We start from the raw sequence: 230,686 nt of genomic DNA on the forward strand, positions 1-230,686 counted from the left end.
CGCCTGTCGGTGTTCAACTACGCCCACCTGCCCGAGCGTTTCATGCCGCAGCGGCGCATCGACAGCAACGACCTGCCGGCCCCCGCGGCCAAACTGGAGATGCTGCACGCCACCATCGACCAGTTGACCGCCGCCGGCTATCGCTACATCGGCATGGACCATTTCGCCCTGCCCGACGACGAACTGGCCATCGCCCAGGAAGAAGGCACCCTGCAGCGCAACTTCCAGGGTTACACCACCCATGGCCATTGCGACCTGATCGGCCTGGGGGTCTCGGCCATCAGCCAGATCGGCGACCTGTACTGCCAGAACAGCAGCGACCTCAACACCTACCAGGACACCCTGTCCACCGCTCAACTGGCCACCCAGCGCGGCCTGCTGTGCAACCAGGACGACCGCCTGCGGCGGGCAGTGATCCAGCAACTGATCTGCCATTTCGAGCTGGACTTCGAGCAGATCGAACGGCAATTCACCATTGATTTTCGCGGTTACTTCAACGAAGTCTGGCCGCAATTGCACGCCATGCAGCGCGACGGCCTGATCAGCCTCGACAGCAAAGGCATCCGCATCCTGCCTGCCGGCCGTCTGCTGGCGCGCTCGGTGTGCATGGTCTTCGACGCTTACCTCGCGCAACAGAATCGCCAGCGTTTCTCACGGGTGATCTGAGGCGATTGAGGCGTTTCACCGCATGGACAGCCCGCCTTCAGGGGCACACTATGGACAGTCGAAAGGTACCGGAAACATCCACTCCGGGCCGCCGCCAGCACGCACCAAACGAGTGCATGCTGGCCTCCAGCCTATGCCGTGGGTTACCCTTACGGCTTATGTGTGCTTTCCCACAAGGATCGAAGAAATGTCCGAGCCAGTAAAACTGCGCCCACACAACCAGGCCCACTGCAAGGATTGCAGCCTGGCCCCCCTGTGCCTGCCCCTGTCCCTCAACCTCGAGGACATGGATGCACTGGATGAAATCGTCAAACGCGGCCGCCCACTGAAAAAAGGCGAATTCCTGTTCCGCCAAGGTGACAATTTCGGCTCGGTTTACGCAGTCCGCTCCGGCGCCCTCAAGACCTTCAGCCTCAGCGACGCCGGCGAAGAACAGATCACCGGCTTCCACCTGCCCAGCGAGCTGGTCGGCCTGTCCGGCATGGACACCGAGGCCTATCCGGTGTCGGCCCAGGCCCAGGAAACCACCTCGGTGTGCGAGATCCCCTTCGAACGCCTGGATGAGCTTTCGGTACAACTGCCGCAACTGCGCCGCCAGCTGATGCGAGTGATGAGCCGTGAGATCCGCGACGACCAGCAGATGATGCTGCTGCTGTCGAAGAAAACCGCCGACGAGCGCATCGCCACCTTCCTGGTCAACCTGTCCGCGCGCTTCCGCGCCCGTGGCTACTCGGCCAACCAGTTCCGCCTGAGCATGTCGCGCAACGAGATCGGCAACTACCTGGGCCTGGCCGTGGAAACCGTCTCGCGGGTATTCACCCGCTTCCAGCAGAACGGCCTGCTCAAGGCCGAGGGCAAGGAAGTGCATATCCTCGACCCGATCCAGCTGTGTGCGCTGGCCGGTGGTGCAATGGAGGCCTGACAAAGGCCGGATGCGGGTATACTGGCGCCTTGGTTTTTCCAGGATACCCGCACCATGCACAGCGACACTTTCGACCTCAAAGCCCTGATTCGCCCGGTAGTGGACTTCCCCAAACCGGGGGTCATCTTCCGCGATATCACCCCGTTGTTCCAATCGCCGCGTGGGCTGCGCTACGTCGCTGACCAGTTCATCGAGCGCTATGTCGAGGCCGAGTTCAGCCATATCGGTGCCATGGATGCGCGGGGCTTCCTGATCGGCTCGATCATCGCCCACCAGTTGAACAAGCCGCTGATCCTGTTCCGCAAGCAAGGCAAGCTGCCGGCCGACGTGCTGTCGGAGGGTTACCAGACCGAGTACGGCGAAGCCTTCCTGGAAGTGCATGCCGACAGCCTGTGCGAAGGGGATTCGGTGCTGATCTTCGATGACCTGATCGCCACCGGTGGCACCCTGCTGGCGGCAGCCAACCTGGTGCGCCGCACCGGGGCACAGGTGTTCGAGGCCGCAGCGATCATCGATTTGCCAGAGCTGGAAGGCTCGCGCCGGCTGCAGGCGGCCGGGGTGCCGACCTTCTGCCTGACCGAGTTCTCGCTCAGCGAATACTGAAAGCAGCTGCAAGCTGCAAGCTGCAAGCTGCAAGCTGCAAGTAAAAGCAAGTCGATGCAGAACCTATTTTGCTTGCCGCTTGGAGCTTGGAGCTTGGAGCTTCAAAGCGAAATCGGCCTGCGCCCGGCAAACGCATGGGCCAAGGTCCCGCCATCCACCAGCTCCAGTTCGCCACCCAGCGGTACGCCATGGGCGATACGCGTGGTGCTCAAGCCCTTTTCGGCCAGCAGCTGGGCGATGTAGTGGGCCGTCGCCTCCCCTTCCACCGTGGGGTTGGTCGCCAGGATCACTTCACTGAAAGTGCCCTGCTCTTCGATGCGCGCCATGAGCTGCGGAATACCGATCGCATCCGGCCCCAGGCCATCGAGCGGCGACAGGTGCCCCTTGAGCACGAAGTAACGGCCGCGATAGCCGGCCTGCTCCACTGCAAACATATCCATCGGCCCTTCGACCACGCACAGCTGGCTGTCATCACGGCGCGGGTCGGCGCACTGCGGGCACAGCTCCTGCTCGGTCAGGGTCCGGCACTGGCGGCAATGGCCAACGCCGTCCATGGCCTGGCTCAGGGCCTGGGCCAGGCGCGTACCGCCACTGCGGTCGCGTTCGAGCAGTTGCAGGGCCATGCGCTGGGCGGTTTTCTGGCCGACACCGGGCAGAATGCGCAGGGCGTCGATCAGTTGGCGGATCAGGGGGCTGAAGCTCATGTATGCGGGCCTGCCAGTTCAGGAAACAGAATGAACAAGGGAGCAACGACCGCCTGGCCGTTGCTCCCCCGGGGTAACGCGACGCCGATCAGAACGGCATCTTGAAGCCAGGCGGCAGCTGCATGCCGGCAGTCATGCCACCCATCTTCTCCTGGCTGCTCTGCTCGATCTTGCGCACGGCATCGTTGAGCGCGGCGGCGATCAGGTCTTCGAGCACTTCCTTGTCGTCGGCGTCAGCCGACATCAGGCTGTCATCGATGCTGACGCGCTTGACGTCGTGGCGACCGGTCATCACCACGCTGACCAGGCCACCACCGGACTGGCCGGTGACTTCGGCGTTAGCCAGTTCTTCCTGCATCTTCTGCATCTTTTCCTGCATCTGCTGGGCCTGCTTCATCAGGCCGGCCATGCCACCTTTCATCATGGGGGTATACCTCGATTGGTTCATGTAATGCGGCCGCGCACAGGGCCGGCCGCATGGTTATCCGTTATTGGCCCTGGCTGGCCAGGGCATCCACAGGCTCAATAGTATCCTGGCGCACCGTCGCGCCGAACTGCTGGATCATCTGCTGGATCAATGGATCCTGCTCGATCGACAGCACCGCGTCATGCTGGCGTTCGGCGCGCTTGCGGGACGCGGCCTGGGCCGGGGTTTCCTGTTCCGGGCGTATCAGTTCGATCTTGAGCCGGATGTCGCGCCCCAGCTGCTGGTTGAGCGCATCGTTGAGGCGGCGCTGTTGCGTGCTGTTGAACAACGCCCCCTGGCCCGGGTCCAGGTGCAGCAGCCAGTCGTCGCCATCGGCGGCGATCAAGGTACAGTTCGCGGCGATGTTGCCTGTCATACCCGAGACAGGCAACTGTGGGAATAATTCCAGCCATTGCAGGGCCAGACCTGTGGCAGGCCGAGCGGCCGGCAGAGGTTCGGGCGCCTTTGCGGGCTGGTCTTCCTGCACATGCTCGGCCAGTTCATCGAGGTAACTGAAGCCCGCCGGGTCGCTGTCCGCGACATAGTAGTCTTCGTCCGCCGGTGGCTCATCGTCGCGGTCCATGCCCGCCGGGTTGTACGCAGACGGATCGAAGGGTGGCTCGTCGTAGTCCGGCTGGCTGCTGGCGGTCTCGGCAACGGGCGCCTCGACCACCACAGGCTCGGGCTGCGGCGCGGCCACGACAGGCACAGGCGGTGCGGCGGGCTCTTCCCAGGGCAGGTCGATCACTGCCTCGACCGGTTCAGGCTCGGGTTCAGGCTCGGGTGCCGGGGCTGGCTCTGGCTGCGCGGCAGGCGCTTCAACCACGGCCTCGGCGACGACAGGCGCCTCTACCGGGGCCTGAACAGCGGCTGGCGCGACAACAGGTTCAACGGGCGCTGCGACGGCAACTGCCGCAGCTGCCACCGGTGGGGCCGGATCAGCTGTGGCCTGGCTGATCCCCACCGGCTTTAGTACCGGTTTCGGTGCATCGTCGCTGTCGGCCGGGCGGAACGCCAGCATGCGCAGCAGGACCATTTCGAAGCCGCCACGCGGGTCGGGCGCCAGCGGCAGGTCGCGACGACCGATCAGGCCCATCTGGTAGTAGAACTGTACGTCCTCGGCGGGCAGTGCCTGGGCCAGCGCCAGCACCCGATCACGGTCGCCCTGGCCGTTGTCGACCGCCTCGGGCAACGCCTGGGCGATGGCCACACGGTGAAGCACGTTGAGCATTTCCGAGAGCACGCCGTTCCAGTCAGGCCCCTGCTCGGCAAGGTGGCGCACCGCTTCCAGCAATGCCCTGGCATCGCCGTCGAGCAGTGCCTGCAGCACACCGTACACCTGGCCGTGGTCAAGCGTGCCGAGCATTGCCCGCACATCAGCCGCCAGCACCTTGCCTTCGCCAAAGGCGATGGCCTGGTCGGTCAGGCTCATGGCGTCGCGCATCGAGCCGTCGGCAGCGCGGCCCAGCAGCCACAGGGCGTCGTCTTCGAACGGCACGTTCTCGGCGCCCAGCACATGGCTGAGGTGCTCGACCACCCGCTCCGGGCTCATGTTCTTCAGCGAGAACTGCAGGCAGCGCGACAGGATGGTTGCCGGCAGCTTCTGCGGGTCGGTGGTGGCAAGGATGAACTTGACGTAGGGCGGCGGCTCTTCCAGCGTCTTCAACAAGGCGTTGAAGGAGTGGGTCGAGAGCATGTGCACTTCGTCGATCAGGTAGACCTTGAAGCGCCCGCGGCTGGGGGCGTACTGCACGTTGTCGAGCAGCTCGCGGGTATCCTCGACCTTGGTGCGGCTGGCGGCGTCGATCTCGATCAGGTCGACGAAGCGGCCTTCGTCGATCTCGCGGCACACCGAGCAGGTCCCGCAGGGCGTGGAGGTGATGCCGGTTTCGCAGTTCAGGCACTTGGCGATGATCCGCGCGATGGTGGTCTTGCCCACCCCACGGGTGCCGGTGAACAGGTACGCATGGTGCAGGCGCTGGTTGTCCAGGGCGTTGATCAAAGCCTTGAGCACATGGGTCTGGCCGACCATTTCGCGGAACGAGCGCGGACGCCATTTACGTGCAAGAACCTGATAACTCATCAAAAAACCATCGTGACCGGAGCGGGCGGAAAGAGCGCTAATGCTAGCGGAGCGAGGGGGAAATTGCACCCTGCGGATCTCGTCTAAGCTCAGCAGCAGGCATAGCTCCGGGCTGATCAGGGAGGATGAGACGTGCGGCGAGCCTTGGTCCTCCTGTGGTTATGCAGTGCATACAGCCTGGCCGAGCCGCCAGTTTTGCGCTTTTCCGTGGCCGAGAGCTGGAGCATGCCGCTGATGCGCATCGAGCAGGGGCAGCCGGTGGAGGGCATTCTGTTCGAGCTGATGCAGGCTGCGGCCCGCGAAGCGGGGGTACGGGCGCAGTACCATGTGATGGCCCGGCTGCGATTGCAGGAGGCCATGGAGAACGGCGACATCGACGTGCGCTGTTATGTCTCCACCCAATGGCTGACCAGCCGCCCCGGCGATTACCTGTGGAGCATCCCGCTCATCGAGCAGCGCGACCTGCTGGTCGGCCGCCCCGGCGACAGCGCCACTAGCGCCGACGCCCTCCCCCCACAGGCGCTGGGCACCGTGCTGGGCTACAGCTACCCCACCCTCGCCCCACTATTTGCCCGCGGCCAGTTGCAGCGCGAAGACAGCCGCAATCAGGAGCTGGCCCTGCAAAAGCTGCTGGCCGGGCGCTATCGGCATGCCGTGAGCAACCAGCTGTCGCTGCAATGGTTCAACCGTGGGCTGCCGGCGGCTAAGCAACTGCGTGGGCTGGCGGTGCTGGAAGAACAGGCGCTGAGCTGCATGGTGCGCAACGATCCGGCGCTACCGACACAGGCGGTGCTCAGGGCGTTTGTGAGGCTCAAGCAATCCGGAGAGGTCGAGCGAATCATCGAGCGTTACACCCAAGCGCTGCCCGCGCCACCTGTCGCCGACAGCAAAGATCTCTAGCCTACGAGCCACAGCACACCGAGCGCGGCCAGGTACAGACCGCTGCCAAACACACAATGCGTTGCCAGGCTGCGCAAGCAACTCTTCAGCGGCGCTGGCGTATTGGCGGCAAAGTACCCCGCGCCCAGTGCCGGCTGTATCACGCACAGCGGCACCAGCACCGAGACAACTCCGAACGACAACGCTGGGAGCAGCGATGGCTGACCCAGCCACGCCTCCCCGGCCAGCGCGATCAGCAGGCCGGCAAACAGCAGCCCGGTGGCATAGTGCAGCACCCAACCCCACGCCAGCTCACCGCGAACCGGTGCGGCCTTGCCGATCGCTGCGTGCCGCCAGCGCCCCTCCAGCAGATGCCCCGCCCAGCGGCCGACCATGGCGTAGTTCAGGGTCGTAACGCCCAGGCGCCTGAGCAGCAGCGTCCACAGGTCCATCACCAGCGTGGCGCCGATGCCGATGAACAGGACGGAGGAAATCAATGAGGAGACGGTCATGGCGAAGGCCCTGGGCAGATTGACGGAAATGGTCCTTGCCGAGCAGCATGCAAGTTGAAGTCAACTTCAAGTCAAGGGGCCCAAGATGGATATTGCCGATGTCGCCAGGCGCAGTGGTGTGCCGGCTTCGACCTTGCGCTACTACGCCAACAAGGGCCTGCTCACGGCATTGTCCGGCCGGGGTCAGCGCCGTCAGTTCCCGGCCGACACGCCCGAGCGCCTGGCGTTGATCGCCCTGGGCCAGGCGGCCGGGTTTTCGCTGGATGAGGTGGCGGCGATGCTGGCCGAGCAGCAGGTCGACCGGCAATTGCTGCTGGCCAAGGCCGACGAGATCGACCAGCGGATCAAGCGCCTGCAGGCGATGAGCAAGGGGTTGCGCCATGCGGCGGTGTGCCCCGAGGAGCATCACCTGCAGTGCCCGACCTTCCAGCGCTTGATGAAGGTGTCCGCCAGCCAGGGCAGGCCCGCCCGAGCGCCGCGCAAGTGAGCCTTCAGTAGCCGTGCAGTTCGCGGAACGGCTGGCCCTTGTGGTAAGTGATCCACTCTTGCACGTCATAGGGCAGGTAAAGCTGGCGCCGCGCCCGCGACAACGCGATGTACACGGCACAGATACGCGCATCGAAAGCGTAGGCATCCCTGAAGCGGTTGGTGGTCATCAGCTCGGGCGTGAGCAGTACATGGTCGAACTCAAGGCCCCCGGCCTCCTCGGCCATCATCAGCAAGAGGCTGGCCCGCTGCTCGGCGACCCGCGCCGCCAGGGTGGTCAGGTCGGCGAGCTTGTAGCCGTCCTGCAACCGCGCCTCGACCCACAGGAACGACTCGTCGAAGCGCTCGGCATCGCGCACCTGCTGCCAGTCGAGCATGTGCGCAAAGTGCGGGTGCGGCCCTTCGGCGTCCTGCACCGGGCCGTGGATTGCCGCCCGGAACAGGCCGACCGCAGTGGCCATGAAGCGCCGCATATCGGGCCAGTCGGGGAATTTCAGCAGGCAACCGGTCTCGGCCAGTTCCATGGCCCAGCGCATGCTGTCCCAGCGCGAGGCGGTCAGCACCACGCAGCCTTCGGGTGGAATGAAGCCCTGGGGGAACAGCTCGATACCGACATCCACGTTGCGCGCCGCCTCGAAGGCCACTTTCGACTTTTGTGAATGCACGTCGATCAACGGGTTGATCAGGCGCTCGACCTTTGGCCCGGAGCGAACGGCGAAGGCGATATCCTTCTGGCGCACCTGGCGCTCACGCCGCACCACGGCACCGGAGGCCTTCTGGTATTCGTCACCCAGGGTGATCAGCACCTGCCGCCCGCGCTCGATGACCTGCAACAGCGAGCCCGGCACGTCCTGGCTCTCATCGATGATCACGTGGCTGAAGCGAGTGGGCACACTGCAGCCGCCCAGGCTGGCACGCTTGATCAGCAGCAGCGCTTCGAAGCCGGTCTGCGCCCCCCAGGCCGGGTGCGACTCCAGGTAGCGCCACAGCCGGCTGGCGTACTCGAGCAGAACCTGGGCATCGACGCCCGACAGCGCCTGCCGGAAGAATGGCAAATGGCGATTCGACAGGCTGTAGTCACGCGACTCGCAATAGCTGTGCAGCACTTCGAGGCAGATATCCAGGGCATGCTCGGCGTCGTACTGGCGCAGCCCGACGATGCCAAGCTCCTGCGCCAGCTTGAGCTTGCCTGGGCCTCGCGCCGCGGCCCTGCCGTTGGCCGGCTGCGCATCCTTGAGCAGGGCCTTGGCGAACTGGCCGAAGGTCATGCCGACCTTGGCCTGCGGATCCCGCCCCATGCGCTGGCGCAGGGTGCCAAGCTTGGCCGGTGTGCGTGCCAGGGCCAGCACCCGGCCGCGTGGCAGGCAATCCATCAGCGCGCCAAGCAGGTAGCTCTTGCCGATGCCAGCGTAGCCCTGGACATGGATGTCTTCGTCGAGGTTGGCGCGGATGACCTTGAGCAGCTTGTCCTGCTCGACGGTCAGCCAGCGCTCGTTGTCGAAACCGGTCACCACCTGCTGGCTGAAGGGGTTGTCGGCTTGCTGCCGACGGAGCCTGAAGTCGAAATCCCACTTGCCGTCGGCCAGCAGGTAATCGCCCCCCTGCACCTCTTCGTCGGTGAGCAGGCGCAACTTCGACGCCTTGATCACCTCGAGGCCGAAATACAGCTTGCGCGCATCGAACAGCCGGAGCGCTTCCGACAGCAGGCTCACGTCCGGCGAATGGGGGCCATCGACGGACCAGGCCAGCAATTTGCCCAGCACCTTCTCCGCCGCCGGCGCATCGAGCTTGCCCTGGGCCTGGGCAAGGTTCTGGATCACCAGCAAGGCCGCCAGCTCAGGGTCGCTCAGCGCGTCCAGGGCGGGCACGCCTTCGGCCTGCAGCAACCCCTGGCAGCGCTCCAGGGTGATGGGCAGGAAGACGGGGCAAGAGAAATTGAAATGTTCAGGCTGCATGTGCGCTCAATGTCCAGGCAAAGGCTGATTCAGGGCGTGTTGGCATCCGGTGCCTGGCCAACCAGCAGTTCGAACTGGTATGCACCCAGTGAACCCGCCATGCCGCCAGGGTGGCGGGCACCCGGCTGAGGCTCATCGAGCACGCCATCGAGTTCGTGCAGTGCCAGCTCCAGCAACTTGCGCAGGTCACGCACGCTGCCTGCCGATAGATTCAAATGAAGTTCGAGCAGGGCCTGGGCCGCGGCAACAGGCGCTGGCGGCGTTGCCTCTGCGAGTATGCGCTCGTGTTCCTCTTCCATCTGGTCGAGCACCTGCGACAGCTCAAGCACCCGCTCGGGGCTGGCGGCCATCTGGTCCTTGATCTCCAGGCGGCGCATTTGCCATTCCCGGATCTTGTGACGGGTGAGGTCGTCGACATGTTCCACGGTCGCTATCTCCTGGCCGAACGGACTGACACGCTGGGTGCATGATAAGGCGCCACGCACGATTGTGCAGGGGTAAAGGCTTGCGCGGGCGCAAAGAGAGGGTACAGGCGGGGTACGAAAGGTGCGCGAAGCGAAAATGCCTGCGCCCAAAATGGAGGCGGCCCCACCAGCCACACCCCGGCACTCAATGTCCCCGCCTTGGCTGCTTCCTTCCGGACCTGACCAGGTAAACGGGTAATCAATGCGGGGGGACCGATGGGGCCACCACGACGGCTCGCCAAGTGACGAGCCGCGCCATTGTACCGTTCTGCGCTGAAGTTACAACCTTTGCTTGAGAAAAAACCATCATTTCTCAAGGACTTGTGGTTGCTTGTTCGCGGGGCAAGCCCGCTCCCACGGGCGGTTAGAGGTTAATGCCCTGCCCGGCCATGAAGGCCACGAACTGTTCCTCGTCCAGCACCTTGACCCCCAGCTCACCGGCCTTGGCCAGCTTCGAGCCGGCACCGGGGCCGGCGACCACGCAGTGGGTCTTGCCAGAAACCGAGCCCGACACTTTCGCCCCCAGGCTTTCCAGCTTCTCCTTGGCGACATCCCGGCTCATGCGCTCCAGCGTACCGGTAAGCACCCAGGTCTGGCCGGCCAGGGGCAGGCCCTCGGCGGTTTTCTTCTCGCAGGACCAGTGCATGCCGAATTCGAGCAACTGGGCTTCGATGGCCCGGGCCAACTGCTGGTTGGCTTCCACCTTGAAGAACTCGCGCACACCCTCGGCCTGTTTGGTATTCAACGCCTGACGCAAATCGATGCCGTCGGCGGCGATGATCTTGTCCAGCGTGCCCAGCTTGTCCACCAACTTCTCGGCACCGGTCGGGCCGACCGAAGGGATGTCGAGCTTGGCCAGCATCCCGGCCAGGGTGGTGCAGGCGGCGAACTCGGCGGCGAGCTCGCCCTCGTCCTGCAACTGCATGCCACTGGCCAGCAATTGCTCGATCACTTCGCGGTTGTGCTCGGCCTCGAAGAAGTTGTGGATCTCGTAGGCCACTTCCAGGCCAATGTCCGGCAGGTAGGTGAGCACCTGGGGCAGCGCCACCTGTACCCGCGCCAGGCTGCCCAGCGAACGGGCCAACACCTTGGCGGTCTCCTCGCCGACATCGGGGATGCCCAGGGCAAAGATGAAGCGCGCCAGGGGCGGACGCTTGCTGGCCTCGATGGCTTCGAGCAATTTGCGGCTGGACACCTCGGCGAAGCCTTCCAGCGCGACCACTTGCTCGAACTCAAGCTTATAAAGGTCGGCCGGCGAGCGGATGAGGCCTTCGTCGACCAGTTGTTCGACGCTCTTCTCGCCCAGGCCGTCGATGTCCATGGCCCGGCGCGACACATAGTGGATGATCGCCTGCTTGAGCTGGGCTGCGCAGCTCAAGCGGCCGACACAGCGGTACACCGCGCCTTCGCTGGTGGTCGCCTTGCCCTTGCTGCGCTTGACCAGCTGCGTGCGCTCGACCTGCGAGCCGCACACCGGGCAGGCGCTGGGCACCTGCACCGGCCGGGCATCGGCCGGGCGACGCTCGGCCACCACTTGCATCACCTGCGGGATCACGTCGCCGGCACGGCGGATGATGACCGTGTCGCCGATGCACAGGCCAAGACGGGCGACTTCATCCATGTTGTGCAGGGTGGCATTGGACACGGTAACCCCGGCCACCTTGACCGGTTTCAACCGCGCCACGGGCGTTACCGCGCCGGTACGGCCGACCTGAAACTCGACGTCGAGCACCTCGGTGAGCTCTTCCATGGCCGGGAACTTGTGGGCGATCGCCCAACGCGGTTCACGGGCACGGAAACCCAGCTCGCGCTGCGCGGCCAGGCTGTTGACCTTGAACACCACCCCGTCGATCTCGTAGGGCAGGCTATTGCGCCGCTCGCCGATATCCCGGTAGTAAGCCAGGCACTCTTCGATGCCAGCCGCGTGCCGCAGCTCGCGGCTGATGGGCAGGCCCCAGCCCCTGAGCTTCTCGAGAATGCCGATATGGCTGTCACCGAAAGGCTCCGACACCTGGCCGACGCCATAGCAGCAGAACTCCAGCGGGCGGCTGGCGGTGATCTTCGAGTCCAGTTGGCGCAGGCTGCCGGCGGCAGCGTTGCGCGGGTTGGCGAAGGTCTTGCCACCGGCTTCGGCCTGGGCAGCGTTGAGCCGGTCGAAACCAGCCTTGCTCATGTACACCTCGCCACGCACCTCCAGCACTGCCGGCCAGCCCTCGCCCTGCAGCTTGAGCGGAATGTTGCGCACGGTACGCACGTTGGCGCTGATGTCTTCGCCGGTGGTGCCGTCGCCGCGGGTAGCCCCCTGCACCAGCTGGCCGTCGCGATACAGCAAGCTGACCGCCAGGCCGTCGAGCTTGGGTTCGCAGCTGTAATCGACAGCGGCGCGGGCAGCGAACAGATCGCCGCCGGGAAGGTCGAGGCCCTCGACCACGCGACGGTCGAAATCACGCAAATCGTCTTCTTCGAAGGCGTTGCCCAGGCTGAGCATGGGCACTTCGTGGCGCACCTGGCTGAACGCCGCCAGCGCCGCACCGCCTACCCGCTGAGTGGGCGAGTCGGGGGTCACCAGGTGCGGGTGCTCGGCCTCCAGCGCCTTGAGTTCATTGAACAGCCGGTCGTACTCGGCGTCCGGCACACTGGGCTCGTCGAGCACGTAGTAGCGGTGGTTGTGCTGGTCGAGCTCGGCGCGCAGTTCATGGATTCGGGTTTCGGCGTTCATGTTTTCGTCTTCTCGTGCAAAGCAAAAGAGCAGCCCCAGGCTGCTCTTTTGCTTGAATCATCGCGGTGCGGACCGAGGCAAGGGCCGCCCCGCTGGTGTGTGTCAGCGTTTCTGCGTCAGCGCCCGGCGCTCGAACTCGACGATACGCTGGCGGTAGTGCTCGATGGTCTGGGCGGTGAGCACGCTGCGCTGGTCGTCCTTGAGCTCGCCGTTGAGCTCGTGGGACAGCTTGCGCGCGGCGGCGACCATCACGTCGAAGGCCTGCTTGGGGTGGCGCGGGCCAGGCAAGCCAAGGAAGAAGCTCACGGCACGGGTGCTGAAGTGGTCGATGTCGTCCAGGTCGAACACGCCGGGCTTGACCGCGTTGGCCATGGAGAACAGCACCTCGCCGTGGCCAGCCATGCTTTCGTGGCGATGGAAGATGTCCATCTCGCCGAAGCGCAGGCCGCTTTCCAGGATGTTCTGCAACAGGGCCGGGCCCTTGAAGCCGCCTTCATCGCGGGAGATGACGCTGATCACCAGCACTTCTTCCATCGGCGGCAGTTCCCTGGCTGGGGTGCTGGCGCTGCTGGCTGGGGCGCTGTTGCGGCTGCTGTTGTCGACAACCACTTCATCGTCGCTTTCGGCGAACAGGTCGGGCTCGCGCTCGGCGGCGAGATTGAGGTCGCCCTGCTGTGGCTCGCTGTTGCTGCGCTTGCCGCGCTTGGGCTGCTTGGCCGGTTTGGCTTCACGCTCGCGCTCACGCTCACGCGCCGGCGCAGTCAGCGACGGCAGGTCGGTCTCGTCCAGCTCGGGCTCTTTGTGCGTATCCAGCACACGTGAAGGGCCGAGCACTTCGGCACTGCCCTCATCGTCCTGGGCATTGGCGTAGCTACGGTCCAGACGGAATTTCAACTTGCCCTTGCCGCCGCGCATGCGACGCCAGCCGTCGAAAAGAATCCCGGCAATGACAATGACGCCGATGAGGATCAGCCACTCGCGCAGACCGATTTCCATGTAATCCCGTGCCTCTATAAAAAATATGCTTGAAAACAAAGGCTTCAAAGGCCTTTAACACGTGGCGCCAACTCTATGTTCTGACAGGCGTTTTACCCACGCAAAAACAAGTGACGTAAAGCTAGCACGACCAAAGGCAACTTTACACCGTCTGTCGCACCTGCTGCGGATTTTACCTGCTTGATCGCATCCAATCTTCCTTTGTCATGCATCGACCATGGCCAAGGCCTCCTCGACATCCACCGCCACAAGACGTGAACAGCCCGGCTCGTGCATGGTCACCCCCATCAATTGATCGGCCATTTCCATGGCAATCTTGTTGTGGGTGATATAGATGAACTGCACGCTCTCGCTCATTTCCTTCACCAGGCGCGCATAGCGCCCGACGTTGGCGTCGTCCAGCGGTGCATCGACTTCGTCGAGCATGCAGAACGGCGCCGGGTTCAGCTTGAAGATGGCGAACACCAGCGCGAGGGCGGTCAACGCCTTCTCGCCGCCGGACAGCAAATGGATCGTGCTGTTTTTCTTGCCCGGCGGGCGCGCCATGATCGTCACCCCTGTATCGAGTAAATCTTCGCCCGTCAGTTCCAGATAAGCGCTGCCGCCACCGAAAACTTTTGGGAAAAGTGCCTGTAATCCGGCATTTATCTGATCAAAGGTATCCTTGAAGCGGTTGCGGGTTTCCTTGTCGATCTTGCGGATGACGTTTTCCAGGGTCTCCAGCGCTTCGACCAGGTCGGCATTCTGGGCGTCCAGGTAACGCTTGCGCTCGGACTGCTGCTCGTACTCCTCGATGGCCGCCAGGTTGATCGCGCCCAGGCGCTGGATGCGCCCATCGAGCTGCTCCAGTTCCTGTTCGGTGCCCTGCTCGCTGGCGTGTTCATCGAGTGTGGCAAGCACGCCCGGAAGATCGTAGCCGTCGGCCAGCAATTGTTCCTGCAAGGTCTTGCGCCGTACATCCAGGCCCTGGGACTCCAGGCGCTGCTGCTCCAGCTGGCCACGCAACAACTGCGATTGCTGCTCGGCCTGGGTGCGGCGGCGCTCGGCATCGCGCAGTTCGCGGTCGGCTTCGTCCATGTGCAGGCGGGCCTGGCGCATCTCTTCGTCGACGCTCATGCGCCGCTCAAGCAGCTCTTCGAGCTTGAGGCGCAGTTCTTCCTGGGGTGCCTCACCCTCCTCCAGGTTCAGGCTCAGTTGCTCCTGACGCTCGCTTAGGCGCGCGGCCTGTTGTTCCAGCCGTTCGAGGGCCTGGCGGGTGGAGTCGTGCTGGGCGCGCAGCGAGCCCAGGCGCACGGCCAGTTGATGAGCATGGTCCTTGTGCTGGCGGGCTTCCTGGCGGATACGGTCGAGGCCTTCGCGCAGGCTGTCGCGCCGGGCCATCAGTTGCTCGCGCTGCTCGGTGTCCTGGGCCATCAGGTCGAGGGCGTCCTGCAGCAGCAGGCGCGACTCGCCCAACTGCTCGTGTTCCAGGGCGCGCTGTTCCTGCAGCTCAGCCAGTTCTTCGTGCAGACGCTTACGGCGCAGTTCGAGCTGCTCGGCGCGGGCGCGGCCGGCGGACAGGCGCGCTTTGAGCTCGCCATGCTGGCGGCTCTCATCCTGGCTGCGGCGGCGCAGCTGTTCGCGCTGCTCTTCCAGGTCGAGCTGCTGCTCACGCAGGCGCTGCAACTGCTCATCCAACTGTTCCAGCTGCGCCTGCTGCTCCAACTGTTCCTGGCCCAGGCGCTCGATTTCCTGGCCACGGGCCAGCACACCACCCTGGGATTCACCGCCACGGCTGATGCGCAGGAAGTGCTGCCCAACCCAGTAGCCGTCGCGACTGACCAGGCTGTGGCCTTCGGCCAAGGTCGGGCGCAGGGCCAGCGCCTGCTCCAGGCTTTCCACCGGCTTGACCAGGCCAAGCCAGGGCGACAGATCGGTGCGCCCTTCGACCTTGTCGAGCAGGCTGCCGGGAATACTTGTTCCCTTGCCCGCGCTCAGCAGCAAGCGCAGCTCGCCCTGCTCCAGCGCGGCAAATTCGAGGTTGTCGAAGCCTTCCAACAGCACGGCCTGCAGATCGGCACCCAGCACTGTCTCGACCGCCAGTTCCCAGCCGGGCTCGACCCTCAGGCCTTCGGCCAGGCGCGGCTGCTGCTGCAAGCCCTGCCCACGCAACCAGTCGGCGGCGCCAGCGCCCGGCTCCAGCGCAGCTTGCTGCAAGGCTTCCAGGGACGCCAGGCGGCCACCGAGACGCTGCAGGTCGCCTTGCTGTTGCTGCTGCGCCTGGCTGGACTGCTGCAACTGCTCACGCAGCGCCTCGAGCCGCTCGACCACCTGCTGCTCCTGCAGTTGCAGCTCTTCAAGCAACAGTTCGCTGCCGAGCACCTGCTCAGCCAGGTCGAGCATTTCAGCATCTTGCGGGTCGGCGACCAGTTGCTCGTCTTCCTCGCCCAGCTTGCGCTGACGCTCGCCCAGGCGCTCCAGGCTGGTTTCAAGCTGGGCCAGGCGCGCCTGCTGCACTTCTGCCTGGCGACGCGGCTCGGCGGAGCGGGCATTGAAGCTGTCCCACTGTTCCTGCCAGCCGTGCATGCCCAGCTCGGCCTCCTCCAGCGCCGCAGCGGCTTCTTCGGCGGCGGCCAGGGTAAGCTCCTGTTCGGGCTCGAGCATCTGCAACTCTTCACCGAGGGTGGCCAGCAACGTGCGGTCATGGCCCAGGTGCGATTCGGTTTCCAGGCGGGTGCGCTCGGCCTCTTTCAGGTCGTCCTGCAACTGGCGCAGGCGCTGCTGGCCGTGCTGGATACTCTGCTCGACCCGGGCGATATCGCCAGCCACCGAATAGAAGCGGCCCTGCACCTGGTTGAAGCGTTCGGACAATTCGTGATGGCCATCGCGCAGGCGCTCGATGCTGGCATCGGCATTGCGCTGCTCGGCCACCAGGGCCTCGAAGGCGATTTCCTGGTCACCGATGACGCTTTCGCGCTGGCGCACGCGATCATCCAGATCGCGCCAGCGCAGGGCCGCCAGGCGCGCCTTGAGCTGGCGCTCCTGGGCCTTGTATTCACGGTATTTTTCGGCGGCCTGGGCCTGGCGGTGCAGGCGTTCGAGCTGGCGCTCCAGCTCTTCGCGCAGGTCGGTCAGGCGGGCCAGGTTTTCCTGGGTGCGACGGATACGGTTCTCGGTTTCGCGGCGGCGCTCCTTGTACTTGGAGATGCCGGCCGCTTCTTCGATGAAGTTGCGCAGTTCTTCAGGCTTGGCTTCGATCAGCTTGGAGATCATGCCCTGCTCGATGATCGAGTAACTGCGCGGGCCCAGGCCTGTACCGAGGAAAATGTCGGTGATATCGCGGCGGCGGCACTTGGTACCGTTCAGGTAATAAGTGTTCTGCGCGTCGCGGGTGACCTTGCGCCGGATCGAAATCTCGGCGTACGCGGCGTACTCGCCCACCAGGGTGTTGTCGCTGTTGTCGAACACCAGTTCGATGCTGGCCTGGCTGACCGGCTTGCGGCTGGTGGAGCCGTTGAAGATGACGTCGGTCATCGACTCGCCGCGCAGGTTCTTCGCCGAGCTCTCGCCCATCACCCAGCGCACCGCGTCGATGATGTTGGACTTGCCGCAGCCGTTGGGGCCGACCACGGCCGCCATATTGCTGGGGAAGTTGACCGTGGTCGGGTCGACGAACGACTTGAAACCGGCCAGGCGAATGCACTTCAGGCGCATCGGTCAGATCCGCGCCAAGGCCGCCAGCACCAGCTCGCAGCTGCGCTGGCAATAGGCGGTGAGCACCTCGCGGATGCGTGGCTGGTCACGGGCGACCACGGCTTCGAGCAGGCGGGCGAACAGGTTGAGGTAATCGACCATGTTGGCCTGGCGCTGGTCGAGCGCCAGGTAGTATGCGCGGCTCATGGCCGGCTGCAGGTTCTCGACGGTTTCCTGCAGATAGGGGTTGTTGGCGAACGAATAAGCGGCGCGCATTACCGCGAAACTGTCGGCGACGAAGGCTTTGATGTCCTGCTTGGCGTGAGCCTGGGTCAGGCGCTGCTGGATTTCCAGGAACGGGCGCAGGTCGGCCTCGGTGCGCCAATGCAGGGCAACGGCATTGCCCAGCAGGATGTAGAACTCGCCCATCAGCGCGCACAGGCTGCGCACGCTGTTTTCGTCGAGCTCTGTCACATGGGCGCCGCGCCGCGGCAGTATCGCCACCAGGTGGCGACGCTCGAGGATCAGCAGCGCCTCGCGCACCGAACCACGGCTGACGTTGAGGGCCTGGGTGACCTTCTGCTCCTGGATGCGCTCGCCGGGCGCGAGTTCGCCGCGGATGATCCGCTCGGCCAGGTAGTGGGCAATTTGCTCGGAGAGGCTGTCCGGCGCCTTGAACGTCATGGTTTTCCTTCGAAATCAGATCGCTGTGCACAAGCGCGCGATTGTAGCGCACTTGCCCGGCGCTCGCGCAGGGGGGATCACGTGCTTTGTGCGACTGCCCGGTCAACCCTGTTGCCCGGCGCGAACTATGCTTGGGAAAGGTTCCTTAAGGCGGTTCGGTAGTGGCGCAGGCAATTTCTTGACCTTTGAGTCAGAAAATTATTGACCAAGAGGTCAGCCCTTGCTTAGAGTCCGCCCGAACAACAATAAAACCATTGCGAGGCCCTCCCCGTGATCCAGTTTCTCGTCAACCAGGAGCTGCGCAACGAGCATGCCCTGGACCCGAACATGACGGTGCTGCAGTACCTGCGTGAGCACCTGGGCAAACCCGGCACCAAGGAAGGCTGCGCCAGCGGCGACTGCGGCGCCTGCACCGTGGTCGTCGGCGAACTCGTCGCCGACGAACTGGGCAGTGACAGCATCCGCTACCGCAGCCTCAACTCGTGCCTGACGTTTGTCTCTTCCCTTCACGGTAAACAGCTGATCAGCGTAGAAGGCCTCAAACACCAGGGCGAACTGCACAGCGTGCAGAAAGCCATGGCCGATTGCCACGGCTCGCAGTGCGGTTTCTGCACCCCCGGTTTCGTCATGTCGCTGTTCGCCCTGCAGAAAAACAGCGAAGGCCACGACCTGCACCAGGCCCAGGAAGCCCTGGCCGGCAACCTCTGCCGCTGCACCGGTTACCGGCCGATCCTCGACGCTGCCGAGCAGAGCTGCGCCCGCCCCTGCCGCGACCAGTTCGACGCGCAGCAGGCGCAGACCATCGCCCGCCTCAAGGCCATCGCCCCGCAACAGACCGGTGAACTCAACAGCGGCGACAAGCGCTGCCTGGTCCCCCTGACCGTGGCCGACCTGGCCGACCTCTATAGCTCGCACCCCGAGGCGCGCCTGCTGGCCGGCGGTACCGACCTGGCACTGGAGGTCACCCAGTTCCACCGCACCCTGCCGGTGATGATCTACGTCGGCCATGTCGCCGAACTCAAGCGTATCGAAAAGACCGCCACCCACCTGGAAATCGGCGCCGCCACCCCGCTGACCGACTGCTATGGCGCCCTGAACGAGGAGTACTCCGACTTCGGCGAGCTGCTGCACCGCTTCGCTTCGCTGCAGATCCGCAACCAGGGCACCCTGGGCGGCAACATCGGCAACGCCTCGCCGATCGGCGACTCGCCGCCCCTGCTGATCGCCCTCGATGCGCAGATCGTCCTGCGCCAGGGCGAGCGCCAGCGTACCCTGGCCCTGGAAGACTACTTCATCGACTACCGCATCACTGCCCGTCAGGACAGCGAGTTCATCGAGAAGATCATCGTCCCCCGCGCCACCAGCGACTGGGCGTTCCGCGCCTACAAGGTGTCCAAGCGCCTGGATGACGACATTTCCGCGGTGTGCGCGGCGTTCAACCTGAGCATCGAGAACGGTGTGGTCAGTGGTGTACGCGTGGCCTTCGGCGGCATGGCCGCGATCCCCAAGCGCGCCCGCGCCTGCGAAGCTGCCTTGCGCGGCAAGCCCTGGAACCAGGCCACCGTCGAGCGTGCCTGCCAGGCCCTGGCCGAAGACTTCACCCCGCTCAGCGACTTCCGCGCCAGCCGCGAGTATCGCCTGCTGACCGCGCAGAACCTGCTGCGCAAGTACTTCATCGAACTGCAATCGCCGCACATCGAAACCCGGGTGACCGACTATGTCTAACCATCACGCCGTCAAGAGCCAGGCCGAGATGGCCGCACTGTTCAGCCAGGACCTGACCACCGGGGTCGGCCGCAGCCTCAAGCACGACAGCGCCGACAAGCATGTGGCGGGCGAAGCGGTGTATATCGACGACCGCCTGGAGTTCCCCAACCAGCTGCACGTCTATGCGCGCACCGCTGACCGTGCCCATGCGCGGATCCTGAGCATCGATACCACGCCGTGCTACCAGTTCGAAGGCGTGCGCATCGCCATCACCCATGAAGACATTCCGGGTCTGAAGGACATCGGCCCGGTGGTGGCTGGCGACCCGCTGCTGGCCATCGACAAGGTCGAGTTCTTCGGCCAGCCAGTGCTCGCCGTCGCCGCCCGCGATCTGGAAACCGCACGCCGCGCGGCCATGGCCGCGATCATCGAATACGAAGACCTGGAGCCGGTGCTCGACGTGGTCGAGGCCCTGCGCAAGAAGCACTTCGTGCTCGACAGCCACACCCACCAGCGCGGCGATTCGGCCAGCGCCCTGGCCAGCGCCCCGCACCGTATCCAGGGCACCCTGCACATCGGTGGCCAGGAGCACTTCTACCTGGAAACCCAGATCAGCTCGGTGATGCCCGCTGAAGACGGCGGCATGATCGTGTTCTGCTCCACCCAGAACCCCACCGAGGTGCAGAAGCTGGTGGCCGAAGTGCTCGACGTGCCGATGCACAAGATCGTCGTCGACATGCGCCGCATGGGTGGCGGCTTCGGCGGCAAGGAAACCCAGGCCGCCAGCCCCGCGTGCCTGTGCGCGGTGATCGCGCGCCTGACCGGCCAGCCGACCAAGATGCGCCTGCCACGGGTCGAAGACATGACCATGACCGGCAAGCGTCACCCGTTCTACGTCGAATACGACGTGGGCTTCGACGACAGCGGCCGCCTGCACGGCATCAACTTCGACCTGGCCGGCAACTGCGGCTACTCGCCGGACCTGTCCGGTTCGATCGTCGACCGCGCCATGTTCCACTCCGACAACGCCTACTACCTGGGCGATGCCACGGTGCATGGCCACCGCTGCAAGACCAACACCGCCTCCAACACCGCCTACCGCGGCTTCGGCGGCCCACAGGGGATGGTCGCCATCGAGCAGGTGATGGACCATATCGCCCGCCACCTGGCGCTCGACCCGCTGGCGGTGCGCAAGGCCAACTACTACGGCAAGACCGAACGCAACGTCACCCACTACTACCAGACCGTTGAGCACAACATGCTCGAGGAGATGACCGCAGAGCTCGAGGCCAGCAGCGACTACCATGAGCGCCGCGAGTCGATCCGCCGTTTCAACGCCAACAGCCCGGTGCTGAAAAAAGGCCTGGCGCTGACCCCGGTCAAGTTCGGCATTTCGTTCACCGCCACCTTCCTCAACCAGGCCGGCGCGCTGATCCACATCTACACCGACGGCAGTATCCACCTGAACCACGGCGGCACCGAGATGGGCCAGGGCCTGAACACCAAGGTTGCCCAGGTGGTGGCAGAAGTGTTCCAGGTGGATTTCAACCGCATCCAGATCACCGCCACCAACACCGACAAGGTGCCCAACACCTCGCCGACCGCCGCATCCAGCGGCGCCGACCTGAACGGCAAGGCCGCGCAGAACGCCGCCGAGATCCTCAAGAAGCGCCTGACCGAGTTCGCCGCGCGGCATTACAACGTCACCGAGGAAGACATCGAGTTCCGCAACGGCCATGTGCGCGCCCGCGACCAGATCGTCAGCTTCGAGCAACTGGTGCAGCAGGCTTACTTCGCCCAGGTTTCGCTGTCGACCACCGGGTTCTACCGCACGCCGAAGATTTTCTACGACCGCAGCCAGGCACGCGGCCGGCCGTTCTACTACTTCGCCTTCGGCGCCGCCTGCGTCGAGGTGGTGGTGGACACCCTGACCGGTGAATACAAGATGCTGCGCGCCGACATCCTGCATGACGTGGGCGACTCGCTGAACCCGGCCATCGATATCGGCCAGGTCGAGGGCGGCTTCGTCCAGGGCATGGGCTGGCTGACCACCGAAGAACTGGTGTGGAACGCCAAGGGCAAGCTGATGACCAATGGCCCGGCCAGCTACAAGATCCCGGCGGTTGCCGATATGCCGATCGACCTGCGCGTGAAGCTGGTGGAAAACCGCAAGAACCCCGAGGACACGGTGTTCCATTCCAAGGCCGTGGGCGAGCCACCCTTCATGCTCGGCATCGCCGCCTGGTGCGCGATCAAGGACGCGGTGGCGAGCATCGCCGACTACCGCGTGCAGCCGAACATCGACGCGCCGTCGACGCCGGAGCGGGTGCTGTGGGGCTGCGAGCAGATGCGCAAGGCCGTGGCTGCGCAGCAGCCTGTGGAGCCCGCATTGGAAACCGTCACTCACTGACAACAAGGCCCCATGTGGGAGCGGGTTCACCCGCGAAGCAGGCACTGCGGTGCATGGCACCGGCTTCGCCGGTGTTCGCGGCGGTTCGACAGCTCGATGAACCCGCTCCCACAGGAACTACCGAGGATTCGGATCATGCACCAATGGATCAACGCCCTCGCCGACCACCAAGCCCGCGGCGAACCCTGCGTGCTGGTGACCATCATCGAAGAACGCGGCTCCACCCCGCGCAACGCAGGCTCGAAGATGGTGGTCAGCGCCAGCGCGCTGTACGACACCATTGGCGGTGGACACCTGGAATTCAAGGCACTGCACATCGCCCGACAGATGCTCGAGGAGCACCGTTACACGCCACACCTGGAGCGTTTCAGCCTGGGTGCCAGCCTTGGCCAGTGCTGCGGCGGTGCCACGGTGCTGTTGTTCGAACCGATGAGCGGCGTGCAGGCACAGATCGCCGTGTTCGGCGCAGGCCATGTCGGCCGAGCTCTGGTACCCTTGCTCGCCGCGTTGCCCTGCCGGGTGCGCTGGATCGATTCGCGCGAACAGGAATTCCCCGAGCACATCCCCAGCGGGGTGAGCAAGATCGTCAGCGAGGAGCCGGTCGACGAAGTCGCGGACCTGCCGCCAGGCAGCTACTGCATCGTCATGACCCACAACCACCAGCTGGATCTGGAACTGACCGCCGCCATTCTCAAACGCAATGATTTCACCTGGTTCGGCCTGATCGGCTCGAAGACCAAACGGGCCAAGTTCGAGCACCGCCTGCGCGAACGCGGCTACGAAGACGCACTGATGGCGCGGATGCGCTGCCCGATGGGCCTGGCCGAAGTGAAGGGCAAGCTGCCTATCGAGATCGCCGTGTCCATCGCCGCCGAAATCATTGCCACCTACAACGCCTGTTTCGGCCAGCACGACAGTGCCGCCAACGCAGGCCAGATCACCCAGTTGCTGCCGCCTTCCCGGCGCAGCCAGACCCTTTGACGAGCGTATTCATGACCGCAACCCGCAAAGCCTACCGAGCCGCCATCCTGCACAGCATCGCCGACCCCGCCGAGGTCGGCCTGGAAGCCTCCCAGGAATACTACGAGGATGGCCTGCTGGTAATCGACAACGGCCGCATCAAGGCCCTCGGCCACGCCAGCGAGCTGCTGCCGACGCTTGAGGCCGACATCGAGGTGGTGCACTACCAGGATGCCCTGATCACCCCGGGCTTCATCGACACCCATATCCACTTCCCGCAGACCGGCATGATCGGTTCCTACGGCGAACAGCTGCTGGACTGGCTGAACACCTACACCTTCCCCTGCGAGAAGCAGTTCGCCGACAAGGCCCATGCCGACAAGGTGGCGAAGATCTTCCTCCAGGAGCTGCTGCGCAACGGCACCACCACCGCCCTGGTGTTCGGCAGCGTGCACCCCGAGTCGGTCAACGCCCTGTTCGAAGAAGCCGAGCGCCTGGACCTGCGCCTGATCGCCGGCAAGGTGATGATGGACCGCAACGCCCCCGACTACCTGACCGACACCGCCGAATCCGGCTATACGCAGAGCAAGGCGCTGATCGAGCGCTGGCACGGCAAGGGCCGCCTGCATTACGCGGTCACGCCGCGCTTCGCCCCCACCAGCACCCCTGAACAACTGGCCCTGGCCGGCCAGTTGCTCAAGGAGCACCCGGGCGTGTACATGCACACCCACCTGTCCGAGAACCTCAAGGAAATCGAGTGGGTGAAGGCGCTGTTCCCCGAGCAGAATGGCTACCTGGATGTCTACGACCACTTCGAGCTGCTCGGCGAGCGCTCGGTGTTCGCCCACGGCGTGCACCTGTGCGACGACGAATGCAAGCGCCTGGCGGAAACCGGCTCGGCCATCGCCTTCTGCCCGACCTCCAACCTGTTCCTGGGCAGCGGCCTGTTCAACCTGCCCCAGGCCGAGCGTTTCAAGGTCAATGTGGGCCTGGGCACCGACGTGGGCGCCGGCACCAGCTTCTCGCTGCTCAACACCCTCAACGAGGCGTACAAGGTGATGCAGCTGCAGGGCGCGCGCCTGCACCCGTTCAAGTCGCTGTACCTGGCCACCCTCGGCGGCGCCCGGGCACTGCGCCTGGACGACCGGATCGGCAGCCTGCGCCCGGGCAACGATGCCGACTTCGTGGTGCTCGACTACAAGGCCACGCCGCTGCTGGACTACCGCATCCAGCAGTCCAACAGCATCGAGGAAACCCTGTTCGTGCTGACCACCCTGGGCGATGACCGCACCGTGCGTGAAACCTACGCCGCCGGGCGTTGCGTACACCAGCGCTGAGGCAAGCAGCCCGTCATCGCGGGGCAAGCCCGCTCCTACAGTTCTACCGCGTGGGAGCGGCGGTGCGCCGATGCGACTTGCCCCGCGATGGATCTTGGCTTGGCGCTAGGGTTGTTTTGCCAGCCCCCGGTACAGCGCACCACCGATCGCCGCCCCGATCAGCGGCGCCAACCAGAACAGCCACAGCTGCTGCAGCGCCCAGCCGCCGACGAACAAGGCCGGCCCGGTGCTGCGCGCCGGGTTGACCGAGGTATTGGTGACGGGAATCGAGATCAGGTGGATCAGGGTCAGCGCCAGGCCAATGGCAATAGGTGCAAAGCCGGCCGGTGCCCGGGCATCGGTGGCGCCCATGATGATCACCAGGAACATCGCGGTCATCACCACCTCACTGGTGAAGCCTGCCGCCAGGGTGTAGCCGCCCGGTGAATGCTCGCCATAGCCGTTCGAGGCCAGGCCGCTGGCCAGTTCGAAGCCGGCCTTGCCACTGGCGATGAAATAGATCACCGCTGCGGCCAGGATGGCGCCGATCACCTGGGCGATCACATAGGGCAGCAGTTCTTTTGCCGGGAACCGCCCGCCCACCACCAACCCGAACGACACCGCCGGGTTGAGGTGACAACCAGAGATATGGCCAATGGCGAACGCCATGGTCAGGACAGTCAGGCCAAACGCGAAGGCGACACCGAGAACACCGATGCCGACAGGTGAGCTGGCGGCCAGTACCGCGCTGCCGCAACCACCCAGCACCAGCCAGAAAGTGCCGACCAGTTCGGCACCCATGCGTACACCGAGGGACGTAGTCATGAACCTCTCCTCAAGCCATTGGACGCAACGTTTTGCGCAAGCCCAACCACATTGAAAAGGGGTTTGCAACTAGTAAATCTATCAGGGATCCGGCAGAAGGCCAGTCACGAAAAAAGGCCCATTCGCGGGCAAACCCGCTCCCCAGGTACGCTGACGTGCTCGAAGGCAACGACATTCCTGTGGGAGCGGGTTTACCCGCGAAAGGGCCTTGGACTATGCAGGCAAACGATCAACCCTTGGCGGTGGCCTTGGGCTTTTTCAGCAAATGCGAGAACACTGCATGCAGGTCGTCCGACGCGCTCTCCTCGTCGAGGTTGAGCTTGCTGTCGATATGGTCCATGTGATGCATCATCAGGCTTACCGCCTGCTGGGCATCACGGGCCTCGATGGCGTCGATCAGTTGCATGTGCTCGTCGTAGGAGCAGTGCGAGCGGTTGCCGCTTTCATACTGGGCGATGATCAGCGAGGTCTGCGACACCAGGCTGCGCTGGAAGCTCACCAGCGGGGCATTGCCTGCGGCTTCGGCCAGCTTGAGGTGGAATTCGCCGGAAAGGCGGATGCCGGCGCCACGGTCGCCACGGGAGAAGCTGTCACGCTCTTCGCGCACCATCTGACGCAATTCGTTGAGCTGCTCGAGGGTGGCGTGCTGCACGGCCAGCTCGGTGATTGCACGTTCGACCATGCGCCGCGAGAAGAACACCTGGCGCGCTTCTTCCACCGTGGGGCTTGCCACTACCGCGCCACGGTTGGGCCGCAGCAGCACCACGCTTTCATGGGCCAGGCGCGACAGCGCACGGCGGATGATGGTACGGCTGACGCCGAAGATCTCGCCCAGTGCCTCCTCGCTCAACTTGGTGCCCGGCGCCAGGCGCTGCTCGAGGATCGCCTCGAAGATGTGCGCGTAGACGATGTCGTCCTGGGTACCGCTGCGGCCGGCCTTGCCAGTGCGCACAGGTTTTTTCAGAGGTTGCAGCTGTTCGTTCATGGGCTCTCGAGCACAAGGGATCTGCCAGTCGGACCGTGACTGTACTACCTGTCAGCGGGTGGAGGGCAAGTCCTGGAAGTAGGTGGTGGACCAAGGTATGGCGCCATTGTACACAGGCTGACCCGATTCTGCAGGGGGCCTTTAACCTATATAGCCGTTGTACGGCAGTTTGTGCGCACAAAAGATAAAACATTATTTGCATTCTTTGTACACAAAAGCATAATCCTGCGAGCGACTTCCTGACCCGCAAGTCAACAAAATGGTCGGACGTCTGCCACACCCCCTCGCGGAGCCCCCAAGTGCATTGCTCAGGACCAGGCTTCGAACAACAAGAAAGACTTGAGGAGTACTCGCTGTGGAAAGCCGCAAATCCGAAGCCCCTACGCTGGATATCGCTGCGCCGCCCGAAACGGGTTGGCTGGAGCGGATTTTCAAACTCAAGCGACATGGCACAACCGTCCGCACCGAACTGATAGCCGGGGTGACCACCTTCATCACCATGGCCTACATCATCTTCGTCAACCCCAACATCATGGCCGACGCCGGCATCGATCACGGGGCGGCCTTCGTCGCCACCTGCATCGCCGCGGCGCTGGGCTGCCTGCTGATGGGCCTGTACGCCAACTGGCCGGTGGGCCTTGCGCCCGGCATGGGCCTCAACGCCTTCTTCACCTACACCGTGGTCGGCACCATGGGCTACACCTGGCAGGCCGCGCTGGGTGCGGTGTTCATCTCGGGCGTGCTGTTCATGTTCCTCACCCTGTCACGGGTGCGCGAGTGGCTGCTCAACAGCATCCCGGTGAGCCTGCGCCATGCCATGGGGGCCGGCGTCGGATTGTTCCTCGGGCTGATCGGCCTGAAAACCGCAGGCATCGTCGTCGACAGCCCGGCCACCCTGATCAAGCTCGGCTCGCTGCATGAGCCCGGCCCGCTGCTGGCGGCCGTGTGCTTCCTGATGATCGCGATCCTCAGCTACAAACGGGTGTTCGGTGCGATCCTCATCAGCATCATCAGCGTCACCCTGGCCGGCTGGGGCCTGGGGCTGGTCAAGTTCGGCGGGGTGATGTCGATGCCACCGAGCCTGGCGCCGACCTGGATGGCGATGGATGTGGCGGGCGTGTTCAACGTCAGCATGATCAGCGTGGTCTTCGCCTTCCTGTTCGTGCACATGTTCGACACCGCCGGCACCCTGATGGGCGTCGCCCAGCGCGCCGGCCTGGTGGCGGCCGACGGGCGCATCGAGAACCTGTCGCGGGCGCTGAAGGCCGACAGCGCCTCCAGCGTGTTCGGTGCCGCGGTGGGCGTGCCACCGGTCACCAGTTACGTCGAAAGCGCCGCAGGCGTCGCCGCCGGTGGCCGCACCGGCCTGACAGCCGTGGTGGTTGGCCTGCTGTTCGTCGCTGCGATGTTCTTCGCGCCGCTGGCGGGCATGATCCCGGCCTATGCCACCGCCGGTGCGCTGATCTATGTGGCGATGCTGATGATGGGCAGCATGGCGCACATCGAATGGGACGAAGCCACCGACAGCATCCCGGCAATCGTCACGGTGATCATGATGCCGCTGACCTTCTCGGTCGCTGACGGCATCGCCCTGGGCTTCATCAGCTATGTGGCACTGAAGGCAGGTACTGGCAAGTTGAAGGAAGTTTCGCCGAGCCTGTGGGTGCTCAGCGTGATCTTCATCGCCAAGTTCGTGTTCCTGTAAAGCGCTGACATCCTGGCCTGGCGCTGGTGCCGGGCCGGGGTGTCATGCAAGCTCCGCCTCGACCCGATCCCGGCCACCCTGCTTGGCCGCATACACCCCCGCATCCGCCCGCAGCAACAGTGCATCGGCCCCCTCCCCGTCGCGCCAGCCTGCCACGCCAAAGCTCGCCGTCACTCGCCCGACACCTTCGATCGGCACATTGCGCACGCCCTGCCACAGCTCCAGCGCCAGCAGGCGCGCCTGCTCGGCATTGCTGCCCGGGCACAGCACCATGAACTCCTCGCCGCCCAACCGGCAGAACACATCGGTGCGCCGCAAACGCTGGCTGATCCGCTGGCACAGGCTGCGCAGCACCAGGTCGCCCACCGCGTGGCCGAACTGGTCGTTGATCCGTTTGAAATGATCGATATCGAGCATGATCACCGCCAGATCCAGCCCGTCCCGCTGGGCACGGTCGAGCTCATTGCGCAGGCGCTCCTGGAAATAGCGGCGGTTGTGGATACCGGTGAGGGAATCGGTGATCGACAGCGCGCGCAGTTCCTCCTCCACCCGCTTAAGGTCGGAAATGTCGGTCAGGTAGCCATGCCAGAGGGTGCAACCGTGGTCGCCGATTTCCGGCGTTGCCTCGCCGCGCACCCAGCGCAGGCCGGCCCGGGGCAGGCACACCCGGTACTCCTCGCGCCAGGGTGTCAGGTGCTCGGCGGAATACCGCACCGAACGCCGCACCCGCTCCAGATCATCAGGATGGATGCGCTCGAACACCACCGTGGCGTCCTGTTGCAGCAGCGCCAGGTCGACTTCATAGATGTCGTGCAGGCCTTGGCTGGCATAAGGGAAACACGAGCGCCCGTCGGCATCCAGGCGGTACTGGTAGATGCCGCCGGGCACCTCGGCACTGAGCTTCTCCAGCAATCGATCGCGCGCGGCCAGCGCCTCGTGCACGCGACGCCGCTCGGTGACGTCGATGCAGATCGCCAGGTAGCCCACCCACAACCCCTGCTCATCGAGCACCGCGGTCACCAGCATATTGGCCAGCAGGTGGCTGCCATCCTTGCGCACCAGGGTCCATTCGCCGGGCTCCGCGCCGCCCTCCTGCACGGTCTCGGCGAACATCGCCTGGCCCGCGCCAACCTCGCGCCCATAACGCAGGCTCAGGGCATGGGCACGACGATGCAGCTCTTCGGGCTGCACCAGGTCCTCGAGGGTGAGCACGCCCAGCGCTTCCTCCGCCGAATAACCAAGCAGGCGTTCGGCACCGGCATTGAAAGTACCGATCACGCCCTTGAGGCTGGTGGCGATGATCGCCACCTGAGTCGCGGCGTCGAGCACACTGCGCAACTGGTTGTGGGTTTCACGCAACGACTGCTCGCTGATGCGCAGCTCAGTGGTACGCCGGGCCACCAGATCAAGGGCACGCTGGCGCTGGCTGAACAGGCTGTAGAGCAAGGTCGCAAGCAACAGGCTGAGCAAACCGCCGAGCAGGCCGACCACCTGCACCGCCGCCGAGCGGTTGGCGGCCATGAAATCCACGCTGGGGCGGATGTCGAGCTGGTAGTGGTGATCGGCCAGGTGCAGCAGGTGGGTGCTGGCCAGGGCCATGCGCGCCATCTGGTTGCCAGAGTCGAACAGCACCTCGTGGCCAGCCTCGGTGGACAGATCGAGGATCCGCACCACCAGGTTGTCGTCCGCCACCGTCGGCAAGCTCTCGACGATCAACTGCCGCAGGCTGAGCAGCGCCATGACATAGCCGCTGGGCGGGCTACCGGCCGGCGCCGATTCGGCGAACACCGGCGCCACCATCAGCAGGCCACGGCTGTAGGCCGGATCGACGCTGAGCATGTCCAGCGGCTCGGACACCGCCATGCTGCCGGGGGCCATGGCCCTGGCCAGGGTCGCCGCGCGTTTCGGCTGGCCGAGCAGGTCCAGGCCATAGGGCTGCCCCTGCTGGCTGGAAGCCTGGTTGTACAGCACCGGGTAGTAGTGGTCGCGCGCGGGTGCCGCCTGCCAGCCGCCTTGCGCGCCCTGGTCACGGATCTGGTAGCGCTGCGCGAGCAATTCGCTGGCGCGCTGCTCGAAGGCTTCACGCTGCCCTGCTTCCACCCGCGGCGCCCAGGAATAGGCCTGGGTGCGGTGCAGCAGCGGGCGGGCATAGCCGTCGAACTCGCGGGGGGTGATTTCGTTGGAGAAGTCGAAGAACCGGCGCAGGCCATCAAGGCGCTGCTCCTGTTCCTGGAAACGCTCGGCGATGCGGCTGTAGCGCTCGCCGGCCAGCAGTTCGAAGCGTTGGCGCAACTGCTGCTTGTAGAAGCTCTGGGTGGCAATGGCCAATGCAGCCGTGAGCAGGCCGCCGGCGACCAGCGCCGCCAGGGCCACGCCCCAGGCCGACAGCTCGTCACCGAGCAGGCCAAACCACTTCGCAGGTACACCCGCATTCGCCATAAAGGACTCTCTAAAACATCAGCGTCCTGCGAATGTATTAACCCTTAAGTGCTTTATAGCCACTGGCCAGCAGTCGCGCAATGTACCTCATCGTCTTAGCGCAGACGCAGTTGCCAGGCGCGGTGGATGCGGTTGTTGCGGGCGAAGTCCGGGTCCAGGGTCTGGGCGCTGATTTCCTCCACCGCATAACGCGTGGCCAGGTGCTCGTCGAGCTGGAACTTGCGGAAGTTGTTGGAGAAATACAGCACGCCGCCCGGTGCCAGGCGAGCCATGGCCAGGTCCAGCAGCTCGACATGGTCACGCTGCACGTCGAACACACCTTCCATGCGCTTGGAGTTGGAGAAGGTCGGCGGGTCGATGAAGATCAGGTCGTAGCTGTCCGTGGCGCTCTGCAGCCAGGCCATGACATCGCCCTGCTCCAGGCGGTTGCGCTCGGAGAAGCCGTTCAGCGACAGGTTGCGCCGCGCCCAGTCCAGGTAGGTTTTCGACAGGTCGACGCTGGTGGTGCTGCGCGCGCCGCCCTTGGCCGCGTGCACGGTGGCCGTGGCGGTGTAGCAGAACAGGTTGAGGAAGCGCTTGCCTTCGGCCTCGCGCTGGATGCGCATGCGCATCGGGCGGTGGTCGAGGAACAGGCCGGTGTCCAGGTAGTCGGTGAGGTTGACCAGCAGCTTGACGCCGCCTTCGCTGACTTCCTGGAAGCGCCCTTCGGTGGCCTGGCGCTCGTACTGGCGCGTGCCGCTCTGGCGCTCGCGGCGCTTGAGCACCACGCGCTGCTGATCGACACCCAGCGCCTGGGGAATGGCCGCCAGGGCATCGAGCAGGCGCGCCTGGGCCTTGTCCGGGTCGATGGAACGCGGGGCGGCGTATTCCTGCACATGCACCCAGTCGTGGTACAGGTCGACGGCCACGGCGTACTCAGGCATGTCGGCATCGTAGACCCGGTAGCAGTCGACTTTTTCACGGCGGGCCCATTTGCCCAGCTGCTTGAAGTTCTTCTGCAGGCGGTTGGCGAACATCTGCGCGCCTTCGGACAGGCGCGCTGGCTCGCTGGCCTGCGGCGCCGGGCGACGCTCCTGGCCCTCTTCAACCTGGGCCTGGCGCCGCTCGCCGGTGACGAACTGGTCGGGCTGCAACTTGAACAGCAGCAGTTTGCAAGGCAAGGCGCCGTTCCAGAACGCGTATTGCTTGTGGCTACGGATACCCATGCGCTTGCCCAGCTCGGGCGCGCCGGTGAACACCGCCGCTTCCCAGCCCATGCAGGCCTGGCGCAGGCGCTCGCCAAGGTTCTGGTAGAGGTACAGCAGGCTGGCTTCATCACCCAGCCGCTCGCCATAGGGCGGGTTGCTGATTACCAGGCCTTTCTGGTTCTGGTCCGGGCGCGGCTCGAAACTGGCCACCTCGCCCTGGTAGATCTTCACCCAGTCACCCAGGCCTGCGCGCTCGACGTTGTTGCGCCCCGGCTGGATCAGCCGCGGGTCGGCTTCGTAGCCGCGAATCCACAGCGGCGGCTTGGCCAGGCCGGCCTGGGCACGGGCCTGGGCCTCCTCGTGCAGCTTGCGCCACAGCGCCGGCACATGGCCGAGCCAGGCGCTGAAACCCCAGCGCTCGCGCTTGAGGTTAGGGGCCATGTCGGCGGCGATCATGGCCGCCTCGACCAGGAAGGTGCCCACACCGCACATCGGGTCGGCCAGAGCGCCGCCCTGGGCGGCAATGCGCGGCCAGCCGGCGCGGATCAACACCGCCGCCGCCAGGTTTTCCTTGAGCGGCGCCGCGCCTTGCTGCAGGCGGTAGCCGCGCTGGTGCAGGCTGTGGCCGGACAGGTCCAGGGAAAGGATCGCCTCGCCACGGTCCAGGCGCAGGTGCACGCGCACATCCGGGTCGATTTTTTCCACCGACGGGCGCAGGCCTTCACGGTTGCGCAGCTTGTCGACGATCGCATCCTTGACCTTCAGCGCGCCGAAGTGGGTGTTGTCGATGCCCGAGCCATGGCCGCTGAATTCCACCGCCAAGGTGCCATCGGCAGCCAGGTGGTCGGCCCAATCCACCGCGTTGACCCCGTCATAGAGGTCATCGGCGTTCTTCATCGGGAAGCGCTTGAGCACCAGCAGCACGCGGTTGGCCAGGCGCGACCAGAGGCACAGGCGGTAGGCGGTTTCCATGTCGGCCTCGCCGCGGATGGCCGAGGTGTGCTCACGCACCTCGGTCAGGCCCAGCTCCCGGGCCTCTTCGACGAGCAGGCCTTCGAGGCCCTTGGGGCAGGTGAGATAAAGTTCGATACGGTCCGACATGGGTAATCCAGAGCCTTTGGCTAAGTAGATGGCAGCCGACGCATCGGCCTGCCGAGGTTTTCCCGCACGCCCTTTCAGCAGGCGCCCAGGTGGCCCGCGAGCGGTCTCGCCAGGCCTGGCCGCCCGACGTAACCTGCCCTCGCCGGGTGGCGAAAAAGGCTTTGATCGTCGAGCAGTATGAAAATTCGCGCACTGCGGGCCCAGATGTGACCCTTCGTCGCATTACCAATTATTACAAGCCATCGACCAGACACGCTGGCCAATTGACGTCAATGCTGACTAAACCCTGATCATAGCGGGCCCAACGGCAAACAAGGTTGAGTCGCATTTATTTACTTATCCTTTCACCCTCGGAAAGGTTACGTCCTTATGACAAAACGATCATTCACACTGTGACTCGCATTCGTTAGAACTGATCTCAGGTCGCCTCGCAACGGGGCGACACCTTCAGCCCGCCACGCCGGCAGCGGGCGCACACCGGCAGAACGATTCTGCCCGGCCTCGTAGAGGCCGACGGGACATTACAGTCAACAAGTGAGGGCAACACCCTATGAGAAGACTTAAGCGTGATCCGTTGGAAAGAGCATTTTCACGTGGCTACCAGTATGGGGTCACCGGCAAATCCCGCGAACTTTGCCCATTTACTCTACCTTCCGTACGCCAAGCCTGGATCAACGGCTGGCGCGAAGGACGCGGCGATAACTGGGACGGCATGACCGGCACCGCTGGCATCCATAGACTCAACGAAAATCACGCCGTTGGCTGATCGAGGACACTGAATTCGAGTTACCATGCGCGCCCCATCCGGGCGGCGGGCTACGGCCCAGGGGGCCCCATGCGGGGCCCCTTTTTCATGGCCGCTTATTGCCGAGGCATGGCCGCGATGGCATCCACCGCCTCGCGGATCAGCGCCGGGCCCTTGTAGATGAAGCCCGAGTAAATCTGCACCAGGCTTGCACCGGCGGCGATCTTCTCAGCCGCGTGACGGCCTTCGGTGATGCCACCGGCGGCGATGATCGGCAGCTTGCCACCCAGCTCACCCGCCAGCACTTTCACTGTGTGGGTGCTCTTTTCCAGCACCGGCGCGCCCGACAGGCCGCCCGCCTCGCCACCGAACGGCAGCCCTTCGACACCCTCACGGCCCAGGGTGGTGTTGGTGGCGATCACCGCGTCCATCCCCGACTCCATCAGCGCGGCAGCCACCAGCGCGGTTTCTTCATCGCTCATGTCCGGGGCGATCTTGATCGCCAGTGGCACGCGCTTGCCGTTGCTCACCGCCAACTGCTCACGGCGCTCGGCCAGGGCATCGAGCAACTGCTTGAGCGAATCACCGAACTGCAGCGAGCGCAGGCCCGGGGTGTTCGGTGAGCTGACGTTGACGGTGATGTAGCTGGCGTCGTTGTAGACCTTCTCCAGGCAGATCAGGTAATCGTCCTGGGCCCGCTCGACCGGGGTGTCGAAGTTCTTGCCGATATTGATGCCCAGCACGCCGGTGTAGCGTGCGGCCCGCACCCGCGCCAGCAGGTGGTCGACGCCCATGTTGTTGAAGCCCATGCGGTTGATGATTGCGGTGGCTTCCGGCAGGCGGAACAGGCGCGGCTTGGGGTTGCCCGGCTGCGGGCGCGGGGTGATGGTGCCGATCTCGACGAAACCGAAGCCCAACTGGGCGAAACCGTCGATGGCCGCGCCATTCTTGTCCAGGCCAGCGGCCAGGCCCACCGGGTTGGCGAAGTTCAAGCCCATGACGCTCACCGGCAACGCCGCCGGCTGCTTGCACAGCAGGCCGTTGAGGCCAAGGCGGCCACCGGCACCGATCAGGTCCAGCGACAGGTCGTGGGAGGTTTCCGGGGAGAGCTTGAACAGCAGCTGGCGGGCCAGGGTATACATGGGCGGGCGGACTCGCGGTGTGTGAGGGGTGCGATTATAGCCAGCGCATCGCCGGGGCGACAGGGCCATGGCACATGGGTTGCTTCAACAACCCCATGCAGCCCCCGCAGAACGCCCGAGGATCCACGTGAATACAGCTCCCCCGACATCGCCACTGGCCTGGGTCAACGGCAGCGACGCACCGGAAAAGCCCAGCCTGAACATCGGTTTCATGGCCCTGAGTGATTGCGCTTCGGTGGTGGTCGCTGCCACCCAGGGCTTCGCCCAGCAACAGGGCCTTACCCTCAACCTGCAGCGCCAGGCCTCCTGGGCCGGGCTGCGCGACAGGCTGGTCAGCGGCGAACTGGACGCTGCGCACTGCCTGTACGGCCTGGTCTACGCCGTGCAGTTGGGCGTGGGCGGCGGGCCGGCCAATGACATGGCGGTGCTCATGGGCCTGAACCAGAACGCCCAGGCCATCAACCTGTCCGCTGCCTTGCAGCGCAAGGGCGTGACCAACCCCGAGGCACTGGCGCGGCTGGCGCACCAGGGCGGTGCGCGCCTGACCTTCGCCCAGACCTTCCCCACCGGCACCCACGCCATGTGGCTGTATTACTGGCTGGCCAGCCAGGGCATCCACCCCTTGCATGACGTCAACAGCGTGGTGGTGCCGCCGGCACAGATGGTCGCCCACTTGCAGGCCGGGCGCATCGATGGCTTTTGCGTCGGCGAGCCGTGGTCGGCCGAGGCCATCGCCCAAGGCCAGGGTTTCACCCTCGCCACCAGCCAGTCGATCTGGCCGGACCACCCGGAAAAGGTCCTGGCCTGCGCGCGCAGTTTCGCCGAGCAATACCCAAACAGCGCTCGCGCGCTGATCAAGGCGATCCTCGCCGCCAGCCGCTTCATCGAAAGCAGCGCCGAGAACCGTCGTGGCGCCGCTCAGCTGCTCAGTGGCAGCGCCTACCTGGACACCCCGGCCAGCAGCATCGAGCCACGCCTGCTCGGCGATTACCAGGACGGCCTGGGCAACCGCTGGCAAGACCGCCATGCCCTGCGCCTGTTCGACCAGGGCCGGGCCAACCTGCCCTACCTGTCCGACGGCATGTGGTTCATGACCCAGTTCCGCCGCTGGGGCATCCTGCGCGACGACCCGGACTACCTCGCCGTGGCGCGCCAGGTCCAGCAACTGGCGCTGTACCGTGAGGCCGCCGACGCACTGGGCGTGCCCTGCGCCGACCTGCCGATGCGCAGCAGCCAGCTGATCGACGGCAGCCGCTGGGACGGCAGCGATCCGTACGGCTACGCGCGCAGCTTCAGGCTGCACGCCCTGGACGCGGCGCCCGACGCCCGCGTTGGCCTGTGAGGAGCCGACCATGCTGCGCATCCTGCTGATCGACGATACCGAAAAGAAAGTCGGCCGCCTCAAGGCCGCATTGGTCGAGGCCGGCTTCGATGTGATCGAAGCCCCTGGCCTGACCATCGACCTGCCGGCCTGCGTCGAAACGGTGCACCCCGACGTGGTGCTGATCGATACCGAGTCACCAGGCCGTGATGTGATGGAGCAGGTGGTGCTGGTCAGCCGCGACCGGCCCCGCCCCATCGTGCTGTTCACTGACGAACACGACCCAGGGGTGATGCGCCAGGCGATCCAGGCCGGGGTCAGCGCCTACATCGTCGAAGGCATCCACGCCGCGCGCCTGCAGCCGATCCTCGACGTGGCCATGGCCCGCTTCGAAAGTGACCAGGCGCTCAAGGCCCAGTTGCTGGCCCGCGACCTGCAGTTGGCCGAGCGCAAGCGCATCGAGCAGGCCAAGGGCTTGCTGATGAAGATGAAAGACTGCAATGAAGAGCAGGCCTACACCCTGATGCGGCGCCAGGCCATGAGCCGCCAGCAGAAGCTGATCCAGGTGGCCGAACAGATCATCGCCATGTCGGAGATGCTCGGCTGAAGGCCAGCCCTGCCTGTGGGAGCGGGTTTACCCGCGAAGATGACACCTCGGTGCTTGGCACGGGCTATGCCCGTGTTCGCGGGTGAATCGCAGCGGCGAACCGCCGCTCCCACAGGGATCGCCCAGTTGTTTGAATGGCGAGCAAGACAGTTGCTCCCAGCCCCCTGTAAAAAGCCGGCAGGCAACATTGGCCCGCCTCTTGCTCAGTCAAACCCAGGTAGCCAACGGCGGTTGCCCCCATACCCCGACAAAGACGTCGCTCCCCCTCCACGCCAGTGGACCGGGCAGCGGCGTCTTTTTCGTTTCCGCCCCTGTGTTGCACGCCGAACGAGGTGTTCGATGAATACGAGCTTCTGGAAATCCGGGCATGTGCCCACCCTGTTCGCCGCCTTCCTGTATTTCGACCTGAGCTTCATGGTCTGGTACCTGCTCGGCCCCATGGCGGTGCAGATCGCCACCGACCTGCAACTGAGCGCCCAGCAACGCGGCCTGATGGTCGCCACGCCAATCCTTGCCGGTGCGCTGCTGCGCTTCGCCATGGGCCTGCTGGTCGATCGCCTGTCGCCCAAGACCGCCGGCCTGATCGGCCAGGTGGTGGTGATCGTCGCCCTGGCCTGCGCCTGGCACCTGGGCGTGCACAGCTTCGAGCAGGTGCTGCTGTTGGGCGTGTTCCTTGGCGTTGCCGGCGCCTCGTTCGCCGTTTCGCTGCCCCTGGCGTCGCAGTGGTACCCACCCCAGCACCAGGGCAAGGCCATGGGCATCGCCGGTGCCGGCAACTCCGGCACCGTGTTCGCCGCGCTGCTGGCACCGGTGCTGGCGGCGGCCTACGGCTGGAACAACGTGTTCGGTTTCGCCCTGCTGCCGCTGTTGCTGACTCTGGTGCTGTTCGCCTTGCTGGCCCGCAACGCCCCCGAACGGCCAAAACCCAAGGCCATGGCCGATTACCTCAAAGCGCTGGGTGACCGCGACAGCTGGTGGTTCATGTTCTTCTACAGCGTCACCTTCGGCGGCTTCATCGGCCTGGCCAGCACCCTGCCCGGCTACTTCAACGACCAGTACGGCCTGAACCCGGTGACCGCCGGCTACTACACCGCGGCCTGCGTGTTCGCCGGCAGCCTGATGCGCCCGCTGGGCGGCGCCCTGGCCGACCGCTTCGGTGGCATCCGCACCCTGCTGGGCATGTACAGCGTGGCGGCGGTGTGCATTGCCGCAGTCGGCTTCAACCTGCCCAGCGCCGCAGCGGCACTGGCCCTGTTCGTCAGTGCCATGCTCGGGTTGGGCGCCGGCAATGGCGCGGTGTTCCAGCTGGTGCCACAGCGCTTTCGCCAGGAGATCGGGGTGATGACCGGGCTGATCGGCATGGCCGGCGGTATCGGTGGTTTCCTGCTGGCCGCAGGCCTGGGCACCGTCAAGCAGCACACCGGCGATTACCAGTTGGGCCTGTGGCTGTTCGCCAGCCTGGGCCTGCTCGCCTGGTTCGGCCTGCACGGCGTCAAGCAGCGCTGGCGCACCACCTGGGGCTCGGCGGCAGTCACTGCGGCGCGGGTCTGAATGGCCGCCATGAACCTGCAACTGAGCTTCGCCCAGGCCTCGGCCACCGGGCCCCGCGCAGAGAACCAGGACGCTTTGCGCCTGGTCACGCCGGCACCGGAACTGGCCGCAAGCAAAGGCTATCTGTTCGCCCTCGCCGACGGTGTCAGCCAGTGCGCCGACGGCGGCCTGGCGGCACGCGCCAGCCTGCAGGCCCTGGCCCTGGATTACTACGCCACGCCTGCCACCTGGGGCGTGGCCCAGGCCCTGGACCGGCTGTTGCTGGCCCAGAACCGCTGGCTGCGCGCCCAGGGCAACGGCCAGCCGCTGCTGACCACCCTCAGTGCCCTGGTGCTGCGCGGGCGACGCTTTACCCTCGCCCACGTCGGCGACTGCCGCGTCTACCGCTGGCACGAGGGCCAGTTGCACTGCCTGAGCGAGGACCATGTCTGGGACCAGCCCGGCATGCAGCACGTACTCAAGCGCGCACTGGGGCTGGACCAGCACCTGCTGGTCGACTATCTGGACGGCGAGTTGCACCACGGCGAACGCTTCCTGCTGCTCAGCGATGGTGTCTGGGCCAGCCTGGGCGACCAGCGGATCCAGGCCATCCTGCGCGAACACCCCGACCTGCAGGACGCCGTCGACACCCTGGTGGCCACCGCCCACCACAGCGGCAGCCAGGACAATGCCAGCGCACTGCTGATCAGTATCGACGAGCTGGGTGCCGCCAATCTTGGCGACACCCTGGCGCAATTGCAGCAGTGGCCCTTGCCCGGCCCGTTGCGTGACGGGCAGATGATCGATGGTTGGCGGGTCGAGGGGGTGCTGGCACAGAGTCGGCAATCATTGCTGTACCGAGTACATGACGCACTTGGCCAGGCCTGGCTGCTCAAGACCCTGCCGCAAACCCGTGATCATGAAGCGGGGGCCGCCCAGGCCCTGCTGCTGGAGGAATGGTTCCTGCGCCGGGTCGCCGGCCGCCACTTCCCCGAGGTGCACCCGGCGGGCCAGCGCCAGCATCTGTATTACCTGATGCGCGAATACCCAGGCACCACACTGGCCGCAATGCTTGCAGAGCACGGCCCGCTGCCCCTGCCCCAGTGGCTGGAGATGGCGCGCCAGTTGCTGCAGGCCGTCGGTGTGCTGCACCGGCGCAACCTGCTACACCGCGATATCAAGCCTGAGAACCTGCACCTGGGCAGTGACGGTCAGCTACGCCTGCTGGACTTTGGCCTGGCGTACTGCCCGGGCCTTTGCGAAGACCAGCCGCACAGCCTGCCCGGCACCCCGTCCTACATCGCCCCAGAGGCGTTCGATGGCCAACCGCCGAGCCCGCGTCAGGACCTCTACGCCGTGGGCGTGACGCTCTACTACCTGCTGACGGGCCACTACCCCTACGGCGAAGTCGAGGCGTTCCAGCGCCCGCGCTTCACCGTACCGGTCAACCCCGGCCGCTACCGCCCCGACCTGCCCGATTGGTTGCAACGCAACCTGGAGCAGGGGCTGGCCGCTGATCCTGCGCAACGTTTCGAGACCGCCGAGCAGTGGCTATTGCTGCTCGAACGCGGCGACCGCCAGGTGCTGCCCGACCGCCCGCGCCCCCTGTTGGAGCGTGAGCCACTGAAGGTCTGGCGCAGCCTGGCGCTGCTGTCCTTGCTGTTCAACCTGATCCTGCTGTTCGCCCTGTTCAAGGGTTGAATGGCACCTGTCGATGAGGAACACCCGATGAATGCGAAAGTCTGGTTGGTTGGCGCCGGCCCTGGCGACCCCGAACTGCTCACCCTCAAGGCTGTCCGCGCGCTGGGCCAGGCCCAGGTGGTGATGATCGACGACCTGGTCAACCCGGCCATATTGGCGCACTGCCCGCAGGCACGGGTGATTGCCGTGGGCAAGCGCGGCGGTTGCCGCTCCACCCCACAGGCCTTCATCCAGCGCCTGATGCTGCGCCACGCCCGCCAGGGGCGCTGCGTGGTGCGGCTCAAGGGCGGCGACCCGTGCATCTTCGGCCGCGCGGGCGAAGAAGCGCTGTGGCTGCGCGGCCACGGCATCGAAGTGGAGGTGGTCAACGGCATCACCGCCGGGCTGGCCGGGGCCACCCAATGCGACATTCCGCTGACGCTGCGCGGCGTCAGCCGTGGCGTGACGCTGTTGACCGCGCACACCCAGGACGACAGCGAACTGAACTGGCAAGCACTGGCCCAGGGCGGCACGACCCTGGTGCTGTATATGGGCGTGGCGCGGCTGGAGCAGATTCGCCGTGGCCTGCTGCAAGGCGGGATGGCGCCCGGCACGCCGGTGGCGATGATCGAGAATGCCTCATTGCCGCAGCAACGCGAGTGCCGTAGCCACCTGGCGGCACTGGAGGAGGACGCCTTGGCCTTTGGCTTGCGCAGCCCGGCAATTCTGGTAATCGGTGAGGTGGTGGGGGCAGTGCAAGCGGGTATCGAGCGTTTTCGTGCCTTGGCAGGCTGACACGCCGCAAATATCCCAGGCAAAGAAAAACCCGGCCGAGGCCGGGTTTTTCGTGAAGCTTCAAACCAATTACTTGGCCTGGGCTTCTACCTGAGCTTCTACGCGACGGTTAACGGCGCGGCCAGCTTCGGTGGCGTTGTCGGCGACCGGACGGGTCTCACCGTAGCCAACCGAGTCAACACGGCTGGATTCGATGCCGTACTGCTGGGTCAGGACCTGCTTGACAGCGCCAGCACGACGCTCGGACAGCTTCTGGTTGTAAGCGTCTGGGCCGACGGAGTCAGTGTGACCTTCCACGGTGGTGGTGGTCTGTGGGTACTGCTTCATGAAGTCAGCCAGGTTCTTGATGTCGCCGTAGCTGTTAGGCTTGACGACCGACTTGTCGAAGTCGAACTTGACGTCCAGCTCAACGCGAACGACTTCGGCAACAGCCGGGCAGCCATCAGCGTCAACGGTAACGTTGGCTGGGGTGTCAGGGCACTTGTCGACGTTGTCGCAAACGCCGTCGTTGTCGCTGTCGGAGCAGACTTCAGCAACTGGAGCTGGAGCGGCTTCGGCGTGCTTCGGGCTACCGCCGAAGTTCAGGCCGATACCAACGCTCGGGGCCCACTCGGTGTCGCCCTGGTCGATGTTGTACTGAGCTTCAACGCCGGCACGGGCGTAGAACATGTCAGTGATGTACCACTTGGCGCCAGCGCCAACGTTGGCGAAGGTGGACTGGTTACGACCACCACGGCCGGTCTGGCCGAGCGACTGGTGGGAGAAACCGGCCGAAACGTATGGACGGATGGCGTCGTACGGGTTGTTGAAGTGGTACAGAGCGTCCAGGGCGGTGTTCGAGCCCTTGATGTTCTTGCCGTCTTCGCCACGTGCGTTGTGAACTTCGTCGTAGCCCAGACGCAGTTCAACGTCGTCGGTCAGGAAGTAACCAACCGAACCGCCGAACAGGTTGCCGTCGTTCTTGAAGTCGCGCTGGCTGTCGAAGAATTCTTTCTTGTAGAAGCCTTCAACCTCAACGGCGCCTTGACCTTGTGCCAGAGCGCCAAACGAAGTGGCGGCTACAAGCGAACCAATGGCCAAGCCCAAGGTGTTTTTCAATTTCATCCGTTAAATCCCCATCTGGTGATAGTTAAGCAGTCCCACCAACATCCGGGGGACAACTCGACGGCAAGTCTAGCAGAACTCGCCGGTTGGTTAGAGATATTTGAACGCCACTAAGTTTCAGTGAGCCCAGCAAATTTCTCTCTAAGCTTGTCGAGCGCACGCTTGTAGCGCATTTTCGTAGCGCTCAGGCCCATGTGCATGATGTCGGCGATCTCCTGGAATTCCAGCTCTGCGACAAATCGCAGCACCAGGATTTCCCGGTCGATCGGGTTCACATGCACCAGCCATTTATCCAGCCCGCCTTTCTCTTCCGGTTTCGGAGCCTTGTCCTCGGACGCCTCTTCGACAGGGTCCAGGCTCAAGGCATCCATCAACCTGCGCTTGCGGCGCTCCTTGCGGTACTGGGTGATGCATTCGTTGTAGGTGATGCTGTAGAGCCAGGTCTTGAACTTGGATTTACCCTCGAAGTTCTTCAGCCCGTACAACACCTTGAGCATCACCTCCTGACAGACATCGTCAGCATCCCGGTCGTTCCCCAGATACCGCGCACACACATTGAACAGCGTGCGCTGGTAGCGCCTCATGAGCTCCTCATAGGCGCGGGTAACGTGAAACAGCTCCTCATGCGAACGCGCCACCAACTCCTCGTCGGTGAGCTCCCGGGGGTCATAGCGCATGGGCGGCAAATGAACTTTATTCAATGCGGATCTGGCCGACAGTCGGGTCAATGTCGCCGCTCAGCCCCAAGGGCCGATTTTCGCGGCGGCATACATTAACAGCTTTTGTGCGGTTAGCGGCTATTTACGCGCTGCTCAAGCAACTCGCGATTCGACAGCGACACCAGTTCGCCATCATCGGTCAGCAGCGTGGTCTTGACCGTGCCGATCTCTTCGATATGCCCTTCGACCTCTCCAATCCGCACCTGCTGGCCGACCTGATAGAGTTCGCGCACGTAGATTCCAGCAAGAATCTGCCCGGCGATTTCACGGCTGCCGAGGCCCATTGCCAACGCAATTGCCAGACCAACGGTTATCAAACCGATGACGATCACATGGTTGAGCAGGTCGGTCTTGACCTCCAACTGGCTGATCGCCACCGAGATGCTGATGATGATCACCAGGCCCTGGGCAATCCGCCCGACACCGGCGGCGTATTCCAGGCCAATGCCTTCGGCGGCGCCGCGCACCAGGCCGTTGACCAGCTGTGCCAGCAGCACGCCGGCCAGCAGCACCAGCGCCGCACCAAACACCTTCGGCAGGTACAGGGCGAGCATGTCCAGCGTTGCCGAGACCCGCTCCAGGCCCAGGGATTCCGCGGCAGAGACCAGGAAGATCAACAGCACGAACCAGTAGACGATCTTGCCGACCAGCGTCGAAATCGGCACCTGGATCCCTGCCCGGGCAAGGATCTTGGTCAGCCCGGTACCGCTCATCAAGCGATCCAGGCCAAGTTTGGCCAGCAGCTTGGACAGCAGTGTGTCGAGCAGCTTCGCCACGACGAAACCAAGCAGCACTACCACCAGCGCCCCGAACAGGTTGGGGATGAAGTTCGCCACCTTGGTCCAAAGGGCAGTCATGGCGGTGACCAGACTCTGGGTCCAGAGATCGAGTTCCATATTCAATCGGCCTTATCTACGTTTCTGCCGGAGGCAGGGTTGCGGGTGGCATTGCGACGCACTGGCGCGACATGCGCCGAGCCATTGTTGACAGCGATCATCAGTGCCTGGCTCCAGCGGCCCAGCAGGCTGAACAGATCGCCCACGCCGACCTGGCGGTTGGCAGTCTTGAGCACGCGACCCAGGCAGGCGGCGTCGTCGCGCTCCTGGCCGGAGGGTGACGCCTTGAGCAGGTCGCGCAGGGATTCTTCAAACGGATCGTGCATGGGCACCTCGCGCAGTGTCAGTCAAAGACGAGAGCTGCGAGCGATGGGTCACACAGGGATGTGGGACGAATGTTTCAGGATGAGAACAGAACAGGCCGCACGCCATCTAGACCCACCGCAGCTTGCGGAACAACAGCCACTGCCCCACCGCCAGGCCCAGCACGATCAGGCTGGCGAACAGGAAACCATAAGGGCTGTTCGAGCCCGGTATGCCGCCGACATTGATGCCCAGCAAACCGGTGACGAAGCTCATGGGCAGGAAGATGCAGGTAATGATGCCGAAGCGGTACATGGTCCGGTTCATCCGCTCGCTGCGGCGCCGATCTTCGCTTTCCAGCACCAGGGCAGCGCGCTCGCGGGCCAGTTCCAGCTCTTCGAGATAACGGATCAGGCTGTTGTTGAGCTCGTTCCAGTAGTCGCTGTCGGGGTCGGCGAACCAGCTGCACTTGTTACGCGACAACTGCGCATAGATATCCCGCTGCGGTGCAAGGAAACGGCGCAGGCCGGCGGCGCGTCGACGGATCTGCTGCAGGCTGCCTTGCTCAGGCGCATACCGTTCGTCGGCTTCCACCTTCTCTTCTTCGAGATCGACCGCCTCGGACAGGTCGCTGACCAGCGCCTGGACCTTCTCGGTGAGCAACTCGCCCATCAGCAGCAACAGCTCGGACGCCGATTTCGGCCCCCTGCCCTCGTCCAACTGCTGAAGCACCTCGTCGCTGGCGCGCAGCGGCCGCAGGCGCAGCGAGATGACCCGCCGCGCTTCGGCGAAAATGCGCACCGAAACCATGTCCTCAGGCTCGGCACCCGGGTTGAGGTTGACCCCGCGCAAGAACAGCAGCATCTGCTCGTTGGCCAGCTGCAGCAGGCGCGGGCGGGTGTTCTCTTCCAGCAGCAGGTCGCAGGCGAACTCGCTCAGGCCACTGTCGTGCAGCAGCCAGGTGCGGGTTTGCGGATGGCTACGATCCCAATGCAGCCACAGGCTCTCCAGCGGCTGCAGCTGCAAATCGTCCAGCTCGGTACGGGCTATCGAACGCGCGCCGCCTTTGCCATCGAGCACCAGGGCATGCACCAGCCCCCACTGCGCGTTGTCTTCCTCGAACATCAAAGCTCCATCAGCGCGCGCCGCGCGTCACTCGGGCATCTTCAGCGGGCTTGGCGAGACGATTACGCCATTGTTGTCGGCGTACACATACTCGCCCGGGCGGAAGGTCACCCCGGCAAAGGTCACCGCGACGTTGAGGTCGCCAATACCGCGTTTGTCGGTTTTCATAGGATGGCTGGCCAGGGCCTGCACACCCACATCGGTCTGCACCAGCACGTCGACGTCGCGCACACAGCCGTAGATCACCAGGCCTTCCCAGCCGCTCTTCGCCGCTTTTTCGGCGAGCATGTCGCCCAGCAGCGCACGGCGCAGCGAACCACCGCCATCGACCACCAGCACCTTGCCCTTGCCGTCGAGTTCGACCTGCTCCTTGACCAGCGAGTTGTCCTCGAAGCACTTGATGGTGACGATCTGGCCGCCGAACGAGTCGCGGCCACCGAAGTTGCTGAACATGGGTTCTAGCACCTGGACGAGATCTGGGTAGGCGTCGCACAGGTCGGGCGTTACGTAATGCTGCATGGGAAACTCCTGTCAGTCACAACGAAAGCGAAAGTGGGATCAAGGCTACACCTTGCAAGGTACGGCAGTCATCCGGGACCGAGCAGTCAATTTGCTTTTGCCTGCCCCGGCCTCTTCGCGGGTAAACCCGCTCCCACAGGAGAGGTGTGAAATCCTGTGGGAGCGGGTTTATCCGCGAAGAGGCCAACGCAGAATCAACTGGCAGGCACCGGCTCCATCACCACCGTCGAGGCATGCACCGGCACCTGCGGATCCCTCAGCCAGCGCTCCACCAACGGCCACACCTGGGCCTGCGCCGCCTTGCTGACCAGCATGTCGACGTGCCCGAAGGCATCGAAGCCCTGCTCCTGCCCCAGGCGCAGGAACTGCTTGCTGTCACCGCCCAGCTGATCGAACAGCTTGCGGCAAGCCCACACCGGGTCCTGGAAATCCCCTGCCCCGGCCACGGCCAATACCGGCACATCGACCTCGGCCAGCCCCGCCCACCAGTCGCGGTCCTTGTCGCCGAAGCGGCCGAACAGACCATTCCAGCGCAGGCTTTCAAGCGCCAGGCCAATCGGTTCGTCTTCCGGGCCTCGCTTGAGCCGCGAACCGCTGATCTGGTCAAAGCGCTTGAGCAGCAGCTTCGCGCCCCACGCCACCGGCGGCACCTTTAGCGGCCAGTACACGCGGCTGACCTGGGCGCCGAAGAAGGCTGCGCTGGCCACCTGCGCGCTGGCCAGGTAGCCACCGCCCAGCGCAGCGGCCAGGGTGGTGCCGCCCAGGGAATGGCCTAGCCAGTGCGGCGCCTGCCCGGCCTGCTCCTGGACAAAAGCACCAATCACCGGCAGGTCATAGCGGGCATAGTCGGCCACACGGTTGTGCTGCCAGGCGCGGTTGCGTGGCGACAGGCCATGGCCGCGCATCTCCGGGATCCATACATCGAAACCGGCACGGGCGAGGTAGGCACCCAGGCCTATGCCCTTGGGTGAGTACCAGAAGCGCCGATTGGAAAAACTGCCGTGCAGGAGAATGACCGGTACGCCTTGAGCAGGGCCCTGGTCGGCCAGGCCCAGACGCGTGACGGCCAGCTCGACGCTCGAATCGGGGCTGTTGCCGGCCTTGATCCGGTAGACGTCTTCGCTGAGGTCGCCGCGGCGCTCGGCACTGAGCAACGCGACGGGGAATTGGGTGCTGCTGCTTTGCATGGCTTCACGAACAGATAAAAGACGACAACGTGGGAGCGGGCTTGCCCCGCGATGGCGTCGGGACAGGCTACTAGAGGTGTCCTGGCTGACGCCATCGCGGGGCAAGCCCGCTCCCACGCATAAACACGAGGGCGTCATGCGCCCTCGCCGATCACATCAGGCTGCGCCCTGGCCTTCGGCCAGGAAGAACCAGGTCTCGAGCACCGAGTCCGGGTTCAGCGACACGCTCTCGATGCCCTGCTCCATCAGCCACTTGGCCAGGTCCGGGTGGTCCGATGGGCCCTGGCCGCAGATGCCGATGTACTTGCCGGCCTTGTTGCACGCGGCGATGGCGTTGGCCAGCAGCTTCTTGACGGCAGGGTTACGCTCGTCGAACAGGTGGGCGATGATCCCCGAGTCGCGGTCCAGGCCCAGGGTGAGCTGGGTCAGGTCGTTGGAACCGATCGAGAAACCGTCGAAGTACTCGAGGAACTCCTCGGCCAGGATGGCGTTGGACGGCAGCTCGCACATCATGATCACGCGAAGGCCGTTGTCGCCACGGGCCAGGCCGTTTTCGGCGAGCAGGTCGACGACCTGGCTGGCTTCGCCCAGGGTGCGCACGAACGGCACCATGATCTCGACGTTGGTCAGGCCCATCTCGTTACGCACGCGCTTGAGGGCGCGGCATTCGAGCTCGAAGCAGTCACGGAACGACTCGCTGATGTAGCGCGAGGCGCCGCGGAAGCCCAGCATCGGGTTTTCTTCTTCCGGCTCGTACAGCTTGCCGCCGATCAGGTTGGCGTATTCGTTGGACTTGAAGTCCGACAGGCGCACGATGACCTTTTTCGGGTAGAAGGCTGCAGCCAGGGTGCTGATGCCCTCGACCAGCTTCTCGACATAGAAGCCGACCGGGTCGCTGTAGCCGGCGATGCGCTTGTCGACGCTCTCTTTGAGCTCCGGCGGCAGGCCCGCGTAGTTCAGCAGCGCCTTGGGGTGCACGCCGATCATGCGGTTGATGATGAACTCCAGGCGCGCCAGGCCCACACCTTCGTTGGGCAGCTGGGCGAAGTCGAACGCGCGGTCCGGGTTGCCCACGTTCATCATGATCTTGAACGGCAGCTCCGGCATGGCGTCCACCGAGTTCTGCTTGACGTCGAAGCCCAGCTCGCCTTCGAAGATGAAGCCGGTGTCGCCTTCGGCGCAGGACACGGTCACGCCCTGGCCGTCTTTGAGCACCTGGGTGGCGTTGCCGCAACCGACCACAGCCGGGATACCCAGTTCACGCGCAATGATCGCCGCGTGGCAGGTACGCCCGCCGCGGTTGGTGACGATGGCGCTGGCGCGCTTCATCACCGGCTCCCAATCCGGGTCGGTCATGTCCGAGACCAGCACGTCGCCGGGCTGGACCTTGTCCATTTCCGACACGTCCTTGATCACCCGCACCTTGCCGGCGCCGATGCGCTGGCCGATGGCACGGCCTTCGACCAGCACGGTGCCTTTCTCCTTGAGCAGGTAACGTTCCATGACGTTGGCGCTGGCACGGCTCTTCACGGTCTCAGGGCGGGCCTGAACGATGTACAGCTTGCCGTCGTCACCGTCCTTGGCCCACTCGATGTCCATCGGGCGCTGGTAGTGCTGCTCGATGATCATCGCCTGCTTGGCCAGCTCAGCCACTTCGGCGTCGCTCAGGCAGAAGCGTGCGCGTTCGGCGCGGTCGACTTCGACGGTCTTGACCGAACGGCCGGCCTTGGCTTCGTCGCCATAGACCATCTTGATCGCCTTGCTGCCCAGGTTGCGGCGCAGGATCGCCGGGCGACCGGCCTGCAAGGTGTTCTTGTGTACGTAGAATTCGTCCGGGTTGACCGCACCCTGTACGACGGTTTCACCCAGGCCGTAGGCGCCGGTGATGAACACCACGTCACGGAAGCCCGACTCGGTGTCGAGGGTGAACATCACGCCGGCGGTGCCGGTTTCGGAGCGAACCATGCGCTGCACGCCGGCGGACAGGGCGACCAGCTTGTGGTCGAAGCCCTGGTGCACGCGGTAGGCGATGGCACGGTCGTTGAACAGCGAGGCGAAGACTTCCTTGGCCGCGCGGATCACGTTGTCGACGCCACGGATGTTGAGGAAGGTTTCCTGCTGGCCGGCGAACGAGGCGTCCGGCAGGTCTTCGGCGGTGGCCGAGGAACGCACGGCGACCGCCATGTTGTCGTTGCCGGCGGCCATTTCGGCGAAGGCCGTACGGATTTCCGAATCGAGGCGTGCCGGGAATTCGGCTTCCATGACCCACTGGCGGATTTGGGCGCCGGTCTTGGTCAGGGCATTGATGTCATCGACGTCCAGCGCGTCGAGCGCGGCGTGGATACGGTCGTTCAGGCCACTCTGTTCGAGAAAGTCGCGGTACGCCTGAGCCGTAGTGGCAAAGCCGCCCGGCACCGAAACGCCGGCACCGGCAAGATTGCTGATCATCTCGCCCAGGGATGCGTTCTTGCCCCCCACATGCTCCACATCATGGACGCCGAGCTTATCGAGGGAAACTACGTACTCTACCAAGGTGATCTCTCCACTAACTGTATTGGAAAAGCTCAAGGGCGCCCGCCTGTCTGCTCTGCGACTGGGCCGGGACGCTTGTGGCCTGGACCTGGAAAATAAGTGAGAATGCCGAGCAACCGCGTTCGGCAAACCGAACCTATCATATCCAGAAATCTTCGGCAGCTTAAGGCCCCCAGGTGCAAATGAAACGAACCGCGTTTTTCATCTCCGACGGTACCGGCATCACTGCAGAAACGTTGGGGCAGAGCCTGCTCGCACAATTCGAGAGCATTCCGTTCAATAAATTCACCCGCCCCTACATCGATACGCTGGACAAGGCCCGGGCCATGGTCCAGCAAATCAACGCGGCGGCCGAGCGTGACGGGGTCCGCCCGATCATCTTCGACACCATCGTCAACCAGGACATCCGCGAAGTCATGGCCACGTCCAATGGCTTCATGATCGACATCTTTTCGACGTTTTTATCCCCACTAGAGCAGGAATTGACCGCCCATTCGTCGTATTCCGTGGGCAAATCCCACTCGATCGGCGGCAATTCCAACTACATGGAGCGTATCGAGGCGGTCAACTTCGCCCTCGACAACGACGACGGCGCGCGGACCCATTACTACGACAAGGCCGACCTGATCCTGGTGGGCGTGTCACGCTGCGGCAAGACCCCCACCTGCCTGTACATGGCGATGCAGTTCGGTATTCGCGCCGCCAACTACCCGTTGACCGAGGACGACATGGAGCGCCTGCAGCTGCCGGCGGTGCTGAAGAAGCACCACAACAAGCTGTTCGGCCTGACCATCGACCCCGACCGCCTGACCGCCATCCGCCACGAACGCAAGCCCAACAGCCGCTATTCGAGCTTCGCCCAGTGCGAGTTCGAGGTGCGCGAGGTAGAAAGCCTGTTCCGCCGGGAGAACATTCCCAACATCAACTCCACGCATTTTTCGGTGGAAGAGATTTCGGCGAAAATCCTGGTGGAAAAAGGCGTGGAGCGGCGGTTCAAGTAAGGCCAGCGTCGCCTGTTTCGCGGGTAAACCCGCTCCCACAGGCACAGCACAGGATTCAAAGCCAGCGAGGCCCCTGTGGGAGCGGGTTTACCCGCGAAGAGGCCAACACTTTCAACACAAGGCGTAAAGAAAAGCCCCGACATCACTGCCGGGGCTTTCTTTTACCTCAACTACCTCAACGCTCGGCTCAGGACGGGATCACCGCCGCCTGCCCGCTCATCGCCAGGTCGACCAGCTCGCGGTTGGCCACCGCGTACATCGCATAGTCGGTACCGGTGGCGTTGCGCAGGTCGTCGAGCATGGCGCGCCAGCGCTCCACCATCACCCGGTGCTGCTCGCACCACAGGGCCACGCGGGCGTCCATGTCGTCCGGCGCATCGGCCATCTGCAATACCGAGATGGTGATTGCCCGCTGCTGCAGGTCGATGTCATCGCGGAACGCTTCGCGGGCCAGGGCCTGCCAGTTGTTTTCCACCGGCAGGTTGCTGATTTCCTGCAGGTACCAGGTCAGGTCCAGCGAGCTGCCCACGGCAAAGAACGCCTTGGCCACCTGTGCAGGATCATGCCCGGTCACGTCGGACGCTTCGATGATCGGCAGCAAGGTGTACAGGTGCGTGGTACCAGCGACCATACGCGCCAGCAGCTCCGGCACACCGGCTTCGACGAAGCCCTGGTAGCGGACCATCCAGCGTTCGCGGGTCGGGCCTTCGAGCAGTTCGTCGAGCTTGAGCCCAAGCTGGGCGATCTTCGGCCCGAAGTGGGCGACGTCACGGCCAGCGTCCTGCTCGTTGCGCCGGCTGCGCAGGAACCAGCGGGTAGCGCGGCGGCCCAGGCGCATCAGCTCGTCCATCAGGGTCAGTTGGATCTCGGCCGGGACCTGGTAGTCGAGGGCCTCGATCTGACGGAACCAGTGCGGCAGGTGGAAGATGTCGCGCACGATCACATAGGCGCCGGCCACGTTGGCCGGGCTCATGCCGGTGGACTCCTTCAGGCGCTGCACGAAGGTGATGCCCATGTTGTTGACCAGGTCGTTGGCGATCTGGGTGCTGACGATCTCGCGTTTCAGGCGGTGGCCGCGCATGGAGTCGGCGTACTTGGTCACCAGCGATGGTGGGAAGGCGGTCTCCATGTCGCGGGTGAGGTAGTCGTCGTCCGGCACCAGCGACTTGAGCAGTTGCTCCTTGAGGTCGATCTTGCTGTACGAGATCAACACCGACAGCTCGGCGCGGGTCAGGCCCTGGCCTGCGGCCAGGCGCTCGGCCAGTTGCTCTTCACTGGGCAGGAACTCGATGGCGCGATCCAGCTTGCCACGGGCCTCGAGGTCGGCCATCAGGCGCTTGTACTCGGCAATCCGCTCGCGGGCGCGGCGCGCGGCCAGCGACAGCGCTTGCGTCTGCTTGTAGTTGTTGCCCAGCACCAGCCCGGCCACTTCGTCGGTCATGCTGCCCAGCAGCTGGTTACGCTGCTTTTCGGTCATGTCGCCGGCCTGCACCACTTCGTTGAGCAGGATCTTGATGTTGACCTCGTGGTCGGAGCAGTCCACACCACCCGCGTTGTCGATGAAGTCGGTGTTGGTGGCGCCGCCATTGAGGCCGAACTCGACACGGCCCAGTTGGGTCATGCCCAGGTTGCCGCCCTCGCCCACCACCTTGCAGCGCAGCTCGTTGCCGTTGACGCGCAGGGCATCGTTGGCCTTGTCGCCGACATCGGCGTGGCTTTCGCTGCTGGCCTTGACGTAGGTGCCGATACCGCCGTTCCAGAGCAGGTCGACCGGCGCCTGCAGCAGGGCGTGCAACAGCTCGGTCGGGGTCAGGCGGTCGGCTTCGATGGCGAAGCGTTCCTTCATCTGCGGGCTGATGGCGATGCTCTTGGCACTGCGCGGGAAGATCCCGCCGCCTTCGGACATGATGCTGGTGTCGTAGTCGCTCCAGGCCGAGCGCGGCAGGTCGAACAGCCGCTTGCGCTCGACGAAGCTGGTGGCCGGGTCCGGGTTCGGGTCGATGAAGATGTGCAGGTGGTTGAACGCGGCCACCAGCTGCAGTTTTTCCGACATCAGCAGGCCGTTGCCGAACACGTCACCGGCCATGTCGCCCACACCCACCACGGTGATCGGGTCTTCCTGCACGTTGATGCCGCGCTCGCGGAAGTGGCGCTGCACGCCCACCCACGCGCCACGGGCGGTGATGCCCATCTTCTTGTGGTCATAACCGGCCGAGCCGCCCGAGGCGAACGCATCACCCAGCCAGAAGCCGTAGTCGATGGCGATGCCGTTGGCGATGTCGGAGAAGGTCGCGGTGCCTTTGTCCGCGGCGACCACCAGGTACGGGTCGTCGTCATCGTGACGCACCACGTTCGCAGGCGGCACCACGCCACCGTCCTTGAGGTTGTCGGTGATGTCGAGCAGGCCGGAGATGAAGATGCGGTAGCACGCCACGCCCTCGGCGGCAATCTCGTCACGGCTGCCGCCCAGCGGCAGGCGGCGCGGCAGGAAGCCGCCCTTGGCGCCCACCGGCACGATCACCGAGTTCTTCACCTGCTGGGCCTTGACCAGGCCCAGCACTTCGGTGCGGAAGTCTTCTTCGCGGTCCGACCAGCGCAGGCCGCCACGGGCAACGTTGCCGAAGCGCAGGTGCACGCCCTCGACTCGCGGCGAATAGACGAAGATCTCGAATTTCGGTACCGGCTTGGGCAGCTCGGGGATCAGCTTGGGGTTGAACTTGAAGCTGAAGTACGACTTGTTCTGGCCGTTGGCATCCGGCTGGTAGAAGTTGGTGCGCAGGGTGGCCTTGATCAGGTCCAGGTAGCGCCGCAGGATGCGGTCCTCGTTGAGCACCTGCACGTCGTCCAGGGCGGTGAGGATCGCCTGCTCCAGGCGCAGCTGCTTGTCGTCGAGGTCTTCCTGGGTGAGCTTGCGCGCCAGGTAGAAACGGGTCTTGAACAACCGGGTCAACTCGCGGGCGATGTCGGTGTGGTTGTTCAGGGTGCTGGCGATGTAACCCAGGTCGAAGCCCAGGCGGATCTGCTTCAGGTAGCGGGCATAGGCGCGCAGCAGTGCCACGTCGCGCCACGGCAGGCCGGCGGTCAGCACCAGGCGGTTGAAGGCGTCGTTCTCGGCGTCGCCCTTGACGATGTGGACGAAGGCGTCCTGGAAGGTGTCGTTGAGCTGCTGGATATCCAGGTTCAGGCCTTCGCTGTAGGTGAAGGCGAAGTCGTGAATCCAGAACTCACGGCCGCTGGCATGGCGCAGGCGGTAAGGGAACTCGCCGAGCACGCGCAGGCCGAGGTTTTCCAGGATCGGCAGCACGTCCGACAGCGCCAGCGGCGTATCGGCGTGGTACAGCTTGCAGTGCAGCGTGCGTTCGCCGAGTTGCGTGAGCGGCTGGTAGAAGCTCATGGCCAGCGGTTTTTGTTCCGACAGGTTCAGCACGTGCTGCATGTCGACCACCGCCGAATGGGCGGCGAAGCGCTCGCGGTAGCCGGCCGGGAAGCCTTTCGGGAACTCATCGAGGATGTTGGTGCCCTGGGCTTCGCCGAAGTTTTCCACCACCAGCGCCGAGTAATCGTCATGCCACGAGCGGCAAGCCTGGATCACTTCGTTTTCCAGCTGCTGCAGGTCGATATCGATGCGGTTCTTCGGGTCGACGCGCAGGATCAACTGCACGCGGGCCAGCACCGATTCGGAGAAGAAGGTCCAGAATTCGCAGTCGGTGGCCTTCAGGCGCTCCATCAGCACCTGCTGGATCTTCTGCCGCACTTCGGTGGAGTAGATCTCGCGAGGCACGTAGGCCAGGCAGTAGCAGAAGCGGCCGTACGGGTCCTTGCGCAGGAACACGCGGATCTTGTTGCGCTCCTGGATCTGCACGATCGACATGGCGGTGCTGAACAGCTCGTCGACCGGGGTCTGGAACAGGTCGTCGCGCGGCAGCACTTCGAGTACCTGCGCCAGCTCCTTGCCCAGGTGGGCCTTGGGGTCGAAGTGCGAGCGGCGCTCGACTTCGGCCACCTTGCCGCGAATGTAAGGGATGGTATGCACGCTCTCGCCGTACACCGACGAGGTGTACAGGCCCATGAAGCGGCATTCCTTGAGCACATTGCCGTCTGCGTCGATCTGGCGGATCGACACGTAGTCCGGGTAGGCCGGGCGGTGCACGCGGCTTGGCTGGGAGGCCTTGGCGAACGACAGCAGGCGCGGCTCGCGCAGGTAGGCGACGGCGTAGTCCTCGATGCGCAGGTCATCGGCACCCAGGCCGGCGCGCAGCAGGCGGGTCAGGCCGAGGAAGGAGGCATCGTCGTAGACCAGATGGCCACCGTCGGCATCGGCCTGGACGGTGAACTCTTCATAGCCGAGGAAGGTGAAATGGTTGTCCAGCAGCCACGACAGGAAGCTCTTCACCTCTGCCTTGTCGTTCTGCTCCGGGCCAAAGGCGTTCTGTTCGACCAGAGCCAGCAGTTCATGGATCTTGGCCTTCATCGGCTCGAAGTCGGCGACCACGCCGCGCACTTCGGCCAGTACCTGCTCCAGTTCCTTGGTCAAGGTAGTGAGCTCGGCGCTGTTGGAGCAGCGGTCGATCTCCAGGTACATCAGCGATTCGTGGCTGACGCCCTCGCCCTGGGTGCCCTTGGGCAGCAGCTCGAGCAGTTCGCCCTTGCTGCCCCGGCGTGCGCTGAGCACGGTGGTCTGCAGGGTGTGGATGCTGTAGCCGCGGCGGTTGAGTTCGGTACGCACCGAGTCGACCAGGAACGGCAGGTCGTGGTGCAGCACCTCGACCACGGTGTGGGTGGATTGCCAGCCGTGGCGTTCGTAATCAGGGTTGTAGACCCGCACCTGCGGGTGTTCGGGGTCGAAGCGCTCGATGATGCGCCAGGCGGAAAGCGTGCAGCCGGCGAGGTCGGAAAGCCGCCGCTGAGTGAGTTCGTCCAGAGAGATGATGCCGAAGAACTGGTCGGCGAACAGTGCAACTTGTGGCAGGGACTGTTCGCTGATGTGCTGCGCCAGGGCCGCTTGCAGTTGATGCTGGAAGTCGGCTTTGCTGGCTGCGGTGAAGAACGCCATCTGTGGTACTCCGCTTGGGCTTTTATAGGTGAAGCGTCGCGTGCGTGCGCCTTGTACGGATCAACCATAGCCAACCCGTGGCAAGACGGAAGCGTTGGGTACCTGCAAAAGCGACTGCCCGGTGGCTGTGCCTTTACGGGAACCCATCGACTGGGGAGCTTAACGACTGAACGGTCACTCCGGCTTGCAGCGCTGCGACATATTCGGTCAATGACCGGCAGCAAGCCTCGGGCTGCAAGCTTCGCGCCGCAATCAGCAAAATCCGAGATTTGCGCCGCCGCGCTTGACCTGCCGAACCTTGAAGCTGAAGCTTGCGCCTTTGACTACCGACCCGAGCCGCCCATGCAATTGAAAACCGCCCTGCTCTTCGCCACCCCTTGTGACGACGAGGAAGACAACATGGCGACCCTGTGCTGCCACAGCGACAAGGGACAGATGTTCCTGCTGACCCGTTACCCGGACGAGGACACGGTCGACCTGACCCTGGATGACGAGCCGTCGACCCTGGACGGGCTGAAGGTGACGCTGAGTGCCGAACGCTTGCTGATCGAGGTGGCTGCGGGAGACCGCGATGCGCTCAAGGGCGATGAAGCGCTGGAGATCATCCTGACTTCGCAAGGCAGTGATATGGAGGAAGTGGCGCTGACATTGCGCAACATCCTTGAAGGTACCGGGACATTCAACAACGAACTGTGAAGGTAGCCCGCCGGCCTCTTCGCGGGTAAACCCGCTCCCACAGGTTCACTGCAAGCCCCGAGGGCGGCACTGCACCTGTGGGAGCGGATTTACCCGCGAAGAGGCTGCAACAGGCGACTTTGCCAGCAGCGCCGCCGTTGACAGGGGACCCTCGGAACGGGCATTGTCTGACAACCTGATCAATTGGCTCCTCCTCCATGCTAGAACTCCAGCGCCCCGACACCCTGGTCGAACGGGTCGTCAGCGCCATCCGCGGCGAGATCGATGCCGGCCGCCTGGCCGCCGAATCGCGCCTGCCCACCGAACAGCAACTGGCTGAACAGCTGAACGTCAGCCGCTCGGTGGTACGTGAGGCCGTGGCACAGCTCAAGGCCGATGGCGTGCTGATCGCCCGCCGCGGGCTCGGCTCGTATATCTCGCAGACGCCCCACGGCACGGTATTCCGCTTCCCCGACAGCCAAGGGCGCAAACCGGACCTGGTGCAGATGTTCGAGATGCGCCTGTGGATAGAAACCCAGGCCGCCGCCATCGCCGCGCGCCGCCGTGATGCCGATGACCTCGATCGCATGGCCTTGGCCCTGGGCACCATGGAAGACCAGCGCAGCGACTTCGCCACCGCCTCTGCCGCCGACGTGGCCTTCCATCGCGCTATCGCCGAGGCCAGCAAGAATGACTACTTCGTGGCATTCCATGATTTTCTCGGGGGCCAGTTGGCCGCCGCGCGTCGCACCGCCTGGGAAAACTCCGCCGCCCACTCGATAGGCGGTTCGGCCGATGCTCTAAGCGAGCACCGGGTACTGTACCAAGCCATCTGCGCTGGCGACCGCCAAGCCGCCGCCGCTTGTGCCGAAGCACACCTGCGGGCTTCGGCCAAGCGCCTGAAACTCGACCTTCCCACCCTCGACTGAACCCGGAGAACCTCATCGCATTCCCGCGAGGTTTTCTCGCGCATTACTTAGTCTGACAACCTGATAAGCAGATCCACCGACAAGAACACCAAGGTAATCCTGCATGACTTACGACTACTGCATCATCGGCGGCGGCATCGTCGGCCTCGCTACCGCCATGGCCCTGCTGCAACAGCGCCCAGGGGCCTCACTGCTGATCCTGGAAAAGGAAGCCAGCCTCGGCCGTCACCAGACAGGCCACAACAGTGGCGTGATCCACGCAGGCATCTACTACGCACCCGGCAGCCTCAAGGCTGACCTGTGCAAGCGCGGCGCCCAGGCCACCAAAGACTTTTGCCGCGAGCACGGCATCGCCTTCGAAGTCTGCGGCAAGCTGCTGGTAGCCTCCAACGACCTGGAAATACAGCGCATGCAGGCGCTCTACGAGCGTTCGCAACAGAACGGCTTGAAGGTCGAACGCCTGGACGCCGCCGAGCTGCGCCAGCGTGAGCCGAATATCGTCGGCAAAGGTGCGCTGTTCCTCGACGCCACCGGCATCGTCGATTACAAGCAGGTGTGCAATGCCATGGCCAAGGTCATTCGCCAGGCCGGTGGCGAGCTGCACCTGTCCACCCCGGTGCGCGCGATCCAGGAGCATGCCGAGCACGTCAGCGTCAGCAGCGACGGCAATACCTGGCACGCCCGCCAACTGGTGGCCTGCGCCGGCCTGCAGTCCGACCGCCTGGCACGCCTGGCCGGGGTGAAGATCGATCACCAGATCATCCCCTTCCGCGGCGAGTACTACCGCTTGCCGGCGAGCAAGAACCAGATCGTCAACCATCTGATCTACCCGATCCCCGACCCGGAGCTGCCGTTCCTGGGGGTGCACCTGACGCGAATGATCGATGGCAGCGTCACCGTCGGCCCCAACGCGGTGTTGGGTTTTGGCCGGGAGAACTACCAAAAGTTCTCGGTGAACTGGCGCGATGTCGCGGAGTACGCGCGCTTCCCGGGGTTCTGGAAAACCATCTGGAACAACCTCGGTTCCGGCACCGCCGAGATGAAGAACTCGCTGTTCAAGCGTGGCTACCTGGAACAGTGCCGCAAGTATTGCCCGTCCCTGCAGGTCGAAGACCTGCTGCCCTATGAAGCCGGCATCCGCGCCCAGGCCGTGATGCGCGACGGCACCCTGGTGCATGACTTCCTGTTCGCCGAGACCCCGCGCATGGTGCATGTCTGCAATGCCCCGTCGCCGGCTGCCACCTCGGCCATCCCGATTGGCCAGATGATCGCCGAGAAGATCCTCAAGGCCCGCTGATTCACCGCTACACCCCTATTACAAAGACAATAAGGAAACCCCATGTCGGTACACGAGGCGGCCCCGGCCGCAAGCGAGACACCCACACAGCAACGCAAACGCCTGCGCAAGGTGGCAGCGGCGACCATCTTCGGCTCGATGCTGGAGTGGTACGACTTTTATCTCTACGCCACCATGGCGGCGATCGTCTTTTCGAAGATCTTCTTCGACCCGAGCAACCCGGCGGTGGCCTCACTGCTGGCGTTCTCCACCTTCGCCATCGGCTTCATCGCCCGCCCCTTCGGCGGCGTGCTGTTCGGCTACCTGGGCGACCGCTTCGGGCGCAAGCACGTGCTGGTGATCACCTTCTGCATGATGGGCGTGTGCACCATGCTCATCGGCCTGATCCCCGGCTACGCCACCATCGGTATCTGGGCACCGATCCTGCTGGTGGTGATCCGCATCATCCAGGGCCTGGGCGCCGGCGCCGAACTGTCCGGTGCGGCGGTGACCTCCTATGAACATGCCAGCGAAGGCAAGCGCGGCAGCCAGGGCGCCTGGCCGGCGCTGGGGCTGAACCTGGGCCTGTTGCTGTCGTCGCTGACCGTCTACCTGCTGACCATGAACGGCAATGAATTCCTGCTTGCCGGTGGCTGGCGCATCCCCTTCATCGCCAGCATCGCCCTGGTAGCGGTAGGCCTGTGGGTGCGCAAGAGCATCCCCGAGACCCCGGACTTCAAGGAACTCGACCATGCCGATGACAAACCCAAAGTCTCGCCCCTGAAACTGCTGTTCAAGAACGACCTCAAGGGCCTGGCCGTGGTGTTCTTCGTCGCTATCGGCTACAACGCGCTGAGCTACATCTTCAAGACGTTCTCGCTGGCCTATCTCACCCAGTTCAAGGGCGTCGAGGCGCACGTCACTTCCCTGTCGGTGACCCTGGCCAGCCTGGTGGCGATCTTTGCCGTGCCGTTCTTCGGCTGGCTGTGCCACAAGTGGAGCAGCAAGACCGTGCTGATGCTCGGCGGGCTGCTGTCGGCGCTGTTCGCCTACCCCTTCCTGCGCTTGCTGTCGACCGGCGAGCCGATGCTGATCTATGTGGCCATCGCCGTCGGCACCGGCATCCTGGCGCCGATGATGTTCGCCCCCCAGGGCTCGTTCCTCAGCCGCCAGTTCCCGACCCAGACGCGCTCTTCGGGTTTTGGCACCGGGCGTGAGGTCGGTACCGCAGTAGCGGGTGGCCTGGCCCCACTGGGCGGGCTGGCGCTGGTGGCAAGCTCGGCCACACACTCGACGGATGGCGTGGCGCTGATGCTTGCAGTGGCCGGTGCATTGGTGGTGGTCGCCGCCTTCTTCGATCAAGGCTGGCGGCACTCACGCACCAAGAACTGAGCGGGCTCAGCTGTCGCGCCGCAGGTCGTCGGGGATGGGCAGGTCCTTCTTCAACGGCTCCGGCGGCTTGCCCCTGCCGGCGCGGTACTGGCGAATCTGGAACACGTACGCCAGCACCTGCGCCACCGCCATGTACAACCCGGCGGGGATTTCCTGCTCGATTTCCGTGGAGTAGTAGATCGCCCGCGCCAGGGCCGGCGATTCGAGGATCTGCACCTTGTGTTCGACGCCGATCTCGCGAATCTTCAAGGCCATGAAGTCTGTGCCCTTGGCCAGCAGCAGCGGCGCCGCACTGCCTTTTTCCGGGTCGTACTGCAAGGCCACGGCATAGTGGGTCGGGTTGGTGATGATCACGTCGGCATCGGGCACCGCCGCCATCATGCGCCGCTGCGACATCTCGCGCTGCAGCTGGCGTATGCGCTGCTTGACCTCGGGCTTGCCCTCGGAGTTCTTGTACTCGTCGGTCACTTCCTGCTTGGTCATCTTCAGCTTCTTGTGCGACTGCCAAAGCTGGTACGGCACGTCGAGCCCGGCGATCAGCAGCAACCCCGCGGCCATCCACAAGGCACTCCAACCGACCACCTGGAGCGCCTGGATGATCGCCATCTCCATCGGCATCTTGCCGATGGCCAGCAGCGCCTCACGGTCACTGACCAGCACCACCAGCGCCACCACCAGGATCATGATGAACTTGGCAAGGGCCTTGAGCAGCTCGGTCAGCGAATTCATCGAGAACATGCGCTTGATCCCCGACAGCGGGTTCAAGCGGCTGAATTTGGGTTGCATCAGGCTGCCGGAGAACAGGAAACCGCCCAGGGCGATGGGCGCGACGAACGAAATGACGAACAGCAGGATCAGGATCGGCTGCACCGACCAGATGGCCATCTTGCCCGATGCCAGCAGGAACGCCCCCATGCTGCGCTCATCCACGATCACTTCGCGGGTCAGGGTGAAGTTCATGCGCATCAGGTTCATCAGGCTTTCGGCCAGACTGCCGCCGAAGGCCAGAATGCCGCCCGCTCCCGCCAGGGTCACGGCAACCGTGTTCAGCTCCTTGGAACGGGCGATCTCACCTTTTTCCCGCGCGTCTTTTTTGCGCTTTTCGGTGGGTTCCTCTGTCTTGTCCTGCCCGCTCTCGCTTTCGGCCATGCTCAGCGCGCCCGTGCCAGTTCACGCAGCCACTGCAGCGCTTCGCTGGCCAGTGCCTGGTAGTGAGAAAGAATGTCGGCCAGGCCGACCCAGAAGATGCCCATGCCCAGCACCAGGGTGAGCGGGAAACCGATGGAAAAGATGTTCAACTGGGGTGCGGCACGGGTCATCACGCCGAAGGCGATGTTGACCACCAGCAACGCGGCGATCGCCGGCAGGATCAGCAGCAATGCGGCGCCCATCACCCAGCTCAGGCGCCCGGCCATCTCCCAGAAGTGATTGACCACCAGGGCGCTGCCCACCGGCAGCGTGGTGAAACTCTCGGTCAGCACCTCGAACACCACCAGATGCCCGTTCATCAACAAGAACAGCACGCTCACCAGCATGGTCAGGAACTGGCTGATCACCGTGACGTTGACGCCGTTGGCCGGGTCGACCATCGACGCGAAGGCCATACCCATCTGCACCGCGACGATCTGCCCGGCAATCACGAAGGCCTGGAACAACAGCTGCAAGGAGAAACCGAACAACGCCCCGACGATAACCTGCTCGGCGCACAGCAGCAGGCCGCGCAGGCTCAGCGGTTCGAATTCGGGGATGGGCGGCAGGGCCGGCACGATCACCACGGTGATTGCCACGGCCGCGTAAAGGCGAACCCGGGCCGGCAGCATCTTGGTGCCGAAGATCGGCATGGTCATCAGCACCGCCGTCACCCTGAACAGCGGCAGGATGAAGGTGGCGACCCAGGTGCCGATCTGCGCGTTGGTCAACTCCAGCATGGCGGCGTCAACCGATCAGGTGCGGGATGTTGGTGTACAGCCCGGTGATGTATTCCATGAATTTCTGCACCAGCCAGGGCCCGGCGACGATCAGCGTGATCAGCATCACCAGCAGGCGGGGCAGGAAGCTCAGGGTCTGTTCGTTGATCTGGGTGGCGGCCTGGAACATCGCCACCACCAGGCCGACCAGCAAGCTCGGCACCACCAGCACCGCCACCATCAGCGTGGTCAGCCACAACGCGTCACGAAACAGGTCGACTGCGACTTCTGGCGTCATGTCAGGCTCTCCATTTGGGTGTCAGACACCGCCGAAACTGCCGGCCAGGGTACCCATGATCAGCGCCCAGCCATCGACCAGCACGAACAGCATGATCTTGAACGGCAGCGAAATGATCAGTGGCGACAGCATCATCATACCCATGGCCATCAGCACACTGGCGACCACCATGTCGATGATCAGGAACGGGATGAAGATCATGAAGCCGATCTGGAACGCGGTCTTGAGCTCCGAGGTGACGAAGGCCGGCACCAGGATGGTCAGCGGCACCTGGTCGGGGCCGGCGATATCGGTGCGCTTGGACAGGCGCATGAACAGGTCGAGGTCGCTTTGCCGGGTTTGCGCCAGCATGAAGTCCTTCAGCGGCCCCTGGGCCTTGTCGATCGCCTGCTGGGCGGTCATCTGCTCGGCCAGGTACGGCTGCAGGGCGTCCTTGTTCACCCGGTCGAACACCGGCGCCATGATGAACATGGTCAGGAACAGCGCCATGCCGGTGAGCACCTGGTTGGACGGAGTCTGCTGCAAGCCCAGCGCCTGACGCAGGATGGAGAAGACGATGATGATGCGGGTGAAGCTGGTCATCAGGATGACGAACGCCGGGATGAAGCTCAGCGCCGTCATGATCAGCAGGATCTGCAGGCTGACCGAGTACTCCTGCTGCCCGTCCGCCCCGCTGGACAGGGTGATGGCCGGTATCGACAAAGGGTCGGCGGCCAGGGCCAATGGCGCAGCCAGCAGCAGCGCCAGGGTGAACAGCATGCGCAGGGCGCCCATCATCACTTCTTGTCCTTCTGATCCTTGCCCATCAGCTCGAGCAGCCGCTGGGCGAACTCCGGCGTGGCCTGGCGTGCCGCTGCGGGCACCTCGACAGGCTCGGCCATGACATGCAGGGCTTCGATGCTGCCCGGCGTATGGCCGATGAGAATCTGCTCCTTGCCGACCTGCACCAGCAGCAACCGGTCGCGCGGGCCGATGGCGCGGCTGCCGACGATCTCGATCACCTGGGCACCGCGCTGCGCGCTGCCTTGAATGCGCCGCAGCAGCCAGGCCAGGAAGAAGATCAGGCCCACCACCAGCAGCAGGCCGAAGACCATCTGCGCCAATTGCGCCCCCAGGCCGCCCGGTACCGCGGTGGGCGGCGCAGCCGTTTCGCCGGCGGCGATCACCGCTTCACTGGCCAGCAGCGCCGCCAGGGCCGAAACGGCCCGCACCATGGCCTTCACTCAGCGCAGCTTCTTGATACGTTCGCTGGGGCTGATCACGTCGGTCAGGCGGATGCCGAACTTCTCGTTGACCACCACCACCTCGCCGTGGGCGATCAGGGTGCCGTTGACCAGCACGTCCAGCGGCTCGCCAGCCAGGCGGTCGAGTTCGATCACCGAACCCTGGTTGAGCTGCAGCAGGTTGCGGATGTTGATCTCGGTGCTGCCCACTTCCATGGAGATGCTCACCGGGATATCCAGGATCACGTCCAGGTTCGGGCCTTCGAGGCTGACGTGCTCGTTGGGCTTGGGGGAGCTGGCGAACTCTTCCATCGGCAGGCGGTTGCTGGCGCCGCTGTCGCCACCGAGCAGTGCATCGATGTCCGCCTGGCCGGCATCGCCGGTTTCCTCGAGCGCTGCAGCCCACTCATCGGCCAGCGCCTGTTCCTCTGGGGAGTTGATCTCGTTTTCGTTAGCCATGATTTCCTCGACAACCTTTCAATACGTTTAAAGCGACCGGCCCGCCGTCAGCGGCGCTCGATCGGGTCGATGATCTGCAGCGACAGGGTGCCCTTGTGCGAACCCAACCGCGCCTTGAACGCTGGCACGCCATTGGCGCGCAACACCAGATGCTCCGGCAGCTCCACCGGAATCACATCGCCAGGCTGCATGTGCAGGATGTCGCGCAGCTTGAGCTGACGCCGGGCAACGGTGGCCGACACTGGCACGGCCACGTCCAGTACGTCCTCGCGCAGGGCCTTGACCCAGCGTTCGTCCTGGTCGTCCAGGTCGGACTGGAAACCGGCGTCGAGCATCTCGCGCACCGGCTCGATCATCGAGTACGGCATGGTCACGTGCAGGTCGCCGCCGCCGCCGTCCAGTTCGATGTGGAAGGTCGATACCACCACCGCCTCGCTGGGGCCGACGATGTTGGCCATGGCCGGGTTGACCTCGGAGTTGATGTACTCGAAGTTGACCGGCATGATCGCCTGCCAGGCTTCCTTGAGGTCGATGAAGCACTGGTCCAGCACCATGCGCACCACGCGCAGCTCGGTGGGGGTGAACTCACGGCCCTCGATCTTGGCGTGGCGGCCGTCGCCGCCGAAGAAGTTGTCCACCAGCTTGAACACCAGCTTGGCGTCGAGGATGAACAGCGCGGTACCGCGCAACGGCTTGATCTTGACCAGGTTGAGGCTGGTGGGCACGTACAGCGAATGCACGTACTCGCCGAACTTCATGACCTGCACGCCACCCACCGCCACGTCGGCGGAGCGGCGCAGCAGGTTGAACATGCTGATGCGGGTATAGCGGGCGAAACGTTCGTTGATCATTTCCAGGGTCGGCATGCGCCCCCGGACGATACGGTCCTGACTGGTCAGGTCGTAGCTCTTGATGCTGCCGGGCTCGCCGGCACTTTCGGTTTGTACCAGACCATCGTCCACCCCATGCAGCAGGGCGTCGATTTCATCCTGGGACAGCAGGTCCTGCACGGCCATCTATGTGCTCCTACTGCAATACGAAATTGGTGAACAACAGCTGGTCGACGACCGGCCTGCCGACTTCTTTCTGCGCCACTTCCTGAACCACCGCGGTGGCTTTCTGGCGCAGCATCTCCTGGCCTACCGGGCTGCTGGCGAGGGTATCGAAACCCTGCCCGGAGAACATCATGACCAGGTTGTTGCGGATCACCGGCATGTGCACCTTGAGCGCGTCCAGGTCGGCCTGGCTGCGGCCCTGCATGGTGATGCTCACCTGCATGTAGCGCTGACGACCGTTCTGGTTGAAGTTGACCACGAAGGCCGGCGCCAGCGGCTCGTAGATAGCCGCCGGCTTGACGTTGGCCAGGGCTGGGTCCGGCGCCGGAGCGGATTCGCCCTTGTTCATGAAGAACCAGGTGGCGCCCACCGACAGGCCGACTGCCAGCAGCAGGGCCAGCACCAGCAGCAGGATCAGCTTGAGTTTGCCTTTAGTGGCGGGGTCTTTCACTGCGTCGCTCTTCGCCATGCCAATAATCCGTCGTCCATCGAGGTTTCAAAGAAGGATGACGTGGCTTGAGCAAGTGTTATGCCAGATTTGTCAGGAGCATGCCGCACGCCCCTTGAAGGAGCGGCCTTGTGTCGCGAAAAGGCCGCTCCTGCAGGGGGCGCGAAACATCAGGCGTAGTAGTCGACCGCGCTGTCGCCCACCACCACCTGCTGCTCCACCGGCTGGCCGGCATCAGCCAGCTCGCCACCCTCACCCGCGGCAGCGGCACGGCGGGCCGCCACGCCGGACAGGTTCGAAGCGTCCTGCTGGGCCTGCTGTTGCTGCTGGCCACGGGACTGGTCGGCGACACTCACGTCGGGCTGGGCCAGGCCCTGCTGGGTGAACAGTTCACGCAGGCGGTGGACCTGGCTGTCGAGGGCCTCGCGCACGCCGGCATGGCCACTGACGAAGTGGATCTGCGTGGGCTGGTCCGCCGCCACATTGACCCGGATGTCGAGGCGGCCAAGTTCGGCGGGCTCAAGCTGGATATCCGCCGACTTGAGGTTCTGGCTGGACAGGTACATGACGCGGTTCACCAGGCCCTCGGTCCAGGCACCCTGGTTCATCGCCAGCGGCTGTTGCAGCGGGCTGGGAGTTACCGGCACGGCATTGGCGGTCTTGGCGGTGACGGCCTGGGTGAGGTTGGCCAGGCGATCGGCAAAGTCATCCACCCGCGTGTCGCTGCTTGCACCCTTGAGGTCCTTGAGGCCGCTATCAAGCAGCCCGGCGAATGCCTTGTCGCCCTGCTCGGCATGGCCAGGCTCGGCCTCCGCCTTGCCGACCACATTCGCCAAGGTATTGACGGCAATCGGGTCAGGCTCGGCAGGTTGCTGACTCGTCTCGGCGCGTGCACTGCTGGCATGGGCCGAGGTCGTCCCCTGGGCCTTGGCGCTCTGCTCCAGCGCCAGGCGCAGGGCCGGCATGTCGGCGAGCGGGTCGGCATCAGGGTCGAACTCGGCAACCGGAGCCGACACCTTTGCCTCGGTCACGGGCGGCGCTGGCTGCGGTGATGGCTGCATGGCTGCCTGCAACACCGGCGCGACCACCTCGGCCTGGGCCTGAATTAATTGGGCGCCCGTCTGGGCATCGGTGACCTGGCCTGCGACCAGGCTGGCATCGATGATCGTCGTATCGGCGGTAGCAGTGCTATCAGCTGTCGCGCTGCCATCAGGCAGGGCCGCTGGCAAGTTATTGCCGTCATCGGCAAGGTCTTTCGAGGCGCCAGCCTCTTTCTTGCCGCCGGCAACCGCCCCCGGCTTATTGCTGGCGGTTGCTTGCGCAGGGCCTTGGCTGGCCTTGTCGTCACGGGCTGGCACGCTGTCGCGACCCTGCCTGGACATCACCTGATCGAAGCCGGCACCACGGCTATCCGCCGCCTTGGGCGATTTGTCCGCCACACTGGCGGACGGGCGCGAGGCGCTGCTCGCAAGGCCGGTTTGCAACAATGGATTGGGTGCGACAGGCATAGAAAAGGTCTCCGCGCCGAAACTCAAAAAATCGAATGGGCAAAGACACGCAAAACTCGCGCCAGGACACCCTCAGTCAGTTGAAATACGTTGGCTTTCACTGCGATAGAACAGCTCGACGGCCTGATACTCCTGGTCGATACGGTTGATCAGGTCTTCTATGCCATACAACGGAACCTGCCGTGCGCGCTCCTCCAGTTGCTGGCAAAGCCGCGCCAACTCGACAGCCCCCATGTTGCTGCTGCTGCCCTTGAAGCTGTGCGCCGCCAAGCCCAGCTCGGCGGCATCCTTGGCCTTGTGCAACTGGCTCAGGCGCCGCTCGGAGTCTTCAAGGAAGGTTTCCAGCAACTGCAGGTAACCCCCCTCCATGACCTCACGCAGGTCACGCAGCACCTTGTGATCGATATGCATGTCCACCACTTGCTCACTCCCTGATCAAGCCTTGTCGCATCCAAGCCCGGGAGAATCCCGGGCTCACCAATCGAACTCCACCCGCGCCAATCGCCCGCCTTCCAGCCACCGGGCGCGGTGCCCCAGGCGGGTCACCAGGCCCAGACCACGGCCACTCAAGCCCTGCTCGTGCGGTGAACGGGCAAGCACTTTGGCCACATCGAACCCTGCGCCACTGTCGCGGACCTCGATCATCAGACGACCACCTTCACTGCGCGGTTCCACCCGCAGGCTGATACCGACGAAACCCTGCAACTGTTCGGCCAAGCGCTGACTGCGCTGGCGATAGTACTCGGCAAAACCCTGCGAGTCGCACTTGAGCCGCGAGTCGAGCCCCAGCACACCGTGCTCCAGCGCGTTGGAGTACAACTCGCTGAGCACGCTGTGCAGCTTGCCGCTGCTCGGCCTCAGGCCGTGGATTTCCAGCAAGAGCTGCACCAGGTAAGGCACCGGGTTGAAGCGCCTCAGGCTTTCACCGCGCAACTCGAAGTTCAACGACCATTCCAGCGGGCTCGAGCGCCCGCTATCCGAATAGACCATGGCCTGCGGCACAGCCTGGTCTGGCGCCAGCATGCGAATGTCGCACAGGCTGATGTCATCCCGCGACTGCCCGCCGAAGGCCTGCAGCGCGCCCATGACCTCATCGAGCAAGTGTGCCGGCTGCCGATTGGCCGCCAACACCTCGAGCAGCCGCTGCACGCCGAACAGGCGCTCCTGCCCGTCACCACTGTCGACCACGCCATCGGACAGCAACAACAAGCGTTCGCCAACGGCCAAGGGCATCACCTGGGTGCTGTCGTCGAATTTCTCCGGGGCAAGGATCCCCAGCGGCAGATGCTGTGAAGGCAGCACCGCCAGCACCTCGCCCCGGGCGGACAGCTGGTAGCCATCGGGCATGCCGCCATTCCACACTTCCACGGTACCGCGCTGAAAACTCAGGTTTAGCAGCAGCGCACAACAGAACATGTCCACCGGCAGGATACGCTTGAGCTTGGCGTTCATTTCCCGCAGCGTCTCGACCAGCCCGTAGCCCTTGGCGCTCATGCCGTAGAACACCTCCGCCAGGGGCATGGCGCCGACCGCCGCCGGCAGGCCATGGCCGGTGAAGTCGCCCAGCAGCACATGCATGTCGCCGGACGGGGTGAACGCCGCCAGCAACAGGTCGCCATTGAACAGCGCGTAGGGAGACTGCAGGTAACGGATGTTCGATGCACTGAGGCAACCGGAATGGGCGACCTTGTCGAACACAGCCTTGGCCACACGCTGCTCGTTGAGCAGGTAATGGTGATGCCGGGCTATTTCGTCACGCTGCGCCAGGACCGTGGCCTGCAGGCGACGCAGGCGGTCCATCGCACGTATCTTGGCGGCAAGGATCACCGCGCTGTAGGGCTTTGCCATGAAATCGTCGCCGCCGGCTTCCAGGCAGCGCACCAACGCCTGCTCCTCGTTGAGCGAGGTCAGGAAGATGATCGGCACCAGTGCCTCACCGGCCAGTGCCTTGATCTGGCGCGCGGCCTCGAAGCCATCCATCACCGGCATCAAGGCATCGAGCAATACCAGTTGCGGCCGGCGCTCGGCAAACAGCGCCACGGCCTGCTCACCGTTTTCGGCGGTGAACACCTCATGCCCCTGGCGCCGCACGATCTGCGCCAGCAGCATGCGATCAGCGGCACCGTCCTCGGCGACCAGTACGGTCAACGCCTGTGCGGCAGGCATGGCCGCGCTCAACCGATATCGAACAGCTTGTCGAAGTTGGAGATGGCCAGAATCTTGCGCACATCCGGGCTGGCATGGACGACTCGGATATCCGAGTCGTCCCCGCCCACGTGGTCACGCAGCAACAGCAGCATGCCCAACGCCGAACTGTCCAGATAGGTGGCATCCTTCAAGTCGACGACCACTGTCTCCGGTCGCAGGCGCTGACGCTCGTAAGCATCCCTGAATTCCTGATGCTTACCGAAATCGAAGCGACCCTTGACCTTGATCGTCAGCTTTTTCCCTTCCTGTGAAAAATCGGTTTCGACTGCCATGCGAGCGATTCCTTCGATGATGGCGAATGCGGCTCCTGAAGGTTTAGCAGCCACAGCCCCATGCTGCAAACCACAAAGAGCGTGGCGCGCAGGGCCTGGCTCTGGCCGGCAATGGCGCTTGAAGCCTGCAGCTAAAGCGGCCCGTGCCGCGGCAGGCGCTGGGACAGCTCGTCGAGCAACCGCTGTTCGCGCTTATCTTCCGCCCGACGGGCCTCATCGATATAGCGCTGGACCAACTTGCGCAGCCCTTCGACCCGCGCATAGGCCTGCTGCCAGATGTTGCGGGCGTTGTTGAGGTTGTTCTGGTGCCAATTCAGGCTCTGGCGCTGCTGGGTCATGGCGGTTTCCAGCTGGCCGAGAAAGCGCTGGTAATTGAGCAGCCAGTTGCCGTCCACCCCCTGCCCGCCCCGGGTTATCCACTGCGCCTGATAGCCCTCACGAAACTGCGCCAGCTCATCGAGCCTGGCCTGCGCCTGCACCACTTGCTGCTGGAAATGCCCCAGGCGCTGGGCAGCCTTGCGCTCGGCCTCCTCGGCCATATCCACGACGGGCGCCAGGCGCGCTGCTCGACCGGGCTGAGCCATGGCCTATCAGCCTGCCGGCGGCACGAAGATCGCGCCCAGCTGGTCGCGGCTCTGCGCCATGCCGACGTTTTCCTGCAGGCCCTGGCGCAGGAAGTCCACCAGTTTGGGCTGCAGCGCAATGGCCAGGTCCGTCTCCGGATCGCCACCGGCGACATAGGCCCCCACGCTGATCAGGTCACGGCTCTGCGACAGGCGCGACCACAACTGCTTGAATTTCTGCGCCTGACGCAGGTGATCGGCGTCGACCACCTGGGGCATGACCCGGCTGATCGAAGCTTCGATGTCGATGGCCGGATAGTGACCTTCCTCGGCCAGGCGCCGGGACAGCACAAAGTGGCCGTCGAGCACACCGCGCGCGGAGTCGGCGATCGGGTCCTGCTGGTCGTCACCTTCGGAGAGCACGGTGTAGAACGCGGTGATCGAACCACCGCCGGCCTCGCCATTACCGGCACGCTCCACCAGCTTGGGCAGCTTGGCGAACACCGAAGGCGGATAACCACGGGTGGCCGGCGGCTCGCCGATGGCCAGGGCGATTTCGCGCTGCGCCTGGGCAAAACGGGTCAGCGAGTCCATCAACAGCAGGACGTTCTTGCCCTTGTCGCGGAAGTACTCGGCGATACGCGTGCAGTACATCGCCGCGCGCAGACGCATCAAGGGCGCATCGTCCGCTGGCGAGGCCACCACCACCGAGCGCTTGAGCCCCTCCTCGCCGAGGATGTGCTCGATGAACTCCTTCACCTCGCGGCCCCGCTCACCAATCAGCCCGACCACGATGATCTCGGCCTCGGTGAAGCGGGTCATCATCCCCAGCAGCACCGACTTACCCACACCGGTACCGGCGAACAGCCCCAGGCGCTGGCCGCGGCCGACGGTGAGCAGGCCATTGATACTGCGAATGCCGACATCCAGCGGCCGGCTGATGGGGTCGCGATTGAGCGGGTTGATCACCGGCCCGTCCATCGGCACCCAGTCTTCGGCCTTCATGCCGCCTTTGCCGTCCAGCGCCCGCCCGGCGCCGTCGAGCACCCGCCCGAGCATGCTCATGCCCATGGGCAGGCGGCCGCCGTCGTCCAGCGGCACCACGCGCGCGCCGGGGGCGAGGCCGACGATGCTGCCAACCGGCATCAGGAACACCTTGCTACCGGCAAAGCCCATGACTTCAGCCTCCACCCGCACCGGGTGATAGCTGTCGTCGTTGATCACCAGGCAGCGGCTACCGACGGCGGCGCGCAAGCCTTCCGCCTCGAGCGTCAGGCCGACCATACGCAGCAGGCGGCCTTCGACCACCGGCTGGTCGGGCAACCGCACCGCATCGTTGTAACCGGCCAGGCGCTTGCCGAAGCTGGTGCGATCAAGGCGCATCGTTGCCACCCGCCGACATATCCAGTTCGACCGCGATGTCCGGCGCCGCCGGGTGCAGGAACTGGTCATGGGACTGGTCGAACAACTGCGCCACGGCCTTCTCGATCCGCGTTTCCATGGTTGCATCGATGCGGCTGTGCGCCGTTTCGATGCGGCAGCCGCCAGGCAGCAGGGCCTCGTCTTCCAGCAGCTTCCAGTTTTCTTCGTGGCGCTCGCGCAGGGCCTTGGCCAGTTCGAAGTCCTGGGGGTTGAGGTGGATACGGATGTTGTCGGCGCCCATCGGCAACAGCTTGAGGGCCTCACGCAGGACATGGGTGACCTGGCTGGAATCACTGCGCAATTCACGGCCGATGACCTGGCGGGTAATGTTCGCGACCAGTTGCACCAGGCCTTTTTCGATCTGGGTGTCCTGATCGGCGATCGGGTCGAGCAGGTGCAGCATGACCTGTTCCAGGCTGGCCAGCTTGGCGGCCAGGGCCACTTCGGCTTCCTGGCGAACCTTGAGCTGGGTGCTGTGGAAGCCTTCGCGCTCGCCGGTGGCGAAGCCTTCGTTGTAGGCCTCCTGGCGGATGGCCTCGAGCTCTTCGAGAGTGAGCGGCTGGACTTCCTCCAGCGGCACTTCCTCGACTTCTTCCTCGATGACTTCCGGTTCGGGCTCAGGCTCGGGTTCGGGCTCAGGATCGAAGCTGGGCAGCGCCCAGACGTCGACGCCCTCGAGGTCGCGGGCGCGGATCAGTTCGCTGGGGTGTTCGGTGGTGGACATGGCAACGCCTACAGATGAAATGGGGTCGAGCGACAAGCTTCAAGCTGCAAGCTGCAAGAAAAGGCAGAGACGTACGCCCGCCTGCGCTTGCAGCTTGAGGCTCGCAACTTGAGACTTAAATCATTTCCTCGGCACCCTTGCCGCCAAGCACGATCTCGCCGGCCTCGGCCATGCGTCGGGCGATGGTGAGGATTTCCTTCTGCGCGGTCTCCACGTCGCTGACCCGTACCGGCCCTTTGGCCTCCAGGTCGTCGCGCAGCAGTTCCGAGGCGCGCTTGGACATGTTCTTGAACACCTTGTCCTTGACCCGCTCGTCGGCGCCCTTGAGCGATACCACCAGCACATCCGAGGACACCTCGCGCAACAGCGCCTGGATACCCCGGTCGTCGACATCGGCCAGGTTGTTGAAGACGAACATCAGGTCTTCGATCTGCTCCGACAGGTCGCTGTCGATCTCGCGGATCGCATCCATCAGCGCACCTTCCACCGAACTGTCGAGGAAGTTCATGATGTCGGCGGCACGCTTGATGCCGCCCAAGGTGGTGCGGGCAGCGTTGGAGTTGCCAGAGAACTGCTTCTCGAGAATCTGGTTGAGCTCTTTGAGCGCCGCAGGCTGTACGGTGTTGAGCGACGATACGCGCAGGACGATGTCGAGGCGCACCTTGTGGTCGAAGTTGCTCAGCACCTCGCCGGCCTGGTCGGGGTCGAGGTAGGCGACCACGATGGCCTGGATCTGCGGGTGCTCGAAGCGGATGACGTCGGCCACGGCTCGCGGCTCCATCCACTTGAGGCTGTCCAGGCCGCTGGTGTTGCCACCGAGCAGGATGCGGTCGATCAGGCCGTTGGCCTTGTCCTCACCCAGTGCCTGGTTGAGCATCTTGCGAATGTAGCCGTCGGAGCCCACGCCCAGGCTGGTCTGGTCGCCGACGATCTCGACGAACTCGCTCATCACCTGCTCGACCTGCTCGCGGTGCACATTGCCCATTTGCGCCATGGCCACACCGACCCGCTGCACTTCCTTTGGCCCCATGTGGCGCAGGACCTGTGCGGCGTCGGTCTCGCCGAGCGACAGCAGGAGGATGGCCGCCTTGTCGACGCGGCTCAGCTTGGCGGTAACGGCTCGGTTGTCACTCATCGGCGTTGATCCACTCTTTCACGACCTGGGCCACACGGCCCGGGTCTTCGGCCACCAGGCCTTTGATTGCGTTGAGCTGTGCCTCGTAACCCTCGCTCGGGCTCGGCAACAGAATGCTTGTCGGGCCACCCAGGCTGACGCGGTCGTTGGCCAGTTCGCCATCCAGACCGATCATACCGCCCAGCTCCATGTCGCTGTCTGTGGCAGCCTGCTTGCCGCCACCGGTAATGTTGTTGAGCACCGGACGCAGCACGCCGAACACCAGGATCAGGATGAACACCACGCCCAGCACCTGCTTGACGATGTCCCAGAACCAGGGCTGCGAGTAGAACGGAATGTCGACCAGTTCGTCGCCACGGTCGGCGGCGAACGGCACGTTGATCACGGTGACGCTGTCGCCACGGCTGGCATCGAAGCCCACCGCGTCCTGCACCAGGCGGGTGAAGCGCGCCAGGTCTTCAGCGCCCCAGGGCGTGCGGGTCATCTCGCCGCTGGCGGCGTCGATCTTGGCCTGGTCGTCCACCACCACCGCCACCGACAGGCGGGTCAGGCGACCCTGCTGCTGACGGGTGTGGCTGATGGAACGGTCCAGCTCGAAGTTCTTGGTCGACTGTTGGCGCTTGTCGGACGGGTACGGCGCCAGCATCGGCTGGCCGGTGGCCGGGTCCATGATCTGCTGGCCGTTGGAGTCCACCAGCGGCTGCCCGGGTTGGACGGCACCGGCGGGGGTTGCAGCAGTTTTGGCATTCTCAGGCGCGCTGGCTCCGGCCGGCGGCTGGTTGCTCAGCGCACCCGGCACGCCTTGCGGGCCCTGGCTGCTGGCGCGCTGTTCGTTGACCGATTGCTCGCTGCGCAGCGCTGGTTGATCAGGGTTGAACTGCTCGGAGGTGGACTCGACGGCGCTGAAGTCGATGTCGGCCGACACTTCGGCCTTGTAGCGGTCGTTGCCCAGTACCGGCAGCAGGATGTTGTGCACGCGCTGGGTGAGCATGCCTTCCATGCGGCGGCTGTAGTCGAACTGCTTGCCGGCCATGGTCAGCGCGGTGTCCTGCAACTGGTCGGAGAGCAGGTTGCCCTTCTGGTCGACCACGGTCACCTGGGACTTGTCCAGTTCCGGAACGCTGGTGGCCACCAGGTTGACGATGGCCATTACCTGGCCGGCCTCCAGGGCGCGCCCCGGATACAGTTCGACCAGCACCGAAGCGCTTGGCTTGCGCTCGTCACGCACGAACACCGAGCTTTTCGGGATGGCCAGGTGCACGCGGGCAGCCTTGACGTTGTTGAGGCTGGACACGGTGCGCGCCAGTTCGCCTTCAAGGCCACGGCGGTAGCGGGTGGCCTCCATGAACTGGCTGGTACCCAGGCCCTGGTCCTTGTCGAGCAGCTCGAAGCCGACGTTGCCGTCGCTTGGCGCTACGCCGGCGGCGGCAAGCTTCAGGCGCGCACGGGAGAGATCGTCGGCCTTGACCAACAGCGCGCCGGAATTCGGCTCCACGGTGTAGGGGATATCGGCAGAGGCCAGGGTGTCCATGACCTGCTTGGTGTCCATGCCCGCCAGGCTGCCGTACAGCGGCCGGTAGTCCGGCTGCTGCGACCAAAGCACCACGGCGAAGCCGATGGCCACGCTGGCGGCCAGGCCGACCAGCAGGCCGATCTGACGCAGCATGGGCATCTGCGAGATGTTTTCCAGGAACGACAGGCCGAACAGCGGCGGCTTGGCTGCTGGCGGGCCGCTTTTTGCGGGGGCGTTATCGACGACTGCTTCGGCCATGAATCAACTCTCGCCTTAAACCGGCATCTGCATGATGTCCTGGTACGCTTGCACCAGCTTGTTACGCACTTGGGTCAGCGCCTGGAACGACACGGAGGCCTTCTGCGAGGCGATCATCACATCGGTCAGGTCGACGCCGCTCTTGCCGATTTCGAAGGCGTTGGACAGTTGAGTGGAGGCCTGCTGGGTCTCGCTCACCTTGCCAATGGCCTGGCCGAGCATGTCGGCAAAACTGCTTTGCCCAGGCGCCAGCTCAGGGGCGGCAGCCGCTTTGGGCATGGACATGGCATCGGCCTGCATGGCGCGCATGTCCAGCATCAGACGATTGAATTCAACACCTTGGGTCATGGACTTCTCTCTCCGGCGGCCGCATTTTTTTGACACTCATGCAGCGAATGGGCTGAAACTAGCAAGAGCAGTGCCAGCCAGCCCGCAAACGATTCAAAACAACGCTTCAGCCGAACAGGCTGGCCTCGACATCGAACCCGGCGTCACGCATCTGCGCCAGCTTGTAGCGCAGCGTACGCGGGCTGATGCCCAGACGTTCGGCGGCCTCCTTGCGACGCCCGCGCTCGGCGCGCAAGGTGTCGATGATCATCTGGAATTCGTGACGGCGCATGTCGCCCTCCAGTCCACCCGCCTCGGCGCCTGAATCCAGGCATGATGGCGCAATAGTGGCCTCATTCGAAGGCGACAACGGAATGGCGCCAGCCAGACAGAAATCCGCCGCCTCGATCACGCCGCCCTGCTGCAGAATCAGTGCGCGCTGAATCGCGTTGTCCAGCTCACGCACGTTACCCGGCCAGGCATAGGCCTGCAGGCTAGCCTGCGCCTGGGCGGACAAGCGCACCTGGGCATGGCACATCTTGCGGGCATGGCGCGCCAGCAGGCGCTCGGCCAGCGGCACGATATCGGCTGGGCGCTCGCGCAGGGCCTGCCAGGCCATGGGGAATACCGACAGGCGATAGTAGAGGTCTTCGCGGAAGCGCCCCGCCGCCACTTCCCCTGCCAGATCACGGTTGGTCGTGGCGAGAATGCGGATATCCAGGGCGATGGGCTTGCGCCCGCCAACGCGTTCGACCTCGCGCTCCTGCAACACGCGCAGCAGCTTGGCCTGCAGCCCCAGCGGCATTTCCGAAACTTCATCCAGCAGCAAGGTGCCGCCTTCGGCCTGCTCGAACTTTCCGGCCTGGGCAGCGATGGCGCCGGTGAAGGCGCCCTTTTCATGACCGAACAGCGTGGCCTCGAGCATGTTGTCGGGGATGGCCGCGCAGTTGATCGCCACGAACGGCGCCTGTGCCCGTGGCGACTGCCGGTGGATGTAGCGTGCCAGCACTTCCTTGCCAGTGCCGGACTCGCCCGAGATCAGCACGGTCGAGTCGCTGCGCGCAACCCGCGCCGCCAGCTCCAGCAACTGTCGGCTGGCCAGCTCGCAGGCCACCGGGCCCTCATCATCAGCCACACGCCCGGCAGCATGGCGCTCGACCAGGGTGAGCAACGCCTTGGGCTCGAACGGCTTGACCAGGTAATCGGCAGCGCCCTGGCGCATCGCTTCGACGGCCCGCTCCACGGCAGCGTGCGCAGTCATCAGCAACACGGGCAGCTGTGGTTGCTGGCGGCGCAGCCTGGCCAACAACTGGTGCCCGTCCATACCCGGCATGTTCACATCGCTGACAACCAGGCTGAACACCTCTTTGAGCACCGCCTCCAACGCTTCTTCGCCACTGCCCACGGCCTGGTAGGCGAAGCCGCCGATTTCCAGGGTGTCGCACAGCGCCTGTCGCAGGACGCGATCATCCTCGACCAGCAGCACCTTGATTGCCATCACAAGGCCTCCGCCAGTTGCCCGTCGATCAACGGCAGCTCCACCCGCACGCAGGTGCCACGGCCCACCTTCGAACGCAGTTGCAAACGCCCCTGATGGGCACGCACCACGGCCTTGACCACCGCCAGGCCGAGCCCGGTGCCAGCGGCTTTGGTGGTCAGGAACGGCTCACCCAGGCGCGTCAGCAACTCGGCGTCGATACCGCAGCCTGCATCACTGACGCACAAGTGCAGCGACTGCTCGCGACGGTACAGATGCACCTTCAGACGCGCCGGCTCCTGGCTGGCCTGCAGGGCGTTTTCGATCAGGTTGAGCAAGGCGCCGACCAGGGTATCGCGGTTGCACAGCAACTCACCCAGGTGACTGTCGCACTGCCAGCGCACAGCATGCCCTTGTACATGGACCTGGGCCGCCTGCTGCAGGGCCTGGAACAGCGCTTTTGGCGTGACCCTGTCACCCAGCGGCAGTTCGCCACGGGCGAACACCAGCATGTCGCGCACCTGGTGCTCCAACTCGTGCAGCCGCTCCTTCAGGCTGCCCGCGAAGCGCTGGCGGGTTTGCGCGCTGAGGTCTTGCTCGCTATCGGCCAGGTGGCTGGCGTAAAGCATGGCCGCCGACAGCGGCGTACGAATCTGATGGGCCAGCGAGGCGACCATGCGCCCCAGTGACGACAGGCGTTCGTGGCGAGCCAGCTGATCTTGCAGGCGACGGGTTTCAGTCAGGTCATTGAGCAGCACCAACTGGCCGGGTTCGGCATCCAGCGAACGGGTAGCAATCGACAGGCGGCGGCCGTCGCGCAGCGAGACTTCATGGCCGTCGTCCTTGCGCGGGGCAAAGCTGCGGGCGATCACCTGGCGCCACAACTGGCCGATCAGCGGCTCGCCGAGCAGCTCGCAGGCGGCCGGGTTGGCATCGCGCACCAGGCCCTGGCCATCGATCACGATCACCCCGCCGGGCAACAGGTCCAGCAAGTTCTGCAGGCGGTTGGCCAGGCGTTCCTTTTCACTGAGTTCATCGATGCGCTGGGCGCTGACCACGGCCAGTTCGCCCTTGAGTTCGCTGACCCGGGCTTCAAGCATGCTGTAGGACTGGCTGAGCTGGCTGGACACCTGATTGAACAGGGCAAAGGCTTGCTCGATACCCTGGCGGCTGTCCTGCTCGACCGGGGTCCGCCCCTGCTGATCGGGGGCTCGGGTTACTTGGGCGGCCTGGGGCATCGTGCTCTCTCGCGTGGCTAACCGTCATAAAAACGGTATGTTGCCAGCGGTAAAGCAATAGCCGTGCCGGAGATAGGGATTTGCGGAGACTGCGCCGGCCTCTTCGCGGGTAAACCCGCTCCCACATGTGAGTACTGCGTTGTCCTTGTGGAAGCGGCGGTGCGCCGATGCGATTTACCCGCGAAGAGGCCGGAACAGGCTCACCGCCAGGCCCTCGCCGTAAAGCGCGAGGGCCTCAAGCCGGGCTCAGTCCGGCAGCCAGGCCTTGTGCCAATTGCTCAGGTTATCGCCTTCGAGCATCCAGCCACTCAGCACTGCATTGCGCAGTGCATCGCCCGCCTTGGCCGTGGCGTCAAGATCGCTGATGTGCATGCGGATGGCCTCAACCCAGCTACGGAAACGGTTCTTCACCAAGGTCACCGGCAGGTCGTTGTATCCCTGGTAGCAACGCAGGTCGCTGGCGATCACCGGGAAACCGCAGGCGCCGTACTCCAGCAGGCGCAGGTTGCTCTTGCACTCGTTGAACAGGTTCTGCTCCACGGGCGCCAGGGCCAGGTCCAGATTCATTCTGGCCAGCGTCTGCGGGTAATTCTCAAGCGAAACACCCTCGTGGAACTCATGGATATAGGGCCGCAGCTTGTCCGGGCACATGCCGAAGAACACCCACTCCACCTCGTTGGCCAATTCCTTGACTACGTCGGCGATCACTTCCAGGTCACCGGAGTGGCTCGCCCCACCCGCCCAGCCGACACGCGGCTTGCGCGACTGCCGGCGCTGAGCTTCGAGGCCTTTCCAGAAACGGCCATCCAAGGTGTTGTGCACCACCCGGATATCACCATGCAGACCAGCGAAGGCCTCGGCCAGCGGCTGCGTAGAGACGACGAAGCGGTCCACATACGCCAGGCCACGGCGCAGGGCGCGCAAAATATCCTTGGGCATGTCCGCCCTGTGCACGCTCTTCAGCGGCAGGTTAGGCAAATAGTCGTCCAGCTCGAAGACCTTGAACGCCCGTGAAAACGCGTGCATCCGGCGCATGTGCTCAATCTGCTGGTCGCCGATCTGGCGCTGCAGCACGATGCTGTCCGGCTGGTAACGCTCAAGCTCAGCTGGCGTCAGGTGAGCCCAGGACAGCTGCCCCTCGGCCAGCCCCTCGCGCTTGAGCGCAGCGAGCGGCTGGATCACCCGGTAATTGCCACACCCGCCCTCATCCGCCGCATGGGCCAGGATTGTCGGCAGCGGCTTCCAGGACGACAACGGTCGCCAGCTCAGCTCGGCGCACTCCAGGCCGAAGCCATTGGCGCACGACAGCGAGAAGTTCGGGTTGTAGAACGGATCTCGCGCCAGTGCAGGCAGCCAGCGTGCATACAAGGCGTCTTCTTCCTCGGTGCTGGCCGGCGTTGCGGCGTCCTCACTGAGCAGCATCTGCACACGCGGCGTCCAGACGTTCAGGTAGCCGGCACGGTGCAAACGCAGGCACAGGTCGACATCGGTCCAACGCTGCAGCTCAGGCGTCTCGTCGAAACCGCCCAGCTCCTGGAACAGGCCTTTGTTCACCAGCAGGCACTTGCCACTCACCGCCACATAGTTCTGGTCGATCTGCAGGCGCTGCATGTAACCGGGGGCATCCATCGGCTGACCGGCAAAGGCTTCACCAACCGGGCCGTTCAGGCCGAGCACGAAACCGGCATGGCTGATGGTTGCCTCCCCCGCTACCAGCTTGGCCCCCACTACGCCGACTTCTTGGCGCATGCCGTGGTTGAGCATCTGCTGCAACCAATCGCTATCGAGTACGGCAGCGCCTTCGTCCAGCCACAGCAGGAAGTCACCACGTGCCTGCGCGGCGGCCTGGTTGCGCATGCGCACCGGTGCCATCCCGGCAGGGAAACGCATGCAACGAATGGTATCGACACCGAGCTGGGCAACACCGTCGAGCCAGCTGTTCACCGCAGGGCCGGCATTGTTCGACGCCAGCAGAAGCACCTCGTGGTTGCGATGGGTGCTCTTCTCCAGAATGGTTTCCATGCAACGCTGCGCCCGCTCCGGGCTGTTGCCCTGGAGCAGGATCAGGATGCTGACCGATGCGTCGCTGGAGGCGCCGTAGTCGAGGTCATAACGCCCGGGCAAACGAGATTCGACGCGAGCCTGGGCAAAACCGCGCGCATGCAAATGACGCAGGATCACCCCGCGCTCATCCGGGCAGTCGCGCAGCGACGGGGCATTGCTGATCAACAACGGTTCGCTGATATGCCCCAGCCCCTCGAAACCGGCCGACTCGATCAGGCGCAGGATGTAATCCAGTTCGATAGCCTGGCCCGCCTCCTGGCGGAAGCCACCCATCTTGAGCCACACCTGGCGGTTGAACAGCCAGTGGCGCGACATGCTCGCCGGCAGACTGAGCAGCAGATCAAGGTTCAGATCAGGACGCAGCGCAGCGCCAATTTCCGCGCCACCGGCACGCAGCGCTTCATCACCGTAAACTGCCCGGCAACCTGGCGCTGCCAACAGATCAAGCGCGGCAATCAGCAAGCCGCTCGCAGTGAACTCACTCCCCGCCTCTACCAGCATGAACCAGTCGAACTCACCTGCCTGAACCACCTGGTTGAGCTGGTCGCTCAGGCTGGCATCAGTCAGTCGCAAGCAATGCAGTTCGTTCTGCAGCCCGGTCGAGGGCGCCTCCCCTGCTGTCAACGCGATGATTTTCACTGTGGCATAGAGGCAGTTATCGCGACTCAAGCTTTGCACGGAGGCATTCAATGCATCCATGCGGCCATCAGCGTCCAGCACGATGACGCCGATCACCGGACCGCCCTGATGCGCTTGCAGACGCTGTTCGATCAGACGGCTCTGCATGGCATCCGGAACGCGTTCGTCCAGCCAGTCCTGCAGTGTCGCTGCCTTGGGCTTTCCACCCAGATGCTCGAGCATTTGCTGGCGCCCGCGCTTGATTGCTTCGCTGCCATAGTCGCAATGGCGTGCATACAACTCGCGGTAAAGCGCGGGGTAATCTTTGACTGCCTGTTCCGAACGCCGTGCAGGTGCACTGACATCCCGGCGCATGCGCACTTCCACTGTCTCGCAATGAATATGGTGGAATGCGCTGCGAGCGCTCAAACGCATGAGGAATTCCCAATCCTCCAAACCTGCCAGCGATTCGTCGAAGTCACCCACCGCAAGGGCAAGCGCACGTGGGCAGGCAAAGGTGTTGACCGGGATGTAGTTGTTAACCAGCAAACGCTCCCTGGAGTACGCCTCGTGGGGATAGCGTTGCTCACGCGCCACCTCGCTGCGCTTGCCCGCCGCTATCGTTTCCTCAACGAACACTGCATCCGTATAAACCACGGTGTCGGGGTGCTCAGCCAGGGCTGTAGCCAATGTTTCAAGGTGGTCAGGCAGATACAGGTCGTCATCGTCCAGATAGACGACATACCGGCCACGAGCTAGTCGCAAGGCGCTATTGCGGGCAGCGGCTGGGCCGCGGTTACGGCCTTGGCGGATATAGGTGACAGGGAAATCGTACTCAGCCAGCAGCGATTCGACCGGGGTGCCGTTGTCATTGACCAGGATGACTTCGAAGTCCTTGAAGGACTGCCGGCCAATGCTGTTCAGCGCATCCCTGAGCAGTTCGGGACGGTTGAAGGTGGTGACAATGATGGAGAACATCGCTCGCTCAGCGTCTTCAGCCAGGGCTTCCAGACGCCCGCACAGCTGCCGCACCCGCTTGCCCAACGCAGTACCCTGCTCGTGCGGATAAAGCGTCAGCCTGCGCTTGAGATGCGCAGCAACCTCACGCTCATAGCCTTTCAGGTGCCCCTCGTTGCCACGTTCGAATACGCCCTCGAGAATACAGGTATGCCCTTCCAGCGGCGCCGAGGAAACATAGAACTCATGGGAGTGCTGCGCCGCATGAACGCGATAGCTCACACCCGGCACGGTGGTGAAAACGAAGTCAGGGAACAACTCCCCAAGCTGGACCATGAGCTGCCAGTCACCCGACCCACGAATTCTGACATCACGGCGCCACGCCTTGAAAAAGGCGTCCCGGCGAATGATCGCCGCAGAGGGGGTGATATAGCTGTCGTAAATCAGAAGGTCCGCAACCTCATTACGCCCGCCACTGTAATCTTCACTGCGATGGCCGGGGTGGCTAGGCCCTTCTACAGGATCGCCCTGCTCATCAACCCAACAGATTGGGCTGTAACCCAGGGCATGCTTCGCATTGCTTTCCAGAATAGGGAGCAGGCGCATGACATGACCGGGATTCATATAATCGTCGGCCATGAACAAGACTATGTATTTGCCCTTGGCGACCCAAAAGCCATTCTGAGAACTGTTGCCGGCCCCGAAATTTCGTCGGTTGCGCATATAGCGCACCCGCGTATCAGACGAAAACTCGGCCATGACCGATTGCGTGTTGTCCGTCGAGGCATTGTCCACAACCAGGACTTCAATGCCCTCGACACCCTGATCCAATACGGACCGTACCGCCTGCCCCAAATACCGACCATAGTTGTAGGCCGGAATAACGACGCTCAGCAACGGCGCAACACCACGCACCTCAGAGGCGTCCAGCGCAATGCCCGACGTCAGCGCATTGATCCAGAAATCGACGGTGTAAGGATAAATTCGCTCATCCGGCCGAGCACTGCCCTGCATGAGAAACGAGCGCAGGCGACTCGCCAGTGCCTCGTATTCCGCCCATGCCATGCCATCAAGGAAGGCGAACAAGTCTGCTCTATTGCTAAATACACTGCCGTCTACATAGCAATCACGCGGGAACCACTCTGGCAGCGAAGTGGCTGCGGTATGCACAGGCACGGTGCCCGACAACAGGCAAGACTGCCACTGAGGGGACAACCAATCAGCTAATTCGGGCTCATGATCGCAAAGCGCGAAGTGCGCCCGCTGCAACTCGATATCGTCGCGCCCAAGCACACAGGCCTTGCCTTTGAAAGCGGGGCGCGGGTCCAATTCAGCAAGCGGCAGTTCCAGCGGCTGATTGAGTCGCACCAGGTGCTGGCCTGTGAAAGCCTCTTTGGCAGGTAAAAAGACTCTGTCGAACTGCTCGCACAACTGCGCGTCATCCACCGAGCTCTCTAGCCGCATCAGATAGCGACGCGTACCTGAGGATAAAGTCAGCTCCCCCGTGCCTGCATAAGCCAGCTCGATCAGCAGCACACTGTCATGGTGACCGGCGACGTCCGATGCAGCGATTCGTTCGAAGACAAGGCCGTTGCCGTTGCCATAGGCCTGCAACGGGCCGAGAGGAAACAGGGCCTGCAGCTTCTGCCATTGCTCATCGCTGATGAGGAATGCCTTTTGCTCCTGCCCCAGCTGAACCCCGGCGATACCCACTCGCCAAGGCGCACCCTGGCAACTACCGCCTGCAATTGAGGCCCAATCCATCACGCATCCCCTCTGTCACGGCCTCGCTCACACGCAGCCTCATTGAAATTCAAATGCCATAACCCATGGATTTCGCCCAGACAGCCATGCTGTCGATCGACTGATCCAGGGTGGTCCAGACATCCAGCCCCACCCCGCGGGCCTGGCTGATATCCGGTACATAAAACGAAGGAGCCGTACCCTCGGTACGCCCCATGATCAACACCTGTTTTCCTGGTGCCACTCGCGCGACCACGCGATGTGCCAGATCCGCAATGCTGATCGCCTGATCGGAACCCACGTTGTAGGCTTCGCCGGCTTTGCCGCTCACCAGCAACGCCAGCAGCCAGGCGGCCAAATCTGCGCCGTGCAAGTAACTGCGGACTGCGGTGCCACAAGAGCGGATCACGACCTGATCCGCACACAGGGCATCACGAACAAAGTTGCCAATGGCAAAATGGCCATCGAGCGGCAGGCCTGGCCCGGAAAAGGCAAAGCAACGCGCCATGATTACGTCAATGCCGTGAGTCTGTGCATAAATCGCGCCCAAGGTTTCCTGTGCCCGTTTACCTTCGGCATAGGCGCTCCCTGCGCTGTTGCTGGCACAAGCGCCAGCGAAGCCTTCGGCGATCCCGGCGCCCTGATCTGCCCCTGCCCGCAAAGCCCCATACTGTGCACCCGAGCCGGTCAGGAGCACACGGGCCTGAGTACGCACCGCCAAGTCGAATACCCGGCGCGCGCCGGTGACGATGGTGTCGAAGATTTCCAACGGCTTGCCATGAGCCGCCGAGGACGTTTCGGTTGCCGCATGAATAATCAGGCTCACAGGCTGCCCCGGAACGGCCTGAAGCTCACGCACGTCACCACTGACCCAATGCAGCCAGGCGCAATCACGGTAACCGGGCTGTGCATCGAGAAAACGCGATGGGTTGCGTGACAGAACCGTGACCGTCACCCCTGCGCCTTGCTGGTTCAGTTGTTGAAACAACCCCAACAACCACAAGCCAAAAAAGCCTGTACCGCCGGTGACCAACACATGCTGCCCAGCCAGCGCCTTGTGCAAACCCAAGGTGGAGGGAATGGCCTGCAACGCGCTGCTGATAATGGGTGAATGCAAGGAGAAACTAGGCATGGGCGTCAGGGACTCATGGATATCTGAAACGAGGGATGGGAATGCCGCCGCAGCCCACTGCCCTAATAGAAATACAAGGTGATGTCTTCCAGGATGTCCGCGTATAAACGAATGCCCACTCTGTAGTCACCGCGGATGGACTGCACTTCATCCATCAAGCACCAATAATCGTCGTAACGATGGTAGGCACAGACAGCCAACACGGGCTTGTCGCGCTCGATGATCGTACGCGCCCCCCGCAAGGCAGAGGCTTCCATGCCCTCGATGTCGAGCTTGAACAAGCCAACTTTGCCCGGCACCACGGCATCCAGCGGCACGCCCTGAATGAAAGAGGTGATGTTTGCGGGCACATCACTGCTCAACTCGCCGGCAATGTCATAGGTCAACTCAGGCTGATAGACAGCTCGGCTGGGTACTTCGTCCAGCCCCATGTTGAACAGCCAGACATCAGGGCGATTGGCGACACTCTTGAGCGCTTCGTAGTACGCCGGTAATTCGGGCTCGAACAGCCAAGCCTGCTCGACCGGCCCAAAATGTTTCTCCAGGCGATGCAGGGTATCGCCCGCTGCTGCACCGGCGTCGACAAAGCGCGCCGCTTGTTCTGGCCGTACAAATGCCTTGTCGAAATACTCTTCATCCCAAGGCGACTTGGCCTGTTCTGCACAGGCGATCGACAGGCGAATTCGCATGCCGATCAACGCATCAAAAACCTGGCGTGACGGCTCATCGTCCAGGCACAGGAACGCAGAGATGAAGCGCCAAGGGTCACGCAACGGCGCTTCGACAAAACTTGAAAATTGCTCGCTACCCAAGCCCGGCCCCGGGCCATCAAGTGCGTACAGAAACTCATGCATGTTGACCAGGCGAATCCCCGGCACCTGGCTCAATTGCCTGGAAATGGCGTTGCCATGCCGGCCACTGGCAATAACGACGACGGCGTTCTCAAGTGAAAGACTGGAAGGATGAGAGATCGAAAGCCCTTCCAATGAACCTCCGTCCTTGGCGCGGTCATTGTCGATAAATCCTTTGACCTCAAGATTCAGCAATTGCGCGTGACGTGCCAAGCGCAAACCGACCTTGAAGGCGCCAAAGATATAGAACCCCTCATTCAGCCAGTCGCGTGCCTGGCGCTTGAACGCCGCCAAATCGGCCAGGCCGGCCTGCGAGTCCAGCAAGCGCTTGATATTGGGGTAGTCATCAAGGCGCGATAGAGCCTGCAGCCTTGATGGCTGCCTGACCACGATATGGTCTTGAGCATCACGCAGAAGCGCATCCGACCAGCAAACCGGCACACGCTGGCCTGACGCAAGTGCGAAGGAATAGATGCCACCTTTCTGCATCTTGGAAAAATCGGCACCGCACAAGGACAAGCCAGCATTCATCTTATTACCTGCCTAACAGATCAGAACGGCCAGGGGCTGCCATCCTGCAACAAAAATCAAACCAAGCACCTGAAAAAATGCGCTCGCCCTTGTCAATCAATAACGACGTTGAAAAGTGCATGGGCGCGTTGCGGGTACAAATCCACCAAGCGCGGCCTTATACGCTCCAGCCTCTCGGCAATCCATTGATTCAAGATCGGGTTTGGATCGAGCAGTAGCTTTTCCTTTGCAATCGTGGCGCTACTGTTAATCTCGACATAGCGCCGGGCAATATCCAGCACCTGCGCATCATCAAGATAATTCAACATCACCGAAACATCAGCCGGCGGCACATCGAGACGATCGAGCGCATACTCAATCGCCAATATATCGTTGATGCTTTGCAAATAGGTACGCAGCCTGACATTGCCTGGCTCGACAAGGTAGTACTGAAGCCGTCCATACGTTGTTACAAACCGGCGTTTGCAAAAATCATAGACGCGCAGAAAGTGCTTCATCTCCGAAAAATTATCTCGAACGGTACCCAGCCGATCGGTCAGCACACCGCCACCGTAATAAAACATATCGGAAAAAATCGAGGCCACCTTGGGTGAGGTGTTACCAGGCACCACAGAAACATCAAACGCACGATCATGAACTGTCAGTGAGTTCAGGTGATGAGGATAGTCCTGAGCGAAAACCGCCTCAGGCATATCCACAAATTTCAACGAACACAACTCACTATCAGCCAGCAGCAAATTCACCTGCCCGGCAATATGCGCCGCCCCCAGCAGAGGGGTTTTATTATTGATGACGTCGTACTGATCTGAGCTTATGGCCTTCAGTGGCTGGTAAAATGCCAGCAAATCATAATCAGACGAAGCATTGCCCATACCAAGAGGAATGGAGCCCATCAGCGAGTAGCACAAAATGCGCACTGGACAGTGCCGCTCCATTCGCTCAATGACATCGTCCACCTGCTGCTGCAAATCAGGCTTCGCACACACATCAATTAGTTGCGCACGCATTATCGAGCCACCCACTCATCCAGTACAAAATCACACGCATCCGGCACATCGCCCGACCGTGCGAAGCGGTCGGAAATGCGATACAAATCCCTGACAGCTCGGTCAAACTCGCTTTCTTGATAACCGTGCTGAACTGAACACCCCAGCACGGCAAACGCTTGTGCCAATGGCTCAAGATCAGCGCTTTCTGCCCGCAGTCGAACGCCGCTGAGGCTAACCCTGCCGGTCTCACTGAAATTTTTCAGCACGAGGGCGCGGCATGACTTGAGCAACGTCTCATAAAAAGCGCTGTCTGCCCGATAGGGAACTCTCAGAAAGTACGAATGCATCACCGGATAAGGCAGCTCGGTGATGTTGGAACGCAGCATACAATCGATCAGTGCTTTCAACGCAGGCCGATTGAGGTAAGCCTCATAGTCCGCATTAGCCAGTTTGAGCGGAACCAGTGAGCGCTTGCGATGGATCAGGAAAGCCGCACGGTGCTTGCCGCTGTCCATGTTGAAGTGGCTTTCATCACTGTTCCAATCCGCGTTGACCGCATGATTCACGAAGAACAAGGGATCGACCGACTCGGTTTGCCGCATGCGCTCATACACCTGCCTACGGCTTCTAAGCACGTTTTCCACCCACGCGTCTGTCTGCGCGATGCCGAATTGATCAGCCGCGTTGCGACAGTAGAGGTCCATGTAATGGTTCGGGGTTGCGTCAGCCTCGCCATCGAACCACTTGAACAGCTCCAGGTAGGGGAACAGGGTAAACACCGGGCTGTCCTTGAACAGCCCATTGCCGTTTCGCCGTGCACAGACCAACCAGGCGGGTATCCACGCCAGCACCTCAGCGTCGTCGGCACTGATCAGCGCATCATCCTTGTACTCCGGACGAAACAGCCCATGCAAAGCGGGAACTTCGACGGGCAAGGTCAGTTGCTCGTCGATGATGGCGTTGTGAACACTTGCCATCTGCGCCCGCTCTTCAGCGGATCGCCAAGCCATGTTGGAGCCGTTTACCGGGCAAAAGACAACCCGCTCGAACCCCTCTGCCGCCAAACTCAGTGCAATGCTTTCGTGCTCGAAAATATTGTTTACGCAGACGATAACGAGTGCCGTCTTGTCTGCATCGGCGACACGGCTGACCGGCACCCCCTCGTGATGGGTTATCTCGGCAGCACGCTTGTCAATAAAGCCGATAACATTGCAGCGCCCCTTCAGGTAGCGCGAGACCATCGTTCCACGATGGGCGGCACCGTACAGAACTACCGGCGTATCAGACGTCAGCATCATAGCGGGCATACCCCTTCGAGCAGGCGCAGGAACTCAGCGTCTGGCTCACGCTCGAGTACCGGGAATGACATGAACGCCGGATGCTTGACCACAGCCGGGAGCGACTGCAACTGCCTGCAGTAATCCATCAGCGCCTGCGCCTGGTGCTCTCTGAAATAAGCGTCCCACTCCGCTCGCTTCATTTTCAGCGGAATGCCATCGAAGCCCTGACGCTCCAGATAGAAAGCACGATGAGAGCCATCGAGGATATTGAAGCGATGCAAGGCGCCATCAAACACCGCAACCGACGCAGCCTCGCGATAATAGTGCCCCATATCGAAGAAGGTTTTCGCGCGATAGAAGTCCAATTGCTCTTGGGTAAACAGTTCATCACAAGGCAGTAGCGCCTTGACCGCCGGATCATCCAGCCGGACATTGGTCGCCTTGTCGATAACGTCCTGCTCCTGGCCTTGCCATTTGAAGTAATCAGCGTAATCGTGCTCGATGCCTTCGTAGGATCGCCTTACGGTGTAGACATAGTCCTTGTGCACGATGGCAGTCACATAATCTGAAAACGCGCTCAACAGGTAGTCGCCGGCACGTACGGTATACAGTTCGTCAAAACTGCAGAACGGCACTGCATAATCACCCGAATAAAATGCGTTCCATGCCTGCGTCATGGCCGCCGCCCTTTCCCCACGAAGAAACACGGGCAGGTGCAATACCCTGTCGTAGCCGACGCTGTGCAAGGCACGTGCAATGGCCGGGTGGGCAAGGCCATTGCCTATCGCCACGAACACCAGCGCATTGCCAGTGCTTTGAATGCACGCCTCCACCGTCATCACCGGGACCGGCGCATTCGTTACGCCTTGCGGGTTGCGATCGATGATGGCGCGCACATTCACGCCGCTTTGCATCAAGCGCCGGCAAAAACCAACACCTATCTGACCGCCACCGTAGATAACGACTGGCTCGTCTATCGTCGAAGGTTTATTCATTGACCGCACGTCCAATTTCCTTGCAAAGCGACCGCCAGGCATTTCGCTGATGAAAAAGCAGAGATGCTGCTCACGGTTTTCCAGGTACCGCGTAGAGCACTGCATCAAAGGTACTGGGCGAGTGACAGCGCAGGTAGAAGCGGTAGCCCAACTCATAGCCTTGCAACTGCTCGGCTATTTCCCAGAGGTGCTCCGCACGGTGGTAGATGCTGATGGCCAGGTGCGGGCGATGTGCACGCAGCAGCGCCTGCGCGCCGCGTAGCGCTGCCGGCTCTTCGCCTTCGATATCCATCTTGAGGAAGTTCGGCGCAAATCCCGGCAAGGCATCATCCAGGCGCACACAGCACACCGGATTGCCGCCAGACTCGACCAGGTGACCACCCGCCCCCAGGCTGGGGTCATATCCGCTCAAGCGGTTGCTGTCGGACACGCCGCAAGGAAAGTGGATCGCGCCCGGCACCTTGCCAAGCTGCGCCGTCAGCTGGCGGTAGTTATCCAGATCCGGTTCGAATGTCGCAAGGCTGCTGAAGGCGAACCCGGCAGCCAGCAATTCCTCAACCGTGTCGCCGACGTAGGCACCGCAATCGATAAATCGCAGTGGTTCCGGCAAGCGCGGCAGGTCTGCCGGGAAATACTGCTGGCCGGTAACCGCAGGAAGGCAACGCGGATCACCCAGGGTGCGGTACTCGACTATTGCGTCCAACAACTGCTTGCTGGCTTCATCCTCAAGCGCAGCGCGCAACGCTGCAATACGCGGTGCATGCTGTTCATAGAATGCGGGGGCAACCAGCCAGTAACGAAATGGCTGGTCTTCTGGATAAAGGCGTACGAACTCGACCAGGCTGACCAGACGGCCAAACCCCAACGCCTCCAGATCATCGAAAATGGTCTTGGTATCCACATGGGCGTTGAATACACCGATCAACACACAGGCTTTGGCCGGGTCATGCCTGGCAGCCCAGCCCTGAGCGCTGAAGACCGGCACACCGTCCACTTCACCCAGGCTTTCATCGCGATCGAGAAAAGCATCCACGCGCTGCCCACGAGCGGCCAGGTAGTCCCGTACACGCCGCCCGGCGAGCCTGCCCCCGTAGATCAGCAGGTGGTCGTAGCCGAACTCATTCGCCATGATCCGCTACCTTGATCAGCACGGCATGCCCGTTGAGGTTATGCAGGAAGCGATACCCGCTGTTCTGCGCGACGAACTCATCGACCATGCGCGTTACCCCTTCGCAGCCGTAGAACCCGTAATCGTCGAACACCACCACGGCGCCGCGCACAAGCCTGGGGGCAGCCCAAAGCAATACATCGCGGGCGGACTCGAAAACGTCCACATCGATATGCAGTAACGCCAGCCTGTCACTGACCTGCTCGGCATTGCGCTCTGGGAACATGCCGACCAGCACGCGCACGCTGTCTTGCACTTGGCAACGCTTGGCCAACTCCAGGACCAGATCAACATCGGTGTCGGCATGCTCGCCGCCGCTGTACTGGGTGTCGCGCGCCCCGGCCTTGACTACGCCAGTGAACGTATCAGCCAGGAACACCCTGCGCCCCTCACGCTGACCGGCCGTTGCCAGCAAGCACCCCGAGCCACCGCGCCACACGCCAACCTCGAGGAAATCACCCTCGACGCGCTCAAGCTGACGCGCCAGCGTCCACAGCTCGTACAAGCGCATGATGTCGACCAGCGTGTGCTGACGCACGCTCTCGTACGTGTTCAGAAATGCGCTGTCATTGACCCAGGGCGCGTGGCTGGCCATGGGCAGCACGCGGGCATGACGCACCCGCGGCGATTTTTCATGCGCCCAATCGCGCTGGCTACGCAGGTAGCCGTAGCACAACCCGGTCAAGCGGCGCTTGAGCCACACTTTCATGCCCCGGCATCCAGCGAAACGGCCATCTGCTGCGCCAGCTCTTCGCGGCTGAGGAACGGATACAGGTCTTCCAGGGCACCGGTTACCGGCTTGCCATTTTCATCCATGCGAGTCATGACCCGCGGAATCCGTGGCTCTTCGACCTGGACCAGCACCTCGATGATCACCGGACCATCGCGCTCCAGCACAGCCTGCAGGTTGGCCTGCAGGTTGGCATGCGACTCGATGCGCGCGTAACCCACGCCATACGCACTGGTCAGCTGGGCCAGGTCCGGCAGTTGCAGGCCGCTGGTGGCATCGGCACCGACCAGCAGGTTGAAGTGCGCACTTTGCGATGCACGAATCGAGGCATAGCCCTGATTGTTGATGACAAAGCATTTGACCGGCAGCTTGTGCGCGGCCAGGGTCGCCAGCTCCTGGATGTTCAACTGCAAGCCACCGTCACCCTCAACACAGACGGTCGGCTGGCGCCCAGAGGCCAGGCACGCGCCGATTGCCGACGGAATGCCGAAGCCCATCGAGCCCGTGCCACGGTTGTGGAAGCAACGCTGGCCCTTCTTGAGGCGCAGATTGAGCAGGAACAATTCGGAAGCGAAGCCCGAACTGCCCGGCGCGATCACGTCACCTTCATTGAGCAGCGAGGACAGCTGGTCAGTGAAGTAGTACATGCTCACGCCCTGGCTGTCGTCGGCGTGCTCGCTCTGCAGCAGCGGGTACTGTTCGCGCCACTGCGCGATGCGCGCCAGCCAGTCGGCGTAGGACGGCAGGCGATCACGGCCGATTTGCGCAGCCAAGGATTCGATGAAGGGTTTGACGTCGGAGACTACCGAGACCTCGATGGGCATCTGCAGCTTGGCGATTTCCGCAGGGTCGATATCCACCACGACTTTCTTCGCATAGGGCGCGAAGTGAGCATGGTTGTAAGCGGTCAACGCCATGTCCAGGCGCGAGCCAAGGACAATCAGCAGGTCGCAGTTCTGCAGCGCAAAGTTGGCCCAGCGCGGTGCAATGGAGCCGGGACGGCCACCGTAAAGTGGATGCTCGTCTTCGATGATGTCCATGGCCAGCCAGGTCGGCATGACCGGTACGCCTGCGGCTTCGATCAACTGGTTGAATGCGTCAACCGCACCTGCCATGCGAATGCCGCTTCCGGCGATGATGCCTGGGCGTTTGGCTTGGCGCAGCAAACTCAGGGTTTGCGCAACCGCCGCACTGATGTCCGCTTGCTCGCTGGCCGCAGGCAACTGCGCCCGGCGCAAGGTCGCCGGGTCAATCCGGGCGGCCTGCACGTCCAGCGGTACATCCAGCCATACCGGGCCACGACGGCCGCTGAGCGCGGCATGTTCAAGCTGGTCGAAGACCTCGGCTACCGCCTCGGGATCGGTCAGGGTGACCGCCGCCTTGGTAATCGGCTCGACAATCGAAACGATGTCGGCTTCCTGCACGCCAAGCATGCGCAGGCCAGTGCCGGCTTTGAGGTCAGCACTTTTGACCTGGCCGGACACGAAGAACACCGGTGTCGAGTCCAGCCAGGCACCGAGCACTGCGGTAACCGTATTGGTCGCACCCGGGCCACAGGTGGTCATGCACGCCGCCGGCCCACCGGTGAGCTTGCCGGCGGCTTCAGCGGCAATCGCCGCCGCCTGCTCGTGCAGGCACAGCACCGGCTCGAGTTCAGGGTGGCGCCCCAACGCGTCGTTGAGGTGCATGGCACCGCCGCCTGGCAGGAAGTAGACCTGCCCCACGCCCAGACGCGCCAGGCGCTCCATGATGTAGTCCGCTACACGGATAGTCTGTGTCACCTTGAATTCCCCCTCGAAACCGGCGCTTAAGCAAGCCGCGTCAAATACTGCAGTGCCGACCAGAAGCCGGCACCATGATCCTTGTGCCCTTGCCAGACTTCAGGAATGAAGCTGACCTCGGGATGTTGGCGAATCTGTGCCCAGCTGGCCGGCCAGTCGATGTCGCCGGTGCCCATCAGCACGCCTTCGCCGTTGGTGCCCTTGGCGTCGGCCACGTGCAGGTGCGCCGAGTGCGGCAGCAGCAGCGCCAGTGCGGCCTGGAAGTCGAGGCCGAAGTGGAAGCAGGTCATCTGCAGGTGCGACAGGTCCAGGCACAAGCGCAGGCGGTGCTCGCGGGCCTGGGCCGCCAGTTCGTCGGGCATCATGAAAATGTTCTGGTGGCGCTGGCCGCCGAAGTGCCAGGGGAACGGCGCCATGTTCTGCGGGATCAGCTCCGTGCCGGCGAAATCCACCTGGCGGCAGGCCTCATGGAAACGCTCGTAGAGCTCGGGGCGCATGGCCAGCGGGCGTGGCGCATCGGCAGAAAAACCACCGATGTTGGCGACGATCAGCCGGGCATCGGCGGCGGGGAAGAACTCGCCGATCTGCAGGGTGGCATCGACCACGCGCTGCAGGTTGTCGATGGAGCGCCGACGATAGGCCGGGTCGTCCGCCACCAGGTCCAGCAGTTCGCTGTTCTCGAACAGCTCCGGGGCGTGCACCACCAGGCGCGAGCATTCCACCTGGGCCAGGAAGGGCTGCGGCTTCAGACCGAGGTCACGGTAGGACAGGTGGAACTCGAACAGATCCGGCTCGATGCGCCGACGGTAATCGAGGAAGTCGTGATAGCGCACCGGCACACCCCAACGAATCGGCATGTCGAACGCCAGTTTCTGCTCGGCGGGTTGTTCCTGCAGGTCGCTCTCGAACAAGAAATCGCCCTGGGCAATGTCGCGCTGGGCTGGCTTGCCCAGCAGCTCCGGCAGACGGTACGGCGCCAAGCCCTGGCCGGGGCTGGCGATACGCAGCATGCCCGGCTCCAGGACTGCACCACGGGGGATCTCGCGTGCGGCGATCACGCTCTTGCCGAGGTTCTCGCGGTTCAGCAGCTCCCCCTGGCTGGCATGACGGCCAGGGCCTTGCCATGGCAGCGCCAGTTCCAGTTGGCGAATGCCGTCCACCAGTTGGCGGAATTCGGTAGGCTCCAGGCTGGCCAGGTGATCCGGGCCTTCCATGTTGCGGTCCAGGGTAATGTGGCGCTCCACGAGCTTGGCACCCAGGGCCACGGCACCGAGGGTAATGGCGATACCGCGCTCATGGCCGGAATAGCCGATCAGGCCGTGCAACTCCTGCAGGCGGCGCAGGTAGCCAAGCTGGATATCCCCTTCCGGCGCCGGATAGGCGCTGTTGCAGTGCAGCAGCGCGAAGGGCGTGCCCAGGGCATTGAGCTGTTCGATGGCACGGATGATTTCGTGCTCGAAGGACATGCCGGTGGACAGGATCAGCGGCTTGCCCAGGCTGGCGGCCTTGGCGATCAGGTAGGGGTTGCTCAGGTCCGCCGAGGCGATTTTCAGCGCCGCTACGTCGAACGCCGCCAGGGCATCGACACTGGGTTCATCCCAGGGGGTACACAGGTAGGTGATGCCCTGTTGCGCGCAGTAGGCACGCAGCTGGCGGTGCTCGTCGAGGCTCAGCTCGACTTTGTCCAGCAGGTCCTGGATGTACTCCACGCCGAGGTCTTCGGCGCGCGAGCCATCGGCCTTGCGCCGGTACAGCGCCTCGCGGTTGCGCAACTGGAACTTGACGCAGTCGGCGCCCGCCGCGATGGCGGCATCCACCAGTTGTTTGGCCAATGCCAGCGAGCCGTTGTGGTTGTTGCCGGCTTCGGCGATGACATAGACGCGCTCGCCACCCAGGGCGATGCCGTCGAGAATAATCGGGGTCATTGGATTTTCGTCCGCCAGGAAGTAACACCGCAGGACTCGAAGCGGAAGCCTTGAGTCTGGCAGCCCAGTGCGCGCACCGCATGCACCACCCGCTGGCGATGCTGGGGTTGTACGTAGAACAGGAAGAAGCCACCGCCGCCGGCGCCGAGCAGCTTGCCGCCGAGCGCGCCGGCCGCCAGTGCAGCGGCGTAGATTTCATCGAGGCGCCCATGGCTGATGGCCGAGGAAAAACGCTTTTTCAGGCGCCAGGCTTCGTCCAGGCACAGGCCGAAATCGCGCAGCTCGCCGCGAATCAGATAGCGGTGCATGCGCCGGCACAGCGCCACGCTGGCATGGAGCAGGTCGGTTTGCGAGGCCTCGGCCTGCATCTCCTCGCGCTGCAGATCATGCAGGCGACCGGAGTCGTGGGAGATGCCGGTGTCGCACAACACCAGGCAGGACTCCAGCTCATTGCGGATCGCCTCTTCCAGGCGAATCGGGTGCACCAGGTTGCGCTGGTTCTCGAATTCGATCAGGTTGAAGCCGCCGAAGGCCGAGGCGTACTGGTCCTGCCAGCCACCGGCGATGCCGAAGCACAGGCGCTCGGCCTGGAACGCCAGTTCGGCGATCTCGTAGGTGCTCCAGCGATCCTGGCGCAGTTCGTTGAATACCGCGATGGTGGCCGTGGTGGCCGCGGAGGAGCCGCCCAGCCCAGAGCCCACCGGAAAGTCCGAACGCAGGTAGAGGTCGAAGCCGTATTGCGGCTTGATCACCGAAACGATGGTCGCCAACAGGCTTTTTTCACTGGCGGCCAGCAGGTCGGCCAGGGAGTCGTAGTCCTCCTCGCGCCCCAGGTCCTCGGAGAAGATGCGGATGCCACGGTCGCCCCGGGGAACCAGGGTGGCATGGGCATACAGGCCGACGGTACAGCTGAGCACCGCGGCCGGGTGGTCGATGAAGAAATAGGTCAGGTCGGCACCGCCGCCGCAGAAGCTCATGCGTACCGGCGCACGGGCCCGTGCCAGCACCGGCACTTCCGGGCTGGCCGCCATCAGGCGGGTGTAGACCTCGACCAGGCGCCCCTGCTCATCCACGGCCGGGATGGCGTTGAAACCAAGGTCGAATGCCTTGAGCAACTCCTCACGCGACGCACCGGCCTGAACGGCGCGGTAATGGCTGTTCATGCAGGTGGTTACCGGCAGGTCGGTCTGGCCGCCCTGCAGCAAGTGGCGACGCACGTCACCGTTGGTGACCACACCCAGCAAACGCTGATCGTCGGCCACCACAAAAGCGATCTGCAAGGCGCCGGCCTCGATGCACTTGACCGCATCAAGAATGCTCTGGCGTTCGCCTATGCTCAGGGTCTGCACCAGCAGGCTCATAGCGATGTATCCGGAAAAAATTCGTCGGTGTAGCGCGCGAGCGATTCTGGCGTGCCGATATCAATGAAGCGTCCGCTGTAATCGACAACGGAAACGGCCTCGCGCTGGAGCAACTCGGGCAACAGATCGTGCTCCATGGAGCAGGCGCCAACGGGCGTGGCGGCGAAGGCCGGCGCGGTGAAGGCATAAACCCCCGCGTTGATCAGGCCGGGCCCCTGCAGGCCCTTTTCCTGCAAGCCAGCCAGGTGCCCCGTGGCATTGAGCGCCAGGCTGCCATAACGGCCGCGGTCATCGACCCGCGCTGCCAGCACGGCATTGCCTTCGCTCAACATCATCTGCCGATAACCTTGCGCGTCGACAAAGGTGTCGGCGTTGAGTACCAGATACCGCCCCTGAGCAGGTTGTTCGCGCAACGCGTTGAGCAGTGCGCCGCCCGTGCCTAGTGGGCTCTGCTCCACCACCAGCGACAGTGGCAGACCCGCATGGCGAGACAACTCGGCAAGCTGCTCGGCCACCTGTTCGGCGCGGTAATGCGCGCACAGTACGCCTTCGCTGATGCCGGCACGGGCCAACTGGCTCAATACGCGCGCCAGAAAGGGCTCACCGTGAACGGGCACCAGGGCCTTCTGCGCGTCCGTGACGCTGCGCAGGCGTGTACCGAAACCACCACACAGGACATAGGCGCGCATCAGCACAGCCTCTGCAGGAAGGTTTCGAGACTGCGCGCCGCATGCTCCAGATGGTCATCGCTCAAGCCCGGCCAGAGGCCGATCCAGAACGTGTCGCTCATGATTTTGTCGGTTACCGGCAGCTCGCCGGCAACCCGATATTGCTGCCCCTGCATGTAGGGCTGGCGGGTCAGATTGCCAGCGAACAGCAGGCGTGTACCCACACCCTGCTCGTCCAGGTAGCGCAACAGCTCGACGCGCTTTACCCCACAGCCGTCGCGCAGGGTGAGCGGATAGCCGAACCAGGAAGGATCACTTTCGTGAGTGGCCTGCGGCAGGATCAATTTGTCCGCACAACCGGCCAGGCGCTCGCTGAGCCAGGCGAAGTTGCGCTTGCGCGCGGCAACGAAATCATCGACCCGATCCATCTGCGCCAGTGCGCATGCGGCCTGCATGTCGGTGATCTTCAGGTTGTAGCCCAGGTGCGAGTAGGTGTACTTGTGGTCGTAGCCTTCCGGCAAGCTACCCAGTTGCCAGCAGAAGCGCTTGCCACAGGTGTTGTCCTCGCCCGGGGGGCAGTAGCAATCGCGGCCCCAGTCGCGGAACGACTCAATGATGCGCTTGAGCAACGGGGAGTCGGTGAACACCGCTCCGCCCTCGCCCATGGTGATGTGGTGCGCAGGGTAGAAGCTGAGGGTGCCGATATCACCAAAGGTGCCGACCATGCGCCCCTGGTAAGTGGAACCCAGGGCATCGCAGCAGTCTTCGATCAGCCACAGGCCGTACTTGTCGCACAGGGCGCGGATCACACTCAGGTCGAAGGGGTTGCCCAAGGTATGGGCCAGCATGATGGCCTTGGTCTTCGGGCCGATGGCCGCTTCGATCAGCGCCGGGTTGATGTTGTAGGTGCCCATCTCGACATCGACGAACACCGGTACCGCGCCGAACTGCAGGATAGGGTTGACGGTGGTCGGGAAACCGGCAGCAACGCCGATCACCTCGTCGCCAGGCTTGATCGCCCGGTCGCCGAGACGTGGCGAGGTCAGGGCGGAAAACGCCAGCAGGTTGGCCGACGAGCCGGAGTTGGTGGTGAGTACGCAGCGGCGCCCTAGGTACTTGCCCAAGCGCTTTTCGAACGCCTCGTTGAAGCGCCCGGTGGTCAGCCAGCCATCCAGCACGGCCTCGGTCATGGCCTGCAGTTCGCCCGCACCGATCACCTTGCCGGCTGGCGGAACGCTGCTCTGCCCGGCCACGAAGGGTTTGGGCGCCATCTGCAGCTCGGCGTAGCGCCCGACCAGTTCGGCAATCTGTTGGCGCAACTGCTGCGCCGTACTGTCACTCATGGGTTCCGCCTTGGTGAACCGCGAGCTGCTCGCGGGTAACGATGTTCATATCACGCCCTGCGCGCCAGGCCAGATGCCAGTCCAGGGTATGTTTCAGGGTGTCATCCAGCGACCAGCGCGGCGCCCAGCCAAGCCTCTGCCGGGCCTTGCTGGAGTCCAGGGCCAGCAGACCGGCTTCGTGCGGCTGGGCATCGCTGGCAACCGACCAGCGAGCCTCGCCTGGCCAAAGGCTGGCAAGGCGTTCGACGATTTCGCCGACGGTGGCCAGCCCTGCGCTGTCAGGGCCGAAGTTCCAGGCTGCGGCATGCTGCTCGGCGTCAGTGAGCAAACCCTGAGCCAGTTGCAGGTAGCCCATCAGCGGGTCGAGCACGTGCTGCCAGGGCCGCGTCGCATCGGGATAACGCAAGGTCACCTCTTGGCCGGCCTGCCAGGCGCGAAAGATGTCCGGCAACAAGCGTTCGGCAGACCAGTCCCCGCCCCCCAGCACGTTGCCTGCGCGCGCAGTGCCCAGGGCAACGCCAGAGGAACGCAGGAAAGAGTCGCGGTAACTCGCGCACAGCAGCTCGACACAGGCCTTGCTGCTGCTATAGGGATCGAAGCCGCCCAGGGCATCCTGCTCCCGGTAGGGCCAGGGCCACTCGCGGTTCTCGTAGCACTTGTCCGTGGTCACCACCAGCACGCCACGCACGGACGGCGTGGCCCGCACCGCTTCGAGCAGGTTGAGCGTACCCATGACATTGGTTGCGTAGGTATCCGCAGGGGCACGATAGGATTCACGCACCAGTGGCTGAGCGGCCAGATGCAGCACCAGTTCGGGCTGAAAATCCTGCAGCGCTCGGGCCAGGGCCGAGGCATCACGGATATCGGCGAAATCGCCGGGTACCTGCTGCTGCAGCTGCGCAACTTGCCACAGCGATGGCGTGGTTGCGGCAGGCAAGGCGAAGCCGCGCAGTTCGGCGCCCAACTGACGCAACCATACGGCCAGCCAACCGCCCTTGAAGCCGGTATGCCCGGTCAGCAGAACTCGGCGCCCCGCCCAGAATGCAGGATTCAGCGCCATAGCTGCCATGCGGCTTCGCCGTTCTTCCAGTGTGCTTCGAGCAGCATGCGATCACGCAGGGTATCCATCGGTTGCCAGAAGCCACGGTGCAGGTGGCTCATCAGCTGGCCGTCCTCGGCCAGACGACGCATGGGCTCGTTTTCCCAGGTGGTGCCATCGCCGGCGATGTAATCGAGCACGGCCGGCTCGAGCACGAAGAAGCCGCCATTGATCCAGCCACCGTCGCCCAGCGGTTTTTCCTGGAAGCCGCGTACCTGTTCGCCCTGCACATCCAACGCGCCGTAACGCCCCGGCGGCTGCACGGCGGTAACCGTGGCCAGCTTGCCGTGCTGCCGGTGGAAGTCGATCAGTCGGGGAAGGTCGACGTCGGATACACCGTCGCCGTAAGTCAGGCAAAAGGTTTCATCGCCAACGTACTCACGGACGCGCTTGAGGCGGCCACCGGTGGCGGTGTTTTCGCCGGTATCCACCAGCGTCACCCGCCAAGGTTCGGCATGGCGGTTGTGGATGTCCATGCGGTTTTGCGCCATGTCGAAGGTCACGTCCGACATGTGCAGGAAGTAGTTGGCGAAATACTCCTTGATCACGTACCCCTTGTAGCCCAGGCAAATGACGAAGTCGTTGATACCGTAGTGCGAGTAGATCTTCATGATGTGCCAGATGATCGGTTTGCCGCCTATTTCGATCATCGGCTTGGGGCGCAGGTGGGATTCTTCGCTGATGCGTGTGCCCAGCCCACCGGCCAGAATGACTGCTTTCATTGTGCTGTTGGTCCGCATTGGTCGGAGGGGTGACAAAAAACTGTCCCCTGGCCCTTTATGCTAGCCAAAGCAAAACGCATGCCTGCTTTAAGCTGGCGGGCGCTGCGGAATCGGTTTTGTCTGGGCGGACTTTTTGATGAATGCCAGCGCCACTCCGGCAGCTCAGCGAGCGTGGCATAGCCAGAGGCATCGTGCTCTCTCGCACGGCCTTCCGTCGCAGAATCGATTGCTGCCAGCAGTAAAGCGATAACCGTGGCACAGATGGGGATGCAGGCTACCAGTACCAGTCACTTCGCGGGCATGCCCGTGAAGTGACTGGTACTGGCGCAAGACCGGGCGTCAATCCTCCGCCTGGTCCTCGCCGCCCTGGCGGCTCATGCCGTACTTGCGCATTTTCTCGACCAGGGTGGTACGACGAATACGCAAACGTTCAGCCGCACGCGCAACGATACCGTTGGCATCGTCCAGCGCCTGCTGGATCAGACCCTGCTCCAGGCTGCCAAGGTAGTCCTTGAGGTCCAGCCCTTCTGGCGGCAGCATGGCGTGGTTGGCGAAGTTCGGCGTATGGCCGTTGATGGCCACGCGCTCTTCGAGGTCGCTGCGCAGGCTGTCCACCAACTGCTCGTCCTCGTCGTCGACATAGCGGAACTTCTTGGGCAGCTCCGACACGCCAATCACCCCATACGGATGCATGATCGCCATGCGCTCCACCAGGTTGGCCAGCTCGCGCACGTTGCCCGGCCATCCATGTCGGCACAGCGACATGATCGAGGCAGAGTTGAAACGGATCGAGCCGCGCTTCTCGTGCTCCATGCGCGAGATCAGCTCGTTCATCAGCAGCGGGATGTCTTCGACGCGCTCACGCAGCGGGGCCATCTCGATGGGGAACACGTTGAGGCGGTAGTACAGGTCCTCGCGGAAGGTCCCGTCCTCGATCATGTTCTCGAGATTCTTGTGGGTGGCGGCAATGATGCGCACATCGATGCTTTGCGTCTTGTTGCTGCCCACGCGCTCGAAGGTGCGCTCCTGCAGTACCCGCAACAGCTTGACCTGCATGGGCAGCGGCATGTCGCCGATTTCGTCGAGGAACAGCGTACCGCCGTTGGCCAATTCGAAACGCCCGGCACGGCTGGTGATGGCCCCGGTGAAGGCGCCCTTTTCGTGGCCGAACAGTTCGCTTTCGAGCAGCTCTGCCGGAATCGCCCCGCAGTTGACCGGCACGAAGGGTGCCTCACGGCGCTTGGAGTGGTAGTGCAGGTTGCGCGCCACCACCTCCTTGCCGGTGCCGGACTCGCCGAGGATGAGCACGCTGGCGTCGGTGTCGGCCACCTGCTGCATCATCTGCCGCACATGCTGGATGGCACGGCTGGTGCCTACTAGGCTGCGGAACAGGTTGGGCTCGCGCTGACGGCCGCGCTCGCGGGCCTGGTCGTACATCTCGCGGTACACCTGGGCGCGGTGCAGCGAATCGAGCACCTGGCTGTAGCTCGGCGGCATCTCGAGGTTGGACAGCACGCGACGGCGCAGCTCCTCGGGGAACTCGGCAGAAGAAATATCGCCCAGCAACAGCACCGGAAGGAACTCATCCCACGCCGCCACTGTCTTAAGGAGCCCCAGCACACTGGCCGGCGCCTTCACTGCCCCGATCAGCACGCACAGCACTTCGCGGCTGGAGGCAAGAGACTCGACCGCCTGCTGCCAGTCATCACTGGAGCACGGGAGGTTTTCTTCGCCGAGAAAGTTCAGGACCACCGCCAGATCGCGGCGGCGAGCGCTGTCGTCATCGATCAGGAGAATCTTGGTTTCACGCCACATGCAATAGCAACTTCCCTAGTCATATCGGCGCCCGGCGGGCGTGCGCGACATCATCCCGACTGAATGGTCAGTGTTCGGACGTCTGAATTTCGAAAACAGCCACTAGTTAAGTCAAAAAGGCCTGCATAGTCAAATTTATGGCGCCTTTTCCCCAGTTCGGTGCATCTTAACTGAACAAATGGTAAACCTTCGACGCATTCTTTGCTTGATTGATCTGCGTCATTTCATCGGCGATGGCCTGCCGCTCGCCCATTGTAACGTCGAGCAGTTCGCGATAGACGTGCAGCAAGTCTTCAAGACGCGCCTTGACCACCGCTTCGTCCAGTGCCGGCGCCTTGAGCATGTCGTCGATACAGCCACGGCAGCTCTCATCGAGCCTGCTGATCGCGTCCCAGTCCCGCGCGCCCAAGGCGGCGAGCAACGCTTCACGGGTTTCGTCGAATCGTTGCAGCTCGCAATTCACCTTGCTCTCCCCCACCGGCTCAGCCGGCATGCTGTGCGTCGGCGATGGCATCCCAACCACTCTTGACGGTGATCAGCAGTTGCGCAACTTCGTCGATGATCGCCGGATCGTTGTCGATATTGGCCTGCATCAAGCGATTGGTCATGTAGGCGTACAGGCTGGAAAGCTGCTCGATATAGGCCGGGTCGTGGCTCTTCTGCGCATCCAGGCCGTCGCTCAGGCCGATAATGATGTCGATCGCCTTGCCCAGCATCAGGCCCTTCTCGGCGATGTCGCCACGGGCCAGTGCGCCCTTGGCCTGAGCCATGCGATCGAGCCCACCTTCCATCAACATCTGCACCAGGCGATGGGGTGTGGCTTCGGAAATCTGGGCATGGGAATTGACCTTCTGGTACTGACGAAGGGCTCTCATGGGATTCATCTTGCGACCTCGTAACGGGCAAAAAACTTAAGGTTCGATAGTCCCTGTATCGGGCCGGATGGTCAAAACTTTACCGGCCGGTGCAAAAAGGCCGGGCATCAGGCCCGGCCATTCGCATCAATCACTGATTACTTGTCGCTCTTGGCGTTGTTCAGGGCGTTGAGCGTGCCCAGCACGTTGTTCTGCTGCTGGCGCAACTGGGTGACCAGGGTGTCCATGTTGTTGTACTTGTCCTGCAGGCTCTTTTGCAAGGCCTCCATGCGCGTGTCCAAGGTGTCTTGTTCGGACTTGAGCTTGGTCAGGCTTTCGGTCAGGGTCTTGCTGCGCTCGGCCAGGGTGCCGGTGGCGGCCTTGGCGTAGGGCTCGGTGACGCTCTGCAGGCGCGCGATCAAGCCGTCCTTGCCGTTGAAGATGCTGGTAAGGTCAGCGGCGTTGGTGGCAGCGGCTTTATCCCACTTCTTGTCATCCAGGCTCAGCGCACCGCCGTCCTGGGCGGTCGTGACGCCAAACGCAGCAAGCGACTTCAGGGTGCCGTTGCCGGACAGTGCATTCATCTCTTCGCGGATGGAGGTCATCAGCGCACGCATGGATGCATCACCGGTAAGGGCTGCCGCAGTCACGGTGCCGTCGGCATTCTTGGTGACCCTGGTCTCCGCGTTGACCACTTTGATCAATGCGTTGTAGGTGTCGATGAAGCCCTTGAGACCCGACTTCAATGCAATCGAACTGGTGGTCAGGGAAAGCGTGGTTGGCGTGATATTGCCTTTGGTATCTTCCGGCGACGTGCCTACCAGCTTGATGTTCAGCCCACTCACCGCATCGGTGATGTCATTGCTCTTGGACTTCATAGCAATGCCATCGAGCGTATATTCGGCGTTCTTGGGCTTATCCACCTCGGTATACCCGAGGTCGACACCCGAGTTCCCGCCCAGGGTGATCTCGGAGCCCTCGCCCATCTTGGTGGACGTAATCACCAGGCGCGAACCCGAGGCATCGGTCAGGATGTTGGCACTGAAGCCCGCCGTGCCGTACTGGCTGTTGATGTTCTCACGCACGTCTTGCAGCGTGGCCCCCGGGGGAATGCTCACGTCGTGAGCCTTGCCGTTCTGGGTGATGGTCAACTTGGTGGTACCGGTCGTGGCGTTGACCACGCTGGTCGCGCCACCGGCGTACACCTTGGTGGAGACCTTGGAAGCCGACGCCAGCTGGGTCACCACCAGGTTGAAGGAGCCGTTGGCCGCGCCCGCCCCTGCGGTGATGGTCGCAACCTTTTCATCCGAGGACTTCAAGCTCAGGCCACCGAAGCTGTTGCCGGTGGTCATGCTGGTCAGGGCGCCACGGAAGGCATCCAGCGCTGCCTGGATCTTGCCGATAGAGGACAACGTGGTGGTTGCCTTCAGTGTCTGGGTATTGATCTGTGTCTGCTTCGGCGCCTTTTGCGCGTCCACCAGAGACTTCACAATCGCCTGGGTATCGATGCCCGATCCGATACCGCTGACTGTTGTACCTGCCATCATTGCTCTCCTTGTTCAGTAGCTGCCGGATCCTTGGCGGATAAATCCATCAAATGACCGACAGCAACAAAAATCATGCCAGCCTATGCCTTGCCGTCGAACAGCAGGCTGCCAGCTTCGCTGAGGCTTTGTGCCAGCTTCAGCGCGGTTTCCGACGGGAGCTGGCGGATCACGTCACCGGATTCGGTGGCGATGACCTTGACCACTACCTGGCCGGTTGAATCATCGATGGAGAAGTCCAGCTTGCGCTGGCTCGACTGGACGAAATCGCGGATATCGCCCACCGCTTTCTCCAGGTCCTCGCGGGTGTGCGGCTTGTCTTCAGAAGGCGCAGCCTCCTGCACCTTGACAGGCGCCACCACCGGGTCCTTGGCCGTCGCTGCTGCCTGGGGCGGCATCGAAGGGTACATCTGGTTCAACTTGACACTCATGTCCATGCTTCGAACTCCTCATGTCAAAAAGGTGAAAGGGCACGTAAACGCGCCCTTCCACCTCTTACTCAGGCGCCTGAATTACTGGAGCAGTTTCAGGACCGAGGATGGCAGCTGGTTAGCCTGCGACAGGATCGCAGTCGAAGCCTGCTGCAGGGTCTGCTGCTTGGTCAGCTCTGCAGTTTCCGAAGCGAAGTCCACGTCCTGCACGGTGGAGCGGGCAGCGGTGGAGTTCTTCTGGATGTTCTGCAGGTTGTCGACGGTGGTGGTCAGACGGTTCTGGGTAGCACCCAGGCCCGAACGGACGCTGTCGATCGAACCGATGGCCTTGTCGATAACGGCCAGGGCGTTCTGAGCCTTGGTGGCGTCGGTGACGTCGGTTTGCGAGATGGTGGTCTTGGCCGAGGTAACGGTTGCAGCACCGAACAGAGCAGTAGCGCCGCCCAGCGAGAAGCCTTTGGCCGAGTCCAGCGAGACCTGACCGGTGACGACGATGGCAGCAGCACCCAGAGCAGCAGGAGTAGCGAAGTTGCCGGAGCCGTCTTTGGCAGCGATCGAGATGTTGGCCTGGGCGTTGGCGTCAGCACCCGAGAAGCTGATGTTCTCACCGGTGTCCGACTTGATGCTCAGGGTTTTCTTGACTTCGTCGTAGTTGACACTGATACCCAGCTTGGCAGCGTTGGATTTCAGCTGGTCGGCCAGGCCGGCCTTGTCAGTCACGCCCACGAAGTCAACAGTGCCGCTGGAACCGACAGACAGCTTGAAGTTGGCCGGAGTAGCGCCGGTTACGTCCAGTTGCAGTTCGGTGCTGGCGGATGCGGTCAGACCACCGATCGAGCCGTTCAGGTCGCTGGCGATCTGCTTGGCGGAGGCACCAGCAGCGTAGGCGACAGTGGCGGTTTGGCCGTTGCCGGTAACGGAGAGGCTGCCAGCAGCCAGGCCGCTCGCGCTCGGGGCGATGGCGGTGGACTTGACCTGCTGCGAACCGATGTTGCTGGCAGCAACGTTTTCCAGGCTCAGGTTGATGGTTTCGTTGGCGTTGGCGCCGACCTGGATGGCCTTGGTGCCGTACGAGCCGTCCAGCAGCTTCTGGCCACCGAAGGTGGTGGTAGCGGAGATACGGTTCAGCTCGGAAGTCAGAGCCTGGTATTCGTCGTTGTTCGACTTACGGTCGTCGGCGCTCAGGGAGCCAGTAGCCGAGGACAGAGCCAGGGTACGCATTTTTTGCAGGATGTCGGTCGAAGCCTGCATCGCGCCTTCGGCGGTCTGGGCGATCGAGATACCGTCGTTGGCGTTCTTCACTGCCTGGCCCAGGCCGTTGATCTGGCTGGTCAGACGGTTGGCGATCTGCAGGCCGGCAGCGTCGTCTTTGGCGCTGTTGATGCGCAGGCCGGAAGACAGGCGCTGCATCGAAGTGGTCTGGGCGGTGCTGGCCTTGTTCAGGTTAACCTGAGTAGTAACCGAAGCAATGTTGGTGTTTACAGTTAAAGCCATGACGAAATCCTCGTTGGATGGGTACTGCGGCTTCCGGCCCTGGCATCCGCCGGGTATGGCCTAGAGAACCTTCGTAATGTTTATCGTCGTTTGCGGGGGTTGCTTGAGGGCATTTGCAAAAAAAAAATGCCATCACGCTGCCACCCCCACGAAATCAGGGGCTTATGGCTTTTCAACACGTATTCGAAGGCAAAAAAAAACGCCTGGCGGAACACGCCAGGCGCTTTTTTTGACCGTGCCGGATCAGCCGCGATAGAGAATCGCCGAGCCCCACGACAGGCCCACGCCGAAGCCACTGATGGCCACGCGCTTCCAACTGCTGTCGAGCATGTGCTTCTGCAGCAGCAGCGGCACGCTGGAGGACACTGTATTGCCGGTTTCGAGCATGTCCTTGACGAACTTCTCCGGGTGTTGCTCTTCAAAGCGTCGCGCCACCGCATCGACGATCGCCGCGCTGCCCTGATGGATGCAAAAGGCATCGATATCGGCCGACTGCAGGCCGCTGGCATCGAGCAGCTCATGCAGGTGCGCCGGCACCTTGATCAGGGCGAAGTTGAACACCTGGCGGCCGTTCATGAAGAAATTGCCGTTAGTGACCTTCAGGTGCTCGGCACCGGAACCGTCAGTACCGAAACGCGCCTCACCCAGCTGCCATACCGCGTCCTCACCCATCCAGGTGGCGGTGGCGGCATCGCCGAACAGCATGGTGGTGTTGCGGTCTTCCGGGTCGACGATCTTCGAATACGGGTCGGCGGTAATCAGCAGGCCGTTCTTCAGCCCCGCCGCCTGCATGAAGCCCTTGATCGCATACAGGCCATAGACGTAGCCGGAGCAGCCCAGCGAGACGTCGAACGCCGCCACCCGGGTGGACAGGCCCAGCTTGTGCTGGACGATGGCCGCGGTGTGCGGCAGCCCTTCTTCGTCACCGTTCTGGGTGACCACGATCAACACATCGATCGACTGCGGGTCGAGCTCGGGGTTGCTGGCGAACAAGGCACGGGCGGCCTCGACGCACAGGTCGGAGGTTTCTTGCTCTTCGGCCTTGCGCGGCAGGAACGACGCGCCGATCTTGCCGAACATGAACTCTTCGTCCTTGCCGAACTTCGCACCCTGGACGTAGTTGTCCAGGCCAGCGGTGGGCACGTAACTCGCGATGCTTTTGATGCCAATCATTCTGGCTTCCCAATGAAAACAGGCAAAGACCGCCACTCGGTGAATTGAGGGCGCCCACTACCGGGTCCGTGACATACCGACATCGGGCAGGTCACTGGCGAACCGGTAACAAATTGCTGCAGCAGCTGCCGCATAGAATACAGGGAAGATGCGCGATTTGACTCATTGGTCACACTCATTTATTGCCAACTGCCGCTCAGCGCCGTGCGCCAGGCACAAAAAAGCCCCGGCAGCACGGGGCTGGCCGGGGCTTTTGACTACCCGCTCAGTTACATCTGATTGAACAGGCTCAGCTTGGAGATCTGCGTGAAGCTCAGCTGCGAAGCCTGCAGCATGGCTTGATGCAGCGCCAGCATGATCGACGCATCGGCCATGTCGGTGTTGCCGATGGCGGCCTGGGTGGCCTTGTTGGCGGTGGTCAGGCTGGTGTTTTCCTGGCGCTGGATATCGAGCGAGTTACCACGCGCACCGATGGAGCCGCGGGTGATATCGACCTGCTCGCGAGCACTGGCCAGGTTGGCGACCGCCGAAGCGATGGAGTTCTTCAGCGCGGTATTCGCCGCATCACCAGTGCCCGGCGCATCCAGCGCGGTACGCAGCTGGCTGATGGTCTCCAGCACGCTCTGGTTCTGGTGGGTGTTGGCATTGACCGCAAACTGGTCACCCGCCTGCGGCGTGCCGGACACCTGGTAGGTAACGCCCGCCACTGTCAGCGCCGGCGCGGTGAAGGTGCCGCTGGCCACTACCTTGCTGTAGGCGGTCAGGGGCTGCGCGTAGAGCTCGTAAGTGTTGGCGCCGGTAAACTTGATGACCGCACCGCTGTCGGGGAACGTGCTGCGGTAGGCCGTCGGGTCGGTCACCGCACCGCTGGTGATCTGCGCGCTAGAAGGGTTACCGGCGCCACGGACGGTGGTCAGGGTGTCGGGACGCGCCTGCAACGAGAATTCATGGCCGGCAACAACAGTATTGGGGTCATCACCTTCCTGCAGCGAAAGGGTGATCTCGAACTCGACACCCCGGAACGCGATGCGATTACCCCCCTCGGCCTTGCTGTCGAAAGTGCCATTGGTCGGCGTTTCGGCGGTGATGTCGTTACCCAGGGCATCGGTCACGGTGTACTGGGTAGCACTGGTGAAGGTGACCTTGTACGGCTGGCCGGCGTTGAAGTTGCTGTTGTACGCGCTGCTCGAGGTCAGCAGGCCCGGCGAGACCGCGACGCGGCCATCATCGACCGGCGGCGCCACCAGGGCGGACTCGGTACGGCTCTTGTTCTTGGCCGAATCGAAGATGCTGAAGCCGGTGTCGTTGGTCGCCAGTTTCAGGGTGTCGGACACCTGCAGGCTCAGCTGGGTCTGGTCACCCTGGTAGCTGTAGCTGCCGTCGGCATTGCGCACATAGGGCGGCGACGAGGTCTTGGTGCCACCGAACATGTAGTCGCCGTTGGCATCGCGCGAGTTGAGCAGGCCGAAGATGTTAGCCTCGATCTCCTTGAGCTCACTGCTGATGGAGGTGCGGTCGGCCGCACTGATCCCGGCGCCGCCTGCACGAATGGCCAGGTCGCTGGCGCGCTGCATGGCGTCGTTGATGGTGGCCAGCACGCTTTCTTCTTGCAGCAGCGAGTTGTTCACCGTAGTCATGTTGCCGTCGTACTGCTTGAGCAGGGCCTGTTGCTGCTGCAGCAGCAGCAGGCGCGCGGCGCCGACAGGGTCGTCACCAGCAGACTGGATGCGCACGCCGGTATCGATCTGCTGCTTGACCTTCATCAGGTTGGCAAAGTTGCTGGTGTAGCTGGTAGCGCTCGACTCATAGAACTGAGCGGTGGAAATACGCACGATGGCTACTCCTTACAATGCGTTGATCAGGGTGGCGAAGGTTTCCTGCGCCGCCTTGATGATTTGCGAAGACGCGGTGTAGTAGTGCTGGAACTTGATCAGGCTGGCCGCCTCATCGTCCAGGTTGACACCGGAAACCCCGTTGCGCGCCTCCTTGGCCGAGTCGTACACAGCCTTGGTTGCCGTGGTATCGATTTCTGCCTGGTTGGCCTTGGCACCGACCCGCTCCACCATCGAGGCATAGGCCGAGGTGAAGCTGCTGCCGCCACCGGAATTGACACCGACGGTGGACTTGGTCTGCAGGTCGAGCAGCGATTGGGCATTGCGGTTGTCGGACTTGCCGTTGACGTTGAAGCCCATGCTGAACGAGTCATCCTCCGCCGGGCTGCCGCCGACCGAGGTTTCCAGGCTGAACGAACGCGGGTTGCCGCTACCGTCGAGAATGGGCGCCCCGGCCGCATCGACCATCGGTACGTTGATGGTCAGCTTGTTTTCCTGGCCGGGCACGATGGTGCCGGTACCGATGCTGTTGCCCTTGGCATCGAACAGGGTATAGCCCTGAGTGCCGCCGCTGGCCGCACTGAACACCATGCGTACCGGCATCGAGTGCTTGATCGAATCCTGGATCAACGCGGTGTCGGCACCGCCGTAGATATCCAGCTTGGCCCCCAGATTCGGTTGGCTGATGGTGCCGGTACCGTCGTTGCCGCTGCCGATGGTGGCATTGATCGGCCCGGCGAACGCCAGCTTGTTGGCATCGGTGAGGGTGGTGCTGATCGCGCCCGCCGCCGCGCGGGTGGGAATCACCTTGAAACTGTCACCCGCCGCCAGGCCGCCACCGTTGAGCTTCAGGGTGAAGCCATCAATGACCGGTGGTGGCGTGGTGGCCAGATCGAAGCTACCCATGTCGGTGCCGTCGGAACGACGCACGCTGTACTGGGTGCCACTGGTGAAGGTGACCTGATAGTCGTGGGTGGTCAGCAGGCTGCTATCGGCAATGGTCACGTCCAGGTTGCCGGAACCTGCGCTGTTGCCGGTGGCACCCAGGCTGCGCTGGCTGATTGCCGCCGCGCTGTTGATGCTGGAGAACAGCGCGCTGCCGAACTGGCCGTTGGCATCCAGGCCCTGCCCCAGCTGGCTGTTGATGCTGTCGGTCACCACCAGGGCCACACGCCCCAGTTCGTTCATCGACGGGTTGAGCACGTCCTGGCGATAGCGCAACAGGCCGCCGATCTGCCCGCCGGTGATGACCGAGGTGACATCCGACGAGAAGGTCGGGTAGTTGACCTGCAGGCTGTACTGGCTCTTGTCGGCGGCGCTCGGCCCGGCGGTCAGGGTGTTGGCCCGGTTGCCGGTGACCAGCGACTGGCCGGTACCCAGGTACACGTCATAGTTGCCGTCACGCTCCTGCACAGTGACACCCACCAGCTCGTTGAGCTGGCGCACCGCCTCGCTGCGCGCATCCAGCAGGGTGTTCGGCGTGGCGCCGGACGCCGACAGCTGGGTGATCTGCTTGTTCAGGTCGGCAATGTTCGAGGTGAGCTTGTTGACCTGGCCGGCAAGGGTATCGAGCTGGCTGTTGATGCTCTCGTTCTGTTTGTTCAATTCGCTGGAGATGGAATTGAAACGGTTGCTCAGGGTTTGCGCCTGGGTCAGCAGCAACTGGCGGGAGGCCACGTCGCCGGGCTTGCCCGCAGCGGTCTGCAGGGCCGAGAAGAATGCCGTCAGCACCGAGCTGATACCGGTGCTGCTGTCGCCCAGCAGTTTGTCGACACTGCCGATCTGATCAAGGTAGGTGGCCGCATCGGTGCTCAGCGAGGTCGCGGTACGCAGCTGGTTGTCCAGGTAGGCGTTGTAGACCCGGCGCACATCCGCCAGCTGGGTCCCGGTACCGATGAAACCCGAGCCGATGTTGTGCGAGGGCCCCGAGACCTGGACGGTCTGCTGGCGCGAGTAGCCAGAGGTCGCAGCGTTGGCGATGTTGTTACTGGTGACCGACAGCGCCGCCTGGCTGGCACTCAGGCCGGACAGCCCGATCGAGATCAGAGACATGGTTCAATCCTTATAGATTCGTGGTAGTGCCAGCCATGGCGTATTGCTGGGTGGGCTGCAGTTGCCGGGCAATGCTGATGATCTTGCGGGCATAGTCCGGGTCGGTTGCGTAACCGGCCTTCTGCAGCTCTCTTGCAAACTGTTCTGGGTTATCGGCTGCACCGACCGCATCTTTATAGCGACTGTTGTTCTGCAACAGGCTGACCAGGTCGTGGAAGCTGTCCTGGTACGAGTCGTACGAGCGGAATGCCGCAGTCTCCTTGACGAACTGACCGCCACGGAACTCGCTGGTGATCGCCCGCGCCTCGCCACCCTGCCAGTTGCCGGTGGCTTTGATGCCGAACAAGTTGTGGCTGCTGCTGCCGTCAGGGTTGCGCATGACCGACTTGCCCCAACCGGTTTCCAGCGCCGCCTGGGCCACCAGGTAACGCGGATCGATACCAATGCGCTTGGCCGCCTGCTCGGCCATCGGCAGCATGGTGCTGACGAAGGCATCGCTGTTGCCGAAGGCCTTGTTGGGCGCCAACGGTGGCTGAGCCACCGCACGCCCGACGATACGCATGCCCTCGGCGGGTGCGGCATAGGTCCGCGCCGGCTGCCAGTCGCCACGGGCGACACCGGCCAGCGACGGCGCATGCTGGGCCGCATCGCCAGTGGCCGAGGAAGGCACGATACCGGCCAGCAGGCGGTCGGTGAGCTTGCCTGGCAAGGCCAGGCGCCGCGAGTTGAGGGCCGCCACATCGTTGCGCCCGGCAGCCGGCTGTTCGGCCCGCGCAGGCTCGCCCACCCGGCCACCCCACAGCGCCGGGGCCGGCCCATCGATACGCGGGAACGGGCTGGCATTGACCGTGCTGGCCTTGCGCTTGCTCAGCTGGCGCACCAGCACATCCTGCAGGCCGATGCCGCCCCCTTCGCGGGACATGCTCACGGCCAGCTGCTGGTCGTACATGTCACGGTACTGCTTGGTGGTATCGCTGTTCATCGGGTTTTCTTCGTCGGCCAGTACATCACTGGCCTTGCGCGAGGCCTTGAGCATCTCGCTGACGAACAACGACTCGAATTCCTGGGCCACCTTGCGGATGTTGCCCTCGCTGTCGCGATCACCGCGCTTGAGCGAGCTCAGGCGATTGAGGTCGGTGTAGGCACCGCTGTCGACATGGCCGGAAACCTGGCTTTTCGGATTCATCCCAGGCGTCCTCAGATCACGATCAGGTCGGCCTGCAACGCGCCGGCCTGCTTCAGGGCTTCAAGGATGGCCATCAGGTCGCTCGGCGCTGCGCCGACCTGGTTAACCGCACGGACGATTTCATCCAGGGTGGTGCCCGGGCCGAACTTGAACATCGGCTTGGCTTCCTGCTGGGCATTGACCCGCGAGCGTGGCACGACGGCCGTCTCGCCATTGGAGAACGGCCCCGGCTGGCTGACGATCGGGTCTTCGGTGATGGTCACGGTCAGGCTGCCGTGGGTAACCGCCGCCGGCGACACCTTGACGTTCTGGCCAATCACGATGGTGCCGGTACGCGAGTTGATGATGACCTTGGCCACGGCCTGGCCTGGGTCGATCTCGAGGTTTTCCAGGATCGACAGGTAGTCGACACGCTGGCTCGGGTCCATCGGCGCGGTCACCCGCACCGAGCCACCGTCCAGGGCCTGGGCAACCCCTGGGCCGAGCAGCTCGTTGACCTTGTCGACGATGCGTTTGGCCGTGGTGAAGTCGGGCCGGTTGAGGTTCAGCGTAAGGCTGTTGCCCTGGTTGAAACCGCTCGGCACTGCGCGCTCGACGCTCGCACCGCCCGGAATGCGGCCAGCCGACGGGACGTTGACGGTGATCTTCGAGCCATCGCGACCTTCGGCGTCGAAACCACCGACCACCAGGTTGCCCTGGGCGATGGCGTAGACGTTGCCGTCGATACCCTTGAGCGGGGTCATCAGCAGGCTGCCGCCGCGCAGGCTCTTGGAGTTACCGATCGACGACACGGTGATGTCGACCACCTGGCCGGGCTTGGCGAAGGCCGGCAGGTCGGCATGCACCGACACCGCGGCAACGTTCTTCAACTGCACGTTGCCCGAACCCGGCGGCACCTTGATGCCGAACTGCGACAACATGTTGTTGAAGGTCTGCAGGGTGAACGGGGTCTGGGTGGTCTGGTCACCCGTACCGTTGAGCCCCACCACCAGACCGTAGCCGATCAGCTGGTTGGCACGCACGCCGGAAATACTGGCGATGTCCTTCAAGCGCTCGGCGTGGGCGCCGAACGCACAGGACAGAAGAAGTGTCGCGGCAATCAACCGCCTAGCGTTGAACATGGTCATCCGTACTCAGAAGGGCCAGAGCGGGCTGATGAAGAAACGGTCCAGCCAACCGGGCTGGCTGGCATCGGCGAACGAGCCGGTACCCGAATAGGTGATGCGCGCGTCGGCCACGCGAGTGGACGGCACGGTGTTGTCCGTGGCGATGTCATCGGCACGCACCAGGCCTGCGATGCGCACCAGCTCTTCGCCGGTGTTCAGGGTCATCCACTTCTCGCCACGCACGGCGATGATGCCGTTGGGCAGCACTTCAGCGACGGTGACGGTGATCGAACCGGTCAGGGTGTTGCCCTGGGTCGCCTTGCTGTCACCCTTGGTGGTGCGGTCACCGCTGTAACCGGCCTCGAGGGTGAGGTCGCCGCTGCCCAGCGGGTTGTTGGTATTGGGGATGGTGCCGAACAACGAGGTCAGGCCGATATCGGCCTTGCTGTTCTTCTGGATCTGCGAGCCGGCATTCTTGCTCGCCGAGGTGCGCTCGTTGAGGGTGATGGTGATGATGTCACCGACCCGGAACGCCTTGCGATCGGTATACAGGCCCTGCTCGAAGCCGGCCTGGTAGATCGAGCCGTTGTTGGCCGCCGCCGGCAACGGGGTGCGCGGCAACACCGGCGCATAGTACGGGTCGTTTGGCTTGGGCGTCGGCGCGACGCAACCGGCCAGCAACACCGCCCCCCCAAGGGCGAAAACGGACAACAGACGATTCATGACGCTTACCTCATGGTGTAACGGGCGCTGCTACAGCGAGCGAATGGTCAATGGCCCGCACCCGGCGGGCCATCAGGGCTTACAGCTGCTGGGTGACGAACGACAGCATCTTGTCGGCCGTCGAGATGACCTTGGAGTTCATCTCGTAAGCACGCTGGGTGGTGATCATGTTGACCAACTCCTCGACGGTGCTGACGTTGGAGTTTTCCAGGGTCTGTTGCTGGGTGGTACCGAAACCGTTCAGGCCCGGGGTGCCGACCTGCGGCGCGCCGCTGGCGGCGGTCTCGAGGAACAGGTTGCCGCCGATCGCCTGCAGGCCAGCCGGGTTGATGAAATCGGCGGTCTGGATGTTGCCGATGATCTGCGCTGCCGGGTTGCCGACCGTGGTGATCGACACGGTGCCGTCGCGGCCGACGGTGAAGGTCTGGGCGTCCGGCGGCACGACGATGGCCGGTTCCAGAGCGAAACCGTTGGCGGTGACGATCTGGCCGTCGGAGTTCAGGTGGAAGGTGCCGTCACGGGTGTACGACACGGTGCCGTCGGGCTGCAGGATCTGGAAGAAACCACGGCCGTCGACCGCCATGTCCAGCGGGTTCTCGGTGGTTTGCAGGCTGCCGGCTGTGAAGCTCTTCTGGGTGCCGACGATGCGCACACCGGTACCGACCTGCAGGCCCGACGGCAGCTCGCTGTCCTGGGTGGACTGCGCGCCAGGCTGGCGCTTGATCTGGTACAGCAGGTCCTGGAACTCGGCGCGGTCGCGCTTGAAGCCCGTGGTCGAGACGTTGGCCAGGTTGTTGGAAATGACCGTGAGGTTGGTGTCCTGGGCGGACAGGCCGGTTTTAGCGACCCAAAGAGCCGGAAGCATCTAGTGTTCTCCTCGTGCGCCTGTTTTACGGCACCCGTTCAAATGTGATTAGCCGATTTGCAAAACCCGAGCCATGGCTTCGTCGCCTTCCTTGGCCGCGTTCATCATCTTGACGTGCAGTTCGAACTGCCGGGACAGCGCCAGCACCGAGGTCATTTCCTCGACCGCATTGACGTTGCTCGACTCAAGGAACCCCGAAACCACGCGAACGTTGACGTCGGCATTGGCGGGCTGGCCGTTGGCCGTGTGGATCATGCCGTCGAGCCCCTTGGTCAGGCCCTTGATGTCCGGGTTGACCAGCTTGATCCGGTCGACCTGCGCCAGCGCCCGCGGGTCTTCACCCATGGCGCGAATGCTGATGGTGCCGTCATCACCGACTTCGACCTTCTGCTCGGGCGGGACCGCGATCGGGCCGCCGTTGCCGATCACCGGCATACCATTGCCGGCACGCAGGATACCGAGGGCGTCAATGTTCAGGCTGCCGGTACGCACATAGGCTTCGCTGCCATCGGGCGCCTGCACGGCAATGAAACCCTGGCCACTGACCGCCACGTCCAGGTCACGCCCGGTCTCGACCAGGGCACCACCGCTGAAGTCGGTGGCCGGGCGCTCGCTCATGGCGAAGGCTCGCGCCGGAAAGCTGTCACCGAACACCGGCATGGAACGCGCCTGCTCCAGATCACGCTGGAAACCATTGGTGGAAACGTTCGCCAGGTTGTTGGCATGGGCCTTCTGCGCCAGCGCGTTCTGACTGGCACCGGTCATGGCCACATAAAGCATCTTGTCCACAGCATCTCCTCTGCGCGAACCTTGCCGCGCTGTCGTTGGCAAGGCTTAAGCAATTATCGAACCACACTGACAAAGCCTTTCAATTCGGGGCTTTCAAGGCCGCGCAGGCCTGCTGAGCGTCAGTTTGTCGGCGAATGTTTGCCGCTGGCGGCAAGCGCCGAATCAGTCATTACGGCATGCCCCATTGTTGTAGGGCCCCGAGTGCAGCTTCCAGCCATCGCCCGGGTTGGTTGCCGAACACAGGTAGCGCCCGGTCGCCAGGCTTTGCCACTGGTACCAGGGCGCCGGCGCGGCCTGCAGCGAGGACGCAACCAGCAGCGCCAGCAGCACCCCAACAATCCTCGACACTGTCCTCATGGCATCACCCTCCGCCAGATGTGAAAAAGCCCCTGCAAGCAGGGGCTTTGCCCAACCACGATCATCAGGTCATCTGGATGATGGTCTGCATGATGGTGCTTTCAGTGGAAATGGTCTTGGCGTTGGCCTGGTAGTTGCTCTGCGCCTTGATCAGGTTGACCAGCTCGCCGGTCAGGTCGACGTTGGAGTCTTCCAGGGAGCTGCCGGCAATGCGGCCCAGGGTGCCGGTATCCGGCTCGCCGATGATCGGCACGCCCGAAGCGTAGGACTCTTTCCAGGCCGTACCGCCCACCGGAGTCAGGCCTTGCAGGTTGGCGAAGTTGGCGATCGCCACCTGGCCGATGACCTTGTCCTGGCCGTTGGTGAAGTTGGCAAACAGGTTGCCGCTCTGGTCGACGGTCAGGCCGGCGAGCTCACCGGTGGCATAGCCGTCCTGGCTCTTGGCGGTGGTGGCCGACGCCGAGTTGTACTGGGTGGTAGCCAGCATATCGAGGGTGACGCCACCCGGGCGCGCGGTGGCGCCGTTGGCAACCCAGGCGCCCGCCGCAGTCTTCTCCGCCGGCACCCAACCGGTGAGCTGGAAGGTCTTGTCGGCACCAATGGTCAGGCCGCCGACTACCGGACCTGCCGCCATGGCTCCGGTATTCAAGGTGCCGTCGGTATTGAACGGCAGCTTGTTGACCAGCGGCGTGGTCAAGGTCGGGTCGGCCGGGTTACGACCGTCGATGGTGGTGTACATGGTCCAGGAGTTGGTGCCGGCATCCTTGACGAAGTACTGGTTGAGCTGGTGCGCGTTGCCCTGGCTGTCATAGACATCGGTGTTGAAGGTGTAGTTGTAGCTGTTGACGTTGGCCGGGTCGAACGGCGCCACGCTCGGCGCGATGGCGCTGGAGTTGAGGTTGACGGTTTCGGAGACACGACCGGTCGGGTTGGGCTTCAGGTTCGAAGTGTCGATTTTCAGATCGGTCAGCACACCCTTGACGACCTTGCCGTTGGCGTCCACCGCATAGCCCTGCAGGTTGGCACCACTGGAGTTGACGACGTAGCCGTCCTTGTCGCTGTAGAACGCGCCGGCACGGGTATAGATGCGCGAACCGTTGTCGCTCAGGGCGAAGAAACCGTTGCCGTCGATGGCCATGTCCAGCGCCTGACCGGTGCCATTGATGTTGCCCGGGTTGAACATCTGCGAAACGGCCATGGTCTTCACGCCGCTGCCGACCTGGGTCCTGCCGCCGGAGGTACCGCGGATGGACTGCGAATACTGGTCGGCGAACTCGGCGCGCGACGATTTGAAACCGGTGGTGGCGACGTTGGCAATGTTGTTGCCGGTAACGTTCAGAGCCTTGTTCGCCGCGTAGAGACCGCTAAGGCCGATATTGAAAGACATTGACTCGCTCCTTGTGCCGATTCTGCGGCGTTAGATTCCGATGCTGGTGACTTTGGAGATGCCGATCTTGCCGATGCCGGCCAGGTCCAGCATCATCTCGCTGCCGTTCTGGAAGCTGACACTGTTGACCCTTGCCGGGAGCAAGGTGGACAGCGTCTTGGCCTTGCCCTCGACCGTGGTCTCAGCCGTGAAGGTGTAAGTGCCCGGGGCGACTTTCTCGCCCTTCTCATTGGTGCCATCCCAGATGAAGTCGGCGGTACCGGCTTTTTGCGAACCCAGCTGGATGGTCTTGACGACGTTACCGTCCTTGTCCTTGATGCTGACCTTGCCATCGCTGATGCTCTGCGGCACCACGACCTGGCCATTGAAGCTGGCGGTGGTGTCCACCACGGCCTTGTCGGTCTGCACGATCACCGAGCGACCGACCAGCGAGGTGGCCTGCAGCGCCTGGGACGAGCCAATGCCGGTCAGGATCCCGTTGACCGAATCGTTCAGCGACTGGATACCTTCCAGGCTGCTGAACTGCGCCAACTGCGCGACGAACTCACCGTTCTCCTGCGGATCGAGCGGGTTCTGGTTTTTCATCTGCGTGACCAGCAGCTGCAGGAACGCATCCTTGCCCAGCGCACTGCCGGCCTGACCGGTGGTGCTGCTGTTCTTGCTGTCGGGCTTCTGCAACGATTTCAGGTAGGAACTACCGACTTCGTTACTGGTATTGGTTGTGGTCATGGCGGCTCCGTGCTTACTGACCCAGGGTCAGCACCTTCTGCATCATGTTCTTGGCGGTGTTCATCAGCTCGGCGTTGGTCTGGAACGCACGACTGGCGGAGATCATGTCGGCCATCTCCTCAACCACATTCACATTCGGGTAGTAGACGTAGCCGTCCTTGTTGGCCGCCGGATGGTTCGGTTCGTAGCGCGCCTCGAGGTTACTCTGGTCCTCGATGATGCCCTTGACCTGCACGCCCTGCCCGGCCTCGCCCTGGTCTTCGAACAGCGACTGGCTGGTGCCGGCCTGCGCGTTCTGGAAGGTGGTGGCGAACACCGGGTGGCGCGCACGGTAGGTCTGGTCGATGCTCGAGGAGACGGTCTCGGCGTTGGCGATGTTCGAGGCAACGGTGTTCAGGCGCGTGTTCTGCGCGCTCATGCCGCTACCGGCGATATTGAAAACACTGGCAAGGGACATGATCACTCTCCGCGCAGGGCCGAAACCAGCCCTTTGAATTTACTGTTGAGCAACGTGAAGCTGGCCTGGAAGCCGATCGCGTTCTCTGTGTAGTTCGATTGTTCGATCTGGGCATCGACGGTGTTCTGGTCGATCGACGGCTGCATCGGGGTACGGTACTGCAGGGTGTCGTCGGCCATTGCCAACCCTTCGGCCTCGATATGCCGATTGTTGGTGCGGTCCAGGGCGATGCGCCCCTTCTGCTGCTTGTCGGCCTCGGCGGCGAGCACGGACGAGAAGTCCATGTCACGCGCCTTGTAGTTCGGCGTATCGGCGTTGGCGATGTTGTTGGCCAGCACTTCGGCACGCTGGGCGCGGAAGCCCAATGCCTTTTCGTGTATGCCAAGCGCCTTGTCGAAGCTGATGCTCATATCAGGGAAACCTTCATAGGTGACCAGAATTTCGTTGGCTAAGCTTTAGCAAGGCCTGTGCCAGCTTTGCAAAGCCCCGCATTCACTGGGCCCCAGGGCTTTTCGACCTGCCGCCATTGCCAGAAAAGCGGCAAATCGCTTCCGCCGCGCAGCAGGCAAGCGGCAATTGCCACCCGGCAAAAGCGGCAAACCAAAAAATTGACGTCATTTGTAGCGCCCATGAAAAAGGCCGGCGTCTCACGACACCGGCCTTCGCTTGCAGCCTCAGGCGTTACTTGGCCTGATAGATGATGCCCGGGCTGCACTGGACCATCTGATAGTGGTCCGGCAAACCGTTGAGCGCCTCGGAGGCACCAAGGAACAGATAGCCACCGGGCTTCAGCGTGCCATGGATACGCAGCAGGATGTCCTTCTTGACCTGGGCCGAGAAGTAGATCAGCACGTTGCGGCAGAACACGATGTCGAACTTGCCCAAGGGCGCATAGCTGTCCAGCAGGTTGTACGAGCGGAACTCGACGCGGCTGCGGATCGGCGCCTTGACCGCCCAGCGCCCCGGACCCTTGGGGTCGAAGTAACGCTGCAGGCGCTCCTGCGACAGGCCGCGGGCAATGGCCAGGCTGTCGTATTCGCCGGTCTTGCAGTTATTGAGCATCGAGCCGGACAGGTCAGTGGCAACGATCTGCGCGCCCATCTTCAACTGGCCAAGGTTGCCGCGCTCGAATTCGTCGATGGCCATGGAAATGGAGTAAGGCTCCTGCCCCGACGAGCAGGCCGCCGACCAGATGCGCAGGCGCTGGCCCGGGTTGCCCTTGATGAACTCGGGGATGACCTTGTTCTTGAGCACCTCGAAGGGGTAGGTATCACGAAACCACAGGGTTTCGTTGGTGGTCATGGCATCGACCACCTGCTCGCGCAAACCACCCCGCGGCTGTGCCTGGATACGCTGCACCAGCTCACCCAACGACTTGATGCCCTGCTGCTCCATCAGCTTGTTGAGACGGCTGGAGACCAGGTACTGCTTATTCTCGCCCAGCAGGATGCCACAGGCTTTCTCCAGGAAGACCCGGAACTGTTCGAAATCCAAATTACCCGTAGACAATGGTGCCGCCTCTTTCTAAATCGCTAGCGCCGGGGACTGGCCCCGGCCGTTTCAATGCGTTGCCTTGATCCGGTCGACTACCCGCTGGGCAAGGTCGTCCGGCCTGAACTTGGCCAGGAAATCATCAGCCCCGACCTTCTTGACCATGGCCTGGTTGAAGACCCCGGACAGCGAAGTATGCAGGACGATGTGCAGCTTTTGCATGCGCGGGTCGCTGCGGATCTCGGCCGTCAGGGTGTAGCCGTCCATTTCCGGCATCTCGATATCCGAGATCATCATGAGGAATTCCTCCTCCGGCCGTTTACCTTCATCAACCAGCTTGCGCAGGTAATCCAGCGCCTGGCGACCATCGTTGAGCGCCACCACCTCAACCCCGACAGTCTGCAGACAGCGGCTGACCTGCTTGCGCGCCACCGACGAATCATCGACGGTCAGCACCCGCAGCAGCACGGCCTTGTCCTGCACCTCGGCATCGATCACACCCTCGGACACCGACTCGGACGACGGCGCCACTTCCGCCAGCACCTTTTCCACATCGATGATCTCGACCATGCGGTTATCGACCCGGGTGACCGCGGTCAGGTAGTGATCGCGCCCGGTCCCCTTGGGTGGCGGATGGATCTCTTCCCAGTTCATGTTGACGATGCGCTCGACCGAGTGCACCAAAAAACCCTGGGTCTTGGTGTTGTACTCGGTGATGATCACAAAGCTGTTACGCGTGTCTTCCTTCAGCCCCGGCAACCCCGTTGCCATCGACAGGTCCAGGATCGGGATGGTCGCCCCGCGAATGTTGGCCACCCCACGCACCACCGGATGAGACTTGGGCAGCACTGTCAGTTCCGGGCACTGCAGCACCTCCCGGACCTTGAACACATTGATGCCGTAGAGCTGGTCGCCATTGAGGCGAAACAACAACAGCTCCAGGCGATTCTGCCCCACCAGCTGCGTGCGCTGGTTGACCGAATCCATCACTCCAGCCATGCCGGACCCCTCCAACGATTGCCTGTATACCGAATCGGCACGGGCTTTGCTTTTTTGAGCGCCATGTATACGAAAACGACATTTTCCCGACGACTGACGCGCCTGCTGACCGGTTCACTGGCAGCCCTGTGCCTCATGGCATCCAGTGTTCGCACCCAGGCGCAGGCATTCACCTTGCCTGAACAGCTTATCGGTGTCACCCAGGGGTTTCTTGAATTCACCGTGGAAGATTATCTGGCGACCACCCAGACCGGTGGCCGCTACGAGATCCAGGTCAACCGGCTCGACCCGCGCCTGCGCATGCCGCTGTGCAGCCAGCAACTTGACGCATCACTGGAAAGCCCGACCCCGCTGGGCCGGGTCACAGTGAAGGTGCGCTGCGACAGCGCGGCTCCGTGGACGATCTTCGTGCCCGCCCAGGTACGGCTGCTGCGCGATGTGGTGGTGATGACCCGGCCGCTCAAGCGCGAAAGCGTGGTCGGCGAAGGCGATATTGCCCTGCGCGAACGCGATGTCGGCACGCTGGGTCCTGGCTACCTGACGCAAATGGACCAGGCAGTGGGCATGAAGCTGCTGCGCCCCACAGTGGTTGACCAGGTACTGACCCAGCAACACCTGGAACAGGCGGAGGTGGTGCGCAAAGGCGATCACGTGGTGATTGTCGCGCGCAGCGGCACCCTCAGCGTGCGCATGCCAGGCGAAGCCCTGAGCAAAGGCGGCCTGCAGGAACAGATCCGGGTGCGCAACCTGAACTCCAAGCGCGTGGTGAAAGCGCGGGTCACAGGGCCTGGGCAGGTAGAGGTGGCCATGTAGCAATATTCACCGCCAGATCATGACAGAAGGCTGGCGGCAGGGAACCGCTCCCCCTAAACTGTGTCGGAATCGGGTGCGCAAGCGTGCTGCCAGGCAGCACTGCATTCCTGCCTAAAGTTTTTTTCGGGCTGGCCGAAAACAGGGTATGCGTACAAATACCCAGAGGTTTTGATCATGGTCATCGACTTCAGTCGTGTGAATAATTCTCCGCCCAGCACGGGTGGCGTTCGTGGCAATGCCGCGCCTGGCAACGTCGACAAAACCGACGCCAGCAGCGTAGCGCCCAGCGCCAATGCCAGCGGGGAAGCGGTACATTTCAGCCCAGAAGCCCAGCAGCTGCAGAAGATCAGCGACAGCCTGCGCGACCAGCCGACCGTCAACAGCGCCCGCGTGGCCGAGTTGAAACAAGCGATCGCGGACGGCAGCTACAAGGTCGACGCCGACCGTGTCGCCAGTAAACTGCTTGATTTCGAAGCCCAGCGCTAACCTCCAGGTGCGCTGACTTCAAGGACGCAACACGCCAAGAGTTAGCCATGCACGACATCACTCTGCTGCAACTGATCGAAAACGACATCGCGCCAACGCAGGAATTGCTCGACCTGCTCCAGAGCGAGACGGTCGCCCTGCATGGGCGCGACATGCAGCTGCTGGAACAGATTCTGGCCCGCAAGCAGTCGTTGATCATCTTGCTCGAGCAGCAGGGTCGCCGACGCAGCCAATTGCTCCAGGACATCGGCCTCAGCGCCGATCGCGCAGGTGTGCAGGCCATGGCCGCACAGTCGCCCAATGGCGAGGCCCTGCTGCAACGGCTCGATGCGCTCAGCGCATTGATGGATGCCTGCCAGAAGGCCAACGAGACCAATGGCCAGGTCATCCAGATACAGCAGCGCGCCACGGCCAATCAGGTCAGCATCCTCATGGGTGGCGATTCTCCCTCGCTGTACGACAGCCGTGGCACCACCTCGCCGATGGCCAAGCCCCGGGCGCTCAGCCAAGTGTGATTTTCCCTGTTCAAGGCACGGAGCATACTGGCAAAATGCCGTAACTTGCGTGTGTCGTTTTTGCCTGGAGATTGAGAACCCGTGTTCAATGAAACCGATGCCCCCCAGCCACCAAAGGTGCTCACTACCCCTTTGGAAATCGCGGCCAACCTGCGCCAGCTGCTGGAGAGCCACGACCCGCTGATCATCAGCTTCCATGAGCGCAGCCAGCGGTTCCAGAGCTATGTGGTGCACATCGACCGCGACAACGGCGTTCTGGCCCTGGATGAAATGATCCCCCGCGATGGCGAGAAGTACATCGAGAACGGCGAAGCGTTCCGCGTCGAAGGCTTCCATGACGGCGTACGCATCGCCTGGGAGTGCGACACGCCACTGACCATCACCGAGATCGACGGCCATCGCTGCTATCGCGGCCCGCTGCCCACCGAAGTCACTTACCATCAGCGCCGTAGCGCCTTCCGCGCTGCACTCAAGCTGTCGCAGCTGGTCGACATCGTCCTCGACGGCACCCACTTGAAAGGCAACGGCGCACTGCGCGGCAAGCTGCTGGACATCTCTGCCACCGGCTGCAAATTGCGCTTTGAAGGCAACGTCGAGGAGCGCCTGCAACTGGGCCAGGTGTACGAACGCTTCAAGGCCGCCCCCCCCCTGGGCCTGGCCGACACCATGGTCGAACTGCGCCACCTGCACTTCGAAGAGCGCATCAACACCACCTTCGCCGGCGTACGCTTCCACAACCTCAACGGCCAGGCACAGCGCAAGATCGAGAGTTTCGTGTATCAGTTGCAGCGCGAAGCACGACGCTTCGACAAAGACGACTACTAATCATCCTCGACTCATGACTACGCCACCCCTCGGGTGGCGTTTTTGTTGACACGCCCAGCTGCACGCCTTGGCTTGTGAAAAACCATGAGCACCCCAGAAATTCTTCCAGGCTCCCCGCTCCTGAGACTCAAAGCATTATCGACTCCTGAACCCCGTATTGGGATCCGTTCAAAAGGAGAATCCGATGCTGCGTACCCGATTCACCGCCGAATTACACTGTAAATACGGCCAGATAGTTTGCGACAACGCCACCAGCGATGTTTTTGGATTCGAGATAGATGATGGCTGGCTCTGCGCCAAAGGCACGCGCACAGAGAATACCTGCATACCTTTACGCTTCGAGTTCACCTTCCTTGAAGAGAAAAAAAATCGCCTGCACTACCAGATCCATGCCGCAGATACCTGGCAATACATAGGAGCAACGCTTGAACAAAACGAGAACGGCTGGCTAGGTATGTATGCCACCCATGCAGTGGGGCGCATATTACATGCACTTAATCCTGCCAATCTGCTTCGCTCACAACCTTATTGGAAGATTGAATTACTCCAGGATTGGGATGGCACCGCCGAAAAAGTTGAAGGTGTCGAATTCTACCTGCGTGACGCCAAAGGTCACAGAGTCGGACAAACAATGCACCAAGCCATTCGTACCGAATTAGCAGAAGATATAGACGATTTTGTAGTCAAGGGCCAAGCTTTCCTCCCTTTTCTACAGGCGAACGGTCGTGAAGGCGAAGTCCTGAAGTTTCACCTTCGTAAGATTAAACTCTCATAGGCCATTCGAGATTCGCGGCCTAGCGGCGAGGGTGTAGGACTGGCTGTTACCTGAGCACGCACAATCACAGACGTCGACAACTCTCGAGTCAACGTGCAGAGCCAGGCTCCTTCGCCCGCCCTACACGGGTCGTTCGACCTGCACGTTGGCCTCGGCACCGGCCGCATTCGCTGCCGCCAGCACCTCTTCCTCGGTATCCTCGGCAGCCACCGGCGCCTGCATCACCTCCTGCACCGTCTGCTCATCGACCCGCGGATCGAGCGCCGCCGACAACGGCGAGCCAGCCGCCGGCATGGCCACGTGGCCCAGCGGCGCATCCTGTACCTGATGCAGCCCGGTAACCGCCTTGGGCCGGATACGCCAGACCAGCACCAGCGCAAAGAACACGAAGAACGCATACAGCATCTGCGGGCCCAGCAGCTTCATCAGCACCCCGGCCGCCAGCGGCCCGATACAGGCACCCACCCCGTAGGTCACCAGCAACATGGCGGTCAGCGATACCCGCCGTTCGCTTTCCACATGGTCGTTGGAAAACGCCACGGCCAGTGGATACAGGCAGAACTGCAGCAGCGAGATCACGAAGCCGATACCGAACAACAGCTCCAGCGGCACACCCGGCAGGATCGCCAGGGGCGCCGAGGCCAGCGCCAGGCCGATTGCCACGCTGCGGATCAACACCGCGCGGTCATAGCGGTCGGACAGCCAGCCCAGCGGCCACTGCACTACCAGGCCGGCCAGGATGCAGCTACCCATGAACAGGCCGATCTGCTCGGTGGACATGCCCTGGCTGGTGGCATAAAGCGGTGCCAGGCCATAGAACGAACCAACGATCAGCCCTGAGCCCAGCACGGTGGAGAGCGATTGCGGCACCCGTTTGATGAAGAACTTCGGCTCCATCGGTGCCGGGCGCAAGGGTGCGGGGTGGATGCGCCGGGTCATGGCCACTGGCACCAGGCACAGGGCAAAACACATGGCTACCAGCATCAGCAGCTCCGGCCCCAACTGCGGGTGCACCACGAGAATCAGCTGGCCCAGCACCAGCCCCAGATAAGAAGCGATCATGTAGCCGCTGAACACCGCGCCTCGATGCTTGGCATCGGCCTGCTCGTTGAGCCAACTTTCGATGACCATGTACTGACACATCATCCCCAGGCCGACGATCATCCGCAGCCCGATCCAGGCCGGTAGCCAGCTGGTCAGGCCATGCCCGAGCACCGCCGCACAGACGATACCGGCACAGGTGGCATAGGCGCGAATATGCCCGACCCGGCCAATCAGCCGGTGGCCGACCTTGCCGCCTACCGCCAGGCCGAAATAGTTGGCCGCCATCAGCGCGCCGATCCACAGGCTGTCGACGTGATCGGCGGCGAGGCGCAAGGCCAGGTAGGTACTGAGCAGGCCCGAGCCGATCAGCATCATCAAGGCAGCGAAGTACAACGACTGAAACGGCTTCCAGATATTTCGCATACGTCCCGTGGGCTCCTGGCGCAGGTGGCGGTGGGTTGCAGGCAAGCATAAAAGCAAATCCGCCGCGACGCAGGCCCCCGCAGGCGAAAAAGATCGCCAACGGCGGGCCCGTTACAGCTTGCGTCGCGCTCAGGCCTGCGCCGCCAGCACCCGCCGCTCCCAGGGCGTGATCTCGTCGAGGAAGTCGCTCAGTTCGAGGGTCTTGGTGGCGATATAGCCTTCGATGAACTCGTTGCCGAACAGCTCATGGGCCAGCGCACTGTGCTTGAGGCGTTGCAGCGCTGCATGCAGGGTGCAGGGCAGGCTCAGGTGCTCGGGCACTTCGAATTCGCCCTGGATCGCGGGCGTGGGGGCGATCTGCTGCTCGATGCCATGCAGGCCGGCGGCAAGGCTGGCGGCAATAGCCAGGTAAGGGTTGGCGTCGGCGCCGGGCAAGCGATTTTCCACCCGCCGCGCCACTGGCGAGCTGGCCGGAATGCGCAGGCCCGCAGCGCGGTTGTCGTGCGACCAGCAGGCGTTGTTCGGCGAGGCGTAGGGGTGGCACAAACGCTGGTACGAATTGACGTTGGGCGCGAACAGCGCGGTGAAGTCGGCCAGACAGGCCTGCAGGCCACCAATGAAATGATGGAAGGTGTCGGTCGCCCTGCCCTGCTCATCGCTGAACACGTTTCGCCCATTGGCGATGTCCACCAGGCTCTGGTGAATGTGCATCGAACTGCCGGGCGTATGCGCCAGCGGCTTGGCCATGCACACCACGGTCAGGCCATGGCGCAGCGCCACTTCCTTGAGCAGGTGCTTGAACAGGAAGGTCTGATCGGCCAGCAGCAGCGGGTCGCCATGCAACAGGTTGATCTCGAACTGGCTGACACCCATCTCGTGCATGAAGGTGTCGCGCGGCAGGCCCAGCGCCGCCATGCACCGGTACACCTCGCTGAAGAACGGCCGCAGGCCGTTGTTGGAGCTGACGCTGAATGCCGAATGGCCCATCTCCCGGCGGCCATCCTTGCCCAGCGGCGGCTGGAACGGCTGCTGCGGGTCGCTGTTGGGGGCGAACACGAAGAATTCGAGCTCGGTCGCCACCACCGGCGCCAGGCCATGCTCGGCGTAACGAGCAATCACCGCCTTGAGCTGGCCGCGGCTCGACAGCTGCGACGGCGTGCCGTCGAGTTCGACCGCATCGCAGATGGCCAGCGCTCGAGGCTCGTCACTCCAGGGCAGGCGATGGATTTGCGCAGGGTCGGCCACCAGCGCCAGGTCGCTGTCGTCGCTGCCATAGTATTTCGCCGCCGGGTAGCCACCCATGATGCATTGCAGCAGCACCCCGCGCGCCATCTGCAGGCGCCGGCCTTCGAGGAAGCCTTCGGCGGTCATGACCTTGCCGCGAGCCACGCCGTTGAAGTCTGGGGTAACGCACTCGATCTCGTCGATACCCTTCAGGTGCTCTGCCTGGTTGTACGGGCCTTCGGTCGTCATGACGCTGTCCTTCTTGGGGTATGGGCGTGCCGGGAATGGCGCCGGGCGCAACATTGGCTTGGGCCGTTGGAAACTTCAAGCAGATGGGCAGTGCGCGCGCCGCTAGTGTTCACGCAAGGTCATGCCATTGGCCGGCAACGGCAGCGCAGTCTTGTAGCGCACCTGCTTGAGGGCAAAGCTGGAGCGGATGTTGGCCACCCCCGGCAAGCGGGTCAGGTAATCGAGAAAACGCTCCAGCGCCTGGATGCTGGGCAGCAGCACCCGCAGCAGGTAATCCGGGTCGCCGGTCATCAGGTAGCACTCCATCACCTCGGGGCGCTCGGCGATCTCTTCTTCGAAACGGTGCAGCGACTGCTCCACCTGCTTCTCCAGGCTGACGTGGATGAACACGTTGACGTCCAGCCCCAGCGCCTCGGGCGACAACAGGGTGACTTGCTGACGGATCACCCCCAGCTCTTCCATGGCCTTGACCCGGTTGAAACAGGGGGTGGGGGACAGATTGACCGAGCGCGCCAATTCGGCGTTGGTGATCCGCGCGTTTTCCTGAAGGCTGTTGAGAATGCCGATATCCGTGCGATCCAGTTTACGCATGAGACAAATTCACCTGGTTTTTGTGTTTGTACGGAATGTTTATCTCCACCGTCGGACAAAGGCAATGAACATGAGAGAAAAATTCTCCTGCCGTCCCCCTATGATGTAACAGACGCTGACCTGCCAGTCACAAGCCGGCACTCAGCGGCGACCGCTTCAAAGCTCACAAAAACAACAGCCGAGCGAGCGTAAAAAGCATGAACGAGTACGCCCCCCTGCGTCTGCATGTGCCCGAGCCTACAGGCCGGCCAGGCTGCCAGACCGATTTCTCCTACCTGCGTCTGAACGACGCGGGTCAAGTCCGTAAACCGCCCATCGATGTAGAACCTGCCGACACTGCCGACCTTTCCGGCAGCCTGGTCCGCGTGCTCAACGAGCACGGCGACGCCGTTGGCCCATGGGCCGAGGGCATCGACGCGCAGGTGCTGCGCCAAGGCATGCGCGCCATGCTCAAGACGCGCATCTTCGACAGCCGCATGGTCGTGGCCCAGCGCCAGAAGAAAATGTCCTTCTACATGCAGAGCCTGGGCGAGGAAGCCATCGGCAGCGGCCAGGCGCTGGCCCTGAACCGCACCGACATGTGCTTCCCCACCTACCGCCAGCAGAGCATCCTGATGGCCCGCGACGTGTCGCTGGTGGAGATGATCTGCCAACTGCTGTCCAACACCCGTGACCCGCTCAAGGGCCGCCAGCTGCCGATCATGTACTCGGTACGCGAAGCCGGCTTCTTCACCATCAGCGGCAACCTCGCCACCCAGTTCGTCCAGGCGGTCGGCTGGGCCATGGCCTCGGCGATCAAGGGCGATACCAAGATCGCCTCGGCCTGGATCGGCGACGGCGCCACCGCCGAGTCCGACTTCCACACCGCGCTGACCTTCGCCCATGTGTACCGCGCCCCGGTCATCCTCAACGTGGTCAACAACCAGTGGGCGATCTCGACCTTCCAGGCCATCGCCGGTGGCGAGTCGACCACCTTCGCCGGCCGTGGCGTCGGTTGCGGCATCGCTTCGCTGCGGGTCGATGGCAACGACTTCATCGCCGTCTACGCGGCCTCGCGCTGGGCCGCCGAACGCGCCCGCCGCGGCCTGGGCCCAACGCTGATCGAATGGGTCACCTACCGCGCAGGCCCGCACTCCACGTCGGACGACCCGTCCAAGTACCGCCCTGCGGACGACTGGAGCCACTTCCCGCTGGGCGACCCGATCGCCCGCCTCAAGCAGCACCTGATCAAGGCCGGGCACTGGTCCGAAGAAGAGCACCAGGCGGTCAGCGCACAGCTGGAGGCCGAGGTGATCAAGGCGCAGAAGGACGCCGAGCAGTTCGGCACCCTGAGCAATGGCCATATCCCCAGCGCGGCCTCGATGTTCGAGGACGTGTACAAGGAAATGCCCGACCACCTGCGCCGTCAGCGCCAGGAACTAGGGGTCTGAGATGAACGATCACAACAACAGCATTGACCTGGAAAACGCCATGTCCACCACCACCATGACCATGATCCAGGCCCTGCGCTCGGCCATGGATGTCATGCTCGAGCGCGACGACAACGTGGTGGTCTACGGCCAGGACGTTGGCTACTTCGGCGGCGTGTTCCGCTGCACCGAGGGCCTGCAGACCAAGTACGGCAAGTCGCGGGTGTTCGATGCGCCGATCTCCGAAAGCGGCATCGTCGGCACCGCCGTGGGCATGGGCGCCTATGGCCTGCGCCCGGTGGTCGAGATCCAGTTCGCCGACTACTTCTACCCGGCCTCCGACCAGATCGTCTCGGAGATGGCGCGCCTGCGCTATCGCTCGGCCGGCGAGTTCATTTCGCCGCTGACCCTGCGCATGCCCTGCGGCGGCGGCATCTATGGCGGTCAGACCCACAGCCAGAGCCCGGAAGCGATGTTCACCCAGGTGTGCGGCCTGCGCACCGTCATGCCGTCCAACCCCTATGACGCCAAGGGCCTGCTGATCGCTTCGATCGAGTGCGATGACCCGGTGATCTTCCTCGAGCCCAAGCGCCTGTACAACGGCCCGTTCGACGGCCACCACGACCGCCCGGTTACCCCTTGGGCCAAGCACCCGCACAGCAGCGTACCGGATGGCTATTACACCGTGCCGCTGGACAAGGCGGCGATCACCCGCCCGGGCAACGACGTCACCGTGCTGACCTACGGCACCACCGTATACGTGTCGCAAGTGGCCGCTGAAGAAACCGGCGTCGACGCCGAAGTCATCGACCTGCGCAGCCTCTGGCCGCTGGACCTGGAGACCATCGTCGAGTCGGTGAAAAAGACCGGCCGCTGCGTGGTCGTGCACGAAGCCACCCGCACCTGCGGCTTCGGTGCCGAACTGGTATCGCTGGTCCAGGAGCACTGCTTCCATCACCTCGAAGCGCCGATCGAGCGCGTCACCGGTTGGGACACCCCCTACCCCCACGCACAGGAATGGGCCTACTTCCCTGGCCCTTCACGGGTAGGCGCGGCATTGAAACGGGTCATGGAGGTCTGAATGGGCACGCACGTCATCAAGATGCCGGATATCGGTGAAGGCATCGCGCAAGTCGAGTTGGTCGAGTGGTTCGTCAAGGTCGGCGACATGATCGCCGAAGACCAGGTGGTGGCCGATGTCATGACCGACAAGGCCACCGTGGAAATCCCTTCGCCGGTCAGCGGCAAGGTGCTGGCCCTGGGCGGCCAGCCGGGTGAAGTGATGGCGGTCGGCAGCGAGCTGATCCGCATCGAAGTCGAAGGCAGCGGCAACCATGTCGATACGCCGCAGAGCAAGCCGGTGGAGGCACCTGCCGCGCCAGTGAAGACCGAAGCCAAGCCCGAGCCCCGCGTCGAAGCAGCGCCTCTGCTTGCAGCGAGCCACACCGCAGCACCGATCGTGCCGCGCGAAGCGCACGAGAAACCACTGGCCTCGCCCGCCGTGCGCAAACGCGCGCTGGATGCCGGTATCGAGTTGCGTTACGTGCATGGCAGCGGCCCTGCCGGGCGCATCCTGCATGAGGACCTCGACGCCTTCATCAGCAAGCCACAGAGCACCAGCGGGCAAGCACCGAGCGGTTACGGCAAACGCACCGACAGCGAACAGGTGCCGGTGATCGGCCTGCGCCGCAAGATCGCCCAGCGCATGCAGGACGCCAAACGTCGCGTCGCCCACTTCAGCTATGTCGAGGAAATCGACGTCACTGCGCTCGAAGCCCTGCGCCAGCAACTCAACGCCAAGCACGGCGACAGCCGTGGCAAGCTGACCCTGCTGCCGTTCCTGGTGCGCGCCATGGTGGTCGCCCTGCGCGACTTCCCGCAGATCAACGCCACCTACGACGACGAGGCCCAGGTCATCACCCGCCACGGCGCCGTGCATGTGGGCATCGCCACCCAGGGCGACAACGGCCTGATGGTACCGGTGCTGCGCCATGCCGAAGCCGGCAGCCTGTGGAGCAATGCCAGCGAGATCGCCCGCGTGGCCCATGCCGCACGCAACAACAAAGCCACCCGTGAAGAACTGTCCGGCTCGACCATTACCCTGACCAGCCTCGGCGCGCTGGGCGGCATCGTCAGTACGCCAGTGGTCAACACCCCGGAAGTGGCGATCGTCGGCGTCAACCGCATGGTCGAACGGCCGGTGGTGATCGATGGCCAGATCGTCGTGCGCAAGATGATGAACCTGTCCAGCTCGTTCGACCATCGCGTGGTCGACGGCATGGATGCCGCACTGTTCATCCAGGCCGTGCGCGGCCTGCTGGAACAACCTGCCTGCCTGTTCGTGGAGTGACCATGCAACCGATCATCGACACCACCCTGCTGATCATCGGTGGCGGCCCTGGCGGCTATGTGGCCGCCATCCGCGCCGGGCAACTGGGCATCCCCACCGTGCTGGTCGAAGGCCAGGCGCTGGGCGGCACCTGCCTGAACATCGGCTGCATCCCGTCCAAGGCGCTGATCCATGTGGCTGAGCAGTTCCACCAGACCAGCCGCTACACCGAACCGTCGGCACTGGGCATCAGCGTATCTTCGCCACGCCTGGACATCAGCCGCAGCGTCGAGTGGAAGGACGGCATCGTCGACCGCCTCACCAGTGGCGTCGCCGCCCTGCTGAAAAAACACGGCGTGAAAGTGATCCACGGCTGGGCAAAGATCCTCGATGGCAAGAGCGTCGAAGTGGACGGCCAACGCATCCAGTGCGAACACCTGTTGCTGGCCACCGGTTCGAACAGCGTGGAACTGCCGATGCTGCCGATCGGCGGGCCGATCATCTCGTCCACCGAAGCCCTTGCGCCCAAGGCCCTGCCGCAGCACCTGGTGGTGGTCGGCGGCGGCTACATCGGCCTGGAGCTGGGCATCGCCTACCGCAAGCTGGGCGCCAAGGTCAGCGTGGTGGAAGCCCGCGATCGCATCCTGCCGACCTACGACGCCGAGCTCACTGCACCGGTGGCCGACTCGCTCAAGAAGCTGGGCATCGCGCTTCACCTGGGCCATAGCGTCGAAGGCTATGCCGACGGCTGCCTGCTGGCGCGCGATGGCCAGGGCGCACAACTGCGCCTGGAGGCCGATCAGGTATTGGTGGCCGTGGGTCGTCGCCCACGTACCCAGGGCTTTGGCCTGGAAAGCCTCGACTTGAAGATGAACGGTGCGGCCATCGCCATCGACGAGCGCTGCCAGACCAGCATGCGCAACGTCTGGGCCATCGGCGACGTGGCCGGCGAGCCGATGCTGGCGCACCGGGCCATGGCCCAGGGCGAGATGGTGGCGGAAATCATCGCCGGCAAGGCGCGGCGCTTCGAGCCCAGCGCAATCGCCGCCGTGTGCTTCACCGACCCGGAAGTGGTGGTGGCCGGCACTACGCCGGAGCAGGCCAGCCAACAGGGCGTGGACTGCATCGTCGCGCAATTCCCGTTTGCCGCCAACGGCCGGGCCATGAGCCTGGAGTCGAAGAGCGGCTTCGTGCGGGTGGTGGCGCGCCGCGACAATCACCTGATCATCGGCTGGCAAGCGGTGGGGGTGGCGGTGTCCGAGCTGTCCACCGCCTTTGCCCAGTCACTGGAGATGGGCGCTCGACTGGAAGATATCGCCGGCACCATCCACGCCCACCCGACGTTGGGCGAAGCCGTGCAGGAAGCAGCGCTGCGCGCCCTTGGCCACGCACTGCACATCTAGAGACACTGAAGCGGCGATAGCCGATTTGGCCCGCAGCGTTACCAGGCGCTGCGGGCATTTTTTTATTCGACGATGGCGTTCTTGCCGGCCGCCTTGGCCCGGTACAGCGCCTTGTCGGCACGGGCCAGCACGGCGCGTTGATCCTCCCCAGCCTGCCATTGCACCACGCCGTAGCTCATGGTCAGTTGGCAATCGCCCACAGGTGCGATGGACGCCACGGCCTGGCGTATCCGGCGCGCGGCTTCGCGTGCTTCCTCCAGGGTCGTCTGCGGCAGGACCACCACGAACTCATCCCCGCCCCAACGCGCCAGCAGGTCCTGGGCGCGCAGGCACTCGCGGATGCACTTGGTCACCTCGACCAGCGCAGCATCGCCACGGGCGTGACCGTGCAGGTCATTGATCGGCTTGAAGTCATCCAGGTCCATGGCGATGACCGCCAGGGGCTGGCGGTAGCGACGGGCGCGCTCGCATTCCTGCTCCAGGGTCTTTTCCAGCCGATAGCGATTGGCGGTACGGGTCAAGGCATCACGCTCGGCCAGTTCACGGTTTTCGTCGAGCTGACGCTGCAACTGCTGGTTGACCCAGGACAACTCGCGAGTGCGCTCGGCCACCTGGCTTTCCAGCGACTGATTGCGTTGCTCCAGTTCGGCGACCAGGCGCTTGCCGGCATCGATGTTGCGATGGGCTCCGAGCATGCGTGCCACCGAGCCATCCTCGTTACGGGCGATGATGTGGCCGCTGTCCTCGATCCACAGGTAGCTGCCGTCCTGGCAGCGGCAGCGGTACTCGATACGGTAGCGCTCATTGCGCTGGTTGATGTAGGCCTCGAAGTGAGCCATCACCCGGGGGAAGTCTTCCGGGTGAATCACGCTCTCCCAGGTCAGGACCGAGTTGGCCATCGAGTGGCTGACGTAACCCAGCATCGCGTACCAGCCTGGGTTGCGGTAGACGTAGCCGGTGTTGGCATCCCAGTCCCAGATGCCATCGCTTATGAGGTCGAACAAAGTGTGAAGTTGCTGCTCGCTGAAACCGGCCGGTACCGGCCTTGGTGCCTGACTCATGGACGCTCTCCTTGGTATCCGGCAACTGCGCCCCGGTCACGGTGCTGCGGATGTTCATCGTGATTGCCGCAGTCGGCAATCCTGTTCCTCTGGGGGGCAAGCATATGCCCAGTACAGCGCTGCCGGAATAGCCCGGGCGGGCTATTTCGACGAGTTGGCGCGCTGGCACAGCTTTTGCCACTTCGATCGCGTTTATTGACCCATTCAAGGAGGAGAAATGCTCAGTTCAATCAACGGGATGCCTTGGCAGCCCGCAGTGCAGCCATCCAGCCGCACCGGCAACGAACAGGCGCTGGCACAGGCGCTGCCGTTCCAGCCGATCGCCGCCGCCAGCGGCACCACCGCACAGCAGAACAGCCAGGGCAGCACCTCGCAGCAGAACAGCGAAGACAACCGCAAGGAGGCCTTTGCCAAGCTCATGGTCATGCTGCAGAACCCGGACGTTGCCGCACGCCAGCAGGCCAGCGTCGACAAGCAGCAGCCCAGCGATGCCCTGCAGGAGTTCCGCGACTATATGGACAAGTCGCCAGCAGAGAAGATCAAGGAGAAATACCTCCAGGAGCTAGGCCTGACCGAGGAGGAGTACGACGCGCTGCCACCGGAGAAGAAAGCGCTGATCGATGAGCAGATCGCTCAGCGAATGCAGGATGATATCGAGTCCAAGGCCTTGGCCAAGCTTGGCCAACAGGGCGCGCAGCAAAGCGATGAGCTCAAGGCTATCGAGCTCTAAGCCAGGCGCGTGGCCTTCCCAAGGCCACGCCTCTCGAGTCAGGGCAGGCTGCCCTTGGCGCCCCGCAGCACTCGACAGCGGGCAAGTATCGGGATTCAATCCAGCCCTCCTCAATCGCCTTGCTACAGGGAATCGGCAATTCGTCATGGACAGACTCAGACAAGATTTCTCGCTTTCGGCGCTGGTCGCCGGCCTGATCGCAGTGATCATCTCCTACGCCGGCCCGTTGATCATCGTGTTCCAGGCCGCCCATCAGGCCCAGCTCAGCAATGAGGCGACCGCCTCGTGGATCTGGGCGATCTCCATCGGCAGTGGCCTGACCGGCTTGCTGCTGAGCTGGAAACTGCGAGTGCCGGTGATCACCGCGTGGTCGACACCCGGCGCGGCGCTGCTGGTATCGATGCTGCCGACGGTGTCACTGGCGCAGGCCGTGGGGGCCTACATCGTTGCTTCGCTGCTGATCGCCGTGATCGCACTGAGCGGCGCGTTCGACAAACTGATGCGCCGCCTGCCCAAGGCGATTGCCGCCGCCATGCTCGCCGGCATCCTGTTCCGCTTCGGTGCCGAGCTGTTCAGCTCCATCCGCCTGCAACCCTTGCTGGTCCTCTCGATGCTCGCGGCGTACCTGCTGTTCAAGCGCCTGTCGCCCCGCTACGCCATCCTCTCGGTGCTGGTGGTTGGCTGCGGGCTCGCCACCAGCATGGGCCAACTCGATACGGACGCACTGGTGCTGGAGCTGGCCGTCCCGCTGTGGACCGCGCCGCACTGGAGCTGGCACGCCATCGTCAACATTGGCCTGCCGCTGGCGCTGGTGTCGCTCACAGGCCAGTCAGTACCGGGTATCGCCGTGCTGCGTACCGCCGGTTACCAGACCGCCGCACGCCCGATCGTCTCGGTGACCGCCATCGGCTCGCTGCTGCTGGCACCCTTCGCCTGCCACGGGGTCAACCTGGCAGCGATCACCGCAGCCATCTGCACCGGCCGCGAGGCCCACGAGAACCCCGACAAGCGCTATATCGCCGGCATTGCCTGTGGCGCCTTCTATCTGCTGATGGGCACCTTCGGCGCCACCCTGGCCTCGGTGTTCGCCGCCCTGCCCCGGGAAATGATCGCCGCCCTCGCCGGCCTGGCGCTGTTCGGCGCCATCGCAACCGGGCTGACCGGTGCTATGGCCGATGAAAAGCAGCGTGAGCCTGCGTTGATCACGTTCCTGGTCACGGCCTCTGGCATGAGCTTCCTTGGCCTGGGCGCCGCGTTCTGGGGGCTGATCTTCGGCCTGGTCGCCTTCTTCGCGCTCGGTTACACCCGACCGCACACCGCCCACACAGGAGCGCGCGTCGGCGAACAACGTTGAGTTGGTTGGTAATGGAGGGTGTGTATGGCGTCCCAGGGCAGGTTCGAACTGCCAACCTTCCCCTTAGGAGGGGGATGCTCTATCCAATTGAGCTACTGAGACACAGGGGCCGGCAACGGACGTTGCACGGCAGGGACGGCGAGCATGTTACCCAGCGCATCGGCATTTGTCATGTTTCTATCGGGCATTTTGCACGTCAGTCGTTTCCCTGCGCCTGGCCGATGACACCCTCCTGACGCAGCACCCCGAACAGCGCCTCGACGGCGACATCGAGCGCAGCCGAGTTATCCAGCACATGCACCGAGGGATCGTAGGCCTGCAGCCGAGCGCCACGGGCCAGACGCTGCTCGATTTCATCGGCGCTTTCCCGACCGCGAGCAATCAAGCGCTGGCGCAGTACGCCAGGCAGTACGGTCAGGCCGATCGCCAGCAAATCCGGGTAGCGTTGCCGGGCTTCGTTCAGGTATCCACGCGAGCCGTTGACCAGCACCGAACGGCCGGCGGCGAGGCGCCCCTCCACCTGGGCAGGAATGCCATAGCACAGGCCATTGGCTGACCAGAACAGGGCAAACTCGCCCGCAGCACGCATGGCCTCGAAGCGCTCGAGGGTCACTCCCAGCGCACTCTCCCCTTTGGCCTCGGCGGAACGGGTTATGACCCTTCGGGCAACGTCCACACCGTACTTGGCAAGCCGCTCTCGCGCGGCATCAATAAGGGAATCTTTGCCCGATCCCGATGGTCCCATCAGGAATATCAACCGCCCTCTTGAGGACGGTGCGTCGCTTGCGTCATATTGCATAGCCACTATGCTCAAGGTGTGGGAACCTGCGCATTCTAGGGTTTTTCCCTAACCTTTGCTGCCAGTTACCAGATTTTGACGACAAAGGTCTGACGCAACTGCATTCTGCGTCAATGTGAATCTTTTCAAACCAGTACTCATTTCTGATAATTGGTACTGGCAAAAAGCCTGTACCGGAGCCACTATTTGTCACAGAATTGACGCCAAGGAATCGGCGACATGAGGCAAGATGAAAACCCGAAACCACATTACGGTTGAACATTTTGTCGTCGCCGCGGTCGTACTTCCACCGTGCGGCCAATTTGCGAACCGCTTCCCCTGAACCAGAACAACCGGTCAATTTATATGCGCCCATTGAAACAGGCTATTTATTCGAGCCGCACCGCTGACAAGTTCGTCGTCCGCCTGCCAGACGGAATGCGTGAGCGCATTGCCGAGGTAGCGCGCAACCATCACCGCAGCATGAACTCCGAGATCATCGCGCGCCTGGAACAGAGCCTTATCCAGGAAGGCGCGCTGGGCGACGAACTGAGCATGCGCCTGGACAGCCCAGAGCTCAGCCTGCACGAGCGCGAACTGCTGCAACGCTTCCGCCAACTGTCCCATCGCCAGCAGAACGCACTGGTTGCGTTGATCGCACACGATGTGGAAATGGCTGCTGACGCGTCCTGACACAAAGCATCGACACACAAAAAAGCCAGCGCAAGCTGGCTTTTTTGTTGCTGCTGTCCCACCACTCAGAGCAGGAACAGCGTTGCCAATCCCAGGAAAATGAAGAAGCCGCCGCTGTCAGTCACAGCAGTGATCATCACGCTGGAGCCCATGGCCGGATCGCGACCCAGGCGGGTCAGCGTCATCGGGATCAACACCCCCATCAGGGCCGCCAGCAACAAGTTGAGGGTCATGGCCGCCGTCATCACCAGGCCCAATGACCAACTGCCGTAGAGCATGAATGCTACTGCGCCGATCACCCCACCCCATATCAGGCCATTGAGCAGTGAAACCGCCAACTCCTTGCGCATGAGGCGGCTGGTGTTGCCCGGCGACACCTGGTCCAGTGCCATTGCGCGCACGATCATGGTGATGGTCTGGTTACCCGAGTTACCACCGATACCGGCAACGATGGGCATCAGCGCGGCCAGGGCCACCAGCTTCTCGATCGAGCCTTCGAACAGCCCGATCACCCGGGACGCCAGGAAGGCCGTAATCAGGTTGATGGCCAGCCAGGCCCAACGGTTGCGCAGCGAGCGCCAGACCGAGGCGAAGATGTCTTCCTCTTCGCGCAGACCTGCCATGTTGAGCACTTCGCTCTCGCTCTCCTCACGGATCAGGTCGACCATTTCATCAATGGTCAGTCGGCCGATCAGGCGCTCGTTCTTGTCCACCACCGGCGCGGACACCAGGTCGTAACGCTCGAATGCCAGGGCTGCGTCATAGGCATCTTCCTCGGGGTGGAAAACCACCGGGTCATTGGCCATGACTTCCGCGACTTTCTTGTCCGGGTCGTTGACCAACAGCCGCTTGATGGGGAGCACACCCTTGAGCATACCGTCGTAGTCGACCACGAACAGCTTGTCGGTGTGCCCCGGCAGCTCTTTGAGCCGACGCAGGTAGCGCAGTACCACTTCCAGGCTGACGTCTTCGCGGATGGTCACCATCTCGAAGTCCATCAGTGCCCCAACTTGCTCCTCGTCATAGCTCAGCGCCGAACGCACGCGCTCACGTTGCTGGGCGTCGAGGCTTTCCATCAACTCATGGACGACGTCACGCGGCAGCTCCGGCGCCAGGTCGGCGAGTTCGTCGGCGTCCATTTCCTTGGCAGCGGCGAGCAGTTCGTGATCGTCCATGTCGGCGATCAGGGACTGGCGGACGGCGTCGGAAACCTCCAGCAGGATGTCGCCATCACGATCAGAGCGCACCAGCTGCCAGACCGTCAGGCGGTCTTCCAGCGGCAAGGCTTCGAGGATGTAGGCAATGTCGGCGAGGTGCAGGTCATCGAGCTTGCGCTGCAGTTCGACGAGGTTCTGCCGGTGGACGAGGTTTTCCACGAGGTCATGGTGATGACCTTCCTGACGGTGCGTCAGGTCCTCGACCACACGCTGGCGCTGCAGCAGTTCGATCACCTGGGCAAGGCGATCCTGCAGGCTGTCTTGAGCTTTCTTTACTTCTACTTCGGTCATAGGCGAACTCCACCCCCAGCAGCGGAGCACGCCGGGAGAATCAATCGATCAGATCTTGCTGCATGAAGCGTGTTAGGGAGTAACTACTGGGTAAGTCCATGGTGGTATTCCACAAGCCCCGGCGGGGCTGACGGGCGCAATCATACACGGTGTCAGCTGTCGGATCGCTTAAAATTTTGGCCAGAACAATCGTTTGCGCAATAAAGCTGTGACAACACTCGAAGCCAACAGTGCGACGGCCTGAGGCTCACAAAGATCACATACATATAAGGGCTGTTCGGGATCGGGCTATCAACGTGAGTCTAGTCGTGCGTGGACAGAATCAGTGAATGCCGAAAAAGAAAAAGCCCGCTTGAATAAGCGGGCTTTTCAGGTATGGCGGACTCAGCAGGATTCGAACCTGCGACCGCTCGGTTCGTAGCCGAGTACTCTATCCAGCTGAGCTATGAGTCCGTGGTTGGTAGTTTTAGGCCAGATTACCACTGGCTTGTTGAAGTGCCTTTGCAAGCAAAACCACTTCAAAAGTGGCGGACTCAGCAGGATTCGAACCTGCGACCGCTCGGTTCGTAGCCGAGTACTCTATCCAGCTGAGCTATGAGTCCGGGTTGGTAGTTTTAGGCCAGATTACCACTGGCTTGTTGAAGTGCCTTTGCAAGCAAAACCACTTCAAAAGTGGCGGACTCAGCAGGATTCGAACCTGCGACCGCTCGGTTCGTAGCCGAGTACTCTATCCAGCTGAGCTATGAGTCCGGGTTGGTAGTTTTAGACCAGATTACCACTGGTTACTTGAAGCAGCTTTGTAAACAAAACCACTTCAAAAGTGGCGGACTCAGCAGGATTCGAACCTGCGACCGCTCGGTTCGTAGCCGAGTACTCTATCCAGCTGAGCTATGAGTCCGTGTCTTGCTGTGCCATCCAGATCGCCAGAAGCGCTCTAGGCAAATAATGGCGGTGAAGGGGGGATTCGAACCCCCGATACCCTTATGAGGTATACTCCCTTAGCAGGGGAGCGCCTTCGGCCACTCGGCCACCTCACCGCAACACGAGGCGAATATTAAACACACCCTTCCTCGTTTGCAACCCTTTTTTTGAAAAAAACTTCAAAAAAATTAAAGGCTTGGCTCCTCGTCCTTCTCTTTCTTGATCCGCAGGTAGATTTCCTCGCGGTGAACGGCCACTTCTTTTGGCGCGCTCACGCCGATACGCACCTGGTTGCCTTTGACACCCAGGACCGTCACGGTGATCTCACCGTCACCAATGATCAGGCTCTCGGCGCACCGACGAGTCAGAATCAGCATAGTTTTCTCCTCACATGTAACTTCAGGGACAACAGTCTTTGATTAAGCAGGGCCCGGCCGGGGACGACGGCACTGGCCCGGACCAACTACCAGCAGCACCTGGACAAGGGTGCGACCGGCAGCCAGAAACACGAAGGGCGCGGCAAGCCGCGCCCTCTCAGGCAACGCCTTACTCGCCCTGTCGGGCAGGGGCATCGAGCTCGAACGCGGTGTGCAGCGCGCGAACGGCCAGCTCCAGGTACTTCTCTTCGATCACTACCGAGACCTTGATCTCGGAGGTGGAGATCATCTGGATGTTGATGCTCTCCTTGGCCAGGGCTTCGAACATGCGGCTGGCAACACCCGCGTGCGAACGCATGCCAACGCCAACGATCGATACCTTGGCGATCTTGGTATCACCCACCACTTCACGCGCACCGATCTCACGGGCGGTGTTCTCCAGCACGCTCAACGCCTTTTCGTACTCGTTGCGGTGCACGGTGAAGGTGAAGTCGGTGGTGTTATCGTGCGAAACGTTCTGCACGATCATGTCGACTTCGATGTTCGCCGCACTGATCGGGCCGAGGATCTTGAAGGCAACGCCTGGGGTGTCCGGGACGCCACGAATGGTCAGCTTGGCCTCATCACGGTTGAAGGCGATACCGGAAATGATTGGCTGTTCCATGGATTCCTCTTCATCAATGGTAATGAGGGTACCCGGACCCTCCTTGAAGCTGTGCAGCACGCGCAGCGGGACGTTGTACTTGCCGGCGAACTCCACCGAACGGATCTGCAGCACCTTGGAGCCGAGGCTGGCCATTTCCAGCATCTCCTCGAAGGTGATCTTCTCCAGGCGCTGGGCCTGGGGCACGACACGCGGGTCGGTGGTGTAGACGCCATCGACATCGGTGTAGATCTGGCATTCGTCGGCCTTCAGGGCCGCTGCGAGAGCCACACCGGTGGTGTCGGAGCCACCACGGCCGAGCGTGGTGATGTTGCCGTGCTCGTCAACGCCCTGGAAACCTGCAACCACGACCACGCGGCCGGCCTTGAGGTCGGCGCGGATCTTCTGGTCGTCGATCTGCAGGATGCGCGCCTTGTTGTGCGCGCTGTCGGTGAGGATGCGCACCTGGTTGCCGGTGTACGACACCGCAGGCACGCCACGCTTCATCAACGCCATGGTCAACAGGCCGATGGTGACCTGCTCACCGGTCGAAACAATCACATCCAGCTCGCGAGGCTCTGGCTTGTCGGTAATCTGCTTGGCCAGGTCGATCAGGCGATTGGTTTCGCCGCTCATGGCCGACAGCACCACCACCAGGTCAGTGCCTTGCTCACGGAATTTCTTGACCTTGTCGGCTACCTGCTCGATCCGCTCGATGGAACCGACAGAGGTGCCGCCAAATTTCTGTACGATCAACGCCATTTCAAAGGTGCCTCAGCCCCAAGGGGCCCCAAAAAACAATCCAACATGAAGCGACCGCCGACTAGACCGGCGGTCGCTTCATCTCAAAGTCCCTGCTCGGCGAACGGCACAGCCAGGGCCAAGGCATTGTCCAGCGCGGCGACATCGACGCCACCACCCTGGGCCATGTCCGGGCGACCACCACCCTTGCCACCCACCGCCGCAGCGGCTTGCTTCATCAGATCGCCAGCCTTGAGTTGGCCGGAGAGGTCCTTGGTCACGCCAGCCACCAGCACGACCTTGCCCTCATGCTCGCTGCCCAGCAGGATCACTGCATGGCCGAGCTTGTTCTTCAGCTGATCGACGAGCGCCAGCAAGGCCTTGCCATCCTGCCCATCCAGGCGAGCGGCGAGCACCTTGGCGCCCTTGACCTCAACGGCCGCATTGGAGAGATCGTCCCCGGCGGCGCTGGCGGCCTTGGCCTGCAGCTGTTCAAGCTGCTTTTCCAGCTGACGGTTGCGCTCGAGCACAGCCGACAGCTTGTCGATCAGGTTGTCGCGGTTACCCTTGACCAGTTGCGCAGCTTCCTTGACCTGCTCTTCGGCAGCATTCAGGTAAGCCAGCGCGGCGGCACCGGTGACCGCTTCGATACGGCGCACGCCAGAGGCCACGCCGCCTTCGCTGATGATCTTGAACAGGCTGATGTCGCCCGTGCGTTTGGCGTGGATGCCACCGCACAGTTCGACGGAGAAGTCACCGCCCATGCTCAGCACGCGCACGGTGTCGCCATACTTCTCACCGAACAACGCCATGGCGCCCTTGGCCTTGGCGGTCTCGATGTCGGTCAGCTCGGTCTGCACCTCGGTGTTACGACGCACTTCACGGTTGACGATATCTTCCAGCGCCTTGATCTGCTCAGGCTTGACTGCCTCGAAGTGGCTGAAGTCGAAACGCAGGCGCTGGCTGTCGACCAGCGAGCCCTTCTGCTGTACGTGTTCGCCCAGCACCTGGCGCAGCGCTTCGTGCAGCAGGTGGGTGGCGGAGTGGTTCAGCGAGGTAGCGTGCTGGACATCGGCATCGACACGCGCGTCGACGGCGGCGCCAACGGTCAGTGCACCGCTGGCAACCACACCGTGGTGCAGGAAGGCGCCACCGGTCTTGGTGGTGTCGCGCACATCAAAACGCGCGGCGCCAGCCTGCAGGTAACCGCAGTCACCCACCTGGCCGCCCGACTCGGCGTAGAACGGGGTGCGATCCAGGATCACCACGCCCTCTTCGCCTTCGCCCAACTGCTCGACCGCCTGGCCATCCTTGTACAGGGCAATGACCTTGCCCTGGCCTTCGGTGGCATCGTAGCCGAGGAAGTCAGTGGCGGTATCGACCTTGACCAGGCTGTTGTAGTCCATGCCAAAGGCGCTGGCGGAGCGGGCACGCTCACGCTGGGCCTCCATTTCACGCTCGAAGCCGGCCTCGTCGATGGTCAGTTCGCGCTCGCGGGCGATGTCGGCGGTGAGGTCCATGGGGAAGCCGTAGGTGTCGTACAACTTGAACACCACGTCGCCCGGTACAACCTTGCCCTGCAATTGGGCCAGGTCCTGCTCGAGGATGCGCAGACCCTGCTCCAGGGTCTTGGCGAACTGCTCTTCTTCGGTCTTGAGCACCCGCTCGATGTGCGCCTGCTGGCTTTTCAGCTCAGGGAAGGCTTCGCCCATCTCGGCGACCAGCGCGGCAACGATCTTGTGGAAGAAGCTGCCGGTGGCGCCCAGCTTGTTGCCGTGGCGGCAGGCGCGACGAATGATGCGGCGCAGCACGTAACCACGACCTTCGTTCGACGGCAGCACACCGTCGGCGATCAGGAAGCCGCAGGAACGGATGTGGTCAGCGACCACTTTCAGCGAAGGTTGCTCGTCGTTGCTGCAACCGATGGCCTTGGCAGCCGCGGCCAACAGGCTCTGGAACAGGTCGATCTGGTAGTTCGAGTGCACATGCTGCATCACCGCACTGATGCGCTCCAGGCCCATGCCGGTGTCCACCGACGGCGCTGGCAGCGGGTGCAGGACGCCATCGGCGGTGCGGTTGAACTGCATGAAGACGTTGTTCCAGATCTCGATGTAACGGTCGCCGTCTTCTTCCGGCGAGCCAGGTGGGCCGCCCCAGATGTCGGCGCCGTGGTCGTAGAAAATCTCGGTGCACGGGCCGCACGGGCCGGTGTCGCCCATGGTCCAGAAGTTGTCGGAGGCGTACGGAGCGCCCTTGTTGTCACCGATGCGCACCATGCGCTCGGCGGGCACGCCGACTTCCTTGGTCCAGATGTCGTAGGCCTCGTCGTCGCTGGCGTAGACGGTGACCCACAGTTTTTCCTTCGGCAGGTTCAGCCACTTGTCCGAAGTCAGGAAGGTCCAGGCGAAGGTGATTGCATCGCGCTTGAAATAGTCGCCGAAGCTGAAGTTGCCCAGCATCTCGAAGAACGTGTGGTGACGGGCGGTATAGCCGACGTTTTCCAGGTCGTTGTGCTTGCCGCCGGCGCGTACGCACTTCTGGCTGCTGACAGCGCGGGTGTATGCGCGCTTTTCCTGGCCGAGGAAGCAGTCCTTGAACTGGTTCATGCCGGCGTTGGTGAACAGCAGGGTCGGGTCATTGCCCGGGATCAGCGAGCTGGAGGCAACGCGAGTATGTCCCTGCTCTTCGAAGAAGCGGAGGAAGGCTTCACGGATTTCTGCGCTTTTCATAGGTTCTTCCACGGAAACGGCGGCCACACGTCGAATCGACGAAACGACGGCAAAGGGCCGCATTATATCGGTCCTGCAGTCTGGGTGCAGTGTGTTTGTGCGATAGAAACCGTCGATAAGGCGGTTTATCAGACTAAAGCAGTTGGAAACGGCATGACCGCGATGCTAAAGCCAGGGTTTCGCTGATGGCAAGCCAATTGCTGCGCGAGCCTGGCAATTTCGCCGGGAAAATTCATTAAATCGCGTTCATTCAAGAAGGGATCCAAAAACCGCCATCGAGCAGACGCGCCCCGGAGTCGAAGACACTAAAGATTTACCGCTTGCCCGCCCTGACGGCAGACTAGCCTGTGGCCCCTTTCAAACTCACGGAAGCAGGCCATGTCTGTGCAAAACGTCTGGATTACACACGCCTCTTTACCACGCCAATCCTACCCCCTGCCCTACCACGATCCGCAACTGTCGATCGAAACGCGCCAGGCGTCGCTGCTGATCGAAACACTGCACTGGGGTGCCGAACTGCACGTGCACGGCACCGCCACCGGGATCAGCGTGCAGATCGCCCACACGCTCTATGAGCTGGCCGTTCCAGCGCATTGGCCGCTGCATGTACGCACTGGCGACGGCAATGACAAGGTGACGTTTACCGGCCTGCAGACTCACGTGGTCATTGAAACGCAGGGCGGCGATGACGATGTGCATCTCGAAGGATCGAGCGGGCCTGACCGCGCAGGCATCGCCGTTGTCGACGCAGGCCCCGGCGATGACCTCGTGGTCGCCGAAGACCTGAAGGAGGTGGAGATCGAGGGCGGCACGGGCAACGACAACATCAGCAGCAACGCAACCCACAGCTCAATCTACGCCGGAGATGGCGACGATACCGTATGGATAGAAGGAGGGCGGGCGATCATCGAGGCGATGAGCGGCCTCAACGCCGTGAGCAACGGCCCCTTGGACGATCGCATGTATGGCCACCCCGGGAGCATCACTGCCCTGGGAGGCCGGGATGCCCCCCTGATGTTCGAGGCATGGAACACCCCGCTGCCGGAAGACCACGCCCAGACATTCCAGGTCAGGGGCGATTACCGCTACGTCGAGAAGGTCACCCGCCAGCTCAAGATGCTCCGGGCCACGCTGACAGGTTCGACGCTGATGGCGGACCTGGTGGCCAGGCACGCCAGGATCGTCATCAGCCATCATCCAGCCCTGGACAACGCCATGGCCGAATTCAGCCCCGGCCAGGCGGCCCCCAGAATCGCGAGCGGCATGCGTGGCACACCAGCGCTGAATATCAATGTCTTTTACAACCCGCTGACCCACATAACCGGCGCCCCTTCGCTGATCATCCTCTATCACGAGCTGTGCCATGCCTGGAATTTCGCCACCGGTACCCTGATGGGCGACACGGAGCAACAGGCCGTCGGGCTGGACAGCGGCGAACCGCCATTCGACTTCGATGACGACCCACAGACACCTGCGACCGCCAGCAACCCTTATCCCTTCAACGAAAACGCCTTGCGCCAGGAGCTGGGCTTGGCGGCCCGCACGCATTACTGATGGCGATATCAGGCCAGGCGCTGGCCATTGTCCGGAACGATCACTATCCCCGCCCGCAGGCCATTCTTGACCTTAGGGTTGGGGAAGATGATCCGCGCGCCCTCCTCCTCGACGACCCAGCGCATTTCGGCCAGGTCCTCGGCCAGCAGGTAGCCCTTGCTCAACTCGGAGAAGTTCTCGATGTCTGCCGGCAGATGCAGGTGGAAGCTGTCACTGTGCTTGATGATCTCGCGGGCGACACTGAACAGCTTCAGGCCGTCGAGCGAGTCGCCGGTCTCAGGCTCGGTACCTTCGATGATCTGGATGAGGCGCTCTTCGAGCTTGTCGAGATTGACGCCTTCGTTCTGCCCAAACGGCCGCGCCTTGCCCAGTTCGAGGGTGAAGGCCTCGGCCTCCAACTGCTCATAGGTGAAGGCACTGAAGGTAATCGAAGACTTGCTCTGCAGCAGCACTGCCTCCATCCCTGCCGCAGCCAGGCGCGCCAGTTCACGCCGAGAATGGGTGCGGCCCTCCTTGTAGGGATACAAGGCGAACTGCTCGATCTTGGAACCGCGGATCGCGGTATGCAGGTCGTAATGCAGGCGGGTGCGCTCTGGCTTGCTGAAGAACACCCGGGCAAACTGCTCGAGCTCAGCGGCACGCAATGCCTCGAAGCCGCTGGAAAGCTCATGACGGCCATTGAACAGACGGTTGATGTCCTGCTCGATGAAGCGCTCGCCCTTGCGGATCGCCGCCGGGTTGCCGAACAGGAACAGCACTCGCGCACGGGGCTTGATCTTGCCATTGGCCACGCCATGCAGCAGCCGCTCGAGCAGTTCGATGGGCGCCGTCTCGTTGCCGTGAATCCCGGCCGAGAGCAGCAGATCCAGCCCGCTGTCATCGCCTTCGGGCGGACGCACTTCCAGTGCGCCCTCCCCCAGCCAGCGCAAACGCGCGCCCTTGGGTGTCACTTGGGTCTTCTCGGCCGGTTCGTGATCGGTCAGGGTCAGCTCAAGCAGTTTACCGAGGGCGAGCATAGGCACTTCCTTAGTGGTGGTGGCCGCAGTCCGGGCCATGGACGTGATCGTCGTCGTCACCGAGCTCTGCCGGTTCCATTTCCAGTTGCAGGCTGACCAGGTTGGTGGCCATCGGACGCAACAGCAGGTTGGCGTACTCGGTGTCGTTCTCGTCGACATCGACACCGATCAGCAGCTGGCCGCGGCCGTCCTGCTGGATCCACACTTCCTTGCCTTGCCAGACCACGGCAAAGCGCGTGCAGGAGGTTTCCAGCTGGGTGCCGTCTTCATCTTCCAGGATCAGGCGCAGGGCATCGGACATTGCAATTTCTCTCTATCAAGGTTGGCGTTGGAACGGATACACCGAACCCAGCTTCATGATCTGGGTCAGCTCATCCAATGCCGTGCGACACTCGATCAGCAGTTGCGGGTCGGCCAGGTCCGCTTCGCCAAGGCGGTCGCGGTAGTGCTTGTCGACCCACTGCACCAAGGTGTCGTACAGCGAGGCGGTCATGATAACGCCTGGATTGACCGCCGCCAGTTCCGTTTCCTTCAAGGCCACGCGCAAACGCAAGCAAGCCGGGCCACCACCGTTCTGCATGCTCTGCTTGAGGTCGAACACCTTGACCTCCTTCACCGGGCCGCCCTGGCTGGTCAGTTGCCCCAGATACGCCCAGACGCGTTCGTTGTTGCGGCACTCTTCCGGCACCACCAGCAGCATGGAACCGTCGGCGCGGCTGAGCAGCTGGCTGTTGAACAGGTAGGAACGCACCGCGTCCTCCACCGTCACCGCCGCGCGCGGCACGCAGATGGCCTGGAACTGGCCACCCTTGCCGGCCAGTTTAGCCTGCAGCTGGCCGAGCACGGCGTCGGTCTCGAGGAAGGCGTCCTCGTGGTAGAACAGCACCTCGCCGTTGCCCACCGAGATCACATCGTTGTGGAACACGCCCTGGTCGATCACCGCCGGGTTCTGTTGAGCGTAGACCACGCCATCGTCACGCAGGCCGTGCAGCCGGGCGACCGCCTGCGAAGCTTCCAGAGTCTGGCGCGCCGGGTACTTCTGCGGCGCCGGATAGCGGCTGTCGAACGCGCTGCGGCCATAGACGAAGAACTCGACGCCGGCATCGCCGTAATCTCGGCAGAAGCGCGTGTGGTTGGCAGCACCTTCGTCACCGAACTGCGCCACCGCCGGCAGCGCGGCATGGTGGGCGAAGTGCTTGTCGTCATTGAACATGGCCCCCAGCACACGGCTGGTGGTCGGGTGTTCGATGCTGCGGTGGTATTTGCAGTTGAGGTTGGCGGCAGTGAAGTGCACGCGGCCGTCGGCGGTGTCGGCGCTGGGGCTGACCGTGGCGGCGTTGGCCACCCACATGCTCGAGGCCGAGCAACTGGCGACCAGCAACGGCATGGCGTCTTTCGCCGCGCGGCGGATCACCTCAGCGTCGCTGCCGGTGAAACCCAGGCTGCGCAGGGCCGCCACATCCGGGCGCTCCTGCGGCGCCAGCACGCCTTGCTGGAAGCCCATCTCCATCAGCGCCTTCATCTTGGCCAGGCCCTGGCGCGCCGCTTCGCGCGGGTTGGAGCCCTGCTGGCTGTTGCTTTGTGACGCCACGTTGCCGTAGGACAGGCCACCGTAGTTGTGGGTCGGCCCCACCAGGCCATCAAAATTCACTTCGTAGGATTTCATCGGCAAGGCTCCGAGACCTGTTGTTATAGGGTGACGCCCGGCGTCAGGGTCGCCGGCAGTACAAGGCTCGCGGTCTCCAGCGAAGCCACGGGGTAGGCGCAATAGTCGGCCGCGTAGTAAGCGCTGGCGCGGTGGTTGCCGCTGGCACCCACACCACCGAACGGCGCGCTGCTGGCGGCACCGGTCAGCTGCTTGTTCCAGTTGACGATGCCGGCGCGGCTGCGCAGCCAAAAGTGCTGGTAACGGGCATTGGAGTCCGACAGCAGCCCGGCGGCCAGACCGTACTGGGTGTTGTTGGCCTCATTGATCGCCGCGTCGAAATCGCTGTAGCGGATCACTTGCAGCAGCGGGCCGAAGAACTCTTCGTCCGGGCGACCGGTCACGGCGGTGACGTCGATGATGCCCGGAGTCAGCAATGCCGCATTGGCCTGTGGCTGGGTCATCTCCAGCAGCGCCACGGCGCCCTTGTCGAGCAGATCAGCCTGGGCCGCGACCAGCGCGCGGGCGGCTTGCAGCGAAATCACCGAACCCATGAAAGGTGCCGGCTGCTGGTCGAAAGCGCCGACGCTGATGCTGCGACTGACCTCGACCAGGCGCGCGAGCAGTTGGTCGCCCCAGGCGCCCTGGGGCACCAGCAGGCGCCGGGCGCAGGTGCAGCGCTGGCCGGCGGAAATGAACGCCGACTGGATGATGGTGTAGACCGCGGCGTCCAGGTCCTTGACCTCATCCACCACCAGCGGGTTGTTGCCGCCCATCTCCAGGGCCAGGATCTTGTCCGGGCGCCCGGCGAACTGCTGGTGCAACAGGTTGCCGGTGCGGCTGGAGCCGGTGAAGAACAGGCCATCGATACCCGGGTTGGCAGCCAGCGCCACGCCGGTTTCGCGGGCACCTTGCACCAGGTTGAGCACACCGGCAGGCAGCCCGGCTTCAATCCAGCACTGCACGGTCAACTCGGCAACCTTGGGGGTCAGTTCGCTCGGTTTGAACACCACGCAGTTGCCCGCCAGCAAGGCCGGGACGATATGGCCGTTGGGCAGGTGGCCGGGGAAGTTGTACGGACCGAACACTGCCACCACACCATGGGGCTTGTGGCGCAGCACGGCCGTGGCGTCGGCCAGCGGGCCGCTCTTTTCGCCGGTACGCTCGCGGTAGCTCTGCACCGAGATCGCCACCTTGTTGACCATGCTGGTGACTTCGGTGGCCGACTCCCACAAGGGCTTGCCGGTTTCTTCACCAATGCACCGCGCCAGCTCATCGGCACGGGCCTTGAGCTTTTCGGCGAACGCCTCGAGCACAGCGATACGCGCTTCCAGGCTCAGCTGCGCCCAGTTCGGGAACGCTTGGCGCGCCGCCTCCACTGCCGCTGCAACTTGTGCGGCATCGGCGCCCTGTCCGGCCCAGACCACCGCCTGGGTGACGGGGTTGAGCGACTGCAAGGCTTCGCCCTGGCCAGCCTGCCATTTGCCTGCGATGTAATGCGTGGTCATTTACTGAGCCTCCCGGCCGGCGGACAGCGGCACCGCGCGCACATTGTCGCCGGCGCCCAGGCGCAGGCGCTTGGCGGTCAGCGGATCGACCACCAGGGTGCCTGCGGCAAGGCGCGCCGGCGCGGCAGTGATGCGGCAGTCTTCGCGCTTGCGGTTGTGAATGATGTAAGGGGTGGCGTCGTCACCCGGCGTGCCGACAGCCAGCACCAGGGTTTCGCTTTCACGCACCGCACGGATCTTCGAGGTTTCGCACTCGATGGCCGGGCCTGCGTCGAAGATGTCGACATAACCCTGGTAGTTGAAGCCTTCGCGCTTGAGCATGGCCAGCGCCGGCTCGGTGTCGGCGTGCACCCGGCCGACCACGTCGCGCGCAGCCTGCGACAGGAAGCAGGTGTACAGCGGGAATTTGGGCATCAGTTCGGCGATGAACGACTTGTTGCCCACCCCGGTAAGGTAGTCGGCCTGGCTGAACTCCATCTTGAAGAAGTGCCGGCCCAGGCTTTCCCAGAACGGCGAGCGCCCGGACTCATCGGACATGCCGCGCATCTCGGCGATGATCTTGTTGCCGAACAGTTGCGGGAACTCGGCGATGAACAGCATCCGCGCCTTGGACAGCAGCCGGCCGTTGAGGCCGCTGCGATAGTCGCTGCGCAGGAACAACGAGCACAGTTCGGAGTTGCCGGTCAGGTCGTTGGCCAGGAACAGCGTGGGGATCTCGCGATAGATGCCCAGCTCCTGCGAGGCGCTGACGGTCAGCCCTACCCGGTAGTTGTACCAGGGCTCACGCAAACCGACGGCGCCGGCGATGGCACTGATGCCGACCACCAGGCCTTCGTCGTTCTCCAGCACGAACAGGTAGTCGGTGTCGCCGCGCTCGGCTTCACCGCGGAAGCTCTTCTCGGCCCAGCCGACACGCTGGCCGAGGCGCTCTTCGTTGGCCGGGAGCGTGGTCAGCCCGGTGGTGCCAGTGCTGCGGGCCAATTCGATCAGCGCGGGTAAATCGCTGCTGCGTACAGGACGAACGATCATGCTATCTCCTTGTGCGGCGGTCTGTGCCCGCCGCGAAACTCTCTGTTCCGGCTTATCAGACCGCTACCAGGCGCACGCTGGCACCCTCGCCGACGCCCAGGGCATCGGCGGCTTCGCTGTTCAGGCAGACTGGCTTGCCCGGCACCCAGTCCAGCTCCAGCAGCACCGCGCGGTAATCCTGCAACTGGCCGTTGCACACCAGGTACGGGCGGCCGCCCTTGACCGGCGCTTGGTCAAGCTTGACCGGCACCACACGGCTCTGGGCGATCGAACGGATACCCGAAGCACGGGCATGCAGGGTCGGGCCGCCGTCGAAGATGTCGATGTAGTGCTCGGTCTCGAAGCCCTCACGCATGAGGATGTCGAAGGTGATCTGCGCACGCGGATGCACCTGGCCCATCGCTTCCTGGGCCTCATCGTGGAGCAGCGGCACATAGATCGGGTAGTGCGGCATCAGCTCGGCCAGGAAGGTACGGCTCTTCAGGCCGCACAGGCGCTCGGCGTCGGCGTAGTTGAGGTCGAAGAAGTTGCGCCCGATGGCATCCCAGAACGGCGACTCGCCCTGCTCGTCGCTGTAACCGACGATTTCGGTCACCACCGACTCGGCGAAGCGCTCCGGGTGTGCGGCCATGAACAGCAGGCGACCACGGGAGTTGAGTTCGGCGAAGGCGCTGTTGACCAGCTCCGGCAGCACATAGAAGCTGGTCAGCAGGCTGTTGCCGGTGAGGTCGTGGCACAGCGACAGGACGTGGATCTTGTTGTGGATCTTCAGCTCGCGCGAGGCATGCACGAAGGTCTCGTTGCGAAAGCTGTAGAACGGCTCGGAGTAGCCGGCAGAAGCGACGATGGCCGAGCAGCCGACCAGCTTGCCGGTGGCGCTGTCTTCGAGCACGAAGAAGTAGCTCTCTTCGCCATTGAAGCTCACTTCAGCGGCAAAGGAGGTTTCCGAGGCGGCGATCTTGTCGCCCAGGCGACCGGCATCGTCCGGCAGCGAGGTGACACCAATGGGGCTGTCGGCAGCCATGCGCTGCACTTCGTTCAGATCAGCCATTTGCGCGGGGCGCATCACCAGCATGGTGTCACTCCTTTCGGGAAAGCGCGCCGATCAATCGGCACGGGAAAACAGCGGGCACGCGCCACTACCTGCAAGCAGGTGCCCGCATTGAAATTCAGGATTCGCCCGCCCCGATCGTGATCAGGGCGGGCGAAGGGACTACCGGGCGATCAGCCCTGAGCCAGTTTGGCCACGGCACGCTCGAAGCGATCCAGGCCTTCGTCGATGTCGGCATCCTCGACCACCAGGCTCGGGGCGAAGCGCACCACGTCGGGGCCCGCCTGCAGCACCATCAGGCCTTCCTTCTCGGCAGCGTTGAGGATGTCCTTGGCCTTGCCTTTCCAGGCGTCGCTGAGCACGCAGCCGAGCAACAGCCCGACGCCACGCACCTGGGTGAACAGGCCGGATTGCTGGCCGATCTTTTCCAGGCGGGTCTTGAAGCGCTCGTGCTTGGCCTTGATGCCCGCCAGCGTTTGCGGGGTGTTGATCACGTCCAGCACTGCACAGGCGACGGCGCAGCCCAGCGGGTTGCCGCCGTAGGTGGTGCCGTGGGTGCCGACGGCCAGGTGCTTGGCAATCTCGCTGGTGGTCAGCATGGCGCCGATCGGGAAGCCGCCGCCCAGGCTCTTGGCGCTGGTGAGGATGTCCGGGGTGACGCCGTAATGCTGGTAGGCATACAGCGAGCCGGTGCGGCCGACGCCGGTCTGCACTTCGTCGAAGATCAGCAGAGCATTGTGTTCTTCACACAGCTTGCGGGCGCCTTCCAGGTACGCCTTGTCGGCCGGAACCACGCCGCTCTCGCCCTGGATCGGCTCGATCACCACGGCGCAGGTCTTGTCGGAAATCTGCGCCTTCAGCGCGTCCAGGTCGTTGTAGGCCACGTGGCTGATGCCGGTGATCTTCGGGCCAAAGCCGTCGGAGTACTTGGGCTGGCCACCGACGCTGACAGTGAACAGGGTACGGCCGTGGAAGCTGTTAACCGTGGCGATGATTTCGTGCTTTTCCGGGCCGAAACGGTCATGGGCGACGCGACGGGCCAGCTTGAAGGCGGCCTCGTTGGCTTCGGCGCCGGAGTTACAGAAGAACGCACGCTCGGCAAAGGTCGCGTCCACCAGCTTGTGCGCCAGGCGCAGGGCCGGCTCGTTGGTGAATACGTTGGAGACGTGCCAGAGAGTGTTGGCCTGTTCGGTCAGTGCCTTGACCAGCGCCGGATGGCAGTGGCCCAGGGCGTTGACGGCGATACCGCCGGCGAAGTCGATCAGTTCGCGACCCGACTGGTCCCAGACTCGGGAGCCCTCGCCTCGCACAGGAATGAAGGCCGCCGGAGAATAGTTGGGAACCATGACCTGGTCGAAATCGGCACGTTGCACCGGGGCTTGCTCAACGGACATCTGAGTCTCCTGAAGAGGAACGCTGGCCTGGAAGTGGCGAGCGATGGGGGGATTGTAAGGACTGATCGGCGCCTGTCCTTGCTGCCAGGCGACAACTTGTTACAGCGCAAAACCCTGTTTTCAGCAGGTTTTCGGCAATGCGACAAACACTGTCGCAATCGCGCAGTGTAATGGCAGACAGGGGCTGGGTGAACGGGTGTTCACATTACAACTGTACCGGCCCTTTCGCGGGTAAACCCGCTCCCACAGGGACCGCACAGGTTTCGAATGCTGCACAGATCCTGTGGGAGCGGGTTTACCCGCGAAAGGGCCGCCACAGGCAATAGAGAAATCAGCCCTTTTCGGCTGGCGCCGAGCTGAGTTCGAACGGGCTGCTGCTGCGCCGCTGATTGCGATCTTCACGCGGCGTGGCGCCAAAGAAGTTGCGGTACGCACTGGAGAAATGCGGCCCGGAGGAGAACCCGCATGACAGGCCAATCTGGATGATCGACTTGCTGGTCTGCATCAGCATCTGCCGCGCCTTGTTCAGGCGCAGCTCCAGGTAATACTGGCTAGGCACCCTGTTGAGGTACTGCTTGAAGATCCGCTCCAACTGGCGACGGGACACGCACACATGCTGGGCAATCTCGTCGGTGGTCAGCGGCTCTTCGATATTGGCCTCCATCAGCAGCACCGCTTGGGTGAGCTTCGGATGGCTGGAACCCAGGCGGTTCTGCAGCGGAATACGCTGGCGCTCCCCCCCTTCACGAATGCGTTCGACCACCAACTCTTCGGAGACCGCACCGGCCAGTTCGGCGCCGTGGTCACGCGCCAGCACCGCCAGCAACAGGTCGGTCACCGCCATGCCGCCACAGGCGGTCAGGCGGTCCCGATCCCAGTCGAACAGGTGGCTGGTGGCGATCACCTTGGGGAACCGCTCGGCAAAATCGTCCTGCCAGCGCCAGTGCACCGCAGCGCGGTATCCATCGAGCAGCCCCATCGCCGCCAGCGGATAGACACCGGCGGACAGGCCACCGACCATGCAGCCACTACGCGCCAGCTGCTTGAGCGCAGCCGACAGCGCCGAACTGATCGCAGCCGGCGGTTCGTCGGCCAGCAGGAACAACTTCTGGCAACCTTCCAGGCGGCCGTTCCAGGCCTCGCCCGGCAGGCGCCAGGCGCCCTCCTGCCCGGCTTCGGCCTGCAAGTAGACCAGCTCGTAGACCACCTCCGGATGCACCCGCTGAGCCACCTGCAACACCTCGTCGGCCAACGCCAGGGTCAGCGGCTTGGTGCTGGGCCAGATGAGAAATCCGATTCGCTGGGTGGTCATAGGGCGTGGTCCGAAACCTGGAGGGGAAGGTTCGCGCTCGTGGCGCCAAGGCATGCCGCGCGCGTTGCGCAGCATGCCCCATTATGGTGCAAAGTGCAGCCTTTACTTGAGGCTACCGGAGAGGAACTGCTTGAGTCGCTCGGACTGCGGATTGACCAGCACTTCACGCGGGCAGCCGCGCTCTTCCACCAGGCCTTTGTGCAGGAACACCAGCTGGTTGGAGACTTCCCGGGCAAAGCCCATCTCGTGGGTGACCACCACCATGGTGCGGCCTTCCTGGGCCAGCGACTGCATCACCTTGAGCACATCGCCCACCAGCTCAGGGTCCAATGCCGAGGTCGGCTCGTCGAACAGCATGACCTCGGGTTCCATGGCCAGGGCGCGGGCGATGGCCACACGCTGCTGCTCGCCGCCGGACATGTGCCCGGGGAATGCGTCCTTGCGATGAGCGACACCGACCTTGTTCAGGTAGTGCTCGGCCTTTTCCAGCGCTTCCTTCTTGTTCACCCCCAGCACGTGCACCGGGGCCTCGATGACGTTCTCCAGCGCAGTCATGTGCGACCACAGGTTGAAGTGCTGGAACACCATCGACAGCCGCGAACGCATGCGCTGCAACTGTTTCGGGTCGGCGGCCTTGAGCGCGCCGTCCTTGCCGGCCACCAGCTTGAGCTCTTCATTGTTGAGCAGGATCCGCCCGGCATGGGGCTGCTCGAGCATGTTGATGCAACGCAGGAAGGTCGATTTGCCCGAGCCACTGGAGCCGATGATGCTGATCACGTCGCCTGCCTTGGCTTCGAGGGAGATGCCCTTGAGCACCTCGTGGCTGCCGTAGCGCTTGTGCAGGTCTTGGATTTGAAGTTTGTACATGCTGTCGGTTCTCACAGAGCGGTCAGTGCTTGCGCGGCGCCAGGTAGCCGAGCCAGCGGCGTTCGGCCATCTTGAACAGGCGCACCAGGATGAAGGTCAGGCACAGGTAGAACACGCCCGCCGTGATGTAGGCCTCGAAAGGCAGGTAATACTGGGCATTGACCGTGCGCGCAGCACCGGTGATGTCGATCAGGGTGACGATCGACGCCAGGCTGGTGGTCTGCAGCATCATGATCACCTCGTTGCTGTACTGCGGCAACGCCCGGCGCAGCGCCGACGGCAGCAGGATGCGACGGTACATCTTGAAGCGCGACATGCCGATCGCCTTGGCGGCCTCGATCTCGCCATGGGGCGTGGCCTTGAGGCTGCCGGCGATGATCTCGGCGGTGTAGGCGCTGGTGTTGATGGCGAACGCCAGGCAGGCGCAGAAGGTCGCGCTGGACAGCCATGGCCACAGGAAGCTTTCGCGCACCGCCTCGAACTGGGCCAGGCCGTAGTAGATCAGGAACAGCTGCACCAGCATCGGCGTGCCGCGAATGACGTAGGTGTACAGCCAGGCGGTCATGTTCACCACCGGTTGTTTCGAAACCCGCATCAAGCCCAGCGGGATGGCCGCCAGCAGGCCGAACAGCAGCGACAGCGCCAGCAGCTTCAGCGTGGTCAGCAGGCCGCCCAGGTACAGCGGCATGGCTTCCCAGATGACGTTGTAGTCAAAGATCATAGTTCAACCACCTTGACGCCAACCGAGTAGCGCTTCTCGAGGTACTTCAGCGCCAGCAGCGAGACACTGGTCAATACCAGGTACAGCGCCGCCACCGCCAGGAAGAAGGTGAAGGGTTCGCGGGTGGCATCGGCCGCCTGCTTGGCCTTGAACATCATGTCCTGCAGGCCGACCACCGAAATCAGCGCGGTCGCCTTGGTCAGCACCAGCCAGTTGTTGGTGAAACCCGGGATCGCCAGGCGGATCATCTGCGGCACCATGATGCGGAAGAACACCTGCAGGTTGCTCATGCCATACGCCGCACCGGCCTCGGCCTGCCCCTTGGGGATGCCCAGGAAGGCGCCGCGGAAGGTTTCCGACAGGTAGGCCCCGAAGATGAAGCCCAGGGTGCCGATACCGGCCACCAGCGGGTTCAGGTCGATGTAGTCGTCATAGCCCAGCAGCGGTGCCAGCCGATTGAGCAGGTCCTGGCCGCCGTAGAAGATCAGCAGGATCAACACCAGGTCAGGGATACCACGGATCACCGTGGAATAAAGGTCACCCAGCCAGGCCAACCAGCGCACCGGCGACAAGCGCAGCGCCACACCGATCAGGCCGAGGACGATGGCCAGGGCCATCGACGAAAGGGCGAGCTGCAGCGTCAGCCACGCCCCATCGAGGATGACTGCCCCATAGCCTTTCAACATGATTGCAATTCCTCAGGGCTTGGGAATGAAAAATGGTGCAAACCTCAGAGATTCTGCTGTTTGCACCATTGCACAGGTGAAACCCTACGTCTTACTGAGCGTCAGGGCCGTAGATGTCGAAGTTGAAGTACTTCTTCTCGATCTCTTTGTACTTGCCGTTCTTGCGGATAGCGTCGATGGCCGCATTGAGGCGGTCGGCGTTTTCCTTGTCGCCCTTGCGCACGGCGATACCAATGCCGTCACCGAAGTACTTGGAGTCGGTGAATGCCGGGCCGACGAAGGCGAAGCCCTTGCCGGCGTCGGTTTTCAGGAAGCCGTCTTCGAGCAGGGTGGCATCGGCCACGGTGCCGTCGAGGCGACCGGCCGCGACGTCCAGGTAGATTTCGTTCTGAGTGCCGTAAGGCACGACGGTGGCGCCTTTCGCAGCCAGGACTTCCTTGGCGAAGCGGTCGTGAATCGAACCGCGCTGCACACCGATTTTCTTGCCCTTGAGCTCGTCCAGGCTTTCGCTGACGGCAGTACCTTCCTTCATCACCAGGCGAGCCGGGGTGAGGTAGTAGCGTTTGGTGAAGTCAACCGACTTCTTGCGATCGTCAGTGATCGACATGGACGACAGGATGGCGTCGATCTTGCGCACTTTCAGTGCCGGGATCAGACCATCGAATTCCTGCTCGACCCAGGTGCACTTGGCTTTCATCTCTTCGCACAGGGCGTTGCCGATGTCGTAGTCGAAGCCGGCGATGCTGCCGTCGGGTTGCTTGAAGGCGAAGGGTGGGTAGGCGGCCTCGATACCGATCTTCAACGGCTTCTCATCGGCCTGCGATACCAGGGAAAACACGGAAAGCGCCAGGGCGCCAAGCAGTGCAAGCTTCTTCATCAGGTAACTCCATCGGTACGGGGCAATACAAGGCAGGTGTAACGGCTGCCCGATATGCGAATGGGTACAACGCGAGCCGCGCAGGTTTCGACCAAGGTCGCAGACCACGAGCGAGTGAGTGGCATTTTAGCGACAGCCCGGTAGTCGATATTTCTTCAAAGCGACAACTAGTTACAGAAGCGCTTGAAACCGCGGCGGGCGATATTGACAGCTCTCGCTGATTATGCAAGAGCAAAAGAGAAATAACCTATATCCAAAGCAATAAGCGCGCCTATTATTGGCAAACCCTTGTATTCCGGCAAGTGCAGCGTGCTACGGTGCATGAAATGGCTGAAAGATCGCACCGCGATAGGCCACAGATTGTTTCCTCAAGCCCCATTTCTGTGCGAAACCACCTACAGGCACGGTTACCGATGAATGTCGGGTAACAGTCCATCCAGTAAAGCAAAAACCCCGCCGGTTGCCCGGCGGGGTTTGCTTTGATGGGAGGCAGTCGCGGGGCAAGCCCTCGATCAGGCAGATCAGGCCGAAGCCAGGCTCATCGCCTTGTGGGTATCGATCAGGTGCTGCACCACACCCGGGTCGGCCAGGGTGGAGATATCACCCAGCGCGTCGTACTCGGCCGTGGCAATCTTGCGCAGGATGCGGCGCATGATCTTGCCCGAGCGGGTTTTCGGCAGCCCCGGCGCCCACTGGATCACGTCCGGCGAAGCGATCGGGCCGATCTCCTTGCGCACCCAGTTCTTCAGCTCCAGGCGCAGTTGCTCGCTCGATTCCTCGCCGGCATTGAGGGTGACATAGACATAGATGCCCTGCCCCTTGATGTCGTGCGGCACACCCACCACCGCGGCCTCGGCCACTTTCGGGTGGGCAACCATGGCGCTTTCGATCTCGGCAGTGCCCATGCGGTGGCCGGACACGTTCAGCACGTCATCCACACGGCCGGTGATCCAGTAGTAGCCGTCCTCGTCGCGACGGGCGCCGTCACCGGTGAAGTACATGCCACGGAAGGTCTTGAAGTAGGTGTCGACAAAGCGGTCGTGGTCGCCATACAGCGAGCGCGACTGGCCTGGCCACGAATCGAGAATCACCAGGTTGCCTTCGGCCGCGCCATCGATCAGGTTGCCCAGGTTGTCCACCAGGGCCGGCACCACACCGAAGAATGGGCGGGTCGCCGAACCCGGCTTGAGCGCGGTAGCGCCCGGCAGCGGGCTGATCAGCACCCCCCCGGTCTCGGTCTGCCACCAGGTGTCGACGATCGGGCAGCGCTGCTTGCCGACGGTCTTGTAGTACCAGTTCCAGGCCTCCGGGTTGATCGGCTCGCCCACCGAACCCAACAGACGCAGGCTGGAACCATCGGCGCCGGCCACGGCGGCTTCGCCCTCAGCCATCATGGCGCGGATCGCGGTCGGCGCGGTGTAGAGGATGTTGACCTTGTGCTTGTCGACGATCTTCGACACGCGGGTGATGTCCGGGTAGTTCGGCACACCTTCGAACAATAGCGTGGTGGCGCCATTGGCCAGCGGGCCATAGACGATATAGCTGTGGCCAGTCACCCAACCCACGTCGGCGGTGCACCAGTACACCTCGCCCGGGCGGTAGTCGAACACCCGCTCATGGGTGAGCGCGGCATACACCAGGTAGCCACCGGTAGTGTGCAGCACACCCTTCGGCTTGCCGGTGGAGCCGGAGGTATAAAGGATGAACAGCGCCTCTTCGGCACCCATCTCTTTCGGCGCGCAGTGGCTGGAGGCGACCTTCATCAGGTCCTCGTACCAGATGTCGCGGTGCTGGTGCCAGGCGATGTCGCCGCCGGTGCGCTTGCACACGATGATCTTCTGCACGCTGCTGGTTTCAGGGTTGGTCAGGGCCAGGTCGACGTTGCCCTTGAGCGGGGTACGACGGCCGCCGCGCACACCTTCGTCGGCGGTGATCACCACTTTCGACTTGCAGTCGATGATGCGCCCGGCCAGGGCCTCTGGCGAGAAGCCACCGAACACCACCGAGTGGATCGCACCGATACGGGCACAGGCCAGCATGGCCACCACCGCCTCGGGAATCATCGGCATATAGATGGTGACCACGTCACCACGGTGCACGTCCTGGCCACGCAGGGCGTTGGCGAACTTGCAGACCTGCTCGTGAAGCTCGCGGTAGGTAATGTTGCGGTGCTCGGAAGGGTCGTCGCCCTCCCAGATGATCGCCAACTGGTCGCCGCGCTCTTCGAGGTGGCGGTCCAGGCAGTTGGAGGAAACGTTCAGAGTGCCGTCGGCGAACCACTTGATATCGACATGGTGGTCGTCGAACGAGGTCTGCTTGACCTTGGTGAAGGGCTTGATCCAGTCCAGGCGCTGGGCCTGCTCGCGCCAGAAGCCGTCCGGGTTGATCACAGACTGCTGGTACATGGCCTTGTAGGTGGCCTCGTCGGTCAGGGTAGTGGCCGCAACCTCGGGACGAACGGGATACAGTGGAGCCGCACTCATCTGTGTTACCTCGGTGTAATAGTTGTTTTTGTATGGAACCGTTTGTAACTGTACCAGAGCGGCAAAAGCCATTCGACGTTGGTAGTAACGCGCCCCACCGATGCCCGCCCCATCAGGCTCGACCGCTCTAACTCATGGCACACAGCCATCCGCGAGAAAAACCGGAGCATGCTGCCAAGGGATTGTTACAGATTCTGTCAAAAGACTTTATCAAAACCCCCTCTGTTTCGGCCGCGGCCACGCTCCTAAAATTCAACTCGCCAGCAACGGCAACGCGATTAACTTCTGGTTACAGCCCCCACGAAGGCAAAGTTGATCCGCACCTCATCCTGATAGTTGAACAACCGTTGTACTCGCGGCGCCACAAGCGCCGCGTGCCCCCTCACGACCTTAGACAGGTAAATAGAAAATGAAAGCTTTACTGGTATTGGTACTTGGCAGTCTTTGCGGCGCGGCACTGGCCGGCGAGGCAAAAGATGCCGAGCAGATTCCGGTTGAACAGTACAGTTATTCGCAGCACCTGGACATCGCCCGCGTTATTTCCATGAGCGAAGTGCCCAATGTCTGCGAAGTGGTGCCGGCCCGTATGACTTACGAGGACTCCCAGGGCCAGAAGCACATTCTCGAATACCGCGTGATGGGTAACGGTTGCTCCAACGGCTGATCCCGTGAATTGGGGCCCCACCGGGGCCCTTTCGCGGCTAAAGCCGCTCCCACAGGTTCTCCTAATCCCTGCGGGAGCGGCTTTAGCCGCGAAATTACTGAATGCCACAACTTTCTGAAATTAGTCAGCCGACTTGTTAAGTGAATAATCACGCAACTTGTTGGCAATCGTCGTATGGGAAACACCCAGTCTTTTGCCCAACGCCCGGCTACTTGAATATTCACTCATCAAACTTTCAAGTACCGCCTTTTCAAAACGCCCGACAATCTGCGCAAGATCACCGTCCAGCGAAAATTCGCCCAACGGCTGGCGCGCACCATAATCCGGCAAACGGATATGTTCGCTCTTCACTATCCCGCCTTCGCACAACGACACGGCCTGGAACAACACGTTCTCCAGTTGCCGAACGTTGCCTGGCCAATGGTACTGACTGAGTTTGTCCATCGCTGCAGGCGCCAGCCGCGGCATCGGGCAACCAATCTGCCGGCTGGCCTGGTCGAGAAAGTGCTGCACCAACCCCTCCAACCCATCCATGCACTCGCGCAGCGGCGGGATGTGCAGCGACAGCACATTGAGCCGGTGGTAGAGGTCCTGGCGGAACTCCCCACGGGCACACAGCTCGGACAGGTCGACCTGAGTGGCACAGATCACGCGTACGTCCAGGTAAACCTCCTCATCGCTACCCACCCGGCGGAAGCAACCGTCCTGCAGGAAACGCAGCAGCTTCACCTGCAGGCGCGGGCTCATCTCCCCTACCCCGTCGAGGAACAAGGTGCCGCCTGCGGTCAGCTCCAAAAGCCCGAGCTTGCCTTCGGCACGCGCGCCCTCGAATGCCCCCGGCCCGTAACCGAACAGTTCGGTTTCGGCCATCGACTCCGGCAGGCCGGCGCAGTTGAGCGCCATCAATGGCGCCTGGCCACGCGGGCTGGCCAGGTGGCAGGCGCGGGCCAGCAGCTCCTTGCCGGTACCGGTTTCGCCCTCGATCAGCAGCGGCGCATCCAACGGCGCCATGCGCCGGGCCTCGCGCACCACCGCCGCCATCACTCGCGAGCTCTGGAAGATGCTGTCGAACCCGCGCAGCTCCTGCTTGCGCACGTTGTAGATGCGCTCGCCGATGCGGTCGGCGCGATGCAGGGTCAATACCGCGCCGGCCAGCGCCTCGCTTTCGTCGTGCTCCGACTGCAGCGGCGCGATGTCGGCCAGGAACACGTCACCCTTGACCTTGATGCGCAGGCCGTTGATGCGCGACTTGTTGGCGCGCACCAGCTCCGGCAGGTCGAAGTCCTCGACATAGCGTGAAAGCGGCAGGCCCGGCACCTCATCGACCCGCACCCCGAGCAGCTGCGCCGCGCTGCGGTTGGCGGCCACGATGCTGCCGCCCATGTCGATGGACAGCACCGGGAAGTCCAGCGCCCCGAGCAAGGCATTGAGCTCCATGTGCCGGCGCTCGCTGGGCATCAGCCCGACCCGCTTGACCCCGAACACCCCGGCGATCGCTTCGAACTTCGGCCGCAAGGCCTGGAACTGGATATTGATCAGGTTCGGGCAGTGCAGGTAGATGGCGTTGCCATGATCGCCCCCCACCTCGCCGCGCAGCACGTTGATGCCGTACTCCACCAGCAGGTTGAGGATGTCGCGCAGGATCCCGATGCGGTTCTGGCAGTGCACTTTGATACGCATGAAAGCTCTCGAAGCGACCGAAGTTTTTCTTCGGCACGCGGAAAAGTCGTAAAGATAAGCTGACAAAATCCACTTGAAGGCCAGCTCGATGTCCGTGATTTTCCGGGATGACAGGGCTTTTGTAAAATTATCGTTACAAAATCCGATACAGCAGACGCCCGATAGCGGCTCGCGACCCCGTGCAAAGTGGAGGATGTAGGGATATTCCTAATGCATGTCCTGCACATAACAAGAAAGCCCTCACCAGGAGCGCCGCATGAAACAGACGCAATACGTGGCCCGCGAGCCCGATGCGCAAGGGTTTATCGACTACCCGCAGCAAGAGCACGCGGTGTGGAACACCCTGATTACTCGCCAGCTGAAAGTCATCGAAGGCCGCGCCTGCCAGGAATACCTGGACGGCATCGAGCAGCTCAAGCTGCCCCATGACCGCATCCCGCAACTGGGCGAAGTCAACAAGGTACTCGGCGCCACCACTGGCTGGCAGGTTGCCCGCGTACCGGCACTGATCCCCTTCCAGACCTTCTTCGAACTGCTGGCCAGCAAGCGTTTCCCGGTCGCCACTTTCATCCGCACCCCGGAAGAACTCGACTACCTGCAAGAGCCCGACATCTTCCACGAGATCTTCGGCCACTGCCCGCTGCTGACCAACCCGTTCTTCGCCGAGTTCACCCACACCTACGGCAAGCTGGGTCTGGCGGCCACCAAGGAACAACGCGTTTACCTGGCGCGGCTGTACTGGATGACCATCGAATTCGGCCTGATGGAAACTCCGCAAGGTCGCAAGATCTACGGCGGCGGCATCCTCTCCTCGCCGAAAGAGACCGTCTACAGCCTGTCCGGCGAACCCGAGCACCAGGCCTTCGACCCGATCGAAGCCATGCGCACGCCGTACCGCATCGATATCCTGCAGCCCCTGTACTTCGTCCTGCCGAACATGAAGCGCCTGTTCGACTTGGCCCACGAAGACATCATGACCATGGTCCACCAGGCCATGCAGCTGGGCCTGCACGCACCGAAGTTTCCACCCAAGGTCGCCGCCTGAGCCACCTTCGTCGATAACAACTCAAAACGGAAAATACTCACCATGAATGCCTTGAACCAAGCCCACTGCGAAGCCTGCCGCGCCGATGCACCTAAAGTCTCCGATGAAGAACTGGCGGTACTGATCCGCGAGATCCCGGACTGGAACATCGAAGTGCGCGACGGCCACATGGAGCTCGAGCGCGTATTCCTGTTCAAGAACTTCAAGCACGCCCTGGCCTTCACCAACGCCGTGGGTGAAATCGCCGAAGCCGAAGGCCACCACCCAGGCCTGCTGACCGAGTGGGGCAAGGTCACCGTGACCTGGTGGAGCCACTCGATCAAAGGCCTGCACCGCAACGACTTCATCATGTGCGCCCGCACCGACAAGGTCGCCGAGACCGCCGAAGGGCGTAAGTGATGCATTTCGCGGCGATCGGACGGGTCCCTGGTGACCCGATCCTCGGGCTGATGGAGGCCTACGCGCGCGATACCAATCCGGCCAAGTTCGACCTGGGCGTAGGCGTATTCAAGGACGCCCAGGGCCTGACGCCGATCCCTTCGGCGGTCAAGCAAGCCGAACAGCGCCTGATAGCCCAGCAAGCCAGCAAAAGCTACATCGGCGGCCACGGCGACGCAGCCTTCGGCCGCTTGATCAGCGAACTGGTGCTGGGCAGCGCTTCGCCTCTACTGGCCAGCCAGCGCGCCGGCGCCACCCAAACCCCGGGCGGCACCGGCGCCCTGCGCCTGGCGGCGGAATTCATCGCCCACTGCCTGCCGGGCCGCGGCATCTGGCTGAGCGACCCGACCTGGCCGATCCACGAGACCATCTTCGGCGGCGCCGGGCTCAAGGTGTCCCACTACCCCTACGTGGGCACGGACAATCGCCTGGACGTCGCCGGCATGCTCGCCACGCTGGAGCAGGCCCCCGAAGGCGACGTGGTGCTGTTGCACGCCTGCTGCCACAACCCCACCGGCTTTGACCTGAGCCAGGACGACTGGCGAGCGGTGCTCGACATCGTCAAGCGGCGCAACCTGCTGCCGCTGATCGACTTTGCCTACCAGGGCTTCGGCGACGGGCTGGAGGAAGATGCCTGGGCGGTACGACTGTTCGCCGCCGAGCTGCCGGAGCTGCTGATCACCAGCTCCTGCTCGAAGACCTTCGGCCTGTATCGCGACCGTACCGGCGCCCTGCTGGTGTGCAGCCACGACGCCGAGAAACTGTTGGACGTGCGCAGCCAACTTGCGTTCATCGCCCGCAACCTGTGGTCGACGCCGCCGGATCATGGCGCGGCGGTGGTGGCCGAGATTCTCGGCGACCCGGCGCTCAAGGCGCTGTGGATCGAAGAAGTCGACGCAATGCGCCAGCGCATCGCCGAGCTGCGCCAAGGGCTGGTCAAGGCCCTGGAACCGCACGGCCTGGCCGAGCGCTTCGCGCACATTGCCGCGCAACGCGGGATGTTCTCGTACACCGGACTGAATCCGGAGCAGGTACGCCTGCTGCGGGAAAAGCACAGCGTGTACATGGTCGGCACCGGCCGGGCAAATATCGCCGGCGCAGATGCCCAGCGCCTGGAGCAGCTGGCAGCAGCCATCGCCGACGCCTGCAGCAGCAGCTGAAAACGAGGGCACCGCTGATGTGGTGCCCCTGTTTTTAGCAGGGAAATACCTCCCTCATTCAAGACGCCTCCTTCCGTCTGCGTCGACTTTTCCTACCAAAGCGCGCCGTTATTACCTCTCTCCCGATCACTCCGCGCCCGGCAACCTAGCCTCTTCAAACCAATGAACACGAGGCTACACATGTTTTTGCACAGCACCCTGCCCCAAACACTCCAAGGCATCGAAGCCGGTTACCTGAGTACCCCGAGGCTTGCCAGCGTAGACAACTTTCGCGACGTCGCCGGCACCCACCACGCCTACCAGACCAGCAACGGGCCAATGAGGCCCGGCATGTTCTATCGCGCCAATGTTCTCACCTCCAATGACGAGGACTGGCAGGTCATGAGCAGCCTGGGTATCTCCCATGTTTTCGATCTGCGCACCACCAATGAGATCGCCAACGAGCCCGACCTGCTGCCGGACGGCGCAGCCTACAGGCAGATCGACGTGCTGAAGAGCCACATGACCGGCCCAGAAGCCGAAAAGGTAAAAATCGAAAGCCCTGCCGATGTGGTAGCGCTGATGCAAGGCGCCAACAAAGCATTCGTTGCCAATCCGCAGGTTCGTGAGAAGCTCGGCACACTGCTCACCGAACTCGCCCAATGCGAAGGCCCGGCAATCTTTCACTGCGCTTCCGGCAAGGACAGGACCGGGTGGGTTGCAGCCCTTCTGCAAAGCATTGCAGGCGCCGACGATGCCACGATCATGAGCGACTACTTGGCCACCAACGCCTATACCGCCGAGCGAGTGGCACGCAAGCTGGCCACACTCCCCCCTGCCATGGCCGCCTTGTACGCACCCGGCATGACAGTGGATGCCAGCTATCTGCAAACAGGCCTTGACGAAGTCAATTCCCGCTACGGCGACCTGCAACGCTACTTGGCCATAGGCCTGAACCTCGAATCACAGACCATTCTTGCCCTGCGCAGAAAATTGATCGCCTGATCCTCCGCTACACCGAAGCGCCGCCTTTACTAGGCGGCGCTTCACCATCCTGGCCGATATCCGCCCGCAAAAACCGACAGATGCCTCGGAAAAATCTCAAACTGTCATCCGCACTGCTGTATCCTGCCCCTGCTTTTCGAAGCCACACACGCGCCACGCGCAGTCTTTTCACTCACACTTGCGAGGAACGACGAGATGCATGAAATCCCGAATCTTCCCTTCCCAAGCCTGAACCCCGAAGAGCAATCCGTTGCCGCCCACGCCGAACCGACGCCTGCCGTCGAACCGCACGGTGACGATCAATCCAGCGCTGACCAGGAATAACCGCGCAGACCCCGACAGTGTGAAAACGGCTGGCCTGTGGGAAACTCCCCGCCATCGCGTTTTCACACCGTCCAGAACCTCTATACATCGAAGGCCCCATGCCCGATTCACCGCGCCCCCTTGCGGTCACACTGCAAGTCGTCTCGATCGTCCTCTTCACCTTCATCGGCTACCTGAACATCGGCATCCCCCTTGCCGTGTTGCCGGGCTATGTGCACAACCAACTGGGTTTCAGCGCCGTCATCGCCGGCCTGGTGATCAGTGTGCAGTACCTGGCCACCCTGCTCAGCCGCCCCACCGCCAGCCGCATCATCGACAACCTCGGCAGCAAGAAAGCCGTGATGTGGGGCCTGGCCGGCTGCGGCCTGAGCGGCGTATTCATGCTCGCCTGCCACTTCCTCACGCCCTGGCCCTGGCTGAGCCTGTCCTGCCTGCTGATCGGCCGCCTGGTGCTGGGCAGCGCGGAAAGCCTGGTGGGCTCGGGTTCGATTGGCTGGGGCATCGGCCGGGTCGGCTCGCAGAACACCGCCAAGGTGATCTCCTGGAACGGCATCGCCAGTTATGGCGCACTGGCCATCGGCGCTCCTCTGGGGGTTCTGATGGTCAAGCACCTTGGGCTGTGGAGCATGGGCGCGAGCATCATCCTGCTGGGTGTGCTCGGCCTGCTGCTGGCCTGGCCCAAGCGCGCAGCGCCGGTGGTCAGCGGGGTGCGCCTGCCCTTCCTGCAAGTACTGGGCAAGGTGTTCCCCCATGGCTCGGGGCTGGCCCTGGGCTCGATCGGCTTTGGCACCATCGCCACCTTCATCACCCTGTACTACGCCAGCCGTGACTGGCCCAACGCGGCGCTGACCCTGAGCCTGTTCGGCGCCAGCTTCATCAGTGCGCGGCTGCTGTTTGGCAACATGATCAACCGGCTGGGTGGTTTTCGCGTGGCAATCGTTTGCTTGTCGGTGGAGACCCTGGGGTTGCTGATGCTGTGGCTGGCACCGAGCGCCGAGATGGCCCTGGCCGGCGCGGCGCTCAGTGGTTTCGGCTTCTCGCTGGTGTTCCCGGCGCTGGGCGTCGAGGCGGTGAACCAGGTATCGGCGGCCAACCGCGGCGCAGCGGTGGGGGCTTACTCGCTGTTCATCGACCTGTCGCTGGGGATTACCGGGCCATTGGTGGGCGCGGTGGCGGCGGGGTTCGGCTTTGCATCGATGTTCCTGTTTGCGGCAGGGGCGGCGGCGTGCGGGCTGGTGTTGAGCCTGTATCTGTACCGCCAGGCGCGGCGGATGCGCCAGAGCAACTGAAGGGTACAAATCTGCACCGGCCTCTTCGCGGGTAAACCCGCTCCCACAGGAATTCACTTTTCTCAAGAAAGGCGCAGTCCCTGTGGGAGCGGGTTTACCCGCGAAGAGGCCGGTGCAGGATTACCGCCGCTCAGCGCTGCGCGAACTGCAGTACCACCTCCAGCGGATGGCGCAACTGCTTCTCGGTCATGCGCTTGACCTGGCTGCGGCACGAATAACCGGTCGCCAGCGCCTCGCCGTCCTTGTCCAGCTTGGTCGCCCAGGACTGCTCGAAGATGGTCTTCGAGGTTTGCTGGTTGCGCGCCTCATGCCCATAGGTCCCCGACATGCCACAGCACCCCGTGGCCTCGGTGACCAGCTTCAGGCCCATCCGCGCGAACACCTGCTCCCACTGCTTGGTGCTGGCCGGCACATTGGTCTTCTCGGTGCAGTGGGCCATCAGGCGGAAGCTGCCAGCCTTGGCCGGCGCCTGCTCGGGCAGCACGTCCATCAGCCATTCCTGGGGCAGCAGCACTTGCGGGCAGCCCTCCAGGCCGTCGACCTTCTGGTACTCCTGGCGATACACCAGGGTCATCGCCGGGTCCAGCCCCACCAGCGGCACACCGCAGTCGGCCAGGGCCTTGAGCTGAGTGCCGTTGCGGATGGCCGCCTTGGCGAAGGCGCCGAGGAAGCCCTGCACGTGCAGGGGCTTGCCGTTGGCACTGTACGGTGCCAGGAACACCTTGTGCCCCAGGCGATGGGCCAACTCGATGAACGAGGCCAGCAGCGGCGTCTCGAAGTAACGGGTAAAGGCATCCTGCACCAGCACGATGCTGCGCTCGCGCTGGGCCGGGGTCAGCTCGCGCAGGGCCGGCACACTGGCCACCTGCACGCGGCAGCGGGTCAGGGTGGACTGGAAGTTGAAGCGGCTGATCAGCGGGCTGTCGACCATGCCGACCTGGTCCGCCAGCAGCTTGCTCACCCACTTCGAGCCCATCACCGCGTTGTACAGGCCAGGAGCGTGGGCCAGATAAGGAATGCTGAACTCCAGTGAGCCGATCAGGTAATCGCGCAGCGGGCGCTGATAGCGGCCGTGGTACAGCTCGAGGAAGCGCGAGCGGAAGTCCGGCACGTTGACCTTGATCGGGCACTGCCCCGCACAGGACTTGCACGCCAGGCAGCCGGCCATGGCGTCGTACACCTCGTGGGAGAAATCCTGCTGCCCCTGCTGTTGCGCACGGCGGTTACGCAGCCGCGCTGGCAGCCCCTTGAGCCAGGAGGCCTTGCGCTGGGCGGCGGCCAGCACGTCGATGTTGGCCTCGCCCTGCAGGCGCAGCCACTCGCGGATCAGCGAAGCGCGGCCCTTGGGCGAGTGCTGGCGTTCGCGAGTGGCCTTCCACGACGGGCACATGGCGTCGTTGGGGTCGTAGTTGTAGCAGGCGCCGTTGCCGTTGCAGTGCACGGCGCTGCCGAAGCTCTGCCAGACGCGCTCGTCGATGGTCCGGTCAAGGTCGCCGCGCAGGGTCACGCCATCCACCGGGGTCAGGCCTTCGGCGCTGTCCGGCGGGGTGCAGATCTTGCCCGGGTTGAGCTGGTTGTGCGGGTCGAACGCGCCCTTCAGGCGCTGCAAGGCCGGGTACAGCTCGCCGAAATACTCCGGCACGTACTCCGAGCGCAGGCCCTTGCCGTGCTCGCCCCACAGCAGGCCGCCATAGCTTTTGGTCAGTGCCGCCACGGCATCGGAGATCGGCTTGACCAGCGCGGCCTGGGCCGGGTCTTTCATGTCCAGCGCCGGGCGTACGTGCAGCACGCCGGCATCGACATGGCCGAACATGCCGTAGGCCAGGCCATAGCCATCCAGCAGCGCGCGGAAGTCGGCAATGTAATCGGCCAACTGCTCCGGGGGCACGGCCGTGTCCTCGACGAACGGCTGCGGGCGCACTTCGCCTTCGACGTTGCCCAAGAGCCCCACCGAGCGCTTGCGCATGACATAGACGCGGGTCACCGCCTCGGCGCCTTCGGCCAGGGTGTGGCCCAGGCGCTCGACACCCTTGTCGGCCTGCAGGTGCGCGACGAAGGCCTGGACCCGGGCATTGACCTCGTCCGGCTCGTCACCGCAGAACTCCACCAGGTTGATGCCCAGGGTCGGGCGCTCGGGGTCGGCCGGGAAGTATTCGGCGACGCTGTGCCAGACGATGTCCTTCATCGCCAGCATCAGCACCTTGGAGTCGACGGTCTCGATCGACAGCGGCTTGTGCGCCATCAGCGCATTGGCGTCGCGCAGGGCGTCCATGAAGCTGGTGTAGCGCACGTTGACCAGCACGGCGTACTTGGGGATCGGCAGCACATTGAGCTTGGCTTCGACCACATAGCCCAGCGAGCCCTCGGCGCCGCACAGCACGCTATTGAGGTTGAAGCGGCCCTGCTCGTCGCGCAGGTGCGCCAGATCGTAGCCGGTCAGGCAGCGGTTGAGCTTGGGGAAGGTGCTTTCGATCAGCTCGCCCTGGGTTTCCTGGATCTCGCGGGCCATGCGGTACACCTCGCCCACCCGGCCGGGCGCCGCGCAGGCTTGCTCCAGCGCGGCGTCGTCGATCGGCAGGCTGTGCAGGCGTTCGCCACCGAGCAGCACGCTGTGCAGTTCGAGCACGTGGTCGCGGGTCTTGCCGTAGGTGCAGCTACCCTGGCCGCTGGCGTCGGTGTTGATCATGCCGCCCACGGTGGCGCGGTTGGAGGTGGACAGCTCGGGGGCGAAGAACAGCCCGTGGGGCTTGAGCGCCGCGTTGAGCTGGTCCTTGACCGTGCCGGCCTGCACCCGCACCCAGCGCTCCTCGACGTTGATTTCGAGGATCTTGTTCATGTGCCGCGACAAGTCGACGACGATACCGTCGGTCAGCGACTGGCCGTTGGTGCCGGTACCGCCACCGCGCGGGGTGAGCTTGATGCCATGAAAGCGCGGTTCGGCCATCAGCGTGGCGACCCGCGTCACATCGTCCGCGTCCAGCGGGAACACCGCCGCCTGGGGCAGGCGCTGGTAGATCGAGTTGTCGGTGGCCAGCACGGTACGGGTGCCGTAGTCGGCGCTGATCTGGCCACGGAAGCCGCTGTTTTTCAGGGCTTCGAGGAATTCAGGGTAGTCGGCGGCGGGCGCACGGGGCAGCAGCTGGGCGATCATCGTTGGATGGCCTCTTGATATGGGCTTGTTCACGGTTTCAGGCGCGGCGCAGTTGTAATCTTGGCAGCGGCGATGCGCCGCTCCCACGAAGAAAATGGGCGTTTCCTGTTCATCCGGCATGAATGGATCTCAAGCGGATGACGAATGTGCCAATATTCCTGTAGTTTCGCGCCAGGGGCAAACGGATATTCCTGCCGCTATCAATGAGCTTTATGAATGAATTACCGCCACCTCACCCCTTCGATGTCGCTGCTGCTGGCATTCGAGGCCGCCGCCCGACATGAAAGCTACACCCGCGCCGCCGCGGAGCTTTCGCTTACGCAAAGCGCGGTGAGTCGCCAGGTGCAGGCACTGGAGCAGCAGCTGGGGCTTACCCTGTTCCGCCGCGAGGGCCGCCAGGTGCAACTGACCGACGTTGGCCGGCTGTACCAGCGCGAGCTGAGCGAGGCGCTGGGACGCATCCGCAGTGCCACCTTGCAGGCCCTGGCCTATCAGTCCGGGGTCGGCACCCTGCGCCTGGCCACCCTGCCGACCTTCGGCTCGAAATGGCTGCTGCCACGCCTGCATGCGTTCTACAGCGCCCACCCGGGGATGCTGGTGCATATTCATTCACGTATCGAAGCGATCAATTTCGACACCAGTGAGATCGACGCGGCCATCGGCGTGGCCAGCCACGACCTGCCGGGGCTGATCTGCCATCGCCTGCATGCCGAGGAACTGGTGGTGATCCTGCCGCCGGAGGCCGCCGGCGACGAGGCCGACTGGAGCCCGACGCGTATCAGCGGGCAAGTGCTGTTGAATGTCGCCAACAATCCACATGCCTGGGGTGAATGGTTCTCCTATCACGCCCTGCCCCACCGCGCGATGCGCCTGGGGCCTAGCTTCGAGCTGACCTCGCACCTGATCCAGGCCGTGCGCGCCGGCATCGGCATCGGCCTGGTGCCACGCATTCTGGTGCAGGAAGAGCTGGCCAATGGAGAGCTGTTCAGCCCTGGAGAGGCATTTGCCAGCCAGCGCAGTTACTACCTGATCTATCCGCCGAGGAATGAGGCGCTGCCTTCGTTGCGGGCGTTCCGCAGTTGGCTGCTCGAACAGATCTGAAGGCCTCATCGCTGGCAAGCCAGCTCCCACAGTTGACGGCGATCGCAGTCACTGTGGGAGCCGGCTTGCCGGCGATGAGGCCGGCACAGGCAACAAAAAACCCGATGCCAGTCGCCCGGCATCGGGTTTGTTTCAAGCCACTTCAGCGCTTACTTGGCAACAGTGCCAGCCGCACCGTTGGCCTGCGAGCCACGCTTGCTCTTGAGCATATAGGCTACATACATCACCACCAGCCATACCGGCATCGCATACACCGACACCTGGATGCCCGGGATCTGCAGCATGATGCCCAGGATCAACACCACGAACGCCAGCACCACATAGTTGCCATAGGGGTACCACAGCGCCTTGAACAGCGGCTTCTGGCCGGTACGGTCGAGGTGCTGGCGGAACTTCAGGTGCGAGTAGCTGATCATCGCCCAGTTGATCACCAGGGTCGCCACCACCAGCGACATCAGCAGCTCCAGGGCATTTTGCGGCATCAGGTAGTTGAGCAGCACCGCGATCAGGGTTACGGCCGCCGACACCAGGATCGAACGCACCGGCACACCGCGCTTGTCCACCTTGGCCAGGGCCGCCGGGGCATCACCCTGCTCGGCCATGCCCAGCAGCATACGGGCGTTGCAGTAAGTGCCGCTGTTGTAGACCGACAGTGCCGCGGTCAGGACCACGAAGTTCAGCAGATGCGCGGCCACGTCACTGCCCAGCAGCGAGAACACCTGGACGAACGGGCTGCTGCCATAGCTGCCACCGGAGGCGTCGATGCTGGCGACCAGGGTGTCCCACGGCGTCAGCGACAGCAGTACAACCAGCGCACCGACATAGAAGATCAGGATGCGGTAGATGACCTGGTTGATCGCCTTGGGGATCACGGTCTTCGGCTTGTCGGCCTCGGCAGCGGTGAAACCGAGCATTTCCAGGCCACCGAAGGAGAACATGATGAACGCCAGGGCCATCACCAGGCCGCTAACTCCATTGGGGAAGAAGCCGCCATGGGCCCACAGGTTGGTGACCGTGGCCTCAGGACCACCGCTACCGCTGGTCAGCAGGTAGGCACCCAGGCCGATCATGCCGACGATGGCGGCCACCTTGATGATGGCGAACCAGAACTCGGCCTCGCCGAAGAACTTCACGTTCATCAGGTTGATGGCGTTGATCAGCAGGAAGAAGCCTGCCGCGGTGACCCAGGTCGGGATCTCCGGCCACCAGTAATGGACGTACTTGCCCACCGCCGACAGTTCCGACATGCCGACCAGGATGTACAGCACCCAGCAGTTCCAGCCCGACAGGAAGCCGGCGAAACCGCCCCAGTACTTGTGCGCGAAGTGGCTGAAGGAGCCGGCCACCGGCTCCTCGACGATCATCTCGCCCAGTTGGCGCATGATCATGAAGGCAATGAAGCCGCAGATGGCGTAGCCGAGGATCATCGACGGACCCGCGGATTTCATCACGCCGGCCGAGCCGAGGAACAATCCGGTACCGATGGCGCCGCCCAGGGCGATCAGCTGGATATGGCGGTTCTTCAAGCCACGCTTGAGCTCGCCAGACTGTGAGTTATGTCCACTCATGAACGAAGTCACCTGCTTGTTTTTATCTGTGACGGAATCGGACCCACCGCGCTCGTGGCGCAGCGGAATGGGCAAGGTGGTTACCTTGGGTTCTTGGACGGGTCTGTCGCGGTGGGCACTGGGGCCCAGGGCGAATCAACCGGGTGTCAGCAAGAGTGCGCGGTACGCAAGGGGGTCACAGGTAAAACGCGGCGCATTGTATACCCCTGCAAACGCGCAGGCGTCAACGCGTTGCATCGTTTCCTGTGGAAAAAACGCAGCGGTCCTGGGGCGAAGGCCTGAAAAGGCGGAGTGATCGGCGTACATGGCGCCTCCATTTGTTGTTCTGTTACCGGGCTCTTTGGCCAGGCGTTGCACACGGCAATGGCGCTATATCAACGTGTGGGCAGGGTTTGGACAAGGGGGCGGATCGAGGCTGGAAGGCCCAGGGACGCCGGGCGCGGCAAGTTCTGTTTACAGAGACAGGAAAAATCGAGTTTGGCTGGGAATTTTGCCGCGATTTGTAAAAAAATCCTTACAAGGCGTTCTAAAAACTTTCCACTTGCGAGGAAAATTTCTTTGAGATCAGCTATTTGCCGCTATCTTGCGGCCACGTGCCTGGCCTTGCCTCTGTAGGATCGCGTCAATTCGCCGGGCACAAAAAAGCCAGCCCGAAGGCTGGCTCTTTCGCTATACGGGCCGATCAGCCACGCGGCTTGCCGCGACCACGGCCGGCCGGCTTGTCACCGTCCGGGCGGGCGGGGCGCTTGCGCATGTCGCTCGGACGCTCGGCCACCGCGCTGCCACGGTTGCCTTTGCGCGGCGCGGCCTCTTCACGCGGCGCACGCGCCGGACGCTCGGCCTGACCTTCGCCGGCCGGACGCAGGGTGCGCACACGCTCGCCACGGCCCATTGGACGGGTCGACTTGCGCTGCATGCGCTCCATCTTGTCCTTGGCCTTAAGGTTCAGCGTTGGCAGTGCCACCGGTTGCAGGCCCACTTCGGCGGCCAGGATATCGATCTCGCCCTGGCTCATTTCGCGCCAGCGGCCCATCGGCAGGTCGGAGTTGAGGAACACCGGGCCGAAACGCACGCGTTTCAGGCGGCTGACCACCACGCCTTGCGACTCCCACAGGCGACGCACTTCACGGTTACGGCCTTCCATCACCACGCAGTGGTACCAATGGTTGAAGCCTTCACCACCCGGAGCCTTCTGGATGTCGGTGAACTTGGCCGGGCCGTCCTCGAGCATCACGCCAGCCTTGAGGCGCTCGACCATGTCGTCGTCGACCTCACCGCGCACGCGCACGGCGTACTCGCGGTCCATCTCGTAGGACGGGTGCATCAGGCGGTTGGCCAGTTCACCGTCGGTGGTGAACAGCAGCAGGCCGGTGGTGTTGATGTCCAGGCGGCCGATGTTGATCCAGCGGCCCTCTTTCGGGCGCGGCAGGCGGTCGAACACGGTCGGGCGGCCTTCCGGGTCGTCACGGGTGCAGATTTCGCCGTCGGGCTTGTTGTACATGATCACGCGGCGGGTCGCCTCGGCGGCCTCGACGCGCTTGATCAGCTTGCCGTCAACGGTGATGGCGTCGTGCAGGTCGACGCGAAGGCCGAGGGTGGCCTCGACACCGTTGACCTTGATACGGCCCTGGCTGATCCAGGCCTCGACGTCACGACGCGAGCCCACGCCAATGCGTGCCAGCACTTTCTGCAGCTTTTCGCCGGACGGAGGGGTAGGTTGTTGGTCCTGCAGGTCTTGCTCACTCATCTGGGCACCTCCCGGTGTATTAGTGAAAGCGTTTTTTGGCGACGGATGCGCCAAAGGGGCGCGCATCATACGCGGTTCGGCGCGGGAACGCACTGGAGGGTAGGTTGTTTTTTGAGGCCGGGGTAGGCTTTCTGCCAGATGGCACTGCAGCCCTTTCGCGGGTAAACCCGCTCCCACAGGTTCAGCAGTAATCCTGTGGGAGCGGCGGTTCGCCGCTGCGATTTACCCGCGAAGAGGCCGGCGCAGCAGACACATGGCCATCAGGGTTCCAGCTTGGCTTGCGCTTCAGGCTCTTCGCGCAAATCATCGAAATCAGTCTTGAGCCCCTCTTCCATCGCATCCAGCTCCACCAGCAGCGAGCGGAAGCTGGTTTCATCCTTCGGCGCTGGCGCTTCACCCTCCTCGCCCAGGCTGGCATCGGCCAAGGCCTGCAAGTGCGCGGGCACCGGCGCCTCGTCCGGGTCGTCGAGTGGCGCCTCTGGCTCCAGTTCACGCAGCTCGGCCAGTGCCGGGAGCTGATCGAGGCTCTTGAGGTTGAAGTGATCGAGGAATGCCTTGGTGGTGGCGAACATGGCCGGCCGCCCGGGCACCTCGCGGTAACCGACGATACGGATCCACTCACGCTCCATCAGGGTCTTGATGATGTTGCTGTTCACCGCCACCCCCCGCACATCCTCGATCTCGCCGCGGGTAATGGGTTGGCGATAGGCGATCAGCGCAATGGTTTCAAGCAAGGCGCGGGAATAGCGCTGCGGGCGCTCTTCCCACAGGCGGCCGACCCAAGGCGCATAGCTTTCGCGAATCTGCAGGCGGTAACCGGTGGCCACCTCCTTGAGCTCGAAGGCGCGGCCATTGCAAGACTTGCCGAGCACCTCCAGGGCTTTCTTGAAGATGGCCGGCGCCGGGCGCTCGGCTTCTTCGAACAGTTCGTACAGGCGCTCTAGGGATTGCGGCTTGCCCGAGGCGAGCAGGAAAGCCTCGATCAGCGACGCGAGTTCACGGGGTTCGTTCAGGTTCATGGGGTTGTCAGGTCACTCTGCCCGGGCGCGGACGTGGATCGGGGCGAAAGCCTCATTTTGCACCAGTTCGATCAGCGATTCCTTCACCAGCTCAAGAATCGCCATGAAGGTCACCACCACCCCGAGCTTGCCTTCCTCGGCGCTGAACAGCTCGACGAAGGGCACGAACTCGCCTCCCTTGAGGCGTTCGAGCACCTGGCTCATGCGCTCGCGGGTAGACAGGGCCTCGCGGGTGATCTGGTGGCTTTCGAACAGGTCATTGCGGCGCATGACCTCGGCCATGGACAACAGGATCTCTTCCAGGGCGACATCGGGCAGCAGCTTGCGCACCTTGGCCTGGGGCGCATCCAGCTGCGGCACCAGCACTTCACGGCCAACCCGTGGCAAGGCGTCGATGCCCTCGGCGGCGGCCTTGAAGCGCTCGTACTCCTGCAGGCGGCGGATCAGCTCGGCGCGTGGGTCGCCCTCGTCCTCCTCCACCTCGGCGGAACGCGGCAGCAGCATGCGCGACTTGATCTCGGCGAGCATCGCAGCCATCACCAGGTACTCGGCGGCCAGCTCCAGGCGAACGTTCTTCATCAGCTCGACATAGCTCATGTACTGGCGGGTGATTTCTGCCACCGGGATATCGAGGATGTCGACGTTCTGCTTGCGAATCAGGTACAGCAGCAGGTCCAGCGGGCCCTCAAAGGCTTCGAGGAAGACCTCCAGGGCGTCCGGCGGGATGTACAGATCGACCGGCATTTCGGTCAGGGCTTCGCCGTAGACCAGGGCCAACTGCAGCTGGAAAGGCGTCTCGGCCTCGCTGGCCGGCGCCTCGGGCGCTTCCACCTGGCTCACGCGCTGGCCAGGAACGGCGCAGGGTCACCGCACCCTTCGCGGATCAGCTCGGGTTCATCGCCGGTCAGGTCGATCACCGTGGACGCCTTCAAATCGCCAAAGCCACCGTCGACGATCAGGTCGACATGGTGCTCCAGGCGCTGGCGAATCTCGTACGGATCGGTCATGGGGTCTTCATCGCCCGGCAGGATCAGGCTCACGCTCATCAAAGGCTCGCCGAGCTCTTCAAGCAGCGCCAGGACGATCGGGTTGGACGGCACGCGCAGGCCGATGGTGCGGCGCTTTTCGTGCAGCAGCAGGCGTGGCACTTCGCGGGTGGCATTGAGGATGAAGGTGTAAGGGCCTGGGACATGGGCCTTGAGCAGGCGGAACGTCGCCGTGTCGATCTTGGCGAAGGTGCCCATCTGCGACAGGTCGCAGCACAGCAGGGTGAAGTTGTGGTTCTTGTCCAGCTGACGCAGGCGGCGGACACGCTCAATTGCGTTCTTGTCGCCGATCTGGCAGCCCAGCGCATAAGCCGAATCGGTGGGATAGACCACCACACCACCCTTGCGGATGATTTCGACGGCCTGCTTGATCAGCCGCGCCTGCGGGTTTTCCGCATGAATCTGGAAAAATTGGCTCACGAAGTCGTCCTGTTCATACCGCCATAGGCTGTTCATGTCGGAATCGGCGCCACAGGGGTGGCAGGTCCTCAGGCAATGGCCGGTAGGCACCGATCTCGCCCCAGGTGCCAGGGCCGTGGAAATCGCTGCCAGCGCTTGCCAGCAGGCCGAACTCACGGGTGAGGATGGACATCGTCCCCACCTGCTCGGGCGGCATCATCCCATTGACCACTTCCAGTGCCTGCCCACCTGCCTGAATATAGTCGGCAATCAGCCGTCTGCGCTTGCTGCGGGTCAGTTCGTAGTGCATGGGATGAGCCAGGCTCACCCACGCATTGGACTGGCGCAGCGTGGCGACGGTTTCCTCGAGTGTCGGCCAGTGCAACTTGACGTCACCCAGCTTGCCGGCGCCCAGCCACTTGCGAAACGCTTCGCCGCGGTCCTTGACGAAGCCTGCGCGCACCATGAACTCGGCGAAATGCGGGCGTGCCGGGGCGTTGCCGCTGTCGCCCAGCTCCTGCTGCACCGCCCGCGCACCTTCGAGCGCACCGGGCATGCCTTTGGCGGCCAGCTTGCGATCGATCTCTTCAGCCCGCAGCCAGCGGCCACGGTGGAGGTTTTCGATGGCTTCGAGCAACGGCGGAGCATCGAGGGGGAAGTCGTAACCCAGCACATGGATGGTCGCGCCGCCCCAGGTGCATGACAACTCGACGCCACTGACCCAGTGCATGCCGTTGTCGAGGCAGGCCTGGCGGGCCTCGGGCAGGCCCTCGAGAGTGTCGTGATCGGTGAGCGACAAGGTCCGCACCCCATGCTCATGGGCCCGGGCGACCAGTGCCGTGGGCGACAGGGCGCCGTCGGAGGCCGTGCTGTGACAGTGCAGATCAACATTCATGGTGGAGCGCTTTCGCCGGAATCGATGTTTGTTATTATGCCGTCACATCCCGCTTCTGGCTGCCACTGTGAAACAATTCATCGATTTCATCCCGCTGCTGCTGTTCTTCATCGTCTACAAACTGGACCCGCGCCCGGTTGAATTCGCAGGCAAAAGCTTTGAATTCGGCGGTATCTACAGCGCCACGGCGATGCTTATCCTCAGCTCGCTGGTGGTTTACGGCGCGCTGTTCCTGCGCCACCGCAAGCTCGAGAAAGGCCAGTTGCTGACCCTGGTCGCCTGCCTGGTGTTCGGTGGCCTGACCCTGGCCTTCCACAGCGAAACCTTCCTCAAATGGAAGGCACCGGTGGTCAACTGGCTGTTTGCCCTGGCCTTCGCCGGCAGCCACTTCATCGGTGACCGGGTGCTGATCAAACGCATCATGGGCCACGCCCTGACACTTCCAGAAACAGTCTGGACCCGCCTGAACCTGGCATGGATCGTCTTCTTCCTGGTCTGCGGCGCCGCCAACCTGTTCGTCGCCTTCACCTTCCAGGCCTTCTGGGTCGACTTCAAGGTGTTCGGCAGCCTGGGCATGACCGTGATCTTCCTGGTGGCGCAGGGTGTATACCTCTCGCGCCACCTGCACGACACCGACCCCTCTACTTCCAAACCCAAGGACTGACATGCTCTACGCCATCATCGCCAGCGACGTCGCGAACTCCCTGGAAAAACGCCTGGCCGCCCGCCCTGCCCACATCGAGCGCCTGCAACAGCTCAAGGCCGAAGGCCGCGTGGTGCTGGCCGGTCCGCACCCGGCCATCGACAGCAACGACCCGGGCGCCGCCGGCTTCAGCGGCAGCCTGATCGTCGCCGAGTTCGAATCACTGGCCGCCGCCCAGGCCTGGGCCGACGCCGACCCGTACATCGCTGCCGGTGTCTACGACAAGGTCGTGGTCAAGCCGTTCAAGCAAGTCCTGCCGTAAGAGTAGTTGTTGTGGGAGCAGCTTCGTGGGAGCGGGCTTGCCCCGCGATTGCGCCAGTCCAAGCTATCGCTATCGCGGGGCAAGCCCGCTCCCACGCAGCTGCTCCCAGCTACACCCCCGCACTGCACTATTCATAAATTGCGACGACCGGCCGACAACCTCCTGAACCGACAAGAATCAGGAGTCCCAATGCGTCAAGGTCCGATGTCCGTGCTGCTTTGCCTGTTGCTGCTATCCCCTTTCGCCGTGGCCGAACAGCCGTTGTCGCTGGAAGCCGGGGCGCGAATCACCGAACTGCAGCAGCGCCTGGAAGAGAGCGAGAAACAACGCACCCTGCTGGCCCAGCAAATGCAGAGCCAGGACAGCGAACGCGAGAGCGCCCAGCTGAGCCGCCTGCGCCAGGACAACCAGCGCCTGAAGCTGGCCATCAAGGAGCTGCAGGCCGGGGCCAATCCGGTGCAACGCCTGCTCACCGACCAGCAACAATGGTTCCTGATCGGTTCGGCCGTTGCACTGTTGTCGGTAGTCTGCGGTATCTTAGCCAGCGGCGGTCACAGACGACGCCGGCAATGGTTGAATTGAGTGAGACATGAGCGAGCTGTTACTGATTGATGATGACCAGGAGCTGTGTGAGCTGCTTGGCAGCTGGCTGACCCAGGAAGGCTTCGAGGTGCGCGCCTGCCACGATGGCTTGAGTGCGCGCCAGGCCCTGGCCGCCCACGCGCCGGCAGCGGTGGTACTGGATGTGATGCTGCCCGACGGCAGCGGCCTGGAACTGCTCAAGCAGCTGCGCAGCGAACACGCCGACCTGCCGGTGCTGATGCTCTCGGCCCGTGGCGAGCCGCTGGACCGTATCCTTGGCCTGGAGCTCGGCGCCGACGACTACCTGGCCAAACCCTGCGACCCCCGCGAGCTCACCGCTCGCCTGCGCGCTGTGCTGCGCCGCAGCCACCCCAACGCGCCCACCTCGCAGATCGAGGTCGGCGACATGGTCTTCAGCCCGGTACGCGGCGTGGTCAGCATCGACCAGCGCGAGATGACCCTTACGCTATCCGAGAGCCGCATCCTCGAAGCCTTGCTGCGCCAGCCCGGCGAACCGCTGGACAAACAGGAGCTGGCGCAGATCGGCCTGGGCCGCAAGCTCACCCTCTATGACCGCAGCCTGGACATGCATGTCAGCAACCTGCGCAAGAAGATCGGCCCGCACGCCGACGGCCGCCCACGCATCGTCGCGTTGCGTAGCCGAGGTTACTACTACAGCCTTTGAAAGCAGCTTCAAGCTTCAAGCTTCAAGCCTCAAGTTTCAAGAAACAGCAAATCGAGCATCACCCCCGCTTTTACTTGAAGCTTGCAGCTTGAAGCTTGCAGCTCTTTACCCTCCCTTTACCCTCGCCTGACCGCCCTTGACCTTGATCTCCCTAGACTGGGCTCATCCGGTAACCACCGGCCCCTGAAAGGAGAGACACCATGCGCAAGACCCTTATCGCCCTGATGTTCGCCGCCGCCCTGCCGACCGTAGCCATGGCCATGCCTGAAGGCGGCCCGCGCCACGACGGCCCGCATCATCGCGGTGACGCGCCTTTCGCCCAGCTGGACCTGAGCCGCGACCAGCGCCAGCAGATCGGCAAGCTGATGGGCGAGCAGATGCAACAGCGCCGCGACATCACCGAGCGCTACATGAACAAGCTGCCGGCCGCCGAGCAGAAGGCCATGAAGGACGAAATCAAGGCCAGCCACGACAAGACCGAAGGCCAGATCCGCGCCCTGCTCAAGCCGGACCAGCAGAAGAAGTTCGACGAACTGCAGAAGGAACGCGCCGCGCGCAAGGCCGAGTGGCAGGAGTTCCAGGCCTGGAAGGCTGAAAAAGGCAGCAAGGCCCAGTAAGCTGTCCCCCAATGCCCGGCCCGCTCAGCAGCGGGCCGGGCTTTTGCCATTTCACGGAGGTGCTCGTCTTGCGTTCACTGTTCTGGCGCATCCTGGCCAGCTTCTGGCTGGCCATCGCCCTGGTCGCCGGCCTGTCGATCCTGCTCGGCCACATGCTCAACCAGGACACCTGGATCCTCAGCCGTCACCCCGGCCTGAACACCCTGGCCAGCCGCTGGGTGCAGCATTACGAACAGGAAGGCCTGGAGTCGTCGCAACGCTTCCTTGAACGGCGCAAGCAACGCTACAAGATCGACGTGCAGGTGCTCGACGACAGTGGCGATGCCGTGGTTCCCGGCACCTTCCCGCGCCGCGCTGCCGCTTTCGAGGCGCGCCAGCACAACGACGAACGCCGCCTGCCCTGGCGCCGCCTGACCGAGGAATACACCAGCCCCAGCAGCGGCGAAACCTACCTGCTGATCTACCGTATCCCCCACCCGGAACTGGCCGCCTGGCATCGCGAAAGCCTGATCTGGCCGCTCAGCGCGCTGGGCATCGCGCTGGTGGTGCTGACCCTGTTCAGCCTGCTGGTGACCCTGTCGATCACTCGCCCGCTGAGCCGCCTGCGCGGCGCGGTGCATGACCTGGGGCAGACCAGCTACCAGCAGAACAGCCTGGCGCGCCTGGCCGTGCGCCGCGACGAGTTTGGCGTGCTGGCCAACGACTTCAACAAGATGGGCGCACGCCTGCAGAGCCTGATCGGCAGCCAGCGCCAGCTGCTGCGCGATGTGTCCCACGAATTGCGCTCGCCCTTGGCGCGCCTGCGTGTCGCCCTGGCCCTGGCCGAACGCGCCGGGCCCGAACAGCGCCAGGCCCTATGGCCACGGCTGACCCGTGAGTGCGACCGCCTGGAAGACCTGATCAGTGAAATCCTGGTGCTGGCCCGGGTCGATGCCGAGCAGGCGCATGCCGAGCCCGTGGACCTCAATGCCGTGCTGGGTGGCGTGCGTAAGGACGCTCAGTTGGCGGCGCCGGATCAGGAAGTGCGCCTGCAGATGCAACCGGGGCTGACCCTGCAAGGCTGGCCGACCTTGATCGAGCGGGCGGTGGACAACCTGCTGCGCAATGCCCTGCGCTTCAATCCGCTGGGGCAACCGATCGAAATTGATGCCCACCGTGAACAGGAGCGCATTGTCCTGAGCGTGCGTGACCATGGGCCGGGGGTGGCAGAGGAACATCTGGCGCAGTTGGGCGAGCCGTTTTACCGCGCGCCGGGCCAGGAGGCACCGGGGCATGGGTTGGGGCTGGCGATCGCGCGCAAGGCGGCGGAGCGCCATGGCGGCAGCCTGACGCTGGCGAATCATCCGCAGGGTGGGTTTGTGGCGACGCTGGCGTTGCCCTGCGAAGTCAGTGCTGGCTGACATTCCCCTGAGCTGCCATGCAGCTCTTCGCGGGTAAACCCGCTCCCACAGGACTGCGCCATTCTCAAGGCGCGCGCGATCCTGTGGGAGCGGGTTTACCCGCGAAGGGCCGCAAAGCGGCCCCCGCCACATCACTCGCCCCAGGCGCTGACGTACTCGGCGGTTTCCAGGATCGGCGCGGTGCGCGGCTCGGCCATTGGCGTGCCGACGTACAGGTAGCCGATCAGTTCTTCGTTCTCGGCCAGCCCAAGACCCTTGTGCACATGGGCATCGAAGGCCATGTCGCCGGTGCGCCATACCGCGCCGATGCCTTGGGCATGCGCCGCGATCAGGATCCCGTGGGCCGCACAACCGGCGGCCAGGCGCTGCTCGATCTTCGGCACCTTGAAGTGATCCTGCAGTTTGGCGATCACCACGATCAGCAGCGGCGCGCGCAGTGGCATGGCCCGGGCCTTGTCCAGCGCAGCCTGGGTGGAGTCACCCTTGGCCTGTACCGCTTCGGCGAACAGCTCGCCGAGCTTATCGCGGCCCTGCCCTTCGATGGTCAGGAAGCGCCAAGGCCGCAGTTGGCCATGGTCCGGCGCACGCAGCGCCGCCTGGAACAGCGCCTCGCGCTGCGCGGCGTTGGGCGCGGGCTCCGTCAGGCGTGGCACGGAAACACGGTTGAGCAATGCGTCGAGAGCCTCCATCGGCTTCCCTCCTGGCAAGTTGAAAGTGCCGCCATTCTCAAGCTGCAAGCTTCAAGCTGCAAGCCGCAAGAAAAAGCAGCCGCGATACCGCCCCGTTCGCACTTGCAGCTTGCAGCTTGCAACTTGCGGCTTAAAATGGCGCCCTTTCCGTTGCGAGTCAGGGCAGATCACATGGCGTTGCCGACCTTAAGGATCATTGGTTTCATCATCGGCATCTTCCTGATCACCCTGGCGGTGAGCATGGTGGTGCCCATGGCGACCCTGGTGGTCTTCGAACGCACCGGCGACATGCCGTCGTTCCTCTGGTCGAGCCTGATCACCTTCGTCGCCGGCCTCGGCCTGGTGGTGCCCGGCCGCCCCGAACACGTGCACCTGCGCCCGCGCGACATGTACCTGCTGACCGTCAGCAGCTGGCTGGTGGTGTGCGTGTTTGCCGCCCTGCCGTTCTTGCTCACCCAGCACATCAGCTACACCGATGCCTTCTTCGAAAGCATGTCGGGCATTACCGCCACCGGCGCCACGGTGCTCAGCGGGCTGGACAGCATGTCACCCGGCATCCTGATGTGGCGCTCGATGCTGCACTGGCTGGGTGGTATCGGCTTCATCGGCATGGCGGTGGCGATCCTGCCGCTGCTGCGCATCGGTGGCATGCGCCTGTTCCAGACCGAGTCGTCCGACCGCTCGGAGAAGGTCATGCCGCGCTCGCACATGGTCGCCAAGTCGATCGTCGGGGTCTACGTCGGCATCACGGTGTTCGGCAGCCTGGCGTTCTGGTGGGCGGGCATGGGCCTGTTCGATGCGATCAACCACGCCATGTCGGCGATCTCCACCGGCGGGTTCTCCACCTCCGACCAGTCGCTGGCCAAATGGGACATTCCGGCGGTGCACTGGGTTGCAGTGGTGGTGATGATCCTCGGCAGCGTGCCGTTCACCCTCTACGTGGCCACTCTGCGCGGCCACCGCAAGGCACTGATCAAGGACCAGCAGGTCCAGGGCCTGCTCGGCATGCTGGTGGCCACCTGGCTGGTGCTGGGCACCTGGTACTGGGCCACCACCGACCTGCACTGGCTCGATGCTCTGCGCCACGTGGCGCTGAACGTCACCTCGGTGGTCACCACTACCGGTTTCGCCCTGGGCGACTACAGCCTGTGGGGCAACTTCTCGCTGATGCTGTTCTTCTATTTGGGTTTCGTCGGGGGCTGCTCGGGCTCGACCGCAGGCGGCATCAAGATCTTCCGTTTCCAGGTGGCCTATATCCTGCTCAAGGCCAACCTCAACCAGCTGATCCACCCGCGCGCGGTGATCAAGCAGAAGTACAACGGCCACCGCCTCGACGAAGAGATCGTGCGTTCGATCCTGACCTTCTCGTTCTTCTTCGCCATCACCATCTGCATCATCGCCCTGCTGCTGTCGCTCTTGGGCGTCGACTGGATGACCGCGCTGACCGGTGCCGCGGGCACCGTCTCGGGGGTCGGGCCAGGCCTGGGCGAGGTGATCGGCCCGGCCGGCAACTACGCCACCTTGCCGGATGCCGCCAAGTGGATCCTGGCCGGCGGCATGTTGCTGGGCCGGCTGGAGATCATCACGGTGCTGGTGTTGTGCATGCCAGCGTTCTGGCGTCACTGAGGGTCAAGCGCGCGCGGTACTCGCTGGGGGTGGCATCGAACCAGCGGCGGAACGCCCGATAGAAGTTGCTCGGGTCGGCAAACCCCAGCAGGTAGGCGGTTTCCAGCAAGGTGGTACCCGGCTGGGCGAGGTACTGCTCGGCCAGTTCCCGGCGGGTGTCGTCGAGCAGGGTCTGGAAGCTGGTGCCCTCGTCCTGCAGACGCCGCTGCAGGGTGCGCTGCGAAAGGTGCAGGGCCTGGGCCACGGTGTCGCGCTTGGGCTCGCCTTGCGGCAGGATACGGCACAGCACCTGGCGCACGCGGTGGGTGACCCGGCTCTCCGAGAACCGCGCCAGGTACTCGCCGGCAAAACGATCATGCAGTATGGCCATGGCTTCGTTGGCGGTGGGCAATGGCGCCTCCATGTCGGCGCGCTCGAACAGCAGCGCATCATGGGCCGCGCCAAATACCAGTGGTGCGTGGAACGCCACCTTGTACGGCTCGATATTCTTCGGCTGCGGGCCCTGGATCAGCACTCGCCGCAGCTGGATCGGCCGCCCGCTGAGCCAGCTCGACAGCGCCAGGGCGCACGCCAGCGAGGCTTCCGCGCTGTGCCGGGTGGGCGGCAGATGGTCGCCATGCACCGTCAAGATCAGCGAATAGCCTTCCGGCCCGAGGCAAAAGCTCAGGTCCGAGCTTTCGGCAATGATCCGCTGGTAACGCACCAGGCGCTCGAAACCTTCGGCCAGGGTGCGGCTGGACATCAGCGCATAACCGACCACATGAAACGAAGCCGGGCGCACCACCCGGGCCATGTTCAGGCCGATGGCTTCATTGCCGGACAGCTCGACCGCCAGTTGCCACAGCCGGGTCATGGCGTCCTGGGGGAAACGCGCATCGGGGTCTTCGAGGGCGGCAAAATCCAGTCCCAGTTGCCTGAACATGGCCGGGCAGTCGAGCCCCTCCAGCTCAAGCGCCTTGACGATCCCTGATGCCCAGCTGGCTGAAGTGGTTCTCTCACTCATGACAGGCTTCTTGTGCTGACCGCTCCTGCGGTGAATCGAAAGGATACTCAATTGGCGCCAATTGTCACTGGCCAGCGCATCAGCTGACTCTAGACTCGATTCAGGCTCCACGCCGTGTATCCTGTCTTCAAACAGCAGCTTCGGGAGCACAGCCATGACCAGCACAGCGCAGTTCCGCAGTTTTGCCGAGTTCTATCCCTATTACCTGGGCGAGCACAGCAACCCCACCTGCCGCCGCCTGCACTTCGTCGGTACCAGCCTGGTGATCGCCCTGCTCGCCTACACCCTCGCCAGCGGCAAGTGGCTGCTGCTGCTAGCCGTGCCTCTGGCCGGCTACGGTTTTGCCTGGGCCGGCCACTTCTTCTTCGAGAAAAACCGCCCGGCCACCTTCACCCATCCCTGGTACAGCCTGATCGGCGACTTCGCCATGTTTCGCGACATTCTGCTGGGCCGGCTCAGCCTCTGAATAACGGCCCGCAAGGCCAGGTTCACGTCCCCGCCGGCCACTGCCAGGCCCGCCGACATGCCCAACACTGTTGGCATGTCCCCGCCTCGAGTAGCCCAAAGGCAATGAACCAGCAAGCCAGTTTCAACCACATGCGCGATGGCACCGCCCAGGACTGGGCGATCATCGCCGATGACTTTCGCGCCTATGCCAGCCAACTGCCGCGCCGCATCCTGGCGCACCTACGCCTGCTCGACGGCGACTTCGGTGGCTTCCCCATCGACCGCCTCAGCCATTCGCTGCAGACCGCCAGCCGTGCCTGGCGTGACGGCCGCGACGAGGAGTACGTGGTCTGTGCGCTGCTGCATGACATCGGCGACACCCTGGGCAGCTACAACCACCCGGACATCGCCGCAGCGATCCTCAAGCCCTTCGTCAGCCCGGAGAACCTGTGGATGGTGGAACACCACGGGATCTTCCAGGGCTACTACTTCTTCCACCACCTGGGCATAGACCGGCACCTGCGCGAGCAATTCAGCGCACACCCGCAGTACCAGCAGACCATCGATTTCTGTGCGCGCTACGATGCCGCCGCGTTCGACCCCGACTATGAAAGCCTGCCGTTGTCGTTCTTCGAGCCGATGCTTGAGCGGGTGTTCGCCCAGCCGAGGCAATCCGTCTACAAAGCGGCCTTGCAGGAATCTGCCTGAGTCATAGGCCGCAAGTCCCTGCCTCATCGCCGGCAAGCCGGCTCCCACAGGAATGCGTATGGCTTGAGGCGCGCGCGATCGAAGTGGGAGCTGGCTTGCCAGCGATGAAGCCAGCACGGATTCACGCCGGTTCGCCAAGCTCCGCCAACCGCTGCGCCACCTCGCGCGCCTGGGCATCGGCGAAGCGGTACAGCTCGATCTGCCCGTCCCAATGCTCGATCAGCGCCGTGCACGACTCCACCCAGTCACCGCAGTTGAGGTATTCCACCTCGCCAACCCGGCGTATTTCGGCATGGTGTATATGCCCGCAGACCACGCCCTGGAAGCCTCGCCGGGTGCATTCGTGGGCAATCGCATCCTCGAAATCGCTGATGAAACTCACCGCGCCCTTGACCTTGTGCTTGAGGTAGGCAGACAGCGACCAGTAGCCATAGCCATAACGGGCGCGCCAGTGGTTGAGCCAGCGGTTGAGCACCAGGGTGAATTCGTAGGCGCGGTCGCCCAGGAACGCCAGCCAGCGGTGATAACGGGTGATCACGTCGAACTGGTCGCCGTGGATCACCAGCAGGCGACGGCCATCGGCGGTGAGGTGTTCGGCTTCGTCCACCAGCTGGATATTGCCGAGGATCAGTTTGGAATAGCGGCGCAGGAACTCGTCATGGTTGCCGGTGACGTAGATGACTTCAGTACCGCGCTTGCTCATGGTCAACAGGCGGCGAATGACGTTGGTGTGCGCCTGGGGCCAATAGATGCCGCCGCGCAGCTTCCAGCCATCGATGATGTCGCCGACCAGGTAGATGCGGTCGGCCTGATAACCCTTGAGAAAATGCGACAGGTGTTCGGCCTGGCAATCCCGGGTGCCCAGGTGCACGTCGGAGATCCACAGGGTACGGACACGCTGCTTGCGTGACGGGCGGACGGTTTCGGCATGGGTCATGGGCAGGCTCCGGCACTGTTTGCTGGAGACTGGCAGGCACAGGTGACAGGTTGGTGGCAGGCCGATGACGACTGATCGCGCCTTGCCGGGTGTACACTCTTTCCCTGCCCTACGAGGACCCACCATGACCACCGGCCCGCTGCTTTCGCTGCGCCACTACCGTGACGAGTTGATCGCCCACAGCCACGAGCACCCGCAACTGGTGTTCGGCCTGCGCGGGCGGCTGGACTTCGAGGTGCAGGGCCAGGGTGCGCGGGTCGATCGCCAGGCCTTGATGGTGGTGCCTGCCGGCGCCCACCACACCTGCGGCAGCACCGCCGGCAGTCACTGCCTGGTGCTGGATGTGCCGGGCGAGCATTGGCTCGGCGAACAGCTGGGGGCGCATGCCGATGCCAGCCGCCGCCTGCTCGACCGCCCCGGCGCGCTGGGCCTGGACAACCGCCAGCAGCAGTTGGTGGACTGGCTGGCGACCAGCCCGATGGACGACCCATTGATCGCCCGCCAGGGTGCGGTGCTGTTGCTGGCCAGCCTCAACCCGCAGGCGGCGGCACCGATAGTCGCCAGCAGCCGCCTGCCCTACGCAGCCTTCGACGCCCATATCCAACAGCATGCCGCCTACCCACTGCAGGTCGCTGACCTGGCGCGGCTGGCCGGGCTGTCCAGCGCTCGACTGCATGCGCGTTTCACTGCGGAATGCGGCATGACGCCGATGGACTACATTCGCCAGCGGCGGCTGCTGATGGCCCGGCAGTTGTTGCGCGGGTCCCTGCTGCCAGTGGGCGAGATCGCCGCGCGGGTGGGATACGAGTCCCAGAGTGCCTTCAGTGCGGCGGTGATGCGGGCATTTGGCTGCACACCTTCGGCGTTGCGGCGAGAGCCCGGCGATAACTGACGCGAGGCTGGCGACAGACACCGGCGAACCGGCCTTTTACACTGAGCGCCGGTACCAGCCCTATCGCGGAACCGTGGGAGCGGGCTTGCCCCGCGATAGGGCCGGTAATATCGCGCAAACAACCCAAGGACCACCATGAACCACCGCACCGCCCTCGGCGCCCTGCACATCGGCGCGCTGTTCTTTGGCCTGACCGGCGTGTTCGGCAAACTGGCAGCCAGTGCCAGCCCGTCGATCATCGTCTTCGGCCGCGCCGCCTTCGCCGTGCTCGCCCTGGGCCTGTTCGCCAGCCTGGCGCGTCAGGCCTGGCAGCCTTTGGGCGGGCGCGACCTGCGCCGCCTGCTGTTGGGCGGGGTATTGCTGGCAGGGCACTGGGTGAGCTTCTTCGTCGCGGTCAAGGTCGCGGGCGTGGCCATTGCCACCTTGGGCTTTGCCAGCTTCCCGGCCTTCACCGTCATCCTTGAAGGCCTGTTGTTCCGTGAGCGTATCCGTCGCAACGAGGCCGTGCTGGTGGTGCTGGTGAGCATCGGCCTGGTGCTGGTCACCCCGGCTTTCGACCTGGCCAGCGAGGCCACCGGTGGGCTGCTCTGGGCGCTGCTTTCGGGGCTGCTGTTCTCGCTGCTGTCACTGACCAACCGCGCAGGTTCCGGGCGCCTGCCGGCGGTGCAGGCGGCGCTGTGGCAGAACCTGGTAGTCAGCCTGTGCCTGCTGCCCTTCGCCGCCCCGGGGCTGGCCAGCGTAGCGCCCATGGACTGGCTGTGGATCGCCCTGCTGGGGGTGTTCTGCACCGGCGTCGCCCACAGCCTGTTCGTCGCCAGCCTGGCCGTGATCAAGGCCCGCACCGCGGCGGTGGTGTTCGGCATGGAGCCGGTCTACGGCATCGCCGTGGCCTGGGTGGTGTTCGCCGAAACCCCCACTCTGCGCATGCTCGCCGGCGGCGCGCTGATCATCTTCGCCATCGTGCTGTCCAGCCGCATGGCCGCCGAGCAGCCGGTGAAACCGCGCGCCGTGGTGGAGAGCGCCTGATCAGCGATCGTTGTGGCCCAGGTCGCGCTCGGGGTCGATCAGGTCGCGCAGCCGCTGCTTGAGCACCTTGGCTTCGGGGAAGCCGCCATCAGCCTTGCGCTCCCACAGTTGCACGCCGTCGCAAGTGATGCAGAACACGCCACCGGTACCTGGCGCCAACGCCACCTGGCCAAGCTCGTCGGCGAAGGTGCTGAGCAGTTCCTGGGCCAGCCAGGCGGCACGCAGCAGCCATTGGCATTGGGTGCAGTAGGTAATGACGATCTGCGGTTTGCTGTCGGCCATGTCGGGCATCTCCAGAGGAAGGGCCGCTTATACTAGCGGTCTTTACCGCTGCTTTTGAGACTCACGATGCGCCGCCTGCTGTTATGCCTTTTGCTGACGCTCACCTCCCTCACCCTGTTTGCCGCCGAGCCTGCCAGGCCGAAGGTCGGTCTGGTGCTGTCGGGCGGCGCCGCCCGCGGCCTGGCGCACATCGGTGTGCTCAAGGCCCTGGAGGAACAAGGCGTGCGCATCGACGCCATCGCCGGCACCAGCATGGGCGCGGTGGTCGGCGGGCTGTATGCCTCGGGCTACAGCGTCGAGGAGCTGGAAAAACTGGCGACCACCCTGGACTGGCAGCAGGCGTTGTCCGATGCCCCGCCGCGCGAGGACATCCCGTTCCGCCGCAAGCAGGATGACCGCGACTTCCTGGTCAAGCAGAAGCTGAGCTTTCGCGACGATGGCAGCCTGGGCCTGCCGCTGGGGGTGATCCAGGGCCAGAACCTCTCGCTGCTGCTGGAGAGCAAGCTGGCGCACACCGCCGACATCCGCGACTTCGACAAGCTGCCGATTCCCTTTCGCGCCGTGGCCACCGACATCACCACGGGTGAAAAAGTGGTGTTCCGCCGCGGCCACCTGCCCCAGGTGGTCCGCGCCAGCATGTCGATCCCGGCGGTGTTCGCCCCGGTGGAACTGGACGGCCGGCTGCTGGTGGACGGCGGCATGACCGACAACATCCCGCTGGATGTGGTGCGCGAGATGGGCGTCGACATCGCCATCGTGGTCGACATCGGCACCCCGCTGCGCAACCGCAAGCAGCTGGCCACGGTGGTCGACGTGCTCAACCAGTCGATCACCCTGATGACCCGGCGCAACTCCGAGGAACAATTGGCCAGCCTGGCCCGCGACGACATCCTGGTGCAGCCGCCGCTGGCCAGCTTCGGCGTCACCGACTTCGGCCGCGCCAGCGACATGATCGACGCCGGCTACCGCGCCACTCGCGCCCTGGACCCGCGGCTGGCGGCGCTGCGCCAGGCCGACGGTGATGCCGGCCTGGCGGTGGCCCGGTCACCTGGCCAGCGCACCCCGGTGATCACTGCGATCAAGGTGGAAAACGACTCCAAGGTCAGCGACGACGTGATTCGTTACTACATCCGCCAGCCGATCGGCGAGCCGCTGCAACTCGATCGCCTGCAGACCGACATGGGCACCCTGTACGGCCTGGATTATTTCGACCAGGTGCAATACCGCGTGGTGCACAAAGGCGAGGCCAACACCCTGGTGATCAAGGCCCGCGGGCGGCGCGGCGGCACCGACTACCTGCGCCTGGGCCTGAACCTGTCCGACGACCTGCGCGGCGATAGCGCCTTCAACCTGGGGGCCAGCTACCGGGTCAACGGCATCAACCGCCTGGGCGCCGAATGGCTCACCCGTGCCCAGATCGGCGACCAACAGGAGCTGTACAGCGAGTTCTACCAGCCGCTGGACGTTGGCTCACGCTACTTCATCGCCCCTTATCTGGACCTCGGCTCACAGAACGTCGAGGCCACGCTGGACAACGACCCGGTGGCCGAATACCGCCTGGAGCGCTACGGCTTTGGCCTGAACGTCGGGCGGCAGATCAGCACCTACGGCGAAGTGCGCCTGGGCGTGGGCAAGGCCTGGGGCCAGGCCGAGGTGCGCATCGGCGACCAGAGCCTGCCTAAGGTCAGCTTCAACGAGGGCTTCTACGAGCTCAAGTACTCGTACGATACCTTCGACAATGTCTACTTCCCCCATGGCGGCGAGCAGATCGGCCTGACTGCGCGCAAGTACGACCAGTCGCTGGATTCGGACCAGAACTACCGGCAGTGGTTGTTCAACCTGGACAAGGCTTTCAGCAGCGGGCCGAATACCCTGGTGCTGGGTGGGCGCTACGGGCGCACGCTGGATGAGGCCGAAGTGGTGACATCGAGCTTCGTGTTCGGCGGCGCCCGGCAGCTGTCGGGCTTCCGCCAGGACTCGATCTCCGGGCAGAACATGAGCCTGCTGCGCATGGTCTATTACCGCCGCCTGACACCGCGCGCCTACCTGCCGCTGGACTTCCCGCTGTACATCGGAGGGTCGCTGGAGCGGGGCCGGGCGTGGAACAACGACAATGAATTCGACAGTGGCTACATCAATGCCGCGAGCATCTTCCTTGGGCTGGAGACGCCGCTGGGCCCGCTTAACCTGAGCTATGGGGCCAACGATGCGAATGAGCAGGCGGTGTACCTGAATCTGGGGCACACCTTCTAAGTTGCAAGCGGCAAGTGTAAAGCTGCAAGAAAAAAGCGGATCGCGTCAGTACGCAGATCCGCTTTCACTTGTGGCTTGCCGCTTGCCACTTGCCGCTGCTGTCAAGATTTCTCGAGATTACCGAGAATCTTCGCATGCACCCGCATGCACACTTCCAGATCGGCTTCGTCGACGCCGCTGAACAGCTCGACGCGCAAAGCATTGGCGATGGTCTCGATCTGCTCGATCAGCGGTTTGGCCGGTGGGCACAGCACAATCTTCTTCGCCCGGCGATCTTCCACTACCGCCTGACGCCGCACCAGGCCCTGGGTTTCCAGGCTGTCGAGCAGGCGGGCCAGGGTCGGGCCTTCAACCCCGACGCTCTGGGCCAGCTCACGCTGGGTTGGCGCATCGTCAAAACGCGCCAGGTGCAACAGCACCAACCAGCGCGCCTGGGAAAGATTGAGCCCGGCGAGGCGGCGGTCCAGTTCGGCACGCCAACCCCGGGACATCTGGGCCAGCTGCATGCCGAAGCGGTGTTGGTTGTCGGTCAGGGGCATAAGCAACTCAATGAATAGAACTAATTATTAGTCAGCTAACCATGCCCCAGCCCATGAGGCAAGGTTCAGCGCTTGGGAAACATCGGATAATCCTGTAATCGCCTGACAAAGGTCAGCAAATGGCACAAATGCCAGCGATCACAGTTCGAACTCCGATGCCAGCGCCGCCCGTACGCAATACAACACGCCTTCGGGGACGCGCGCGCCGAACAGCGGCGCGACAGCCGAAACCGGCGGCAGCTCACCCTCGCCATCGAGGAAGGCATCCTGCACCTCCATCATCAGCTCTTCGGGCAGGTCGAGCGCCTGCTCCAGGCTCAGCTCCTGACGGCCAATGGCTTCTGCCAACAGGCTGTAGACGTTCTTCACGCTGCAGTTGAGCTGGCCGGCGATCTGCGCCGGGGTCATGCCGGCGCGGGCCAGGCTGACCAGCTCGTGGCGCAGGTCGAGTACCACTTTCGGCGCCTCTTCGGTGCCGCCGGCGCCATTGAGCACTTCGAGGAAGGCCTGGCCGTAGCGCTCCAGCTTGCGTGCGCCGACGCCGCTGACCTGGGCCATGTCGCTGAGGCTGGTGGGCATGCTGCGCAGCATTTCCAGCAGCGTCGAGTCGGGGAAGATGACGTAGGGCGGCACGCTGTGCTCTTCGGCCAGTTTGCGCCGTAGGGCGCGCAGCGCCTCCCACAGCTCGCGCTCCTCGGCCCGCACCAACTGGCTGGCCGGGCTGCCACCGCTGCTGCCGGACGACTTGGCCACGGTCTGCGGCTTGAGGTCGCGGCGCAGTTGCAGGTTGACCTCGCCACGCAGCAGCGGGCGGCAGCTGTCGGACAGGCGCAGGCCGCCATAGCCTTCGAGGTCGATATCCACTAAACCGCGTGCCACCAACTGGCGGAACAACGAGCGCCATTCGGCCTCGGCCAACGCCTTGCCGACGCCGTATACCGAGAGTTTTTCGTGGCCGAAGTTGCGTACCTTTTCGTTGTCCTTGCCCAGCAGCACGTCGACCAGGTGGCCGACGCCGTAACGCTGGCCGGTGCGGAACACCGCCGACAGGGCCTGCCGGGCAGGCTCGGTGGCGTCCCAGGTCTGTATCTGGTCTACGCAGTTGTCGCAGTGTCCACAAGGCTGCTCCAGCACTTCGTCAAAGTAGGCCAGCAGCGACTGGCGGCGGCAGCGGGTCTCTTCGCACAGCGCCAGCATGGCGTCGAGCTTGTGCTGCTCGATGCGCTTGTGGCGCTCGTCGCCTTCGGAGTTCTGCAGCATCTGCTTGAGCATCACCATGTCCTGCAGGCCGTAGGCCATCCAGGCGTCCGACGGCAGGCCATCACGGCCGGCGCGGCCGGTTTCCTGGTAGTAGGCCTCGAGCGACTTGGGCAGGTCGAGGTGGGCGACGAAGCGCACGTTGGGCTTGTCGATGCCCATGCCGAAGGCGATGGTGGCGACCATGATCAGCCCTTCCTCGTTGAGGAAGCGGTGCTGGTTGGCGGCGCGGGTTTCGGCTGCCAGGCCTGCGTGATAGGGCAGCGCCGGGAAGCCTTGTTCGCAGAGGAAGGCTGCAGTTTCGTCGACTTTCTTGCGTGACAGGCAGTAGACGATGCCGGCGTTGCCACGGCGCTCGGCGAGGAAGGCCATCAGCTGCTTGCGCGGCGCTTCCTTGGGCACGATGCGGTAGAAGATGTTCGGCCGGTCGAAGCTCGACAGGAAGCGCTCGGCGCCCTGCAGGTGCAGGCGCTGGACGATTTCCTCGCGGGTGCGCATATCGGCGGTGGCGGTGAGGGCAATGCGCGGCACATGGGGGAACAGCTCGGCGAGCTGGCCCAGTTGCAGGTATTCGGGGCGGAAGTCGTGGCCCCATTGCGATACGCAGTGGGCCTCATCGATGGCGAACAGCGAGATGTCGAGGTCACGCAGAAAATCCAGCATGCGCGGCTGTACCAGGCGCTCGGGCGCCAGATACAGCATCTTCACCTCGCCGCGGCGCAGGCGCCCTGCCAGTTCGCGCTGCTGCTCGGCACTGAGGGAGGAATTGAGCGCCGCGGCGGCCACCCCCAGTTCGTCAAGGGTAGCGACCTGGTCGGCCATCAACGCGATCAATGGCGACACCACTACCGTCAGGCCCGGGCGCAGCAGCCCCGGCACCTGGAAGCACAGCGACTTGCCGCCGCCGGTGGGCATCAGCACCAGGGCATCGCCGCCGTTGGCCACGCATTCGATGATCGCGGCCTGGCGCCCACGGAAACTGTCGTAACCGAAGACATCCTTGAGGACGCGCTGAGCCTGTTCGAGCATTTGCCACTCCAAAATCGCCGTACCATCCTGGACACAGGCTGGACGATAAATCCGCCAGGCACCGTACAAATGCGTAAGCGGTTTTTGCCGGATCGCCGCACAGGCCACCCAACACGAAAAGTGGCGGAGTATACCCGACTGGCTCAGCCCACGGCAGGCTGCGGTGACAGACGTTCCCTTTGCCCCGTGAACGCCGCAAGGTGCTAGAATTCGTTATCGTTTATTCCCCAAGGTAGCCCTGTAATGTCCTTCGCCGAGCAACTGACCCGCCTGCAAGCCTTCCTCGATGCCGATGAGCTGCACGAAGAAGCGCTGGACTACGTCGCCGCACACGGCTACCTGACCGCACTGTCGATCTGCTCGGAAGAGGTTCCCGAGCGCGAATGGATCGACGCGCTGTTCGCTGAAGAGCCCCATTACACCAGCGATGCCCAACGCACCGAGATCGAAGCGACGCTGGTAGCCCTCAAGGGCCACATCGCTCGCCAGTTGGCCAGCGAAGAGGAATTCGACCTGCCGTGCGACCTCGACCTGACCGACGAGCCGGACGACTCGGACCTGCGCGGCTGGTGCATCGGTTTCATGGAGGGCGTGTTCCTGCGTGAAGAGGCCTGGTTCGACAACTCCGAGGATGAAGTCAGCGAAATGCTCCTGCCGATCATGGTCGGTTCGGGCCTGTTCGACGAGCAGCCAGAGTTCGCCGACATCGCCAGCGATGCCAACCTGCAGGACGACATGATCGTGCAGATTCCCGAAGCGCTGAGCGCGCTGTTCCTGCTGCAGCACGCACCGGACGAAAAACCTGCCGTACTCAAACCACGCCGCCACTGATCGGCGTGGTGCGCTACCTGCTGCTGGCCGTCGGCTGGCTCAGCGTCGCGCTGGGGGTGCTGGGGATCTTCCTGCCGGTCCTGCCCACCACCCCTTTCCTGCTGCTCGCGGCGGCCTGTTTTGCCCGTAGCTCGCCGCGCTTTCACACTTGGTTGGTGAACCACCCGAAACTCGGGCCGTGGATTCGCGACTACCTCAGCGGCGAGGGCATCCCGCTCAAAGGCAAGGTGTATGCGATCGGCCTGATGTGGGCGAGCATCGGCTTGTCGTGCTACCTGGTGCCGTTGTTCTGGGCTCGGGCGTTCATGCTGACCAGCGCGGTGCTGGTCAGTGCCTGGATTCTCAAGCAGAAAACATTGCGCCGCCAAGGCTGACACCCTCACTGGGCAAGTCGCTGCGACTTGCCCAGTGAGGGTGTCAAGGCCATCTACACCGTATCCACCTTCAACGAATGGTCATTGAGCATGCCGTTGATGATGGTCGCCGTATCATGCCCGGCCGCGATCAGCCCACCGGCACCTGCCGTGACCCCGTAATGCTGGGCCAGGTCGACCCCGGCCAGCTCGATGGTCTGGGTCGGCGCCGCCCCCGCGACGCTGCTCACCTCGATGGTCGACACCACGTTGCTGCCCGTGCCGCTGACCTTGAAGTGCAGGTAGTCATCCAGCGAGGCGCTGGTGGCGTTCTCGCCCTGCAGCAACTGGGACAGATCGAGGCGATCGGAGCCCGGGGTGAAATCGGTCACGGTGTCATGCCCGCTATCGCCCTTCTGCCAGACGAAGGTGTCGTTGCCACTGCCGCCGGTCAGGGTGTCATCACCCGGGCCGCCAATGAGCGTGTCGTTGCCGCCACCGCCCTTGAGCACATCATTGCCAGCGCCACCGTTGAGCACGTTGTCGCCGCCATTGCCGATCAAGGTATCGTTGTAATCTGAGCCGATCAGGTTCTCGATGCTGGTCAGGGTATCCACGCCGGCGCCCCCGGTGTTCTGCGCACCGACGTTGCCCAGATCGACCACCACCCCGGCAGCGGCCTTGGCAAAGCTGACCGTGTCGATGCCCTGCCCGCCGTCGAGCAAGTCATTGCCGGGCCCTGCGATCAGTAAGTCATTGCCGTCGCCGCCATACAGGCTGTCATTGCCGGCCCCGGCCACCAGCACGTCATTGCCGGCCCCGCCGTTAAGCGTATTGTCGCCAGCCCCGGCGAGCAGCACATCGTCCCCTCCCGTGCCCTCGAGAACATGACCTGCCTGATAAGTGATATCGACGTTGCCGGTCGCCGTGCCGCCATGGTTGTCGCTGACGCTGTAGGTGTCATGGACCACGGGGTTACTGGCGTTGCTGTAGTCCACCAGCAGGCTCAGCTTGTAGTTCTCGGCAGCCTTGCTGCTACCCAGGGCGTTCTCGGTGTTGACCAGGTGAATGCTGTACACCCCGTCATGGCTGGCCGTGAAACTCTTGCCATCGGCAATCGGCTGGTAGCTGCCAGTGGCGTCCTTCCACTCCATCAACAGGTTGCCGGCCGGGCGGTCGTGATCGAGGGTGAGGGTTTCGCCCTTGCGCAGGGTGACGGTGAAGGTGTCCTCGTCGTTGGCGTTGCTGTTGCTGATCAGCCCGAGGTAGCCCGCCACCACCAGTGCCGCGGTCATGCTGCCCGACTGGCTGGTGAACTCGCTGCGTGCCAGAGTGCGGAACTGGTTTTCGGCACGGTCCTTGGTGCCGTCCATGTAGACGGTCTGCGCCTGGACGCCCGGGGTGAAGCCTGCGCCTTTGTCGGCGAAGCCGGTGTTGAAGGTGATCGGCGCCGCGCTCAGCCGATCGTGGTCCGCATCGCTGTCGTTGGCCAGCAGCGCTTCGGCCGGCACGCTGACGCTGGTACCGCTGATATTGGTGATGATGTGGTCTGCACCGGCGATCGGTGCATGGTTGCCGTTGATGTTCACCGTCAGGGTGGCAGTGCTGGTATCACCGTCGTTGTCGCTGGCCGTGAAGGTGAATTTCTCCACCTGGCCGCCGTTGTCCTTGGGTGGTGTGTAGGTGAATTCACCGTTGTCCATGTTCACCAGCAGGGTGCCGCCCAGGCTGGTCTTGATGGTGAGGCTGTTGCTGAGAGTATCGAACGACGCCTTGTCCACCCCGCCACTGACCGTGTAACCGCCCTGCCCGCCGTTGGCTTTCGGGTCGAAGCCATAGGTGGTGCCGTCCACCATCAGGGCTTTGATGAAGCCACCATCGGCACCGAAGTCGCCGCCACTCATCAGGCTGCCGGTGATCGGTGCGCCCTGCACCATGCCCGAGAGCACCGCGCCGAGCTGGTTGAGGTCGGTAACCACCACCGACTGGGTATCGACATGGCTGCTGCCATCGTAGGCCAGCGGGTCGAGATTGCCCTCGTTGACGCCATTGCCCATACCGATGGCGTAAGACTTGACGCCATTCTGGTCGAGGAACGTCTCCCACGTGGTTTCACGGGTGGAGGTCATGCCGTGGCCCGAGCTCGGCTCACCGTCGGAGAAGAAGTAACTGACATTCTGTGCACCATCGAGCTTGCCGCTGGTGGCGAACGCCTGCTGGGCCTTGGTGGCTGCCGAGTCGTAGTAGGTCGCGCCGTCGGCGTGGAGCCCGGCGATCAGGTTCTTGGCCTCGCCGATCGATACCCACGTCTGCGCTTGCTGGGTGGCGCCGCTGGAGAAGGTGACAATCTGCACCTTGATGTCGCCCATCGCGTCGTACTTGTCCAATAGCGTGTTGATCGCTTGCTTGGCCAGGTCCAGCCGGCTCAGGCCATTCACGCCGGAGTCCCAGGCCATGCTGCCGGAGACATCGATCACCAGCAGGATATTGGAGTCCACCTGGCCGGGGGTGATGCTGCGCACTGCGCACTCGGCCTTGGGCACGTCGTCGACGATGTTGATGGCAATGGTGTTGGTGACACTGTTGCCATGGGCGTCGGTGGCCTTGTAAGTGAAGTGCTCCACCACCGTGTTGGCACCATCGTTGGCACCGCCCGGGGTTTTCGGTGCAGAGGTCAGGGTGTAGGTGTAGGAACCGTCAGCCTTGAGCAGTAACTGCCCGTACTGCCCTGCCGGATTGCCCTCCAGGCTGTAGGTCAAGGCACCGGAGCCGCCGGTGACCGACCCGACCAGGCTGCCGGACGCCGTCTCGCCGGTCGACCCTGGGTCGCTGCCCACGACGCTGCCGGCCGCGAGGTCATTGCCATCCTTATGCAGGTCCAGGGCTTTTTCATACACAGTGACGTCGTTGTCCTCGGACGCCGTCAGTTTGCTGTCCAGCACCTTGACCGAGATGGTCGTGGTGCTCTCGTCACCGTCGGCATCACGGATGGTGTAGACGAAGGTGTCCGTCGCCCAAGGCGGCAGATCCTGGTTGGGGTTGGCGTGGTAGGTGGCGTTGCCCTGGGCATCCAGGGTCAGGTAGCCGTACAGCCCGTTGATAGGGTCGCCCACATGGCCGCTGGCCGAGGTGGAGGTGTCATTGCCGGCGCGTACACCCACCACGTACTGGCCGTCGCCGCGTACATCGGCGCCGAACACATCGTTGGCCAATACGTTGCCGCTGATGCTGTCGCCCTCGCTGACATGGGCGAAATCGCAATGGGCCTTGGGCACGTCGTCGACGATGCTGATCACAATGGTGCTGGTGGTGGTGTTACCTACCGAGTCCTTCACCTGATAGGTGAAGCTGTCGGTGATCACGTTCGGACCATCGTTGACATAGTTCGGCGAGTTCGGCGCTGAGGTCAGGGTGTAGGTGTAGCTGCCATCCGCGTTCAACAGGATCTGGCCGTATTGGCCAGCGGCATTGCCGACCAAAGTGAAGGTCAATGCGCCCACGCCACCGGTGACCGCATCGGTCAGCGAACCGGATGCTGTTTCGCCACTGGAATGCGGGTCGCTCCCCTCTACGTTGCCACCGGCCAGGTCATTGCCGTCCTTGGTCAGGTCCAGGGCTTTCTCGTAGACCGTCACTTCACTGTCGGTGCCGGCGACCAGTTTGCTGTCCAGCACCTTGACCGAGATGGTCGTGGTGCTCTCGTCACCGTCGGCATCACGGATGGTGTAGACGAAGGTGTCCGTCGCCCATGGCGGCAGGTCCTGGTTGGGATTGGCGTGGTAAGTGGCATTGCCCTGGGCATCCAGGGTCAGGTAGCCATATTGGCCGTAGATCGGGTCGCCTAAATTACCGTGCGCGGAACTCGACGTATCGTCGCCTGCACGCACTCCGACCACATACTGGCCGTCGCCGCGTACATCGGCGCCTTTGACGTCATTGTCCAGCACGTTGCCGCTGATGCTGTCGCCCTCGCTGACATGGGCGAAATCGCAATGGGCCTTGGGCACGTCGTCGACGATGCTGATCACGATGGTACTGGTGGTCGTGTTACCCACCGAGTCCTTCACCTGATAGGTGAAGCTGTCGGTGATCACGTTAGGACCGTCGTTGACATGGTTCGGCGAGTTGGGCGCCGAGGTCAGGGTATAGGTGTAGCTACCATCGGCGTTCAGCAGGATCTGGCCGTATTGGCCAGCGGCATTGCCGACCAGGGTGAAAGTCAATGCACCCACACCACCGGTGACCGCATTGGCCAGCGAACCGGATGCTGTTTCGCCACTGGAATGCGGATCGCTCCCCACTACGTTGCCACCGGCCAGGTCATTGCCGTCCTTGGTCAGGTCCAGGGCTTTCTCGTAGACCGTCACTTCACTGTCGGTGCCGGCGATCAGTTTGCTGTCCAGCACCTTGACCGAGATGGTCGTGGTGCTCTCGTCGCCGTCGGCATCACGGATGGTGTAGACGAAGGTGTCCGTCGCCCATGGCGGCAGATCCTGGTTGGGGTTGGCGTGGTAGGTGGCGTTGCCCTGGGCATCCAGGGTCAGGTAGCCGTACAGCCCGTTGATAGGGTCGCCCACATGGCCGCTGGCCGAGGTGGAGGTGTCGTTGCCGGCGCGTACACCCACCACGTACTGGCCGTCGCCGCGTACATCGGCGCCGAACACATCGTTGGCCAATACGTTGCCGCTGATGCTGTCGCCCTCGCTGACATGGGCGAAGTCGGCCTGAGCCTTGGGCACGTCGTCGACGATGCTGACCACGATGGTACTGGTGGTCGTGTTACCCACCGAGTCCTTCACCTGATAGGTGAAGCTTTCGGTGATCACGTTCGGGCCATCGTTGACGTGGTTCGGCGAGTTGGGCGCCGAGGTCAGGGTATAGGTGTAGCTACCATCGGCGTTCAGCAGGATCTGGCCGTATTGGCCAGCGGCATTGCCGACCAGGGTGAAAGTCAATGCACCCACACCACCGGTGACCGCATTGGCCAGCGAACCGGATGCTGTTTCGCCACTGGAATGCGGATCGCTCCCCACTACGTTGCCAGCGGCCAGGTCATTGCCGTCCTTGATCAGGTCCAGGGCTTTCTCGTAGACCGTCACTTCACTGTCGGTGCCGGCGATCAGCTTGCTGTCCAGCACCTTCACCGAAATGGTCGTGGTGCTCTCGTCACCGTCGGCATCACGGATGGTGTAGACGAAGGTGTCCGTCGCCCACGGCGGCAAGTCCTGGTTGGGGTTGGCGTGGTAGGTGGCGTTGCCCTGGGCATCCAGGGTCAGGTAGCCATATTGGCCGTAGATCGGGTCGCCTAAATGACCATGCGCGGAACTCGACGTATCGTCGCCTGCTCGTACCCCCACCACATACTGGCCGTCGCCGCGCACATCGGCGCCTTTGACGTCGTTGTCCAGCACGTTGCCGCTGATGCTGTCGCCCTCGGTGACATGGGCGAAGTCGGCCTGAGCCTTGGGCACGTCGTCGACGATGCTGATCACGATGGTACTGGTGGTCGTGTTACCCACCGAGTCCTTCACCTGATAGGTGAAGCTGTCGGTGATCACGTTAGGACCGTCGTTGACATGGTTCGGCGAGTTGGGCGCCGAGGTCAGGGTATAGGTGTAGCTACCATCGGCGTTCAGCAGGATCTGGCCGTATTGGCCAGCAGCATTGCCGACCAAGGTGAAGGTCAATGCGCCCACACCACCGGTGACCGCATCGGTCAGCGAACCGGATGCTGTTTCGCCACTGGAATGCGGGTCGCTCCCCTCTACGTTGCCACCGGCCAGGTCATTGCCGTCCTTGGTCAGGTCCAGGGCTTTCTCGTAGACCGTCACTTCACTGTCGGTGCCGGCGATCAGTTTGCTGTCCAGCACCTTGACCGAGATGGTCGTGGTGCTCTCGTCGCCGTCGGCATCACGGATGGTGTAGACGAAGGTGTCCGTCGCCCATGGCGGCAGATCCTGGTTGGGGTTGGCGTGGTAGGTGGCGTTGCCCTGGGCATCCAGGGTCAGGTAGCCGTACAGCCCGTTGATAGGGTCGCCCACATGGCCGCTGGCCGAGGTGGAGGTGTCGTTGCCGGCGCGTACACCCACCACGTACTGGCCGTCGCCGCGTACATCGGCGCCGAACACATCGTTGGCCAATACGTTGCCGCTGATGCTGTCGCCCTCGCTGACATGGGCGAAGTCGGCCTGAGCCTTGGGCACGTCGTCGACGATGCTGACCACGATGGTACTGGTGGTCGTGTTACCCACCGAGTCCTTCACCTGATAGGTGAAGCTTTCGGTGATCACGTTCGGGCCATCGTTGACGTGGTTCGGCGAGTTGGGCGCCGAGGTCAGGGTATAGGTGTAGCTACCATCGGCGTTCAGCAGGATCTGGCCGTATTGGCCAGCGGCATTGCCGACCAGGGTGAAAGTCAATGCACCCACACCACCGGTGACCGCATTGGCCAGCGAACCGGATGCTGTTTCGCCACTGGAATGCGGATCGCTCCCCACTACGTTGCCACCGGCCAGGTCATTGCCGTCCTTGGTCAGGTCCAGGGCTTTCTCGTAGACCGTCACTTCACTGTCGGTGCCGGCGATCAGCTTGCTGTCCAGCACCTTCACCGAAATGGTCGTGGTGCTCTCGTCACCGTCGGCATCACGGATGGTGTAGACGAAGGTGTCCGTCGCCCACGGCGGCAGGTCCTGGTTGGGGTTGGCGTGGTAGGTGGCGTTGCCCTGGGCATCCAGGGTCAGGTAGCCATATTGGCCGTAGATCGGGTCGCCTAAATGACCATGCGCGGAACTCGACGTATCGTCGCCTGCTCGTACCCCCACCACATACTGGCCGTCGCCGCGCACATCGGCGCCTTTGACGTCGTTGTCCAGCACGTTGCCGCTGATGCTGTCGCCCTCGGTGACATGAGCGAAGTCGGCCTGAGCCTTGGGCACGTCGTCGACGATGCTGATCACGATGGTACTGGTGGTCGTGTTACCCACCGAGTCCTTCACCTGATAGGTGAAGCTTTCAGTGATCACGTTCGGGCCATCATTGACGTGGTTTGGCGAGTTCGGCGCCGAGGTCAGGGTATAGGTGTAGCTGCCATCGGCGTTCAGCAGGATCTGGCCGTATTGGCCAGCTGCATTGCCGACCAGGGTGAAGGTCAACGCACCGACACCACCGGTGACCGCATTGGCCAGCGAACCGGATGCTGTTTCGCCACTGGAATGCGGGTCGCTCCCCTCTACGTTGCCACCGGCCAGGTCATTGCCGTCCTTGGTCAGGTCCAGGGCTTTCTCGTAGACCGTCACTTCACTATCAGTGCCGGCGATCAGCTTGCTGTCCAGTACTTTGACCGAGATGGTCGTGGTGCTCTCGTCACCATCGGCATCACGGATGGTGTAGACGAAGGTGTCCGTCGCCCACGGCGGCAAGTCCTGGTTGGGGTTGGCGTGGTAGGTGGCGTTGCCCTGGGCATCCAGGGTCAGGTAGCCATATTGGCCGTAGATCGGGTCGCCTAAATGACCATGCGCGGAACTCGACGTATCGTCGCCTGCTCGTACCCCCACCACATACTGGCCGTCGCCGCGTACATCGGCGCCTTTGACGTCGTTGTTCAGCACGTTGCCGCTGAAGCTGTCACCCTCGGTGATTTGGGCGAAGTCGGCATTGGCCTTGGGCACGTCGTCGACGATGTTCACATCAAGGCTGCCGCTGGCATGGCTGCCGTTGCTGTCGGTGACACTGACCGGGAAATGTTCCATCAGGCTGTTGGTGCCATCGCCATTGGGATGGCTTTCGTTGCTCTGCAGCGTGTAGCTGTAGCTGACCACGCCCGTGGCCGGGTTGTAGCCGGTGATGGTGAGGATATTGCCAAGGCCGGTGACGATGGACTGCCCCACACCGGTCACCACACCGGCGGTAACCACGTTGATGCCGCCGACACTGAGGTTGTATACCCCATCCGGCGCCACCACGTTGAAACTGCCGCTCTGCGTCAGTGCCGCCGGGTTGTCCGCGCTGCCCTGGGGCAGGTTGGCTTCATTCACGGTCAGCTCACCGGGCTGGACCTCCAGGCCATTGAGGGTGACCGGGTGATCCGGCGGATTGACTGGCGGTGGTGGCGCAAGCGGATTCAATGCCCCACTGTCGTTGCCGTCGATGTCCCGCTCGCCCAGGTAACGGTTGGCCAGCTCGGGGATACCGTTGAAACCTGCCGTGGGGAAACCGATGGTAGGGGCGACGCGCCCTGCCACCTCGGACAACATGACGAAACTGTGCCCGCCACCCAACGCGCCTGCCACGCCGCCGGGGTTACCACCCGCCGCAGTGGGCTCGGCGTCCTCGGTAGGGTCGGCGCCCGCAGCGATGGCCTTTTGCAAGCGCTCGACATCACTGAGTTGCGCCTCGCTCGGTTGCAGGTCGGGGGTATGCACATGGGGTGCGTGATTGGCCAGCAACTCCGGGGTCATCTGCAGGCTGCTGTCGCGGCCCAGTGTGAGTTCGGCACCGTTCTGCAGGCGCACTGCCACGGCACTGGCATCCCCCGTTTCGAGCTGCTCACCGGCAAACAGGCGGTCGCCTTCCACCAGCAACCGCCGGTGGCCGTCGTCCCCAACCGCGAAAACCTGGCCAACCACCTTGCTGACCACGCCGACTAATCTGGCCATGAATGCACGCCTCCCCTGCCGATGGGCTTTTCGCAGATCAAGGCATGCCGGGTAAATCGTGCAACGTTCCGTATGGGCTGTTTGCCGGACCGTCACTGTCACATACGTGGGAATCACCCTCCATGTGACTACTGCTGCGATAGCGGTGATAGGCAATGGCCATTAGTAAATGCCAATTTATTGTCGCCAAATTCCGCTTTCGCCGTCCTCCCCGTACTGCTTATCCGCAAAAAATCTAGAACTTTCTGCAAAGCCCGAAAACTGCCTATCCCAGCCAGTTCGCCGAGCCACCTGAATAAAACAATGTCGTGGTTTCTTTAGACCGCATAAGTTTTTTTTCGCATATACCTTATGAGAAATTCTTCTTAGTTCGCGCGTTAAATGTTCTTAGCTCTGTTGTTACAAACCTGAAACGGTTTGATTCTAATATTTCGTCATTTTATTGACGATCGCAGGACTTTTTAGAGACCAGGGAGAAGTACCCCATGCGCACATTAACCCCCCTCACCAGTGCGATTGTATTGGCTATGGCGTGTGCCAATACGCAGGCGATGTCCATCACCGAGGCCGTGCAGAGTGCCGTGGACCAGCATCCCCAGATCAGCGCCAGCCGCAACAGCCGGCTGTCGGCCGACGAGGATGTGAAGTTCGCCCGCGGGGGTTACTACCCAACCGTCGACCTGGTGGGCGGCTATGGCCGCCAGCGCTCGGACAACACCAACACCCGCGGCTTCAACCCGGACGGTACGCGCAACCACAACAAGGAAACCCTCAACTACACCCAGTCCGAACTGCGCCTGCGGCAGATGCTGTTCGACGGCTTCAACACCGCCAACGAGGTCGGCCGCACCGAAGCGGTGGCCAACTCCCGCGCCTACTACACCCAGGCCACCGCCGAGACCGTGGCGTTGCGCGCCATCGAGGTCTACCTCGAAGTGCTCAAGCGCCGCGAACTGGTGACCCTGGCCAAGAACAACCTGCAGGCCCACCTGCGGGTCAATGACCAGATCGGCCTGCGCAGCGAGCGTGGCGTGGGCAGCAACGCCGACCTCGATCAGTCCAGCGCCCGTCGCGCCTTGGCCGAGAACAACCTGGACACCGCCGAAGTCGATCTGGCAGACGCCGAAACCAACTTCTACAGCGTGGTCGGGCGCGTGCCCGACGAGCTGGAAACGCCGGTCACGATCAAGGGCGAAGTGCCAGGCACCCTGCAGGATGCCCGCCAGGGCATGCTCGAGAACAACCCCTACCTCAAGTCGGCACAGGCGGACATCAAGTCCGCCGAGCAACAGTACGAAGTGGCCAAGTCACCCTTCTATCCGCGCCTGGACGCTGTATTGGCCACCGGCGCCAACAACAACATCGCCGGCCAGAAGGGCCACGACAACAACGACTGGCAGGCTGGCGTCGAGCTCAGCTACAACCTCTTCCGCGGGGGCAGTGACAAGGCCCGCCTGCAGTCCGACGCCCACAAGATCAACCAGGCCATGGACATCCGCAACAACGCACTGCGCGAGCTCAACGAAAACCTCGGCCTGGCCTGGAACGCCATGAACAACGCGCGCAAGCAGACCCCCACCGCACGTGAGTACGCCGAAACCACCCAGCGCGTGCGCGCCGCCTACCAGGACCAATTCGGCCTCGGCCAACGCACCCTGCTCGATCTGCTCGACAGCGAAAACGAGCTGTACAACGCCAACCGCCGCTACACCGAGGTGCGTTACACCGAGGAGTTCTCGATGTACCGGGTACTGGCGACCATGGGTGAGCTGCTGGGCAAACAACGCATCTCGCTGCCGCCGGAGGCCATCGCCAAGAGCGAAGTGCGTAACGAGGCCAGGCTGCCCGACATGCGCTAGGCCTCAAAAAACAGGGATCTTTTGCGTCCACCGCGGCAGGAGTAGGCCATCGTGACCAGCATGCAAAGCACCCAACCGCGCCTGGATGTGGATGATCCGTTGCTCGATGGCTTGCTGATCCTGTGCAAACTGCATGGCTGCCCCGCCAGCCGCGCCAGCCTGTGCAGCGGCCTGCCGCTGGCCGAGCAACGCCTGGGGTTGGCGCTGCTGCCGCGCGCTGCCGCCCGTGCCGGGTTACAGGCGCGGGTGCTGCAGCGCTCGCTGGACGCCATCTCGCCGCTCAACCTGCCCGTGCTGTTGATCCTCAACGATGGCCGCAGCGCCGTGCTGCAACGTTGGGCGGATGACGGCCGGGCGTTGCTGCTGCCGTGCGAGGCCGAAGGCGGTGAACAATGGGTCGAGCGCGAAGCACTGGCCGAGGCCTACAGCGGCCAGGCCCTGTTCGCCCGCCCCCGCCACACCCTGGAAGACGTACGCGCGCCGCTGATTCCGCGGGTCAACGCCTGGTTCCGCGACACCTTGCGCCATTCCCGCTGGCTGTACGGCGACGCACTGCTGGCGAGCCTGCTGATCAACCTGCTGGGGCTGATGGTGCCGCTGTTCGTCATGCAGACCTACGACCGCGTGGTCCCCAACCAGGCGCTGTCGACCTTGTGGGTACTGGTCGCCGGCCTGTTCATCGGCACCGCCTTCGAGCTGGTGCTGCGCATGGTCCGCGCCCACCTGCTGGACCAGGCCGGCAAGAAGACCGACCTGATCCTGTCCGCCACCCTGTTCGAACGCATCACCGGCATGAGCATGAAAGCCCGCCCAGCCACCATCGGTGGTTTTGCCCAGAGCATCCACGATTTCCAGGGCCTGCGCGAATTCCTCACCGCCGTGACGCTGACCAGCATCATCGACCTGCCCTTCGTCGCGCTGATGCTGGTAGTGATCGGCCTGCTTGGCGGCTGGCTGGTACTGATCCCGCTGATCGCCTTCCCGGTGGCCATGGCCCTGGCGCTGTTCATCCAGGCGCGCCTGCGCGACACCGTGCAAAAGAGCCTGAGCCTTGGCGCCGTGCGCCAGGCCCTGTTGATCGAAACCCTCGGCGGCCTGGAAACACTCAAGGCCTGCGGCGCCGAAAGCGAGCGCCAGTACCAGTGGGAGCACACCAACGGCGCCATCACTCGCCTCGACGCCCACGCCCGCAACCTGTCGTCCCTGGCCACCAACGGTACGCTGTTCATCCAGCAGTTCTGCGGCATGGCCACCATAGTCGCCGGCGTCTACAGCATCATCGCTGGCAACCTCAGCGTAGGCGCCCTGGTTGCCAGCTACATGCTGGGCAGTCGCGTGCTTGCCCCGCTGGGCCAGATTGCCGGGTTGATCACCCGCTACCAGCAGGCGCAGTTGACCATGCAAAGCACCGATGCGCTGATGAGCCTGCCGCAGGAGCGCCAGGCGGACCGCCTGGCACTCGAACACACCACACTGCACGGCGGCGTGAGCATCAGCCACGTCACCTTCCGCTACCCAGGCCAGGCTGCCCCTGCCCTCAACGACGTGAGCTTCACCCTCAAAGCGGGCGAGCGCATCGGCGTCATTGGCCGCAGCGGTTCGGGCAAGAGCACCCTGGCGCGGCTGCTGATGGGCTTCCATCACCCCGACGAGGGCCAGGTACTGCTGGACAACCTCGACCTGCGCCAACTGGACATTGCCGACCTGCGCAACCAGATCGGCTACGTCGCCCATGATCTGCCGCTGCTGGCCGGCAGCCTGCGCGACAACCTCACCCTCGGTGCGCGGCATGTCAGCGATGCACGCATGCTCGAAGTGGCCGAGCTGACCGGCGTCAGTGACCTCGCCCGGCAGCACCCGCAAGGTTTCGAGCGCCCGGTGGGCGAGCGCGGCCAACTGCTCTCCGGCGGCCAGCGCCAGGCCGTGCTGCTGGCCCGGGCACTGTTGCTGGAACCACCGATCCTGATCCTCGACGAACCCACCAGCCACATGGACAACAGCAGTGAGGAACAACTGCGCCAGCGCCTGGCGAACTGGGTACCGGGCAAGACTCTGCTATTGGTCACGCACCGCACCTCGATGCTCAGCCTGGTGGACCGGCTGCTGGTGCTGGACAACGGCAAGATCGTCGCCGACGGGCCGAAAGATGCGGTGATCGATGCACTGCGCAAGGGTCGTATCGGTTCGGCTTTGTAGGTCTGCAAGTGCAGCACCCTCTCTGTGGGAGCGGGTTCACCCGCGAAAGCGCCAGCAGGGCCACTGCTGCATTCGCGGGTAAACCCACTCCCACAGGCTCTCCACTCTCCATCGGGGGCAGCAGATGTCCATTTTCCACAGCGTACGCAGCTACCTCCAAGGCACCGAACGGCACGCTGAACGCGATTACCTGCCAGAGCTAGCCGGCGCCACCCTGCAGGATTCACCCAGCCTGTCGCGCCTGACCGTGTGGCTGGCCGCCATCCTGCTGCTGGTGGCCCTGGTCTGGGCCAACTTCGCCGTGCTCGACGAGGTCACGGTCGGCGAAGGCAAGGCCATCCCGTCGAGCAAGGTGCAGGTGGTGCAGAACCTCGAAGGCGGCATCGTCACCGAGCTCTTCGTGCGCGAAGGCCAGATGGTCGACAAGGGCGCCACCCTGCTGCGCCTGGACGACACCCGGTTCAAGTCGAACAAGGGCGAAAGCGAAGCCGACCGCTACGCCCTCACCGCCCAGGTCGAGCGCTTGTCGGCCGAAGCTGAAGGCCGCCCTTTCGTGCTGTCGCAGGACGTCCGCGACAAAGCCCCGCAAGTAGCCGAGGACGAAGCGGCCTTGTACGACTCACGTCAGCGCCGCCTGGCCAGCGAGAAGCAGACCCTCAACGAACAACTGCGGCAGAAGACCCAGGAGCTCGCCGAATTCCGCTCCAAGGTCGACCAATACCGCTCGGCGCTGGGCCTGCTGCAACAGGAACTGGACATGTCGGCGCCGCTGGTCAGCAAGGGCGCCATCTCGCCGGTGGAAATCCTGCGCCTCAAGCAGCGCACCGTCGAAGCCCGCGGCCAGCTCAATGCCACCAGCCTGGCGATCCCCCGCGCCGAAGCTGCCGTGGCCGAGATCCGCAGCAAGATCCAGGAGTCCGACGCTACCTTCCGCTCCGAGGCGGCCAAGGAGCTCAACGACAAACGCACCGAGCTTTCGAAGATCACAGCCACCAGCATCGCCATCGACGACCGGGTCAACCGCACCACCGTGGTGTCGCCGGTGCACGGCATCGTCAAGCTGCTCAAGGTCAACACCATCGGCGGCGTGGTACAGCCCGGCAGCGATCTGGTGGAGATCGTGCCGATCGAGGACAACCTGCTGATCGAGGCCAAGGTAAGGCCACAGGATGTGGCGTTCCTGCACCCGGGGCAGACGGCGATGGTCAAGTTCAGTGCCTATGACTACACCATCTACGGCGGGCTCAAGGCCAAGCTGGAGCTGATCGGTGCGGACACCGTCACCGATGACAAGGGCAACGCGTTCTACCTGATCCAGGTACGCACCGACAAGAACCACCTGGGTGGGGATAACAAGCCGTTGCTGATCATCCCGGGAATGGTGGCCACGGTGGATATCATCACCGGGCAGAAGAGTGTGCTGGACTACCTGTTGAAGCCGGTGTTGAAGGCACGGACCGAAGCGTTGCGCGAACGTTGATCGAAATGCGCGACCTGCATGGGCATGGGATCAGCCGATAAGCCCTCGGGTGGCCCCGTGTGGTTCCAAGGGATTTCAAACACGCGCCAAGGTCGATGCGGCCCAGTCGAGGCATCAAACTCGAACTAGTCTGATCCCAGGTTGTGATTACGCTCGAATGTGTCCATCCCCATCGCCCTGATCTGCCCCTCGATCAGGGCCTCGAAAGGTCGCAACACGGGATCGAACCGGCCCGCCCCCTCCAGCACATTCAACGCCTGCACCACCGCCTCGATGGTCGACAACGCGCCCGGTTCCGGCGCCTTGCGCAGCCGATAGCGCGAGGGCGTCACCTGCCCGAGCGTCACCCGCGGCAGCGCCTCCAACAGCGGGTTCAGGTAGAGCATCTTGCGCGCCTTGCGCCAGGTGCCGTCGGGGACGATCAACAGCAGCGGCAGCTCGTCGATGCCTGCGCCATAGGTTTGCAGAACCTCGGCACCGTCACCGGGGAACAGCAGCACCGGCCTATACCCCGGCGAAGCCAGCAACGTTTTGAGGTCATCGAATACCTCCCCCACCCGCAGCTCGGCATTGATCAGCCCGAGGGCTGCCAGGCGCGCGGTATTGAGCGCATGCGACGTTTCGCTGGGGTGCTGCAGCACGACCACGCGGGTACGGCTGTCGAGGCTGGGAATCAGCGGGCAGAGGCAGTGGGCGATCGGGCGCTGACAGCGATCGCAGCGGGGTCTGGGCATGGCGGGCTCCTTGGGGGCGCGCAGTTTGCCACAGGTTGGTTGTATGACTACGGGCCAATTGCGGGGCAAGCCCGCTCCCACGAGTGAGCCCTCGTGGGAGCGGGCTTGCCCCGCGATTGGCCCGACAGTCTGTCACTACCGGTTGAACCGCTCCGCCAGGCTATGCAGGTACTCCGCCATGCGCTCCAGGTCCTGGCTGATCTCGGCCCCCTGCCTGGCCTGCCCGGCACTTTCATCGCACAGCTGGGCAATGCGCACGATCTGCTGGTTGATGTCTTCGGCCACGTGGCTCTGCTGCTCGGACGCCGTGGCCATCTGCTGGCTCATGCCGGTGATGCGGCTGACCGCCTGGGCGATACCGGACAACGCTTCCTGCACCGCCTCGACACTGTGCACGCTGTCGCTGGAGATCTGCTGGCCGCGGCTGGCACTGGCCACCGCACGGTCGGCGCCGGTGCGCAGGCCGGCGATGATGTGGTGGATCTCCTCGGTGGAGGCGCGGGTACGCTGGGCCAGCGAGCGGACCTCGTCGGCGACCACGGCAAAGCCCCTGCCCTGTTCACCGGCACGGGCGGCTTCGATCGCGGCGTTGAGCGCCAGCAGGTTGGTCTGCTCGGCAATCGAGGTGATCACGTCCACCACGCTGCCGATCGATTGGGTCTGCTCGGCCAGGGCATTGACCGCCTGGCCGATATCGCTCACCGCCTCGCTCATGCTGCCCATCGCGCGCAGGCTCTGCTGGGCCAGGTCGCTGCCCTGCTGGGCCAGCTGGTCGGCGTCGCTGGCGGCATGGGCGGTGCTCTGCACGTTGTGGGTGACCTGCTGGATGGTCGCCGCCATCTGCGCGATGGCGGTGGCCGACTGGTCGGTTTCGCTGCGCTGGCGGTCGAGCATCTGTGCCTGGGCGTCGGACAGGTCGGCGGACTGCGCGGCCCGCGACTTGACCCCGACCCCGGCGTCCACCAGGCGGGTCAGCGCGGTCTGCAAACGTGCCTCTTCACTGAGGATCGCTAGGTCGAGCTGGCCCTGCAGGCCGGGGTTGTCGCTGTAGGTCAGGGCCACCAGCGGGCTGGTGAACGCTTTGGGATGCTCCTGCAGGGTGCGGCGGATGGCCTGGTTCTGCCGGTGCTCGACCAGGTACCAGGCCGCCAACAGGCTGGCCATCAGCACCCCCAGTGCGGCGTACTGGGGCAACCAAAGGTAGCCGGCGGCCGATAGCAGCCCGGCACCGATCAACGGCCAGCCGTGACCGATGCCATGGCCCAGGCGCGCGGCCAACGCCACCGGCGAGCGACCGGCGCGCAGGCGCGCGTAAAGCGCTTCGGCACGGCGGATCTGCTCGCGGGTGGGCACCGAACGCACCGACTCGTAGCCGCTGATGCGGCCGTTCTCGTACACCGCCGTGACATAGGCGCTGACCCAGTAGAAATCGCCGTTCTTGGCGCGGTTCTTGACCACCCCCATCCAGGGCTTGCCTTGCTTGATGGTGTCCCACATATGGCCGAAGACTGACGGCGGCATGTCCGGGTGACGCACCAGGTTGTGTGTCTGGCCGACGAGTTCGTCGTAGGTGAAACCGCTGATGGCCACGAAAGCGTCGTTGCAGTAGGTGATGCGGCTGTTGAGGTCGGTGGTGGAAATCAGCCGCTGGTGGTTGGGAAAGGTTCTTTCGTGTTCGGTGACGGGCAAATTCATGCGCATCGTTGGCGATCCCTTGCTTATCCAGATGAGTGGGAAATTCATCAAAGCAAGTAGATGTTTAGCAGAAGGCCATCATGTCAGTGGTCAAGTTTTGCAGGAATTTTTACCGACCTGACGGAATGAGCTGAAAACGACATTGTTCAGCCAACGTTGAGCTGGCTCTTGAGCAGGTCGCGGAACGTCTGGATCAAGGGTTCCCGGCTGCGGCCGCGGCGGATGATCAGCGAGAACGGCGCCTGGTAACCAAAGGTGGCTGGCGACAATACCCGCAAGTCGCCCTTGTCGACCCAGGCCTGGGCGTAGTGCTCGGGCAGGTAGCCGATGTAGGCGCCGGAGAGAATCAGGATCAGCTGCGCCTCCATGCTCTCCACTGTCGCCGCGCTGTGCTTGAAGCCATGGCGGGCCAACTCGGCCTGGCTCCAGTAACCGCGCCCGACCATGCGCTGCTGGGTGATCACCGGCTCCGGGATGCGCCGCTCGGCGAACAGCGGGTGGCGGCTGCTGCAGTACAGCCAGTGCTGCTCGCGGTACAGCGGCTGGTACACCAGGCCGCTCATGCGCGAAGAGAAGGCGCCGATGGCCAGGTCCAGGCGGTTGTCCTGCACGCCCAACTGCAATTCGTAGGGGCTGGAGACCGACAGGTGCAGATGCACTCCCGGGTGCTCCTGGCTGTAGGCACCGATAGCCTCGGCCAGCGGCAGGGCGCGATCACCCACCGTGGAGTCGATCACCCCGAGGTTGAGGGTGCCGCGCAGCTCGCCCTTGAGCGCCGCCGCATACTGTTCGAAACCATCCAGTTCGCCGAGCAGGCGCAGGGTCTCCTGATGGAACAGCTCGCCTTTGCTGGTCAGGCTGAAACCACCACGGCCACGGTGGCAAAGGACGATACCCAGGGCGCCCTCCAGCTGGCTCATGTAGGTGCTGATGGCCGACGTCGACAGGTTGAGGTCGCGCTGGGCGTTGGCGAACCCCTGGTGGCGCACCACGCTGGCGAAGATGCGCAGCAGTTTCAGGTCGGGCAGCGATGAGGCCATGGGGCGAGGGTTCCGCGGGCTGGAAATCGTCAGAGTCTAACGCGCCTTCAGGCGGATAGTTCAGAAATTCCTGAAGTAAGTATTTGTCGGTAGCGATTCTTCCGCCGCACTACCTTGCGCAGACTGCGGCGAAATGTCCCTGCCCGCCGGCCCCATCGTTCATCGAGGCGCGCGGCGGCACAGGTTCGAACAAACATAACAATCGACCGACTGATGAGGCCCACCGTGGACAAGACTCTCCACCAACCACTGGGCGGCAACGAAATGCCGCGTTTCGGCGGCATCGCCACCATGCTGCGCCTGCCCCACCTGCAAAGCGCCCAAGGCCTGGACGCCGCCTTCATCGGCGTACCGCTGGACATCGGTACCTCGCTGCGCTCGGGCACCCGCTTCGGCCCACGGCAGATCCGCGCCGAGTCGGTGATGATCCGCCCGTACAACATGGCCACCGGCGCCGCCCCGTTCGACTCGCTGTCGGTCGCCGACATCGGTGACGTGGCGATCAACACCTTCAACCTGCTCGACGCCGTGCGCATCATCGAAGAAGCCTACGACGAGATCGTCGAGCACAATGTCATCCCGCTGACCCTGGGCGGCGACCACACCATCACCCTGCCGATCCTGCGCGCCCTGCACAAGAAGCACGGCAAGATCGGCCTGGTGCACATCGACGCCCACGCCGACGTCAACGACCACATGTTCGGCGAGAAGATCGCCCACGGCACCACCTTCCGCCGCGCCGTGGAAGAAGGCCTGCTCGATTGCGACCGCGTGGTGCAGATCGGCCTGCGCGCTCAGGGCTACACCGCCGACGACTTCAACTGGAGCCGTCGCCAGGGCTTTCGCGTAGTCCAGGCCGAAGAGTGCTGGCACAAATCGCTGGAACCGCTGATGGCCGAAGTGCGTGAGAAAGTCGGTGGTGGCCCGGTCTACCTGTCCTTCGACATCGACGGCATCGACCCGGCCTGGGCTCCTGGTACCGGCACTCCGGAAATCGGCGGCTTGACCACCATCCAGGCGATGGAGATCATCCGCGGCTGCCACGGCCTGGACCTGATCGGCTGTGACCTGGTCGAAGTCTCCCCGCCTTACGACACCACCGGCAACACCTCGCTGCTGGGCGCCAACCTGTTGTTCGAAATGCTCTGCGTGCTGCCAGGGGTAGTACGCCGCTGATTGGAATGAAGGCTTGTGGGAGCGGGCTTGCCCCGCGCTAGCAATCGCGGGGCAAGCCCGCTCCCACAACAGCCCGTCGAGCCATGGAAACACCCCGGCAGGAGCCATTCGGGAGGGCCATAGAGGCCCGCCAACACATCACAGGACCGCTGGGCGCGTGAACCCGCCCGGACGGCCGATCTCGCCATAATAAAGATAATCGGGAGACCCCCAATGGCCTTGGACATCATCGTTGTACTGATCTATGCCGCCGGCATGCTCGCGCTTGGCTGGTACGGCATGCGACGTGCGAAGACCCACGAAGATTACCTGGTGGCCGGGCGCAACCTCGGCCCGACCCTGTACATGGGCACCATGGCCACCACCGTGCTCGGTGGCGCGTCCACCGTCGGCACCGTGCGCCTGGGTTACGTGCATGGCATCTCCGGTTTCTGGCTGTGCGCCGCGCTGGGCCTGGGCATCATCGCGCTGAACCTGTTCCTCGCCAAACCGCTGCTGCGTCTGAAGATCTTCACCGTGACCCAGGTGCTGGAGCGCCGCTACAACCCCATGGCGCGCCAGGCCAGTGCGGCGATCATGCTGGCCTATGCGCTGATGATCGGCGTGACCTCGACCCTGGCCATGGGCACCGTGCTGCAGGTACTGCTCGACGTGCCGTTCTGGCTGGCACTGCTGTTCGGTGGTGGTGTGGTGGTGGTGTACTCCACGATCGGTGGCATGTGGTCGCTGACCCTGACCGACATCGTCCAGTTCGTGATCAAGACCGTGGGCCTGATGTTCATCCTGCTGCCGGTGTGCCTGTACAAGGCCGGTGGCTGGGACACCCTGGTGGCCAAGCTGCCGGCGGCCAGCTTCAGCTGGACCACCATCGGCTGGGACACCATCATCACCTACTTCCTGATCTACTTCTTCGGCATCCTGATCGGCCAGGACATCTGGCAGCGGGTGTTCACCGCCCGTGACGAGAAAGTCTGCCAGCGCGCAGGTACCACCGCGGGTGTCTACTGCGTACTGTACGGCCTGGCCTGCGCCTTGATCGGCATGTCCGCCCATGTGCTGATGCCAGACCTGGCCAACCCGAACAATGCCTTCGCCGAGATGATCAAGGGCCAGTTGCCTGAAGGTATCCGTGGCCTGCTGATGGCCGCCGCCCTGGCCGCGATGATGTCCACCGCCAGTGCCGGCCTGCTGGCCGCCTCGACCACCCTGACCGAAGACCTGCTGCCCAAGCTGCGCGGCGGCAAGCAGTCGAGCCTGGGCATCAACCGCCTGTTCACCCTGCTGACTGGCCTGGTGGTACTGGGCATCGCCTTGGCGGTGAACGATGTGATCAGCGCCCTGACCCTGGCCTACAACCTGCTGGTAGGCGGCATGCTGATCCCGCTGATGGGGGCGATCTTCTGGAAGCGCGCGACCACCGCCGGGGCCATCGCCAGCATGTCGCTGGGCTTCGTCACCGCGCTGTTCTTCATGTTCAAGGATGGCCTGGATGCCAACTCGCCGATCTACTACAGCCTGGCGATCGGCCTGGTGAGCTTCGTGGTGGTCAGCCTGGCGTCGCGCAAGCCGGCTGCGGCAGTCAACCTGGCCTGACGCCAACCCCAGGGCCAACCCGCTCCCGCATCAGACCCCGTGGGAGCGGGCTTGCCCCGCGATTCGCAGTACCCTCAATGCAAAAGGCCGCCGCATCTTGTCGATGCGGCGGCCTTTTGCCTGGTGTATCAGCGACGACGCGGCTGGCGCTTGCGCTGTTCTTCGTCGGTAGGGATCGGCACCGGCTGTAGAGGTGGCGGGAGCAAACCCAGGGCGACGGCTAGGTCGTGGAGCCAGTTATACATGCGTTCGTTCATAAATGCCCCCTTGACGGGTTCAGCCTCACGGTCAATCAATCCTGCGATGCGTCATACAGATCATAGTCCGATGTCCTGCATTGCGCATGCGCCTGTTCTTACAGATATGGGCGATTTTGACCCGGATCAAGCGCAGGCGACAGCTTCCGACGGTCGGTCAATCGTTTCGCTTTGTTGCAGTTCGATCCACGCCTGCAGATTGGCCCCACGCATGCCTTGGCGCCACATCAACCAGGTGACCGCCTGATCGAACGGCGTTTGCAAGCGATGGGCACGCACCCGGTCACGCCCCGGCAGGCTGTCGAGCATCGATTGCGCCATCAGCGCCACCCCGGCGCCTGCGATCACACAGGCCAGCATGCTCTGGTACGACTCGATCTCCATCACTCGCCCCATGGGCGTGTGGGCATGGGCGTACCAGGCCTCCAGGCGCATACGGTAGGAGCAACCCTGGCGGAAGGTGAACACCGCCCTGCCAGCCACATCCTGGGCGCTGCTGACCGGTGGATGCTCGGGGCTGGTGATCAGTACCAGCTCTTCCTCACACAAGGGCACGCCATCCAGCCCGGCCAGGCTTGGCGGCCCATCCACCAGCGCGGCATCGAGCCGATGGCTGAGCAGCCCCTCCAGCAAATCGCCACTGGGGCCGGCCTGGACTTGCAGGTTCACTGCGGGGTAGGCCTGGTGATAGCGCGCCAGCAGCGCCGGCAAATGGATCGCCGCCGTGCTGTACATGGTACCCAGCACGAAATCACCGGCCGGCTGCCCGCCTTGCACGGCGGCCATCGCTTCGTCACGCAGGGCCGACAGGCGGTTGGCGTAATCCAGCAGTACCTTGCCCGCAGGCGACAGTTGCAGGCGCTGACGCTCACGCACGAACAGCTCCACGCCCAGTTGCTCCTCGAGTTGGCGCAGGCGCGTCGACAGGTTCGACGGGACTCGGTGCAGGCGCTCGGCCGCGCGGGTGATCGAGCCTTCCTCGGCCACGGCCAGGAAGATACGCAGTTGGCTGAACTCCATATCATTCTCCAAAACAGAACAACTTGATCATCATTATTCAATTTTATTGAAAGTCAATCCGCCCTACCCTGCCATTCATCGCAACCCTTCGAGCAGGAGACGCCTCCATGTCGCCCTTCGTGCAACTGCTGGCCAGCGCCGTGGCCCTGATGATGGCCATGGGCATCGGCCGTTTCGCCCTCACCCCGCAACTACCCCGCCTGATCGCCGAGGGCCAGTTCGACCTTACGGCAGGTGGCCTGGTGGCTGCCGCCAACTACCTGGGCTACTTCCTCGGTGCGGTGGACGGCATGTTCGCCCGCCAGCCGGCCCAGGTGCGTCTGCGCCTGCACGGCGGCCTGTGGCTATGCGTGTTGCTCACCCTCGCCTCAGCGGCCGCCGAGGGTTTCTGGAGCCATCTGCTGCTGCGCTTCGGCACGGGCGTGGCCAGTGCCTGGGTATTGGTGATGATCACCAGCCTCAGCCAGCAACTGGCCAACACCCATGGCCGACAGCGCCTCGGTGCCCTGGTGTTCGCCGGGCCGGGTGTCGGGATCGCCGTCACCGGCCTGCTGGCACTGGGCGCGCACCTGCTGGGGCTCGGCTCAGCGGCGCTGTGGCTGATCTACGCGATGGCGGCGTTGGTGATGCTGCTGGCCGTGCTGCGGTGGTTGCCACGGGCCCTGGAGCCTGCGCCTGTCGCGGCCACCAGCAACAGTGGCCCGACACAGGGCAAGGGTATCGGCCGCCTGGGTCTGGTGTATGGGCTGTACGGCATTGGCTATATCTTGCCAGCCACCTTCCTGTCACAGATGGCCAACCAGCAGTTCCAAGGGCAGTGGATGGCCGATCTGTTCTGGCCGGCGTTCGGTCTGTCGGCGGCGCTGGGCGTGGTGGTCGTCAGCCTGCGCCGCCCAGGGCACACCTCGGCGTGGCTGACCGCCACGCTCTGGCTGCAAGGCCTGGGTGTGCTGGCCTGCCTGCAAGGCGGCGGCATCGGGCTGGGGCTGGGGGTAGTGCTCTGCGGTGGGCCGTTCCTGGCCTGCATGCAACTGGTGATGCAGCGCTCGCGGGAACTGGCGCCCCATGCGACCCAGCGCAATGCCGGGCTGCTGACCGCGTGCTTTGCCCTGGGGCAGTTGAGCGGGCCGCTACTGGCGGCCTTGAGCAGCCACTTCAGTGGTGGCTTGCAGCCGGCGCTGGTGATGGCGGCTGCGGGGCTGGGGCTGGCCGGAGTACTGGTGCTGACGGGGGCCGTGCCACGATCCGCGTCATGCACCGGCCTGCGCCAGGCGGGTTGAGCCTGGCGCCCCTGCCGCTCGCCAACTACCCCACGATCCTACGCAGTTGCCGCCGCACCCAAGCCTCGGCGCTGACCATGATCACCCCCACCAGCACCAGGACCGCGCCGAGCACGAAGTTCAAGCTCAGCGGTTCGTCCAGCAGCACGACGCCAAAGGTCACCCCGAACAGCGGCGTGATGAAGGAGAACACCGCCAGGTTTGAAGCCAGGTATTTGCGCAGTAACCAGAACCAGGTCAGGTAGCTGATGAACGACACCACGATGCCCTGGAACAGCACGCTGCCAACTGCCAGCGGGGTCAGCGCGAAATCAGCGATCTGCCCGCTCACCAGGGCCATCAGCAACAGCCCGGCGAAGCCCACCGCCAGTTGGTAGAACAGGGTCAGGGTCGCCGGCGCCTCGGACAACCGCGAGCAACGCACCACCACCGTGGTCGCGCCCCAGGCCAAGCCGCCCAGGATAGCCAGGGCGTCACCCAGCAACATGCGCCCATCGAGCTGCTCGAACGAGACGCCTCCGGCGAATGCCAAGGCGATGCCGGCAAACGCCAGCAGGATGCCCAGCCACTGCAACAGGCGCAGCCGCTCGCTGGGCATCATGAAATGCAGCCCAAGGGCGGTGAAGATCGGCGCGGTGTAGAGGAATACCGACATGTGCGCCGCCGAGGTCAGCTTCAGCCCCTCGGCGATGAACAGGAACTCCAGCCCGAACAGCGCACCGGCCAGCACCCCGGCACGCCAGGTGATACCCACCTGACCCCAGCCTCCCTTGAAGCAGACCAGCAGCCCTACCAGCACGGCGGCGATGCCGTTACGGAACGCCGCCTGCATTACCGGGGCAATGTCGACGGCAGCGGATTTGATCAGCACCTGCTGGCAGCCCCAGATCAGGCACAGCCCCAGCATCACCTGCAGGGCAAAGGCGTCAGGGTTCTTGCGGACCTCGCTCATAAGCGGGCCAACTGGGTTTCTACAGACATGATCAAGGGCTCGGCAGTGGCAGACGAACGGCGATTATCAGCCGTTCAGCCCGCCACTTGCCAGCCTCAAAACGACCTCAGGCGATCTGCGCGTTTGCCGAGACCTGGTCGAAGGTGTTTTCGTCCAGCGCATCCTCCTGCCGGTCAAGGACTTCACGCGGATGGCCGAAACCCGGGATGCTGCTGTCAATCAGGCTGAGCAGGCGTGAGCCACGCTCGGTCAGCACGAAGTTCTCGCCATTGCCGCCGTCCTCTTCAGGCCGGCTGGCGATGAAGCCACGTTCGAACAGAAGCTTCTCGTACTCGCAGGCGCGGGTTTTCAGATGGTCCAGGTCGCCCGGTGCCTGGCCATTTGCAGCCAGCGCTGCGGCGTGCTGTTCGGCATAGGGGCGTGGCGTGAAGCTATGACCGGCGCCGTTCTGCACCTCGTGCAGCAAGCGCTCGATCAGGTCCCAGTCGTAGCGGCTCATGGAATGGCCTCCTGCAATGAACGGATGGGTTACACAAGGTGGGACCGACAGAAGCCGACAGGCGTTCAGATTGGCAAACTGCCGATGGCAGCCCAGGCAATCTGAACTTTCAAATTGCCCCACCCCTCACACGTAGCAGGATCACCAGGGGCCAAGATGATGAAAAACCTCTACCGCGCCGCAATACTTGCCAGCCTGGTGTGCGCCTTGCCCGCCTGGGCCTGCACGCCAGAAGAAGCCACGCACAAACGCGAGGAACTGGCCGGGCTGGTCGCCCGGCTGACCGAGCAGAACCCACAGAAAGCCAAAGAGATAAACGACGAGCTGCAAGGCATGGAGCTCGGCACGGCAAGCAAGGACTTGCCGGACAAGTGCCAACTGATCGACAAGCGGATCAAGGAATTGAAGGAAGCCGAGAAAAAGACCTGAGCAGCGCCTGCTTCAGCGGCGCTGCTGGGCCAGCATGTATTGGCGCAGCAACTGGTTGATTCGGGTCTGGTAGCCGCTGCCTTGGTCCTTGAACCAAGCCAGTACGTCTGCGTCGAGGCGAATGGTCACGGTTTGCTTGGCCGGTAAGCGAAGCTCGGCCTGTCGGAAGAAGTCGTCGCCCAGCTCGGGGATATCCGAGGTGTCGATCGGCCCGCGAGCGGAGTGTTCATCACTGTTTCTGGAGGGTTTCGACATAGCGCATTTCCTCGCGTCGGGTGGCTCTTCTGGCGGAGATGATTCGGATCACATCCCCTTGCCATTCGGTGTAGGCGACCACGCTGACCCAGGCGTTGATCCAGCCCATGCTGATCCAGCGTGGTTCTACGTAGTCGAACCGCTCATCCTTGAGCACCAGCATCGGGTGCCGGAACATGTCGGGCACTTCATTGAAATCGATACCGTGCTTGCGGATGTTCAGCTGGTTCTTTTCCTCATCCCATTCAAAACGCATGGGACTTTCGTATTTACAGTTGTACATACGCTACTCCTGCCAGCGAAAACATGCCAGAGGTATTCTGGAAGCCAGGCAGCAAAATGCATGGGCCGAGGAGCAGTTTGGGAAATGGGCTACGCGCGCTTGGGGAAAGCGCGAAATCACCCGCCACCTTTGCAGTGGCGGGCTTGCATCAAAAAGCGCTTACTCAGCCGCTGGCTTGCGCTTCTTCAGCGGCGCCATGCCATCGGAACTGGCCAATGGCGCATTGGCCTTCGGCTTGGCGGTCGGTTTGCGCTTGGCGGCGCCCTTCTTGTCGCCGGTCTTCTTCTCGGTCTTTTTCTTCTTGGTGCCAGCCGCCTTGCCCGAGGCCTTGACCTTCTTCGGCCCGCTGTAGGTACCCTTGACCTCCTTGATGACACGGCGCTCGAACTGCTGCTTGAGGTAGCGTTCGATGCTCGACATCAGGTTCCAGTCGTTGTGGGTGATCAGCGAGATCGCCAGGCCTTCGCCGCCGGCACGACCGGTACGGCCGATACGGTGCACGTACTCGTCGCCGCTGCGTGGCATGTCGAAGTTGATCACTAGGTCCAGCCCGTCGATGTCCAGGCCGCGCGCCGCCACATCAGTGGCCACCAGCACCTTGGAGCCGCCTTCCTTGAAGCGGTCGATGGCCAGCTTGCGGTCCTTCTGGTCCTTCTCGCCGTGCAGTACGAAGGCCTTCACTTCCTTGGCCACCAGATGGCCGTAGATGCGGTCGGCCAGGGCACGGGTGTTGGTGAAGATGATTGCCTTCTGGTAGGTCTCGTTGGCCAGCAGCCACTGCACGATCTGCTCTTTGTGCTGGTCGTGGTCAGCAGTGATGATCTGCTGGCGGGTACCTTCGGCGAGCTGCGAGACACTGTTGAGCATCAGGTGCTCAGGGTCTTTGAGGACCTTGCCGATCATGTCGCGCAGGGCCGCGCCGCCGGTAGTGGCGGAGAACAGCAGGGTCTGCTTGCGGTTCTCGCACTCCTTGCACAGGCGCTCCATGTCTTCGGCAAAGCCCATGTCGAGCATGCGGTCGGCTTCATCGAGGATCAGCACGTCCACATGGGACAGGTCGAGGTTGCCGGCATTGAGCTGCTCGAGCAGACGGCCCGGGGTGCCGATCAGCACGTCCGGCACCTTGCGCAGCATGGCGGCCTGTTCCTTGAAGTCCTCACCACCGGTGACCAGGCCCGACTTGATGTAGGTGAACTGGGAGAACAGCTGCACCTGCTTGAGGGTCTGCTGGGCCAGCTCGCGGGTCGGCAGCAGGATCAGCGCACGGATTTCCACGCTCGGGCCGCTGCGGTCGACCAGGCGGTTGAGCAGTGGCAGGACGAATGCAGCGGTCTTGCCGCTGCCGGTCTGTGCCGTCACCCGCAGGTCACGCCCTTGCAGGGCCAGGGGAATGGCCGCTGCCTGCACCGGAGTCGGCTCGACAAATTTCAGCTCGGCCACGGCTTTGAGCAGGCGTTCGTGCAGGGCGAATTGGGAAAACACGGGGGTAACCTCGGGCAAGTGCGAAAAATTCAAGTTGCATAGGGTAACGTTTTCCGCCGCCAGAACCGAATTTCTTTTGGCAACTTTGCGCCGATCCACGCTCTAATGCCGTTTCGTACCGCAACACAGACCGTTTCCTACGCTTATGGACCTCCAACGATTCTGGCGCGATGCCCTCGACCTCTGGGGCACCCTCGACCAACACCCGCTGCTGCACGCCGCCCTCGGCCTGGCCGTGCTGCTGCTCGTCTCGCTGCTGATCGGCCGCCTGGCGCGCTTCCTGATCCTGCACACCAGCCGCCTGCTGGGCCGGCAACCGGCGCTCAGATGGCTGGACGACCTGCGCCACAACAAGGTGCTGCACCGCCTGGCCCAGACCACACCATCGCTGGTGGTGCAGTTCGGCCTGAAGCTGGTGCCGGAACTCTCGGCCACCGCCCAGCATTTTCTCGGCAACCTCGCCCTGGCCATCACCCTGCTGTTCATGACCCGCGCGCTGTCGTGCCTGCTCGATGCGCTGCTGGACATCTACGCCCGCACCGAACATGCCCGCACCCGCTCGATCAAGGGCTACATGCAGTTGGCCAAGATGATGCTGTGGATCTTCGCCGCCATCGTCATCGTCGCCACCCTGATCGACCGCTCGCCGCTGTTGCTGCTGTCGGGTCTGGGTGCCATGTCGGCGGTGCTGCTGTTGGTGTACAAGGACACCCTGCTGTCGTTCGTCGCCAGCGTGCAGCTGACCAGCAACGACATGCTCCACGTCGGCGACTGGATCGAGATGCCCCAGGCCGGGGCCGACGGCGATGTGGTGGATATCACCCTGCACACGGTCAAGGTCCAGAACTTCGACAAGACCATCGTCTCCATCCCCACCTGGCGCCTGATGAGCGAGTCGTTCCGCAACTACCGCGGCATGCAGCAGTCCGGCGGGCGTCGGATCAAGCGCAGCCTGTTCATCGACGCCGCGGGCGTACGCTTCCTGACCCAGGAAGAAGAACAGCGCCTGGGCCAGGTGCGCCTGCTCGGCGACTACCTGGCTGGCAAGCGCCAGGAGCTGCGCGAATGGAACGAGGCCCAGGGCCACAATGCCGGGTTGTCGGCCAACCGCCGACAGCTGACCAATATCGGTACCTTTCGCGCCTTCGCCCTGGCGTACCTGAAGAGCCACCCCAACGTGCACCCGAACATGACCTGCATGGTGCGCCAGATGCAGACCACCGCCGAAGGCGTGCCGCTGGAGATCTACTGCTTCACCACCACCACGGTATGGGCCGAGTACGAGCGCATCCAGGGCGACATCTTCGACTACCTGCTGGCGGTGCTGCCGGAGTTCGGGCTTAGCCTGTACCAGCAGCCCAGTGGCAATGACATGCGCGTGGGGCTTGCGACGCGGGCTACGCGTCAGGAACTGGCCTGAAGCCATCGCGGGGCAAGCCCGCTCCCACAAACACCGTGGGAGCGGGCTTGCCCCGCGATAAGGCCATTAAAGCCTGACAATCAACGCGATGCTGGCTGCACAGTACGTTGCCCGCCCAACCGGCTCATCCACACCGACGCCAGGATGATCGAGCCGCCGATGGCCAACCGCCCCAGCGGTTCGTCCTGGTTCCAGATCAGCAGGTTCAGCAGCAGCCCCACCGGCACATGCAGGTTGTTCATCACCGCCAGGGTGCCGCCGGATACCAGGCAGGCGCCCTTGTTCCACCAGTACAGGCCAAGCGCAGTCGGGCACAGCCCAAGGAACAACAGCACCAGCCACTGGGTGTCGGTGCTCGGCAGGTGCTGGGCGTTGCCGAACAGCAGGAAGGCCGGCAGCACCACCAGCAGCGCGCCAAGGTAGAAATAGCCGAAACGTCGGTAGTGCGGCAGGTCGCTGGGGTGGCGGGCCACCAGATGGCGGTACAGCACCTGGCCGGCGGCATAGGTGAAGTTGGCCAGCTGCAACAGCAAAAAGCCCACGAAGAACTCACCCGTGACACTGTCGAAACGGATCACCGCCGCGCCGGCCACGGCCACCAGCGCAGCCAGCAGCGCCCACGGGTTGAAGCGCCGATTCAGGGCGTCCTCGATCAAGGTCACGTGCAGCGGTGTGAGGATGGTGAACAGCAGCACTTCAGGCACGGTCAGCACGCGGAAGCTCAGGTACAGGCACACGTAGGTAATGCCGTACTGCAGCGCGCCGATCAGCAACATGGAACGCATGAAGCGCGGTTCGACCTGGCGCCAGCGGGTCAATGGCAGGAACACCAGCCCGGCCAGCAGCACCCGGGCCAGCACGGCAAAGTAGCTGTCGACGTGGCCGGCCAGGTATTCGCCGATCAGGTTGAAAGAGTACGCCTGGATCAGCGCGACGATTATCAGGTAGCCCATGGTGGCCTCTCGTGGATCAAGGCGGCGACCTTAGCGGGTTGGGTCCGGGCAGTTCAACCATGAGGTTTGTAAGGCCTGTGCTGGCCTCTTCGCGGGTGAACCCGCTCCCACAGGATCATGCATAACCTGTGGGAGCGGCGGTTCGCCGCTGCGACTCACCCGCGAAGAGGCCGGCATAGGTACTTGCTGTATCCCAACCATAAAAAAGCCCGGCCATCGCAATGACCGGGCAGGTACACCCAAAGGAGCAACAAGGTGTCAGGGTTGGGAATTCGTTGAGCCTCAGGCCACCGCGGCCAGCTTGGCCTTGGCCTGGTTCAGGCCCTTCTCGTGGAACTCGCCGCTCATGTTCAGGCCTTCGGCGTGGATGAAGTCCACATCATGGATGCCGATGAAGGCCATCACCTGGCGCAGGTAAGGTTCCTGGTGATCGCTGCTGGCGCCGGCATGGATGCCGCCACGGGCGGTCAGGACGATGGCGCGTTTGCCGGTCAGCAGGCCTTGCGGGCCGGTCGGGGTGTACTTGAAGGTGATCCCGGCACGCAGCACGTGGTCGAGCCAGGCCTTGAGGGTGCTGGGGATGGTGAAGTTGTACATCGGTGCCGCCATCACCAGCACGTCGGCTGCCAGCAGTTCGTCGGTCAGTGCGTTGGAACGAGCCAGGGCCTCGAGCTCAGCGGCGCTGCGCTGTTCTTCAGGCTTCATCCAGCCGCCCAGCAGGTTGGCATCCAGGTGTGGCACCGGGTCCACGGCCAGGTCACGGACCTTGATCTCGTCAGCAGGGTGCGCCGCTTGCCATTGCGCAATGAAATCCTGGGTCAGTTGACGGGAAACGGAATCCTGCTGGCGGGCGCTGCTTTCGATGATCAGTACGCGGGACATGGGTGCCTCCATCGGCGGTAAAGGGTGGCGATTCGATGGAGGTGAGATTAAGGGTTGACCTATCGATAAAAAAGCGTAAAAAGTGGGACCAATCTATCGATGAATCCGTTTTATTCCGCTTTGCAGTCCACCTGGATGCGCAACTTGAGAATCTCGCGGTTGAACTTCGCCGTTACATCGACGCTCTTGCCCGCCGGCACATTGACCCGGCGCACGCGCGGCGCCTCGGGGCCATTGCGGAACGTGACCTTGCACGCCGCCGGCACCTGCCCATAGTTGTTGAGGTTGATCGAACCGATGTCATAGGTGGTGTCATAGGCGGTGTAGTCGACCTTGACCCCGTCGGTCTGTTTCTCCACATCGATGGGGTAGGCCATGGCCCCCAGGGGCAGGCACAACAGCAAAGCCGCACAACATTTCTTCATACCGGCGCTCTCCTTGAGAAGAGCGCAGCTTAGGACAACAGGAGCCCTGGATGAAAGCGCCGCGCGTAACCCTGGATCAGTGGCGGACCCTGCAGGCGGTGGTCGATCACGGCGGCTTCGCCCAGGCAGCCGAAGCGCTGCACCGCTCGCAGTCATCGGTGAGCTACACCGTGGCGCGCATGCAGGAGCAACTGGGCGTGCCGCTGCTGCGCATCGACGGGCGCAAGGCCGTGCTCACCGAGGCCGGCAGCGTGCTATTGCGCCGCTCGCGGCAGCTGGTCAAGCAGGCCAGCCAACTGGAAGACCTGGCCCACCACATGGAACAGGGCTGGGAGGCCGAAGTGCGCCTGGTGGTGGACGCCGCCTACCCCAGTGCCCGCCTGGTGCGCGCCCTCAGTGCGTTCATGCCGCAAAGCCGCGGCTGCCGGGTGCGCCTGCGTGAAGAAGTGTTGTCCGGGGTCGAGGAAGTGCTGCACGAAGGCATCGCCGACCTTGCCATCAGCAGCTTCAACATCGGTGGCTATCTGGGCACCGAGCTCAGCCCGGTGGAGTTCGTCGCCGTCGCCCACCCCGAGCACGCCCTGCACCGCATGGGCCGTGAGATCACCTTCCAGGACCTGGAAAGCCAGCTGCAGGTGGTGATCCGCGACTCTGGCCGCGCCCAACCGCGCGACGTCGGCTGGCTGGGCGCCGAGCAGCGCTGGACGGTGGGCAGCCTGGGCACCGCCACCACCTTCGTCAGCAGCGGCCTGGGCTTTGCCTGGCTGCCCCGGCACATGATCGAACGCGAGCTGCGCGAAGGCGTGCTCAAGCCATTGCCACTGGATCAGGGTGGCAGCCGCCACCCGCTGTTCTACCTTTATTCGAGCAAGGAAAAGACCCTGGGCCCGGCCACGCAGATTCTCATCGAGTTGCTGCGCAACTTCGACACCGCGCCGCTGGACGTGCCCTTCGCAGCCCCCCCGCAAGCCTGAGAGGACCGCGCCCATGGCCTGTTTCGAACATGACGGATGCCTGCTGCATTACGAGGAACATGGCCAGGGCGAGCCCCTGGTGCTGCTGCACGGGCTGGGTTCGAGCAGCCAGGACTGGGAGCTGCAGGTACCTGAGTTCAGCCGCCATTACCGGGTCATCCTCATGGACATCCGCGGCCACGGCCAATCCTCCAAGCCGCGGCGCGGCTACCACATCAAGACCTTCAGCGAAGACCTGCTGGCCCTGCTCCAGCACCTTGGCACTGGCCCCGTGCACTTCGTGGGCCTGTCGATGGGCGGCATGGTCGGTTTCCAGTTCGCCGTCGACCACCCCGCCAGGCTGCGCAGCCTGTGCATCGTCAACAGTGCGCCGGAAGTCAAACGCCGCACCCGCAGCGACTGGGTCTGGTGGCTCAAACGCTGGGGCCTGGCGCGTCTGCTCAGCGTCGAAACCGTGGGCAAGGGCCTGGCCGCCAGGCTCTTTCCCAAACCCCAGCAGGCCGAACTGCGGCGCAAGATGGCCGAACGCTGGGCACGCAACGACAAACGCGCGTATCTCAAAAGCTTCGACGCCATCGTCGACTGGGGCGTGCAGGAACGCATCGGGCAGATCGCCTGTCCTACGTTGGTGATCGCCGCCGACCACGATTACACACCGATACAACTCAAGGAGCGTTACGTCGCCCTGATGCCGCACGCCCGACTGGCAGTCATCGAGGATTCCCGGCACGCTACGCCCCTGGACCAACCCGCAGTTTTCAACCGTACCCTGCTGCCTTTCCTCGCAGCCGCTTCCACCTCTCAAGGATCTTTGAGCCCATGCTGAAAAAACTCCTGCTGACCGCCTGCTCGGTCGCCTTCGCCACCAGCGTCATGGCCTCCGACAAGACGCCACACGTGTTGCTGGATACCAGCTTCGGCCAGGTCGAGATCGAGCTGAACGCTGAAAAAGCGCCTATCAGTACGAAGAATTTCCTGCAGTACGTCGACAGCGGTTTCTATAACAATACGATCTTCCACCGCGTGATCCCGGGCTTCATGGTCCAGGGCGGCGGTTTCACCGACCAGATGGTGCAGAAGAGCACCAAAGACCCGATCCGCAACGAAGCCAGCAATGGCCTGCAGAACACCCGTGGCACCTTGTCCATGGCCCGTACCTCCGACCCGAATTCGGCCACCAGCCAGTTCTTCATCAACGTGGCCGACAACGATTTCCTCAACCCCGGGCGTGACCGTGGTTACGCGGTGTTCGGCAAGGTCACCAAGGGCATGGAAGTGGTCGACCAGATCGTCAACTCGCCAACTACCGTCAAGAAAGGCATGCGCGACGTGCCGGCCGACCCGGTGTACATCAAGTCAGCCAAACGCATCGACTGACCGCAGGCTTCACAAGGATGTGAACCGCCTGAGGGTCGGATGGAACAGGAGTTACCTCACCCATGCTGTACCGTCGTTTCGAGCAATTGATCGACATCTTCCGCGAGGCGCCGAGCGAGGCGCCGCCCGGCAAGGTCTGGCCCTTCTACCTCTATTACCTGCGCCAGGTGTGGCCCAGCTTCCTCGCCCTGCTGATCGTCGGCCTGTTCGCCTCGCTGATCGAGGTGGCGATGTTCAGCTACCTGAGCCGGATCATCGACCTGGCCCAGGGCACGCCCAACGCCAACTTCTTCAGCGCGCACAGCGCTGAGCTGATCTGGATGCTGGTGGTCATCCTGCTGCTGCGGCCGCTGTTCTTCGGCCTGCACGACCTGCTGGTGCACCAGACCATCAGCCCGGGCATGACCAGCCTGATCCGCTGGCAGAACCACACCTACGTGCTCAAGCAGAGCCTGAATTTCTTCCAGAGCGACTTCGCCGGGCGCATTGCCCAACGCATCATGCAAACCGGCAACTCCCTGCGCGACTCGGCAGTGCAGGCGGTGGACGCGCTGTGGCATGTGCTGATCTACGCCATCAGCTCGCTGGTACTGTTCGCCGAAGCCGACTGGCGGCTCATGCTGCCGCTGCTGGTATGGATCGCCTGCTACATCGCTGCGCTGTACTACTTCGTGCCCCGGGTGAAAGAGCGCTCGGTGATCTCCTCCGACGCCCGCTCCAAACTGATGGGCCGCATCGTCGACGGCTACACCAACATCGCCACCCTCAAGCTGTTCGCCCACACCGACTACGAACAGCAGTACGCCCGTGAAGCGATCCGCGAGCAGACCGAAAAAACCCAACTGGCCGCGCGGGTCGTCACCAGCATGGACGTCGTCATCACCTCGCTCAACGGCCTGTTGGTGGTCGCTACCACGGGGCTGGCGCTGTGGTTGTGGAGCCAGTCGCTGATCACCGTCGGCGCCATTGCCCTGGCCACGGGCCTGGTGATTCGCATCGTCAACATGTCGGGCTGGATCATGTGGGTGGTCAACGGCATCTTCGAAAACATCGGCATGGTCCAGGACGGCCTGCAGACCATCGCCCAGCCGGTAACGGTCAGCGACCAGCCCGATGCGCCGGCACTGAAAGTCAGCCAGGGCGCGGTACGTTTCGAGCACGTGAGCTTTCACTATGGCAAGGG

The 230,686-nt window shown here is 63.4% G+C and carries 198 protein-coding genes, 6 tRNA genes, 1 other RNA gene and 1 pseudogene (2 of these 206 running past the window's edge); 68 read left to right on the forward strand and 138 right to left on the reverse strand.

The window, feature by feature from the left end:
• The 3 genes from hemN to LOY51_RS19070 form a co-directional block, all read left to right on the forward strand.
• Nucleotides 1-666: the final stretch of an oxygen-independent coproporphyrinogen III oxidase gene (gene hemN, locus LOY51_RS19060; RefSeq protein ID WP_125464931.1), read on the forward strand. 717 nt of this gene lie to the left of the window's left edge; 666 of the gene's 1,383 nt are visible here — the last part of the coding sequence; its start codon lies off the left edge, out of view; the stop codon is at nt 664-666.
• A 187-nt stretch (nt 667-853) separates the two neighbouring features.
• On the forward strand, nt 854-1,588 hold the full coding sequence (gene fnrA, locus LOY51_RS19065; RefSeq protein WP_110991794.1) for a Crp/Fnr family transcriptional regulator FnrA: 735 nt from the start codon (nt 854-856) through the stop codon (nt 1,586-1,588).
• A gap of 54 nt (nt 1,589-1,642) precedes the next feature.
• Entirely contained in the window at nt 1,643-2,191 is a 549-nt protein-coding gene (locus LOY51_RS19070; protein ID WP_028692867.1) for an adenine phosphoribosyltransferase, read from the forward strand.
• Nucleotides 2,192-2,292: 101 nt separating this feature from the next.
• Here the strand turns inward: LOY51_RS19070 and recR are convergent, their stop codons facing one another.
• The 3 genes from recR to dnaX all read right to left on the reverse strand — a co-directional run bounded on the left by recR (nt 2,293) and on the right by dnaX (nt 5,444).
• Nucleotides 2,293-2,895, reverse strand: coding sequence for a recombination mediator RecR (gene recR, locus LOY51_RS19075; protein ID WP_125464932.1), 603 nt, complete (start codon nt 2,893-2,895; stop codon nt 2,293-2,295).
• Nucleotides 2,896-2,983: 88 nt separating this feature from the next.
• A complete protein-coding gene (locus LOY51_RS19080) occupies nt 2,984-3,319 on the reverse strand; it encodes a YbaB/EbfC family nucleoid-associated protein (RefSeq protein ID WP_110991796.1) in 336 nt (111 codons plus the stop codon).
• Nucleotides 3,320-3,383: 64 nt separating this feature from the next.
• Nucleotides 3,384-5,444, reverse strand: a complete 2,061-nt coding sequence (gene dnaX / locus LOY51_RS19085) for a DNA polymerase III subunit gamma/tau (protein ID WP_258642612.1) — start codon at nt 5,442-5,444, stop codon at nt 3,384-3,386.
• A gap of 132 nt (nt 5,445-5,576) precedes the next feature.
• Here dnaX and LOY51_RS19090 point away from each other — a divergent pair, with 132 nt between their 5' ends.
• Entirely contained in the window at nt 5,577-6,344 is a 768-nt protein-coding gene (locus LOY51_RS19090) for a substrate-binding periplasmic protein (protein ID WP_125859488.1), read from the forward strand.
• On the opposite strand, the gene LOY51_RS19095 is transcribed toward LOY51_RS19090, so the two are convergent.
• On the reverse strand, nt 6,341-6,835 hold the full coding sequence (locus tag LOY51_RS19095; protein ID WP_125859489.1) for a DUF2938 domain-containing protein: 495 nt from the start codon (nt 6,833-6,835) through the stop codon (nt 6,341-6,343). The two genes, LOY51_RS19090 and LOY51_RS19095, sit on opposite strands and share 4 nt — an antisense overlap.
• A gap of 85 nt (nt 6,836-6,920) precedes the next feature.
• On the opposite strand from LOY51_RS19095, the gene LOY51_RS19100 reads away from it, so the two are divergent.
• The gene (locus tag LOY51_RS19100) at nt 6,921-7,322 is read left to right on the forward strand and encodes a helix-turn-helix domain-containing protein (protein ID WP_258642614.1); all 402 of its coding nucleotides are present in this window, start codon (nt 6,921-6,923) and stop codon (nt 7,320-7,322) included.
• Nucleotides 7,323-7,326: 4 nt separating this feature from the next.
• Here the strand turns inward: LOY51_RS19100 and LOY51_RS19105 are convergent, their stop codons facing one another.
• From LOY51_RS19105 to LOY51_RS19135, 7 genes are all read right to left on the reverse strand, one after another.
• Nucleotides 7,327-9,276: a hypothetical protein gene (locus tag LOY51_RS19105; RefSeq protein ID WP_258642615.1), complete on the reverse strand. Its 1,950-nt coding sequence runs from the start codon at nt 9,274-9,276 to the stop codon at nt 7,327-7,329.
• 29 nt (nt 9,277-9,305) lie between these two features.
• The gene (locus tag LOY51_RS19110; protein ID WP_258642617.1) at nt 9,306-9,701 is read right to left on the reverse strand and encodes a hypothetical protein; all 396 of its coding nucleotides are present in this window, start codon (nt 9,699-9,701) and stop codon (nt 9,306-9,308) included.
• A 161-nt stretch (nt 9,702-9,862) separates the two neighbouring features.
• An RNA gene (gene ffs / locus LOY51_RS19115) (signal recognition particle sRNA small type) lies at nt 9,863-9,959 on the reverse strand.
• A gap of 145 nt (nt 9,960-10,104) precedes the next feature.
• The gene (gene ligA / locus LOY51_RS19120) at nt 10,105-12,459 is read right to left on the reverse strand and encodes an NAD-dependent DNA ligase LigA (RefSeq protein WP_258642619.1); all 2,355 of its coding nucleotides are present in this window, start codon (nt 12,457-12,459) and stop codon (nt 10,105-10,107) included.
• A 102-nt stretch (nt 12,460-12,561) separates the two neighbouring features.
• Nucleotides 12,562-13,455, reverse strand: a complete 894-nt coding sequence (gene zipA / locus LOY51_RS19125; protein WP_125859494.1) for a cell division protein ZipA — start codon at nt 13,453-13,455, stop codon at nt 12,562-12,564.
• 204 nt (nt 13,456-13,659) lie between these two features.
• Nucleotides 13,660-17,148, reverse strand: a complete 3,489-nt coding sequence (gene smc / locus LOY51_RS19130; protein WP_258642621.1) for a chromosome segregation protein SMC — start codon at nt 17,146-17,148, stop codon at nt 13,660-13,662.
• A gap of 3 nt (nt 17,149-17,151) precedes the next feature.
• A complete protein-coding gene (locus LOY51_RS19135) occupies nt 17,152-17,811 on the reverse strand; it encodes a GntR family transcriptional regulator (protein ID WP_125859496.1) in 660 nt (219 codons plus the stop codon).
• 270 nt (nt 17,812-18,081) lie between these two features.
• Between LOY51_RS19135 and xdhA the strand changes: the two genes are divergently transcribed.
• The 4 genes from xdhA (at nt 18,082) to guaD (ending at nt 24,225) form a co-directional block, all read left to right on the forward strand.
• On the forward strand, nt 18,082-19,536 hold the full coding sequence (gene xdhA / locus LOY51_RS19140) for a xanthine dehydrogenase small subunit (RefSeq protein ID WP_125859497.1): 1,455 nt from the start codon (nt 18,082-18,084) through the stop codon (nt 19,534-19,536).
• Nucleotides 19,529-21,928: a xanthine dehydrogenase molybdopterin binding subunit gene (gene xdhB, locus LOY51_RS19145; RefSeq protein ID WP_125859498.1), complete on the forward strand. Its 2,400-nt coding sequence runs from the start codon at nt 19,529-19,531 to the stop codon at nt 21,926-21,928. Before xdhA ends, xdhB begins: the two co-directional genes overlap by 8 nt.
• Nucleotides 21,929-22,063: 135 nt before the next feature.
• Entirely contained in the window at nt 22,064-22,909 is an 846-nt protein-coding gene (gene xdhC, locus LOY51_RS19150; RefSeq protein ID WP_125464945.1) for a xanthine dehydrogenase accessory protein XdhC, read from the forward strand.
• Between the two features lie 11 nt (nt 22,910-22,920).
• A complete protein-coding gene (guaD, locus tag LOY51_RS19155) occupies nt 22,921-24,225 on the forward strand; it encodes a guanine deaminase (protein ID WP_125464946.1) in 1,305 nt (434 codons plus the stop codon).
• 105 nt (nt 24,226-24,330) lie between these two features.
• Here the strand turns inward: guaD and aqpZ are convergent, their stop codons facing one another.
• The gene (gene aqpZ / locus LOY51_RS19160) at nt 24,331-25,029 is read right to left on the reverse strand and encodes an aquaporin Z (protein WP_125464947.1); all 699 of its coding nucleotides are present in this window, start codon (nt 25,027-25,029) and stop codon (nt 24,331-24,333) included.
• A gap of 229 nt (nt 25,030-25,258) precedes the next feature.
• Nucleotides 25,259-26,014, reverse strand: coding sequence for a GntR family transcriptional regulator (locus LOY51_RS19165; RefSeq protein WP_110991818.1), 756 nt, complete (start codon nt 26,012-26,014; stop codon nt 25,259-25,261).
• A 355-nt stretch (nt 26,015-26,369) separates the two neighbouring features.
• Between LOY51_RS19165 and LOY51_RS19170 the strand changes: the two genes are divergently transcribed.
• Nucleotides 26,370-27,719 carry an NCS2 family permease gene (locus LOY51_RS19170; protein WP_110991819.1) on the forward strand — a complete coding sequence of 450 codons (1,350 nt, stop codon included), beginning with the start codon at nt 26,370-26,372 and terminating at the stop codon, nt 27,717-27,719.
• A gap of 42 nt (nt 27,720-27,761) precedes the next feature.
• On the opposite strand, the gene LOY51_RS19175 is transcribed toward LOY51_RS19170, so the two are convergent.
• Both LOY51_RS19175 and rlmKL read right to left on the reverse strand, forming a co-directional pair.
• Nucleotides 27,762-30,158 (reverse strand): sensor domain-containing diguanylate cyclase, encoded by a 2,397-nt coding sequence (locus LOY51_RS19175; RefSeq protein WP_125859500.1) that lies wholly within the window; start codon nt 30,156-30,158, stop codon nt 27,762-27,764.
• Between the two features lie 95 nt (nt 30,159-30,253).
• Nucleotides 30,254-32,446, reverse strand: coding sequence for a bifunctional 23S rRNA (guanine(2069)-N(7))-methyltransferase RlmK/23S rRNA (guanine(2445)-N(2))-methyltransferase RlmL (gene rlmKL / locus LOY51_RS19180; RefSeq protein WP_125464949.1), 2,193 nt, complete (start codon nt 32,444-32,446; stop codon nt 30,254-30,256).
• 550 nt (nt 32,447-32,996) lie between these two features.
• On the opposite strand from rlmKL, the gene rmf reads away from it, so the two are divergent.
• A complete protein-coding gene (rmf, locus tag LOY51_RS19185; RefSeq protein WP_023533691.1) occupies nt 32,997-33,212 on the forward strand; it encodes a ribosome modulation factor in 216 nt (71 codons plus the stop codon).
• A gap of 95 nt (nt 33,213-33,307) precedes the next feature.
• Here the strand turns inward: rmf and LOY51_RS19190 are convergent, their stop codons facing one another.
• Entirely contained in the window at nt 33,308-34,333 is a 1,026-nt protein-coding gene (locus LOY51_RS19190; RefSeq protein WP_110991823.1) for a quinone-dependent dihydroorotate dehydrogenase, read from the reverse strand.
• A gap of 127 nt (nt 34,334-34,460) precedes the next feature.
• On the opposite strand from LOY51_RS19190, the gene LOY51_RS19195 reads away from it, so the two are divergent.
• The 5 genes from LOY51_RS19195 (at nt 34,461) to cobA (ending at nt 40,266) form a co-directional block, all read left to right on the forward strand.
• Nucleotides 34,461-35,675, forward strand: a complete 1,215-nt coding sequence (locus LOY51_RS19195) for a CmpA/NrtA family ABC transporter substrate-binding protein (protein WP_258642629.1) — start codon at nt 34,461-34,463, stop codon at nt 35,673-35,675.
• A 10-nt stretch (nt 35,676-35,685) separates the two neighbouring features.
• Nucleotides 35,686-36,261 (forward strand): ANTAR domain-containing response regulator, encoded by a 576-nt coding sequence (locus LOY51_RS19200; protein ID WP_125859503.1) that lies wholly within the window; start codon nt 35,686-35,688, stop codon nt 36,259-36,261.
• 339 nt (nt 36,262-36,600) lie between these two features.
• Nucleotides 36,601-37,812, forward strand: a complete 1,212-nt coding sequence (locus LOY51_RS19205; protein ID WP_258642630.1) for a nitrate/nitrite transporter — start codon at nt 36,601-36,603, stop codon at nt 37,810-37,812.
• A 9-nt stretch (nt 37,813-37,821) separates the two neighbouring features.
• A complete protein-coding gene (locus tag LOY51_RS19210; RefSeq protein ID WP_258642631.1) occupies nt 37,822-39,492 on the forward strand; it encodes a bifunctional protein-serine/threonine kinase/phosphatase in 1,671 nt (556 codons plus the stop codon).
• Nucleotides 39,493-39,519: 27 nt separating this feature from the next.
• Nucleotides 39,520-40,266: a uroporphyrinogen-III C-methyltransferase gene (cobA, locus tag LOY51_RS19215; protein ID WP_125859507.1), complete on the forward strand. Its 747-nt coding sequence runs from the start codon at nt 39,520-39,522 to the stop codon at nt 40,264-40,266.
• Between the two features lie 69 nt (nt 40,267-40,335).
• On the opposite strand, the gene LOY51_RS19220 is transcribed toward cobA, so the two are convergent.
• The 8 genes from LOY51_RS19220 to ppsA all read right to left on the reverse strand — a co-directional run bounded on the left by LOY51_RS19220 (nt 40,336) and on the right by ppsA (nt 48,591).
• Nucleotides 40,336-41,370, reverse strand: a complete 1,035-nt coding sequence (locus LOY51_RS19220; RefSeq protein ID WP_110991830.1) for an OmpA family protein — start codon at nt 41,368-41,370, stop codon at nt 40,336-40,338.
• Nucleotides 41,371-41,480: 110 nt separating this feature from the next.
• A complete protein-coding gene (gene sigX / locus LOY51_RS19225) occupies nt 41,481-42,047 on the reverse strand; it encodes an RNA polymerase sigma factor SigX (protein WP_110991831.1) in 567 nt (188 codons plus the stop codon).
• Nucleotides 42,048-42,160: 113 nt separating this feature from the next.
• Entirely contained in the window at nt 42,161-42,985 is an 825-nt protein-coding gene (locus LOY51_RS19230; protein ID WP_110991832.1) for a mechanosensitive ion channel family protein, read from the reverse strand.
• A gap of 2 nt (nt 42,986-42,987) precedes the next feature.
• Complete coding sequence (locus tag LOY51_RS19235) at nt 42,988-43,251, reverse strand: CrfX protein (RefSeq protein ID WP_110991833.1); 264 nt, start codon at nt 43,249-43,251, stop codon at nt 42,988-42,990.
• A 106-nt stretch (nt 43,252-43,357) separates the two neighbouring features.
• Complete coding sequence (cmaX, locus tag LOY51_RS19240) at nt 43,358-44,353, reverse strand: divalent cation transporter CmaX (RefSeq protein ID WP_125859508.1); 996 nt, start codon at nt 44,351-44,353, stop codon at nt 43,358-43,360.
• A 27-nt stretch (nt 44,354-44,380) separates the two neighbouring features.
• A complete protein-coding gene (gene rraA / locus LOY51_RS19245) occupies nt 44,381-44,872 on the reverse strand; it encodes a ribonuclease E activity regulator RraA (RefSeq protein WP_125464957.1) in 492 nt (163 codons plus the stop codon).
• 194 nt (nt 44,873-45,066) lie between these two features.
• A complete protein-coding gene (locus LOY51_RS19250; protein WP_125859509.1) occupies nt 45,067-46,059 on the reverse strand; it encodes an alpha/beta fold hydrolase in 993 nt (330 codons plus the stop codon).
• A 156-nt stretch (nt 46,060-46,215) separates the two neighbouring features.
• On the reverse strand, nt 46,216-48,591 hold the full coding sequence (ppsA, locus tag LOY51_RS19255) for a phosphoenolpyruvate synthase (RefSeq protein ID WP_110991837.1): 2,376 nt from the start codon (nt 48,589-48,591) through the stop codon (nt 46,216-46,218).
• A 182-nt stretch (nt 48,592-48,773) separates the two neighbouring features.
• Here ppsA and ppsR point away from each other — a divergent pair, with 182 nt between their 5' ends.
• The gene (ppsR, locus tag LOY51_RS19260; protein ID WP_110991838.1) at nt 48,774-49,592 is read left to right on the forward strand and encodes a posphoenolpyruvate synthetase regulatory kinase/phosphorylase PpsR; all 819 of its coding nucleotides are present in this window, start codon (nt 48,774-48,776) and stop codon (nt 49,590-49,592) included.
• Nucleotides 49,593-49,779: 187 nt separating this feature from the next.
• On the opposite strand, the gene LOY51_RS19265 is transcribed toward ppsR, so the two are convergent.
• Nucleotides 49,780-54,645, reverse strand: coding sequence for an NAD-glutamate dehydrogenase (locus LOY51_RS19265; RefSeq protein WP_125859510.1), 4,866 nt, complete (start codon nt 54,643-54,645; stop codon nt 49,780-49,782).
• Nucleotides 54,646-54,987: 342 nt separating this feature from the next.
• Here LOY51_RS19265 and LOY51_RS19270 point away from each other — a divergent pair, with 342 nt between their 5' ends.
• From LOY51_RS19270 to LOY51_RS19285, 4 genes are all read left to right on the forward strand, one after another.
• Nucleotides 54,988-55,341 (forward strand): hypothetical protein, encoded by a 354-nt coding sequence (locus LOY51_RS19270; protein ID WP_125464960.1) that lies wholly within the window; start codon nt 54,988-54,990, stop codon nt 55,339-55,341.
• 197 nt (nt 55,342-55,538) lie between these two features.
• On the forward strand, nt 55,539-56,249 hold the full coding sequence (locus tag LOY51_RS19275) for a FadR/GntR family transcriptional regulator (protein ID WP_258642638.1): 711 nt from the start codon (nt 55,539-55,541) through the stop codon (nt 56,247-56,249).
• Between the two features lie 103 nt (nt 56,250-56,352).
• A complete protein-coding gene (gene lhgD / locus LOY51_RS19280) occupies nt 56,353-57,546 on the forward strand; it encodes an L-2-hydroxyglutarate dehydrogenase (RefSeq protein ID WP_125859513.1) in 1,194 nt (397 codons plus the stop codon).
• Between the two features lie 42 nt (nt 57,547-57,588).
• Nucleotides 57,589-58,917 (forward strand): MFS transporter, encoded by a 1,329-nt coding sequence (locus tag LOY51_RS19285; RefSeq protein WP_258642640.1) that lies wholly within the window; start codon nt 57,589-57,591, stop codon nt 58,915-58,917.
• Nucleotides 58,918-58,923: 6 nt separating this feature from the next.
• Here LOY51_RS19285 and flhB read toward each other — a convergent pair whose 3' ends face one another.
• From flhB to LOY51_RS19565, 56 genes are all read right to left on the reverse strand, one after another.
• Nucleotides 58,924-60,066 (reverse strand): flagellar biosynthesis protein FlhB, encoded by a 1,143-nt coding sequence (gene flhB, locus LOY51_RS19290; RefSeq protein ID WP_125859515.1) that lies wholly within the window; start codon nt 60,064-60,066, stop codon nt 58,924-58,926.
• 2 nt (nt 60,067-60,068) lie between these two features.
• Nucleotides 60,069-60,845 carry a flagellar biosynthetic protein FliR gene (fliR, locus tag LOY51_RS19295; RefSeq protein ID WP_110991845.1) on the reverse strand — a complete coding sequence of 259 codons (777 nt, stop codon included), beginning with the start codon at nt 60,843-60,845 and terminating at the stop codon, nt 60,069-60,071.
• A gap of 7 nt (nt 60,846-60,852) precedes the next feature.
• Nucleotides 60,853-61,122, reverse strand: a complete 270-nt coding sequence (fliQ, locus tag LOY51_RS19300) for a flagellar biosynthesis protein FliQ (protein WP_110991846.1) — start codon at nt 61,120-61,122, stop codon at nt 60,853-60,855.
• A gap of 21 nt (nt 61,123-61,143) precedes the next feature.
• Entirely contained in the window at nt 61,144-61,896 is a 753-nt protein-coding gene (gene fliP, locus LOY51_RS19305; protein WP_110991958.1) for a flagellar type III secretion system pore protein FliP, read from the reverse strand.
• A gap of 2 nt (nt 61,897-61,898) precedes the next feature.
• Nucleotides 61,899-62,336, reverse strand: a complete 438-nt coding sequence (gene fliO, locus LOY51_RS19310; protein WP_374046862.1) for a flagellar biosynthetic protein FliO — start codon at nt 62,334-62,336, stop codon at nt 61,899-61,901.
• A gap of 9 nt (nt 62,337-62,345) precedes the next feature.
• Nucleotides 62,346-62,804, reverse strand: coding sequence for a flagellar motor switch protein FliN (gene fliN / locus LOY51_RS19315; protein ID WP_125464967.1), 459 nt, complete (start codon nt 62,802-62,804; stop codon nt 62,346-62,348).
• Nucleotides 62,805-62,851: 47 nt separating this feature from the next.
• Nucleotides 62,852-63,820 carry a flagellar motor switch protein FliM gene (gene fliM, locus LOY51_RS19320; protein ID WP_110991849.1) on the reverse strand — a complete coding sequence of 323 codons (969 nt, stop codon included), beginning with the start codon at nt 63,818-63,820 and terminating at the stop codon, nt 62,852-62,854.
• Between the two features lie 10 nt (nt 63,821-63,830).
• The gene (fliL, locus tag LOY51_RS19325) at nt 63,831-64,328 is read right to left on the reverse strand and encodes a flagellar basal body-associated protein FliL (protein WP_125464968.1); all 498 of its coding nucleotides are present in this window, start codon (nt 64,326-64,328) and stop codon (nt 63,831-63,833) included.
• Between the two features lie 149 nt (nt 64,329-64,477).
• The gene (locus LOY51_RS19330; protein WP_125859517.1) at nt 64,478-65,815 is read right to left on the reverse strand and encodes a flagellar hook-length control protein FliK; all 1,338 of its coding nucleotides are present in this window, start codon (nt 65,813-65,815) and stop codon (nt 64,478-64,480) included.
• Nucleotides 65,816-65,887: 72 nt separating this feature from the next.
• The gene (locus LOY51_RS19335) at nt 65,888-66,235 is read right to left on the reverse strand and encodes an Hpt domain-containing protein (protein ID WP_110991852.1); all 348 of its coding nucleotides are present in this window, start codon (nt 66,233-66,235) and stop codon (nt 65,888-65,890) included.
• Between the two features lie 54 nt (nt 66,236-66,289).
• Nucleotides 66,290-67,981: an ATP-binding SpoIIE family protein phosphatase gene (locus LOY51_RS19340; protein ID WP_258642647.1), complete on the reverse strand. Its 1,692-nt coding sequence runs from the start codon at nt 67,979-67,981 to the stop codon at nt 66,290-66,292.
• Nucleotides 67,982-67,989: 8 nt separating this feature from the next.
• Entirely contained in the window at nt 67,990-68,295 is a 306-nt protein-coding gene (locus LOY51_RS19345) for an STAS domain-containing protein (protein WP_110991854.1), read from the reverse strand.
• Nucleotides 68,296-68,426: 131 nt separating this feature from the next.
• Entirely contained in the window at nt 68,427-68,879 is a 453-nt protein-coding gene (gene fliJ, locus LOY51_RS19350) for a flagellar export protein FliJ (protein ID WP_110991855.1), read from the reverse strand.
• Nucleotides 68,880-68,885: 6 nt separating this feature from the next.
• Entirely contained in the window at nt 68,886-70,241 is a 1,356-nt protein-coding gene (gene fliI, locus LOY51_RS19355) for a flagellar protein export ATPase FliI (protein ID WP_110991856.1), read from the reverse strand.
• Nucleotides 70,231-71,004, reverse strand: a complete 774-nt coding sequence (gene fliH, locus LOY51_RS19360; RefSeq protein WP_125859519.1) for a flagellar assembly protein FliH — start codon at nt 71,002-71,004, stop codon at nt 70,231-70,233. The genes fliI and fliH overlap by 11 nt, the downstream gene beginning before the upstream one ends.
• A 115-nt stretch (nt 71,005-71,119) precedes the next feature.
• Entirely contained in the window at nt 71,120-72,139 is a 1,020-nt protein-coding gene (gene fliG, locus LOY51_RS19365; protein ID WP_110991858.1) for a flagellar motor switch protein FliG, read from the reverse strand.
• A complete protein-coding gene (gene fliF, locus LOY51_RS19370; protein ID WP_125464973.1) occupies nt 72,132-73,910 on the reverse strand; it encodes a flagellar basal-body MS-ring/collar protein FliF in 1,779 nt (592 codons plus the stop codon). Before fliF ends, fliG begins: the two co-directional genes overlap by 8 nt.
• A gap of 15 nt (nt 73,911-73,925) precedes the next feature.
• Complete coding sequence (fliE, locus tag LOY51_RS19375) at nt 73,926-74,258, reverse strand: flagellar hook-basal body complex protein FliE (protein ID WP_110991860.1); 333 nt, start codon at nt 74,256-74,258, stop codon at nt 73,926-73,928.
• 106 nt (nt 74,259-74,364) lie between these two features.
• The gene (locus LOY51_RS19380; protein ID WP_258642653.1) at nt 74,365-75,735 is read right to left on the reverse strand and encodes a sigma-54-dependent transcriptional regulator; all 1,371 of its coding nucleotides are present in this window, start codon (nt 75,733-75,735) and stop codon (nt 74,365-74,367) included.
• Nucleotides 75,735-76,952 carry a sensor histidine kinase gene (locus LOY51_RS19385; RefSeq protein WP_125859521.1) on the reverse strand — a complete coding sequence of 406 codons (1,218 nt, stop codon included), beginning with the start codon at nt 76,950-76,952 and terminating at the stop codon, nt 75,735-75,737. Before LOY51_RS19385 ends, LOY51_RS19380 begins: the two co-directional genes overlap by 1 nt.
• Before the next feature lie 246 nt (nt 76,953-77,198).
• Entirely contained in the window at nt 77,199-82,304 is a 5,106-nt protein-coding gene (locus tag LOY51_RS19390; RefSeq protein ID WP_258642655.1) for a glycosyltransferase, read from the reverse strand.
• Between the two features lie 100 nt (nt 82,305-82,404).
• Nucleotides 82,405-83,466 carry an NAD-dependent epimerase/dehydratase family protein gene (locus tag LOY51_RS19395; RefSeq protein ID WP_258642657.1) on the reverse strand — a complete coding sequence of 354 codons (1,062 nt, stop codon included), beginning with the start codon at nt 83,464-83,466 and terminating at the stop codon, nt 82,405-82,407.
• Between the two features lie 62 nt (nt 83,467-83,528).
• Nucleotides 83,529-84,848, reverse strand: a complete 1,320-nt coding sequence (locus LOY51_RS19400; RefSeq protein WP_258642659.1) for an FkbM family methyltransferase — start codon at nt 84,846-84,848, stop codon at nt 83,529-83,531.
• Between the two features lie 92 nt (nt 84,849-84,940).
• Complete coding sequence (locus LOY51_RS19405; RefSeq protein ID WP_125859524.1) at nt 84,941-85,855, reverse strand: hypothetical protein; 915 nt, start codon at nt 85,853-85,855, stop codon at nt 84,941-84,943.
• Nucleotides 85,855-87,135 carry a hypothetical protein gene (locus LOY51_RS19410; protein ID WP_258642661.1) on the reverse strand — a complete coding sequence of 427 codons (1,281 nt, stop codon included), beginning with the start codon at nt 87,133-87,135 and terminating at the stop codon, nt 85,855-85,857. The genes LOY51_RS19405 and LOY51_RS19410 overlap by 1 nt, the downstream gene beginning before the upstream one ends.
• A complete protein-coding gene (locus LOY51_RS19415) occupies nt 87,132-88,112 on the reverse strand; it encodes a hypothetical protein (protein WP_190306007.1) in 981 nt (326 codons plus the stop codon). Before LOY51_RS19415 ends, LOY51_RS19410 begins: the two co-directional genes overlap by 4 nt.
• A gap of 70 nt (nt 88,113-88,182) precedes the next feature.
• Nucleotides 88,183-89,241: an FkbM family methyltransferase gene (locus LOY51_RS19420; protein WP_125859526.1), complete on the reverse strand. Its 1,059-nt coding sequence runs from the start codon at nt 89,239-89,241 to the stop codon at nt 88,183-88,185.
• Nucleotides 89,231-89,989 (reverse strand): TylF/MycF/NovP-related O-methyltransferase, encoded by a 759-nt coding sequence (locus LOY51_RS19425; protein ID WP_125859527.1) that lies wholly within the window; start codon nt 89,987-89,989, stop codon nt 89,231-89,233. Before LOY51_RS19425 ends, LOY51_RS19420 begins: the two co-directional genes overlap by 11 nt.
• The gene (locus LOY51_RS19430; protein WP_258642663.1) at nt 89,986-91,791 is read right to left on the reverse strand and encodes a thiamine pyrophosphate-binding protein; all 1,806 of its coding nucleotides are present in this window, start codon (nt 91,789-91,791) and stop codon (nt 89,986-89,988) included. The genes LOY51_RS19425 and LOY51_RS19430 overlap by 4 nt, the downstream gene beginning before the upstream one ends.
• Nucleotides 91,792-91,817: 26 nt before the next feature.
• On the reverse strand, nt 91,818-93,716 hold the full coding sequence (locus LOY51_RS19435) for an N-acetylneuraminate synthase family protein (RefSeq protein WP_125859528.1): 1,899 nt from the start codon (nt 93,714-93,716) through the stop codon (nt 91,818-91,820).
• The gene (locus tag LOY51_RS19440) at nt 93,713-95,077 is read right to left on the reverse strand and encodes a GHMP family kinase ATP-binding protein (RefSeq protein ID WP_258642665.1); all 1,365 of its coding nucleotides are present in this window, start codon (nt 95,075-95,077) and stop codon (nt 93,713-93,715) included. Before LOY51_RS19440 ends, LOY51_RS19435 begins: the two co-directional genes overlap by 4 nt.
• On the reverse strand, nt 95,074-95,766 hold the full coding sequence (locus LOY51_RS19445; protein ID WP_125861369.1) for a sugar phosphate nucleotidyltransferase: 693 nt from the start codon (nt 95,764-95,766) through the stop codon (nt 95,074-95,076). Before LOY51_RS19445 ends, LOY51_RS19440 begins: the two co-directional genes overlap by 4 nt.
• Nucleotides 95,766-97,088: a lipopolysaccharide biosynthesis protein RfbH gene (gene rfbH / locus LOY51_RS19450; protein ID WP_125859530.1), complete on the reverse strand. Its 1,323-nt coding sequence runs from the start codon at nt 97,086-97,088 to the stop codon at nt 95,766-95,768. Before rfbH ends, LOY51_RS19445 begins: the two co-directional genes overlap by 1 nt.
• On the reverse strand, nt 97,081-98,157 hold the full coding sequence (gene rfbG, locus LOY51_RS19455; protein WP_190306009.1) for a CDP-glucose 4,6-dehydratase: 1,077 nt from the start codon (nt 98,155-98,157) through the stop codon (nt 97,081-97,083). The genes rfbH and rfbG overlap by 8 nt, the downstream gene beginning before the upstream one ends.
• A complete protein-coding gene (gene rfbF / locus LOY51_RS19460; RefSeq protein WP_110991873.1) occupies nt 98,139-98,909 on the reverse strand; it encodes a glucose-1-phosphate cytidylyltransferase in 771 nt (256 codons plus the stop codon). Before rfbF ends, rfbG begins: the two co-directional genes overlap by 19 nt.
• A gap of 339 nt (nt 98,910-99,248) precedes the next feature.
• Nucleotides 99,249-100,724, reverse strand: a complete 1,476-nt coding sequence (gene fleQ / locus LOY51_RS19465; RefSeq protein WP_258642668.1) for a transcriptional regulator FleQ — start codon at nt 100,722-100,724, stop codon at nt 99,249-99,251.
• 166 nt (nt 100,725-100,890) lie between these two features.
• Nucleotides 100,891-101,187, reverse strand: a complete 297-nt coding sequence (locus LOY51_RS19470) for a flagellar protein FliT (protein ID WP_258646682.1) — start codon at nt 101,185-101,187, stop codon at nt 100,891-100,893.
• 19 nt (nt 101,188-101,206) lie between these two features.
• The gene (gene fliS / locus LOY51_RS19475; protein ID WP_258642670.1) at nt 101,207-101,608 is read right to left on the reverse strand and encodes a flagellar export chaperone FliS; all 402 of its coding nucleotides are present in this window, start codon (nt 101,606-101,608) and stop codon (nt 101,207-101,209) included.
• 128 nt (nt 101,609-101,736) lie between these two features.
• Nucleotides 101,737-103,122 (reverse strand): flagellar filament capping protein FliD, encoded by a 1,386-nt coding sequence (fliD, locus tag LOY51_RS19480; protein WP_125859532.1) that lies wholly within the window; start codon nt 103,120-103,122, stop codon nt 101,737-101,739.
• Nucleotides 103,123-103,205: 83 nt separating this feature from the next.
• Nucleotides 103,206-103,559, reverse strand: coding sequence for a flagellar protein FlaG (locus LOY51_RS19485; protein WP_153787294.1), 354 nt, complete (start codon nt 103,557-103,559; stop codon nt 103,206-103,208).
• Nucleotides 103,560-103,634: 75 nt separating this feature from the next.
• The gene (locus tag LOY51_RS19490; protein WP_258642672.1) at nt 103,635-105,047 is read right to left on the reverse strand and encodes a flagellin N-terminal helical domain-containing protein; all 1,413 of its coding nucleotides are present in this window, start codon (nt 105,045-105,047) and stop codon (nt 103,635-103,637) included.
• 243 nt (nt 105,048-105,290) lie between these two features.
• On the reverse strand, nt 105,291-106,220 hold the full coding sequence (locus tag LOY51_RS19495; RefSeq protein WP_125464982.1) for a ketoacyl-ACP synthase III: 930 nt from the start codon (nt 106,218-106,220) through the stop codon (nt 105,291-105,293).
• 269 nt (nt 106,221-106,489) lie between these two features.
• Nucleotides 106,490-108,052 (reverse strand): flagellar hook-associated protein 3, encoded by a 1,563-nt coding sequence (locus LOY51_RS19500; protein WP_258642673.1) that lies wholly within the window; start codon nt 108,050-108,052, stop codon nt 106,490-106,492.
• Between the two features lie 12 nt (nt 108,053-108,064).
• Entirely contained in the window at nt 108,065-110,104 is a 2,040-nt protein-coding gene (flgK, locus tag LOY51_RS19505; RefSeq protein ID WP_258642675.1) for a flagellar hook-associated protein FlgK, read from the reverse strand.
• A 10-nt stretch (nt 110,105-110,114) separates the two neighbouring features.
• Nucleotides 110,115-111,290 (reverse strand): flagellar assembly peptidoglycan hydrolase FlgJ, encoded by a 1,176-nt coding sequence (gene flgJ, locus LOY51_RS19510; protein ID WP_258642677.1) that lies wholly within the window; start codon nt 111,288-111,290, stop codon nt 110,115-110,117.
• 11 nt (nt 111,291-111,301) lie between these two features.
• The gene (locus LOY51_RS19515) at nt 111,302-112,411 is read right to left on the reverse strand and encodes a flagellar basal body P-ring protein FlgI (protein ID WP_110991963.1); all 1,110 of its coding nucleotides are present in this window, start codon (nt 112,409-112,411) and stop codon (nt 111,302-111,304) included.
• Between the two features lie 12 nt (nt 112,412-112,423).
• Nucleotides 112,424-113,119 carry a flagellar basal body L-ring protein FlgH gene (gene flgH / locus LOY51_RS19520; protein ID WP_125464986.1) on the reverse strand — a complete coding sequence of 232 codons (696 nt, stop codon included), beginning with the start codon at nt 113,117-113,119 and terminating at the stop codon, nt 112,424-112,426.
• A 79-nt stretch (nt 113,120-113,198) separates the two neighbouring features.
• Entirely contained in the window at nt 113,199-113,984 is a 786-nt protein-coding gene (gene flgG / locus LOY51_RS19525) for a flagellar basal-body rod protein FlgG (RefSeq protein WP_125464987.1), read from the reverse strand.
• A gap of 48 nt (nt 113,985-114,032) precedes the next feature.
• Nucleotides 114,033-114,773 carry a flagellar basal body rod protein FlgF gene (locus tag LOY51_RS19530; protein ID WP_125464988.1) on the reverse strand — a complete coding sequence of 247 codons (741 nt, stop codon included), beginning with the start codon at nt 114,771-114,773 and terminating at the stop codon, nt 114,033-114,035.
• Between the two features lie 162 nt (nt 114,774-114,935).
• Nucleotides 114,936-115,121, reverse strand: a complete 186-nt coding sequence (locus LOY51_RS19535) for a hypothetical protein (RefSeq protein ID WP_125464989.1) — start codon at nt 115,119-115,121, stop codon at nt 114,936-114,938.
• Nucleotides 115,122-115,194: 73 nt separating this feature from the next.
• On the reverse strand, nt 115,195-116,517 hold the full coding sequence (gene flgE / locus LOY51_RS19540; protein ID WP_125859538.1) for a flagellar hook protein FlgE: 1,323 nt from the start codon (nt 116,515-116,517) through the stop codon (nt 115,195-115,197).
• Between the two features lie 30 nt (nt 116,518-116,547).
• Nucleotides 116,548-117,246, reverse strand: a complete 699-nt coding sequence (gene flgD, locus LOY51_RS19545) for a flagellar hook assembly protein FlgD (protein ID WP_125859539.1) — start codon at nt 117,244-117,246, stop codon at nt 116,548-116,550.
• A 13-nt stretch (nt 117,247-117,259) separates the two neighbouring features.
• On the reverse strand, nt 117,260-117,703 hold the full coding sequence (gene flgC, locus LOY51_RS19550) for a flagellar basal body rod protein FlgC (protein WP_110991889.1): 444 nt from the start codon (nt 117,701-117,703) through the stop codon (nt 117,260-117,262).
• A 2-nt stretch (nt 117,704-117,705) separates the two neighbouring features.
• A complete protein-coding gene (gene flgB / locus LOY51_RS19555) occupies nt 117,706-118,113 on the reverse strand; it encodes a flagellar basal body rod protein FlgB (protein WP_125464992.1) in 408 nt (135 codons plus the stop codon).
• A gap of 271 nt (nt 118,114-118,384) precedes the next feature.
• The gene (gene cheR / locus LOY51_RS19560) at nt 118,385-119,212 is read right to left on the reverse strand and encodes a protein-glutamate O-methyltransferase CheR (RefSeq protein WP_125464993.1); all 828 of its coding nucleotides are present in this window, start codon (nt 119,210-119,212) and stop codon (nt 118,385-118,387) included.
• A gap of 51 nt (nt 119,213-119,263) precedes the next feature.
• Entirely contained in the window at nt 119,264-120,193 is a 930-nt protein-coding gene (locus LOY51_RS19565; protein ID WP_125464994.1) for a chemotaxis protein CheV, read from the reverse strand.
• Between the two features lie 63 nt (nt 120,194-120,256).
• Between LOY51_RS19565 and flgA the strand changes: the two genes are divergently transcribed.
• From flgA to LOY51_RS19590, 5 genes are all read left to right on the forward strand, one after another.
• Nucleotides 120,257-121,006: a flagellar basal body P-ring formation chaperone FlgA gene (gene flgA / locus LOY51_RS19570; RefSeq protein WP_125464995.1), complete on the forward strand. Its 750-nt coding sequence runs from the start codon at nt 120,257-120,259 to the stop codon at nt 121,004-121,006.
• Nucleotides 121,007-121,180: 174 nt separating this feature from the next.
• Complete coding sequence (flgM, locus tag LOY51_RS19575; protein WP_110991894.1) at nt 121,181-121,492, forward strand: flagellar biosynthesis anti-sigma factor FlgM; 312 nt, start codon at nt 121,181-121,183, stop codon at nt 121,490-121,492.
• 47 nt (nt 121,493-121,539) lie between these two features.
• Nucleotides 121,540-122,007: a flagella synthesis protein FlgN gene (locus LOY51_RS19580; protein ID WP_258642686.1), complete on the forward strand. Its 468-nt coding sequence runs from the start codon at nt 121,540-121,542 to the stop codon at nt 122,005-122,007.
• An 81-nt stretch (nt 122,008-122,088) separates the two neighbouring features.
• Complete coding sequence (locus LOY51_RS19585; protein WP_258642688.1) at nt 122,089-122,832, forward strand: flagellar brake protein; 744 nt, start codon at nt 122,089-122,091, stop codon at nt 122,830-122,832.
• A gap of 184 nt (nt 122,833-123,016) precedes the next feature.
• Nucleotides 123,017-123,607 (forward strand): hypothetical protein, encoded by a 591-nt coding sequence (locus LOY51_RS19590; protein ID WP_125859542.1) that lies wholly within the window; start codon nt 123,017-123,019, stop codon nt 123,605-123,607.
• 120 nt (nt 123,608-123,727) lie between these two features.
• Here the strand turns inward: LOY51_RS19590 and LOY51_RS19595 are convergent, their stop codons facing one another.
• From LOY51_RS19595 to bkdR, 3 genes are all read right to left on the reverse strand, one after another.
• Nucleotides 123,728-125,074 (reverse strand): MFS transporter, encoded by a 1,347-nt coding sequence (locus LOY51_RS19595; RefSeq protein ID WP_258642690.1) that lies wholly within the window; start codon nt 125,072-125,074, stop codon nt 123,728-123,730.
• 129 nt (nt 125,075-125,203) lie between these two features.
• Nucleotides 125,204-126,445, reverse strand: a complete 1,242-nt coding sequence (locus tag LOY51_RS19600; RefSeq protein WP_258646683.1) for a glutamine synthetase family protein — start codon at nt 126,443-126,445, stop codon at nt 125,204-125,206.
• Nucleotides 126,446-126,649: 204 nt separating this feature from the next.
• Nucleotides 126,650-127,138, reverse strand: a complete 489-nt coding sequence (gene bkdR, locus LOY51_RS19605) for a Bkd operon transcriptional regulator BkdR (protein WP_125465000.1) — start codon at nt 127,136-127,138, stop codon at nt 126,650-126,652.
• Nucleotides 127,139-127,335: 197 nt separating this feature from the next.
• Between bkdR and LOY51_RS19610 the strand changes: the two genes are divergently transcribed.
• Genes LOY51_RS19610 through lpdA form a run of 4 tightly spaced genes read left to right on the forward strand, consistent with a single transcriptional unit; the run spans nt 127,336 to nt 132,279 of the window.
• Nucleotides 127,336-128,568, forward strand: coding sequence for a 3-methyl-2-oxobutanoate dehydrogenase (2-methylpropanoyl-transferring) subunit alpha (locus LOY51_RS19610; protein ID WP_125465001.1), 1,233 nt, complete (start codon nt 127,336-127,338; stop codon nt 128,566-128,568).
• Between the two features lies 1 nt (nt 128,569).
• The gene (locus tag LOY51_RS19615) at nt 128,570-129,628 is read left to right on the forward strand and encodes an alpha-ketoacid dehydrogenase subunit beta (protein ID WP_110991900.1); all 1,059 of its coding nucleotides are present in this window, start codon (nt 128,570-128,572) and stop codon (nt 129,626-129,628) included.
• Nucleotides 129,629-130,897 carry a dihydrolipoamide acetyltransferase family protein gene (locus tag LOY51_RS19620; RefSeq protein ID WP_258642693.1) on the forward strand — a complete coding sequence of 423 codons (1,269 nt, stop codon included), beginning with the start codon at nt 129,629-129,631 and terminating at the stop codon, nt 130,895-130,897.
• 2 nt (nt 130,898-130,899) lie between these two features.
• Nucleotides 130,900-132,279: a dihydrolipoyl dehydrogenase gene (lpdA, locus tag LOY51_RS19625; protein WP_125465003.1), complete on the forward strand. Its 1,380-nt coding sequence runs from the start codon at nt 130,900-130,902 to the stop codon at nt 132,277-132,279.
• A 62-nt stretch (nt 132,280-132,341) separates the two neighbouring features.
• Here the strand turns inward: lpdA and LOY51_RS19630 are convergent, their stop codons facing one another.
• On the reverse strand, nt 132,342-133,340 hold the full coding sequence (locus tag LOY51_RS19630; protein ID WP_258642696.1) for a diguanylate cyclase domain-containing protein: 999 nt from the start codon (nt 133,338-133,340) through the stop codon (nt 132,342-132,344).
• 217 nt (nt 133,341-133,557) lie between these two features.
• Here LOY51_RS19630 and LOY51_RS19635 point away from each other — a divergent pair, with 217 nt between their 5' ends.
• Together LOY51_RS19635 and LOY51_RS19640 are read left to right on the forward strand one after the other, a co-directional pair.
• Nucleotides 133,558-134,070 (forward strand): hypothetical protein, encoded by a 513-nt coding sequence (locus LOY51_RS19635; RefSeq protein ID WP_258642698.1) that lies wholly within the window; start codon nt 133,558-133,560, stop codon nt 134,068-134,070.
• Nucleotides 134,071-134,215: 145 nt separating this feature from the next.
• A complete protein-coding gene (locus LOY51_RS19640; RefSeq protein ID WP_258642700.1) occupies nt 134,216-135,424 on the forward strand; it encodes a benzoate/H(+) symporter BenE family transporter in 1,209 nt (402 codons plus the stop codon).
• Nucleotides 135,425-135,449: 25 nt separating this feature from the next.
• On the opposite strand, the gene LOY51_RS19645 is transcribed toward LOY51_RS19640, so the two are convergent.
• Nucleotides 135,450-135,526 (reverse strand) — tRNA-Arg (locus LOY51_RS19645).
• Between the two features lie 94 nt (nt 135,527-135,620).
• Nucleotides 135,621-136,223, reverse strand: a complete 603-nt coding sequence (gene phnN / locus LOY51_RS19650) for a phosphonate metabolism protein/1,5-bisphosphokinase (PRPP-forming) PhnN (RefSeq protein WP_258642702.1) — start codon at nt 136,221-136,223, stop codon at nt 135,621-135,623.
• Between the two features lie 345 nt (nt 136,224-136,568).
• Here phnN and LOY51_RS19655 point away from each other — a divergent pair, with 345 nt between their 5' ends.
• Nucleotides 136,569-136,895 (forward strand): Arc family DNA-binding protein, encoded by a 327-nt coding sequence (locus LOY51_RS19655; RefSeq protein ID WP_033699552.1) that lies wholly within the window; start codon nt 136,569-136,571, stop codon nt 136,893-136,895.
• Nucleotides 136,896-136,960: 65 nt separating this feature from the next.
• Here the strand turns inward: LOY51_RS19655 and mgtE are convergent, their stop codons facing one another.
• The 9 genes from mgtE to alaS form a co-directional block, all read right to left on the reverse strand.
• Nucleotides 136,961-138,403, reverse strand: a complete 1,443-nt coding sequence (mgtE, locus tag LOY51_RS19660) for a magnesium transporter (protein ID WP_110991908.1) — start codon at nt 138,401-138,403, stop codon at nt 136,961-136,963.
• Nucleotides 138,404-138,779: 376 nt separating this feature from the next.
• Nucleotides 138,780-138,856: transfer RNA gene (locus tag LOY51_RS19665), tRNA-Arg, on the reverse strand.
• Between the two features lie 72 nt (nt 138,857-138,928).
• Nucleotides 138,929-139,005: transfer RNA gene (locus tag LOY51_RS19670), tRNA-Arg, on the reverse strand.
• A 71-nt stretch (nt 139,006-139,076) separates the two neighbouring features.
• Nucleotides 139,077-139,153: transfer RNA gene (locus LOY51_RS19675), tRNA-Arg, on the reverse strand.
• A 71-nt stretch (nt 139,154-139,224) separates the two neighbouring features.
• Nucleotides 139,225-139,301 (reverse strand) — tRNA-Arg (locus LOY51_RS19680).
• A 48-nt stretch (nt 139,302-139,349) separates the two neighbouring features.
• Nucleotides 139,350-139,440 (reverse strand) — tRNA-Ser (locus tag LOY51_RS19685).
• 72 nt (nt 139,441-139,512) lie between these two features.
• Nucleotides 139,513-139,701 (reverse strand): carbon storage regulator CsrA, encoded by a 189-nt coding sequence (gene csrA / locus LOY51_RS19690; RefSeq protein WP_003254503.1) that lies wholly within the window; start codon nt 139,699-139,701, stop codon nt 139,513-139,515.
• Nucleotides 139,702-139,870: 169 nt separating this feature from the next.
• Nucleotides 139,871-141,106: an aspartate kinase gene (locus LOY51_RS19695; RefSeq protein WP_125465020.1), complete on the reverse strand. Its 1,236-nt coding sequence runs from the start codon at nt 141,104-141,106 to the stop codon at nt 139,871-139,873.
• A gap of 83 nt (nt 141,107-141,189) precedes the next feature.
• Complete coding sequence (gene alaS, locus LOY51_RS19700; protein ID WP_145964611.1) at nt 141,190-143,814, reverse strand: alanine--tRNA ligase; 2,625 nt, start codon at nt 143,812-143,814, stop codon at nt 141,190-141,192.
• 378 nt (nt 143,815-144,192) lie between these two features.
• Here alaS and LOY51_RS19705 point away from each other — a divergent pair, with 378 nt between their 5' ends.
• Complete coding sequence (locus LOY51_RS19705) at nt 144,193-145,368, forward strand: M91 family zinc metallopeptidase (RefSeq protein ID WP_125859549.1); 1,176 nt, start codon at nt 144,193-144,195, stop codon at nt 145,366-145,368.
• 8 nt (nt 145,369-145,376) lie between these two features.
• On the opposite strand, the gene astE is transcribed toward LOY51_RS19705, so the two are convergent.
• From astE to acs, 13 genes are all read right to left on the reverse strand, one after another.
• On the reverse strand, nt 145,377-146,384 hold the full coding sequence (gene astE / locus LOY51_RS19710; RefSeq protein WP_125859550.1) for a succinylglutamate desuccinylase: 1,008 nt from the start codon (nt 146,382-146,384) through the stop codon (nt 145,377-145,379).
• A gap of 10 nt (nt 146,385-146,394) precedes the next feature.
• Nucleotides 146,395-146,685, reverse strand: a complete 291-nt coding sequence (locus LOY51_RS19715; RefSeq protein ID WP_125465024.1) for a topoisomerase II — start codon at nt 146,683-146,685, stop codon at nt 146,395-146,397.
• Nucleotides 146,686-146,700: 15 nt separating this feature from the next.
• Nucleotides 146,701-148,050, reverse strand: coding sequence for an N-succinylarginine dihydrolase (gene astB / locus LOY51_RS19720; protein ID WP_125859551.1), 1,350 nt, complete (start codon nt 148,048-148,050; stop codon nt 146,701-146,703).
• Nucleotides 148,051-148,073: 23 nt separating this feature from the next.
• Nucleotides 148,074-149,537, reverse strand: a complete 1,464-nt coding sequence (gene astD, locus LOY51_RS19725) for a succinylglutamate-semialdehyde dehydrogenase (protein ID WP_258642708.1) — start codon at nt 149,535-149,537, stop codon at nt 148,074-148,076.
• On the reverse strand, nt 149,538-150,566 hold the full coding sequence (gene aruG, locus LOY51_RS19730) for an arginine N-succinyltransferase (RefSeq protein ID WP_125465027.1): 1,029 nt from the start codon (nt 150,564-150,566) through the stop codon (nt 149,538-149,540).
• 55 nt (nt 150,567-150,621) lie between these two features.
• The gene (aruF, locus tag LOY51_RS19735) at nt 150,622-151,641 is read right to left on the reverse strand and encodes an arginine/ornithine succinyltransferase subunit alpha (RefSeq protein WP_258642710.1); all 1,020 of its coding nucleotides are present in this window, start codon (nt 151,639-151,641) and stop codon (nt 150,622-150,624) included.
• Between the two features lie 149 nt (nt 151,642-151,790).
• A complete protein-coding gene (locus LOY51_RS19740) occupies nt 151,791-153,011 on the reverse strand; it encodes an aspartate aminotransferase family protein (protein WP_258642711.1) in 1,221 nt (406 codons plus the stop codon).
• A 331-nt stretch (nt 153,012-153,342) separates the two neighbouring features.
• Nucleotides 153,343-154,323, reverse strand: coding sequence for a transcriptional regulator ArgR (gene argR / locus LOY51_RS19745; RefSeq protein WP_125465030.1), 981 nt, complete (start codon nt 154,321-154,323; stop codon nt 153,343-153,345).
• A gap of 102 nt (nt 154,324-154,425) precedes the next feature.
• Nucleotides 154,426-155,190 (reverse strand): ABC transporter ATP-binding protein, encoded by a 765-nt coding sequence (locus LOY51_RS19750; protein WP_110991919.1) that lies wholly within the window; start codon nt 155,188-155,190, stop codon nt 154,426-154,428.
• 22 nt (nt 155,191-155,212) lie between these two features.
• A complete protein-coding gene (locus LOY51_RS19755; protein ID WP_110991920.1) occupies nt 155,213-155,911 on the reverse strand; it encodes an ABC transporter permease in 699 nt (232 codons plus the stop codon).
• Nucleotides 155,908-156,597, reverse strand: coding sequence for an ABC transporter permease (locus LOY51_RS19760; protein ID WP_110991921.1), 690 nt, complete (start codon nt 156,595-156,597; stop codon nt 155,908-155,910). Before LOY51_RS19760 ends, LOY51_RS19755 begins: the two co-directional genes overlap by 4 nt.
• A gap of 91 nt (nt 156,598-156,688) precedes the next feature.
• The gene (aotJ, locus tag LOY51_RS19765) at nt 156,689-157,474 is read right to left on the reverse strand and encodes an L-arginine-binding protein AotJ (RefSeq protein WP_125465031.1); all 786 of its coding nucleotides are present in this window, start codon (nt 157,472-157,474) and stop codon (nt 156,689-156,691) included.
• 521 nt (nt 157,475-157,995) lie between these two features.
• Entirely contained in the window at nt 157,996-159,957 is a 1,962-nt protein-coding gene (acs, locus tag LOY51_RS19770; RefSeq protein ID WP_110991923.1) for an acetate--CoA ligase, read from the reverse strand.
• Between the two features lie 409 nt (nt 159,958-160,366).
• On the opposite strand from acs, the gene LOY51_RS19775 reads away from it, so the two are divergent.
• Nucleotides 160,367-160,621, forward strand: a complete 255-nt coding sequence (locus tag LOY51_RS19775; protein ID WP_125465032.1) for a DUF2790 domain-containing protein — start codon at nt 160,367-160,369, stop codon at nt 160,619-160,621.
• A 120-nt stretch (nt 160,622-160,741) separates the two neighbouring features.
• On the opposite strand, the gene LOY51_RS19780 is transcribed toward LOY51_RS19775, so the two are convergent.
• Entirely contained in the window at nt 160,742-162,301 is a 1,560-nt protein-coding gene (locus LOY51_RS19780; protein ID WP_125859557.1) for a sigma-54-dependent transcriptional regulator, read from the reverse strand.
• Nucleotides 162,302-162,557: 256 nt separating this feature from the next.
• Between LOY51_RS19780 and phhA the strand changes: the two genes are divergently transcribed.
• The 6 genes from phhA (at nt 162,558) to LOY51_RS19810 (ending at nt 167,541) form a co-directional block, all read left to right on the forward strand.
• On the forward strand, nt 162,558-163,346 hold the full coding sequence (gene phhA / locus LOY51_RS19785) for a phenylalanine 4-monooxygenase (protein WP_125859558.1): 789 nt from the start codon (nt 162,558-162,560) through the stop codon (nt 163,344-163,346).
• Nucleotides 163,347-163,388: 42 nt separating this feature from the next.
• Complete coding sequence (locus tag LOY51_RS19790) at nt 163,389-163,745, forward strand: 4a-hydroxytetrahydrobiopterin dehydratase (RefSeq protein WP_125465035.1); 357 nt, start codon at nt 163,389-163,391, stop codon at nt 163,743-163,745.
• Nucleotides 163,745-164,944: an amino acid aminotransferase gene (locus LOY51_RS19795; RefSeq protein ID WP_374046865.1), complete on the forward strand. Its 1,200-nt coding sequence runs from the start codon at nt 163,745-163,747 to the stop codon at nt 164,942-164,944. The genes LOY51_RS19790 and LOY51_RS19795 overlap by 1 nt, the downstream gene beginning before the upstream one ends.
• Nucleotides 164,945-165,124: 180 nt before the next feature.
• Nucleotides 165,125-165,928, forward strand: a complete 804-nt coding sequence (locus LOY51_RS19800; protein ID WP_258642720.1) for a tyrosine-protein phosphatase — start codon at nt 165,125-165,127, stop codon at nt 165,926-165,928.
• Between the two features lie 195 nt (nt 165,929-166,123).
• Nucleotides 166,124-166,252, forward strand: coding sequence for a hypothetical protein (locus LOY51_RS19805; protein WP_256671375.1), 129 nt, complete (start codon nt 166,124-166,126; stop codon nt 166,250-166,252).
• 98 nt (nt 166,253-166,350) lie between these two features.
• The gene (locus tag LOY51_RS19810) at nt 166,351-167,541 is read left to right on the forward strand and encodes an MFS transporter (protein ID WP_258642722.1); all 1,191 of its coding nucleotides are present in this window, start codon (nt 166,351-166,353) and stop codon (nt 167,539-167,541) included.
• Between the two features lie 130 nt (nt 167,542-167,671).
• On the opposite strand, the gene ydiJ is transcribed toward LOY51_RS19810, so the two are convergent.
• On the reverse strand, nt 167,672-170,692 hold the full coding sequence (gene ydiJ, locus LOY51_RS19815; RefSeq protein WP_258642724.1) for a D-2-hydroxyglutarate dehydrogenase YdiJ: 3,021 nt from the start codon (nt 170,690-170,692) through the stop codon (nt 167,672-167,674).
• A 216-nt stretch (nt 170,693-170,908) separates the two neighbouring features.
• Between ydiJ and LOY51_RS19820 the strand changes: the two genes are divergently transcribed.
• Nucleotides 170,909-171,793, forward strand: a complete 885-nt coding sequence (locus tag LOY51_RS19820) for a LysR substrate-binding domain-containing protein (RefSeq protein WP_258642725.1) — start codon at nt 170,909-170,911, stop codon at nt 171,791-171,793.
• 149 nt (nt 171,794-171,942) lie between these two features.
• Here the strand turns inward: LOY51_RS19820 and LOY51_RS19825 are convergent, their stop codons facing one another.
• The 6 genes from LOY51_RS19825 to LOY51_RS19850 all read right to left on the reverse strand — a co-directional run bounded on the left by LOY51_RS19825 (nt 171,943) and on the right by LOY51_RS19850 (nt 178,467).
• Nucleotides 171,943-173,361, reverse strand: coding sequence for an amino acid permease (locus LOY51_RS19825; RefSeq protein WP_110991931.1), 1,419 nt, complete (start codon nt 173,359-173,361; stop codon nt 171,943-171,945).
• Nucleotides 173,362-174,043: 682 nt separating this feature from the next.
• A complete protein-coding gene (gene rluB, locus LOY51_RS19830; RefSeq protein ID WP_125859563.1) occupies nt 174,044-175,108 on the reverse strand; it encodes a 23S rRNA pseudouridine(2605) synthase RluB in 1,065 nt (354 codons plus the stop codon).
• Between the two features lie 260 nt (nt 175,109-175,368).
• Entirely contained in the window at nt 175,369-176,127 is a 759-nt protein-coding gene (scpB, locus tag LOY51_RS19835) for an SMC-Scp complex subunit ScpB (RefSeq protein WP_125465042.1), read from the reverse strand.
• 12 nt (nt 176,128-176,139) lie between these two features.
• Nucleotides 176,140-176,967, reverse strand: coding sequence for a segregation and condensation protein A (locus LOY51_RS19840; protein ID WP_508134338.1), 828 nt, complete (start codon nt 176,965-176,967; stop codon nt 176,140-176,142).
• Entirely contained in the window at nt 176,964-177,593 is a 630-nt protein-coding gene (locus LOY51_RS19845; RefSeq protein ID WP_110991965.1) for an L-threonylcarbamoyladenylate synthase, read from the reverse strand. The genes LOY51_RS19840 and LOY51_RS19845 overlap by 4 nt, the downstream gene beginning before the upstream one ends.
• 13 nt (nt 177,594-177,606) lie before the next feature.
• Complete coding sequence (locus LOY51_RS19850) at nt 177,607-178,467, reverse strand: PHP domain-containing protein (protein ID WP_125465045.1); 861 nt, start codon at nt 178,465-178,467, stop codon at nt 177,607-177,609.
• A gap of 67 nt (nt 178,468-178,534) precedes the next feature.
• Between LOY51_RS19850 and LOY51_RS19855 the strand changes: the two genes are divergently transcribed.
• From LOY51_RS19855 to LOY51_RS19880, 6 genes are all read left to right on the forward strand, one after another.
• Nucleotides 178,535-179,131 (forward strand): septation protein A, encoded by a 597-nt coding sequence (locus LOY51_RS19855; RefSeq protein ID WP_258642730.1) that lies wholly within the window; start codon nt 178,535-178,537, stop codon nt 179,129-179,131.
• A gap of 1 nt (nt 179,132) precedes the next feature.
• Complete coding sequence (locus LOY51_RS19860) at nt 179,133-179,432, forward strand: YciI family protein (RefSeq protein WP_110991937.1); 300 nt, start codon at nt 179,133-179,135, stop codon at nt 179,430-179,432.
• A gap of 189 nt (nt 179,433-179,621) precedes the next feature.
• Nucleotides 179,622-180,014, forward strand: a complete 393-nt coding sequence (locus tag LOY51_RS19865; RefSeq protein ID WP_125859566.1) for an SH3 domain-containing protein — start codon at nt 179,622-179,624, stop codon at nt 180,012-180,014.
• A 7-nt stretch (nt 180,015-180,021) separates the two neighbouring features.
• A complete protein-coding gene (locus LOY51_RS19870; protein ID WP_258642733.1) occupies nt 180,022-180,699 on the forward strand; it encodes a response regulator transcription factor in 678 nt (225 codons plus the stop codon).
• 200 nt (nt 180,700-180,899) lie between these two features.
• Nucleotides 180,900-181,316: a Spy/CpxP family protein refolding chaperone gene (locus tag LOY51_RS19875; protein ID WP_125465049.1), complete on the forward strand. Its 417-nt coding sequence runs from the start codon at nt 180,900-180,902 to the stop codon at nt 181,314-181,316.
• 11 nt (nt 181,317-181,327) lie between these two features.
• A complete protein-coding gene (locus LOY51_RS19880; RefSeq protein WP_258642735.1) occupies nt 181,328-182,716 on the forward strand; it encodes a sensor histidine kinase in 1,389 nt (462 codons plus the stop codon).
• Nucleotides 182,717-182,847: 131 nt separating this feature from the next.
• On the opposite strand, the gene LOY51_RS19885 is transcribed toward LOY51_RS19880, so the two are convergent.
• Nucleotides 182,848-183,405: an NAD(P)H nitroreductase gene (locus LOY51_RS19885; protein WP_258642737.1), complete on the reverse strand. Its 558-nt coding sequence runs from the start codon at nt 183,403-183,405 to the stop codon at nt 182,848-182,850.
• Nucleotides 183,406-183,576: 171 nt separating this feature from the next.
• On the opposite strand from LOY51_RS19885, the gene LOY51_RS19890 reads away from it, so the two are divergent.
• Nucleotides 183,577-185,031, forward strand: a complete 1,455-nt coding sequence (locus LOY51_RS19890; protein ID WP_110991943.1) for a TrkH family potassium uptake protein — start codon at nt 183,577-183,579, stop codon at nt 185,029-185,031.
• On the opposite strand, the gene LOY51_RS19895 is transcribed toward LOY51_RS19890, so the two are convergent.
• Nucleotides 184,988-186,034, reverse strand: a complete 1,047-nt coding sequence (locus LOY51_RS19895) for an AraC family transcriptional regulator (RefSeq protein WP_125859570.1) — start codon at nt 186,032-186,034, stop codon at nt 184,988-184,990. The two genes, LOY51_RS19890 and LOY51_RS19895, sit on opposite strands and share 44 nt — an antisense overlap.
• A gap of 154 nt (nt 186,035-186,188) precedes the next feature.
• Between LOY51_RS19895 and LOY51_RS19900 the strand changes: the two genes are divergently transcribed.
• On the forward strand, nt 186,189-186,500 hold the full coding sequence (locus LOY51_RS19900; protein ID WP_125465053.1) for an Mpo1-like protein: 312 nt from the start codon (nt 186,189-186,191) through the stop codon (nt 186,498-186,500).
• 104 nt (nt 186,501-186,604) lie between these two features.
• Entirely contained in the window at nt 186,605-187,189 is a 585-nt protein-coding gene (locus LOY51_RS19905) for an HD domain-containing protein (RefSeq protein ID WP_258642740.1), read from the forward strand.
• 121 nt (nt 187,190-187,310) lie between these two features.
• Here the strand turns inward: LOY51_RS19905 and LOY51_RS19910 are convergent, their stop codons facing one another.
• Nucleotides 187,311-188,126 carry a UDP-2,3-diacylglucosamine diphosphatase gene (locus LOY51_RS19910; RefSeq protein WP_258642742.1) on the reverse strand — a complete coding sequence of 272 codons (816 nt, stop codon included), beginning with the start codon at nt 188,124-188,126 and terminating at the stop codon, nt 187,311-187,313.
• 124 nt (nt 188,127-188,250) lie between these two features.
• Between LOY51_RS19910 and LOY51_RS19915 the strand changes: the two genes are divergently transcribed.
• A complete protein-coding gene (locus tag LOY51_RS19915; RefSeq protein WP_258642743.1) occupies nt 188,251-189,018 on the forward strand; it encodes a helix-turn-helix transcriptional regulator in 768 nt (255 codons plus the stop codon).
• A 135-nt stretch (nt 189,019-189,153) separates the two neighbouring features.
• Entirely contained in the window at nt 189,154-190,044 is an 891-nt protein-coding gene (locus LOY51_RS19920; protein ID WP_125465057.1) for a DMT family transporter, read from the forward strand.
• Here LOY51_RS19920 and LOY51_RS19925 read toward each other — a convergent pair whose 3' ends face one another.
• Nucleotides 190,045-190,326: an Rdx family protein gene (locus LOY51_RS19925; RefSeq protein ID WP_125859574.1), complete on the reverse strand. Its 282-nt coding sequence runs from the start codon at nt 190,324-190,326 to the stop codon at nt 190,045-190,047.
• Between the two features lie 66 nt (nt 190,327-190,392).
• On the opposite strand from LOY51_RS19925, the gene LOY51_RS19930 reads away from it, so the two are divergent.
• Complete coding sequence (locus LOY51_RS19930) at nt 190,393-192,579, forward strand: patatin-like phospholipase family protein (RefSeq protein WP_125859575.1); 2,187 nt, start codon at nt 190,393-190,395, stop codon at nt 192,577-192,579.
• A 101-nt stretch (nt 192,580-192,680) separates the two neighbouring features.
• On the opposite strand, the gene LOY51_RS19935 is transcribed toward LOY51_RS19930, so the two are convergent.
• Nucleotides 192,681-193,118, reverse strand: a complete 438-nt coding sequence (locus LOY51_RS19935) for a MarR family transcriptional regulator (RefSeq protein WP_125465059.1) — start codon at nt 193,116-193,118, stop codon at nt 192,681-192,683.
• 138 nt (nt 193,119-193,256) lie between these two features.
• Nucleotides 193,257-195,404, reverse strand: a complete 2,148-nt coding sequence (gene recQ, locus LOY51_RS19940; RefSeq protein ID WP_258642746.1) for a DNA helicase RecQ — start codon at nt 195,402-195,404, stop codon at nt 193,257-193,259.
• 243 nt (nt 195,405-195,647) lie between these two features.
• On the opposite strand from recQ, the gene LOY51_RS19945 reads away from it, so the two are divergent.
• Both LOY51_RS19945 and LOY51_RS19950 read left to right on the forward strand, forming a co-directional pair.
• Entirely contained in the window at nt 195,648-196,235 is a 588-nt protein-coding gene (locus LOY51_RS19945; RefSeq protein ID WP_125859577.1) for a YecA/YgfB family protein, read from the forward strand.
• 8 nt (nt 196,236-196,243) lie between these two features.
• Nucleotides 196,244-196,609, forward strand: coding sequence for a YbaN family protein (locus LOY51_RS19950; protein WP_125859578.1), 366 nt, complete (start codon nt 196,244-196,246; stop codon nt 196,607-196,609).
• Between the two features lie 53 nt (nt 196,610-196,662).
• On the opposite strand, the gene LOY51_RS19955 is transcribed toward LOY51_RS19950, so the two are convergent.
• Nucleotides 196,663-205,242 carry a retention module-containing protein gene (locus LOY51_RS19955; protein ID WP_258642748.1) on the reverse strand — a complete coding sequence of 2,860 codons (8,580 nt, stop codon included), beginning with the start codon at nt 205,240-205,242 and terminating at the stop codon, nt 196,663-196,665.
• Nucleotides 205,243-205,727: 485 nt separating this feature from the next.
• On the opposite strand from LOY51_RS19955, the gene LOY51_RS19960 reads away from it, so the two are divergent.
• From LOY51_RS19960 to LOY51_RS19970, 3 genes are all read left to right on the forward strand, one after another.
• Nucleotides 205,728-207,101 carry a TolC family outer membrane protein gene (locus tag LOY51_RS19960; RefSeq protein ID WP_125859580.1) on the forward strand — a complete coding sequence of 458 codons (1,374 nt, stop codon included), beginning with the start codon at nt 205,728-205,730 and terminating at the stop codon, nt 207,099-207,101.
• 60 nt (nt 207,102-207,161) lie between these two features.
• Nucleotides 207,162-209,297: a type I secretion system permease/ATPase gene (locus LOY51_RS19965; protein WP_125861375.1), complete on the forward strand. Its 2,136-nt coding sequence runs from the start codon at nt 207,162-207,164 to the stop codon at nt 209,295-209,297.
• Nucleotides 209,298-209,421: 124 nt separating this feature from the next.
• Complete coding sequence (locus tag LOY51_RS19970; protein ID WP_110996359.1) at nt 209,422-210,777, forward strand: HlyD family type I secretion periplasmic adaptor subunit; 1,356 nt, start codon at nt 209,422-209,424, stop codon at nt 210,775-210,777.
• 125 nt (nt 210,778-210,902) lie between these two features.
• On the opposite strand, the gene LOY51_RS19975 is transcribed toward LOY51_RS19970, so the two are convergent.
• From LOY51_RS19975 to LOY51_RS19985, 4 genes and pseudogenes are all read right to left on the reverse strand, one after another.
• The gene (locus LOY51_RS19975; protein WP_125859582.1) at nt 210,903-211,511 is read right to left on the reverse strand and encodes a tRNA-uridine aminocarboxypropyltransferase; all 609 of its coding nucleotides are present in this window, start codon (nt 211,509-211,511) and stop codon (nt 210,903-210,905) included.
• A gap of 135 nt (nt 211,512-211,646) precedes the next feature.
• A complete protein-coding gene (locus LOY51_RS19980; protein ID WP_374045897.1) occupies nt 211,647-212,675 on the reverse strand; it encodes a methyl-accepting chemotaxis protein in 1,029 nt (342 codons plus the stop codon).
• 234 nt (nt 212,676-212,909) lie between these two features.
• Nucleotides 212,910-213,254: pseudogene (locus LOY51_RS27215) on the reverse strand (PAS domain-containing protein); the annotation flags it as partial.
• A 98-nt stretch (nt 213,255-213,352) separates the two neighbouring features.
• On the reverse strand, nt 213,353-214,246 hold the full coding sequence (locus LOY51_RS19985; protein WP_125465068.1) for a LysR family transcriptional regulator: 894 nt from the start codon (nt 214,244-214,246) through the stop codon (nt 213,353-213,355).
• A 225-nt stretch (nt 214,247-214,471) separates the two neighbouring features.
• On the opposite strand from LOY51_RS19985, the gene speB reads away from it, so the two are divergent.
• Both speB and LOY51_RS19995 read left to right on the forward strand, forming a co-directional pair.
• Nucleotides 214,472-215,422 carry an agmatinase gene (speB, locus tag LOY51_RS19990; protein WP_110996363.1) on the forward strand — a complete coding sequence of 317 codons (951 nt, stop codon included), beginning with the start codon at nt 214,472-214,474 and terminating at the stop codon, nt 215,420-215,422.
• Between the two features lie 213 nt (nt 215,423-215,635).
• Complete coding sequence (locus LOY51_RS19995; protein WP_125859584.1) at nt 215,636-217,015, forward strand: sodium:solute symporter family protein; 1,380 nt, start codon at nt 215,636-215,638, stop codon at nt 217,013-217,015.
• A 128-nt stretch (nt 217,016-217,143) separates the two neighbouring features.
• Here the strand turns inward: LOY51_RS19995 and LOY51_RS20000 are convergent, their stop codons facing one another.
• Together LOY51_RS20000 and ptrR are read right to left on the reverse strand one after the other, a co-directional pair.
• On the reverse strand, nt 217,144-217,272 hold the full coding sequence (locus LOY51_RS20000; protein ID WP_256206021.1) for a PA1414 family protein: 129 nt from the start codon (nt 217,270-217,272) through the stop codon (nt 217,144-217,146).
• A 126-nt stretch (nt 217,273-217,398) separates the two neighbouring features.
• A complete protein-coding gene (gene ptrR, locus LOY51_RS20005; protein WP_125859585.1) occupies nt 217,399-218,292 on the reverse strand; it encodes a putrescine utilization regulator PtrR in 894 nt (297 codons plus the stop codon).
• A 107-nt stretch (nt 218,293-218,399) separates the two neighbouring features.
• On the opposite strand from ptrR, the gene LOY51_RS20010 reads away from it, so the two are divergent.
• Entirely contained in the window at nt 218,400-219,572 is a 1,173-nt protein-coding gene (locus LOY51_RS20010) for an MFS transporter (protein WP_258642752.1), read from the forward strand.
• Between the two features lie 25 nt (nt 219,573-219,597).
• Here the strand turns inward: LOY51_RS20010 and LOY51_RS20015 are convergent, their stop codons facing one another.
• Together LOY51_RS20015 and LOY51_RS20020 are read right to left on the reverse strand one after the other, a co-directional pair.
• Nucleotides 219,598-220,524: a DMT family transporter gene (locus LOY51_RS20015; protein ID WP_258642753.1), complete on the reverse strand. Its 927-nt coding sequence runs from the start codon at nt 220,522-220,524 to the stop codon at nt 219,598-219,600.
• Between the two features lie 106 nt (nt 220,525-220,630).
• Nucleotides 220,631-221,023 carry a transcriptional regulator gene (locus tag LOY51_RS20020; protein WP_110996368.1) on the reverse strand — a complete coding sequence of 131 codons (393 nt, stop codon included), beginning with the start codon at nt 221,021-221,023 and terminating at the stop codon, nt 220,631-220,633.
• 159 nt (nt 221,024-221,182) lie between these two features.
• Between LOY51_RS20020 and LOY51_RS20025 the strand changes: the two genes are divergently transcribed.
• Nucleotides 221,183-221,452, forward strand: a complete 270-nt coding sequence (locus tag LOY51_RS20025) for a hypothetical protein (RefSeq protein ID WP_258646685.1) — start codon at nt 221,183-221,185, stop codon at nt 221,450-221,452.
• Nucleotides 221,453-221,464: 12 nt separating this feature from the next.
• Here LOY51_RS20025 and LOY51_RS20030 read toward each other — a convergent pair whose 3' ends face one another.
• The 3 genes from LOY51_RS20030 to LOY51_RS20040 all read right to left on the reverse strand — a co-directional run bounded on the left by LOY51_RS20030 (nt 221,465) and on the right by LOY51_RS20040 (nt 223,472).
• Nucleotides 221,465-221,707 (reverse strand): BrnA antitoxin family protein, encoded by a 243-nt coding sequence (locus LOY51_RS20030; protein ID WP_125465074.1) that lies wholly within the window; start codon nt 221,705-221,707, stop codon nt 221,465-221,467.
• Nucleotides 221,682-221,963: a BrnT family toxin gene (locus tag LOY51_RS20035; protein ID WP_258642757.1), complete on the reverse strand. Its 282-nt coding sequence runs from the start codon at nt 221,961-221,963 to the stop codon at nt 221,682-221,684. Before LOY51_RS20035 ends, LOY51_RS20030 begins: the two co-directional genes overlap by 26 nt.
• A 186-nt stretch (nt 221,964-222,149) precedes the next feature.
• On the reverse strand, nt 222,150-223,472 hold the full coding sequence (locus LOY51_RS20040; protein WP_125465075.1) for a DEAD/DEAH box helicase: 1,323 nt from the start codon (nt 223,470-223,472) through the stop codon (nt 222,150-222,152).
• Nucleotides 223,473-223,617: 145 nt separating this feature from the next.
• On the opposite strand from LOY51_RS20040, the gene LOY51_RS20045 reads away from it, so the two are divergent.
• Nucleotides 223,618-224,892, forward strand: a complete 1,275-nt coding sequence (locus tag LOY51_RS20045; RefSeq protein ID WP_125859589.1) for a mechanosensitive ion channel family protein — start codon at nt 223,618-223,620, stop codon at nt 224,890-224,892.
• Nucleotides 224,893-224,972: 80 nt separating this feature from the next.
• Here LOY51_RS20045 and LOY51_RS20050 read toward each other — a convergent pair whose 3' ends face one another.
• The 3 genes from LOY51_RS20050 to LOY51_RS20060 all read right to left on the reverse strand — a co-directional run bounded on the left by LOY51_RS20050 (nt 224,973) and on the right by LOY51_RS20060 (nt 227,152).
• Nucleotides 224,973-225,845 carry a carboxylate/amino acid/amine transporter gene (locus LOY51_RS20050; protein WP_110995900.1) on the reverse strand — a complete coding sequence of 291 codons (873 nt, stop codon included), beginning with the start codon at nt 225,843-225,845 and terminating at the stop codon, nt 224,973-224,975.
• Nucleotides 225,846-226,127: 282 nt separating this feature from the next.
• Nucleotides 226,128-226,727, reverse strand: coding sequence for an FMN-dependent NADH-azoreductase (locus tag LOY51_RS20055; protein WP_125465078.1), 600 nt, complete (start codon nt 226,725-226,727; stop codon nt 226,128-226,130).
• Nucleotides 226,728-226,837: 110 nt separating this feature from the next.
• The gene (locus LOY51_RS20060) at nt 226,838-227,152 is read right to left on the reverse strand and encodes a 3-phosphoglycerate kinase (protein WP_125465079.1); all 315 of its coding nucleotides are present in this window, start codon (nt 227,150-227,152) and stop codon (nt 226,838-226,840) included.
• Between the two features lie 50 nt (nt 227,153-227,202).
• On the opposite strand from LOY51_RS20060, the gene LOY51_RS20065 reads away from it, so the two are divergent.
• From LOY51_RS20065 to LOY51_RS20080, 4 genes are all read left to right on the forward strand, one after another.
• Nucleotides 227,203-228,126: a LysR family transcriptional regulator gene (locus LOY51_RS20065; RefSeq protein ID WP_258642760.1), complete on the forward strand. Its 924-nt coding sequence runs from the start codon at nt 227,203-227,205 to the stop codon at nt 228,124-228,126.
• Between the two features lie 13 nt (nt 228,127-228,139).
• A complete protein-coding gene (locus LOY51_RS20070; RefSeq protein ID WP_258642761.1) occupies nt 228,140-228,952 on the forward strand; it encodes an alpha/beta fold hydrolase in 813 nt (270 codons plus the stop codon).
• Nucleotides 228,946-229,503: a peptidylprolyl isomerase gene (locus tag LOY51_RS20075; RefSeq protein ID WP_125859592.1), complete on the forward strand. Its 558-nt coding sequence runs from the start codon at nt 228,946-228,948 to the stop codon at nt 229,501-229,503. The genes LOY51_RS20070 and LOY51_RS20075 overlap by 7 nt, the downstream gene beginning before the upstream one ends.
• A gap of 62 nt (nt 229,504-229,565) precedes the next feature.
• Nucleotides 229,566-230,686 carry the 5' portion of an ABC transporter ATP-binding protein gene (locus LOY51_RS20080; protein WP_258642763.1) on the forward strand. 712 nt of this gene lie beyond the right edge of the window, so 1,121 of the gene's 1,833 nt are visible here — the first part of the coding sequence; it begins with the start codon at nt 229,566-229,568; its stop codon lies beyond the right edge, outside the window.

The sequence above is a fragment of the Pseudomonas sichuanensis genome, assembly GCF_024749065.1.
GTDB classification, from domain to species: domain Bacteria; phylum Pseudomonadota; class Gammaproteobacteria; order Pseudomonadales; family Pseudomonadaceae; genus Aquipseudomonas; species Aquipseudomonas sichuanensis.

Coding starts and splice junctions, on each gene's coding strand:
- fnrA (WP_110991794.1), top strand. CDS start 854: ATGTCCGAGCCAGTAAAACTGCGCCCACACAACCAGGCCCACTGCAAG.
- LOY51_RS19070 (WP_028692867.1), top strand. CDS start 1,643: ATGCACAGCGACACTTTCGACCTCAAAGCCCTGATTCGCCCGGTAGTG.
- recR (WP_125464932.1), bottom strand. CDS start 2,895: ATGAGCTTCAGCCCCCTGATCCGCCAACTGATCGACGCCCTGCGCATT.
- LOY51_RS19080 (WP_110991796.1), bottom strand. CDS start 3,319: ATGATGAAAGGTGGCATGGCCGGCCTGATGAAGCAGGCCCAGCAGATG.
- dnaX (WP_258642612.1), bottom strand. CDS start 5,444: ATGAGTTATCAGGTTCTTGCACGTAAATGGCGTCCGCGCTCGTTCCGC.
- LOY51_RS19095 (WP_125859489.1), bottom strand. CDS start 6,835: ATGACCGTCTCCTCATTGATTTCCTCCGTCCTGTTCATCGGCATCGGC.
- LOY51_RS19100 (WP_258642614.1), top strand. CDS start 6,921: ATGGATATTGCCGATGTCGCCAGGCGCAGTGGTGTGCCGGCTTCGACC.
- LOY51_RS19105 (WP_258642615.1), bottom strand. CDS start 9,276: ATGCAGCCTGAACATTTCAATTTCTCTTGCCCCGTCTTCCTGCCCATC.
- ligA (WP_258642619.1), bottom strand. CDS start 12,459: ATGAACGCCGAAACCCGAATCCATGAACTGCGCGCCGAGCTCGACCAG.
- zipA (WP_125859494.1), bottom strand. CDS start 13,455: ATGGAAATCGGTCTGCGCGAGTGGCTGATCCTCATCGGCGTCATTGTC.
- smc (WP_258642621.1), bottom strand. CDS start 17,148: ATGCGCCTGAAGTGCATTCGCCTGGCCGGTTTCAAGTCGTTCGTCGAC.
- LOY51_RS19135 (WP_125859496.1), bottom strand. CDS start 17,811: ATGACGTTCAAGGCGCCGGACAGCCTCTCCGAGCAAATTGCCCACTAC.
- xdhB (WP_125859498.1), top strand. CDS start 19,529: ATGTCTAACCATCACGCCGTCAAGAGCCAGGCCGAGATGGCCGCACTG.
- xdhC (WP_125464945.1), top strand. CDS start 22,064: ATGCACCAATGGATCAACGCCCTCGCCGACCACCAAGCCCGCGGCGAA.
- guaD (WP_125464946.1), top strand. CDS start 22,921: ATGACCGCAACCCGCAAAGCCTACCGAGCCGCCATCCTGCACAGCATC.
- aqpZ (WP_125464947.1), bottom strand. CDS start 25,029: ATGACTACGTCCCTCGGTGTACGCATGGGTGCCGAACTGGTCGGCACT.
- LOY51_RS19165 (WP_110991818.1), bottom strand. CDS start 26,014: ATGAACGAACAGCTGCAACCTCTGAAAAAACCTGTGCGCACTGGCAAG.
- LOY51_RS19175 (WP_125859500.1), bottom strand. CDS start 30,158: ATGGCGAATGCGGGTGTACCTGCGAAGTGGTTTGGCCTGCTCGGTGAC.
- rlmKL (WP_125464949.1), bottom strand. CDS start 32,446: ATGTCGGACCGTATCGAACTTTATCTCACCTGCCCCAAGGGCCTCGAA.
- rmf (WP_023533691.1), top strand. CDS start 32,997: ATGAGAAGACTTAAGCGTGATCCGTTGGAAAGAGCATTTTCACGTGGC.
- LOY51_RS19190 (WP_110991823.1), bottom strand. CDS start 34,333: ATGTATACCCTGGCCCGCCAGCTGCTGTTCAAGCTCTCCCCGGAAACC.
- LOY51_RS19200 (WP_125859503.1), top strand. CDS start 35,686: ATGCTGCGCATCCTGCTGATCGACGATACCGAAAAGAAAGTCGGCCGC.
- LOY51_RS19205 (WP_258642630.1), top strand. CDS start 36,601: ATGAATACGAGCTTCTGGAAATCCGGGCATGTGCCCACCCTGTTCGCC.
- LOY51_RS19210 (WP_258642631.1), top strand. CDS start 37,822: ATGAACCTGCAACTGAGCTTCGCCCAGGCCTCGGCCACCGGGCCCCGC.
- cobA (WP_125859507.1), top strand. CDS start 39,520: ATGAATGCGAAAGTCTGGTTGGTTGGCGCCGGCCCTGGCGACCCCGAA.
- LOY51_RS19220 (WP_110991830.1), bottom strand. CDS start 41,370: ATGAAATTGAAAAACACCTTGGGCTTGGCCATTGGTTCGCTTGTAGCC.
- sigX (WP_110991831.1), bottom strand. CDS start 42,047: ATGCGCTATGACCCCCGGGAGCTCACCGACGAGGAGTTGGTGGCGCGT.
- LOY51_RS19230 (WP_110991832.1), bottom strand. CDS start 42,985: ATGGAACTCGATCTCTGGACCCAGAGTCTGGTCACCGCCATGACTGCC.
- LOY51_RS19235 (WP_110991833.1), bottom strand. CDS start 43,251: ATGCACGATCCGTTTGAAGAATCCCTGCGCGACCTGCTCAAGGCGTCA.
- cmaX (WP_125859508.1), bottom strand. CDS start 44,353: ATGTTCGAGGAAGACAACGCGCAGTGGGGGCTGGTGCATGCCCTGGTG.
- rraA (WP_125464957.1), bottom strand. CDS start 44,872: ATGCAGCATTACGTAACGCCCGACCTGTGCGACGCCTACCCAGATCTC.
- LOY51_RS19250 (WP_125859509.1), bottom strand. CDS start 46,059: ATGCAAAGCAGCAGCACCCAATTCCCCGTCGCGTTGCTCAGTGCCGAG.
- ppsR (WP_110991838.1), top strand. CDS start 48,774: ATGAAACGAACCGCGTTTTTCATCTCCGACGGTACCGGCATCACTGCA.
- LOY51_RS19265 (WP_125859510.1), bottom strand. CDS start 54,645: ATGGCGTTCTTCACCGCAGCCAGCAAAGCCGACTTCCAGCATCAACTG.
- LOY51_RS19270 (WP_125464960.1), top strand. CDS start 54,988: ATGCAATTGAAAACCGCCCTGCTCTTCGCCACCCCTTGTGACGACGAG.
- LOY51_RS19275 (WP_258642638.1), top strand. CDS start 55,539: ATGCTAGAACTCCAGCGCCCCGACACCCTGGTCGAACGGGTCGTCAGC.
- lhgD (WP_125859513.1), top strand. CDS start 56,353: ATGACTTACGACTACTGCATCATCGGCGGCGGCATCGTCGGCCTCGCT.
- LOY51_RS19285 (WP_258642640.1), top strand. CDS start 57,589: ATGTCGGTACACGAGGCGGCCCCGGCCGCAAGCGAGACACCCACACAG.
- flhB (WP_125859515.1), bottom strand. CDS start 60,066: ATGGCCGAAAGCGAGAGCGGGCAGGACAAGACAGAGGAACCCACCGAA.
- fliR (WP_110991845.1), bottom strand. CDS start 60,845: ATGCTGGAGTTGACCAACGCGCAGATCGGCACCTGGGTCGCCACCTTC.
- fliQ (WP_110991846.1), bottom strand. CDS start 61,122: ATGACGCCAGAAGTCGCAGTCGACCTGTTTCGTGACGCGTTGTGGCTG.
- fliP (WP_110991958.1), bottom strand. CDS start 61,896: ATGGGCGCCCTGCGCATGCTGTTCACCCTGGCGCTGCTGCTGGCTGCG.
- fliO (WP_374046862.1), bottom strand. CDS start 62,336: ATGGTGCGGGCCGTTTCGGCCCTGGCGGCGCTGCTGGCCAGTGAAGCG.
- fliN (WP_125464967.1), bottom strand. CDS start 62,804: ATGGCTAACGAAAACGAGATCAACTCCCCAGAGGAACAGGCGCTGGCC.
- fliM (WP_110991849.1), bottom strand. CDS start 63,820: ATGGCCGTGCAGGACCTGCTGTCCCAGGATGAAATCGACGCCCTGCTG.
- fliL (WP_125464968.1), bottom strand. CDS start 64,328: ATGGCGAAGAGCGACGCAGTGAAAGACCCCGCCACTAAAGGCAAACTC.
- LOY51_RS19330 (WP_125859517.1), bottom strand. CDS start 65,815: ATGCCTGTCGCACCCAATCCATTGTTGCAAACCGGCCTTGCGAGCAGC.
- LOY51_RS19340 (WP_258642647.1), bottom strand. CDS start 67,981: ATGCCTGCCGCACAGGCGTTGACCGTACTGGTCGCCGAGGACGGTGCC.
- LOY51_RS19345 (WP_110991854.1), bottom strand. CDS start 68,295: ATGGCAGTCGAAACCGATTTTTCACAGGAAGGGAAAAAGCTGACGATC.
- fliJ (WP_110991855.1), bottom strand. CDS start 68,879: ATGGCTCAGCCCGGTCGAGCAGCGCGCCTGGCGCCCGTCGTGGATATG.
- fliI (WP_110991856.1), bottom strand. CDS start 70,241: ATGCGCCTTGATCGCACCAGCTTCGGCAAGCGCCTGGCCGGTTACAAC.
- fliH (WP_125859519.1), bottom strand. CDS start 71,004: ATGTCCACCACCGAACACCCCAGCGAACTGATCCGCGCCCGCGACCTC.
- fliG (WP_110991858.1), bottom strand. CDS start 72,139: ATGAGTGACAACCGAGCCGTTACCGCCAAGCTGAGCCGCGTCGACAAG.
- fliF (WP_125464973.1), bottom strand. CDS start 73,910: ATGGCCGAAGCAGTCGTCGATAACGCCCCCGCAAAAAGCGGCCCGCCA.
- fliE (WP_110991860.1), bottom strand. CDS start 74,258: ATGACCCAAGGTGTTGAATTCAATCGTCTGATGCTGGACATGCGCGCC.
- LOY51_RS19380 (WP_258642653.1), bottom strand. CDS start 75,735: ATGGCAATCAAGGTGCTGCTGGTCGAGGATGATCGCGTCCTGCGACAG.
- LOY51_RS19385 (WP_125859521.1), bottom strand. CDS start 76,952: ATGCCCCAGGCCGCCCAAGTAACCCGAGCCCCCGATCAGCAGGGGCGG.
- LOY51_RS19395 (WP_258642657.1), bottom strand. CDS start 83,466: ATGCCTAGTTTCTCCTTGCATTCACCCATTATCAGCAGCGCGTTGCAG.
- LOY51_RS19400 (WP_258642659.1), bottom strand. CDS start 84,848: ATGAATGCTGGCTTGTCCTTGTGCGGTGCCGATTTTTCCAAGATGCAG.
- LOY51_RS19405 (WP_125859524.1), bottom strand. CDS start 85,855: ATGCGTGCGCAACTAATTGATGTGTGTGCGAAGCCTGATTTGCAGCAG.
- LOY51_RS19410 (WP_258642661.1), bottom strand. CDS start 87,135: ATGATGCTGACGTCTGATACGCCGGTAGTTCTGTACGGTGCCGCCCAT.
- LOY51_RS19415 (WP_190306007.1), bottom strand. CDS start 88,112: ATGAATAAACCTTCGACGATAGACGAGCCAGTCGTTATCTACGGTGGC.
- LOY51_RS19420 (WP_125859526.1), bottom strand. CDS start 89,241: ATGGCGAATGAGTTCGGCTACGACCACCTGCTGATCTACGGGGGCAGG.
- LOY51_RS19425 (WP_125859527.1), bottom strand. CDS start 89,989: ATGAAAGTGTGGCTCAAGCGCCGCTTGACCGGGTTGTGCTACGGCTAC.
- LOY51_RS19435 (WP_125859528.1), bottom strand. CDS start 93,716: ATGACCCCGATTATTCTCGACGGCATCGCCCTGGGTGGCGAGCGCGTC.
- LOY51_RS19440 (WP_258642665.1), bottom strand. CDS start 95,077: ATGAGCCTGCTGGTGCAGACCCTGAGCATAGGCGAACGCCAGAGCATT.
- LOY51_RS19445 (WP_125861369.1), bottom strand. CDS start 95,766: ATGCGCGCCTATGTCCTGTGTGGTGGTTTCGGTACACGCCTGCGCAGC.
- rfbH (WP_125859530.1), bottom strand. CDS start 97,088: ATGAGTGACAGTACGGCGCAGCAGTTGCGCCAACAGATTGCCGAACTG.
- rfbG (WP_190306009.1), bottom strand. CDS start 98,157: ATGGCAGCTATGGCGCTGAATCCTGCATTCTGGGCGGGGCGCCGAGTT.
- rfbF (WP_110991873.1), bottom strand. CDS start 98,909: ATGAAAGCAGTCATTCTGGCCGGTGGGCTGGGCACACGCATCAGCGAA.
- fleQ (WP_258642668.1), bottom strand. CDS start 100,724: ATGTGGCGTGAAACCAAGATTCTCCTGATCGATGACGACAGCGCTCGC.
- fliS (WP_258642670.1), bottom strand. CDS start 101,608: ATGAATCCCATGAGAGCCCTTCGTCAGTACCAGAAGGTCAATTCCCAT.
- fliD (WP_125859532.1), bottom strand. CDS start 103,122: ATGGCAGGTACAACAGTCAGCGGTATCGGATCGGGCATCGATACCCAG.
- LOY51_RS19485 (WP_153787294.1), bottom strand. CDS start 103,559: ATGGACATGAGTGTCAAGTTGAACCAGATGTACCCTTCGATGCCGCCC.
- LOY51_RS19490 (WP_258642672.1), bottom strand. CDS start 105,047: ATGGCTTTAACTGTAAACACCAACATTGCTTCGGTTACTACTCAGGTT.
- LOY51_RS19495 (WP_125464982.1), bottom strand. CDS start 106,220: ATGATTGGCATCAAAAGCATCGCGAGTTACGTGCCCACCGCTGGCCTG.
- flgK (WP_258642675.1), bottom strand. CDS start 110,104: ATGTCTCTGATCTCGATCGGGCTGTCCGGCCTGAGTGCCAGCCAGGCG.
- flgJ (WP_258642677.1), bottom strand. CDS start 111,290: ATGAATCCGAAAAGCCAGGTTTCCGGCCATGTCGACAGCGGTGCCTAC.
- LOY51_RS19515 (WP_110991963.1), bottom strand. CDS start 112,411: ATGTTCAACGCTAGGCGGTTGATTGCCGCGACACTTCTTCTGTCCTGT.
- flgH (WP_125464986.1), bottom strand. CDS start 113,119: ATGAATCGTCTGTTGTCCGTTTTCGCCCTTGGGGGGGCGGTGTTGCTG.
- flgG (WP_125464987.1), bottom strand. CDS start 113,984: ATGCTTCCGGCTCTTTGGGTCGCTAAAACCGGCCTGTCCGCCCAGGAC.
- flgE (WP_125859538.1), bottom strand. CDS start 116,517: ATGTCTTTCAATATCGGCCTTAGCGGTCTCTACGCGGCGAACAAGGCT.
- flgD (WP_125859539.1), bottom strand. CDS start 117,246: ATGACCACAACCAATACCAGTAACGAAGTCGGTAGTTCCTACCTGAAA.
- flgC (WP_110991889.1), bottom strand. CDS start 117,703: ATGTCCCTTGCCAGTGTTTTCAATATCGCCGGTAGCGGCATGAGCGCG.
- flgB (WP_125464992.1), bottom strand. CDS start 118,113: ATGAGCATCAGCTTCGACAAGGCGCTTGGCATACACGAAAAGGCATTG.
- LOY51_RS19565 (WP_125464994.1), bottom strand. CDS start 120,193: ATGGCTGGAGTGATGGATTCGGTCAACCAGCGCACGCAGCTGGTGGGG.
- flgA (WP_125464995.1), top strand. CDS start 120,257: ATGTATACGAAAACGACATTTTCCCGACGACTGACGCGCCTGCTGACC.
- flgM (WP_110991894.1), top strand. CDS start 121,181: ATGGTCATCGACTTCAGTCGTGTGAATAATTCTCCGCCCAGCACGGGT.
- LOY51_RS19580 (WP_258642686.1), top strand. CDS start 121,540: ATGCACGACATCACTCTGCTGCAACTGATCGAAAACGACATCGCGCCA.
- LOY51_RS19590 (WP_125859542.1), top strand. CDS start 123,017: ATGCTGCGTACCCGATTCACCGCCGAATTACACTGTAAATACGGCCAG.
- LOY51_RS19595 (WP_258642690.1), bottom strand. CDS start 125,074: ATGCGAAATATCTGGAAGCCGTTTCAGTCGTTGTACTTCGCTGCCTTG.
- LOY51_RS19600 (WP_258646683.1), bottom strand. CDS start 126,445: ATGACCGCCGAAGGCTTCCTCGAAGGCCGGCGCCTGCAGATGGCGCGC.
- bkdR (WP_125465000.1), bottom strand. CDS start 127,138: ATGCGTAAACTGGATCGCACGGATATCGGCATTCTCAACAGCCTTCAG.
- LOY51_RS19610 (WP_125465001.1), top strand. CDS start 127,336: ATGAACGAGTACGCCCCCCTGCGTCTGCATGTGCCCGAGCCTACAGGC.
- LOY51_RS19615 (WP_110991900.1), top strand. CDS start 128,570: ATGAACGATCACAACAACAGCATTGACCTGGAAAACGCCATGTCCACC.
- LOY51_RS19620 (WP_258642693.1), top strand. CDS start 129,629: ATGGGCACGCACGTCATCAAGATGCCGGATATCGGTGAAGGCATCGCG.
- lpdA (WP_125465003.1), top strand. CDS start 130,900: ATGCAACCGATCATCGACACCACCCTGCTGATCATCGGTGGCGGCCCT.
- LOY51_RS19630 (WP_258642696.1), bottom strand. CDS start 133,340: ATGAGTCAGGCACCAAGGCCGGTACCGGCCGGTTTCAGCGAGCAGCAA.
- LOY51_RS19635 (WP_258642698.1), top strand. CDS start 133,558: ATGCTCAGTTCAATCAACGGGATGCCTTGGCAGCCCGCAGTGCAGCCA.
- LOY51_RS19640 (WP_258642700.1), top strand. CDS start 134,216: ATGGACAGACTCAGACAAGATTTCTCGCTTTCGGCGCTGGTCGCCGGC.
- phnN (WP_258642702.1), bottom strand. CDS start 136,223: ATGCAATATGACGCAAGCGACGCACCGTCCTCAAGAGGGCGGTTGATA.
- LOY51_RS19655 (WP_033699552.1), top strand. CDS start 136,569: ATGCGCCCATTGAAACAGGCTATTTATTCGAGCCGCACCGCTGACAAG.
- mgtE (WP_110991908.1), bottom strand. CDS start 138,403: ATGACCGAAGTAGAAGTAAAGAAAGCTCAAGACAGCCTGCAGGATCGC.
- csrA (WP_003254503.1), bottom strand. CDS start 139,701: ATGCTGATTCTGACTCGTCGGTGCGCCGAGAGCCTGATCATTGGTGAC.
- LOY51_RS19695 (WP_125465020.1), bottom strand. CDS start 141,106: ATGGCGTTGATCGTACAGAAATTTGGCGGCACCTCTGTCGGTTCCATC.
- alaS (WP_145964611.1), bottom strand. CDS start 143,814: ATGAAAAGCGCAGAAATCCGTGAAGCCTTCCTCCGCTTCTTCGAAGAG.
- LOY51_RS19705 (WP_125859549.1), top strand. CDS start 144,193: ATGTCTGTGCAAAACGTCTGGATTACACACGCCTCTTTACCACGCCAA.
- astE (WP_125859550.1), bottom strand. CDS start 146,384: ATGCTCGCCCTCGGTAAACTGCTTGAGCTGACCCTGACCGATCACGAA.
- LOY51_RS19715 (WP_125465024.1), bottom strand. CDS start 146,685: ATGTCCGATGCCCTGCGCCTGATCCTGGAAGATGAAGACGGCACCCAG.
- astB (WP_125859551.1), bottom strand. CDS start 148,050: ATGAAATCCTACGAAGTGAATTTTGATGGCCTGGTGGGGCCGACCCAC.
- astD (WP_258642708.1), bottom strand. CDS start 149,537: ATGACCACGCATTACATCGCAGGCAAATGGCAGGCTGGCCAGGGCGAA.
- aruG (WP_125465027.1), bottom strand. CDS start 150,566: ATGATCGTTCGTCCTGTACGCAGCAGCGATTTACCCGCGCTGATCGAA.
- aruF (WP_258642710.1), bottom strand. CDS start 151,641: ATGCTGGTGATGCGCCCCGCGCAAATGGCTGATCTGAACGAAGTGCAG.
- LOY51_RS19740 (WP_258642711.1), bottom strand. CDS start 153,011: ATGTCCGTTGAGCAAGCCCCGGTGCAACGTGCCGATTTCGACCAGGTC.
- argR (WP_125465030.1), bottom strand. CDS start 154,323: ATGACCACCCAGCGAATCGGATTTCTCATCTGGCCCAGCACCAAGCCG.
- LOY51_RS19750 (WP_110991919.1), bottom strand. CDS start 155,190: ATGTACAAACTTCAAATCCAAGACCTGCACAAGCGCTACGGCAGCCAC.
- LOY51_RS19755 (WP_110991920.1), bottom strand. CDS start 155,911: ATGATCTTTGACTACAACGTCATCTGGGAAGCCATGCCGCTGTACCTG.
- LOY51_RS19760 (WP_110991921.1), bottom strand. CDS start 156,597: ATGTTGAAAGGCTATGGGGCAGTCATCCTCGATGGGGCGTGGCTGACG.
- aotJ (WP_125465031.1), bottom strand. CDS start 157,474: ATGAAGAAGCTTGCACTGCTTGGCGCCCTGGCGCTTTCCGTGTTTTCC.
- acs (WP_110991923.1), bottom strand. CDS start 159,957: ATGAGTGCGGCTCCACTGTATCCCGTTCGTCCCGAGGTTGCGGCCACT.
- LOY51_RS19775 (WP_125465032.1), top strand. CDS start 160,367: ATGAAAGCTTTACTGGTATTGGTACTTGGCAGTCTTTGCGGCGCGGCA.
- LOY51_RS19780 (WP_125859557.1), bottom strand. CDS start 162,301: ATGCGTATCAAAGTGCACTGCCAGAACCGCATCGGGATCCTGCGCGAC.
- phhA (WP_125859558.1), top strand. CDS start 162,558: ATGAAACAGACGCAATACGTGGCCCGCGAGCCCGATGCGCAAGGGTTT.
- LOY51_RS19790 (WP_125465035.1), top strand. CDS start 163,389: ATGAATGCCTTGAACCAAGCCCACTGCGAAGCCTGCCGCGCCGATGCA.
- LOY51_RS19795 (WP_374046865.1), top strand. CDS start 163,745: ATGCATTTCGCGGCGATCGGACGGGTCCCTGGTGACCCGATCCTCGGG.
- LOY51_RS19800 (WP_258642720.1), top strand. CDS start 165,125: ATGTTTTTGCACAGCACCCTGCCCCAAACACTCCAAGGCATCGAAGCC.
- LOY51_RS19805 (WP_256671375.1), top strand. CDS start 166,124: ATGCATGAAATCCCGAATCTTCCCTTCCCAAGCCTGAACCCCGAAGAG.
- LOY51_RS19810 (WP_258642722.1), top strand. CDS start 166,351: ATGCCCGATTCACCGCGCCCCCTTGCGGTCACACTGCAAGTCGTCTCG.
- ydiJ (WP_258642724.1), bottom strand. CDS start 170,692: ATGATCGCCCAGCTGCTGCCCCGTGCGCCCGCCGCCGACTACCCTGAA.
- LOY51_RS19820 (WP_258642725.1), top strand. CDS start 170,909: ATGAATTACCGCCACCTCACCCCTTCGATGTCGCTGCTGCTGGCATTC.
- LOY51_RS19825 (WP_110991931.1), bottom strand. CDS start 173,361: ATGAGTGGACATAACTCACAGTCTGGCGAGCTCAAGCGTGGCTTGAAG.
- rluB (WP_125859563.1), bottom strand. CDS start 175,108: ATGAGTGAGCAAGACCTGCAGGACCAACAACCTACCCCTCCGTCCGGC.
- scpB (WP_125465042.1), bottom strand. CDS start 176,127: ATGAACCTGAACGAACCCCGTGAACTCGCGTCGCTGATCGAGGCTTTC.
- LOY51_RS19850 (WP_125465045.1), bottom strand. CDS start 178,467: ATGAATGTTGATCTGCACTGTCACAGCACGGCCTCCGACGGCGCCCTG.
- LOY51_RS19860 (WP_110991937.1), top strand. CDS start 179,133: ATGCTCTACGCCATCATCGCCAGCGACGTCGCGAACTCCCTGGAAAAA.
- LOY51_RS19865 (WP_125859566.1), top strand. CDS start 179,622: ATGCGTCAAGGTCCGATGTCCGTGCTGCTTTGCCTGTTGCTGCTATCC.
- LOY51_RS19870 (WP_258642733.1), top strand. CDS start 180,022: ATGAGCGAGCTGTTACTGATTGATGATGACCAGGAGCTGTGTGAGCTG.
- LOY51_RS19875 (WP_125465049.1), top strand. CDS start 180,900: ATGCGCAAGACCCTTATCGCCCTGATGTTCGCCGCCGCCCTGCCGACC.
- LOY51_RS19880 (WP_258642735.1), top strand. CDS start 181,328: ATGCCCGGCCCGCTCAGCAGCGGGCCGGGCTTTTGCCATTTCACGGAG.
- LOY51_RS19885 (WP_258642737.1), bottom strand. CDS start 183,405: ATGGAGGCTCTCGACGCATTGCTCAACCGTGTTTCCGTGCCACGCCTG.
- LOY51_RS19890 (WP_110991943.1), top strand. CDS start 183,577: ATGGCGTTGCCGACCTTAAGGATCATTGGTTTCATCATCGGCATCTTC.
- LOY51_RS19895 (WP_125859570.1), bottom strand. CDS start 186,034: ATGAGTGAGAGAACCACTTCAGCCAGCTGGGCATCAGGGATCGTCAAG.
- LOY51_RS19900 (WP_125465053.1), top strand. CDS start 186,189: ATGACCAGCACAGCGCAGTTCCGCAGTTTTGCCGAGTTCTATCCCTAT.
- LOY51_RS19905 (WP_258642740.1), top strand. CDS start 186,605: ATGAACCAGCAAGCCAGTTTCAACCACATGCGCGATGGCACCGCCCAG.
- LOY51_RS19910 (WP_258642742.1), bottom strand. CDS start 188,126: ATGACCCATGCCGAAACCGTCCGCCCGTCACGCAAGCAGCGTGTCCGT.
- LOY51_RS19915 (WP_258642743.1), top strand. CDS start 188,251: ATGACCACCGGCCCGCTGCTTTCGCTGCGCCACTACCGTGACGAGTTG.
- LOY51_RS19920 (WP_125465057.1), top strand. CDS start 189,154: ATGAACCACCGCACCGCCCTCGGCGCCCTGCACATCGGCGCGCTGTTC.
- LOY51_RS19925 (WP_125859574.1), bottom strand. CDS start 190,326: ATGGCCGACAGCAAACCGCAGATCGTCATTACCTACTGCACCCAATGC.
- LOY51_RS19930 (WP_125859575.1), top strand. CDS start 190,393: ATGCGCCGCCTGCTGTTATGCCTTTTGCTGACGCTCACCTCCCTCACC.
- LOY51_RS19935 (WP_125465059.1), bottom strand. CDS start 193,118: ATGCCCCTGACCGACAACCAACACCGCTTCGGCATGCAGCTGGCCCAG.
- recQ (WP_258642746.1), bottom strand. CDS start 195,404: ATGCTCGAACAGGCTCAGCGCGTCCTCAAGGATGTCTTCGGTTACGAC.
- LOY51_RS19945 (WP_125859577.1), top strand. CDS start 195,648: ATGTCCTTCGCCGAGCAACTGACCCGCCTGCAAGCCTTCCTCGATGCC.
- LOY51_RS19955 (WP_258642748.1), bottom strand. CDS start 205,242: ATGGCCAGATTAGTCGGCGTGGTCAGCAAGGTGGTTGGCCAGGTTTTC.
- LOY51_RS19960 (WP_125859580.1), top strand. CDS start 205,728: ATGCGCACATTAACCCCCCTCACCAGTGCGATTGTATTGGCTATGGCG.
- LOY51_RS19965 (WP_125861375.1), top strand. CDS start 207,162: ATGCAAAGCACCCAACCGCGCCTGGATGTGGATGATCCGTTGCTCGAT.
- LOY51_RS19970 (WP_110996359.1), top strand. CDS start 209,422: ATGTCCATTTTCCACAGCGTACGCAGCTACCTCCAAGGCACCGAACGG.
- LOY51_RS19975 (WP_125859582.1), bottom strand. CDS start 211,511: ATGCCCAGACCCCGCTGCGATCGCTGTCAGCGCCCGATCGCCCACTGC.
- LOY51_RS19980 (WP_374045897.1), bottom strand. CDS start 212,675: ATGGCCAGCCTGTTGGCGGCCTGGTACCTGGTCGAGCACCGGCAGAAC.
- LOY51_RS19985 (WP_125465068.1), bottom strand. CDS start 214,246: ATGGCCTCATCGCTGCCCGACCTGAAACTGCTGCGCATCTTCGCCAGC.
- LOY51_RS19995 (WP_125859584.1), top strand. CDS start 215,636: ATGGCCTTGGACATCATCGTTGTACTGATCTATGCCGCCGGCATGCTC.
- LOY51_RS20000 (WP_256206021.1), bottom strand. CDS start 217,272: ATGAACGAACGCATGTATAACTGGCTCCACGACCTAGCCGTCGCCCTG.
- ptrR (WP_125859585.1), bottom strand. CDS start 218,292: ATGGAGTTCAGCCAACTGCGTATCTTCCTGGCCGTGGCCGAGGAAGGC.
- LOY51_RS20010 (WP_258642752.1), top strand. CDS start 218,400: ATGTCGCCCTTCGTGCAACTGCTGGCCAGCGCCGTGGCCCTGATGATG.
- LOY51_RS20015 (WP_258642753.1), bottom strand. CDS start 220,524: ATGAGCGAGGTCCGCAAGAACCCTGACGCCTTTGCCCTGCAGGTGATG.
- LOY51_RS20020 (WP_110996368.1), bottom strand. CDS start 221,023: ATGAGCCGCTACGACTGGGACCTGATCGAGCGCTTGCTGCACGAGGTG.
- LOY51_RS20025 (WP_258646685.1), top strand. CDS start 221,183: ATGAAAAACCTCTACCGCGCCGCAATACTTGCCAGCCTGGTGTGCGCC.
- LOY51_RS20030 (WP_125465074.1), bottom strand. CDS start 221,707: ATGTCGAAACCCTCCAGAAACAGTGATGAACACTCCGCTCGCGGGCCG.
- LOY51_RS20035 (WP_258642757.1), bottom strand. CDS start 221,963: ATGCGTTTTGAATGGGATGAGGAAAAGAACCAGCTGAACATCCGCAAG.
- LOY51_RS20045 (WP_125859589.1), top strand. CDS start 223,618: ATGGACCTCCAACGATTCTGGCGCGATGCCCTCGACCTCTGGGGCACC.
- LOY51_RS20050 (WP_110995900.1), bottom strand. CDS start 225,845: ATGGGCTACCTGATAATCGTCGCGCTGATCCAGGCGTACTCTTTCAAC.
- LOY51_RS20055 (WP_125465078.1), bottom strand. CDS start 226,727: ATGTCCCGCGTACTGATCATCGAAAGCAGCGCCCGCCAGCAGGATTCC.
- LOY51_RS20060 (WP_125465079.1), bottom strand. CDS start 227,152: ATGAAGAAATGTTGTGCGGCTTTGCTGTTGTGCCTGCCCCTGGGGGCC.
- LOY51_RS20065 (WP_258642760.1), top strand. CDS start 227,203: ATGAAAGCGCCGCGCGTAACCCTGGATCAGTGGCGGACCCTGCAGGCG.
- LOY51_RS20070 (WP_258642761.1), top strand. CDS start 228,140: ATGGCCTGTTTCGAACATGACGGATGCCTGCTGCATTACGAGGAACAT.
- LOY51_RS20075 (WP_125859592.1), top strand. CDS start 228,946: ATGCTGAAAAAACTCCTGCTGACCGCCTGCTCGGTCGCCTTCGCCACC.